This window comes from Pseudomonas sp. GL_090, from assembly GCF_057837765.1.
Map to the genome: position 1 here is coordinate 3386859 of NZ_CM174452.1, position 230686 is coordinate 3617544.

Annotated in this window: 184 protein-coding genes and 3 pseudogenes (2 of these 187 only partly in view); 102 read left to right on the forward strand and 85 right to left on the reverse strand. The window is 61.1% G+C overall.

All coding sequences use genetic code 11. From position 1 onward, the window contains the following. Positions 1-615: the final stretch of an EAL domain-containing protein gene (locus AC3ITA_RS15175; protein ID WP_489277667.1), read on the forward strand. 981 nt of this gene lie to the left of the window's left edge; the window shows 615 of its 1596 coding nt (coding positions 982-1596); its start codon lies beyond the left edge, outside the window; it ends in the stop codon at positions 613-615. A 70-nt stretch (positions 616-685) separates the two neighbouring features. Beyond that, on the forward strand, positions 686-1186 hold the full coding sequence (locus AC3ITA_RS15180) for an outer membrane beta-barrel protein (protein ID WP_046037049.1): 501 nt from the start codon (positions 686-688) through the stop codon (positions 1184-1186). Between the two features lie 72 nt (positions 1187-1258). Here AC3ITA_RS15180 and AC3ITA_RS15185 read toward each other — a convergent pair whose 3' ends face one another. From AC3ITA_RS15185 to AC3ITA_RS15265, 17 genes are all read right to left on the reverse strand, one after another. Continuing rightward, positions 1259-2869 carry a mechanosensitive ion channel family protein gene (locus AC3ITA_RS15185; RefSeq protein ID WP_489277670.1) on the reverse strand — a complete coding sequence of 537 codons (1611 nt, stop codon included), beginning with the start codon at positions 2867-2869 and terminating at the stop codon, positions 1259-1261. A 100-nt stretch (positions 2870-2969) separates the two neighbouring features. After that, positions 2970-3425, reverse strand: coding sequence for a YMGG-like glycine zipper-containing protein (locus AC3ITA_RS15190; protein WP_095943603.1), 456 nt, complete (start codon positions 3423-3425; stop codon positions 2970-2972). Positions 3426-3617: 192 nt separating this feature from the next. Next, positions 3618-3980, reverse strand: coding sequence for a DUF6124 family protein (locus tag AC3ITA_RS15195; protein ID WP_095943537.1), 363 nt, complete (start codon positions 3978-3980; stop codon positions 3618-3620). A 489-nt stretch (positions 3981-4469) separates the two neighbouring features. Next, positions 4470-5180, reverse strand: coding sequence for an NAD(P)H-dependent oxidoreductase (locus tag AC3ITA_RS15200; RefSeq protein WP_095943538.1), 711 nt, complete (start codon positions 5178-5180; stop codon positions 4470-4472). A gap of 77 nt (positions 5181-5257) precedes the next feature. Further along, positions 5258-6673 carry an aldehyde dehydrogenase family protein gene (locus AC3ITA_RS15205; RefSeq protein WP_489277673.1) on the reverse strand — a complete coding sequence of 472 codons (1416 nt, stop codon included), beginning with the start codon at positions 6671-6673 and terminating at the stop codon, positions 5258-5260. Beyond that, positions 6666-7856 carry a pyridoxal phosphate-dependent aminotransferase gene (locus tag AC3ITA_RS15210; RefSeq protein WP_150672866.1) on the reverse strand — a complete coding sequence of 397 codons (1191 nt, stop codon included), beginning with the start codon at positions 7854-7856 and terminating at the stop codon, positions 6666-6668. The genes AC3ITA_RS15205 and AC3ITA_RS15210 overlap by 8 nt, the downstream gene beginning before the upstream one ends. 24 nt (positions 7857-7880) lie before the next feature. Continuing rightward, a complete protein-coding gene (locus tag AC3ITA_RS15215; protein WP_489280797.1) occupies positions 7881-9488 on the reverse strand; it encodes a 5-guanidino-2-oxopentanoate decarboxylase in 1608 nt (535 codons plus the stop codon). 10 nt (positions 9489-9498) lie between these two features. Then, entirely contained in the window at positions 9499-11598 is a 2100-nt protein-coding gene (locus AC3ITA_RS15220) for an acetate--CoA ligase family protein (RefSeq protein ID WP_489277675.1), read from the reverse strand. Between the two features lie 18 nt (positions 11599-11616). Continuing rightward, positions 11617-12777 (reverse strand): acyl-CoA dehydrogenase family protein, encoded by a 1161-nt coding sequence (locus tag AC3ITA_RS15225; protein WP_056725048.1) that lies wholly within the window; start codon positions 12775-12777, stop codon positions 11617-11619. Between the two features lie 40 nt (positions 12778-12817). Further along, the gene (locus tag AC3ITA_RS15230) at positions 12818-13609 is read right to left on the reverse strand and encodes an enoyl-CoA hydratase/isomerase family protein (RefSeq protein ID WP_150672868.1); all 792 of its coding nucleotides are present in this window, start codon (positions 13607-13609) and stop codon (positions 12818-12820) included. A 486-nt stretch (positions 13610-14095) separates the two neighbouring features. After that, positions 14096-15508 (reverse strand): amino acid permease, encoded by a 1413-nt coding sequence (locus AC3ITA_RS15235; protein ID WP_489277678.1) that lies wholly within the window; start codon positions 15506-15508, stop codon positions 14096-14098. Between the two features lie 208 nt (positions 15509-15716). Continuing rightward, positions 15717-17972 (reverse strand): ATP-binding protein, encoded by a 2256-nt coding sequence (locus AC3ITA_RS15240; protein WP_489277679.1) that lies wholly within the window; start codon positions 17970-17972, stop codon positions 15717-15719. Beyond that, positions 17969-18742 carry a substrate-binding periplasmic protein gene (locus tag AC3ITA_RS15245; protein ID WP_489277681.1) on the reverse strand — a complete coding sequence of 258 codons (774 nt, stop codon included), beginning with the start codon at positions 18740-18742 and terminating at the stop codon, positions 17969-17971. The genes AC3ITA_RS15240 and AC3ITA_RS15245 overlap by 4 nt, the downstream gene beginning before the upstream one ends. A 5-nt stretch (positions 18743-18747) precedes the next feature. Beyond that, positions 18748-19464 carry a response regulator gene (locus AC3ITA_RS15250; protein ID WP_095943546.1) on the reverse strand — a complete coding sequence of 239 codons (717 nt, stop codon included), beginning with the start codon at positions 19462-19464 and terminating at the stop codon, positions 18748-18750. Positions 19465-19557: 93 nt separating this feature from the next. Continuing rightward, positions 19558-20205 (reverse strand): TetR family transcriptional regulator C-terminal domain-containing protein, encoded by a 648-nt coding sequence (locus AC3ITA_RS15255; RefSeq protein ID WP_095943547.1) that lies wholly within the window; start codon positions 20203-20205, stop codon positions 19558-19560. A gap of 246 nt (positions 20206-20451) precedes the next feature. After that, a complete protein-coding gene (locus tag AC3ITA_RS15260; RefSeq protein ID WP_489277684.1) occupies positions 20452-21240 on the reverse strand; it encodes a class II aldolase/adducin family protein in 789 nt (262 codons plus the stop codon). Between the two features lie 75 nt (positions 21241-21315). Next, positions 21316-22365: an ABC transporter substrate-binding protein gene (locus tag AC3ITA_RS15265; RefSeq protein WP_489277685.1), complete on the reverse strand. Its 1050-nt coding sequence runs from the start codon at positions 22363-22365 to the stop codon at positions 21316-21318. A gap of 314 nt (positions 22366-22679) precedes the next feature. Between AC3ITA_RS15265 and AC3ITA_RS15270 the strand changes: the two genes are divergently transcribed. Together AC3ITA_RS15270 and AC3ITA_RS15275 are read left to right on the forward strand one after the other, a co-directional pair. Then, positions 22680-24635: an oxidoreductase gene (locus AC3ITA_RS15270; protein WP_095943550.1), complete on the forward strand. Its 1956-nt coding sequence runs from the start codon at positions 22680-22682 to the stop codon at positions 24633-24635. A gap of 176 nt (positions 24636-24811) precedes the next feature. Further along, positions 24812-25408, forward strand: coding sequence for a cupin domain-containing protein (locus AC3ITA_RS15275; RefSeq protein ID WP_150672872.1), 597 nt, complete (start codon positions 24812-24814; stop codon positions 25406-25408). On the opposite strand, the gene AC3ITA_RS15280 is transcribed toward AC3ITA_RS15275, so the two are convergent. Further along, positions 25405-26337, reverse strand: a complete 933-nt coding sequence (locus tag AC3ITA_RS15280; RefSeq protein WP_095943552.1) for a helix-turn-helix domain-containing protein — start codon at positions 26335-26337, stop codon at positions 25405-25407. The two genes, AC3ITA_RS15275 and AC3ITA_RS15280, sit on opposite strands and share 4 nt — an antisense overlap. Positions 26338-26499: 162 nt before the next feature. Between AC3ITA_RS15280 and AC3ITA_RS15285 the strand changes: the two genes are divergently transcribed. The 3 genes from AC3ITA_RS15285 (at position 26500) to AC3ITA_RS15295 (ending at position 30393) form a co-directional block, all read left to right on the forward strand. After that, positions 26500-27858, forward strand: coding sequence for a glutamine synthetase family protein (locus AC3ITA_RS15285; protein WP_150672874.1), 1359 nt, complete (start codon positions 26500-26502; stop codon positions 27856-27858). A gap of 148 nt (positions 27859-28006) precedes the next feature. Further along, positions 28007-29095, forward strand: coding sequence for a polyamine ABC transporter substrate-binding protein (locus AC3ITA_RS15290; RefSeq protein ID WP_150672875.1), 1089 nt, complete (start codon positions 28007-28009; stop codon positions 29093-29095). Then, complete coding sequence (locus AC3ITA_RS15295; protein ID WP_489277689.1) at positions 29092-30393, forward strand: NAD(P)/FAD-dependent oxidoreductase; 1302 nt, start codon at positions 29092-29094, stop codon at positions 30391-30393. Before AC3ITA_RS15290 ends, AC3ITA_RS15295 begins: the two co-directional genes overlap by 4 nt. A gap of 94 nt (positions 30394-30487) precedes the next feature. Here AC3ITA_RS15295 and AC3ITA_RS15300 read toward each other — a convergent pair whose 3' ends face one another. Beyond that, positions 30488-32140: an arylsulfatase gene (locus AC3ITA_RS15300; protein ID WP_150672877.1), complete on the reverse strand. Its 1653-nt coding sequence runs from the start codon at positions 32138-32140 to the stop codon at positions 30488-30490. Between the two features lie 374 nt (positions 32141-32514). Between AC3ITA_RS15300 and AC3ITA_RS15305 the strand changes: the two genes are divergently transcribed. The 8 genes from AC3ITA_RS15305 (at position 32515) to AC3ITA_RS15340 (ending at position 42310) form a co-directional block, all read left to right on the forward strand. Continuing rightward, positions 32515-33111 (forward strand): paraquat-inducible protein A, encoded by a 597-nt coding sequence (locus AC3ITA_RS15305; RefSeq protein WP_095943557.1) that lies wholly within the window; start codon positions 32515-32517, stop codon positions 33109-33111. Continuing rightward, positions 33108-33764, forward strand: coding sequence for a paraquat-inducible protein A (locus AC3ITA_RS15310; RefSeq protein WP_150672878.1), 657 nt, complete (start codon positions 33108-33110; stop codon positions 33762-33764). Before AC3ITA_RS15305 ends, AC3ITA_RS15310 begins: the two co-directional genes overlap by 4 nt. After that, positions 33745-35421, forward strand: coding sequence for a PqiB family protein (locus AC3ITA_RS15315; protein ID WP_150672879.1), 1677 nt, complete (start codon positions 33745-33747; stop codon positions 35419-35421). Before AC3ITA_RS15310 ends, AC3ITA_RS15315 begins: the two co-directional genes overlap by 20 nt. Positions 35422-35438: 17 nt before the next feature. After that, entirely contained in the window at positions 35439-35996 is a 558-nt protein-coding gene (locus AC3ITA_RS15320; RefSeq protein ID WP_095943560.1) for a PqiC family protein, read from the forward strand. A gap of 637 nt (positions 35997-36633) precedes the next feature. Continuing rightward, entirely contained in the window at positions 36634-38355 is a 1722-nt protein-coding gene (gene arnT, locus AC3ITA_RS15325; protein WP_150672880.1) for a lipid IV(A) 4-amino-4-deoxy-L-arabinosyltransferase, read from the forward strand. A 271-nt stretch (positions 38356-38626) separates the two neighbouring features. Beyond that, positions 38627-39640 (forward strand): iron ABC transporter substrate-binding protein, encoded by a 1014-nt coding sequence (locus tag AC3ITA_RS15330; protein ID WP_095943562.1) that lies wholly within the window; start codon positions 38627-38629, stop codon positions 39638-39640. 4 nt (positions 39641-39644) lie between these two features. Then, positions 39645-41243, forward strand: a complete 1599-nt coding sequence (locus AC3ITA_RS15335; RefSeq protein ID WP_150672882.1) for an ABC transporter permease — start codon at positions 39645-39647, stop codon at positions 41241-41243. After that, positions 41240-42310: an ABC transporter ATP-binding protein gene (locus AC3ITA_RS15340; protein WP_150672883.1), complete on the forward strand. Its 1071-nt coding sequence runs from the start codon at positions 41240-41242 to the stop codon at positions 42308-42310. Before AC3ITA_RS15335 ends, AC3ITA_RS15340 begins: the two co-directional genes overlap by 4 nt. 4 nt (positions 42311-42314) lie before the next feature. On the opposite strand, the gene AC3ITA_RS15345 is transcribed toward AC3ITA_RS15340, so the two are convergent. Next, positions 42315-43253 (reverse strand): site-specific integrase, encoded by a 939-nt coding sequence (locus AC3ITA_RS15345; RefSeq protein WP_489277694.1) that lies wholly within the window; start codon positions 43251-43253, stop codon positions 42315-42317. 390 nt (positions 43254-43643) lie between these two features. Between AC3ITA_RS15345 and arnB the strand changes: the two genes are divergently transcribed. From arnB to AC3ITA_RS15410, 13 genes are all read left to right on the forward strand, one after another. Further along, positions 43644-44792, forward strand: a complete 1149-nt coding sequence (gene arnB, locus AC3ITA_RS15350) for a UDP-4-amino-4-deoxy-L-arabinose aminotransferase (protein WP_489277696.1) — start codon at positions 43644-43646, stop codon at positions 44790-44792. Continuing rightward, the gene (gene arnC / locus AC3ITA_RS15355; protein WP_150672886.1) at positions 44789-45808 is read left to right on the forward strand and encodes an undecaprenyl-phosphate 4-deoxy-4-formamido-L-arabinose transferase; all 1020 of its coding nucleotides are present in this window, start codon (positions 44789-44791) and stop codon (positions 45806-45808) included. The genes arnB and arnC overlap by 4 nt, the downstream gene beginning before the upstream one ends. Continuing rightward, a complete protein-coding gene (gene arnA / locus AC3ITA_RS15360; RefSeq protein ID WP_150672887.1) occupies positions 45805-47796 on the forward strand; it encodes a bifunctional UDP-4-amino-4-deoxy-L-arabinose formyltransferase/UDP-glucuronic acid oxidase ArnA in 1992 nt (663 codons plus the stop codon). Before arnC ends, arnA begins: the two co-directional genes overlap by 4 nt. Further along, positions 47796-48680 (forward strand): 4-deoxy-4-formamido-L-arabinose-phosphoundecaprenol deformylase, encoded by an 885-nt coding sequence (gene arnD / locus AC3ITA_RS15365; RefSeq protein ID WP_489277699.1) that lies wholly within the window; start codon positions 47796-47798, stop codon positions 48678-48680. Before arnA ends, arnD begins: the two co-directional genes overlap by 1 nt. After that, on the forward strand, positions 48677-50326 hold the full coding sequence (gene arnT / locus AC3ITA_RS15370) for a lipid IV(A) 4-amino-4-deoxy-L-arabinosyltransferase (protein WP_095943570.1): 1650 nt from the start codon (positions 48677-48679) through the stop codon (positions 50324-50326). The genes arnD and arnT (AC3ITA_RS15370) overlap by 4 nt, the downstream gene beginning before the upstream one ends. Next, positions 50323-50667 carry a 4-amino-4-deoxy-L-arabinose-phosphoundecaprenol flippase subunit ArnE gene (gene arnE / locus AC3ITA_RS15375; protein ID WP_095943571.1) on the forward strand — a complete coding sequence of 115 codons (345 nt, stop codon included), beginning with the start codon at positions 50323-50325 and terminating at the stop codon, positions 50665-50667. Before arnT (AC3ITA_RS15370) ends, arnE begins: the two co-directional genes overlap by 4 nt. Continuing rightward, positions 50664-51065 (forward strand): 4-amino-4-deoxy-L-arabinose-phosphoundecaprenol flippase subunit ArnF, encoded by a 402-nt coding sequence (gene arnF, locus AC3ITA_RS15380; RefSeq protein ID WP_095943572.1) that lies wholly within the window; start codon positions 50664-50666, stop codon positions 51063-51065. The genes arnE and arnF overlap by 4 nt, the downstream gene beginning before the upstream one ends. Next, a complete protein-coding gene (locus AC3ITA_RS15385) occupies positions 51062-52441 on the forward strand; it encodes a UDP-glucose dehydrogenase family protein (protein ID WP_489277701.1) in 1380 nt (459 codons plus the stop codon). The genes arnF and AC3ITA_RS15385 overlap by 4 nt, the downstream gene beginning before the upstream one ends. A gap of 5 nt (positions 52442-52446) precedes the next feature. Beyond that, positions 52447-54030, forward strand: a complete 1584-nt coding sequence (locus AC3ITA_RS15390; protein WP_414928777.1) for an ArnT family glycosyltransferase — start codon at positions 52447-52449, stop codon at positions 54028-54030. A 56-nt stretch (positions 54031-54086) separates the two neighbouring features. After that, entirely contained in the window at positions 54087-55298 is a 1212-nt protein-coding gene (locus AC3ITA_RS15395; RefSeq protein ID WP_489277704.1) for an MFS transporter, read from the forward strand. 159 nt (positions 55299-55457) lie between these two features. Next, a complete protein-coding gene (locus AC3ITA_RS15400) occupies positions 55458-56165 on the forward strand; it encodes an HPP family protein (protein WP_150672891.1) in 708 nt (235 codons plus the stop codon). Positions 56166-56262: 97 nt separating this feature from the next. Beyond that, positions 56263-57735: a nucleobase:cation symporter-2 family protein gene (locus tag AC3ITA_RS15405; RefSeq protein WP_095943576.1), complete on the forward strand. Its 1473-nt coding sequence runs from the start codon at positions 56263-56265 to the stop codon at positions 57733-57735. Between the two features lie 57 nt (positions 57736-57792). Beyond that, the gene (locus tag AC3ITA_RS15410) at positions 57793-58281 is read left to right on the forward strand and encodes an LEA/WHy family protein (protein ID WP_150672892.1); all 489 of its coding nucleotides are present in this window, start codon (positions 57793-57795) and stop codon (positions 58279-58281) included. Positions 58282-58298: 17 nt separating this feature from the next. Here the strand turns inward: AC3ITA_RS15410 and AC3ITA_RS15415 are convergent, their stop codons facing one another. Beyond that, entirely contained in the window at positions 58299-59315 is a 1017-nt protein-coding gene (locus AC3ITA_RS15415) for an AraC family transcriptional regulator (protein ID WP_489280798.1), read from the reverse strand. 119 nt (positions 59316-59434) lie between these two features. Continuing rightward, positions 59435-60778 (reverse strand): CDP-diacylglycerol--serine O-phosphatidyltransferase, encoded by a 1344-nt coding sequence (gene pssA / locus AC3ITA_RS15420; RefSeq protein WP_489277707.1) that lies wholly within the window; start codon positions 60776-60778, stop codon positions 59435-59437. Between the two features lie 215 nt (positions 60779-60993). Between pssA and AC3ITA_RS15425 the strand changes: the two genes are divergently transcribed. The 3 genes from AC3ITA_RS15425 (at position 60994) to AC3ITA_RS15435 (ending at position 63060) form a co-directional block, all read left to right on the forward strand. Further along, the gene (locus AC3ITA_RS15425; RefSeq protein WP_095943580.1) at positions 60994-61557 is read left to right on the forward strand and encodes a TetR/AcrR family transcriptional regulator; all 564 of its coding nucleotides are present in this window, start codon (positions 60994-60996) and stop codon (positions 61555-61557) included. Positions 61558-61613: 56 nt separating this feature from the next. After that, a complete protein-coding gene (locus AC3ITA_RS15430; RefSeq protein WP_489277709.1) occupies positions 61614-62090 on the forward strand; it encodes a nuclear transport factor 2 family protein in 477 nt (158 codons plus the stop codon). 190 nt (positions 62091-62280) lie between these two features. Next, a complete protein-coding gene (locus tag AC3ITA_RS15435; protein WP_150672894.1) occupies positions 62281-63060 on the forward strand; it encodes a TSUP family transporter in 780 nt (259 codons plus the stop codon). Here AC3ITA_RS15435 and nudC read toward each other — a convergent pair. Both nudC and AC3ITA_RS15445 read right to left on the reverse strand, forming a co-directional pair. Further along, positions 63028-63858 (reverse strand): NAD(+) diphosphatase, encoded by an 831-nt coding sequence (gene nudC, locus AC3ITA_RS15440; protein WP_150672895.1) that lies wholly within the window; start codon positions 63856-63858, stop codon positions 63028-63030. The genes AC3ITA_RS15435 and nudC overlap by 33 nt on opposite strands. A gap of 6 nt (positions 63859-63864) precedes the next feature. After that, positions 63865-64677 carry a crotonase/enoyl-CoA hydratase family protein gene (locus AC3ITA_RS15445; protein ID WP_150672896.1) on the reverse strand — a complete coding sequence of 271 codons (813 nt, stop codon included), beginning with the start codon at positions 64675-64677 and terminating at the stop codon, positions 63865-63867. A 559-nt stretch (positions 64678-65236) separates the two neighbouring features. Here AC3ITA_RS15445 and glgA point away from each other — a divergent pair. The 8 genes from glgA to AC3ITA_RS15485 all read left to right on the forward strand — a co-directional run bounded on the left by glgA (position 65237) and on the right by AC3ITA_RS15485 (position 78082). Further along, a complete protein-coding gene (gene glgA / locus AC3ITA_RS15450; RefSeq protein ID WP_489277712.1) occupies positions 65237-66820 on the forward strand; it encodes a glycogen synthase GlgA in 1584 nt (527 codons plus the stop codon). 12 nt (positions 66821-66832) lie between these two features. Further along, positions 66833-68629, forward strand: coding sequence for a malto-oligosyltrehalose trehalohydrolase (treZ, locus tag AC3ITA_RS15455; protein ID WP_489277714.1), 1797 nt, complete (start codon positions 66833-66835; stop codon positions 68627-68629). Further along, positions 68626-70704, forward strand: a complete 2079-nt coding sequence (gene malQ / locus AC3ITA_RS15460; RefSeq protein ID WP_489277715.1) for a 4-alpha-glucanotransferase — start codon at positions 68626-68628, stop codon at positions 70702-70704. The genes treZ and malQ overlap by 4 nt, the downstream gene beginning before the upstream one ends. Next, entirely contained in the window at positions 70701-73496 is a 2796-nt protein-coding gene (locus tag AC3ITA_RS15465; protein ID WP_489277717.1) for a malto-oligosyltrehalose synthase, read from the forward strand. Before malQ ends, AC3ITA_RS15465 begins: the two co-directional genes overlap by 4 nt. 21 nt (positions 73497-73517) lie before the next feature. After that, positions 73518-73853 (forward strand): DUF2934 domain-containing protein, encoded by a 336-nt coding sequence (locus AC3ITA_RS15470; protein ID WP_489277718.1) that lies wholly within the window; start codon positions 73518-73520, stop codon positions 73851-73853. Between the two features lie 200 nt (positions 73854-74053). Then, entirely contained in the window at positions 74054-76213 is a 2160-nt protein-coding gene (gene glgX / locus AC3ITA_RS15475) for a glycogen debranching protein GlgX (protein ID WP_095943590.1), read from the forward strand. 213 nt (positions 76214-76426) lie between these two features. Further along, positions 76427-77185: a PIG-L deacetylase family protein gene (locus AC3ITA_RS15480; protein WP_095943606.1), complete on the forward strand. Its 759-nt coding sequence runs from the start codon at positions 76427-76429 to the stop codon at positions 77183-77185. 96 nt (positions 77186-77281) lie between these two features. Continuing rightward, positions 77282-78082 (forward strand): endonuclease/exonuclease/phosphatase family protein, encoded by an 801-nt coding sequence (locus AC3ITA_RS15485; RefSeq protein ID WP_150672902.1) that lies wholly within the window; start codon positions 77282-77284, stop codon positions 78080-78082. Between the two features lie 147 nt (positions 78083-78229). On the opposite strand, the gene glgB is transcribed toward AC3ITA_RS15485, so the two are convergent. From glgB to AC3ITA_RS15500, 3 genes are all read right to left on the reverse strand, one after another. Beyond that, a complete protein-coding gene (gene glgB, locus AC3ITA_RS15490) occupies positions 78230-80461 on the reverse strand; it encodes a 1,4-alpha-glucan branching protein GlgB (RefSeq protein ID WP_489277721.1) in 2232 nt (743 codons plus the stop codon). Positions 80462-80463: 2 nt separating this feature from the next. Next, entirely contained in the window at positions 80464-83805 is a 3342-nt protein-coding gene (gene treS, locus AC3ITA_RS15495) for a maltose alpha-D-glucosyltransferase (protein ID WP_489277723.1), read from the reverse strand. Between the two features lie 167 nt (positions 83806-83972). Next, the gene (locus AC3ITA_RS15500; protein WP_489277725.1) at positions 83973-85967 is read right to left on the reverse strand and encodes an alpha-1,4-glucan--maltose-1-phosphate maltosyltransferase; all 1995 of its coding nucleotides are present in this window, start codon (positions 85965-85967) and stop codon (positions 83973-83975) included. Between the two features lie 213 nt (positions 85968-86180). On the opposite strand from AC3ITA_RS15500, the gene AC3ITA_RS15505 reads away from it, so the two are divergent. Beyond that, entirely contained in the window at positions 86181-86348 is a 168-nt protein-coding gene (locus AC3ITA_RS15505) for a hypothetical protein (protein WP_172435337.1), read from the forward strand. A gap of 39 nt (positions 86349-86387) precedes the next feature. Here the strand turns inward: AC3ITA_RS15505 and AC3ITA_RS15510 are convergent, their stop codons facing one another. Beyond that, on the reverse strand, positions 86388-86885 hold the full coding sequence (locus AC3ITA_RS15510; protein ID WP_095943595.1) for an MgtC/SapB family protein: 498 nt from the start codon (positions 86883-86885) through the stop codon (positions 86388-86390). A 121-nt stretch (positions 86886-87006) separates the two neighbouring features. Between AC3ITA_RS15510 and AC3ITA_RS15515 the strand changes: the two genes are divergently transcribed. The 3 genes from AC3ITA_RS15515 to mapR all read left to right on the forward strand — a co-directional run bounded on the left by AC3ITA_RS15515 (position 87007) and on the right by mapR (position 90388). Continuing rightward, positions 87007-87240, forward strand: coding sequence for a DUF3203 family protein (locus AC3ITA_RS15515; RefSeq protein WP_414928789.1), 234 nt, complete (start codon positions 87007-87009; stop codon positions 87238-87240). A gap of 195 nt (positions 87241-87435) precedes the next feature. Continuing rightward, entirely contained in the window at positions 87436-88848 is a 1413-nt protein-coding gene (gene ccoG, locus AC3ITA_RS15520) for a cytochrome c oxidase accessory protein CcoG (protein ID WP_489277726.1), read from the forward strand. Between the two features lie 130 nt (positions 88849-88978). Next, positions 88979-90388 (forward strand): GntR family transcriptional regulator MpaR, encoded by a 1410-nt coding sequence (gene mapR, locus AC3ITA_RS15525; protein WP_095943607.1) that lies wholly within the window; start codon positions 88979-88981, stop codon positions 90386-90388. Between the two features lie 152 nt (positions 90389-90540). Here mapR and AC3ITA_RS15530 read toward each other — a convergent pair whose 3' ends face one another. The 7 genes from AC3ITA_RS15530 to tpx form a co-directional block, all read right to left on the reverse strand. Next, positions 90541-91287 carry an SDR family oxidoreductase gene (locus AC3ITA_RS15530; protein ID WP_150672906.1) on the reverse strand — a complete coding sequence of 249 codons (747 nt, stop codon included), beginning with the start codon at positions 91285-91287 and terminating at the stop codon, positions 90541-90543. 86 nt (positions 91288-91373) lie between these two features. Further along, complete coding sequence (locus tag AC3ITA_RS15535; RefSeq protein ID WP_489277728.1) at positions 91374-93491, reverse strand: putative bifunctional diguanylate cyclase/phosphodiesterase; 2118 nt, start codon at positions 93489-93491, stop codon at positions 91374-91376. Between the two features lie 207 nt (positions 93492-93698). After that, on the reverse strand, positions 93699-95180 hold the full coding sequence (locus AC3ITA_RS15540) for an efflux transporter outer membrane subunit (RefSeq protein ID WP_150672908.1): 1482 nt from the start codon (positions 95178-95180) through the stop codon (positions 93699-93701). Further along, positions 95177-98284 (reverse strand): efflux RND transporter permease subunit, encoded by a 3108-nt coding sequence (locus AC3ITA_RS15545; RefSeq protein WP_489277730.1) that lies wholly within the window; start codon positions 98282-98284, stop codon positions 95177-95179. The genes AC3ITA_RS15540 and AC3ITA_RS15545 overlap by 4 nt, the downstream gene beginning before the upstream one ends. Beyond that, complete coding sequence (locus AC3ITA_RS15550) at positions 98281-101385, reverse strand: MdtB/MuxB family multidrug efflux RND transporter permease subunit (RefSeq protein ID WP_489277732.1); 3105 nt, start codon at positions 101383-101385, stop codon at positions 98281-98283. The genes AC3ITA_RS15545 and AC3ITA_RS15550 overlap by 4 nt, the downstream gene beginning before the upstream one ends. Then, on the reverse strand, positions 101382-102698 hold the full coding sequence (locus tag AC3ITA_RS15555) for an MdtA/MuxA family multidrug efflux RND transporter periplasmic adaptor subunit (RefSeq protein WP_095944773.1): 1317 nt from the start codon (positions 102696-102698) through the stop codon (positions 101382-101384). Before AC3ITA_RS15555 ends, AC3ITA_RS15550 begins: the two co-directional genes overlap by 4 nt. A 177-nt stretch (positions 102699-102875) precedes the next feature. Further along, complete coding sequence (tpx, locus tag AC3ITA_RS15560) at positions 102876-103376, reverse strand: thiol peroxidase (protein WP_414928794.1); 501 nt, start codon at positions 103374-103376, stop codon at positions 102876-102878. Positions 103377-103786: 410 nt separating this feature from the next. Here tpx and AC3ITA_RS15565 point away from each other — a divergent pair, with 410 nt between their 5' ends. The 13 genes from AC3ITA_RS15565 (at position 103787) to AC3ITA_RS15625 (ending at position 120300) form a co-directional block, all read left to right on the forward strand. After that, on the forward strand, positions 103787-104212 hold the full coding sequence (locus AC3ITA_RS15565) for a YciI family protein (RefSeq protein WP_095944775.1): 426 nt from the start codon (positions 103787-103789) through the stop codon (positions 104210-104212). A gap of 366 nt (positions 104213-104578) precedes the next feature. After that, entirely contained in the window at positions 104579-104899 is a 321-nt protein-coding gene (locus AC3ITA_RS15570; RefSeq protein ID WP_141250055.1) for a hypothetical protein, read from the forward strand. Positions 104900-104911: 12 nt separating this feature from the next. Then, on the forward strand, positions 104912-105862 hold the full coding sequence (locus AC3ITA_RS15575; RefSeq protein ID WP_489277735.1) for a SphA family protein: 951 nt from the start codon (positions 104912-104914) through the stop codon (positions 105860-105862). An 8-nt stretch (positions 105863-105870) separates the two neighbouring features. Next, the gene (locus tag AC3ITA_RS15580; protein ID WP_489277737.1) at positions 105871-106851 is read left to right on the forward strand and encodes an AAA family ATPase; all 981 of its coding nucleotides are present in this window, start codon (positions 105871-105873) and stop codon (positions 106849-106851) included. Further along, on the forward strand, positions 106851-107795 hold the full coding sequence (locus AC3ITA_RS15585) for a DUF58 domain-containing protein (protein WP_371918282.1): 945 nt from the start codon (positions 106851-106853) through the stop codon (positions 107793-107795). Before AC3ITA_RS15580 ends, AC3ITA_RS15585 begins: the two co-directional genes overlap by 1 nt. Next, complete coding sequence (locus AC3ITA_RS15590) at positions 107792-108376, forward strand: DUF4381 domain-containing protein (protein WP_489277739.1); 585 nt, start codon at positions 107792-107794, stop codon at positions 108374-108376. The genes AC3ITA_RS15585 and AC3ITA_RS15590 overlap by 4 nt, the downstream gene beginning before the upstream one ends. Then, positions 108363-109355, forward strand: a complete 993-nt coding sequence (locus tag AC3ITA_RS15595) for a vWA domain-containing protein (protein ID WP_414928800.1) — start codon at positions 108363-108365, stop codon at positions 109353-109355. Before AC3ITA_RS15590 ends, AC3ITA_RS15595 begins: the two co-directional genes overlap by 14 nt. Position 109356: 1 nt before the next feature. Beyond that, positions 109357-110937, forward strand: coding sequence for a VWA domain-containing protein (locus tag AC3ITA_RS15600; protein WP_489277741.1), 1581 nt, complete (start codon positions 109357-109359; stop codon positions 110935-110937). Next, positions 110934-112361, forward strand: coding sequence for a BatD family protein (locus AC3ITA_RS15605; protein ID WP_489277743.1), 1428 nt, complete (start codon positions 110934-110936; stop codon positions 112359-112361). The genes AC3ITA_RS15600 and AC3ITA_RS15605 overlap by 4 nt, the downstream gene beginning before the upstream one ends. Next, on the forward strand, positions 112358-113386 hold the full coding sequence (locus tag AC3ITA_RS15610) for an HAD family hydrolase (RefSeq protein WP_489277745.1): 1029 nt from the start codon (positions 112358-112360) through the stop codon (positions 113384-113386). Before AC3ITA_RS15605 ends, AC3ITA_RS15610 begins: the two co-directional genes overlap by 4 nt. A 73-nt stretch (positions 113387-113459) precedes the next feature. Beyond that, positions 113460-115034, forward strand: coding sequence for an arylsulfatase (locus AC3ITA_RS15615; RefSeq protein WP_414928803.1), 1575 nt, complete (start codon positions 113460-113462; stop codon positions 115032-115034). A gap of 181 nt (positions 115035-115215) precedes the next feature. Next, the gene (locus AC3ITA_RS15620) at positions 115216-117729 is read left to right on the forward strand and encodes a fused MFS/spermidine synthase (protein ID WP_150672919.1); all 2514 of its coding nucleotides are present in this window, start codon (positions 115216-115218) and stop codon (positions 117727-117729) included. Positions 117730-117939: 210 nt separating this feature from the next. Then, positions 117940-120300: a tetratricopeptide repeat protein gene (locus AC3ITA_RS15625; protein ID WP_150672920.1), complete on the forward strand. Its 2361-nt coding sequence runs from the start codon at positions 117940-117942 to the stop codon at positions 120298-120300. A gap of 221 nt (positions 120301-120521) precedes the next feature. Here the strand turns inward: AC3ITA_RS15625 and AC3ITA_RS15630 are convergent. The 4 genes and pseudogenes from AC3ITA_RS15630 to AC3ITA_RS15645 all read right to left on the reverse strand — a co-directional run bounded on the left by AC3ITA_RS15630 (position 120522) and on the right by AC3ITA_RS15645 (position 123321). After that, positions 120522-121015 (reverse strand): annotated as a pseudogene (locus AC3ITA_RS15630) (hypothetical protein). 116 nt (positions 121016-121131) lie between these two features. After that, complete coding sequence (locus AC3ITA_RS15635) at positions 121132-121653, reverse strand: GNAT family N-acetyltransferase (RefSeq protein WP_489277748.1); 522 nt, start codon at positions 121651-121653, stop codon at positions 121132-121134. A gap of 173 nt (positions 121654-121826) precedes the next feature. Beyond that, positions 121827-122807: a LysR substrate-binding domain-containing protein gene (locus AC3ITA_RS15640; protein ID WP_489277750.1), complete on the reverse strand. Its 981-nt coding sequence runs from the start codon at positions 122805-122807 to the stop codon at positions 121827-121829. Between the two features lie 73 nt (positions 122808-122880). Beyond that, positions 122881-123321 carry a carboxymuconolactone decarboxylase family protein gene (locus AC3ITA_RS15645; RefSeq protein WP_150672925.1) on the reverse strand — a complete coding sequence of 147 codons (441 nt, stop codon included), beginning with the start codon at positions 123319-123321 and terminating at the stop codon, positions 122881-122883. 205 nt (positions 123322-123526) lie between these two features. Here AC3ITA_RS15645 and pdxR point away from each other — a divergent pair, with 205 nt between their 5' ends. The 5 genes from pdxR to AC3ITA_RS15670 all read left to right on the forward strand — a co-directional run bounded on the left by pdxR (position 123527) and on the right by AC3ITA_RS15670 (position 127611). Next, entirely contained in the window at positions 123527-124960 is a 1434-nt protein-coding gene (gene pdxR / locus AC3ITA_RS15650; protein ID WP_489277752.1) for a MocR-like pyridoxine biosynthesis transcription factor PdxR, read from the forward strand. A 123-nt stretch (positions 124961-125083) separates the two neighbouring features. Continuing rightward, the gene (locus AC3ITA_RS15655; RefSeq protein ID WP_046037161.1) at positions 125084-125377 is read left to right on the forward strand and encodes a putative quinol monooxygenase; all 294 of its coding nucleotides are present in this window, start codon (positions 125084-125086) and stop codon (positions 125375-125377) included. A gap of 160 nt (positions 125378-125537) precedes the next feature. Further along, on the forward strand, positions 125538-125948 hold the full coding sequence (locus AC3ITA_RS15660; RefSeq protein WP_095944795.1) for a cupin domain-containing protein: 411 nt from the start codon (positions 125538-125540) through the stop codon (positions 125946-125948). A 229-nt stretch (positions 125949-126177) separates the two neighbouring features. Further along, on the forward strand, positions 126178-126888 hold the full coding sequence (locus AC3ITA_RS15665; RefSeq protein ID WP_489277755.1) for an ATPase: 711 nt from the start codon (positions 126178-126180) through the stop codon (positions 126886-126888). Positions 126889-127035: 147 nt separating this feature from the next. After that, complete coding sequence (locus tag AC3ITA_RS15670) at positions 127036-127611, forward strand: hypothetical protein (RefSeq protein WP_489277757.1); 576 nt, start codon at positions 127036-127038, stop codon at positions 127609-127611. Between the two features lie 89 nt (positions 127612-127700). Here AC3ITA_RS15670 and AC3ITA_RS15675 read toward each other — a convergent pair whose 3' ends face one another. After that, positions 127701-132596 carry an NAD-glutamate dehydrogenase gene (locus AC3ITA_RS15675; RefSeq protein WP_489277759.1) on the reverse strand — a complete coding sequence of 1632 codons (4896 nt, stop codon included), beginning with the start codon at positions 132594-132596 and terminating at the stop codon, positions 127701-127703. A 514-nt stretch (positions 132597-133110) separates the two neighbouring features. On the opposite strand from AC3ITA_RS15675, the gene AC3ITA_RS15680 reads away from it, so the two are divergent. From AC3ITA_RS15680 to AC3ITA_RS15725, 10 genes are all read left to right on the forward strand, one after another. Continuing rightward, on the forward strand, positions 133111-133464 hold the full coding sequence (locus tag AC3ITA_RS15680) for a hypothetical protein (RefSeq protein ID WP_150672931.1): 354 nt from the start codon (positions 133111-133113) through the stop codon (positions 133462-133464). A gap of 269 nt (positions 133465-133733) precedes the next feature. Beyond that, the gene (locus AC3ITA_RS15685) at positions 133734-134693 is read left to right on the forward strand and encodes an AAA family ATPase (protein WP_008049510.1); all 960 of its coding nucleotides are present in this window, start codon (positions 133734-133736) and stop codon (positions 134691-134693) included. Positions 134694-134698: 5 nt separating this feature from the next. Then, complete coding sequence (locus AC3ITA_RS15690) at positions 134699-135643, forward strand: DUF58 domain-containing protein (RefSeq protein ID WP_095944799.1); 945 nt, start codon at positions 134699-134701, stop codon at positions 135641-135643. Continuing rightward, a complete protein-coding gene (locus AC3ITA_RS15695) occupies positions 135640-136134 on the forward strand; it encodes a DUF4381 domain-containing protein (RefSeq protein WP_095944800.1) in 495 nt (164 codons plus the stop codon). The genes AC3ITA_RS15690 and AC3ITA_RS15695 overlap by 4 nt, the downstream gene beginning before the upstream one ends. Beyond that, a complete protein-coding gene (locus tag AC3ITA_RS15700) occupies positions 136127-137209 on the forward strand; it encodes a vWA domain-containing protein (RefSeq protein ID WP_150672932.1) in 1083 nt (360 codons plus the stop codon). The genes AC3ITA_RS15695 and AC3ITA_RS15700 overlap by 8 nt, the downstream gene beginning before the upstream one ends. Then, the gene (locus AC3ITA_RS15705; protein ID WP_489277763.1) at positions 137206-138942 is read left to right on the forward strand and encodes a tetratricopeptide repeat protein; all 1737 of its coding nucleotides are present in this window, start codon (positions 137206-137208) and stop codon (positions 138940-138942) included. Before AC3ITA_RS15700 ends, AC3ITA_RS15705 begins: the two co-directional genes overlap by 4 nt. After that, positions 138939-140588, forward strand: a complete 1650-nt coding sequence (locus tag AC3ITA_RS15710) for a BatD family protein (protein WP_150672934.1) — start codon at positions 138939-138941, stop codon at positions 140586-140588. The genes AC3ITA_RS15705 and AC3ITA_RS15710 overlap by 4 nt, the downstream gene beginning before the upstream one ends. 54 nt (positions 140589-140642) lie before the next feature. Then, complete coding sequence (locus AC3ITA_RS15715) at positions 140643-141887, forward strand: exonuclease SbcCD subunit D C-terminal domain-containing protein (RefSeq protein ID WP_150672935.1); 1245 nt, start codon at positions 140643-140645, stop codon at positions 141885-141887. Then, positions 141884-145525: an AAA family ATPase gene (locus tag AC3ITA_RS15720; RefSeq protein ID WP_489277766.1), complete on the forward strand. Its 3642-nt coding sequence runs from the start codon at positions 141884-141886 to the stop codon at positions 145523-145525. The genes AC3ITA_RS15715 and AC3ITA_RS15720 overlap by 4 nt, the downstream gene beginning before the upstream one ends. Next, entirely contained in the window at positions 145522-146118 is a 597-nt protein-coding gene (locus tag AC3ITA_RS15725) for a glutathione S-transferase (RefSeq protein ID WP_095944806.1), read from the forward strand. The genes AC3ITA_RS15720 and AC3ITA_RS15725 overlap by 4 nt, the downstream gene beginning before the upstream one ends. 9 nt (positions 146119-146127) lie before the next feature. On the opposite strand, the gene AC3ITA_RS15730 is transcribed toward AC3ITA_RS15725, so the two are convergent. The 9 genes from AC3ITA_RS15730 to AC3ITA_RS15770 all read right to left on the reverse strand — a co-directional run bounded on the left by AC3ITA_RS15730 (position 146128) and on the right by AC3ITA_RS15770 (position 153034). Then, positions 146128-146385: a hypothetical protein gene (locus AC3ITA_RS15730; RefSeq protein WP_150724057.1), complete on the reverse strand. Its 258-nt coding sequence runs from the start codon at positions 146383-146385 to the stop codon at positions 146128-146130. After that, complete coding sequence (locus tag AC3ITA_RS15735) at positions 146382-146594, reverse strand: hypothetical protein (protein ID WP_489277769.1); 213 nt, start codon at positions 146592-146594, stop codon at positions 146382-146384. Before AC3ITA_RS15735 ends, AC3ITA_RS15730 begins: the two co-directional genes overlap by 4 nt. A 115-nt stretch (positions 146595-146709) precedes the next feature. Next, positions 146710-146835 carry a hypothetical protein gene (locus tag AC3ITA_RS15740; protein ID WP_256589114.1) on the reverse strand — a complete coding sequence of 42 codons (126 nt, stop codon included), beginning with the start codon at positions 146833-146835 and terminating at the stop codon, positions 146710-146712. A gap of 217 nt (positions 146836-147052) precedes the next feature. Then, entirely contained in the window at positions 147053-147232 is a 180-nt protein-coding gene (locus tag AC3ITA_RS15745; protein WP_007979950.1) for a hypothetical protein, read from the reverse strand. A 156-nt stretch (positions 147233-147388) separates the two neighbouring features. After that, positions 147389-148558 carry a lactonase family protein gene (locus AC3ITA_RS15750; RefSeq protein WP_489280799.1) on the reverse strand — a complete coding sequence of 390 codons (1170 nt, stop codon included), beginning with the start codon at positions 148556-148558 and terminating at the stop codon, positions 147389-147391. Then, a complete protein-coding gene (locus tag AC3ITA_RS15755) occupies positions 148551-148889 on the reverse strand; it encodes a DUF5629 family protein (RefSeq protein ID WP_150672942.1) in 339 nt (112 codons plus the stop codon). Before AC3ITA_RS15755 ends, AC3ITA_RS15750 begins: the two co-directional genes overlap by 8 nt. A gap of 120 nt (positions 148890-149009) precedes the next feature. Next, on the reverse strand, positions 149010-150590 hold the full coding sequence (locus AC3ITA_RS15760) for an aldehyde dehydrogenase (NADP(+)) (RefSeq protein ID WP_489277772.1): 1581 nt from the start codon (positions 150588-150590) through the stop codon (positions 149010-149012). Positions 150591-150600: 10 nt separating this feature from the next. Further along, entirely contained in the window at positions 150601-151593 is a 993-nt protein-coding gene (gene araD1 / locus AC3ITA_RS15765; RefSeq protein ID WP_489277774.1) for an AraD1 family protein, read from the reverse strand. A 133-nt stretch (positions 151594-151726) separates the two neighbouring features. After that, positions 151727-153034, reverse strand: coding sequence for an MFS transporter (locus AC3ITA_RS15770; protein WP_150672945.1), 1308 nt, complete (start codon positions 153032-153034; stop codon positions 151727-151729). Between the two features lie 194 nt (positions 153035-153228). On the opposite strand from AC3ITA_RS15770, the gene AC3ITA_RS15775 reads away from it, so the two are divergent. The 3 genes from AC3ITA_RS15775 (at position 153229) to AC3ITA_RS15785 (ending at position 160911) form a co-directional block, all read left to right on the forward strand. Next, positions 153229-154965 (forward strand): IlvD/Edd family dehydratase, encoded by a 1737-nt coding sequence (locus AC3ITA_RS15775; RefSeq protein ID WP_095944813.1) that lies wholly within the window; start codon positions 153229-153231, stop codon positions 154963-154965. 188 nt (positions 154966-155153) lie between these two features. After that, positions 155154-155873, forward strand: coding sequence for a FadR/GntR family transcriptional regulator (locus tag AC3ITA_RS15780; protein ID WP_172435374.1), 720 nt, complete (start codon positions 155154-155156; stop codon positions 155871-155873). A 145-nt stretch (positions 155874-156018) separates the two neighbouring features. Next, positions 156019-160911 carry a dermonecrotic toxin domain-containing protein gene (locus tag AC3ITA_RS15785; protein WP_489277776.1) on the forward strand — a complete coding sequence of 1631 codons (4893 nt, stop codon included), beginning with the start codon at positions 156019-156021 and terminating at the stop codon, positions 160909-160911. Positions 160912-160977: 66 nt separating this feature from the next. Here AC3ITA_RS15785 and AC3ITA_RS15790 read toward each other — a convergent pair whose 3' ends face one another. The 8 genes from AC3ITA_RS15790 to AC3ITA_RS15825 form a co-directional block, all read right to left on the reverse strand. Further along, positions 160978-163362, reverse strand: a complete 2385-nt coding sequence (locus AC3ITA_RS15790) for an efflux RND transporter permease subunit (protein WP_489277778.1) — start codon at positions 163360-163362, stop codon at positions 160978-160980. A gap of 28 nt (positions 163363-163390) precedes the next feature. Then, positions 163391-164443: a WD40/YVTN/BNR-like repeat-containing protein gene (locus AC3ITA_RS15795; RefSeq protein WP_489277780.1), complete on the reverse strand. Its 1053-nt coding sequence runs from the start codon at positions 164441-164443 to the stop codon at positions 163391-163393. Positions 164444-165667: 1224 nt separating this feature from the next. After that, the gene (pepN, locus tag AC3ITA_RS15800; RefSeq protein ID WP_489277782.1) at positions 165668-168325 is read right to left on the reverse strand and encodes an aminopeptidase N; all 2658 of its coding nucleotides are present in this window, start codon (positions 168323-168325) and stop codon (positions 165668-165670) included. Between the two features lie 10 nt (positions 168326-168335). Further along, the gene (locus AC3ITA_RS15805) at positions 168336-169166 is read right to left on the reverse strand and encodes a DUF2797 domain-containing protein (protein ID WP_414928825.1); all 831 of its coding nucleotides are present in this window, start codon (positions 169164-169166) and stop codon (positions 168336-168338) included. Beyond that, positions 169163-169423 (reverse strand): YeaC family protein, encoded by a 261-nt coding sequence (locus tag AC3ITA_RS15810; protein WP_056727623.1) that lies wholly within the window; start codon positions 169421-169423, stop codon positions 169163-169165. The genes AC3ITA_RS15805 and AC3ITA_RS15810 overlap by 4 nt, the downstream gene beginning before the upstream one ends. A 33-nt stretch (positions 169424-169456) precedes the next feature. Continuing rightward, on the reverse strand, positions 169457-170326 hold the full coding sequence (locus AC3ITA_RS15815; RefSeq protein WP_095946212.1) for a rhomboid family intramembrane serine protease: 870 nt from the start codon (positions 170324-170326) through the stop codon (positions 169457-169459). After that, positions 170323-171294: a metallophosphoesterase gene (locus AC3ITA_RS15820; RefSeq protein ID WP_095946211.1), complete on the reverse strand. Its 972-nt coding sequence runs from the start codon at positions 171292-171294 to the stop codon at positions 170323-170325. The genes AC3ITA_RS15815 and AC3ITA_RS15820 overlap by 4 nt, the downstream gene beginning before the upstream one ends. Further along, positions 171294-172184, reverse strand: a complete 891-nt coding sequence (locus AC3ITA_RS15825) for an NAD(+) kinase (RefSeq protein WP_057398469.1) — start codon at positions 172182-172184, stop codon at positions 171294-171296. Before AC3ITA_RS15825 ends, AC3ITA_RS15820 begins: the two co-directional genes overlap by 1 nt. Before the next feature lie 117 nt (positions 172185-172301). On the opposite strand from AC3ITA_RS15825, the gene AC3ITA_RS15830 reads away from it, so the two are divergent. Continuing rightward, positions 172302-173252 carry a DUF1853 family protein gene (locus AC3ITA_RS15830; protein WP_414928826.1) on the forward strand — a complete coding sequence of 317 codons (951 nt, stop codon included), beginning with the start codon at positions 172302-172304 and terminating at the stop codon, positions 173250-173252. A 184-nt stretch (positions 173253-173436) separates the two neighbouring features. Here the strand turns inward: AC3ITA_RS15830 and AC3ITA_RS15835 are convergent, their stop codons facing one another. Continuing rightward, a complete protein-coding gene (locus AC3ITA_RS15835; protein ID WP_095946209.1) occupies positions 173437-173997 on the reverse strand; it encodes an NADPH-dependent FMN reductase in 561 nt (186 codons plus the stop codon). Between the two features lie 175 nt (positions 173998-174172). Here AC3ITA_RS15835 and AC3ITA_RS15840 point away from each other — a divergent pair, with 175 nt between their 5' ends. Both AC3ITA_RS15840 and AC3ITA_RS15845 read left to right on the forward strand, forming a co-directional pair. Then, positions 174173-174400, forward strand: a complete 228-nt coding sequence (locus AC3ITA_RS15840; RefSeq protein WP_095946208.1) for a hypothetical protein — start codon at positions 174173-174175, stop codon at positions 174398-174400. Positions 174401-174488: 88 nt separating this feature from the next. Further along, on the forward strand, positions 174489-175382 hold the full coding sequence (locus tag AC3ITA_RS15845) for a LysR substrate-binding domain-containing protein (RefSeq protein WP_489277787.1): 894 nt from the start codon (positions 174489-174491) through the stop codon (positions 175380-175382). Here AC3ITA_RS15845 and AC3ITA_RS15850 read toward each other — a convergent pair. The 5 genes from AC3ITA_RS15850 to AC3ITA_RS15870 all read right to left on the reverse strand — a co-directional run bounded on the left by AC3ITA_RS15850 (position 175348) and on the right by AC3ITA_RS15870 (position 180614). Then, positions 175348-175962 (reverse strand): GNAT family N-acetyltransferase, encoded by a 615-nt coding sequence (locus AC3ITA_RS15850; RefSeq protein ID WP_095946206.1) that lies wholly within the window; start codon positions 175960-175962, stop codon positions 175348-175350. The two genes, AC3ITA_RS15845 and AC3ITA_RS15850, sit on opposite strands and share 35 nt — an antisense overlap. 14 nt (positions 175963-175976) lie before the next feature. Next, a complete protein-coding gene (locus AC3ITA_RS15855; RefSeq protein ID WP_095946205.1) occupies positions 175977-178232 on the reverse strand; it encodes an Orn/Lys/Arg family decarboxylase in 2256 nt (751 codons plus the stop codon). A 124-nt stretch (positions 178233-178356) separates the two neighbouring features. Next, on the reverse strand, positions 178357-179115 hold the full coding sequence (dnaQ, locus tag AC3ITA_RS15860; protein WP_095946204.1) for a DNA polymerase III subunit epsilon: 759 nt from the start codon (positions 179113-179115) through the stop codon (positions 178357-178359). 195 nt (positions 179116-179310) lie between these two features. Next, complete coding sequence (rnhA, locus tag AC3ITA_RS15865; protein WP_007979123.1) at positions 179311-179763, reverse strand: ribonuclease HI; 453 nt, start codon at positions 179761-179763, stop codon at positions 179311-179313. Between the two features lie 92 nt (positions 179764-179855). Further along, positions 179856-180614, reverse strand: coding sequence for a class I SAM-dependent methyltransferase (locus AC3ITA_RS15870; protein ID WP_095946203.1), 759 nt, complete (start codon positions 180612-180614; stop codon positions 179856-179858). Positions 180615-180679: 65 nt separating this feature from the next. Here AC3ITA_RS15870 and gloB point away from each other — a divergent pair, with 65 nt between their 5' ends. From gloB to fabI, 8 genes are all read left to right on the forward strand, one after another. Next, positions 180680-181447, forward strand: a complete 768-nt coding sequence (gene gloB / locus AC3ITA_RS15875) for a hydroxyacylglutathione hydrolase (protein WP_095946202.1) — start codon at positions 180680-180682, stop codon at positions 181445-181447. 99 nt (positions 181448-181546) lie between these two features. After that, complete coding sequence (locus AC3ITA_RS15880; protein WP_150672952.1) at positions 181547-182980, forward strand: transglycosylase SLT domain-containing protein; 1434 nt, start codon at positions 181547-181549, stop codon at positions 182978-182980. A gap of 277 nt (positions 182981-183257) precedes the next feature. Further along, on the forward strand, positions 183258-185078 hold the full coding sequence (locus tag AC3ITA_RS15885; RefSeq protein WP_489280801.1) for an extracellular solute-binding protein: 1821 nt from the start codon (positions 183258-183260) through the stop codon (positions 185076-185078). Then, positions 185075-186916, forward strand: a complete 1842-nt coding sequence (locus AC3ITA_RS15890; protein WP_489277791.1) for an extracellular solute-binding protein — start codon at positions 185075-185077, stop codon at positions 186914-186916. Before AC3ITA_RS15885 ends, AC3ITA_RS15890 begins: the two co-directional genes overlap by 4 nt. Positions 186917-186920: 4 nt before the next feature. Then, positions 186921-187994: a microcin C ABC transporter permease YejB gene (locus AC3ITA_RS15895; RefSeq protein WP_223547164.1), complete on the forward strand. Its 1074-nt coding sequence runs from the start codon at positions 186921-186923 to the stop codon at positions 187992-187994. Between the two features lies 1 nt (position 187995). Then, entirely contained in the window at positions 187996-189015 is a 1020-nt protein-coding gene (locus tag AC3ITA_RS15900) for an ABC transporter permease (protein ID WP_095946071.1), read from the forward strand. Between the two features lies 1 nt (position 189016). After that, positions 189017-190627 carry an ABC transporter ATP-binding protein gene (locus AC3ITA_RS15905; protein ID WP_489277794.1) on the forward strand — a complete coding sequence of 537 codons (1611 nt, stop codon included), beginning with the start codon at positions 189017-189019 and terminating at the stop codon, positions 190625-190627. A gap of 19 nt (positions 190628-190646) precedes the next feature. Beyond that, positions 190647-191441 carry an enoyl-ACP reductase FabI gene (gene fabI, locus AC3ITA_RS15910; protein ID WP_095146575.1) on the forward strand — a complete coding sequence of 265 codons (795 nt, stop codon included), beginning with the start codon at positions 190647-190649 and terminating at the stop codon, positions 191439-191441. A gap of 180 nt (positions 191442-191621) precedes the next feature. Here fabI and AC3ITA_RS15915 read toward each other — a convergent pair whose 3' ends face one another. Continuing rightward, entirely contained in the window at positions 191622-192482 is an 861-nt protein-coding gene (locus AC3ITA_RS15915; protein WP_095946069.1) for a LysR family transcriptional regulator, read from the reverse strand. Positions 192483-192595: 113 nt separating this feature from the next. Here AC3ITA_RS15915 and AC3ITA_RS15920 point away from each other — a divergent pair, with 113 nt between their 5' ends. Continuing rightward, positions 192596-193021 carry a VOC family protein gene (locus tag AC3ITA_RS15920; RefSeq protein ID WP_150672957.1) on the forward strand — a complete coding sequence of 142 codons (426 nt, stop codon included), beginning with the start codon at positions 192596-192598 and terminating at the stop codon, positions 193019-193021. Between the two features lie 208 nt (positions 193022-193229). On the opposite strand, the gene AC3ITA_RS15925 is transcribed toward AC3ITA_RS15920, so the two are convergent. The 6 genes from AC3ITA_RS15925 to AC3ITA_RS15950 form a co-directional block, all read right to left on the reverse strand. Next, positions 193230-194471, reverse strand: a complete 1242-nt coding sequence (locus AC3ITA_RS15925) for a hypothetical protein (protein ID WP_150672958.1) — start codon at positions 194469-194471, stop codon at positions 193230-193232. A 225-nt stretch (positions 194472-194696) separates the two neighbouring features. After that, complete coding sequence (locus AC3ITA_RS15930; RefSeq protein ID WP_150672959.1) at positions 194697-195278, reverse strand: GGDEF domain-containing protein; 582 nt, start codon at positions 195276-195278, stop codon at positions 194697-194699. A gap of 73 nt (positions 195279-195351) precedes the next feature. Continuing rightward, positions 195352-195933 (reverse strand): hypothetical protein, encoded by a 582-nt coding sequence (locus tag AC3ITA_RS15935; protein ID WP_095946066.1) that lies wholly within the window; start codon positions 195931-195933, stop codon positions 195352-195354. Between the two features lies 1 nt (position 195934). Further along, complete coding sequence (locus AC3ITA_RS15940) at positions 195935-198103, reverse strand: xanthine dehydrogenase family protein molybdopterin-binding subunit (protein WP_489277797.1); 2169 nt, start codon at positions 198101-198103, stop codon at positions 195935-195937. A 7-nt stretch (positions 198104-198110) separates the two neighbouring features. Then, complete coding sequence (locus AC3ITA_RS15945) at positions 198111-198566, reverse strand: (2Fe-2S)-binding protein (protein ID WP_489277799.1); 456 nt, start codon at positions 198564-198566, stop codon at positions 198111-198113. A 172-nt stretch (positions 198567-198738) separates the two neighbouring features. Then, the gene (locus AC3ITA_RS15950) at positions 198739-199893 is read right to left on the reverse strand and encodes an NnrS family protein (protein ID WP_489277800.1); all 1155 of its coding nucleotides are present in this window, start codon (positions 199891-199893) and stop codon (positions 198739-198741) included. A 356-nt stretch (positions 199894-200249) separates the two neighbouring features. On the opposite strand from AC3ITA_RS15950, the gene AC3ITA_RS15955 reads away from it, so the two are divergent. Together AC3ITA_RS15955 and AC3ITA_RS15960 are read left to right on the forward strand one after the other, a co-directional pair. Beyond that, the gene (locus tag AC3ITA_RS15955) at positions 200250-200753 is read left to right on the forward strand and encodes a VOC family protein (RefSeq protein WP_095946063.1); all 504 of its coding nucleotides are present in this window, start codon (positions 200250-200252) and stop codon (positions 200751-200753) included. Positions 200754-200790: 37 nt separating this feature from the next. After that, complete coding sequence (locus AC3ITA_RS15960; protein WP_095946062.1) at positions 200791-201624, forward strand: AraC family transcriptional regulator; 834 nt, start codon at positions 200791-200793, stop codon at positions 201622-201624. Positions 201625-201641: 17 nt separating this feature from the next. On the opposite strand, the gene AC3ITA_RS15965 is transcribed toward AC3ITA_RS15960, so the two are convergent. Together AC3ITA_RS15965 and AC3ITA_RS15970 are read right to left on the reverse strand one after the other, a co-directional pair. Continuing rightward, the gene (locus AC3ITA_RS15965) at positions 201642-202229 is read right to left on the reverse strand and encodes a LysE family translocator (protein WP_489277803.1); all 588 of its coding nucleotides are present in this window, start codon (positions 202227-202229) and stop codon (positions 201642-201644) included. Positions 202230-202315: 86 nt separating this feature from the next. Further along, complete coding sequence (locus tag AC3ITA_RS15970; protein ID WP_489277805.1) at positions 202316-203647, reverse strand: aminotransferase-like domain-containing protein; 1332 nt, start codon at positions 203645-203647, stop codon at positions 202316-202318. 89 nt (positions 203648-203736) lie between these two features. Between AC3ITA_RS15970 and AC3ITA_RS15975 the strand changes: the two genes are divergently transcribed. The 5 genes from AC3ITA_RS15975 to AC3ITA_RS15995 all read left to right on the forward strand — a co-directional run bounded on the left by AC3ITA_RS15975 (position 203737) and on the right by AC3ITA_RS15995 (position 208080). Further along, a complete protein-coding gene (locus AC3ITA_RS15975; RefSeq protein ID WP_489277807.1) occupies positions 203737-204633 on the forward strand; it encodes a DMT family transporter in 897 nt (298 codons plus the stop codon). Between the two features lie 91 nt (positions 204634-204724). Beyond that, on the forward strand, positions 204725-205345 hold the full coding sequence (locus AC3ITA_RS15980) for a LysE family translocator (protein ID WP_489277809.1): 621 nt from the start codon (positions 204725-204727) through the stop codon (positions 205343-205345). Between the two features lie 182 nt (positions 205346-205527). Then, positions 205528-206610 carry a bifunctional transcriptional activator/DNA repair enzyme AdaA gene (locus tag AC3ITA_RS15985; protein WP_095946057.1) on the forward strand — a complete coding sequence of 361 codons (1083 nt, stop codon included), beginning with the start codon at positions 205528-205530 and terminating at the stop codon, positions 206608-206610. Between the two features lie 35 nt (positions 206611-206645). Continuing rightward, positions 206646-207458 (forward strand): isocitrate lyase/PEP mutase family protein, encoded by an 813-nt coding sequence (locus AC3ITA_RS15990; protein ID WP_095946056.1) that lies wholly within the window; start codon positions 206646-206648, stop codon positions 207456-207458. Positions 207459-207462: 4 nt separating this feature from the next. Next, complete coding sequence (locus AC3ITA_RS15995; protein WP_489277811.1) at positions 207463-208080, forward strand: DNA-3-methyladenine glycosylase family protein; 618 nt, start codon at positions 207463-207465, stop codon at positions 208078-208080. A gap of 131 nt (positions 208081-208211) precedes the next feature. On the opposite strand, the gene AC3ITA_RS16000 is transcribed toward AC3ITA_RS15995, so the two are convergent. Then, complete coding sequence (locus AC3ITA_RS16000; protein ID WP_263597166.1) at positions 208212-208343, reverse strand: hypothetical protein; 132 nt, start codon at positions 208341-208343, stop codon at positions 208212-208214. Between the two features lie 251 nt (positions 208344-208594). Between AC3ITA_RS16000 and AC3ITA_RS16005 the strand changes: the two genes are divergently transcribed. After that, a complete protein-coding gene (locus tag AC3ITA_RS16005; RefSeq protein WP_095944161.1) occupies positions 208595-208999 on the forward strand; it encodes a PaaI family thioesterase in 405 nt (134 codons plus the stop codon). Between the two features lie 45 nt (positions 209000-209044). Further along, the gene (locus AC3ITA_RS16010; RefSeq protein ID WP_414928837.1) at positions 209045-209533 is read left to right on the forward strand and encodes a GFA family protein; all 489 of its coding nucleotides are present in this window, start codon (positions 209045-209047) and stop codon (positions 209531-209533) included. Between the two features lie 66 nt (positions 209534-209599). Here AC3ITA_RS16010 and AC3ITA_RS16015 read toward each other — a convergent pair whose 3' ends face one another. Then, on the reverse strand, positions 209600-210208 hold the full coding sequence (locus tag AC3ITA_RS16015; RefSeq protein WP_007986374.1) for a MiaE family protein: 609 nt from the start codon (positions 210206-210208) through the stop codon (positions 209600-209602). Positions 210209-210369: 161 nt separating this feature from the next. Here AC3ITA_RS16015 and AC3ITA_RS16020 point away from each other — a divergent pair, with 161 nt between their 5' ends. Beyond that, a complete protein-coding gene (locus tag AC3ITA_RS16020) occupies positions 210370-211233 on the forward strand; it encodes a universal stress protein (protein ID WP_150672967.1) in 864 nt (287 codons plus the stop codon). Positions 211234-211336: 103 nt separating this feature from the next. On the opposite strand, the gene AC3ITA_RS16025 is transcribed toward AC3ITA_RS16020, so the two are convergent. Next, positions 211337-211807 (reverse strand): DUF1289 domain-containing protein, encoded by a 471-nt coding sequence (locus AC3ITA_RS16025; protein ID WP_489277814.1) that lies wholly within the window; start codon positions 211805-211807, stop codon positions 211337-211339. A 458-nt stretch (positions 211808-212265) separates the two neighbouring features. Between AC3ITA_RS16025 and acnB the strand changes: the two genes are divergently transcribed. Continuing rightward, a complete protein-coding gene (gene acnB, locus AC3ITA_RS16030) occupies positions 212266-214866 on the forward strand; it encodes a bifunctional aconitate hydratase 2/2-methylisocitrate dehydratase (protein ID WP_489280802.1) in 2601 nt (866 codons plus the stop codon). A gap of 137 nt (positions 214867-215003) precedes the next feature. Here the strand turns inward: acnB and AC3ITA_RS16035 are convergent, their stop codons facing one another. The 5 genes from AC3ITA_RS16035 to AC3ITA_RS16055 form a co-directional block, all read right to left on the reverse strand. Then, positions 215004-215477 carry an Lrp/AsnC family transcriptional regulator gene (locus tag AC3ITA_RS16035; RefSeq protein WP_414928838.1) on the reverse strand — a complete coding sequence of 158 codons (474 nt, stop codon included), beginning with the start codon at positions 215475-215477 and terminating at the stop codon, positions 215004-215006. A gap of 413 nt (positions 215478-215890) precedes the next feature. Beyond that, on the reverse strand, positions 215891-218599 hold the full coding sequence (mdeB, locus tag AC3ITA_RS16040) for an alpha-ketoglutarate dehydrogenase (RefSeq protein ID WP_489277816.1): 2709 nt from the start codon (positions 218597-218599) through the stop codon (positions 215891-215893). Positions 218600-218727: 128 nt separating this feature from the next. After that, positions 218728-219648: a branched-chain amino acid transaminase gene (locus AC3ITA_RS16045; protein WP_414928840.1), complete on the reverse strand. Its 921-nt coding sequence runs from the start codon at positions 219646-219648 to the stop codon at positions 218728-218730. A gap of 68 nt (positions 219649-219716) precedes the next feature. Next, positions 219717-220508, reverse strand: coding sequence for an HpcH/HpaI aldolase family protein (locus tag AC3ITA_RS16050; RefSeq protein WP_489277818.1), 792 nt, complete (start codon positions 220506-220508; stop codon positions 219717-219719). Positions 220509-220864: 356 nt separating this feature from the next. Next, entirely contained in the window at positions 220865-222145 is a 1281-nt protein-coding gene (locus AC3ITA_RS16055; protein ID WP_489277820.1) for a serine/threonine transporter, read from the reverse strand. A 375-nt stretch (positions 222146-222520) separates the two neighbouring features. On the opposite strand from AC3ITA_RS16055, the gene AC3ITA_RS16060 reads away from it, so the two are divergent. The 5 genes from AC3ITA_RS16060 (at position 222521) to AC3ITA_RS16080 (ending at position 226548) form a co-directional block, all read left to right on the forward strand. Then, the gene (locus AC3ITA_RS16060; RefSeq protein WP_095944152.1) at positions 222521-222904 is read left to right on the forward strand and encodes a tautomerase family protein; all 384 of its coding nucleotides are present in this window, start codon (positions 222521-222523) and stop codon (positions 222902-222904) included. A 28-nt stretch (positions 222905-222932) separates the two neighbouring features. Beyond that, positions 222933-223574: a TetR/AcrR family transcriptional regulator gene (locus tag AC3ITA_RS16065; RefSeq protein ID WP_489277822.1), complete on the forward strand. Its 642-nt coding sequence runs from the start codon at positions 222933-222935 to the stop codon at positions 223572-223574. Further along, on the forward strand, positions 223565-224530 hold the full coding sequence (locus AC3ITA_RS16070) for a 2-hydroxyacid dehydrogenase (RefSeq protein WP_095944150.1): 966 nt from the start codon (positions 223565-223567) through the stop codon (positions 224528-224530). Before AC3ITA_RS16065 ends, AC3ITA_RS16070 begins: the two co-directional genes overlap by 10 nt. Positions 224531-224675: 145 nt before the next feature. Further along, entirely contained in the window at positions 224676-225743 is a 1068-nt protein-coding gene (locus AC3ITA_RS16075) for a phosphotransferase family protein (protein ID WP_095944149.1), read from the forward strand. Positions 225744-225780: 37 nt separating this feature from the next. Further along, complete coding sequence (locus AC3ITA_RS16080; RefSeq protein ID WP_007976320.1) at positions 225781-226548, forward strand: SDR family oxidoreductase; 768 nt, start codon at positions 225781-225783, stop codon at positions 226546-226548. A gap of 128 nt (positions 226549-226676) precedes the next feature. On the opposite strand, the gene AC3ITA_RS16085 is transcribed toward AC3ITA_RS16080, so the two are convergent. The 5 genes and pseudogenes from AC3ITA_RS16085 to AC3ITA_RS16105 form a co-directional block, all read right to left on the reverse strand. Continuing rightward, the gene (locus AC3ITA_RS16085) at positions 226677-226898 is read right to left on the reverse strand and encodes a hypothetical protein (protein WP_172435354.1); all 222 of its coding nucleotides are present in this window, start codon (positions 226896-226898) and stop codon (positions 226677-226679) included. A 220-nt stretch (positions 226899-227118) separates the two neighbouring features. Continuing rightward, positions 227119-227337, reverse strand: a pseudogene (locus AC3ITA_RS16090) (response regulator transcription factor); the annotation flags it as partial. Between the two features lie 21 nt (positions 227338-227358). After that, positions 227359-227760, reverse strand: a pseudogene (locus tag AC3ITA_RS16095) (PAS domain-containing protein); the annotation flags it as partial. Positions 227761-227899: 139 nt separating this feature from the next. Next, entirely contained in the window at positions 227900-229183 is a 1284-nt protein-coding gene (locus AC3ITA_RS16100) for a Zn-dependent hydrolase (RefSeq protein ID WP_095944147.1), read from the reverse strand. Positions 229184-229324: 141 nt separating this feature from the next. Continuing rightward, positions 229325-230686: the 3' portion of an NCS1 family nucleobase:cation symporter-1 gene (locus AC3ITA_RS16105; RefSeq protein ID WP_095944146.1), read on the reverse strand. 123 nt of this gene lie beyond the right edge of the window; only the last 1362 of its 1485 coding nucleotides appear in the window; the start codon falls outside the window, past its right edge; it ends in the stop codon at positions 229325-229327.

Consider the following 230686-nt stretch of genomic DNA (forward strand, 5'->3'; position numbering starts at 1 on the left):
CGCAAACTGACGCGTTCGGTGATTCGGCAAGTGGCGGAGGATTACAGCACCTACCTATGGGCCTGCCAGGACTTCTACATTACGGTCAATCTTTGCGCCCAGGATATTCAGGACCCGAGCTTCCCGGACTATGTGGCCAGCGTGCTGGCAACCTACAACATGCCTGCGTCCGCCATGGCCTTTGAAATCACCGAAAGGACCCTGCTCGATCACAAACCTGCCGCCCTGCAATTGCGACGGCTTCGGGCCTGCGGGCATCGCATTGCCGTGGACGATTTCGGCACCGGTTATTCCAACCTCTCGCTCCTCGATTCAGTGCCTTTCGACATTCTGAAAATAGATCGCTCGTTCATCGCAGACGACAAGATCGCAGCCAAGGACGCCTTGTGGCGCCACATTGCCCAGTTGGCCAGGTCGCTAAGGCTCAAGGTCGTGGCCGAAGGTGTGGAGAGTCAGGAACAACTGCCGCATCTGGTTTCGGAAGGGGTTCTACTGGCGCAAGGCTGGTTGTTCTCCAAAGCACTGCCAATCCAGGCGTTGGCCAGACGCTACTTTCAATGCCCGGAAAACGTGCCGCCCTACGACCCAAAAATATCAATCAATGATTTCTATTAACCCCTTATGGCCCTTCAAATGTTCGCCGAACCCTAACACCAGACAAACCTGTACAAGGACTCCACCACACATGCTACTTCGAAACCTTGGCTTCGCTTCACTGCTATCGCTGCTGTCTTTTCAGGCGCTCGCTGATGACAAAGGTTTATATCTTGGAGCTGGCGTAAGCAGCATACAGACCGACGAATCCAGACTGGACGACGACGACACCAGCTACAAGGTTTATGCCGGGTATCGCGTCAATAGCTACCTGGCCTTCGAGGGTGCCTACGTCGACCTGGGTCAATTCAAGGACAAGAATGTCGATTTCGAAGGCAAGTCGGCCCAGGCTGCCGCCCATGTGGGCTTTCCACTGGGCGATCGGATGCGGGTGTTCGGCAGTGTCGGTGCACACGCCTGGGACGCCGACGGCAATGCCACCGACGATGATACCGGGGTTGATCTGACCTACGGTGTCGGCCTGGAGGTCGATGTCTTTCGCAACATCGGCCTGCGCGCCGAATACGAAGTGCTGGAGGTCGGAGAGATCGACCTGAATCAGACGACTGCATCCGCCTATATGCTTTTCTGACAACGCTACAACTGAGCGACCTTGCGGGTCGCTCAACTCTCGATCATGGTGCGAACTCCCTTTCAGGCGAAATCAGGATTCCTTCGGTTCTTCTGCCGGGGCCGGGTACCACTTGTCCCTGGGCACCCATTTCTCTTGTTGCGGATCGCCCAGGTAGTGCGGCGACATGATCTGCACGCCGTACTCGTTGAACACATCCTGGATATTGGCGTGCAACATGCTCAACAGCACGGCGCGCGGCCGCGGCTGGCTGGGAATGGCCTGGGCCACCAGCCGGTATTCCGGGTAGAAGTCCGACAATGCCGTCTGGAACACCTGGGCCGGCGGTACTTCGAGAACCCCCGGCGTGCGTTTCGCGGCCTCCAGCAACATCGCCTCCACCTGCCGCCACGGCGTGTCGTAGCCGATGGTCACGATGGTGTCGACCACGTAGCCGGGGCCTTGTACCACCCGCGAGTAGTTCTTGGTGACGGTACCGGTGATCATCGAGTTGGGCAGGGTCAGCACCTCGCCCAGGCCGGTGCGAATGCTGGTGGTGAACATGCCCAGTTCGGTCACCGTGCCTTCGTAGTCGCCGATGCGCACAAATTCGCCGGGGCGCAGGGTTCGGGTGTAGGTCAGGATCAGCCCCGCCGCCGCCTGGCCCACCACGCTGGTGGCGCCCAGGGAAATCATCAGGCCGATCAATACCGACAAGCCTTTGAAGGCATCGGTGCCGGCACCCGGCAGGTACGGATAGGCCATGGCCAGGGCAAACAGCCAGATCGCCAGGGACGTGAGGCGTTGGGTCGGTTGCAGGGTTTCATGGTTCAGCCAGCTGAGGGTTCCCGGTGCAGCCATGCGCCGTAGTATCCGCCGCATGAACGCGGTTGCGCCGCGGGCGATGAAGAAGATCGCCAGCGCCACGCCCAGCCCGGGTATGGCGCCGACGATCCCTTGCAACAGATAGCCGCCGAGCTCCAGCAGATAGTTGTTGAGGCTTTCGCCCCAGGGACGGGTATAGGGAAAGCGCGACAGGACAAAGCCCAGCCATTCGTAGGTAAGCAGCAACACGACGATCCAGCGCACCAGTTCCAGCAGGCGGCTGGCCAACGGATACAGGTAATTGGCGTCGAGCAGCGGCACCCTTCCGACTTTCAGGGCCTGGGTGTGCCGATGCATCAGCTCGGGCAGTTTCTTCAGCACTCTGCGGCGCAGGTACGACATGCCGAACAGCAGCGCAATGTAAATGCCGGTGGCGAGCAACGCGGCGACCATGGAGCGCAGGATCAACTGCAGGCTTCGAGCTTCCCGGGTTTCGGCGACGACCTGGCGCAGCTTGTCGGCCGCGGCTTCGGCGGCCTGCTGAACCGAGTCGTATTCGGTCTCGTCGAAGTCCTTGGGCGAAACGATAAAGGCGCGCCGGCTACCCAGCAGCACCATGTAGCTCTTCATGATCGGATCGATAGAGACATTGAGGTCGTCGGCGTCATCCAGCGCCTCACCGATCACCGCTTTCGCCCGTTTGACCCGCGAGGCCGGGGCTTCACCGAGGAGGGTCGCGCGAAACACCATGATGCTGCGGTTGGCCACTTTCAATTCAACGGGAGCATCAACCGCTTTCGGTGCGTCTTCAGCCCACAATTGCACCGACCAGAACATCCCGAAAACAGTAAACATTACAGCGAGCAGCCTGCTCCGCATGTGTCGGATCCTTACGTCACGAAATTCAAATCGAGAGTACGTACCGCAGCGTAGTTCACCGATGAACGGTTGTCAGATTTGAGCTAGTTGCGCACCTGGCTCAAGGATTGACCTGATACCCCTTGCCCTGCAGACAACTGCTATAAGCCGACGCGGTATTCGCCTGGGTGGTTTTCTCATCCGCCCGACGTTCCTGGCGCTGGCGCGAGCCGCCAACCACCATCCCGGCCGCTGCCGTCGATTTGGCCCGGTCCTGGCGATAGTCCTGTTTTCTGTCATCGTCGACACGATCATAAGCATCGTCGTGCTGATTGCCGCGCACCTGGGCCGCCGTCGCTCCAGCGACCGCCCCCACAGCGGCACCCTTGACCCTACCGCCGGAAGACGTGGAAGACGTCGAGGCGCTTTGGCTGGCGGCAATGCTGTTGCATTCGTTGATGTCGGCCTGGGTTTGTTGCGAACTTTGCCCTTTCATCGGCACCACCGATTGTGCCCATCCAGGGCTACTCAAAACGGACAATGCGATGCACAGGCTGACCGGTGAAAACCTTTTCATGATGACCTCCGACAGGCTTGCCACAATGGGCAGGCCTTGGGGCGACTGGCGGGCGGCAAGCGACGTCGTGCGTCGCCTGCCGATCGGATGGAGCAACTGAAAAGTGTAGTTCAACGGCACCGCAGAGAAGGACTTCCGAACAAGCGGTGGGAGTTGCTCCCACAACTCTATGTGTGATCTGCGGATGCGCGGTTACTCAGGCGGATCGAGTTGATCCAGCGCCCGATTCACCGCCAGTTCTCCGAGCATGATCACCTGCGCAATGCCCAGCAGCGCATTGCGGCTAGTGCCTTGCAGATGATCCACCAGATCGTTGGCCATGACATGGGCCGAAGCCAGCGACTCGCAGGCGTGCACCAGCAGGGTCTCGGTACAGAGCTCGGGATTGACGATGAACATGCTGCCGGGTTTGCGCGGTGTGGCCATGATGCCGGGGCCGGGGTTGAGGTAATGATCGAGGGCGCGCTCGGCGGCTTCGTGGAGTTTTTGGGAGTCGAGGCTTTCGTACGGGGATGTAGGATCGGTGTCCGGCGGGTTGGGTGTGACTTTGAACATAGTGAAACTCCAGTACTTATTAAGTTGGAGCCATCACTTTCGCTACCAAACGAAGGGTGGTGGCCATACGCAGGTTGGTAGACCGGAGTACTGGAGCCGGCGCCTCCGAAGAGGCCCTGCGCATGACCACCATAAAAAACAGAGACCAAAATGAGCATCTGCTTAATGTGTCGTTACGCGCCAGACTCCGGGCTACCAAACCCGATCGCTGCTGTTTTGCAGCGACCGGCCAACGATAGAACCCGCCCCCAAGACACACAAGCCGGCGGATTCTGGCGTAGCTGTAGGCAATGACGCAAGCCGTTGTAGCTTGCCAGACGTAACGCTGACAGCCGTTAAACAACCTCTTAAACACCCCCAAATAGGACAGCCAACACAAAGAACTGTAGGAGCGAGCCTGCTCGCGATGAGGGCGTGTCAGTCAACATCTTGCTTACTGACCCACCGCTATCGCGAGCAGGCTCGCTCCTACAGGGTATGTGGTGTTAGTCAGGCATTGGTGGTCAGCGGATAGAGCTTGTCATCGAACTGCGCCAACTTCGGAAACACCAACGGCTGATCATCACTCAGATGCTGCAACCGCTGTCCGTAATCAACCAGAAACTGCTGGCGCGCTTCGTCGCTGATGTACGGCACATGCCAGGCCACGAACGGTTCCAGCACGTCAAAACCGACATACGCCAGCGTGCCGCGCAGGATCGGCCGCAGCATGTCCTCCAACGGCCCATGAATCGCGCCCTCTCCAAACATGTGTTCACGCCCGCCCAGGGTCACGGTCACCAGCGCCTTCTTCCCAGCCAGACCACCCTGATCGTAGAAGCGCTTGCCGCCATAGCAGATGCCGGACACCAGCACCCGGTCGATCCAGCCCTTGAGCATGGCCGGGGCGGAGAACCAGAAGATCGGGAAGTTGAGGATCAGCAGGTCGGCCCACAGCAGTTTGTCGAGTTCCGCCTGGATGTCCGGCGCCAGCGACTGGCTCTTCACGCCCAGGCGTTGTTCCAGGGCGTAGACCAGGTACTCGGGGTTTTCCCGATTCGAGAAGTCCGCGTCGCTGGCCACCGGGTTCCAGTTCATTTTGTACAGGTCGCTGACCTGCACTTCGTGGCCCTGGGCTTCGAGGGTGGCGACGGCCTGGTCGCGCAGGGCGGCGGTGAAGGATTGCGGTTCCGGGTGGGCGTGGACGATCAGTACTTTCATGGTGATTCCTTAGACTTTTCCCAGCGTATCGATTGGAGGTGGAGCAGTGGGTGATGGACAGTTCGAGTCGCCAACCGTCACACCTGGATCGCCTTCACTTCGACGAACTCGTTGAGCCCCTCCTCACCCCATTCTCGACCATTGCCCGACTGTTTGTAGCCACCGAACGGCGCCTGATAGTTGAATGCCGCGCCATTGAGGAAGCACTGACCAGCGCGCATCTGCCGCCCCAAATGCAAGGCGCGCTTGGCACTGCCGGCCCAGACGCCGCTGGACAGGCCGAACGGCGAGTCATTCGCGATCTGGATCGCCTGTGCTTCGTCGGTGTAGGGAATCAGGCACAGCACCGGGCCGAAGATTTCTTCCTGGGCGATGCGCATGCGGTTGTCGACATCGGCGAACAGCGTCGGGCTGACATAGAAGCCACGCTCGAACGTTGATGGCGAGTCACCGCCGCACAGCAGCCGTGCGCCTTCCTGCTGACCGACCTTGATGTAGTCGAGCACAGTGCGTTTCTGCCCGACCGAACACATCGGGCCGAGGAAGCTTTGCGGGTCGAGGGGATCGCCCATGCGCAGGCTCAGGGTTTCGGCGAGCGCCAGTTCCACGGCCTCGGCGTAGCGGCTGGCCGGCAGCAGCATGCGGGTCAACGCGGTGCAGGTCTGGCCGGAGTTGATCATCACGTCCTGCACGCCATAGCGCACGGCCGATGCCAGATCCGCATCCTCGGCGATCAGCAACGGCGACTTGCCGCCCAGTTCCAGGCACACGCGCTTGACCGAAGGTGCCGCCGCCTGCGCGACGCGAACGCCAGCGCCGGTGGAGCCGGTAAACGACACCATGTCCACGTCCGGGTGTTTGGCCAACGCTTCGCCGACTTTCGAGCCCGGACCACTGACCAGGTTGAACACTCCGGCCGGCAGGCCGATGTCCTCGATCATCTGTGCCAGCAGGAAGGCATGCAGCGGGGTTTCCTGGCTCGGCTTGACCACCACCGTGCAACCGGCGGCCAGGGCCGGGGCGAGTTTACCGATCAACTGGTGCAGCGGGTAATTCCACGGGTTGATGAACGCGCAGACACCCACGGCCTCGCGGATCACCAGCGAATTGCCGACTTCGCGCACTTCGTCCATGAGATGAGCCAGTTCGATGTACTGCTCAAGGCCAGCGATCGGTCCATCGACCTGCACCGAACGGCACCACTGCACCGGCATGCCCAATTCAGTGGTGATGACAGAAGCCATCTCATCGGCACGATCGCGCAGTTGATCGGCCAGTGCGCGGATGTAGCCGGCGCGCACGCTGGCGGGGGTGCGCGACCATGATTCGAAGGCCTTGCGCGCTGCGGCAACCGCGTTGTTAACGTCGCGCTCATCGCCCAGCGGCACGCTACCGGCGACTTCTTCTGTGGCCGGGTTGATCACCTCGGCGATGCCCTGCCCTGACGGGGTTCGCCAGCGACCATCAATAAACAGTGTCTTGTGATTAAGCATGAACCTGGGCCTCCATCAACTCTTGAGCACAACGGGCAATGCGCTGGCAGGCATCGCGCAACGGTTCGGCGCCGACCACCAACCCCAGACGAATGTGCCCGGCGGCGCTCGGGCCAAAGGCTTCGCCGGCCAGCACCGAAACGCCGTGACCATCAAGCAGGCGATCGGCGAACGCTTGGGCGCTAAGCCCGGTTTCACGGATGTCGACCATCACGAACATCCCGCCATCGGGCTTCAACGCGCGGATGCCGGGGCAATCGGCGAGGGAGTCACACACCAGGTCACGACGTTGACGATAGGCTTCGCGCATCGCTTCCAGTTCCGGCAGGTTGCTTTCCAGCGCCACCACAGCAGCGTCCTGAATGAAATCAGGCGAGCCGTAAAGCATGCACAACGCGAGGTTTTCCAGGTGCGCGGCCAGGGATGGCGGCGCCACCACCCAGCCGACGCGCCAGCCGGTCATGGCGTGGGATTTCGACAGGCTGTTGAGGGTCGCGGTGCGTTCGGACATGCCCGGCAGGCTCGCCGGGCTGACGTGTTCGCCTTCGAACAGCAATTCGCTGTAGACCTCATCGGAAATCAGCCACAGGTCGTGGGCGATGCATAACTCAGCCAAAGCTGCCCAAGTGCTGCGCGGCAGACTCGCGCCGGACGGGTTGTGCGGGCTGTTCAGTGCCAGCGCCCGGGTACGTGGAGTGATGCGCGCGGCGACATCTTCGGGCAGCACGCGGAAACCGTTTTCCGAGCGCACCGGCACCGGTACCACCACCGCGCCGCAGGCACCGAACACCGCTTCGTAGGTGACGTACATCGGTTCGGCGACGATCACTTCGTCACCCGGATTGAGCACGCATTGGGCCACGCTGAACAGCGCGCATTGCGCCCCGGCCAGCACGGTCACCTGATCGGCCGAAACGGTTTGGCCGCTGCGCTGCTGATGACGCTTGGCAATGGCCTCACGCAGGGCACGCTTGCCGCGCACCTCGGCGTAGTGAGTGTTGCCGCTCAACAGGCTGTCGATGGCGCCCTGCACGATAGGCTGTGGCGTGTCGAAATCCGGGTCGCCCACGGACAACAGCAGAATGTCTTCGCCCTGTTCGCGCAGTGCCAGGGCGCGGTAATGAATATCCCACGCGGCGGCGCCGTCACCGGCGATACGTTGAGTCAGATCGGAAAAGCGCATGGCTTCATCCCCTTAAAATGCAAATCACTGCGCACAGGCATGCTTGAGTTCGATCAGGGTCACGCCGTTACGCTTGAAGCCTTGGCGCAAATCGGTCTGCAACTCGGCCAGGCTTTGCGGCTGAGTCACGGTGCAACCGAAGGCACGAGCGAGGGCGGCGAAATCCGGGTTGCGCGGCAGCACGCCGATGGGCTCGATGTCGAGGCCGAGCATGTCGTCGCGGATTTGCCCCAGGGCATCGTTGTTCCACAGCAGCACCACCAGCGGGCTGTCCAGTTCTTCGACGGCAGTCGCCAGTTCCTGGGCGGTGTAGAGAAAACCACCGTCGCCCACCAGCACCAGGCCTGGCCGCTGCGGCGCGCCGAACTTGGCGCCGATGCCGGCAGGCAGGCCGTAGCCCAAGGTGCCGTAGCCGGTGGGGTGCAACCAGCTGCGGATGGCCAGGCTGTCGAAGGCGTAGTTACCCGTATACGCAAGCTGGGTCATGTCGGTGCTGATGAACGCGTTGTCCGGCAGCTCTGCGGCAATGCGGTCAAGAATCGATTGATGAATCGACTGCAACGGGCCATGGCTGGCCTTGACCGCTTCGCGCAGGGTGGCGACCGAGGCGATCGCTGCGCTGGCATCGCGCACGTCGCTCGGCAGTCGCTCAAGCAAAACGCTGAGGGTTTGTTGGGCGTCGCCATGCAAGGCCATTGCACAGGGGTAGAAGTCGTTGAACTTGCGCGGGTCGATGTCGACACGCAGCAGTTCGGCGTTCAGCGGCAGGCGTTCACGCCAGTAGTCGGTATCGGCCATCTCGGTGCCGACCGCCAGCACCACGTCGGCCTCGGCGATCAGGTTCCAGCCCGGTTCCACACACAAGGATGATCCGGCATTGAGCGGCGCACCCGGCGGCAACAGGCCCTTGCCGGCGACGCTGGTGAACAGTGGCGCGGCGAGTCGGGTGCTGATTTCTTGCAGTTCAGCCGTGGCATTCAACGCACCGCCACCGGCGATGATCATCGGGCGTTTGGCAGCCTTGAGTTTGGCCACGGCTTCATCGATGGCGCTCGCAGATGCCGGGCCGCGACCCGGGCGACGCACCACCTCATTGCTCCAGTCACGGGCAATCGGTGCCGACAGCACGTCCAGCGGCACCGAGATGTGCACCGGGCGCGGGCGCTCGCTGTCGAACACCGCATAGGCACGGGCGATCAGTTCCGGCAGGTCTTCGGCGGTCAGCGCCACGGCGGAAAACGCGGTGATCGGCGCGGTCATCGCCCGTTGATCCTGGCACTCGTGCAGGCTGCCCCAGCCCTTGCCGAGGCTGGCGCTGTGGTTGACGCTGGAAATCACCAGCATCGGAATCGAGTCGGCGTAGGCTTGGCCGATGCCGGTGGCGGCGTTGGTCACGCCGGGGCCGGTGATGACGAAGCACACGCCGGGCTTGCCGCTGACCCGGGCATAACCGTCGGCCATGAAGCTGGCGCCCTGCTCATGGCGTGTCAGCACGTGGCGAATGCCGCTGCCGGGCAAGCCGCGATACAGCTCCAGGGTATGTACGCCGGGGATGCCGAACACGGTATCGACGCCGTAGTTGGCTAACAGACGCACCAGGGCCTGGCCACCGGTCAAGGTTTTGCTTTGCATGTTCATGTCCTCACTCGTGGCCGAGGCGAATCAACGCATCGACCGCAATCGTGCCTTGGGCACCGACCAACAATGGGTTCACATCGAGTTCCAGCAGGTGTGCGGCGTTTTCGCAGGCGTAGTCGGCCACGGCGCGGATGGCGGTCACCAGGGCGTCCAGGTCAGCAGACTCGCGACCACGGAAACCTTGCAGCAACGGGGCACTGCGCAGGCTGAGCAAGGCGTTGCGGATCGCGCCGTCGGTGGTCGGCAGCAACAGGCTGCGACTGTCCTTGAGCAACTCCACCAGAATGCCGCCGGCACCCATCACCAACGCCAGGCAAAAATCGTTTTCGCGTTTGATGCCGACGATCAGTTCGGCCAGTGGCGGCTTGGCCATGGGTTCGAGTAACACTTGATCGAACGGCACGCCCGGCGCGAATGCCGCGATGCTGGCGTGCATCTTTTGCAGTGCAGCGCTCAATCCCGTGCCGTCCTTGAGGTTCAGCGCCACCGCACCGGCCTCGGTCTTGTGTGGCAACTGTGCGCTGACAGCCTTCAACACCAGCGGATAGCCCAGCGATTCTGCGTCTTTCAGCGCATTGACCGCCGTACTCAGAACGCCGTTGGGCGTCGGTAGGCCAAAGGTTTTTAATGCCTGTTTGGAATCCCATTCATTGAGCAAACGCCCCTCGCCTTCCAGCGCGTGCGGGCACAGCGGAACCAGTGCCGACTCACCCAGCGCCAGCAACGCCTGACGATTGCGCTGATAACCGGCGATGCGACCCCACGCGGCCAAGCCGTCTTCAACGCCCTGCAAGGCCGCAACGCCTTGCTCGTGCAAACGCTCACGGGCATGGGCCGGCAGCAACTCGGGGAAGGCCGAGGTGACAAAACCGGTCTTGCCGTGTCGTTGCAGCGCCGCGCAGTACAACGCCAGCAGCAGGTCGCATTCCTTGCGCTCGCCGGTGAATTCCGATGGGTAGTCGAGCACCAGCATCGCCGCGTCGGCTTCGGTGCGCAGCGCGCTGTCGAGCATGCGGTTCAAGGCTTCGCCATCGCCCCAGATCGCCGTAGTGAAGTCCAGCGGGTTGACCAGGTTAGCGTAGGTCGGCAGCACTTGCGCCAGTTCGCCGACCTGCCCTTGATCGAGTTTCGGCAGGCCCAGGTCGTTGCGTTCGGCGTAGTCGGCAATCAGCCCGGCGTCGCCGCCGGAGCATGCCAGCGCGATCAGGCTGTTGCCCGCCGGCAGATTGCCACAAGCAGCGGCTTTCAAGGTTTCGACAAAACTCACCGGACCGCTGACGCGAATCACCCCGAGGCGGTCGAACAGTGCGTCGTACAGCGCATCGGAACCCGACAAAGAACTGGTGTGACTCAACGCCAGTTCGGCGCCAATCTGCGACACGCCGGTTTTCAGCGCGATGATCGGGATGCCCTTCTCCAGCGCCTTGTGCGCGGCGCGGGCAAAACCCGGCACGTTCTTCAGGCCTTCCAGGTGCAGGCCGATGGCGGTGACGCGCGGCTCGTCGAGCAACACATCCATCAATTCGGCCACGCCCAGTTGCGCCTGATTGCCCACCGAGGCCATGTAGGCCACCGGCAGCGAGCGGTCGCTCATGGACAGGTTGTAGGCGAAGTTGCCGCTCTGGGTCAGTACCGCCACGCCCTTCTCCACCGCTTTGCCGCCATGGGCCACCGGCCACAACGCGGAACTGTGCAGGTAGTCGAGCAGGCCGTAGCAGTTGGGGCCGAGCAAGGCCATGTCGCCAGCGGCCTTGAGCAATTGCTGTTGCAGGGCCTGGCCTTCGGCGCCGGTTTCGGCGAAGCCGGAGGCGTAGCAGATCGCCCCGCCCGCGTTGATGGCGGCCAGCTCGGCCACGCAGGTCAGGGTCAGTTCGCGGTTGGTGGCAATGAATACCGCGTCCGGGCCGCAGGGCAACTCGGCAACGCTGCGCACGCACGGCACCCCTTCAAGGCTGTCGTGTTGCGGGTTGACCAGCCACATTTGCCCTTGGTAGCCGCCTTCGGCACAGCGCTTGAGGGCGCGGGCCATACTGCGGCCGCCGACGAACGCCACGTGTTGCGGCGCGAGCATGCGTTTGAGGTTGTCACGAATGGTTTGGGACATGGGAATTCTCCGGGCCGATCAGCGCAGCAGCGGCCGCAGCAACTCGCGGGAAATGATGTGGCGCTGGATTTCCGAAGTGCCTTCCCAGATCCGTTCGATCCGCGCGTTGCGCCAGATGCGCTCCACCGGACCTTCGTCCATCAGGCCCATGCCGCCGAAGATCTGCACCGCTTCGTCGGCGGTACGCCCGAGCACTTCACTGGCGAACAGCTTGGCCATCCCGGCCTCGCCATCGGTCATGGTGCCCTGGTCCATTTTCCAGGCGGTGTGCAGGGTCAACAGTTCGGCGGCGCGGATTTGCGTGGCCATGTCCGCGAGCTTGAACGAAACGCCCTGGTAAGTGCCGATGGGCTGGCCGAATTGCTTGCGGTCCGCCGCCCATTGCAACGACACGTCCAGTGCGCGCTGGGCCTGACCGACGCAGTTGGCCGCGACCATCACGCGCCCGGCGGTCAGCCAGGCGTTGGCCACCTCCCAACCCTTGCCGACTTCGCCCAGCACCTTGCTGGCCGGCACGCGGCAGTCGTCGAAGAACATTTCGAAGGTGTGGTAACCCCGGTTGCTCACGCACTTGGGCCCACGGCGAATGGTCATGCCCGGGGTGTTGCGGTCGACCAGGAACGAGGTCACGGCGTTACGCTTTTTGCCGTTGTGTTCGTAGGTGTCGGTCACGGCGAAGACGATGGCGAAATCGGCATGGCCGGCGTGGCTGATGAAATGCTTGCTGCCGTTGAGAATGAAGTCGTCGCCTTCACGCACGGCACGGGTCTTGATTGCATTGGCATCGGAACCGGCACCCGGCTCGGTCAGGGCGAAGCAGTCGATTTTCTCGCCCTGGATGCACGGCAACAGGTAGTCGTTGATCTGGTCGCCGGTGCAGGCCATGAGGATTTTCGACGGCCGCGCGACGAACACGTGCAGCGCCCAGGACACTTTGGACAGCTCACGTTCGATCAGCGCCTGGGACAGGTAGTCCAGGCCACCACCACCCACTTCTTCGGGCATGTTGAAAGCGTAGAAACCGGCGGCAATCGCCTTGCCGCGAATCTGTGCCGCCAGTTCCGGGGACACCTCGTCGGCGCGGTCGACTTGCTCTTCATAGGGCAGCAGTTCCTTCTCGACGAAGCTGCGTACCGAGTCCACCAACATTTCTTGTTCTTGGGTCAGTTGGAAATTCATGCGGCTACCTGTTGTTCATGTTCTGGGAGATGGAGAGGAATCAACGACCGATGAAGCGTGCCGGGCGTTTTTCCATGGCGGCGCGCAGGGCTTCGTTGCCGTCTTCACTGCGGCCGCAAAGCAGGCCGGCGGCGAGCTCGGCTTGCAGCTGTTCCGGCAGGCTGCGTTCGGCGCCTTCACGCATGAGTTTTTTGGTCTGGGCGAAAGCGAAGGTCGGGCCGGCAGCCAGGCGTGCGGCGAGTTCGCTGGTGACCGTCAGCAGTTGATCGTCGGCACAGACATCGCTAACCAGTCCGGCATCGAAAGCACGGTCGGCACCCCACAATTCGTCGAGGAACAGCAGGCGCTTGGCCTGTTCACTGCCGATCAAACGCGGCAGGTGCCAACTGGCGCCGGCGTCCGGCGAGTACGCCATGCTGGTGTAGCCGGCCTTGAAGCGCGCCGATTGCCCGGCGATGCGCAGGTCGCAGCACAGGGTCAGGTCCATCCCGGCGCCGACGGCGGTGCCGTTGATGGCGGCGATGGTGGGTTTTTCCAGGCTGTGCAGGCGGGTCATCAGGGCGTGGGCGGTTTCGGTCCAGCCGTAGGTTTCCAGAGCGCCCCGGGCTTCGGCATCGGCCCATTCATCGAGGTCGGCGCCGGCGCAGAAGCTGCGGCCGCTGCCGGTGAGCACCACCACGCGCACCGCCCGATCGGCGTTGAAAGCGTCGAGCAAGCCATGCAGGTTTTTCAGCGTCGGAATGTCCAGCGCATTGCGCTGGGCAGTGCGATTGAGGGTGATCCAGGCAACGCCTGCTTCGACCTGGCTGAGCAGCGACGATTGAGTGGTCATGGGTATCCTCGAAATTGTGATAGGTCTGAGGTGATGCGACTTGAGGCCATACTAAACGAGTGTTCAGTAAGGCGGCAATCGGGGGAGAAATGGGCTGTAACAAGCGCAATAATTCGATAACACATTGGTTTTATTGAATTATTTCAAGATTGGCGAGTGTAGGCCGTAGGCGCTGTTACAACTTCGAACAACTGGCGACACGCGGTCTTTCCCTCCCCCACAACCCCCCTGTAGGAGCGAGCCTGCTCGCGAGGGACGTAAGACCACCGCGGGAAACCAGACAGCCCGCGTTATCGTTGACGACCATCGCGAGCAGGCTCGCTCCTACAGGGAATCTGCGGTGTGCATAGAAGCTGTGGATGTCACAAAACACTGTGGGAGCGGGCTTGCCCGCGAAGGCGGCATCACATTCAACATCTCTGTTGACTGATACACCGCTATCGCCAGCAGGCTGGCTCCCACAGGGGATGGTGTTATTTCAGGGCATCAAGTAGTCGGCAAGCTCGGCGCCAGCACCCCCTGGCGTTTGCGATGGATCAGGAAGTACGCGCCATAGCACAGGGCAATGAAGCCAAAGCCCCAATACAGCGACGGACGCTGGGTTTCATCCAGGGCCAGGAACACGAACAGCGAGCAGCACAGCGTGATGCACATCAGCGGCAACACCGGGAACCACGGTGCGCGGTATTTCAGGTCGCTGAGTTTGTTGCCGTCACGCAGCCAGGCCTTGCGGAACTTGTACTGCGCCAGCGCGATGACAATCCAGGTCACGGTGCCGGACATGCCGCTCACCGCCATCAGCACCATGAACAAGGTGTCGGCGGCGACGAAGCTGGTCATCAGCGACACCAGCGCGAAGCACAGGGTGATGCTCAAGGCGCGCAGCGGTACGCCACGTTTGCTCAATGTCGACAGGCTTTTCGGCGCCATGCCGGTTTTCGACATCGCCCACAGGATGCGCGTCGAGGCATACAGGCCGGAGTTGCCCACCGACAGGATCGCAGTGAGGATCACGAAGTTCATCAGGTCGGCCGCATAAGGAATGCCGACCATGTCGAACACCTGCACGAACGGGCTTTCCATCAGGCCGGCCTGCTGCCACGGCACGATGGCCGACAGCACGATGATCGCCAGCACGTAGAAGATCAGCACACGGAACACCACGTTGCGCACGGCGCGGGGAATGCTCTTTTCCGGCTGATCGGTTTCACCGGCCGCCACGCCCATGATCTCGCAACCCTGGAACGCGTAGACCACGGTCATCATCACCGCGAACACCGCCGACAGGCCGTTGGGGAACAACGAATCGCCGATCAGGTTGCTCGCCATCGGCGCCGGTGCGCCACTGCTCAGGGGGACCACGCCGAAAATCACCAGCACGCCGACCACGATGAAACCGAGAATCGCCGCGACCTTGATCCCCGAGAACCAGTATTCGGCTTCACCAAAGGCGCGGGTCGCCATGGCATTGATACCGAACAGCACCACCACGAACAGCGCTGACCAATACCAGATCGGCACCGCCGGAAACCAGCGGGTCATCAGCATGCCGGCGGCGGTGAACTCCAGGCCCACGGTGGTGGCCCAGCTCATCCAGTACACCCAGCCGATCATGAACCCGGTGGCCGGGCCGATGTATTTTGTGGCGTGGGTCTGGAACGAACCGGACACCGGCATCTGCACCGACAGTTCGCCCAGGCAGACCATCACCAGGTACATCAGGAAACCCGCGACCAGGTAAGCCAGGATCGCCCCCACCGGGCCGCCCTGATTGATGGTCACGCCAGAGCCCATGAACAACCCGGTGCCGATGACACCGCCCAACGACAGCATGAAGATGTGCCGGCTCTTGAGGGCGCGGGTCAGCTGTATGCCTTTACGATCAGTGTTTTCGTTCATGTCGGCACCTCAGCAGTCGGTGAGGTGTGCAGCGCGCGACAGGACGTCACGGCGCAGGGAGGGATCAGCTTTGCGGCAAGTCATTATTATTATCTCCAATAAGCTTCGAAGACCGCGCTGCGGCGGTTGCGTCGATTATTGGAAAGCCATGTAAGTTCGCGTTGACCGTAAAGATCGAAGTTGTACAAAGTCGTAACAAACTTGTACGTCAGCTCTGCAACAGGCCTTTCAGGGTGGTCAGTGCCTGCTGCATTTGTTCATCCAGCGCGAGGCTCATGTGGCGGATCGCCGATTCATCGCTGCCCAAGGCCAACGTCTCCAGCGCCCTGAGCATCGTGGCCAGTAAGCGAAACCCCAGCGAGTCGCAACTGCCGGCCAGACGGTGCGCCAGTTGCGCGACCTCGGTGCAGTCGTCGGCGGCAATGGCTTCATGCAGCGCATCGCGGTGCTGAAGAATCGAGTCACGCAGTACCGCCAGCAAACTCTGGACTTTTTGCTCGCCGAGCAGACTGCGATGAGTCTGCAACAGCGGCCAGTCCATTGCCTCATCGCTCGGCAGCGACTCGGCCACGGGCGCCTGCCCTTCCAGCACCTGGCGCAGGTTTTCCAGCTTCAAGGGCTTGGCCAGGACACCGTCCATGCCGGCCTCCAGATAACCGCGCACCAGTGCCGGTTGCACGCTGGCGGTCAGGGCGAAAATGCGCGTATGGCGGTTCGGCCCGTCGCTGTGGCGGATCTGCCGGCATAACTCGACGCCGCTGATGCCCGGCAGGTGCACGTCCAGCAGCATCAGATCGAACACCCGCGCCGCGCAGTGTTGCAGTGCCTGATCCGCTTCTTCGGCGAGCCACACCCGGTGGCCGTCCCGTTGCAGCAAGCCCTTGGCCACTTCGCGGTTGAGCGCCACGTCTTCGACCACCAGGATGTTCAGTGCCGGCCCCGCCGCCCGCACAGGCGGGGCCTGAGCCACGCCGCTGGCCGGTTGCAGGGACAGCTCGAACCAGAAACAACTGCCGCGCCCCTCTTCACTGTTCACGCCGATACGGCCGCCCATCTGCTCCACCAGATGTTTGCAGATGGCCAACCCCAGCCCGGTGCCACCAAAACGTTGCGCAACTTCTTCGCTGGCCTGGGTGAAACGCTCGAAAATCTTCGCCTGCATCAAAGGGGCAATGCCGATGCCGTCGTCCGTGACACTGACCCGCAGCCGCTGCCCCGTCTGCTCGCCGGTTTCGCTGAGAAGTGCTACCTCGACGCTGACTTCGCCGCCTTCGGTGAACTTGATCGCGTTGGCCAGCAGGTTGCTCAGTACCTGACGCAGGAACTGCTCGGCGCCGTGGTGATGCTCGGCAATGCGCTGATCGATGCGGCAACTGAGGATCGTGTCGTTGTTCAGCGCTCGCGGTTCCAACAGCGTGAGTACCTCGTCGAGCAACTGGCGCAATGAGAAATCCACCGGTTCGGGATGGCTGACGCCCTCCTCCAGCTTGGCGAAATACAGCACTTCGTTGAGGATCGTCAGCAAGCCTTCGCCAGCCTTGTGCAAGGCATCCAGGCGTTTGCCGTCCTGGGCGTCCAGACGCGCGCCGCGCAGCAGCTCGGCCATGCCGAGAATGCCATTGAGGGGCGTGCGCAGTTCGTGGCTCATGGTCGCCAGGAACCGCGACTTGGCAAGGTTGGCCGCTTCCGCCTCGTCTTTGGCGCGCATCAGGCTGGCGGTGCGGCGCTCGACCATTTTCAGCAATTCGTCACGGTTGTCCTGCAAGGCCAGACGATCGGTTTCCCGGCGCTCGATGTCCCGCAGGATCGCCCGGCGCATATCGTCCAGCGCATGGGCCACGGTATCGATTTCGTCGCTGCCGTGACGCTTGTCCAGGTGCAGGGGCTCGTGCCATTCACCGGCGGCGATGCGCCGGGCAAACTCGGCCATGACTTTCAGGTGCCGGGTCACCAGTCGATAAAACAAGCCCGACAACGCCACGGCCAGGCCGCAGAGAAACACCGCCATCCACAACAAACTGGTCAAACCGGTGGCGTAGAGACGCTGGTACACCGCGCCCAGATCCGTGCTCACTTCCAGCTCGCCAAGATTGCGCAAAGGGCCGGATGGCGGCTGATAGTCCAGGACAAAGCGCTCGATGCGCATCGGCCCCGTGGGGTGTGGATTGCCCTGAATCAGATCGAAATCGGCGCTGGTCAAGTGCACCCGGGCGACGTCGGAGAAGTCCACCAGCCCGCGCAACTGCACGTTCAATTGCTCCTGATTCAAATCCCAGAGGCTGCGTTCCAGGCTGGCCAGGTAGCCGGCGCGGATCAGCTCCATGCGCGAATCGATGTCGCGCATTTCCCGTCGATACTCGATGTACAGTTGCACGCTGCTGGCCAGCACGGTGAAGCACAGGCTGAACAACAGAATGAACAGCAACAGGCGCCGCAGCAGTCCACCGGGACGGGCGCGAATCATTGCGCATCCGCCGGCAGGTTGATCATGTCGCGGTAGGTCACTTCGCTTTCGTTGAGCCAGCGCTCGATGTCACCGGCATCGACCATCCGCTGCAACTGCGCATTGATCTCGGGCATGCGAGCGGCCAAGGGCGAGTGCCGCGACACGGCGACCCGCAGATAGTCCACGTTCAATGCCTTGGGCAAGGCAACGATGTCCTGGCCGCCGGGCAGGTTTTCCACGTACAGCTGGCCGGTGCGTCGCTCCTGGGTGATGAAATCGATACGCCCGCGAATCAGCTTGCCGAAGTTCTGGCGGCTGTCGGACACCCATTCGATATTGTTGTTGCGCGCAACCATGCGATCGAACTCCACACCATAGCTCTCGCCGAACAACAGGCCGCCACGGTAACGGGCCAGGTCGTCCAGCTGTTCGAATTTCACCGGATGCCGGCGGTTGATGAACAGCGCCACTTCTTCGCGCAATACCGGCACCGTCGAGAACAGCATGCTTTGCTCCCGTTGCGCGGTGCTGTAGGCCAGCACCACATCGACCCGGCCTTCGGCGGCGTCCAGCAGACAGCGTTTCCAGTTACCCAGCACGACTATCTCGACCTCGTAACCCAACTGGCCAAACAGGTTCTTCACCACGCTCGGCGCCAGGCCGCGCACCTGCTTGCCATCACTCCATGAGACCGGCGGGTACACCGGGTAATCGCAATAGCGAACCTTGTCCGCCGCGACGGCATGGCCGGCCACCAGCATCGCCAGCAGGCAAAGCCATCGCGCCATCAGCTTCAGGCCGCCACGCTGGCGGTGAACAGGTAACCGGCGCCGTGAATGGTGATGATCAACTGGGGTTCGGCCGGATCGTCGTGCAACTTGCGGCGCAGGCGCCCGACCAGCACGTCGATGGAGCGGTCGTTGGGCACCCACTCGCGGTTGCGGATCTGGTCCATCAACTGATCGCGGCTGAGGGTGTGGCCGCTGTTACGCAGGAACACGCTGAGCAACTGGTACTCGCCGTGGGTCAGCAGGGTTTCGCTGCCCGAAGGATCGATCAGGCGACGGCGGTCGGTGTCCAGCGACCAGTCGGCGAATTGCTTGACCGGTTTGGCCGCAGCGACGACCGGCGCAGGCGTTTGCGCATGACGTACCCGGCGGATCAGGTTTTTCGCCCGGGACACCAGTTCCCTTGGGTTGAGGGGTTTGATCACGTAGTCATCGGCGCCGCATTCGAGGCCGACGATGCGGTCGATTTCGTCGTTGCGCCCGGTGATCAGGATGATCCCGACTTCCGAGCGCACCCGCAGCTCGCGGGTCAGGGTCAGGCCGTCCTTGCCCGGCAGGCGGATGTCGAGCATCACCAGGTCGACGCTCTGGCTGGCGAGGAAGGTTTCCGCCAGTTCCGCCGTGGCGGCGCAGTGGACGTCGTAGCCTTCCTGGGACAGGTAGGCGTGCAGCAGATCGCGAATCAGCGGATCGTCATCGACGATCAATACCCGAGGAGTCATCGCTTGGTGTCCGGCATAGGCCCTGAGGGCCCGTTTCTTATTGGAGTGTTTTCCTGCATCGGCGCCAGAGAGTATCCAGTACTGAACAACTGATCAACAGTCGCTCGTCCGCACGCAAAAACGCTGGCGTCCGCCGGCCTGTAACCCGTCGACCCAGGCCTCGCAAATCTGGATGCCCTGCTGCGGCGTGAAGGTACCCGAGTTCAGCCCGAACTCCAGCCACAAGCCGTCGAGCAAGGCACTGAGGCTGATAGCCGCGAGGTCGGCGTCGAAGTTTTCCCAACCCTCCTCCCGAGCCAGTTCCGCCAGCACCCTGCCGAGGATGCCGCGATACTCGCCATAGGAATGATCGTGGACCTGGTTAATGGCCTCGGCGGTTTTCACCGCACCCCAGAACGCCAGCCAGGCATCGATCAGTTGCGGATCGAGCAGCTCGGCGGAAAACGACCCGCGGAAAAACGCCGACAAGCGCTCTCGGGCATTCGGCGCGGCTTGCTCCATGGCATCGCGCAGCAAGGTCATGACCCGTCCGGTGATCGCCATGTAGGCCTCGGCCACCAGTTCATCCTTACCGGAATAGTGATGGCTGATCAGCCCCACCGAAACCCCGGCCTCGGCGGATATCTTGCGGATCGACGCGCCCTGGAAACCATGACGCTTGAGGCACACCAGCGTCGCCTCGATCAGGTTGGCTTTGCGCAACTCCGGTTCCATGCGGGAAAAACGGGCTTCCTGATTCATGGGCGACACGCTCCTTGGTTCAATCGTTCAGGCCTGTGCGGGTTAGCGGCGGGCTGAACGACTGTACAGCAAGAGCGGGCCAAGTCTCCAGTCGGGTGTAAGCCAGATGGACCGTGGCGCGCCCATCGCGAGCAGGCTCGCTCCCACCTTTGATCCGGGTGACCACATATTTGGTGTACGACGCAAATCCCCTGTGGGAGCGAGCTTGCTCGCGATGGCGTTAGTCCATTCAACACAGGATCTGGATCAGTCGCGGTAACCCGGCGCCACTCGATCCAGCAACCGCAACAACGCCGCCCAGGCCAGTTGCATGGCATCCGGATCCGCGAGTTGGCCTTCTTCCAGTGGCCGACCGGGGTCGTTGAACTGCCGCTCGGTATGCGCGCAAACCTCCGCCGGCGGCAGCACCAACTCACCGGCAGCCATGGCCGCCAACTGAATTTCACAGGCCTTTTCCAGGTAATGCATGCGCAGGAACGCCTGGCTCACCGTCTCGCCCACTGTCAACAAACCATGGTTGCGCAACATCAGTACCGACTTGTCACCCAGATCCGCCACCAGACGTTGCTGCTCGCTCAGGTCCAGCGCCACGCCCTCGTAGTCGTGGTAGGCAACCCGGCCATAGAATTCCATGGAAATCTGGTTCACCGGCAATAGTCCGCACTTCAACGCCGCCACCGCGCAACCGGATTTGGTGTGGGTATGCAGCACGCATTGCGCATCTTCACGGGCGCCATGGATGGCGCTGTGGATCACGAAGCCGGCCGGGTTGACCGGGTACGGCGAAGGCTCCACGGCATGGCCATTGAGGTCAATCCTGACCAGATTGGACGCGGTGATTTCATCGAACATCAGCCCGTAAGGGTTGATCAGAAAGTGATGCTCCGGCCCCGGAATGCGCATCGAGATGTGGGTGAAGATCAGATCGGTCATGCGAAAGTGCGCAATCAAGCGATAACAGGCTGCCAGTTCCTCACGCAGGCGCTGTTCGGTGGCGCTGCGTTCAGCAGTCGGTGCCATCTGAATATTGTTCATTATTGGAGTTCTCCACACTGATCGGCTGGGGCAGACAGTAATGCTGGACGCTTCCCTGCGTCCAGCCGCGGGCGGTTATTTACTGGCCCATGCATTGAAGCGTTCTTCGAGCTCCTCACCATGATCGACCCAGAAACCCACGTTCATCGACAGTGCACCCTTGAGGTTCTGTGGCGCAGTGGGCACCCATTGCGCCAGTTTGTCGTCCAGCCGCGCGGCGGCCTGGGTGTTGGTCGGGCCGTAGGGGATCTGCTGCACGTAGTTGACCTGGGCGTCCGGCTGGTTGGCGAAGGCAATAAAGCGCTTGGCCTGATCCACATGTCTGGACCCTTTGATGATCGCCCAGTAGTCCATGCCGTACAGGCTGCCAGGCCACACCAGAGCGAGGTGGCTGCCTTTCTGTGCGGCGTCGGCGATGCGCCCGCTGTAGGTCGAGGTCATCACCACATCGCCGGCGGTCAGCCATTGCGGCGGTTGTGCGCCCGCCTCCCACCACTGGATGTAAGGCTTGAGTTCAGTGAGTTTGGCGAATGCCCGGTCCACGCCCTGCGGGGTGCCGAGCACCTTGTAGACGTCTTCGGTTTTCACCCCGTCGGCCAGCAAGGCGAATTCCAGGTTGTACACCGCGCGTTTACGCAGCCCACGCTTGCCAGGGGTTTTCTTCACGTCCCAAAAATCTGCCCACGAGGTCGGGACCTGGGCCAGTTTGTCAGTGTCGTAGGCAATGGCCACGCTCCACACCAGCGCAGCGGAACCGCATTCCTGCGCCGCTTCGGGAATCAACTGGTCGGCGTGGCCCAGGCGAGTCCAGTCCAGGCGCTCATACATGCCTTCCTCGCAGCCGCGCATCAGGTCCGGGCCTTCGATCTGCACCACATCCCAGTCGACGTTGCCGGTGTCGACCATCACTTTGATCTTGGCCATCTCGCCGTTGTATTCGCTCTGGATCACCTTGCTTTGATCCACGGCGGCGAAGGGTTGAAAGAACGCCACGTCCTGGGCTTTTTGTCCGGCTCCGCCGTATCCGACCACTACCATGTCCGATGCTGCCTGAGCACTGCCCAGGCCCATGGCCACGGACAACACCAAGGGATAAAAACCGTGCTTGAGCATGTGCGATTTCATCAATGGTTCCTCTTGCAGGTGCCACGGGACCCAAGGCCCGCGCAGCCCTTTTTTATTGTTGTGAGGTTCGGCCCGGGAGCGGGCTCGAGATGAAACTACTCCACGCCACAGTAAAAAAACAAGTTGATTTTTTACTGAAGGTAAACTTCTATAGACCAATAATAACAACCGAAACCTGATGCCTCTGTAGGAGCGAGCCTGCTCGCGAGGGACCTGAGAACGCCGCGGGGTATCAGATACCCAGCGTTATCGTTGACGACCATCGCGAGCAGGCTCGCGCCTACAAAGAGCAGCCTGCCTGGAGTAATCGCACCATGCCGACACCCGCCTTCGCGCACCTGTTCGAACCCCTGGAGATCCGTGGCAAGCGCCTGAAGAACCGCATCATGTCCAGCGGACACGACACCTCGATGCCCACCGACAACCTGGTCAATGAACAATTGATCGCCTATCACCGGGCGCGTGCCGAAGGCGGTGCGGGGCTGATCGTGCTGCAGGTGGCTGGCGTGCATGACAGTGCGCGCTACACCTCCCACGTGCTGATGGCCACCGACGATGCATGCATCGAGGGCTACCGCAAACTGGCGCGAACCTGCCATGCCCACGGCACTGTGGTGTTGTCCCAGGTGTTCCATCCGGGGCGGGAGATCATGGAGTCCAGCGATGGCCTGCTGGCGGTGGCCTACTCTGCATCGTCGGTGCCCAACGAACGGTTCCGGGTGATGCCCCGCGCGCTGGACCAGGCGATGATCGACGAGATCGTCGCCGGTTATGCCGCTGCCGCCCGGCGCCTGCACCAGGCAGGCATCGATGGCGTCGAGGTCGTGGCCAGCCACGGTTACCTGCCGGCGCAATTCATCAATCCGCGGGTCAACCGGCGTACCGATGGCTACAACGGCGAACTGGAGCAGCGTTTGCGTTTTCTGCGCGAGGTCATAGCCGCTGTGCGCGAGGCGACCGACGAGCAGTTCATCGTCGGCCTGCGCATCTCCGCCGACGAGCGCGACCCTGAGGGCCTGACCGAGGACGAATCCCTGGCCGCCGTGCAGTCACTGCAAGCGCAGCTTGATTACGTGCATATCGTCGCCGGCACCTCGGCTTCCCTTGGTGGCGCGGTGCATATCGTGCCGCCCATGGCGATCGAAGCGGCGTACCTGGCCAGGGAAGCCGGAACTTTCAAGGCCAGTCTGGACATTCCGCTGTTCGTCACCGGGCGCATCAACCAGCCCCAGGAAGCCGAGCTGATTCTGGCTCGCGGCCAGGCCGATGTGTGCGGCATGACCCGGGCGCTGATCTGCGATCCGCAAATGCCCAACAAGACCGACACCGGCCGCGTCGAAGACGTGCGGGCTTGCATTGCCTGCAATCAGGCCTGCATCGGCCACTTCCACAAGGGCTTGCCGATTTCCTGCATCCAGCACCCGGAAACCGGGCGCGAACTGGTCTTCGGCGAACGCCGACAAGCGCCACAGCGCAAACGCATCATGATCGCCGGCGGTGGACCGGCCGGGATGAAAGCCGCCACCGTCGCGGCCCAGCGCGGCCATGAGGTGACGCTGTACGAAGCCAATTCGCAACTGGGCGGTCAGGTATTGCTCGCGCAACTGCTGCCACGGCGCAGCGAGTTCGGCGGAGCGAGTACCAACCTGCAGCGAGAAATGGAACTGGCCGGCGTGCGCGTGGTGCGCAATACCCGAGTCGACCGGGCACTGGTGGAGCAGGAAAAACCGCACGTGGTGATCGTCGCTACCGGAGCCGAGCCCTACTGGCCGCCCTTCGAGCGCGGCGGTGAATTGCAGGTGGTGGACGCCTGGCAAGTGCTGCGCGATGAAGTACGGATCGGCCGCTCAGTGGTGGTGGTCGACTGGCGTTGCGACTGGATCGGTCCCGGTATCGCCGAACGGCTGGTGCGCGCCGGGCACCAGGTGCAACTGGCGGTCAACGGCACCCATTGCGGGGAAAACCTGCCGCTGTACGTGCGCGATCAACTGGCCGGCGAGCTGCATAAGCTGGGTGTGCCGATCACCCCTTACGCGAGGCTGTATGGCTGCGATGACAACACGGTGTACCTGCAACACACCGCCAGTGGCGAACCGATGTTGATGGAAAACATCGATACGCTGGTGCTGTGCCAGGGGCATCAACCGGTGGATACCCTGGGCGCTGAGTTGCAAGGGCTGGTGGAGTTTCGCCGAATCGGCGACTGCCTGGCACCGCGTACCGCCGAAGAAGCGATTTATGAAGGCCTGAAAGTCGCGTGGGAGCTTTAAGGCTGTTTATACTCCGGGGCTTTAACGGCTAACAACGCCCCTGCAGGAGCGAGCCTGCTCGCGATGAACCCGAGAACACCGCTGGGTGTCAGGCTTCCAGCGTTATCGTTAACGACCATCGCGAGCAGGCTCGCTCCTACAGGGGGATGTGGCCCCTTCCCGGTTCGGAATTTTCCATGAGCAACAACAGCAAGTCACAGCCCGCAACCGGCAGCGCCGAACCGCATTTTCTCGGCACGCGCATTCGCGGCCTGCGCAAGCGCCGGGGCATGACCCTGGCGGAACTGGCGCAACAGAGCGAACTCACCGCCGGCTACATCAGCCAGCTGGAACGCAACCTCGCCTACCCGTCGATTCCGGCGCTGTTCAACATTGCCCGCAGCCTCGGCGTTACCATCCAGTGGTTCTTCGCCAGTGAAGCAGTCACCGCGCCAGAGGATGACGGCGTCGTGGTGCGCAAGAACAGCCGCCTGAACGTGCACTACGAAGACGGCATCGTCGACCAGTTGCTGACACCGCAGGCCAACCGTCAACTGGAAATGCTCCACTCGCGTTTCCCGCCCGGCACCTACAGCCAGCAAAGCTACAGCCACGACGGAGAAGAAGCCGGCTACTTGCTCTCGGGGCGTTTCGAGTTGTGGGTCGGCGAGCGCCATTTCCAGCTCAATGAAGGCGACAGCTTCAGCTTTTCCAGCCAGGAACCGCACCGCTACGGCAACCCCGGCGATGTCGATGCAGTGGTGATCTGGGTGATTACGCCGCCGACGTTCTAACGTCGGCTGCGACTGTTTGCCTGAGTGGTACTCGCACGCTTGAGGGTGTCGCTCGGCAGCTCGTTGAACAACGCGCGGTAGCTGCTGGAAAACCGCCCCAGATGCCAGAACGACCAATGCATCGCCACTTCGGCCACGGTGGTTTGCATCGGCGTGCGGCTGAGCAATTCGCGACGGGCGCTGTTGAGGCGGCGCAGGCGCAACCATTGGGTCGGCGACATGCCGGTGTAGGTTTTGAACGCATGCTGCAACTGGCGCAGTGAAACCCCCGCGACCTGGGACAACTCCAGCAGGTTGAGGTGTTCTTCCGGGGTGTCCGCCGCCCATTCCCCTACCCGCTTCATGATCGACCGCTCCCCGGCACGGCGCTGCAACGCGCCCTGGTCGAGGCCGACACAGGCGTTGTCGAGGATGAACAGGCAATCTTCCAGCAGTTGCTGGGTCAGCGCTTCGCGACTTGGTGGATCGAAGGTCTGCGACAGCCGCGTCAAGGTCCCGCTGAGCCAACGGCAAAACAGCGCGTTCTGCCGGGAGTTGAGCGGTGCCATGAACAGCCCTTCGAGCCTGGCGATGTCGAGGCTGTGGCGCTTTACAAACTCCGGCCCGAACACCACGGCGATTTCCTGGTAGTTCTCCGGGGTGATCCAGATGTTGCGGCTTTCGCCATTCAACACGTACAGCGCGTTGTCGCCGCGATCAAAACAGAACGACAACGAGCCCTGGGGCGCGCTGAAATTCTGCTCGACCCGGGTGTTCATCGACTCTTCGTAAATTTCCACGCCCTGCAGATCCAGATAACGCACCAGGCCTGCGAAATGCCCAGGCGACATCTGCTGGTATTGCTGCACCCAACCTGGCGTGGCGCGGATTTGCTCGGCGACATCGGCGGTGTTGAACGCTTGGACCTGAAGGGAAGTGGAACCTGTCATGGGGCGACCTTGCGCACTCTTTTGGTGCGCTTTGTGCTGCTTAAAGTGGATAGATGGAACCGCAAGGCTCGCACAAGATAGTCGTCAACGCGCTACAGGGGAAGTGTCCGGCGGATGAAACCGGTCTCTCCTGGCGTTAATAAAACCAATAACGAGGTCTTTATGAATGTCCCTTTCGATCAGCTGTTCACTTGGCTGAAAGATCACAAGATTACCGAAGTCGAGTGCGTCGTCAGCGATCTGACCGGCATTGCACGCGGCAAAATCGCACCCACCAACAAGTTCCTGCATGAGCGAGGCATGCGCCTGCCGGAAAGTGTGTTGTTGCAAACGGTAACCGGGGACTTTGTCGACGACGACATCTACTACGACCTGCTCGACCCGGCCGATATCGACATGGTCTGCAAGCCCGACGCCGACGCCGTCTACGTGGTGCCATGGGCCATCGAGCCGACCGCCATCGTGATCCACGATACCTTCGACAAGTTCGGCAACCCGATCGAACTGTCGCCGCGCAACGTGCTGAAGAAAGTCCTGCAGTTGTATACCGACAAGGGCTGGCGGCCGATTGTCGCGCCGGAAATGGAATTCTACCTGACCCAGCGCTGCGAAGACCCGGACTTGCCGCTCAAGGCGCCGATGGGCCGTTCTGGCCGCGCCGAAAGCGGTCGCCAGTCGTTCTCCATCGACGCGGCGAACGAATTCGACCCGCTGTTCGAAGACGTCTATGACTGGTGCGAACTGCAAGGTCTGGACCTCGACACGCTGATCCACGAGGACGGCCCGGCGCAGATGGAAATCAACTTCCGTCACGGCAACGCGCTGGACCTGGCCGACCAGATCACCGTGTTCAAGCGCACCATGCGTGAAGCGGCGCTCAAGCACAACGTGGCGGCAACCTTCATGGCCAAGCCGGTCGGCGACGAGCCGGGCAGCGCCATGCACCTTCACCAGAGCGTGGTGGACATTGCCACGGGCCAGCCGATCTTTGCCGATGCCGATGGCAACATGAGCGAGCTGTTCCTGCATCACATCGGTGGTTTGCAGAAGTACATCCCGAAAGTGCTGCCGATGTTCGCGCCTAACGTCAACTCGTTCCGCCGCTTCCTGCCGGACACCTCGGCACCGGTGAACGTCGAATGGGGCGAAGAGAACCGCACCGTCGGCCTGCGCGTGCCGACTTCCAGCCCCGATGCAATGCGCGTGGAAAACCGCTTGCCGGGTGCCGACGCCAACCCGTACCTGGCCATCGCCGCCAGCCTGCTGTGTGGTTACCTGGGCATGGTCGAGCGCATCGAGCCGAGCGCCGCGGTAGAGGGCCGCGCCTATGAGCGTCGCAACCTGCGCCTGCCGATCACCATCGAAGACGCCCTGACCCAGATGGAAGAATGCGACACCGTCAGCCGCTACCTGGGCAGCAAGTTCGTGCGCGGCTATGTCGCGGTCAAACGCGCCGAGCACGAGAACTTCAAACGGGTGATCAGCTCCTGGGAGCGTGAGTTCCTGATGCTCAGCGTCTGAGATTTGCGCTGTCCTTAAGACCTTCGCGAGCAGGCTCGCTCCCACAGGGGAACGCATTCCAAATGTGGGAGCGAGCCTGCTCGCGATGACGGCCGACAGAACACCAAAGAATCACCTGAACAATCCAATAATTCCAAGAGGTATCGATATGCGTCTTTTGAAATCCGTGGTCCCGGCCGCGCTGGCGATTCTGTTCAGCGCCGTTGCCCAGGCCCAGCCACAGGTCAGCGTCTACAACTGGACCGACTACATCGGCGAAACCACCCTCGCCGACTTCCAGGCCAAGACCGGGATCAAGGTGATCTACGACGTATTCGATTCCAACGAAACCCTGGAAGGCAAACTGCTCGCCGGTCGTACCGGGTATGACGTGGTGGTGCCGTCCAACCACTTCCTCGCCCGCCAGGTGAAGGCCGGCGCGTTCCTCAAGCTCGATCGCGAGCAACTGCCGAACTTCAAGAACCTCGACCCGAAACTGCTGGCTTTGCTTGAGAAAAACGATCCGGGCAACGCACACTCTGTGCCGTACCTGTGGGGCACCAACGGCATCGGCTATAACGTCGACAAGGTCAAGGCGGTGCTGGGCATCGACAAGATCGATTCCTGGGCCGTGCTGTTCGAACCGGAAAACATCAAGAAGCTCAGTGCCTGCGGCGTGTCGATGATGGACTCGGCGGACGAAGTGTTCCCGGCGATGCTCAACTACATGGGCATGGACCCGCGCAGCGAAAACCCCGAGGACTTCAAAAAGGCCGAAGCCAGGCTGCTGCAGATCCGCCCCTACATCACCTACTTCCACTCCTCCAAGTACGTCTCGGACCTGGCCAACGGCGACATCTGCGTGGCGTTCGGTTACTCGGGCGACGTGTTCCAGGCCGCCAACCGCGCCAAGGAAGCCAAGAACGGCGTGAACATCGCCTACGCCATTCCCAAGGAAGGCGCCAATCTGTGGTTCGACTTGTTGGCCATCCCCGCCGACGCCGGCAATCCAAAAGAAGCTCACGCCTTCATCAACTACCTGTTGGACCCGCAAGTGATTGCCAAGGTCAGTGAGTCGGTCGGCTACGCCAACCCGAACCCGGCCGCCAAGCAGTACATGGACCCTGAGCTGGTCGGCAACCCCGAGGTTTATCCGCCCCAGGAAGTCCTCGACAAACTCTACATCTCCACCACGCCGCCGCAGTCGATCATGCGCCTGATGACCCGCTCGTGGAGCAAAGTGAAGTCCAACAAATGAATCAGTACACCAAGGAACACACCCACTCCTGGTACGCGGCATCCGCCAAGGGCATGAGGCAGCGTCCCGCGCTGGCCTCGGACCTTACGGCCGACGTCTGCGTGATCGGCGCGGGTTTCACCGGCATCAACACCGCCATCGAACTGGCCCAGCGCGGGCTCTCGGTGATCTTGCTGGAAGCCCGGCGAATTGGCTGGGGCGCCAGCGGGCGCAACGGTGGCCAGTTGATTCGAGGCATCGGCCATGACGTCAGTGGTTTCGCCAGGCACATCGGCGCCGATGGCGTGCAATACCTGGAGCATGCCGGGACCGAGTCGGTGCAAGTCGTGGCCAATCGCGTCCGCGAGCACGGTATCGATTGCGATCTGAGCTGGGGCTTTTGCGAGCTGGCCAATACCCCGGCCCAATTCAAGGCGCTCAAGGCCGAGCAGACGGAACTGATTGAATCCGGCTACGCCTTTGAAACCCGATTGGTGGCACCGGAGCAAATTCGTGAACAGGTGGTGAATTCCGCTGTGTATGCCGGTGGCCTGGTGGACATGGGCTCGGGGCATTTGCATCCGCTGAACCTGGTCCTTGGCGAAGCGCAAGTTGCCGAGGCCCTTGGGGTGCAAATTTTCGAGCAGAGCCCGGTGCTGGAGTTGATCCATGGCAGCACGGTGCAGGTCCGTTGCGCCGGTGGCACGGTGCGCGCAGACACCTTGGTGCTGGCCTGCAACGCGCACCTCGAAGAACTGGAACCGAAGCTCAGCGGCAAGGTGCTCCCGGCGGGCAGCTACATCATCGCCACCGAGCCGTTGTCGCAAGATGCCGCGGCAAAACTGATCCCGCACAACGTCGCGCTGTGCGACCAGAAAGTCGGCCTGGATTACTACCGGCTCTCGGCTGACCGGCGTTTGCTGTTCGGCGGTGCCTGCCATTACTCCGGGCGCGATCCTTCGGACATCAGCGCCTACATGCGCCCGCAGATGCTCAAGGTATTCCCGCAACTGGCCGATGTGCGCATCGACTATCAGTGGGGCGGCAAGATCGGCATCTCGGCCAACCGCTTCCCCCAGGTCGGGCGCCTGAGCCAGCACCCGAACGTGTTCTACGCCCAGGGTTACTCCGGCCATGGACTGAACGTGACCCACTGGTGCGCGAAGTTGTTGGGCGAAGCGATCCATATCGGCCATAGCAAAGGCTTCGACGTGTTCAGCGCCGTGCCGCACATGACCTTCCCCGGCGGACGCGCTCTGCGTTCACCCTTGCTGGCCCTTGGCATGTTCTGGTATCGGATGCGGGAAGTGCTGGGTTGACCACCGGGCGCCTGAGGCGAGTTGTCCCTCGCTTCAGGCGTCCCGGCAGGTCAGGCGGGGGCTGCAGCGACCTCAAGTGGCCGCTGCGACACGCCTATTGAGGTATCGGAATGTGAATGCCTTCCTTCTGCAAATCCTCCCGAACCGACTGGAACTTCTGATACTTGGACAACTCGATCGGCCCGTCATAGGTCATGCTTTGCATCTTGCGTGGCGGATACTTGATGTAGGTCTGCATCAGCTTGTTGATCGCCTGACTGATCGGCACCATGGTCCAGGTACGCTCGGTGACGTTACTCATGAAGATGTCATAGCGCTCCTGTGGGTCCTGGTACAAATCGAAGACCTGAGGCACTGTCGCCACGTACTTGGTGGCACCTTTCCAGCCCAGGTTGGTGTCCACGGCCAAGCCACCGGTTTGGGCACCATCGTCGCCGCGCAGGTTGAACACGGCTTTGTAGTTGCCTACACGGGCCGCCCCTGGCGATAACTCGTTTTCGGTAAAGTAGAACCACTCTTTGCGTGGGTTGGGGCCAGTGCCGGTAATCACCGGGGTCATGTCATAGCTGTCGAAAAAGATCGGCTGACCTTCGCGATCCTTCTCCGGCAACTTGATACCGGCCACCGAGGCGAAGGTCGCCATCAGATCGAGCCCGCCGAGAATGTCGTGGTTCTTGGCGTTCGGTTTGATTTTTCCAGGCCAGGTCATGATCGCCGGCACCCGGTTGCCGCCCTCGCGCACGGTGCCCTTGGTGCCACGGAACGGCGTGTAGCCGGCATCCGGGTAAACGTCCTGCCAGGCGCCGTTGTCGGTGGTGTAGACCACCAGCGTGTTCTTATCCAGGCCCAGCGCCTTGAGCTTGTCCATGATATGGCCGATGCGCGTATCCAGTTCGACCACCGAGTCGGCGTATTTGGACTTGGAGATCGACTTATGAACGAACTCCGGTGCCGGCAGGTTCGGCTGGTGCACTTTCATGAAGTTGACGTTGATGAAGAACGGCTTGTCGGATTTGGCGGCGGTGTCGAGGAATTCCAGTGCGGCCTTTTCCACATAGCCGTCAAAGTAGGGAATCCCGACGACACCGGGTTTGCCATCGATGACCGGCGTATCAACATACTGGCCGTTGATCTTGAACTCTTCGACGGGCTTCTCTCCGGCCTTGCCCGAGAGTGCGCCCTTGGTCACCTGGGCAAACATCGCCCGGGTTTCCGGGTCCATGTCGGGGAACCAGGTCGGGTCGGCGTAGGTGTAGGCATTGAGGTGATAGAGGCCGACGTACTTCATCACGTCATAGCCCTGGGCATTGGGCATCGCATAGTCGGCTTCACCCAGGTGCCACTTGCCGGTGAAGTAGGTCTCGTAGCCGCCGGTCTTGAGCACCGAGGCCAGGGTCCATTCAGCGGCGGGCAAACCACCGCCCTGACCCTGAAAGGCCACGGTGGTCATGCCGCTGCGATTGGGGATGCGCCCGGTCTGCATGGCGGCTCGCCCAGGCGTACAACTCGGTTGCGCGTAGAACGAATAAAAGGTTGTACCCTCAGCGGCCAGTTCGTCGATGCTGGGGGTCGGCATGCCTCGACCGACCCCGCCACCGTATGGCCCAAGATCACCGTAGCCGGTATCGTCGGACACGATGAACAGGATATTGGGCTTTTCTGTTTGTGCTGCCTGGGCCATACCGTTGAGCGCTATCAGTAATGAACCTGCAATGTAGAACCTTGAGCGATGCGAGAGTCTTTTCATGGCGACCTTCCTTTATCGGGACGGATCCTTGCGGCCGGCGACTTTATTTCAAGTAATCCGAGACCGGACCCTGGTGAGTTACCCCCAAACCATGCCCTCTGATTAGTTCCAAGCGTTCAACTGCCAAAAAAATGAAAAGCCTGTTGCTACTCAAGGCACCCGAATCAGCCTAGTACGGTTATTATCAAAACGCGCATGGCCGGCAGAAGAATTAAAAATCGTCCGCCGCTTGTTTCCCCCATGAAATACCCTGGGTCGAGTCATCCCCGGGCGGCGGATAATGTTAAGCTCGCGACTTTCCATTTGCTCAATCGCAAGTCACCTCTATATTGAGGGGGTGCTCTGAACTTCCTGCCTCTTATTGAGCTTGACCAATGGCAACTACTGATCAGTTGATCATCTGCGAGCACTGCGACAGCGTTTTCCAGAAAGTCACGCTCGCCAAACACCAAAAAACCCTGTGTACGCGCTGCGGCGGCGTACTTCAGCGCTATAACGGCCTCACGGTGGAACAGCGTCTTGCGTTGACCTTCACGGCGTTGATGCTGTGGATATTCGCCAATTTCTATCCGGTGATGAGCATCAACCTCAAAGGCGTGAAGAACAGTGCGACGCTCTGGGACTCGGTGCTGGCGCTGAGCCAGGGGCCTATCACCTTCATCGCCATGGTGGCGGCAATCGCCATGATCATCGCGCCGATTTTCCAGCTGTTGCTGCTGATCTGGGTGCTCGGCTTCGCCCTCGCCCGTCAACGCTCGCCCGGATTCAGGTTATGCATGCGCTGGCTGGAAACCCTGAGGCCCTGGAGCATGCTCGAAGTCTGTCTGCTGGGTGCCATGGTCGCGGTGATCAAGCTCGCCGGACTGCTCGATGTGCTGCCCGGCATCGGGTTGTTCGCCCTGGCTGCGCTGAGCCTGATGATGATCCGCATCGCCGGGCGCGATATCCGCGAACTATGGGACCTTGTATGAGCACGCCTCCTTACGCCGACGAGCTCAACCTGTGCCTGTGTCACACCTGCGGGCTCGCCTGCGACATGACCTTCGAGCCCCACGAATGCGAGCGATGCGGTGCACCGCTGCACCGGCGCAAAACCAATTCGCTGACCCGCACCTGGGCCTACATGATCGCGGCTCTGGTGTTCTATATCCCGGCCAACCTGCTGCCGGTGATGAACACCCAAATGGTCGGCAATGGCGCCGACAGCACGATCATGAGCGGCGTGCTGGAGTTCTGGGAGGCTGGGGCCTGGGACATCGCCCTGATCATTTTCATTGCCAGTATCGCGGTGCCGGGCATCAAGTTCGTTGCCATCACACTGCTGCTGGTCACCGTGCAACGCGACAGCGAGTGGGCTCGCAAGGAGCGGTCGACGTTGTACCGTTTCGTCGAGGTCATCGGCTATTGGTCGATGCTCGATGTGATTGTGGTCGCCCTGGTGGCTTCGCTGGTCAAGTTCCAGGCCCTGGCCGATATCGAGCCGCGCCCGGGCATTCTGTTTTTTGGTCTGGTTGTGGTGTTTACCATGCTGTCGGCAATGAGTTTCGATCCACGCTTGATTTGGGATAAAGAACGGGAAAACCCACACAATGAGGAGGTCACGGATGAAGTCACAAGCCACTGACGGGCCGCAAGCCCCCGGGCAGGCACCGATCAAGACCCGCCGCTTCAGCGTTTCGCTGGTCTGGATCGTCCCGATCGTCGCGGTGCTGGTGGGTATTTCGCTGGTGGTTCACAGCATTTTGCAACAAGGCCCGACCATCGTTGTCACGTTCAAGACCGGAGACGGCCTGACCGCGAACAAGACCGAGGTCAAATACCGCAATGTCGTGATTGGTCATGTCTCCGATGTGGAACTGGCCAATGACCAGAAGAGCGTCAACGCCACCATCAAGCTGGAAAAGCAGGCCGAAAGCTTTACCCGCGAAGATTCGCAGTTCTGGGTCGTGCGGCCGCGCATTGGCGCGGGCGGTGTGTCCGGTATCGATACGCTGCTGTCGGGCGACTACATCGGTGCCGATATCGGCCAGGCCAACGGCCGGGCAAAAAACTTCAAGGGGTTGGAAAACCCGCCGCCGATCACCTATGGCGAGCCGGGCAAGCGTTTCACCCTGTTCACCCAGGACCTGGGGTCGCTGGATATCGGCTCTCCGGTCTACTACCGCAAGATCCCGGTGGGCCAGGTGGTGGCCTACGCACTGGACGCTGATGGCAAGGGCGTGAACATTGAACTGTTCGTCCATGCACCCAATGACAAATACGTCACCGAAAACACCCGCTTCTGGAACGCCAGCGGCATTGACGTGAACGTCGGCGCCAACGGTTTTGCGGTCAAGACCGAATCGTTGTCTTCCTTGCTGGTGGGCGGCATTGCCTTCCGCGCGCCCGACTACAGCCCTGACGATAAACCTGCGGCTGCCGAGTACGCCTACGAACTGTTCGAAGACCAGCAAACCGCCCTCGCCCCGCCAAACGGCAAGCCGCAGTACCTGGCCATGCGTTTCGACCAGGCAATGCGCGGCCTCAAAGTCGATGCCCCGGTGGAGTTCCTCGGCGTGGACATCGGCAAGGTGGTGGCGGTCAATCTGGATTATGACGAGAAAGCTCGCTCCTTTCCGGTCAACGTCGGCATCGTGATTTACCCGCAACGCCTGGGCCAGGCCCACATCAAAATGCTCAAGGTGCTCAAGCATGATCCCAATGACGAAGCCGCTGGCGTGCGGCTGATCGGCACCTTCATCGAGAACGGCCTGCGTGCCCAGGCCCGCACCGGCAACTTCCTGACCGGCCAGTTGTACATTGCCCTGGACTTCTACCCCAAGGCCGACAAAGTCGCCTTCGATGCAAACGCGCGCCCGGTCATGATTCCGACCATTCCCGGAAGCCTCGAGCAATTGCAGGAAAAACTCGAATCCATGGTCGACAAGATCAACAAACTGCCGATCGAGCGTATCGCCGGCAATCTCGATGGCAACCTCGTCGAACTGCGCAAAGGCATGATGCAATTCAACGGCAAGATCCTGCCTGGCGTGCAAACCACCCTGTCGGATGTCAGCAAGACCCTGGAAACCGCCAATTCAACCCTGCAATCGGCCAGTTCGACCTTGGCAGATGATTCGCCACAACGGGAAAAACTGGGGCAGACCCTGGATGAACTGGGACGCACGTCGAGATCCTTGCGTGATCTCTCGGATTACCTGGGACGGCATCCGGAATCGCTGATTCGCGGCCGTCCGAACAATGCCGCCCCCATGGATCTGCAAGGGCCACCGCGCAATTGAACACAGGAGCAACACCCATGGCTTTACCGCTGAAGTTCACATTGGTCACCGCGATGTTGCTGCTAGCCGCCTGCCGCAGTGACCCGATTCAATTCCACACCCTGACCCCGGCGCAGCAGGGCGATCACTCAAGGACCACTGTCGGGGTGATCCAGATCGAGACGATCAGCGTGCCACCCCAGGTCGATCGAGCGCAGATCGTCATTCGCGAAGGCAACAGTGGCCTGGCGATCCTGGAAACCCAATGGTGGGGCTCGACTCTCGTGGACGAATTGCGCAGTGCGCTGGTCGACCAACTGAGCAACAGTCCTGTACAAGGCCGACATTCGGTGCGGATCGATGTGCAGCGTTTTGACTCGGTCCCCGGCCAGTACGCCTTGATGGACGTGGAATGGCGCCTTCGCAGTGCCAGCACCGGCGACACGGCCCGGGTGATTTGCCGCAGCACCTTGCAAACGCCCTCGGGCGCGACCATCGATGACCTGGTGCTTGCCCAGCAAAACAACGTCAAACGCCTGGCCGCGCTGATCAGCCAGGCGGCAGTCAGACCACAGGTGAGTTGCCCCGCGCCCTGAACGCCTTCACCTCCGGCTTAACGGCGACAAGTTCGCCGTTAAGCCGTCCCTTCTGTGTTCCGCTGTAATTCTGCGCAACAGAAAAAGATAACAACCCCCAGTAACCGACTAATGACTCGCTGGCCCCCTCCCCTGCAGTTTTTTCACATTCCTTTCACTGTGCCGACACTTGCAGAGATGTAACTTTCGCTGCAGTTAATTCGCCGAACTTAGTCTCCGTGGAATTTTTGTACTGTTTCGTGTTTTGTTTAAATAGAACCGTCGCCGTGCCGGTCACCGGTTTTGTCCTGCGACCAGGATCCCCGACCACCCTGGCCCAAGAGAGCCTGCAAACCCGGGTCCGATCACGGACGCGCAGCACGACAGCGCGCTGTTTGTCCGCGTCGATGGCCACGGGCAGTTGTAAGTGCCAGGCCATGTAAATACCGAAGACTGGAACACTCTGCTACAAGAGTAAAACTTGAGCCATAAGGGATCGAAAACTTTGGCAATAAGTCATTTCAAAGCTAACTGAATAACAGCTGAACAAACAACGAAAAGCATGAATTAACTTCTTGCCATTCAATATCATTCCGATTTTCGCTCTGCAAGTTACCCATCACTCTTTAATCAGTCATCCGAGTGCCAAGGTCGAGCCATGACGACAATTCAGCCATTGCCCAAATTTGCCGGCCATTCTTCCCCCCTGCACGCCCCGATGGCGCCTGCCAGCGAGCGCTGGATGCTATTGGCCTTGCTCCTGGCGTTCATCGCGTTCTACTTGCTGCCGCTGATGAGCCACGGTCTGTGGATTCCCGATGAAACCCGTTATGCCCAGATCAGCCAGGAAATGCTGCAGGGCGGAAACTGGATTTCGCCGCACTTCATGGGCCTGCGCTATTTCGAAAAACCCATTGCCGGGTACTGGATGATCGCCATCGGTCAGGCGGTGTTTGGCGACAATCTGCTCGGGGTGCGTATCGCGTCTGCACTGTCTACCGGGGTGAGTGTGTGGCTGACCTGCCTGATTGCCCGCCGGTTGTGGAACGATCCGCGCAAAAGCTTCGCCTGCGCACTGTTGTACATGAGCTTCGGGCTGATTGCCGGTCAGGCCGGGTACGCCAACCTCGACCCGCAGTTCACCCTGTGGGTCAACCTGAGCCTGATCTGCCTGTGGTTCGCCATTGACAGCCGCACCACCCGTGCCCGACTGGGCGCCTGGGCAGTGCTGGGCATTGCCTGCGGCATGGGCTTCATGACCAAGGGTCTTCTGGCCTGGCTGCTGCCGGCGGTGATCGCCCTGCCCTATATGGTCTGGCAGCGCCGCGTTGGCGAGTTGTTGCGATACGGGCCACTGACTGTCGTGGTCGCCGCGGCCGTCTGCCTGCCCTGGGCGCTGGCCATCCATCATCAGGAACCGGATTTCTGGAATTTCTTCTTCTGGAACGAGCACGTACGCCGCTTTGCCGCCGACAATGCGCAACACGCCCGTCCGTGGTGGTTCTACCTGCCGATGCTGGTGGTTTCCGTCCTGCCCTGGGCCGTGTTGTTGCCGACGACATTCATCCAGGCCTGGAACAACAAACGTCAGCCTGCCGGCGGTTTTCTCCTGCTCTGGTTATTGCTGCCATTGGCGATTTTCAGCATGAGCAGCGGCAAGCTGCCGACCTACATCATGCCTTGCCTGTTGCCGCTGGCGCTGCTGATGGGGCACGCGCTGACCGGCCTTTTGGAACGATCCAAATCACGGACCATTCGTTTCAACGGTTGGCTCAACGTGATCATTGCCACGACGGCCATGGCTGCTTTGCTTTACCTGCAATTGAGCAAAGAGATTTTCGAGAATACCGAGATGTTCAGCCTGTCCCTGGCGTTCATCGTGCTGCTGGGCTGGATCATCGCCAACGCCCTGCAGATCCTGCGGCCATTGACGTTATGGGCGATGCCGGCCCTCGGCATATGGCTGCTGGTAGCGCTGCTGCCCGCCGCCATGCCGGGCCGGATCGTCGACAGCAAGATGCCCGACCGGTTTATCTCCGAACACCTGGACAGCCTGAACCAGACCACCACGCTGCTGAGCAACGACCTGGGGGCGGCTTCGGCCCTGTCGTGGCTGACCAGGCGACCTGACGTTGCGCTGTACAACGTGGTCGGTGAAATGAAATACGGCCTCTCTGATCCGGCGGCGGCTTCGCGCAAGGTGACCCTGCAAGACGTCGGGCAATGGATGACCGAGGCGCGCAAGAAGGGCTCGGTCGGGGTGGTGATGAGGGTCAACAGCGTCGCCGAGGTTCAGGAAGTCGAGGCGCTGCCCACCGACGGCAAGCGCTATCGGCGCGGCAACCTGCAGGTCCTGATCTTCCCGCCCATCCAGCCCTGATGGAGAAGACGCCAAAAAGGGCCGGCAGGCACCCGGAACTGCGTCATATCCTGATCAACGATCATCCTTTTATGGACGAGTCGAACCGCAGTGGGCACAGTGCTGCTAATCTGAATGAAAATTACATGTATTAACGGTTTTTTTGACGTTATTTTCTCATTTGGACCTCTACATTTCCCGCACTTCAAAAACATGCAAATGATTCGCATTGGTTTACAGGCGGCTCAATGCGCATGACTTTCAAAAAAATGCACCAGGAGCAGCCCGCAGAATGATTCCAAAAATCCCTTCGTTCTTGAAAAAAGCCCTGTTGGCCACCGCTTTGCTGAGCGCCGGCCAGGTCTATGCCGCTGACTCCGTCGGCATCGTGGTGTACAACGCGCAACACGAAGGCCTGACCAAGGCCTGGGTCGAGGGCTTTACCCAGGAGACCGGTATTCCCGTCACCTTGCGCAACGGCGACGACACCGAGATGGGCAACCAGATCGTGCAGGAAGGCGCGGCTTCTCCGGCGGACGTGTTCCTGACCGAAAACTCCCCGGCCATGGTCCTGGTCGACAACGCCGGGCTGTTTGCGCCTGTCGACAAGGCCACGCTGGAACAGGTTGACTCTGCCTACCGCCCGGCCCATGGCAAATGGGTCGGGATCGCCGCGCGCTCCACGGTGTTCGTCTATAACCCGAGCAAACTGCCGGAAGCCGACCTGCCGAAATCGATCATGGACCTGGCTTCGCCGAGCTGGAAGGGTCGCTGGGGGGCATCGCCAGGCGGTGCTGACTTCCAGGCCATCGTCGCGGCCATCCTCCAACAAAAGGGTGAAGCCGCTACGCTGGATTGGCTCAAGGGGATGAAAACCAACTACGCCAACTACCGCGGCAACAGTTCGGTACTCAAGGCGGTAAATGCCGGGCAGATCGACAGCGGCGTGATCTACCACTATTACAGCCTGGTGGATCAGTCCAAGACGGGCGAAAACAGCAAGAACACTACCCTGCACTATTTCAAGCACAAAGACCCTGGCGCTTTTGTTAGCATCTCCGGCGGCGGCGTCCTCGCTTCCAGCAAACACCAGGAACAAGCCCAGGCGTTCCTCAAATACATTACCGGCAAGGATGGCCAGGCCGTCCTGAAAAACGGCAAATCGTTTGAATACGCCGTGGGCAAAGACGCTGCATCCAACCCTAAACTGGTGCCTCTGAATCAACTCGATGCGCCCACTGTCGATGCTTCGAAACTCGACAGTAAAAAAGCCGTGGAGCTGATGACACAGGCCGGACTGCTCTAAATTGATGCCAGAAACCCTGCCTGCGGGGGTCGCTGAGGCGACGCCCGCACATTTGCGTCGACGATCCCGCGGAGTCTTTGCGGGACGTGGCGGTGTATGGGTGATCGGTTTGTCGGTGCTGGTTTCATTACTGGCACTGCTACCGATCGCTTACGTGATTGGCGTGTCCCTGCAGACAGGCTGGTCAACCGTTGTGGCCCTGGTGTTCCGCCCTCGGGTCGGTGAACTGCTGGTCAACACCGTGTTGCTGGTGCTACTGACGATTCCTTTGTGCGTGGCGCTGGGGGTGACACTGGCCTGGCTCACGGAACGCACGAATCTGCCGGGGCGGCGTTGGTGGTCGTTGCTGGCCACCGCGCCGCTGGCGGTGCCGGCGTTCGTTCACAGCTACGCCTGGGTCAGCCTGGTGCCACCGATTCACGGTTTGTTTGCCGGTGTCCTGGTCTCGGTCATCGCCTACTTCCCATTCCTGTATTTGCCGGTAGCGGCCACCTTGCGCCGGCTCGACCCGGCCATCGAAGACGTCGCCGAATCCATGGGGCTCAAACCCTGGAAAGTGTTTTTCCGCGTGGTGTTGCCGCAATTGCGCCTGGCGATCTGCGGCGGTGCCTTGCTGGTCGGCCTGCACTTGTTGGCCGAATATGGCCTGTACGCCATGATCCGCTTCGACACCTTCACCACCGCGATCTTCGATCAGTTCAAATCGACCTTCAACGGTGCGGCTGCACACATGCTGGCCAGTGTGCTGGCGCTGTGTTGCCTGGCGATGTTGACGGCCGAATCCGCCGCCCGGGGCTCCGCGCGTTACGCTCGCGTCGGCTCCGGAAGCGCCCGGGAGCAACGGGTCGTGCGCCTGAAACCGGCCTCCACCCTGCTCTCGCTGACGCTGCAAGTCGCGACCTGCGCCCTGGCCCTGGGCGTGCCCTTGATCACCCTGGGCAAGTGGCTAATTGCCGGTGGCGTGGAAGTCTGGAACATGGCCGAATTGTTGCCCGCCCTGGAGCAAACCCTGCTGCTTGGCATTTCGGGCGCGGCGCTGACCACCTGCGCGGCAATCCCGATTGCCTGGCTGTCGATCCGTTACCCCGGCCGACTGCAGCGGGTGCTGGAAAGCTGCAACTACATCACCAGCTCCTTGCCGGGCATTATCGTCGCGCTGGCACTGGTGACCGTCACGATCCATTTTGCCCGGTCGATCTACCAGACCACCTTCACCGTGCTGCTGGCGTATCTGTTGATGTTCTTGCCCCGTGCGCTGGTGAGCCTGCGCGCAGGCATTGCCCAGGCCCCGGTGGAACTGGAAAACATCGCCCGCAGCCTTGGCCGCTCACCGGCCCGGGCACTGTGGCTGATCACCTTGCGCCTGGCTGCCCCGGGGGCGGCCGCCGGCGCGGCGCTGGTGTTCCTGGCGATCACCAACGAATTGACCGCCACCCTGCTTCTGGCCCCTAACGGCACGCGAACCCTGGCGACAGGTTTCTGGGCCTTGACCAGCGAAATCGATTACGCAGCCGCCGCGCCCTACGCCGTATTGATGGTTGTGCTGTCGCTTCCGTTGACCGGACTTCTTTATCACCAATCGAAAAAAACGGCTGGCCGATGAACACTCTTGAATTGAATGCCCTCTACAAGTCCTATGGCGCCCATTGCGCCCTGGACAACGTCAGCCTGTCGGTGCCCAGCGGCAGTCGCACGGTCATCGTCGGCCCTTCCGGCTCGGGCAAGACCACGTTGCTGCGGATGATTGCCGGCTTCGAGTTCCCCGACTCCGGGCGTCTTTCGCTCAATGGCCAGACCCTGGTCGACGGCACCCACGAAGTGCCGGCCCATCAACGCCTGATCGGCTACGTGCCACAAGACGGCGCGCTGTTCCCGCACATGACCGTGGCGGCGAACATCGGCTTCGGCCTGGCGATCAAGGGCACTGAAAAACACCAGCGTGTCGCCGAACTGATGGACAGCGTGGCGCTGGACGCGAAGATGGCCGGGCGCTGGCCCCACGAGTTGTCCGGTGGCCAGCAACAGCGCGTGGCCCTGGCCCGAGCCCTGGCGCAACAGCCACGGCTGATGCTGCTGGACGAGCCGTTCTCGGCACTCGATACCGGATTGCGCGCCGCCATGCGCAAGATGGTTGCGCGGCTGCTGGAGGACGCGGGTGTCACCACCATCCTGGTCACCCATGACCAGAGTGAAGCCCTGTCGTTCGCCGATCAGTTGGCGGTGATGCGTCATGGCCGACTGGTACAGTCCGGGCATCCGCTGGATCTTTACCGCTATCCCGAAGACGAACAGACCGCATTGTTCCTGGGGGATGCCGTGGTGATGCCTGCACGCATCGAGGCCGGTTGGGCCCATTGCGACCTGGGGCGGATCCCGGTCAACAACCACCGCAACAACAGCTCGGCGCAGATCATGCTGCGCCCCGAACAACTGCTACTGGCCAGCATCCTCCCCAGCGACCCTGAAGCCAGCGGGTGCCGGGCCGTGGTCACCGATCGGGATTTCAGCGGCAACACCTGCACGCTGACGGTGGAGCTCCAGCCATTGACCCGCAACGAGCAATCGGGCCGATCATTGCTGGTGCGCAGTTCAGGCATGTATGCGCCACCGGCCGGCAGCGCGGTTCAAGTCTCGACCATTGGCCACGCCCATGTACTGAGCGAGATTTAATCGCTTACAGATCGAATCGATCCACCGCCCGACGCCGCTCGTTGTCGTCGCGCACATCGTAGTTGGCCGTGGTCTGGATGTTGCTGTGGTGCGCCAGTTTCTGTGCAATCGACAAGTCATGCTCTTCGATCACCCGGGTGATGAATGAACGCCGGAAGTCGTGGGGCATGATTTTCACCCCGACCTGCGCACCCCGTTGCCGGGCGATGTAGTAGATCGCATGCTTGGTGATGCGCTCACGAGTAATGTGGCTGCCGCGGCGGATGCGGTTGAACAGGAACGGGTCGTCCGGCTCGCCGTCCTTGAGCAGCGAACGGCGCAGCTCAAGCCAGGCTTCAAGCTTGGCGAAGGCCCAGGCCGGGGCGTACTTGATCAACTGTTTGTTGCCCTTGGCCGTCACCCGCAGGCTGCGCTCGGTGAAGTCGACCTGGTTCAGCTCCAGGTTCACCGATTCGGATTTGCGCATTCCCGAACCGTACAAAATCCCGATGATCGCGGCATCCCGCAGGCCTTGCGGCCGCGGATCGGCGGCGCAGACCGCCATCAGCTCCTGGATCAGTGTGCGCCTGAGATTACGCCCCTGGGACAGCCGCGTACCGGCCATACCCTTCACCGAACGCATCTTCAGCAAGTGATCCTGAGAGATCAGGCTCATGCGCCACGCTTCGTTCATCACCCCGCGCACCGCGTTGACGTAGAGCGACGACGTGTTCGGCGCATAGCCGTCCGAACGCAAGGTGGCCACCAACGCAATGACGTCCTCTGGCTGCAGGTTGTGCCAGGGGATTTCCTCTATATCGTGGTCTTCGAAACCCAGGCGGTCGGCGGCGTCCTGCAGCACATAACGCATGGTCAGTTGACTGGACGGCGCCAGTCGCGCCAGATACAGGGTCAGCGGATTGGTGATGGCGGTGCGGGAATCAGTAACAGGTAAGTCAATCAAACGAAACGGCCTTGAATGTAAACAGTTCAATGAAACAACTAAGAAGTGAAATAACGATGAAGTAAAAGACATTGCAGCTGTAGGATTTTTCCTAGGAACTACCATAAATAGCGGAAGTCTGAACAGCAGCTTAATAGCTTTCAGATAAACGATTCCCCAACCGTTTTTTCATGTTCCTTTCACAAAATCGGGCATAACCTTCTATAAAGTCGAAGCAACCCGAATGGACGTCCAACCTGCCGCCCGTGGCGAAAAAAGTCAACCGATGCAGTTTTTTACCGCCAACCGGTAACTGGTTGATTTGACGCAGGTTCTGAATTAGCGTCTAAGCTGATTTTTGGATCCCTTTTAGCCTCAAAGGCTATTTACGTTTCAGCCCCTGAGGTGCCCATGAGTCAGGCGTTTCTCCCTTTCTCCCGTCCCGGTATCGGCGACGAAGAAATCGCAGCCGTAGAGCAAGTATTGCGTTCCGGATGGATCACTACCGGGCCGAAGAACCAGGCACTGGAAGAACACTTCGCCAACTACGTCGGTTGTCGACATGCCGTGGCACTTTCCTCGGCCACCGGCGGGATGCATATCACCCTGCTGGCATTGGGTGTCGGTCCCGGCGATGAAGTCATTACACCGTCGCAGACCTGGGTTTCCACCGCCAACATGATCACCCTGCTGGGCGCCACGCCGGTGTTCGTCGACGTCGACCGCGACACGCTGATGACCGACGTGACCGCTATCGAAGCTGCGATCACGCCGCGCACCAAAGCCATCATCCCGGTGCATTATGCCGGTGCGGCATTCGACCTCGACCCGCTCTACGCCCTGGCCGACAAACACGGCATTGCCGTGATCGAAGACGCCGCCCACGCAGCTGGCACTTACTACATAGGTCGTCACGTCGGCTCCAAAGGCACGGCGATCTTCTCGTTCCACGCAATCAAGAACATGACCTGCGCCGAAGGCGCCATGTTCGTCAGCGACGACGAAGCCCTGGCCTCGCGGGTACGCATGCTCAAGTTTCACGGGCTCGGGGTTGATGCCTACGATCGCCTGACCCATGGCCGCAAGCCCCAGGCCCAAGTGATCGAGCCAGGCTTCAAGTACAACCTGGCCGATATCAACGCGGCCATCGCGCTGGTGCAACTGGAACGCCTGGACGAGATCAACGCCAAGCGAACTCAATTGGCGCAGACCTACCTGCAGCGTCTGGAAGGCTTGCCGGTGCAACCCCTGGCCGTCCCCGCACATTCGCAAAAACACGCCTGGCACCTGTTCATCCTGCGCATCGACGCCGAGCTGTGCGGGCTGGATCGCGAAGCGTTCATGAAAGCCCTCCAGGAACAGAATATCGGCACCGGCATTCACTTCATTGCAACGCACCTGCACACCTACTATCGCCAACGTTTCCCCAACCTGTACCTGCCCAACACCGAATGGAATTCGGCGCGGCTGTGTTCGATCCCGTTGTTCCCCGACATGACCACCGATGATGTCGAGCGCGTCGTCGGCGCCATTGAAAACTGCATGGACAGAAGCCTTTGAGACCTTACCCAATCAACTTCGTTTCGATCGTCATTCCGGTCTACAACGAACAGGAAAGCCTGCCTGAGTTGCTTCGTCGCACCGAAGCAGCGTGTCAGCAACTGACCCATCCCTATGAGATCGTTCTGGTCGACGACGGCAGCCGCGATGATTCCGCGCAGATCCTGGAAGATGCCGCATCCCGCGAAGGCAGCACGGTGGTGGCGGTGATCCTCAACCGCAACTACGGCCAGCATGCGGCGATCATGGCCGGTTTCGAGCAGTGCAAGGGCGATGTCGTCATCACCCTCGATGCCGACCTGCAAAACCCGCCCGAAGAAATCCCACGACTGATCGCGCAGGCCGAACTTGGCTATGACGTCGTCGCGACGGTGCGCAACAACCGCCAGGACTCGGCCCTGCGCCGCTGGCCATCGAAGCTGATCAACCTCGCCGTGCAACGTTCCACCGGCGTGGCCATGAGCGACTACGGCTGCATGCTGCGCGCCTACCGGCGCACCATTGTCGATGCCATGCTTGCCTGCCGTGAACGCAGCACCTTCATTCCGATCCTGGCCAACAGCTTTGCCCGCCACACCACGGAAATCCCCGTGACCCACGCCGAGCGTGAACACGGCGATTCCAAGTACAGCCCCATGCGCCTGATCAACCTGATGTTCGACCTGGTCACCTGCATGACCACCACGCCGCTGCGACTGCTGAGCATCGTCGGCGTCGGCATGGCGGCCCTGGGCATGCTGTTCGCCATCGCCTTGATCGTGCTGCGCCTGGTGTTCGGCGCCGGCTGGGCCGGTGGCGGCACCTTCGTACTGTTCGCCGTGCTGTTCGTCTTCACCGGCGGTCAATTCATCGGCATGGGCCTGCTGGGTGAATACCTGGGTCGCATGTACAGCGACGTGCGCGCGCGTCCGCGCTTCTTCATTGAAAAGGTGCTGCGCAGCCAGCCCGCCGCGCCCGCTTGCGTTGTTACCGTCGACGGCCTTACTTCCACTTCTTCAGACCAGGTTCCTTCATGAGCGCAAAAGCTGTTGTCTTCGCCTATCACGATATTGGCTGCGCCGGCATCGAATCCCTGCTCTCCTCCGGTTTCGAGATCGCGGCGGTGTTCACCCACGCCGACGATCCGAAGGAGAACGCGTTCTACGGCTCCGTCGCGCAACTGTGCGCCCGCCACGGCATCGCCGTGCATGCACCGGAAGATGCCAACCACCCGCTGTGGATCGAGCGCATCGCCAAGCTCGACCCCGACTACATTTTCTCCTTCTACTACCGCAACCTGCTGAGCGAGCAGTTGCTGGCCACGGCGAGCAAAGGCGCGTTCAACCTGCACGGTTCGCTGCTGCCACGCTATCGTGGTCGCGCACCGGCCAACTGGGTGTTGGTCAACGGCGAAACCGAGACCGGCGTGACCCTGCACCGCATGGTCAAGCGCGCCGACGCGGGCGCCATCGTTGCCCAGCAAAAGGTTGCGATCGAGCGCAACGACACGGCGCTGAGCCTGCACGGCAAATTGCGCACGGCGGCCGCTGACCTGCTGCGCGACACCTTGCCAGCGCTGCTGCAAGGCAAGACCAGTGAAACACCGCAAGACGAATCCAGGGCCACGTTATTCGGCCGTCGCACTCCGGCCGACGGCAAACTCGCCTGGGCCAGGCCGGCCGAAGAACTGTTCAACCTGGTCCGTGCCGTTACCCAGCCGTACCCGGGCGCCTTCTGCGCGGTGGGCGAGCACAAGCTGATTGTCTGGAGCGCCGATGTTGCCAAGGGCAACGAAGGCCTGGCGCCGGGCCGCGTCATCAGCGTCGACCCGCTGCGCATCGCCTGCGGTCAAGACTCGCTGATCATCAACGCCGGCCAGCGCAACGACAACGGTCTGTACCTGAGCGGCCCACAACTGGCCAACGAACTGGGCCTGGTGGACGGTTCCGTGCTGCGCGGCGCCGAATCCGGTCGCGCCCCGCGTCGCACCCGCGTGCTGATCCTCGGCGTCAACGGTTTCATCGGCAACCATTTGTCCGAGCGCCTGCTGAGCGACGACCGCTACGAAGTCTACGGCCTTGATATTGGCTCGGACGCCATCGACCGCCTGCGCAGCCACCCGAATTTCCACTTCGTCGAAGGCGACATCAGCATCCACTCCGAGTGGATCGAGTACCACATCAAGAAGTGCGACGTGGTGCTGCCGCTGGTGGCCATCGCCACGCCAATCGAATACACCCGCAACCCGCTGCGGGTATTCGAACTGGACTTCGAAGAGAACCTGAAACTGGTTCGCTACTGCGTCAAGTACAACAAGCGTGTGATCTTCCCGTCGACATCGGAAGTCTATGGCATGTGCCAGGACAACAACTTCGACGAGGACAACTCCAACCTGGTGGTAGGCCCGATCAACAAGCAACGCTGGATCTACTCGGTCTCCAAGCAACTGCTGGACCGCGTGATCTGGGCTTATGGCCAGAAGGGCCTGAACTTCACCCTGTTCCGTCCGTTCAACTGGATGGGCCCACGCCTGGACCGTCTGGATTCCGCCCGTATCGGTAGCTCCCGAGCGATTACCCAACTAATCCTGAACCTGGTGGAAGGCACGCCGATTCGCCTGTTCGACGGTGGCGAGCAAAAACGTTGCTTCACCGACATCGCCGACGGTGTGGAAGCACTGGCGCGGATCATCGACAACGATAACGACGTCTGCAACGGCCAGATCATCAACATCGGCAACCCGGACAACGAGGCCAGCATCCGTCAGTTGGGCGAAGAGCTGCTGCGTCAGTTCGAAGCTCACCCGCTGCGCGCAAACTTCCCTCCGTTCGCCGGTTTCCGCGACATCGAAAGCAAGGCGTTCTACGGCACCGGCTACCAGGACGTGTCGCACCGCAAGCCAAGCATCGCCAACGCCAAGCGCCTGCTGGACTGGACGCCAACCGTTGAGATGAGCGAAACCATCGGCAACACCCTGGACTTCTTCCTGCGCGAGGCCATGCTCGAAATCGCGGACAAGCGTTGATGCAGGCGGGACTGCGGATTGATGTCGACACCTACCGGGGTACCCGTGTCGGGGTGCCACGGTTGCTGGAAATCCTTGATGAAGCTCAGGTCAAGGCGACGTTCTTCTTCAGTGTCGGGCCGGACAACATGGGGCGCCATTTGTGGCGTCTCATCCGTCCACAGTTTCTCTGGAAAATGCTCCGTTCCAACGCAGCCGGCCTGTATGGCTGGGACATTCTGCTGGCCGGTACCGCATGGCCCGGAAAACCGATCGGCCGCGACCTGGGGCACCTGATGCGCCAGGCCCGGGATGCCGGGCATGAGGTGGGTTTGCACGCCTGGGATCACCATGGCTGGCAAGCCAATGCCGGAACCTGGAGCGACGCGCAACTGATCGAACAGATCCGCAAGGGTGTAGACACGCTCAGCGACATTCTCGGCGAGAAAGTCGACTGCTCGGCGGTCGCCGGCTGGCGTGCCGACGAGCGCGTGATCGAAGCCAAGCAGGGCTTCGCTTTTCGCTACAACAGTGACTGCCGCGGCCAGAGTCTGTTCCGGCCGCGACTGGCCAATGGGCAATTGGGTACGCCGCAAATCCCGGTGGATCTGCCGACCTTCGACGAAGTGGTCGGTCCGAGCGTCGCAGCCAAAGATTTCAACCGTTTCATCCTGGACCGGTTCACCCCGGAAAAACTCAACGTCTACACGATCCATGCCGAGGTAGAAGGGATTCTGATGGCCAACGATTTCCGTCAACTGCTGAACGATGCGCGTCAGCGAGACATTCGTTTTCACCCCTTGGGCGACTTGTTGCCCCAGGCCCCTGACAGTTTGCCGATCGGCCGCGTGGTACGCGGTGCGCTCGAAGGTCGCGAAGGCTGGCTGGGAGTGCAAGGCGCATGAGCAAACGCTGGGCTTTGCCGTTATTGCTGGCCATGATGGCGCTGGCGTACTTGCTGCCACTGGGCAGTCATGGCTTGTGGATTCCCGACGAAACCCGCTACGCCCAGATCAGCCAGGGCATGCTCCTGAGTGGCAACTGGGTGTCGCCGCATTTCATGGATGTGCGCTATTTCGAAAAACCCGCAGCCGGCTACTGGATGATCGCCCTCGGGCAGGCGCTGTTCGGCCAGAACCTGTTCGGGGTGCGCTTCGCCTCGGCGCTGAGCACCGGCCTGGGCGTGCTGCTGTGCTATCTGGTCGCCCGCCGGATGTGGAACGAGCCGCGCAAGAGTTTCGCCTGCGCCATGATCTTCATGAGTTTCACCATCATTGCGGCCATGGCGGGGTATGCCAACCTCGATCCGCAATTCAACTTCTGGGTCAACCTGAGCCTGGTGGCGCTATGGTTCGCACTCGACAGCACGAGCCGTGGGCAACGCCTGGTCGCCTGGGCGGTGCTGGGCCTGGCTTGCGGCATGGGCTTCATGACCAAGGGTTTCCTGGCCTGGCTGTTGCCGGTGCTGATCGCCCTGCCCTGGATGATCTGGCAAAAACGCTGGCGTGAACTGCTGGTCTACGGACCCGTGGCGGTGGTGGTCGCCATCGTCGTCAGCCTGCCGTGGGCACTGGCCGTACACGCCCAGGAGCCGGACTACTGGCGATTCTTCTTCTGGCACGAGCATATTCGCCGTTTTGCCGGGGACGATGCCCAGCATGATGCGCCGTGGTGGTTTTACCTGCCGTTGCTGGTGGGTTTCAGCATGCCGTGGGTTGCCTTGCTGCCGCCCGCGTTCAAGCAAGCCTGGCAGAGCCGCCGCCAATCCAATATCGGGTTCCTGCTGCTGTGGCTGTGGATGCCGCTGTTCTTCTTCAGCCTGAGCAAGGGCAAGTTGCCGGCCTACATCCTGCCGTGCCTGCTGCCCCTGGCATTGTTGCTCGGCCATGCGCTGGCTGACCGATTGAAGCTGGAACAAGGTCGCGCCCTGGGCATCAACGGCCTGCTGAACCTGGCAGTGGGTGTGGTCACCCTGCTGGCTTTGGTTTACCTGCAATTGAAAAAGCCGATTTACGATCATGAACTGCACAACCTGATGTTGGTGTTCATCGGCTTGATCGGCTGGATCATGGCCAACCTGCTGCAGGCCTTCCGCCCGTTGCAGTGCTGGGCGGCCCCGGCGTTTGGCAGCCTGTTGCTCGCCGCCGTGCTGCCCGCCGGACTGCCCAACTCCGTCGTCGCCAATAAAACCCCTGACCAATTCATCCTCGATCATGCCCAGGAACTTGGCCAGAGCGCCAAATTGTTAAGCAACGATCTGGGGGCCGCGTCGGCGTTGTCCTGGCGGGTGAAACGGCCTGAAGTGGCTTTTTTCAACACGATAGGCGAATTGAAATATGGCCTTGCCTATCCTGACTCGCTTAAGCAGCGCGTCAACTCCGATCAGGTGCAACAGTGGATGCACGACGCCCGCCAGCAAGGCTCGGTGGGTGTGGTCATGCGGGTCAAGGGCGAAGAAGAGTTGCGCGAACTTGAACAGTTGCCCAAAGAGGGCAAGCGGTATGAACAAGGCAATCTGGTGATTTTGATTATTCCTCAGGCGGCACCATGAGCCTGCTATTGCTGTTAGTGGCCTGCCTGCTGACCTGCCTGGGCCAGATCGCCCAGAAACATGCGGTAGAAAGCTGGCGCGGCCAACCTGCCGGATGGGCGGACAAACTGCGTTCGCCCTGGCTTTGGCTGGCCCTCGCCTCTTTGGGCCTTGGCCTGCTGGTGTGGCTGCTGGTGCTGCAACGCCTGGAAGTCGGGATTGCCTACCCGATGCTGAGCCTGAACTTCGTGCTGATCACCCTGGTCGCGCGTTTCGTGTTCCACGAAACCATCGACCGCCGCCACTGGTTGGGTGTGGCACTGGTGATTGGCGGTGTGGCATTGCTGGGGCAACACGCATGAACCTGAGTCGCGGTATCACCTTCGCACTGGGCAGTGTTTTGCTGGTCAGCGCCGCCCAACTGGGCATGCGCTGGAGCATGAGTCACCTGCCGCAACCCGAACAATGGCTCAGCGCCCCCATCGACCTGACAGCAGTTGCCGTGGTGCTCCTGGCCATCGTCGCTTACGCCCTGTCGATGCTCTGCTGGCTCGCCGCCCTGAGGGACCTGCCCCTGGGCCGCGCCTACTCGTTGCTGAGCATCAGTTACGCATTGGTGTACTTGCTGGCCGCCAGCCTGCCGCTGTTCAACGAAACGTTCAGCCTTACAAAAAGCCTTGGCGTGGCATTGGTCATCCTCGGCGTCATCACCATCAATTCTCGACCTGCTCGTGCGCCCGAATCAAGGAGTGTTCCATGAAAATCAGTGTGTTTGGTAGCGGTTATGTCGGCCTGGTGCAGGCAGCGGTATTGGCGGAAGTCGGCCACGATGTGGTCTGCATGGATGTTGACGAGAATAGAGTCGACCTGCTCCAGCAGGGCCACGTGAGTATTTTCGAACCCGGGCTGGCCAACCTGGTACGCGAAGGCCTGGATGCCAAGCGGTTGCAGTTCACCAGCGACGAAAAACTCGCTGTCCAGCACGGACAGGTGCTGTTCATCGCGGTCGGTACTCCGTCCCGGGACGACGGCTCGGCGGACTTGCGCTACGTGATGTCGGTGGGCGACGCCGTGGCCCGTCATCGCGAGCAACCGGCGATCCTGGTGGAGAAATCCACCGTCCCGGTCGGCACCGGCGATGCCTTGCGTGCACACATCGACAAATGCCTGCTCAACGCCGGGCGCGTGTTGCAGTTCGATATCGTCTCCAACCCGGAATTCCTGAAAGAAGGTTCGGCCGTGGCCGACTGCCGACGCCCGGACCGTATCGTCATCGGTTGTGAGCGCGAAGAAGTGCGTGACGTGATGCGTGACCTGTACTCGCCCTTCAACCGCAATCATGAACGCATCATGTTCATGGACCTGCGCAGCGCCGAGCTGACCAAGTACGCCGCCAACTGCATGCTGGCGACCAAGATCAGCTTCATCAACCAGATCGCCGAGCTGGCCGAACACCTGGGTGCCGATATCGAATCGGTACGCCTGGGCATCGGTGCCGACTCGCGCATTGGCTATCACTTCATCTACCCCGGTTGCGGCTACGGTGGCTCATGTTTCCCCAAGGACATGCGCGCCCTGATCCACAGCGCCGAAGAGGCCCATTGCTCCAGCGACCTGCTGCAAGCGGTGGAAGCCATCAACGAGCGGCAGAAATACAAGCTGTTCGAGCGCATCAACGCGTTCTACAAGGGCGACTTGCGTGGCAGGACCTTTGCCTTGTGGGGCCTGGCGTTCAAGCCAAACACCGACGACATGCGTGATGCGCCGAGTCGGGTGTTGCTCGAATCGTTGTGGGCCGCCGGGGCGAATGTCCGTGCGTTCGATCCGGAAGCCATGCAGGAAACCCAGAAGCTGTATCCCGATGAATCGAAACTGATGCTCATGGGTACGCCCGAGTCGGTCTTGTCCGGCGCCGATGCACTGATCATCTGCACCGAATGGCAACAGTTCAAGGCGCCGGACTTCGAGCTGATTCGCCAGCGGCTCAACGCACCGGTGATCTTCGACGGCCGCAACCTGTACGACACAGACCGTCTGGCACGCATCGGTTTCACCTACTTCCCGATCGGTCGGGGCGAGTCGAGCAAATTGCCGATTCCGCACCAGCAATGGTTTGCCGAGTCAGTGGTCGCCTGAACACCATGCGCCCTCACATCCGCCAACAGTCCCTCGCACTGGGTCTGTTGGCGCTGTTGTTGTTCTGCGCCGGAACTTACCAGCAAGCGGCCATCGGCTTCGATTCGCGCTTCGTGCTGTTCGCCCAGGAGATGCTGCGCAATGGGCCGTCTTTTTTTCCGACGACCTATGGTCAGCCCTACGCCGACTATTCGGGTCTTTCAACGGTATTCATCTGGCTGCTTTCACTGCCGTTCGGCCAGGTCACCAGCCTGACCGCGTGGTTGCCGAGCGCCATCGCCGCAGCGGTTATCGTCACCTTGATGTACCGCCTGCTGGCGCCTTACTCCCCGCGTTGGGCGCTGCTGAGCATCGCCTTGATGCTGCTGACCAACACCTTCATCACGCAAACCCGCGCCGTTTCCCTCGACCTGATGCTGGCGGCCGTCTCGTTCAGCGTGTTCTACCTGGGCTATGCCGCCGACCACTTCTCGGCGCCGCGCCGTCAGGTTTTGATCTTTGCATTGCTGATGCTGGGCTTCTGGATTCGCGGGCCCATCGGCCTGGTCATCCCTACGGGGATGCTCTGCAGCTATTTTCTGCTCAATCGCCAATGGCGACGGCTGATTGTCTTCGGATTGCTGGCGTCCATGCTGTTGGTGGTGTGCATTGGGGTGTTGTTGTGGCTGGCGGACGTCAGCGGCGGCCCGGCCTTCTTGCAAGACGTGATTCGCATGCAGTTCATGGGCCGCATGGACGGTAGCGAAGGAAGCAACGGTCTGTTGTATTACTTCACCAGCTCGCTGGGCAATTACTCGCTGGCCTGGCCGTTGGCCGTGCTGGCGCTTGTGGCCGTTGCGTTAACCGGCCCGAAGGAAGCCGGGCCGGCATTGCGCCTGATGCAGTACTGCGTAGCGGCCGGACTGATCGTGATGCTCGGCCTTTCCGTCCCGCAGGCGAAAAAGGCCCGCTACCTGCTGCCGATGTTGCCCATGGCGGCCATCGTGGCCGCGTATCCGTTTTACGCGACTCAGGGTCGATGGTTTGCCTGGCTGCGGGGGTTGATGCAGGGGCTGTGGCTGCTGATCCCGAGCCTGCTGATCGCGGCATTGCTGGTGGTACGGCAAAAATTCCCCGAGGACGAGGCTCACTTCACTTCCTTGTTCATCCTGCTCAGTGTGCTGCAAGTGATCGCCCTGGCAGCGCTCAAGCACTTGCGCTGGCGAGCTCAGACACTGGCCCTCTGCGCGGTCCTGGCACTTTGGTCGTTCTACATCCTGCAGTTCGAGCCCATTCAACAACAGCTCTACGACACCCGGACCTTCAGTCGCGAAGCTTTTGAACTCGTGCAAAAAGACCCCGCGCCGCTGGTCATCCACGGCATGGGCAAAGACGCGAAGGCCATCAAATTCATGGTCAACATCCCGCAGGACCTGCACCCGGTTTTCACCGACACCCCACCGGAGCTTGAAACCCTCAAGGGCCCGGCGTGGCTGATGATGGACCTGAACGTCTACACGTCACTGCAAGGCACGGCTATAGGGGCGTTGCCACCCGTGCTGAGCGGGCGGTTCGACAAGAATGATTTCGTGCTGCTGCACCTCAATTAAATCCCGTTGCAACGACCGAGTGTCCGACTGCTAGAGTAGCGCTCACGATCGGGCTGATGCCGGCCCGATCGAATAAGGATATTCGCGCCGTGACCCGCTACTCCCCCCTCATTCACCGCCTGCTGATCTGCTCGCTGACCATCGTCGTCAGCCGCGCCATCACCAGCCCGTTGCTCACACTGTTCGTCAGCGACAAGCTTGGCCTCAACCAACAGGACGTTGGCGTGCTGCTCGGCATCGCGGTGTTCATCGCCACCCTGCTCTCCCTATATGGCGGCTACATCATCGATCGCTTCGAAAAACGCCGGTTGCTGATTCTCTCGATGGCGTCCAGCGCTGTCGGCCTGGTGTTGCTGACCTTTGCTGAAAACCTCTACCTGACCACCATCACCCTGATCGTCACCGAAACCGCTTCATCGCTGTTCCTCATCGGTTCGAAAGCGATCCTCAGCGACAACCTCCCGGTGGGCCAGCGCACCAAGGCATTTTCCCTGAGCTATACGCTGACCAACATTGGCTACGCCGTCGGGCCGATGCTCGGTGTGCTGATTGCCGGCGCCTTTGCCAGTGCACCCTTTCTGATCGCTGCGGCCATTGCTTTTTTCAGTATTTTCCTGATGACCGGGATCGAAAAGAACCCGGCACGCTCGCCTGTCGGCGGCCAGGGGCAGAGTTTCCTCAAGACCCTGATCACCCTGAAAAACGACCGCACCCTGATCCTGTTCACCGCCGGCTGCCTGCTCAGCACCGTGGTGCACGGGCGATTTACCTTTTACCTGTCGCAGTACCTGCTGGTGACCAGCAATCCCCAACACACCATGGAAATCATGGCCGCCCTGCTCGCCTGCAACGCCATCAGTGTGATCTTGCTGCAATACCAGATCGGGCGTTTTCTCAAGCGCGAACAGTTGCGTCAATGGATCGTTGTCGGCACCGGCCTGTTCATCCTCGGGCTGATCGGCTTCAGCGTGGCGGACAGCCTGGTGAGCTGGTGCGTGGCGATGTTTATCTTCACCCTCGGCGAAATCATCATTTACCCGGCCGAGTTTCTCTTCGTCGACACCCTGGCCCCGGAAGAATTGCGTGGCAGCTACTACGGCGCGCAAAACCTTGCTGCCCTTGGCGGTGCGCTGAGCCCGGTGATTTGCGGCTTCATGTTGATGCACACCCCAGCGCCGACGATGTTTTATGCCTTGAGTGCACTCGCGGCCCTGGGCGGTTTGCTGTGCTACACAAGCGGCCGACGAGGCAAATTACAGCAAAGATAATGCACTGAAAGCTCATTAATATGAATTTGTCAGCAGCTGGATTGAACGGCACACTGTGCGGGTTCCTCCCCCAACAGTTGGAACAACTTCAAGGGCTTTCTGGGTTCCCCAGTTAAGCCCTTTTTTTGCCTGGACTTTTTCTACCGGAGTCGTCTCGAAATGCTTGCTCGCTGGTTGCCCGCCGCCATCAACACCCGCCCCACCGAATGGAGCCGCGCTGCCATCGGCATGGCCTTGGGGACTCTGATGAGCGTGTGGCTCTGTAGCCAGGTGTTCGGCATCGAGGTGGCCCAGCACCTGATCGGCCCGTTGGGGGCCTCGGCGGTGTTGTTGTTTGCCGTGTCTTCGGGCGCGCTCGCCCAACCCTGGTCGATTCTCGGCGGCTACCTGAGCGCCGGGGTGATTGCCTTGCTGGTGGCCCATGTGTTGGGCCGAACCCTGGGTAGCGCTTGCCTGGCCGCGGGCATGGCGTTGATCCTGATGTGCTGGCTGCGGTGCCTGCATCCACCGGCCGGTGCCTTGGCCCTGACCCTGGTGCTGGCCGATCCGGCGACCATTGCCATGGACTGGAGAGCCATGGGACCTGTGATGCTCAGCGCGGCGACGATGCTGCTCTGCGCCCTGGTCTACAACAACCTGACCCGCGTTCGTTACCCCAAGAGTGCCAGCGAGCCGGTGGCCAGGATTCCTGCCGATCACCCGCCGGTCGACCGTCAGGCCATCACCGCCGAAGACCTGAAACTGGCGTTGGCCGACATGGAAGCGTTCTATGACGTCACGCCCGAAGACCTCGAACAGTTGATCCAGGCCAGCCAACTGCACGCCAAACGCCGCAGCGTGGGCGAAGTGCTCGCCCCACGACTGTAAGTCGCTGTTCTGGAGGTTCTTTTGCCGTGGCCGGGCGGTTCTGGCATCCTGCGCCTCCATTTTCTGACCCGGCCCGCCTTCTGGCACGCAAACCACCATGACCGCCTCCGAAAAAGCCCCCGCTCCACGCCATAGCGACCTGATCTACGGCCTCGATGACCGCCCGCATCTGACCGCCACCGTCTTTGCCGCCCTGCAACACGTGCTGGCGAGCTTCGTCGGCATCATCACCCCGACGCTGATCATGGGCAGCGCCCTGGGCCTGCAAAGCGAAATTCCTTACCTGATCAGCATGGCGCTGTTCGTCTCCGGTCTGGGCACCTTCGTGCAGGCGCGGCGCTTCGGCCCGGTAGGCTCCGGCCTGTTGTGCCTGCAAGGCACCAGTTTCTCTTTCATCAGTGTGATCCTCAGCGCCGGTTTCATGGTCAAGGCCCGCGGCGGCGGCACCGATGAGATTCTCTCGACCATCTTCGGCGTGTGCTTTTTTGCCGCGTTCATCGAGGTGGTGTTGAGCCAGTTCATCGGCAAACTACGCATGCTGATCACTCCGGTGGTGACCGGAACGATCATTACGCTGATGGGCTTGTCGCTGATCAAGGTGGCGATGACCGACATCGCCGGCGGCTTCGGCGCTCCGGATCTGGGGGCGGCCAGTCACCTGGCCCTGGCGGCGCTGGTGCTGGGCACCATCGTGGTGCTGAACCGGGTGGATGTGCCGTTTCTGCGCCTGGGAGCGATTGTCATCGGCCTGACCCTGGGCTACGGGGCGGCATGGTTCATGGGCCAGGTGGATTTCAACAGCCTCCCCGAAGTGCCGTTGATGAGCGTACCGGTACCCTTCAAGTACGGGTTCTCCTTCGATTGGGTGGCGTTCATTCCGGTAGCGGTGATCTTCCTCGTGTCGCCGCTGGAGGCCGCCGGTGACCTTACGGCCAACTCGATGATCTCCCGGCAACCGGTCAAAGGCCCGGTGTACATTCGCCGGATCAAGTCCGGCCTGCTCGCCGATGGCCTCAACTCGGCCATGGCCGCAGTATTCAACAGCATGCCGATGGTGACCTTCGCCCAGAACAACGGGGTGATCCAGCTCACCGGCGTGGCCAGCCGCTACGTGGCGTTTTTCATTGCCGGATTGCTGGTGGTGCTTGGTCTGTTCCCGATGATCGGCGCGGTACTGCAACTGATGCCGAAACCGGTGCTCGGTGGCGCGGAACTGGTGATGTTTGGCACCGTCGCGGTGGCCGGGATCAAGATTCTCGCCGAGGCCGGCCTGCATCGGCGCAACATGCTGATCGTGGCGATCTCCGTCGGCATGGGCCTGGGCGTGGCCGCCGTGCCGGAAGTCCTGCGTGAACTGCCCAAGGCCCTGCACAACATTTTCGAATCACCCATCACCGTCGGCGCGCTGTGCGCTATCGTTCTTAATATCTTCCTGCCCGAGGAATTCATCGAACTGGAAGAGGACGAATTCGAACCGGAGGCCTCCGTGCTTCAGGTGATGCAGAACCCCGATGTGACCGCCAGAGATGAACCCACAAAGGCTGCGGTGGTCGCACAGTCGAACCACTAGACCGGCTCAAGGGCTGAGCCGCTGGCGGTTCAGCCTTTTTCAGATGAGAGCACGTCCATGCGCAGCCTCCACGCCGTCCTGATTTCCCTTCTGCTCTGCCTGAGCGCCTGTTCCTCGCTGCCCAATCGAGACCCGTTGAAAATCAACGTCGTGGGTGTCGAGCCCCTGCAAGGCGAAGGTATGGAAGTGCGCTTTGCCGTGAGAATCCGCGTGCAAAACCCCAATGACACCACACTCACCTACAGCGGCGTCGCCCTGGACCTGGACATCAACGGCCAGCCTTTCGCCTCCGGCGTCACCGATGAGAGTGGTACGATCGGGCGTTTTTCAGACACCGTCGTGAGCGTGCCGGTCAGCGTTTCGGCGTTTTCGGTGATCCGCCAGACCTATGGCATCAGCCAGATGAAAACGCTCAACAACATGCCTTATGTCCTGCGCGGCAAGCTCTCGGGTGGGGTGTTCAACACGATGCGTTTCGTCGACAGTGGCACCCTCAGTCTGCCAGGGCCGACCACTGGCAGCCGTAAAACGCCTGCAAAAAAATGACCGTTGCGCCGCTGAACTTACTCGGTGTCATTGAGTATCAGGCTGCGGTAATGCCCCGGATTTGACCCCGACCATTTGCGAAACGCCTTGTAGAACGAACTGACGTCAGCGAACCCCAGCCGCGCGGCGATTTCACTGAAGCTGATCGCGGGTTCGGCCAGCCAGACAATCGCCAGTTCCTTGCGCACACTGTCCTTGAGGCCTTGATAGGTTTGCCCTTCTTCGGCCAGTCGGCGGCGCAAGGTTGAAGCCGACATGCACAGGCGTTGCGCCAATGCTTCGGTTTCCGGCCAGTGTTCGGCCGGCAGGTGGCGCAAGTCGTGTTTGATGCGGCTGGCCAGGCTCTGCGGATCGCGGTACTTCACCAGAATGTTCGCCGGCGCACGGGCCAGGAATCGCTCGAGCTCTTCAGGGCTGCGCTTGATGGGCAGGTCCAGGCAATCGGCGGAGAAAATCATCCGTGTGCGTGGGCGGTCGAAGCGCAGGTTCTCGGAAAACATCACCTGATAGTCATCGCAGAAATCCGGCTTCGAACAGCGCAGTTCGATGGCCAGGATCGGAATCCTCCGCCCTGCCAGCCAGCAGGCAACACCGTGCACGATCATCCAGTAGGTGAAATAGGTGAAGGCCCGGCGCGGGTCCTTGTCGTCCTCCAGCAGGACGATTTCCGCCAGGCTTTGCTGGCGCACCAACTGTGCCGGCAAGTGTTCGAGGATCAACGACAGAAACCCCAGGCCGCTGGCCACTCCCGCCGCCACGTTGGGCTGGAGCATGGCGCTGCGACACAGGAACGCAAAGCTGCCGGATTTGAGTTTGCGTGGGTCCATGCCAAAGAACTCATCATCGCCGCGCCGTGCCAGCAACCGCCACAGGCGCGCATAAGCCGTGGCCGGAACACGGGCGGCGGTGCTGCCCAACAGTTGCGGGTCGATGCCGACCTTGCTCAACACCTCGTCCGTGGCGACGCCCGGCGCGCAGCTTTGCAACAGTGCTTCACGCACCAGTTGAATGGAGATGGTGTCTTTTTCCGACATGGATCGCGGCAAGCCCTGTTCTTGTTCGAGTGGGGGCATATTAGCCGAAACCACCCGCCTGGCGCTGATCCCTGTGGGAGCGAGCCTGCTCGCGATTGTTTTTCTGAGGCCCACCGGGTTTACAGAATGCGATAAAGCAACCGCTCGATCCGCACACGGCTCACGCGCTTGAGGAACTTGGCCACGCCCGCCGGGTATTCGGCCAGGGTTTCCAGGTTCTGGAATTGCTCGATTCGACGGGTGTGCTGGAAGATCTCTGCCAGCTCTTTGCCACGCGGCTCCAGCAGTTCGCCATGGGGATCATCGATCAACAAGGCGTTTTCCAGATCGAGTCGAAACGCCCGCGGGTTGAGGTTGTTGCCGGTCAGCAAGGTATAGCGCCGGTCAACCCACATGCCCTTGAGGTGATAGGTGTTGTCACCATCACGCCACAGGTGCAGGTTCAACTGCCCGCTGTCGATGTTGCGCTGATGACGCTTGGCAAACCGGCGCAAACTGATTTCGTAAAGGTACGGCAGCGCCGAAATGACCCGGAACGGTTCGCTCGGCGGAATGTAGAAGTCGTTGGCCGTCTTGTCGCCGACCACAATGTCGATCTTCACCCCGCGGGCCAGCGCGCGGTTGATCTCGCGGATGATCGCCAGCGGCAGGTTGAAGTACGGGGTGCAAATGGTCAGTTGCTGCCGGGCGCTGGCGATCAGTTCACAGATCACCCGGTTCAGCGGATTGTTCTTGCCGACACCGAGCAGCGGGCTGACGGACAGACCGCTCCTGTCGGTGGTGCCCTGCGTGGTGTCGTACGCCGCGTGCTTGAGGCGGCTGCGCAGGTCACCGATGTCATGGCGCAGGCTGCGGGTGGTCGGCAGGTTCGGCAGATCGAGGCGATGCACCGCCTTGGACGCCACCAGGCCGTGCTGCACCAGGTGCTGCATCGAATCGGCCAGTTCACGATTGTGCAGCAGGTGATAGCGGTCGTAGCGGTACTTGTCGAACTTGTGCAGATAGACGTTGTTAAGGCTCGCGCCGCTATAGATCACGCAGTCATCGATCACGAAGCCTTTAAGGTGCAACACACCGAACAGTTCGCGGGTTTGAACCGGAACGCCGTAGATCGGCACTTCGCTGGCATGGGTGAGGGTCATTTCCTGATACCAGGCGGAGTTGCCCGGTTGCTTGCCGGCACCGATCAGCCCGCGCTGGGCGCGCAGCCAGTCGACGACCACCACCACGTCCAGTTCCGGACGCGCCAGCTTGGCCGCGTGCAAGGCATCGAGAATTTCCTGGCCGGCTTCATCCTGTTGCAGGTACAGCGCAACGATGTAGATGCGCCGGGTCGCGCTGGCGATTTTCTCCAGCAGGCAACGACGGAATTCGGCAGCGCCGGAGAGGACGCCAACGGCATCGGCCGTCAGCGGAAAACTGCGCAACTTGGGCAGCAGGGAGCGTTTGAAAAGCGACGGCATAGGGCTCGCAATGGGTCGAATCCGAAGAGCCCATGAGCTTACACCATCGATGGGGTCGGGTCTTGTTACCGTCTGTAATGTCCCCTTCGCGAGCAGGCTCGCTCCCACAGGAGAATGCATTTCAATGTGGGAGCGAGCCTGCTCGCGAAGACAATTTGTCAGACACCACAAAAAACCGATTGACCAAGGAGAACGATCGTTCTACTGTTTGCAACATGAACGAAATCACTAGCAATGACACACGCGACATCATTCTGGATGTCACCGAAAAGTTGATCTACAAAAGTGGCATAGCCGCCACTGGCATGGATCTACTGGTGAAAACCGCCGGCGTCTCCAGAAAAAGCATCTACCGCTACTTCGCCAACAAGGACGAGCTGGTGGTAGCCGCCCTGCAACGCCGCGACCAGCGCTGGATGCACTGGTACAGAGGTGCAGTCGACCAGGCACAAACACCGGCCGAGCGACTGCTCAACCTGTTTACCGTGCTCAAGTCGTGGTTCGCCTGCGAAGGTTTCCGTGGCTGCGCTTTCATCAACACCAGCGGCGAAACCGGCGACCCGCAGGACCCGGTGCGCCTGGTCGCCAAAGAGCATAAACAGAAGCTGCTCGACTACCTGTGCGAGCTATGTACCGAACATGGCGCCGAGGATCCGCAGCTGCTGGCCAGACAGCTGCTGATCCTGATCGACGGTGCCATTACCGTGGCGCTTGTAATGGGTGATCACAGTGCCGCCGATAATGCGCAATGCATGGCGCGAAAGTTATTGGACCTGTAGCAACTCAATCAAGCTCGACACTATGTTTCAACTTTAACTTGATACGGAGACTTGAAATGTCTAATGCCGAAGTTCGTCCGCCATTACCCCCTTTCACCCGTGAATCGGCCATTGAAAAAGTTCGCCTGGCCGAAGACGGCTGGAACTCCCGGGACCCGGAGCGCGTGTCCCTGGCCTACACCCTGGACACCCAATGGCGCAACCGCGCCGAGTTCGCCCACAACCGCGAAGAAGCCAAAGGCTTCCTGACCCGCAAATGGGCCAAGGAGCTGAACTACCGGCTGATCAAGGAGCTCTGGGCCTTTACCGGCAACCGCATTGCCGTGCGTTATGCCTATGAATGGCACGATGATTCCGGCAACTGGTTCCGCTCCTACGGCAACGAAAACTGGGAGTTCAACGAGGACGGACTGATGGCCCGCCGCTTCGCCTGCATCAACGACACGCCGATCAAGGAAAGCGAGCGCAAGTTCCACTGGCCGCTGGGGCGTCGGCCTGACGATCATCCAGGGCTGTCGGATCTTGGCCTGTAATTCAGCTTCACGCTAAACCCTGTGGGAGCGAGCCTGCTCGCGAAGAGGTCGTCAGATCCAGCATCAGTGTTGGCTGACAAACCGCTTTCGCGAGCAGGCTCGCTCCCACAATGGTGTTGTGTTGCGCAGGTGGTTAAGATGCTGCCCTTCCCCGCAGCCTCTTTCTGCACCCGCCGAATAAGCCGATCCCATGCCCTTCGAACTCAGCGTTGACCTCTCCACCCTGGCCATCCTGGCCCTTGTCGCTTTTGTTGCCGGTTTCATCGACGCCATCGCCGGTGGCGGTGGGCTGTTGACCACCCCGGCCCTGTTGACCGCCGGCCTGCCGCCGCACCTGGTGCTGGGCACCAACAAGCTCAGCTCGACCTTCGGCTCGGCCATTGCCAGTTTCACCTTCTACCGGCGCAAGCTGTTCCACCCCGCGCAATGGGTGCACGCCATCGTCGGTACACTGGTCGGCGCGCTGACCGGTGCCGTGGTCGCCCATTACCTGCCGGCGGAATGGCTGAACAAGATGCTGCCGGTGATCGTCTTCGCCTGTGGCGTTTACCTGTTGTTTGGCGGCACGCCGAAAGCGCCGTTGGACAGCGAGGCACCGATCAAGAAAAAGTGGCAGTCGACCCAAGGCTTCAGCCTCGGCTTCTATGACGGCGTGGCCGGTCCCGGCACGGGTGCGTTCTGGACCGTGAGCAGCCTGCTGCTCTACCCCATCGACCTGGTCAAGGCCAGCGGCGTGGCGCGCAGCATGAACTTCGTCAGCAACGCGGCAGCGCTGTCGATCTTCATCTTTTCCGGTCAGGTGGACTGGATCATCGGCCTGTGCATGGGCTCGTCGTTGATGGTCGGCGCGTTCTTCGGCGCCCGCACCGCCATCAGCGGCGGCGCGAAATTCATTCGCCCGGTGTTCATCACCGTGGTGCTGGGCCTGACCGTGCGCCTAGCCTGGCAGCACTGGTTCAGCGTGGCCTAAACGCCGGGCCACGTAGACGTCTATCAGGTAGCGGGCAATCGAGCGTGACGCCGGCAACGGCGGCAGCTCGTGCACGTTGAACCACTGGGCGTCCTCGATCTCGTCTTCCTGACAGACGATCTCGCCACCGGCATATTCGGCGTGAAAACCGAGCATCATCGAGTGCGGGAACGGCCAGCACTGGCTGCCCATGTACTGGATGTTCCTGACCTCGATGCTCACCTCTTCGCGAACCTCGCGAATCAGGCAATCCTCAGCCGATTCGCCCGGCTCGGCAAACCCCGCCAATGTGCTGTAGACACCGCTGACGAAACGCGGCGAGCGTGCCAACAGCACTTCATCGCCTCGAGTGACCAGTACGATCATGCTCGGCGAAATCCGTGGGTAGCTGCGCAGATCGCACGGCTGGCAATACATCGCCCGTTCGCGCGGCACCTGGGTCATGGCCTGACCGCAGTTACCGCAAAAGCGATGCTCGCGGGCCCAGGTGCCAATCTGCGCGGCGTAACCGAGCACCTTGTAGAGCGTGTGATCGCCTTCGAGCATGAACGCCCGCAGGCCTTTCCAGTTGCAACCCGGCACTTCGCTGTGACTGCGCAACTCCAGCAGATAGACCGGCTCGCCATCGAGGTGACCGATGCCATGCTCGGCCAGAATCGACAGGTCCTGACGTTTCAGCCATTCGCGCGGGAACAGTGCGCCATTGTCATCGAACAGAAAGCCTTCGGGGCTGCGCGCGACGGCCCAGCCGCCGGGTTGATCGGTGTCCAGTACTGCGGTGGTCCAGCGAGGAATCATGGTTAATCAATCCAGAAATTCGGGTTTCTGTTTGCTCATATGGGCGGCCATGGCCACGCGCAGATCGGTGGATTGCAGCATGGCGGCGTTCCAGGTGGCGATGTATTCGAGGCCGTCATCGATGCGATGGTCGCGCATGTAGCTGATCATCTCCTTGGTGCCGGTGACGGCGATCGGCGACTTGCCGGCGATTTCCCAGGCAATGCCCATGACGCCGTCGAGCAGGCTGGCGTTGTCGCTGTAGACGCGATTGACCAGGCCCATGCCCAGCGCTTCGTCGGCGCCGAAGGTGCGACCAGTGTAAGCCAGTTCGCGCAGCATGCCGTCACCGATGATCCGCGGCAAGCGTTGCAGCGTGCCGACGTCGGCGGCCATGCCGATGTCGATTTCCTTGATCGAGAACTGTGCGTCCTCGGCGGCATAACGCATGTCGCACGCGGCAATCAGGTCGATGGCGCCTCCCAGGCAGTACCCCTGAATGGCCGCAAGCACCGGTTTGCGGCAGTTATCGACGGCATTGAACGAGGCTTGCAGGGTAAGGATCTTGCGTCGCAGCAGGCGCGCATTGCGCCCGACGTCCTTGCCCAGTTCATTAGCCACACCGGCCAGCATCATCAGGTCGATCCCCGAGGAGAAATGCTTGCCTGCCCCGCTGAGCACCACCACGCGCACTTCATCGGTGTCGTCGATCCACTGGAAGATCTCGACGATCTCGCTCCAGAACGCCGCGTTCATCGAGTTGATCTTCTCCGGGCGGTTGATCTGCACATGGGCGATTTTATCGGCCAGTTCGACGTTGAACGCTGTGTACTGCGACATGCCAGTGATCCTTTTGCGGGCAAAAATGAGGCCCGAACTATAACAAGGCATCAAGGTGGGCAGTAAGGCAGCGGTTCGGCCAAATGCGGGACTCAAAAACGCGCACCGCAATGGTGCGTTCCTGATAAATCACGTCGCACATTTATGTGACTGCCCAGTGACTTTTTGCGCCGCAATCGCAAAAAAACATGCACTTCGTCGGGGCGTTTGCACCTCGATCAGGCACGTCCGTACCGCTACAAACCGATTGTCGAACAATTTTGCCATCCGGCCTTCACCGCTCTAAGTTCTGGCCTAGACTCATTTTCTCAAAGCGAAACCGGTCGGTCACAAAGTGGAAAAATAGTCGAAACTTTTTCCAATCCCGATCGGTCCTCTGACAAGAAGGTGCGTTGCGACTGGTGCAATCTTTGCAACGGCTGATTCAACCCTTTTGCTTCGACGCATTGGGCAGCGCTTGCTCACTGATGCGCAGCGCGTTTGCGCCGGCCACGGGAAATCGGCCATGAAACACCGTTTGCCAGACCTAAGAATTAGATCAACAACACGGGAGATTCATATGATCAGTACGGCTTTGGAAATACAGGGAGAGCGTGCTCATCAGGTCGGCGAATCGAGCGCCGTTACTGCCGCAAACACCCAACCCGTCAGCGTTCCAGGCACAAGGACCCTGACCCCGGCAGCCAACCAGAATCCGAACCGAAAAAAAGTCCTGTTCGTCACCTCGGAAATTGCCGATCTGGTGAAAACCGGTGGCTTGGGCGACGTCTCCGCGGCGCTGCCACGGGCCATGGCCCATCTGCACGATGTACGGGTGTTGATCCCCGGTTACCCGCAGGTGCTGCACAGCGAAAATCCGATCCATATCATTGGCGAGCTTGGCGGTCATGCTGCGCTGCCACCGTGCAAGATCGGGCGCATGGACATGCCCGATGGTCTGGTCATTTACGTACTGATCTGCCCCGAACTCTACGAGCGCGAAGGTTCGCCCTACGGCGCCAACAACGGCCGCGACTGGCCGGACAACCATATCCGTTTCGCCCGCCTGGGCCTGGCGGCTGCCGATGTTGCCGCCAACCTCGCGCAGATCCACTGGTGCCCGGACCTGGTGCACGCCCATGACTGGCCCGCCGGCCTGGCCCCGGCCTACATGCACTGGCGTGGGCAGCGCACGCCGACGCTGTTCACCATTCACAACCTGGCCTACCAAGGCGTGACGAGCCTGGGCTCATGCCCTGAACTGGGCATCCCCCATCACGCGCTGCAACAGGAAGGCATGGAGTTCTACGGCAAGATGTCGTTCCTCAAGGCCGGCATGGCCTATTCGAGCCACATCACCACGGTCAGCGCGACCTATGCCCAGGAAATCACTACCCCGGATTTCGGCTGCGGGCTGGACGGTTTCCTCGCCGCCAAGACCCAGCAAGGCCTGCTCAGCGGCATTCCCAACGGCATCGATGAAAGCTGGGATGCGGCGACCGATCCGCACCTGTTCTGCCCGTTCGACATCGGCGACTGGGAGGGCAAGGCCGTGAACGCCGCCCATGTCCGCGAACTGTTCGGCCTGCAAGGCTCCGAAGGGCCGCTGTTCGCCGTGGTGTCGCGACTGGTCTACCAGAAAGGCCTGGACCTGACCGAAGCGGTGTCCGAGTACATCGTCAAAAACGGCGGGCAGATCGCGATCATCGGTCGCGGCGAGCCGGAAGAAGAACAGGCCATGCGTGAACTCGCCCTGCGTTTCCCCGGGCAGATCGGCGTGCGCATCGGCTTCAACGAAACCGACGCCCGGCGCATGTTCGCCGGCAGCGACTTTCTGCTGATGCCTTCGCGTTACGAGCCATGTGGCTTGAGCCAGATGTACGCCCAGCGCTTCGGATCGTTGCCGGTGGCACGCAACACCGGCGGCCTGGCCGACACCATTGAAAACGGCGTGACCGGTTTCCTGTTCGATGAATCCACGGTGCAGAGCTACCAGGAAGCCCTGAGCCGCGCGTTCAAGGTGTTCGCCTTTCCCGACCTGCTGCACGCCATGCGCTGCCGAGCCATGGCGGCGCCGTTCAACTGGTGCAAGGCGGTCGAACCCTACGCCGAGCTCTACGAACAGCTTGTGGCTAAAGCATTGGGGAAATCGAACAAACAGTAAGAGGCTTTCAAGATGCCGTTACGGACCCTTGAGACCTGGCCCCACGGCGCAATCATGCTGGACGCAGAGCACACGCGATTCGCGTTGTGGGCGCCAGATGCGTTCTACGTCAGTGTCGAACTGGAAAATGGACAGTCCTTGCCGTTGCTGCCCCAGGCCGACGGCTGGTTCGTGAGCAACACTCGATGTGCGGCGGGTACGCGTTACCGCTACAGCATCGATGGCGAACTGGAAGTGCCCGACCCGGCCTCCCGCGCTCAGGCCGGCGATATCGACCGACACAGTGTGGTGGTCGATCCGCTGGCCTATGCCTGGCAACACAGTGCCTGGTTGGGACGGCCGTGGAACGAAGCGGTAATCTACGAGCTGCATGTCGGTGCGCTCGGCGGCTTCAGCGCCGTCGAGCAGCATCTGGCGCGGCTGGTCGAACTGGGTGTCACCGCCATCGAACTGATGCCCATCGCGCAGTTTCCCGGTGAGCGCAATTGGGGTTATGACGGCGTCCTGCCCTACGCGCCCCAGGCGTCGTACGGCTCCCCCGAGCAGCTCAAGCACTTGATCGACACCGCCCATGGCCACGGCCTGGCGGTGATTCTCGACGTGGTCTACAACCACTTCGGCCCGGACGGCAATTACCTGCATCGATATGCCAAGGGCTTTTTTCGCAAGGACAAACACACACCGTGGGGTGCGGCCATCGACTTGCGCCGTCGCGAAGTACGGGACTTCTTCATCGAGAACGCCTTGATGTGGCTGCTGGAATACCGTTTCGACGGTTTGCGCCTGGACGCGGTGCACGCCATCGAAGATCCGGATTTCCTTCAGGAGCTGGCGCGACGGGTGCGCCAGCAGACGGGACCGACGCGGCACGTGTGGCTGATGGTGGAGAACGAACACAACCAGGCCAGCCTGCTCGAACAGGGTTACGACGCGCAGTGGAACGATGACGGCCACAACGCCCTGCATGTGTTGCTGACCGGCGAAACCGACGCCTATTACGCCGACTACGCGCAAAACCCCACCGAACAACTGGCGCGCTGCCTGAGCCAGGGCTTCGTGTTCCAGGGCCATCTCAATCGCCATGGTGTGGCGCGGGGCGAACCCAGCGGACATCTGCCGCCCAGTGCCTTCATCCTGTTTTTGCAGAACCATGACCAGATCGGCAACCGGGCCTTCGGCGAGCGCCTGCATCAACTTGCCCATCCGCAAGCGCTGCGGGCCGCTACGGTGTTGTTGCTGTTGTCGCCGATGATTCCGCTGCTGTTCATGGGCGACGAGTTTGCCGTCGAACAACCCTTTCTGTATTTCACCAGCCATCACGGTGAATTGGCCAAACAGGTTCGCGACGGCCGGCGCAATGAGTTCGCGGCGTTCAGCACTTTTGCCGACCCGATCCTGCGCGAACAGATTCCTGACCCCAATGATCCGCGGACGTTTGCAGCGTCCCGCCCGGTCCTGCCATTGACCGGCCAGTGCGAGATGCACGACCTGTATCGCCGACTGTTGCAGATCCGGCACCGCCACATCCTCCCGCGCCTGCCAGGCGCCCAGGCTCTGGGCACCGATGTGCTGGGCGAAGGCGCAGTCAGTGCTTCCTGGCGTTTGGGCGATGGCAGCCAACTGCGCATTGACCTGAACCTCAGCGCCAGGCCCGTAGTCCACACCTCACAGACCGGTGCCACGCGCTTGTTCGAATACCCGCCACTGAACCCCGACCTGCCGGCCCCAGACACCCTTGCCCCGTATTGCGCGCTCGTCAGCCTCGCCGCCGCAGCCCCCTTTGCTACCTCGTTTGGAGAGCGTCCATGAGTGATGCGCAACTGGAAATCCTGGCCAGCCGTGCCGGCCTCGCCGTCGACTGGATCGACGCCAACGGCCGCCCGCAAAAAGTCCCGCCGTCCGTGTTGCGCAACGTGTTGACCGGCCTTGGTCATCCGGCCGGCAGTGCCCAGGAAATCGATGCCAGCCTGCTGGAACTGCAAGAGGCGCAACAGACTCATCACTTGCCGCCATTGATCACCGCCGATGTCGGAGCGGGCCTGGACCTGGCGCGTTTTTTCGAGCCAGAAACCCCTTGCGAAATCCACCTCGAAGACGGTTCGCGGCTCAACCTGAAACTCGACGCCAAGGCGGTGCTGCCGGGGCTGGTACCGGTCGGCTATCAACAGGTCAGCATCGACGGACAAAACTTCACCCTGGCCGTGGCCCCGGCCCGTTGCTACAGCGTGGCCGATGCCGTGGACAACCCCATCCCGCGTGCCTGGGGCCTGAGCGTGCAGTTGTATGGATTGCGCCGCGCCGGCGATGGCGGATTTGGTGATACACAAGCATTGGAGGACCTCGCCCGGGTGGCCGGCGAGCGTGGCGCCGAGGCACTGGCGATCAGCCCGCTGCATGCGATGTTTTCCAGTGACACCCAACGCTACAGCCCGTACTCGCCGTCCAGCCGTTTGTTTCTCAACAGTCTTTACTGCGCCCCCGGCACCATTCTCGGCGAACGCGCGCTGCGCACCGCCATCGATGCGACCGGTCTGGCCGCTGAACTCAAGGCGCTGGAAGAGCGCACGCTGATTGACTGGCCGGCCGCCGCTGCCGCCAAGCATCGGTTGCTGCAGTCGCTGTACGAAGGTTTCGTCCAGGGTGAACACCCGTTGCACGAAGACTTCAGCAGTTTTCGTCACGCCGCCGGCGAAGCGCTGGAAAACCATTGCCGCTTCGAAGCCATCCAGGAAGCGCGCGCCGCCCGGGGTGAACACCTCGACTGGCGGCAGTGGCCCGAACCCTGGCGTAATCCGCGTAGCGCCGAATTGGCGGCATTTGCCGAGGAGAATGCCGGGCGCATCGGCTTTTTCGCTTTCTGTCAGTGGCTGATCACACGCTGCCTGGAGCGTGCGCAGACCGCCGCCCGCACCAGCGGCATGAGTATCGGCCTGATCGCCGACCTGGCCGTTGGCGCCGATGGTGGCGGCAGCCAGGCCTGGAGCCGTCAGGATGAACTGCTCGCCTCCCTCACCGTCGGAGCACCACCGGACATTCTCAACCGTACTGGCCAGGGCTGGGGGATTTCCGCGTTCTCCCCTGAAGGCCTGGTGCGCAATGGTTTCCGGGCCTTCATCGAAATGCTGCGGGCCAACTTTGCCCACTCCGGTGGCTTGCGCATCGATCACGTCATGGGCTTGCAGCGTTTGTGGGTGATCCCCAATGGTTCGCCGCCGGCCGACGGCGCCTACCTGTATTACCCGGTGGACGATCTGCTGCGTCTGCTGACACTGGAATCCCATCGCCATCAAGCCATCGTCCTCGGCGAAGACCTCGGCACCGTGCCGGACGGCCTGCGGGAAAAACTCATCGCCCGCTCGATGCTGGGCATGCGAGTGTTGCTGTTCGAACAGGACAACACCCACTTCAAGCCGATCCTCGACTGGCCGGACAACGCCCTGGCCACCACCAGCACCCATGACCTGCCGACCCTCAACGGCTGGTGGCATGGCCGCGATATCGACTGGAACGCCCGGCTCGGCATGGTCGATGCCAGCGGCGAAATCGAATGGCGCCAGCACCGCGAGCGCGAGCGTGAAGGCCTGCGCCGGGCGTTGAGCCAGGACCCACAGAACTTTCGCGAAGAGTCCCACGAAACCGACCAGGTGCTCGATGCCAGCGTGCGTTTTCTTGGTCATACCCGGGCCCCCTTGGTGCTGCTACCGCTGGAAGATGCCCTTGGCGTCGAACAGCAAGCCAACCTGCCCGGCACCACCGACACCCACCCCAACTGGTCGCGGCGCTTGCCCGGTTACAGCGAAGCCCTGCTCGATGGAGCGGATGCCGCACGACGCCTGGAGTTGCTCGCCTGTGCGCGACTCCAGGCGGCCGAGCGTGATCGATGACCCAGGTGCCGACCCGTCCACTGCGCGCCACCTTGCGCCTGCAATTTCACAAAGGCTTCACGCTCGAAGATGCGGTGCCACTGGTGCCGTATTTCGCCCGCCTCGGCATCAGCCATGTCTACGCCTCCCCGCTGCTTCGTGCCCGCGCCGGGTCGATGCATGGCTACGACGTTGTGGACCCGACCAGGGTCAACCCGGAACTGGGCGGTGAGCCGGCGCTGCGCAGCCTGGTCACTGCCCTGCACGGGCACAACATGGGCTTGATCCTCGACGTTGTCTCCAACCACATGGCGGTCGGCGGCAGTGACAATCCCTGGTGGCTGGATTTGCTGGAGTGGGGACGCCTGAGCCCCTACGGCGAGTTTTTCGATATCCAGTGGCACTCACCCGATCCGTTGATGGAAGGCCAGTTGCTCCTGCCGTTTCTGGGCAGCGACTACGGCGTCGCGCTGCAGGACGGCACCCTGCCCCTGCGATTCGATGCCTGGCACGGCAGCTTCCATGTCGAGCATTACGAACACCGCTTTCCCATTTGCCCCAGCGATTATGGGGAGCTACTCAGGACCGATGCACCGCTCGATACACAACAGGCCGAACAACTGAAATACCTCGCCGATCGCTTCAGCACCCTGCGCTACCAGACCGATGCCCACAGTCTGGCCCTGCCGCTTAAAGCGGAACTTCGCGATCTGGTCAGTGATCCGGCCCTTGCCCAGGCCATCGAGCAACACCTGAGCAACTACGACTCACTGACCGGCGAAGGCTTCCAGCGCCTGCACAACCTGCTGGAGCGCCAGAGCTATCGCCTCGCCAGTTGGCGCACCGCTGCCGATGACATCAACTGGCGGCGCTTCTTCGATATCAATGAACTGGGCGGGCTGCGCGTCGAGCGTCCCGCCGTGTTCGAAGCCACCCACGCGAAAATCTTCCAACTGGTGGCTGAGGGGCTGATCGACGGCTTGCGCATCGACCACATCGACGGCCTCGCCGATCCCCGGGGCTACTGCCGAAAACTGCGCCGCCGGGTCGACAGCCTGTCAGCGGGCCGCCACCTGCCCATCTATGTCGAAAAGATTCTCGGCGAAGGCGAAGCCCTGCATCGCGACTGGTCGGTGGATGGCACCACCGGCTACGAATTCATGAACCAGGTGTCACTGCTGCAACAGGATCCAAGGGGCGCGCAGACATTGACCGAGCTCTGGCACCGCCACAGCGAGCGGCCCGCCAACTTCTGCCAGGAAGCACAACTGGCCCGCCAGCAAATCCTCAACGGTTCCCTGGCCGGAGATTTCGAAAGCGTTGCCCACGCCTTACTCCAAGTGGCCCGGGACAACCTCATGAGCCGCGACCTGACCCTCGGCGCCATTCGCCGGGCCTTGCAGGCGCTGATCGTGCATTTTCCGGTGTACCGCACCTACATCGGCCCCCTTGGCCGGTCGGCCCAGGACGAGGCGTTTTTCCGCCAGGCCATGGACGGTGCCCGTCAAACCCTCGGCGAAGCGGACTGGCCGGTGCTCGACTGTCTGGCCGGCTGGCTCGGCGGTGAACCCTGGCGGCAGCGCCCGGCCGGTCGCGAGCGCAAACGCCTGAAGCACGCCTGCGTACGTTTCCAGCAACTGACCTCGCCGACGGCGGCGAAAGCGGTGGAAGACACCGCACTCTATCGTTCGGCCGTCCTGCTCTCGCGCAATGACGTTGGTTTCAACACCGAACAGTTCAGCGCACCGCTCGCCGACTTTCACCAGGCCTGCATCGAACGCCTCGACACCTTCCCGGACAATCTGCTGGCCAGCGCCACCCACGACCACAAACGCGGCGAAGATTCACGGGCGCGGCTGGCGGTACTCAGCGAGCGCAGCCACTGGTACGCCGACCAGATCGGCCTGTGGCGCGCCCTCGCCCGGCCCTTGCGCAACGACGACCAAATGCCGTCGACGGGGGATGAATTGATTCTGTACCAGGCGATCCTCGGCAGCTGGCCGCTGGCGCTGGGGATCGATCATCCACCGGCCCTCGAGGACTACGCAAAACGCCTGTGGCTTTGGCAACGCAAGGCCCTGCGCGAAGCCAAACTGCAAAGCAGCTGGAGCGCACCCAATGACCCCTACGAGCAAGCGACCGAGGACTTCATCCAGCATCTGTTGCTCAGCCCCGAAGGCGAACTGTTGCGTACGGCCCTTGCCAAGGCTGCCCGCTCGATTGCCGTCCCCGGCGCACTCAACGGTTTGGCGCAAACCTTGCTGCGCATGACCGTGCCCGGCGTACCGGATTTGTATCAGGGCAACGATTTCTGGGACTTCAGCCTGGTCGACCCGGACAACCGTCGCCCCGTGGATTACGCCAGCCGCCAGCAGGCATTGCAGCAAACGGTGGACCTGCCAGACCTGTTGCTGAACTGGCGTGACGGGCGCATCAAGCAAGCCTTGATTGCGCGCACCCTGAGCCTGCGTGCCGAGCATGCCGAGCTGTTTCGGCGTGGCACTTACAAGGCCCTGGAAGTGGTGGGCAGCGAGGCCCATCGAGTGCTGGGTTTTGTCCGTGAACGGGGGGGGAATCGCGCCATCGTGATTGTGCCGATACGTTGTGCCGAACTGCTGGAAAACGGTGCCGACCCACTGGTCCACGCGCTGCAGTGGGGCGATACCCGGGTCAAATTGCCGTTCACCGCCCCTGACGAACATCTGCAGGGACTTTTTTCCGGCATCACAGTCACAAAACACAGGGAGCTGCCGATCAGCACCGCGCTGGGGGATTTCCCGGTCAATCTCATTTTTCAAACTGCCCACACTTGAGTTCAGTTCAGGAGCATTGCGATGAGTACCGACGATAAACGCATCCGCGAATTTGCCTATCAGATCTGGGAATCCGAAGGCAAACCCGAAGGCCAGGAAGCCCGCCACTGGGACATGGCGTGCAAACTGGCGGAAGCCGAAGCACTGGCCCCGAAAAAGTCCACGAAGGCCCCCGCCAGCAAGGCAGCGCCGAAGAAAACCGGCGACGCAAAACTCAGCCCGGACAAGACCCTCAATGGCAAGACCGCCGCGCCGAAAGCCAAGGCCAAACCTGCGGCAGCTTCGAAAGTCATCCCGCCCGGAGAAAAGGCCGCCGAGAAAAAAACCCGGGCTGCGCGAAAACCGCCAGCGGTTTGAGGCGCACGCCGTTTGACCTGATTGAAGGGGTGCCGAGTCCGCTTGCCACGTTGGGTAATGCTCGCCCTGAAAAACTGTGGGAGCGAGCCTGCTCGCGATATCGGTCCACCATCCAACACCCATGTGGACTGACACACCGCTATCGCGAGCAAGCTCGCTCCCACAGGTTGCAGTACAGACAAGTATTTGTGGGAGTACCTATGACCAGTCCGAAGAAAGCCGCGCCAGCCCCCCGCGCCGAAGCCACACGAATCCGCGAAGGCCTGCCCTTTCCGCTGGGTGCCACCTGGGATGGTCTGGGAGTCAACTTCGCCCTGTTTTCCGCCCACGCCACCAAGGTTGAACTGTGCCTGTTCGACGACGCCGGCGAGGTGGAACTCGAACGCATCGAACTGCCCGAATACACCGACGAGATCTACCACGGCTACCTGCCCGACGCCCATCCGGGACTGATCTACGGCTATCGCGTCTACGGCCCCTACGACCCGGCCAACGGCCATCGCTTCAACCCCAACAAACTGCTGATCGACCCCTACGCCAAACAACTGGTCGGCAAACTGAAATGGTCCGAAGCGCTGTTCGGCTACACCATCGGCCACCCCGACGCCGATCTCAGCTTCGATGAACGGGACAGCGCGCCCTTCGTACCCAAATGCAAGGTCATCGACCCGGCTCACACCTGGGGCCACGATCATCGGGTCAGCGTGCCGTGGGACAGGACGATCATTTATGAAACCCATGTGCGCGGCTTCAGCATGCGTCACCCTGCCGTTCCCGAAAACCTGCGCGGCACCTTTGCCGGGTTGATGGTCGATGATGTGGTGGAGCACATCCGCAAGCTCGGCGTGTCGACCGTGGAGTTGCTGCCGATCCACGCGTTCGTCAATGACCAGCACTTGCTGCACAAGGGCATGACCAATTACTGGGGCTACAACAGCATTGCGTTCTTCGCCCCCGACCCACGCTACCTGGCCAGCGGCAAGATCGCCGAATTCAAGGAAATGGTCGCGCACCTGCACGAGGCCAACCTGGAGGTGATCCTCGACGTGGTCTACAACCACACCGCCGAGGGCAACGAGCAAGGCCCGACCCTGTCCATGCGCGGTATCGACAACGCGTCCTACTACCGCCTCAAGCCCGACGACAAGCGCTTCTATATCAACGATTCCGGCACCGGCAACACCCTGGACCTGAGCCACCCGTGCGTGCTGCAAATGGTCACCGACTCCCTGCGCTACTGGGCCTCGGAAATGCACGTGGACGGTTTCCGCTTCGACCTGGCGACCATTCTGGGGCGTTATCACGACGGTTTCGACGAACGCCACAGTTTCCTGGTGGCCTGCCGCCAGGACCCGGTGCTGCGCCAGGTCAAACTGATTGCCGAACCCTGGGACTGCGGCCCCGGCGGTTATCAGGTCGGCAATTTCCCGCCGGGCTGGGTCGAGTGGAACGACAAGTTCCGCGACACCGTGCGCGCCTTCTGGAAAGGCGACGACGGCCAACTGGCGGACTTTGCCAGCCGCCTGACCGCTTCGGGCGAGATGTTCAATCAACGTGGTCGGCGGCCTTACTCATCGGTCAACTTCGTCACCGCCCACGACGGCTTCACCCTCAACGACCTGGTGTCGTACAACGACAAGCACAACGAAGCCAACGACGAAAACAATCAGGACGGCAGCAACAACAACCTGTCCTGGAACCACGGCGTCGAAGGCCCTACCGACGATCCCGAGATCAACGCGCTGCGCCATCGGCAGATGCGCAATTTCTTCGCCACCCTGCTGCTGGCCCAAGGCACGCCGATGCTGGTGGCCGGCGACGAGTTCGCCCGAACCCAGGACGGCAACAACAATGCGTACTGCCAGGACAGCGAAATCGGCTGGGTCAACTGGGACCTCAGCGAAGACGGCAAGGCCCTGCTCAAGTTCGTCAAACGCCTGATCAAGTTGCGCCTGACCTACCCGGTCCTGCGGCGCGGGCGTTTCCTGGTGGGCAATTACAACGAGGACATCGGCGTCAAGGACGTGACCTGGCTGGCGCCGGACGGTACGCAAATGACCACCGAGCATTGGCACGATGCGCACAATCGATGCCTGGGCATGCTGCTCGATGGCCGCGCCCAGGAAACCGGCATTCGCCGCAAAGGCGTCGACGCGACGTTGATGCTGGTGGTCAACGCGCATCACGACATCGTCAATTTCCGGCTGCCGGAAGTGCCTGACGGCGGTTTCTGGACGTGCATGATCGACACCAACCAGCCGGCGATCCGCGGCCAGGAGCGCTTCGAGTTTGGCCACGAGTACTCGGTCACCGGCCGCTCGTTGCTGCTGTTCGAGTTGCAGCATGAGGAAGAAGAGTAAAAAAACCTACAGGCATTTATGGTCGCAACACCGCAGAGCGGAAAAATCATTCTGGACAGGTTCGCGACGCGACGAACAGCGTTACATGAGCAATACTCGATTCGCGGCAATCCGGAGTCTGGCTTGTCGCACGGCTATCAACGAGCCCTCACGGGTCTGCCGGGCTTGTCCCGTGCACGACTGAAGGCGACGCAGAACAAGGACGTATCCACCATGAAATCCGTTTCCCTGAGCGAAGCCAGCCTGCCATCACAGATCTGGAACAGCGCCCCGCAACTGGACAGTATTCCGGTCATCAGTACCCAGTCGCTGGTGCCTACCGGCGCACGCGCGGTGCTCATTGCCCCGCACCCCGGCGATGAGGTCGTGACCTGCGGCGGCCTGCTGCAGTTGCTCAGTAACCTCGGTCACCCGCTGCAATTGATCTCGATCACCGACGGCAGCGCCAGCCATCCGGGCTCTCGGCAGTGGTCGGAAAAACGCCTCAGCGTATTTCGTCCCCAGGAAAGCGTCGAAGCCATCCGCCGACTCGGGTTGCCGATGCACAGCCTGAAGTGGATTCGTGGCGGGTTTACCGACAACGCCCTGGTGGAACACGAAGATCAGATCGCCCAATTCATCATGCGCTACCTTCGCCCCGGTGATGTGGTGTTCAGCACCTGGCGCCAGGACGGCAACGTCGACCACGACACCGTTGGCCGCGCCAGCGCCAGGGCGGCGGCCGCTATCGGGGCCACCTACAACGATGTACCGTTTTGGGCCTGGCACTGGCCGGCACGGGACCGGGAGCTGATTCCCTGGCACCGTGCCCGCAAGGTGCGCCTCGATACCTGGACCGTCGCCCGCAAGAGCCACGCCACCCATGCCTACGCCAGTCAACTGGACGGCGAACCGGCCATCGGCCTCGCGCCGTCGCTGCCCCGACCGCTGCTGGAGCGTATCCGTTTGCCTTATGAAGTCGTGTTGGTATGAACTCATCTATTATCGGTTCGACTCAGCCCATCGGACTGAACTGACTGCCGTCGCATCAGTCGCATACATAAGCAGCCCTGAGTCAGAGGAGTGTAAGTGGCCAGTCATTCAAAACGGCAGGCAGCCGAATCGACACCCTTGAACACGCCCCCGGCGATTCATCGGCTTCGGGTGCTGACGGTCAACACCCATAAGGGGTTTACCGCACTCAACCGGCGTTTCGTCCTCCCCGAGTTGCGTGAAGCGGTGCGCAGTACGTCGGCAGACCTGGTGTTTCTGCAAGAAGTCGTCGGCGAGCACGAGCGCCACTCCTCCCGCTACAACGATTGGCCACAAACCTCGCAGTATGAATTCCTCGCCGACAGCATGTGGAGCGACTTCGCCTATGGGCGCAATGCCGTCTATCCCGACGGTCACCATGGCAATGCCCTGCTGTCGAAATACCCGATCCGCGAGTATCGAAACCTCGATGTTTCCATTACCGGCCCGGAACGCCGTGGCCTGCTGCACTGCGTGCTGGATGTGCCGGGGCATAGCGAAGTGCATGCCATCTGCGTTCACCTCAGCCTGCTGGAAAGCCATCGTCAGTTGCAGTTGCAGTTGCTCTGTCAGCTCCTCGAATCCTTGCCGGATGATGCGCCGGTTATCATTGCCGGCGACTTCAACGACTGGCAGATGCAGGGCAATGCCGCCCTTGCCCGCCGCCACTACTTGCACGAAGCCTTCGAACGCCACCTTGGGCGTCCGGCCAAAACCTACCCCGCACGGTTTCCCTTGCTGCGCCTGGACCGCGTCTACCTGCGCAACGCCAGCAGCCATGAGCCGAAAATACTGGGAAACAAGCCCTGGACGCACCTGTCTGACCATTTGCCGCTGGCGGTGGAAGTGCATCTCTGAATCACGGCCATTCATTGCCAGGTGTCGGCGTCGACTGCACCGGCCCCTTCGCGAGCAGGCTCGCTCCCACACTGGATTGATGTCGTACTCAAAACCCGTATGGGAGCGAGCCTGCTCGCGAATAGCAGCAGCACTGCCGACTTCGGATCAGCCCTGCGGCCTTAACATCAACACCGCCAACGGCGGCAAATTCAGCACCAGCGACAACGCCTGGCCATGGCTCGGCGCTTCCTCGGCAACCGCCCCGCCACTGTTGCCGTAGTTGGAACCGGCATAGATGGACGAATCGCTGTTGAACACCTCGTTCCACTGCCCGGCAAACGGCACCCCGACGCGATAAGCTTCCCGTGGCACCGGCGTAAAGTTGGCCACCACCAGCACCGGTTCGCCATCCTTGCTCCAGCGCATCCACGCATAAACGCTGTTGATCGCGTCATCGCCGATCAGCCATTGGAATCCCTGTGGCACATCGTCCTGCTCATGCAGCGCCGGCGCTTCGCGGTACAAGCGGTTGAGGTCGGCCACCAGTTTCTGCACACCTTTGTGCTCGGGGTATTGCAACAGGTACCAGTCCAGTTGCTGGTCATGGTTCCATTCGCGCCACTGGCCGAACTCGCAGCCCATGAACAACAGCTTCTTGCCCGGATGCGCCCACATGAAACTCAGGTAGGCCCGCAGGTTGGCGAATTTCTGCCAGCGATCACCGGGCATCTTGTCGATCAATGAGTGTTTGCCGTGCACCACTTCATCGTGGGAGATCGGCAGGATGAAGCGCTCTGACCACGCATACACCAGGCCGAAACTCAGCTCGTTGTGGTGATGGGCGCGGTACACCGGGTCTTGCTGGATGTAATGCAGCGAATCGTGCATCCAGCCCATGTTCCATTTGTAGGCAAAGCCCAGGCCGCCCTGTTGCGTGGCCTGGCTGACACCCGGCCATGCGGTGGATTCCTCGGCGATCACCAGCGCCCCGGGCGCCTCGAGGGCCACTACGTCATTGAGGTGGCGCAGGAAGTCGATGGCTTCAAGGTTCTCTCGCCCGCCATGGCGGTTCGGCACCCACTCGCCGGCCTTGCGCGAGTAGTCGCGGTACAGCATCGAGGCCACCGCATCGACCCGCAGGCCGTCGACATGAAAATGCTTGAGCCAGTGCAGCGCCGACGCCAGCATGTAGCCGTGCACTTCGGTGCGGCCCAGGTTGTAGATGAGTGTGTCCCAGTCCTGGTGGAACCCTTCCTGCGGGTTGCCGTACTCGTACAGCGCCGTGCCGTCGAACTGGGCCAGGCCGTGGATATCGGTGGGAAAATGCGCCGGTACCCAATCGAGAATCACCCCGAGTTCGGCCTGGTGGCAGGCGTTGATGAACGCGGCGAACTGGTCCGGCGTGCCATAGCGCGCACTCGGCGCGAATTGCGACAGCAACTGATAACCCCACGAACCGCCGAAGGGGTGTTCCATGATCGGCATCAGTTCGATGTGGGTGAAGCCCAGGTCTTTGACATAGGGAATCAGCCGCTCGGTCAATTCGGGCCAGGTGTACTGGCGCGCCACTTCGCCCAGGTCGTCCAGCTCGCATTGCCACGAGCCGGCGTGCAATTCGTAGATCGACAACGGCGCCGTCACCCGCTGACGGTCGCCCCGGGACATCATCCAGTCCTGGTCCTGCCAGTCGATGTTCAACGGCGAGGCGACTTTAGAGGCGGTGTCCGGTGGCAGACTGGTGGCCAGCGCCACGGGATCGGCCTTCAACGGCAGGATGCCGTGGGCGCCGAGGATTTCGTATTTGTAGGTGTCCCCGGCTTGCAGGCGCGGGATGAACAACTCCCAGACGCCGGTGGGATGACGTAGGCGCATCGGATGCCGGCGCCCGTCCCATACGTTGAAATCGCCGACCACCGAGATCCGCCGGGCATTCGGCGCCCACACGGCGAAACGCACGCCGTCGACGCCGTCCACGGTCTTGAGTTGCGCGCCCAGGCACGCGCTGAGGTCGCGGTGATTGCCTTCGGCAAACAGGTACAAATCCATTTCGCCCAACAACGGGCCGAAGCTGTAAGGATCTTCTGCGGTCTGCTCGCCGCCGGCCCAATGGGTACGCAGCAGATACGCCTGCGCATGCTGGAAATGCCCGACGAACAACCCCGGCGTCTGCGTGGTTTCAAGTTGACCCAGCTCCTCGCCGGAGTCCCTGGCCAACACCTGGACACTCAGGGCGCCCGGCAGGTACGCGCGAATGAATTGCCCGCCGGCACCATCGGCGTGGGGGCCGAGTATGGCGAAAGGATCGATATGCTCGGCACGCACCAATGCATCGATATCCCGTGCGCTGGGCAGCAGCGTTTCTTTGTGATGACCCTGTTCCTTGTTCGAGACACTCATGACTACTCTCCACCAAGATCGGAAAAGGGTTTAAGCCCACTCAATAATCCATATAAACCGTGCAACGGCACGGGCAACCAGGCGGGGCGATTTTCCGCCTCATAAGCCACTTCATACGCCGCCTTCTCCAGCCCGAACAACGCCAGCGCGGCCTCCTCGCCTTCGGGATCTTGCCATGCATGGGCAAGACTGGCTGCCGCCAGCCGATAAGCGTCGACAAATGCTTGCCGCGCCTCGCTCAAGTAGCGATCGGTGACCCGCAAGCGCGCAGCATCGGCCGCTGCGGTGTTGTCGACGCTCTGCACATTGATCGCCATCGCCGCCGCATAGTCGAAGGAACGCAGCACACCGCTGACATCCTTGTACGGGCTGTGTTTGCCCCGTCGTTCATGCAATGGCCGGGCCGGCTCGCCTTCGAAGTCGATCAGGTAGGCATCGCCCTTGATCACCAGCACCTGCCCCAGATGCAGGTCGCCGTGTACACGAATGCGCAAGCCGCCCGCGGTCTTTTTGCCCAACGCTTGAACATGGCCGAGGATGGCTTTCCTGTTGTCCAGTAAACGGCCGACCAGGGTCTGGTCCGCCGAATTCAGTTGATTCTTATGCTGCTTGAGCAAGTTCAGCGCGTGCTCGATTTGCGCCGTAACATCCCTGGCCGAGGCCAGCGCCTCTTTCTGCGTGGTGATCTGGGGCAAGAAGTCCGGGTTGGCACTGGGCGCCGCCAGCACCTGATGCATTTCCCCCAGGCGCTGACCGAGCATAGCGGCGAAATCTTTCAGTTCGCCGAGCGCGTTGTAATGTTGCTCCTGCTCGGACACGGCGTCGGCCAGTTCATCGCGTAGCGCCCGCTCGAGGTTATTCTGCGTCCATTCCCAGGCGTCACCCTGGTTGTTCAGATAGCCTTGGGCGATCATCAGCAAATTGTCTTCGCCCGCCCCGTCCCGGCGCACCACGGCCCCCAGCAACGGCGAAATATTGCTGAACCCGGCTTCGGTCAGGTACGCACTCATTTCAAGCTCAGGGTGCACACCGGAGGCGACCTTGCGGATCAGCTTCAGCACCAGGCTGTTGCCGATCACTACCGAGCTGTTGGACTGTTCGGCGGACAGATAACGTACCGGCGACTCGGCATTGAGGCCGAGTTTTTCCAGCTCCGCGGTGGACTCGAAGCGGATGTCGCCATCGCTGGAGGCCAACACGGTACCGGCCTGAATGCCCTGCAATACGGCGTGCACAAAGGTGTCCAGGCTGAAGGCATCGGTGATCAGGCCGACCTGGCGTCCGCGCCGTACCCGTGACAATGCCAACTGCTGCGGCAACGGAGTACCGACCTGATCTTCCGAGATGAAGCCAAACGGCAACTGGTAACGGTTGCTCTGGCCAGCGCTGGTGACATTGATCTCGCTGAACAGCACCGGATGCTGCGGATCACCGAAGCGCACGCCATAGGCCATATCGACCTGTTCGATGGCGGCGTCCTTGCCAGCGAACCAGCGACGGTTTTGCAGCCAGCTGGGCAGAATGCTTTGTTCCAGCGTGGTGCGCGACGGCGCCTCCAGCAGTTCCTCCATGCGCTTTTTCAGCACCAGCGTGGTGAAGTCCGGCAGGCCTTGTGCGGGCTCCACGTGCCAGCTCGGCATCTGGTTTTCCGCGGCAAGGCCGAACCAGTAGAAGCCGTAAGGCGCCAGTGTCAGGAGGAAATTCAACTGGCCGATGGGTGGGAACGCGTTACCCCCGAGCATTTCCACCGGCACCATGCCGACGTAGGCCGACAGATCCAGCTCGGCGGCCTGGGCACTGCGCGACACGTTGGCCACGCACAGAATGACTTCGTGCTTGCCGTCCACTCCGGTGTATTCACGGGTGTAGGCCAGAATCCGCCGGTTGCTCGGCGACAGCATCTTCAACGTACCGCGTCCGAAGGCCTTGGATTGCTTGCGCACGGCGAGCAGACGCCGGGTCCAGTTGAGCAGTGAATGCGGATCGCCGGCCTGGGTTTCGACGTTGACCGACAGGTAGCCATACTGCGGGTCCATGATCGGCGGCAGCACCAGGCTCGCCGGGTCGGCCCGGGAGAAACCGCCGTTGCGGTCGATGGACCATTGCATCGGCGTACGCACACCGTCGCGGTCGCCGAGGTAGATGTTGTCGCCCATGCCGATTTCGTCGCCGTAATACAGGGTCGGCGTGCCGGGCATGGACAACAGCAGGCTGTTGAGCAGCTCGACCCGGCGGCGGTCGCGCTCCATCAGTGGCGCCAGGCGACGGCGAATCCCCAGGTTGATCCGCGCGCGACGGTCGGCGGCGTAGTAATTCCACAGGTAGTCGCGTTCCTTGTCGGTGACCATCTCCAGGGTCAGCTCATCGTGGTTGCGCAGGAAGATTGCCCACTGGCAGTTGGCGGGAATGTCCGGGGTCTGGCGCAGAATGTCGGTAATCGGGAAGCGATCTTCCTGGGCCAGCGCCATGTACATGCGCGGCATCAACGGGAAGTGAAAGGCCATGTGGCATTCGTCGCCGTTCAGGCCTTTCCTGTCGGTATCGCCGAAGTACAGCTGTGTGTCCTCCGGCCATTGATTGGCCTCGGCCAGCAGCATGCGGTCGGGGTAGTTGGCGTCGATTTCGGCACGGATCTGTTTCAGGACGTCGTGGGTTTCCGGCAGGTTCTCGTTGTTGGTGCCGTCACGCTCGATCAGGTAGGGAATGGCGTCCAGGCGCAATCCGTCGATGCCCATGTCGAGCCAGTAACGCATCACCGACAGCACCGCTTTCATGACTTGCGGGTTATCGAAGTTCAGGTCCGGCTGGTGGGAGTAGAAACGGTGCCAGAAGTACTGGCCAGCCACCGGATCCCAGGTCCAGTTGGACTTCTCGGTGTCGAGGAAAATGATGCGGGTGCCGTCGTATTTATGATCGTCATCGGACCACACATAGAAGTCCCGCGCCGCCGATCCGGGTTTGGCCTTGCGCGCCCGTTGGAACCAGGCGTGCTGGTCGGAGGTGTGGTTGATGACCAGTTCGGTGATCACCCGCAGGCCGCGCTTGTGCGCCTCGGCAATGAAACGTCTGGCATCGGCCAGGGTGCCGTAGTCGGTATGTACGCCGCGGTACTCGGCGATGTCATAACCGTCGTCGCGCCGTGGCGAGGGATAGAACGGCAACAGCCAGATGGTGTTGACGCCCAGGTCGGCGATGTAGTCGAGCTTGGCGATGAGGCCGGGAAAGTCGCCAATCCCGTCGTTATTGGAGTCGAAATACGATTTGACGTGGACTTGATAGATCACCGCGTCCTTGTACCAGAGCGGGTCCTTGATGAACGTGGCTGCCTTGGGTTTCTTCGCCATGTGAAACTCCTGGTGAATTCGATAAAGCCGCTGGACCGTTCGCCTGCCTCGAACGCGATGACTTGCCTGTGGGAGCGAGCTTGCTCACGATGACAATTGAACATTCAACAAAAAAGTTGCCCACAAAATTGCTATCGCGAGCAAGCTCGCTCCCACAGGTTTTGCGTTTAAACAGTTATCCTCCAAATCCCGAACGGCTGATACGCCGGGTCGATCCGCATGAATTGCTGTTTGCCATGCCAGGTCCAGCGATGGCCATTCATCAGGTCCTCGCCGTGGGTGCTGGCGTAGTCCGGCAAGCCCATTTCCCACAGCGGCAACTCGAAGTTCGCCTCCTGCACGTTGTGCGGATCGAGGCTGACCGCCACCAGGATGAAATTGCCTCCATCGGCGCTGCGTTTGCCGAAGTACAGGATGTTGTCGTTCCAGGCGTTGTAGACCTTCAGGCCCAGATGCGTGTGCAGCGCCGGGTTCTGCCGACGGATACGGTTGAGTTGGGCGATCTCGGCAATGATGTTGCCCGGCGCGTTGAAGTCCCTGGGGCGGATCTCGTACTTCTCGGAGTCAAGGTACTCCTCCTTGCCCGGCACCGGTGCCGACTCGCACAACTCGAAACCCGAGTACATGCCCCACAGGCCAGAGCCCATGGTCGCCAGCACGGCGCGGATGAGAAACCCGGGGCGCCCGGATTCGTGGAGGAACGCCGGGTTGATGTCCGGTGTATTGACGAAAAAGTTCGGCCGGTAGCATTCGCGCCAGGGCGACTCGTTGAGTTCAGTGAAGTAGGTCGCCAGTTCGGCCTTGGTGTTGCGCCAGGTGAAATAGGTGTAGCTCTGGGAATAACCGACCTTGCCCAGGCGCGCCATCATTGCCGGGGTGGTGAAGGCTTCGGCAAGGAAGATCACCTCGGGGTACAGCGCCCGTACATCGGCGATCAGCCACTGCCAGAACGGCAACGGCTTGGTGTGCGGGTTATCGACGCGGAAGATCTTCACGCCCTCCTCGACCCAGCCGACCACGATGTCGCGCAGTTCCACCCACAGGCTCGGAATTGCCTCCGGGGCATAGAAGTCGACGTTGACGATGTCCTGGTACTTCTTCGGCGGGTTCTCCGCATACTTGATCGTGCCGTCCGGCCGCCAGTTGAACCAGCCCGGGTGCTGCTTGAGCCACGGATGGTCCTGGGAGCACTGGATGGCAAAATCCAGGGCGATTTCCAGGCCATGGGCCGCGGCGGCCGCCACCAGTCGGCGAAAGTCTTCGCGGGTGCCCAACTGCGAGTGAATCGCCTCGTGACCACCCTCCTCGCTGCCAATCGCATAGGGGCTGCCCGGATCATCGGGGCCCGCCGTCAGCGAATTGTTCGGGCCCTTGCGGTAGCTGCGCCCGATCGGGTGGATCGGCGGAAAATACAGCACGTCGAAGCCCATGTCCTGGATCATCGCCAGCCGCGAATGCACGTCATTGAAGGTGCCATGGCGCGCCGGGCTGTCGGTGATCGAACGCGGGAACAATTCATACCAACTGGCGAACTGCGCCAGTTCGCGCTCCACATCCACCGGGTACTCCGGGCTCAGGCTCAAGTAGGCGCGATGATCGACGCGGGCCATGAGGTCGGCGCTACGCGGGTGCAAAAACAGTGCAATCTGCTCGGTTTCAAGCAGCCCTGACAGTTCATGGTGCAACGCCGCCAGTTGCTCGCTGAGATGCCCTTCGCTGCGTTCGGCGGCTTGTTGCACATGAATCCGCCCTTCCTGCAATTCCAGGCTGACTGGAACGGCAGCCGCATGTTTTTTTTCCAGCTCGTAGCAAAAACTGGCGAACTGATCGATCCAGGCTTCGATACAGAACAGATAACGGCCCTGGCTGGCGACCCGGAACTGCCCTTGCCAACCGTTGTTACCCAGGTCGTGCATGGCTGCGCTTTGCCAGGCGCCCTCGTCTTCGGCCCGCCAGCGCACGCGAACCGCCAGCTTGTCATGCCCGTCGGCGAAGACCTTGGCCGTCACCACTACGTCCTGCCCCACCACGGCCTTGACCGCGAATTGTCCGCCCTCAAGGGTCGGCATGATGTTTTCAATGACGATACGTGGCAGCAACAGCGCCTGCGACAGCGGCATGTGCGGGTTGTAGCTCAACTCAGTCGGTTTTTCAGCCGTCATCGAGCCTCTCTCCTTACGCCCCATGGACGCGCTTGTGTCTGGTCGCCACCCCGCCGGGCGATCCGCCCCGGAATGCACTCACTTAGGTTCCGAGCGACAGCCGCCGGGAAAGTTTCATCGACAATTTCCGGAATCAAGTCCTTCGTGCCGCGGTCAACCGACCAGTCCATCTACTTAAGCACGACTCACGCCATGTGCCACTGAGGCTTGACAATGAACAATCCATTCCCGGCGGACACCCCCGATCCCAACATCGACAACCCGGTGATACCGCCGAGCGAACCGCAGCCGATACCCGAACAGGATCCGCCCGACAAGAACCCGCCGCCAAGGGAAGAACCGCCACCGACGATGCCACCGGTGATTGTGAACCCTGAATGACGACAGTTGATCGTTCCCCCGTGCTGGCAGGAGAACAGCTCATGGGTGATCCCTGTCGATCAGTTTCACAATCCCCGGCATCACACTGAACACCCCCAGCGCCAACAACGTACTGAGCACCGCCGTCGCCTCCCGGCCCAGTCCGGCCGCGACGCCGATGGCGGCGGTCATCCACAGGCCGGCGGCGGTGGTCAGGCCTTTGACGTGGCCCTCATCGCCATCGTGGTTTTTCAGGATGGTGCCGGCCCCCAGGAAGCCGATCCCGGCAATCACGCCCTGCACCACCCGGCTCATGGCATCGGCCTGCGAACCGGACATCTGCGGCACCAACACGAACAGCGCCGCCCCCATCGCCACCAGCATATGGGTACGCACGCCGGCAGCCTTGCCCTGGTGTTCACGCTCGAACCCGAGAATCCCGCCCAGCACCGCGGCCATCAACAGGCGCACGGTCACTCGTGTCAGTTGCGAGGCATCGGCGATGTCGGTGAACTCGGCTTGCAGGGTCAGCCAGACTTCGTGCCACCAGGTATTCATGGGGTTGTCCTTGTGAGAGGCCATGGAGGGTGGACCGCAGCGACCTTTAATCGGTTGCACAGAACGATGACCGGTGGTTGCGGCCTGAAACTTTAGATTCCATTTAAAAAAGGACCCCGCCATGACTGTGCGCATCGAGAACCAGACCTGCTTTTTCACCACTGAAAATGGCGAACTCATTCGTCTGTGTCCCGACGTGACCATCATCACCGACGGTGCCAAGGCCATGTCGGCGGTGGACATCGAAGGTCAGCGCATCTACATCACGGAAGCCGAGGCAGACGCCTTGACCGTCGCAGGCGCGGTGGATGGACGCCGGCACCTGAAAGCCACCGACAGTGGTTCGGTAATTTGACCGGGATTGATCCGCACCTGCCGTCACTGTTTTGGAAAGGCCCTTGGGCCCGACAACGACGGGTGCTTCAAGTTGTCGCAGGTGGTGCGGACACGACCATCTGATCCGCTTTTTAATGCAATACCTGAGTCTGTTATGCAAACAGATCGCCGCTCATAGTGCTCATGCCTGATGGAGGCTGATGAGCGAAAGACCATGAGCGAAAGAATCCCCGTCCGAACCGTAGAAACCTTCGAGCCTTCGCGTCCAAAGATAAAGGCCAAATCCAGCGACAACCTGATCCACACCCGCAGCTTCACCGGGCTGTTCCGCAACCTGCGCATCAGCGGCGCCGGTTTTCTGTTTTTGCTGTTTTTCGGCACTGTGTGGCTGAACTGGGGCGGCCGCCAGGCGGTGCTCTGGGACCTTTCCGAAAGCAAGTTCCATATCTTCGGCGCGACCTTCTGGCCGCAGGATTTCATTCTGCTTTCGGCGTTGTTGATCATCGCCGCGTTCGGCCTGTTTGCCATCACCGTATTCGCGGGACGGGTCTGGTGCGGCTACACCTGCCCGCAAAGTTCGTGGACCTGGATCTTCATGTGGTGCGAGAAGATCACCGAAGGCGAACGCAACCAGCGGATCAAGTTGCACGCCGCGCCCTGGGGCCTGAACAAGCTGATGCGGCGCTCGGCCAAGCACACCTTGTGGCTGGCCATCAGCCTGCTGACCGGCCTGACGTTCGTCGGCTACTTCACGCCGATCCGGCCGTTGGCCGAAGAGCTGCTGACCTTCCAGATGAGTGGCGTCAGCCTGTTCTGGGTGCTGTTTTTTACCGGCGCCACGTACATCAATGCCGGTTGGCTGCGTGAAGCGGTGTGTATGCACATGTGCCCCTATGCGCGGTTCCAGAGCGTGATGTTCGACAAGGACACCCTGACCATTTCCTACGACGTGGCCCGAGGCGAAAACCGTGGCCCGCGCAAGCGCGAGGTCAAACCCGCCGAAGTCGGTTTGGGCGATTGCATCGATTGCCAGCTGTGCGTACAGGTCTGCCCGACCGGCATCGACATTCGCGATGGCTTGCAGATGGAATGCATCGGTTGCGCCGCATGTATCGACGCCTGTGATTCGATCATGGACAAAATGGGCTACGCCCCGGGGTTGATCAGTTACACGTCCGAGCATCAGTTGCAGGGTGGCAAGACTCACCTGCTGCGTCCGCGCCTGATCAGCTACACCGCCGTGCTGCTGGTGATGATTGCCGCCCTGGTGATGGCGCTGGTGGAACGGCCGATGGTGTCCCTCGACGTCAGCAAGGACCGGGGCCTGTTCCGCGAGAACAGCCAGGGGCAGATCGAAAACATCTACAGTCTGAAGGTGATCAACAAGACCCAACAGCGTCAGGACTATCAATTGAGCCTGGTCAATGCCGGTGATTTCCAGTTGCAGGGCAAGACCGAATTCAGCCTGGCGCCGGGCGAGATTGTCGATGTGCCGGTGTCGGTGGCAATGCTCACGGAGCGCCCTGCCAGCAGTTCGCAGAGCATCGGCTTCAAGGTGGTCGACAGCGATGAGCCTGGTGTCTACAGCGTGGCGAAGAGCCGGTTTGTTGCGCCGATGAATCGCTGAGCCTTTACACTGCGGTGCTGCCATTCGCGAGCAGGCTCGCTCCCACACAAAACGGCGCAGTACCTGTGGGAGCGAGCCTGCTCGCGATGAAGTCACCTCGACTTTCTGAATGACCTCAATCGGGCCTCTGATGAAACGCTACGAAAAATTCGCCGACGACATCGCAGAACTGATCCGCTCCGGCGTCCTGGGTCCCGGCCAGCGGGTGCCGTCGGTGCGCTACGCCAGCCAGACCTACGGCGTCAGCCCGTCCACGGTGTTCCAGGCCTATTACCTGCTGGAACGTCGTGGCCTGATCCGCGCCCGTCCGCGCTCCGGCTACTTCGTCAACGCCCATGCACCCCGGCCGTTTTCCGAGCCGGTGATCAGCAATGAGGTCAACGAGTCCACGGAAGTCGACGTCAGCGAACTGGTGTTTTCGGTGCTCGACTCGATCAAGGACCCGAACACCGTGCCCTTCGGCTCGGCGTTCCCCAGCCCGACGCTGTTTCCCCTGCAACGCTTGTCCCGCTCCCTGGCCAGCGCCAGCCGCGAGATGGACCCGCGCATGGTGGTCACCGACATGTCGCCGGGTAACCCGCAACTGCGTCGGCAAATCGCCCTGCGCTACATGGTCGGCGGGCTGATGCTGCCCATGGAAGAACTGCTGATCACCAACGGCGCCCTCGAAGCACTGAACCTGTGCCTGCAAGCGGTGACGGAGCCCGGCGATCTGGTGGCCATCGAAGCACCGGCGTTCTACGCCTGCCTGCAAGTGCTCGAACGACTGAAACTCAAGGCCGTGGAAATTCCCGTGCACCCGCGCGATGGCATCGACCTCGGTGTGCTCGAACAAACCCTGGAGCGCCATCCGATCAAGGCCTGCTGGTGCATGACCAGCTTCCAGAACCCCATGGGCGCGACCGTGCCCGAGGTAAAGAAACAGCAGCTTGTTGAATTGTTGCGGCGCCACCAGGTGCCCCTGATCGAAGACGATGTCTACGCCGAACTGTATTACGGCCAGCAAGCACCGAAACCGGCCAAGGCCTTCGATACCGAAGGCCTGGTGATGCATTGCGGCTCGTTCGCCAAGAGCCTGGCCCCCGGCTACCGCATCGGCTGGGTCGCCGCCGGGCGTTACGCGCAGAAAGTCGAACGACTGAAACTCATGACCTCGCTGTGCGCTTCGATGCCGGCCCAGGCCGCCATCGCCGATTACCTGCAACACGGTGGCTACGACCGGCACCTGCGCAAATTGCGCCACGCCCTGGAAGACCAGCAAAGCGCCATGCTCGCCGCCATCGCTCGCTATTTCCCGGCACAGACGCGGGTGAGCCAACCCGCCGGCGGGTACTTTCTGTGGCTGGAATTGCCGGAGCAGATGGATTCGTTGAAGTTGTTCCAGATGGCATTGGCTCAAGGCATCAGCATCGCACCGGGGCCGATCTTTTCGCCGACCCAGCGTTTCAGGAACTGTATTCGGTTGAATTATGGCAGTCCGTGGACCGAGGAATCGGAGAAGGCGATGGAGACGTTGGGGCGGATTGTGCGGTCGTTCTGATGGTTGGATGTTGCCTGCTCTATCGCCTTCGCGAGCAGGCTCGCTCCCACAAGGGTTTATCGGTGCACACAATATCTGTGAACACTGGAGATCCACTGTGGGAGCGAGCCTGCTCGCGATGAGGCCATATTCAACAACACAAAACTGAAGCGTTAACGCCCACCCCCCAGATCAACAAAAGTCCCCGTCGCATAAGAAGCCTTGTCCGACAGCAACCAGACAATCGCCTCCGCCACTTCATCCGGACGTCCGCCCCGGGCCATAGGAATCGCCGACTCCAGCTTGCTGACCCGATCCGGATCGCCGCTCAAGGCATGGAAATCGGTGTAGATGTAGCCCGGACGCACGGCGTTGACCCGAATCCCCTCGCCCGCCACTTCCTTGGACAGGCCGATGGTGAAGGTGTCCAGCGCGCCTTTGGACGCTGCATAATCCACGTACTCGTTGGGTGCCCCCAATCGCGAGGCGACCGACGATACGTTGACGATGCTGCCACCCTGCCCGCCGTGCCTGGGCGACATGCGCAGGATCGCGTGCTTGGCACAGAGGATCGGCGCCAGGACGTTGGTTTTCATGATCTTGAGAATGCGGAACTCGGACATCTCGTCGACTCGGGACTTTTGTCCGACGGTGCCGGCGTTGTTCACCAGCGCGGTGACCCGGCCCAGTTCACTGTCCACCCGATGGAACAGCGCGATGACTTCGTCTTCGATGCTGACGTCGGCCCGCACTGCAATGGCTTGCGCACCGAGTGCGCGGACTTGCTCCAGCACGCCGAGGGCGGCCCGTTCGTCCGCCTGATAGTTGATGCAGATCCGATAGCCCTGCGCGGCGGCCAACAGAGCGGTGGCCGCACCAATGCCGCGGCTACCGCCGGTGATGACGATGACTTTGTCCATGCGAGCTTTTCCCCCAATCGAAGCTTAAGCGGTCGGGGGCAAGAATAACCGCCATTGGCGTTTTTTGCATGGCTTCACGTCAGCTGTCATGTCACCGACATTTCACGCTCGGTACTGGCTTTGAGCGGTTCGACCAATTGCTCCCCGCGATGGATTTCCATCATGAAACCCGCGGCCGGCAGCGGATGCCCCAGCAGGTAACCCTGCAACGAATCGCAGCCGAGCTGAGTCAGGAAATCCTGTTGCACACCCGTCTCCACACCTTCGGCGACGATGCGCAGCCCCAGCGCCTGGCCGAGGGCGACGATGGCCGAAACGATCGCAGCGTCGTCGCTGTCGTGCTCCAGGTCCCGCACAAACCCCCGATCGATTTTCAGTTCGTTGGCCGGCAAGCGCTTGAGGTACATCAAGCTCGAATAGCCCGTACCAAAATCGTCGATGGACAGGTCGACACCCATTTCCGACAGTTCCTGCAGCACCGTCATACTCGCATCGGCATCGCTCATGGCGGTGGTTTCGGTGATTTCCAGGGTCAGACTGTTGGCCGGCAGATGGTGGGTCGCCAATGCCTTGGCGACGCTCTGGACCAACCCGGCATGGCAAAACTGAATGGCCGACAGGTTCACCGCGATGCGCCAATCGGTGTAGCCCAACACGTACCACTCGCGCATCTGGCGGCACGCTTCGTTGAGCACCCACTCGCCGATTGGAATGATCAGCCCGGTTTTTTCCGCCATGTCGATGAATTTGTCCGGCAACAGCATCCCTTGCGTCGGGTGCTCCCAGCGCAACAAGGCCTCTGCGCCCACTGGCCGGCCATTGGCGGCGTCGAACTTGGGCTGGTAATGCAGGCTGAATTCCTGCTGTTCCACGGCATTGCGCAGGTCCTGCAGCAATTGCAGCTGTTTGCGGGCGTTGCTGTTCATCGAAGCATCGAAAAAGCTGTAGCCGTTTTTACCCGCGCCCTTGGCGTGGTACATCGCCGCGTCGGCGTTCATCAACAATTCGTGGGCGGACTGGCCGTTACCCGGGTAGAGCGCGATACCGACGCTGGCGGAAATGTGCAAATCATGTTCGGCAACCCGGAACGCACGCGCGATCAACCCGACCTGACGGGCCGCCAGGTTCAAGGCGTCATTCTGTTCGCTCAACTGCACCAGCAACACGAACTCGTCGCCGCCGATGCGTGCCAGGGTGTCCTGGCTGCGCAAGTCTTCGCGCAGGCGCACGGCCACTTCGCGCAACAGCAGATCACCCATGTGGTGGCCGAAGGCATCGTTGACCGGTTTGAAGCCGTCCAGGTCGATGAACATCAGGGCAAAGCACCCTCCCTGTTCCCGGACACGCGACATGGCCTGGTCGATTCGATCGGCAAGCAACGTCCGGTTCGGCAACCCGGTGAGGGTGTCGTGCAGGGCCAGTTGGGTCAGTTCACGGTTGGCCTCGGTCAACGACTGGGCCAGACTCGCAGTGCGAGCCTCCAGGCGTGCATCGAGGATCGAGGTCAGCAAGGCAATGCTCAGCACCGCCAACGTGGTGATCAGCACCAGGTTGTCCAGGCCATTGCCGCTCAATCCATTGACCGCTGCGCCACAAAAACTGCCATCGGCAAAGCGTGCGGCGGCCATTCCGGTGTAGTGCATGCCGACGATGGCGATGCCCATGATCACGGCGGCGCCACCACGGATCAGTCGGACATAAGGCGTGTGCTGGCGCAGATGGAAAGCGATCCATAATGCCGCGCCCGATGCACCGACAGCGATCATCAGCGAGGCGCCGAACAGCGTCGGGTCGTAGTCGATGCCCGGTTGCATGCGCATGGCGGCCATGCCGGTGTAGTGCATTGCGCTGATGCCGGCGCCCATGACCAACGCGCCAAAGGCCAGTTGCCAGGCCGGCAATTGCGGCTGGCTGACCAGCCACAGCGCAAAACCGCTGGAAAGCACGCCGATCAGCAGCGACAACAGGGTGATGGCGCCGTCATACCCAAGATCGATCGGCAACTTGAACGCGAGCATGCCGATAAAGTGCATCGACCAGATGCCGATGCCCATGGCAACGGCCCCGCCCGCCGTCCACAAATGCACGGCGCGGCCTTTGGCGGTGGCGATGCGTCCGGTAAGGTCGAGTGCGGTGTATGAAGCGAGAATCGCTACGCAGAGCGAAATGATGACCAGGGTGGGGGAATAGCTGCCGATGAGCATGGAGACTTCTCGCGAATGCCCCCCCTTACTGGTATTGATTCTCGCTGGGGGGAAAATGCGGCGATTGTACTGATTCCAAATGAGAACGCACTCACAAAATGAGCAAAGGGCCATCAGTCCGATGAAACGCTTGTTTTAAGGTTTTACATTAACTCCTTTCTAACGCACAAAACCTGTGGGGGTGAGCTTGCTCCCACAGGGATTGCGCTATCGGCTATCGCTCACCTCAAGCTGCCCGTCCCAGCCACCCCCCAACGCGGCAATCAACTGCACGCTGGCGATCAGGCGGCTTTGCAACAGGTCCAGGTTGCTGCGTTCATTGCTTAGCGCCGCCGCCTGGGTCACCACCACATCGATGTACGCGATCAAACCGGCCTTGTACTGATTCTGGGTCAGGCGCAACGATTCCCGGGCAGCATCCAGTGCTTGTTGGCGCACGACAGCTTCGTCCTCAAGCACCTTGAGCTGCACCAGGAAGTTTTCCACTTCGCGGAATCCGTCCAGCACGGTCTGACGGTACTTGGCCACCGTTTCGTCATAGGCCGCTTCACTGCGGTCGACTTCCGCCGAGCGCTGGCCGCCGTCGAACAGGGTCATGGCCAATTGCGGTCCGACCGACCAGAAACGGTTCGGCAGACTGATCCAGTTGGCGTAGGTGCTACTGCTGTAACCGCCGTTCATGTTCAGGGTCAGGTCGGGGTAATAGGCGGCCTTGGCCACGCCGATATTAGCGTTGGCGGCCATCACTGAACGCTCGGCGGAAGCAATGTCCGGGCGACGCTCCAGCAGCTGTGAAGGCAGTGCCGGCGGCACTTGCGGCAACTGCGGGATGTCCTGGCTTTCCGCCAGGCTGAACTGCGAAGGCGGCAGGCCGATCAGCACGGCGATGGCGTTCTCGAACTGGGCGCGTTGCCAGATCAAGTCGACCATATCGGCTTCGGTGCCTTTGAGCTGCGTCTGGGCCTGGGCCACCGCGTCCTTGCCCGATACGCCGGCGCGGTACTGGTTTTCGGTCATCTTCAACGAGCGCCGATAAGCCTCGACCGTGTCCTGGAGCAGGCGTTTCTGGCCATCGATCACCCGCAATTGCAGGTAATTCTGCACCAGCTCCGACTGTTGGCTCAGGCGCATGGCCGCCAGATCGGCAAAGCTGGCCTGGGCATTCGCGGTGTCGGCTTCGAGGCCCCGGCGCAGCTTGCCCCAAACGTCCGCCTCCCAACTGACGCCCGCCTGGGCCGAGTACGTGTCGCGAATACCGCTGGACGAACTGCTCAGGCTGGAGTTGCTGCTGCCGGTGCCCTGGCTTGAACGGTTTTTGCTGACGTTCAGGTCCACCGTCGGGAAAAACGCCCCCCGTGCGCTGCGCACCAAGGCCTGGGCCTGGCGGTACTGCGCTTCGGACTGGGCGACGGTCTGGTTGGCGCTGTTGAGTTTTTCGATCAGGTCGTTGAGCTGCCGGTCGCCATATAATTCCCACCACGCGCCGCGCGCCAGGGCATCGCTCGGATTGGCCTGACGCCAGCCCTCTGCGGCCTTGTACTGCGCCGGTTCCGCGGTTTGCGGGCGCTGGTAATCCGGGCCGACGGCGCAGGCACTGAGCATCGCCACGCACAGTGACAGGCTCAACAGGCGCGAGCCTCGAGCCGTGAGCAGCGGCGCAGCCAGGTTGAAAAGCGAACGTTCAGTCATAGCGGAGTTTCCAGGGCAGCATCGGTACGCACGCCACGCCATTTATTGAAGCGATGGCGCAGTCTGTCGAGATAGAGGTAAACCACCGGGGTGGTGTAAAGCGTCAGCACCTGGCTGAAGATCAGCCCGCCGATGATGGTCAGGCCCAGCGGCTGGCGCATTTCCGCCCCTTCGGCGCGGCTGAGCAGCAACGGCAAGGCACCGAGGATCGCCGCCAGCGTGGTCATCAGGATTGGTCGCAAACGTTGCAGGCAGGCGCTGCGGATCGACTCCAGCGGGGCCATGCCCTGGTTTCGTTCCAGCTGCAACGCCAGGTCGATCATCAGAATCGCGTTCTTCTTCACCACGCCGATCAGCAGAAACAGCCCCAGCAACGAAATCAGACTGAACTCGCCACCCAGCGCATAGATCGACAGCAATGCGCCGACCCCGGCCGACGGCAGGGTCGAGAGAATCGTCAGCGGGTGAATGTAGCTTTCATACAACACACCCAACACCAGATACACCGCCACCAGCGCCCCCAGAATCATCCACGGCTGACTTTTTTGAGTCGCCGCGAAAGCGTTGGCGGTGCCGGCCATTTTCGCGATCACGTCTTCCGGCAGGCCGACCTTGGCAATCGCCCGCTCGATGGCGGCACCGCCCTGCTCCACGGTCACGCCTTCGGCCATGTCGAAGGCAATGCTTTCCGAGGCGAACTGACCTTCGTGGCTGACCCGGTCGTTTTCCAGGCTGTTCTCGTAATGGGCGATGGTCGACAGCGGGATCCGCGCGCCATCGGCGGTGATCACCTGGACCTGCTTGAGCGTGATCGGGTCCTGGGCGTACTTCGGATTGACCTCCATCACCACCTGATACTGGTTGAGGCTGTCGTAGATGGTCGAAATCTGCCGCTGGCTGTAGGCGTTGTTCAGCACCGCCGTGACCATGTCCATGTCGACACCCAGGCGCTTGGCCTGGTCACGGTCGACGATCAGGGTCACTTGCCGGGCGCCCCGGCCTTCCCGCGCATCGATCGCCGTCAGTTCCGGCAAGGCCTTGAGCGCGGTGACGACTTTCGGGTACCACTCGCGCAATGCCCCCAGATCCCCGCTCTGCAGGATGTACGAGTACTGCGAGGTGGTCTGCTCGCGACCGCCACCGAATTGCAGGTCCTGGTCCGCCATGAGCATCAGTTGTGCCCCGGGAACCTTGGGCATTTCCTTGCGCAGGCGCTCGATGACTTTCTGCGCCGAAATGCTGCGCTCCTTGATCGGCTTGAGGCGAACCAGCATGAAGGCGTTGTTGGTGCCGTTATTGCCGCCAATGAACCCGGCGACGCTTTCTACCGCCTCATCCTTCAACACCGCCCGGCGGAAAATCTCCATCTTCGGCTGCATCACGCTGAACGACAGGCCATCGTCGCCGCGCACGAAACCGATCAGCTGGCCGGTATCCTGCTGCGGTAAAAATGTTTTAGGAACAACGATATACAGCGCGATGTTCACACCAATTGTCACAAACAGACTGAGCAATGTCAGGCGCTTGTGGCGCAGCACCCAGTCGAGACTGGTGGCGTATTTGCCGACCATCCAGTCGTTGGTTCGTCGGCTCCAGCGTTGCAGACGGTTCTCCTGCCCCGGCGTGTGCGGCTTGAGCCAGCGGGCGCAGAGCATCGGGGTCAGGGTCAACGACACCACCAGCGAGACCACGATGGCCGCCGCCAGGGTGATGGAGAACTCGCGGAACAGGCTTTCAATGATCCCGCCCATGAACAGGATCGACAGGAACACCGCCACCAGCGATACGTTCATCGACAACAAGGTAAAACCGACTTCCTGGGCACCCAGGTACGCGGCCTGCATCGGCCGCACGCCTTCGTCGATGTGCCGGGAAATGTTCTCCAGCACCACGATGGCATCGTCCACCACCAGCCCGGTGGCCAGGATCAGCGCCATCAGCGACAGGTTGTTCAGCGAAAAGCCATAGAGATACATCACGGCAAAGGTGCCGACCAGCGACACCGGCACCGCCAGGGTCGGGATCAGCGAGGCGCGGAAGTTGCCGAGGAACAGGAACACCACCAGGATCACCAGCGCCACGGCGATCAGCAGGGTCATTTCCGCTTCGTGCAGCGTGGCCTTGATCACCGGCGAGCGGTCCATGGCCAGGTTCAGCTTGACGCTGGCGGGCAGCACCGCCTGCAACGCCGGCAACTGCGCCTTGATCTCGTTGACCGTCTCGATGATGTTGGCGCCGGCCTGCCGGTTGATCACCAGCAGCACCGCCGCGTCGTCGTTGAAGAAACCGCTGTTGTAGCGGTCCTCGACGCCATCGCTGACCTTGGCCACATCCTTCAGGCGCAGGGCCGCGCCGCCGTTGTAGTGGATGATCAGCGACTCGTAGTCCCGGGCTTTTTCCAGCTGGTCGTTGGCCTGGACCTGCCACAGCCGTTGATCGTCTTCCACCGACCCCTTGGGCCGGCGCACGTTGGCATTGGCGATGGTGTTGCGCACATCGTCCAGGGCCACGCCGTACTGGTTCAACGACTGCGGTTCAAGCTCGATACGTACCGCCGGCAGCGAACTGCCGCCGATCTGCACTTCACCAACGCCCTGCACCTGGGACAGGCTCTGGGACAGGATCGTCGAGGCCAGGTCATAGAGCTGGCCTTTTTCCAGCACATCCGAGGTCAGCGACAACACCATGATCGGCGCCTGGGACGGGTTGACCTTCTTGTAGGTCGGCATGCTGCGCATCCCGCTCGGTAGCAATGTGCGCGAGGCATTGATAGCCGCCTGCACTTCCCGCGCTGCGCCGTTGATGTCGCGGTCCAGGTCGAATTGCAGGATCACCCGGGTCGAACCCTGGCTGGAGCGGCTGCTCATGGTGTTGACCCCGGCAATGCTGCCGAAGGAGCGTTCCAGAGGCGTGGCCACGGTGGACGCCATCACCTCGGGGCTCGCCCCCGGCAGGCTGGCCTGGACCACGATCACCGGAAAGTCCATTTGCGGCAGCGGCGACACGGGGAGCAAACCGAAGCTCACGCCGCCCAGCAGCATGATCGCCAGGCTCAGCAACATGGTCGCGACCGGGCGCTTGATGAAAGGTCCGGAAAGATTCATGGTTGCTCTACCGCTTCCACGGACTCAGGCTTGCGGCCCCAGCGCCGACCGAGACGGTCGAAATACAGATAGATCACCGGCGTGGTGAACAGCGTCAGAACCTGGCTCAGCAACAGCCCGCCGACCATCACCAAGCCCAGCGGCTGGCGCAGTTCCGCGCCGGAACCGGTGGCCAGCATCAATGGCACGGCACCGAACAGCGCGGCCAGGGTGGTCATCAGGATCGGCCGGAAACGCAGCAAGGCCGCCTGATAGATCGCCGTTTGCGGGTCCATGCCCTGGTTGCGCTCGGCGTCGAGGGCGAAGTCGATCATCATGATCGCGTTCTTCTTCACGATGCCGATCAGCAGAATGATGCCGATGATCGCGATCATGCCCAGGTCATTGCCGCTCAGGATCAACGCCAGCAAGGCGCCCACCGCCGCCGACGGCAGGGTCGAAAGAATGGTGATCGGGTGGATGTAGCTCTCGTAGAGCACGCCCAGCACGATGTACATGGTCACCACCGCCGCCAGTATCAGCAGCAAGGTGCTCGACAACGAAGCCTGGAACGCTTGCGCCGCGCCCTGGAACTGGGTCTGCACGCCAATCGGCATGCCAATGTCCTTCTGCACCTGCTCGATGATCTCGACCGCATGCCCCAAGGCCACGCCGGGCGCCAGGTTGAAGGACATCATCACCGCCGGGAACTGGCCGATGTGGGTGATCGCCAGTTGCGCCTGACGCTCTTCGATGTGCGCCAGGCTTGACAGGCGCACCTGCCCGCCATCAGTGGTCTTGACGTGAATCTGCTCCAGCGCCTGCGGGCCGATCTTCTCGCCGGACTGCGATTGCAGCACCACGCGGTACTGACTGGCCTGGGTGTAGATCGTGGATATCTGCCGCTGACCAAAGGCGTCGTACAACGCATCGGTGATGTTCGACACCGACACCCCAACCCGCGACGCCGCATCGCGGTCGATCACCAGGTAGACCTGCAAGCCCTTGTCTTGCAAATCGCTGGCGACGTCGGTCAATTCCGGCCGGTCGGCCAGGGCCTCGACCAGACGCCCGCTCCACAGGCTCAGCAACGCCGAGTCCGGTGACGACATGCTGAACTGGTACTGCGTGCGACTGACCCGGTCTTCGATGGTCAGGTCCTGCACCGGCTGCATGAACAGGCGAATGCCCACCAGCTTGTCCAGCTCCGGTTGCAGCCGGGCAATCACTTGCGTGGCGCTCAGGTCGCGGTCGTGGTGCGACTTGAGGTTGATCAGCAATCGGCCGCTGTTGAGCGTCGAGTTGTCGCCATCCACGCCAATGTAGGAAGACAGGCTCTCGACCGCCGGGTCGGCCAGGATCACCTTGGCCAGTTCCTGCTGGCGCTCGCTCATAGCCGTGAAGGAAATCGATTGCGGCGCCTCGGAAATGCCCTGGATGACGCCGGTGTCCTGCACCGGGAAGAAGCCCTTGGGCACCACCATGTAGAGGATTACCGTCAGCGCCAAAGTGCCAATGGCCACCATCAGGGTCAGCGGTTGGTGCTTGAGCACCCACTGCAACTTGCGTCCGTAGGCGGCGATCATCCAGTCGATGAACGCGCCGCTGGCACGGTAGAAACGGCCCTGCTCTGCTTCCTTGGGTTCACGCTTGAGCAACCGCGCGCACATCATCGGCGTCAGGGTCAGGGACACCACCAGGGAAATCAGGATCGCCACCGCCAGGGTGATGGCGAATTCGCGGAACAAACGCCCGACCACATCCGCCATGAACAGCAACGGGATCAGCACGGCAATCAGCGACAACGTCAGGGAGATCAGGGTGAAACCGATCTGTTTGGCGCCTTTGAGCGCAGCGTTCAGAGGGCTGTCGCCTTCTTCGATGAATCGGGAAATGTTCTCCAGCATGACGATCGCATCGTCCACCACGAAACCGGTGGCGATGGTCAGGGCCATCAGGGTCAGGTTGTTGACCGAGAAGCCTGCCAGGTACATCACGCCGAACGTACCGATCAGCGACAGCGGCACGGCCACCGACGGAATGATCGTGGCGCTGGCGCGACGCAGGAACAGGAAGGTGACCATGACCACCAGGGCGATGGCGATCAGCAATTCGTGCTGCACGTCCTTGACCGAGGCGCGGATGGTCTGGGTGCGGTCGGTCAGCACCACCACGTCGAGGCCGGCCGGCAGGTTGTCGGTGATGCTCGGCAGCAGGGCCTTGATCCGGTCCACCACCTCGATGACGTTGGCGCCGGGCTGACGCTGGATGTTCAGCAGCACGGCCTGGTTCTCGTTGGCCCACGCAGCGAGGCGCTCGTTCTCGGCGCCGTCGACGATTTGTGCCACGTCCTTGAGCCGCAGCGGTGCGCCATTGGCGTAAGCCAGGATCAGGTTGGCGTAGTCCTTGGGCGACGTCAGTTGATCGTTTGCATCGAGCATCGAGACCCGGGTCGGGCCGTCGAAGTTGCCCTTGGGCTGGTTGACGTTGGAGGCGCCGATCAGGGTGCGCACGTCCGACAGGTTCAGACCATTGGCGGCCAAGGCCTCCGGATTGACCTTGATCCGCACGGCCTGGCGCTGGCCGCCGGCAATGCTGACCATGCCGACGCCGCTGATCTGCGCAATCTTCTGCGCCATGCGCGTATCGACCAGGTCATTGAGCTTGGGCAGCAGCATGGTCTTGGAGGTGATGGCCAGGGTCAGCACCGGCGTGTCGGCCGGGTTGACCTTGTTGTACACCGGTGGTGCCGGCAGGTCCTTGGGCAACAGGTTGGTCGCGGCGTTGATCGCTGCCTGCACCTGCTGTTCGGCCACGTCCATGTTGATGTCGAGGCTGAACCGCAGGGTCAGCACCGACGCCCCGCCCGAACTGGTAGAAGCCATTTGCGTCAGGCCGGGCATTTGCCCGAACTGCCGCTCAAGCGGTGCGGTCACCGCGCTGGTCATGACATCCGGGCTGGCGCCGGGGTACAGGGTCATGACGCGAATGGTCGGGTAATCAACCTGGGGCAACGCCGACACCGGCAGCAGACGATAGGCGATGACGCCGGCCAGGATAATGGCCAGCATGCTCAGCGTGGTGGCTACCGGGCGAAGGATGAACAGCCGCGAGAGATTCATGCGCCGCCCTTTTTCGCCTTGTCAGTGGTCGCAGGCTCAGCCGCGTTGACCGCTGACTTGCCTTGCAGGTGTTCGGTTGGCGTGGTCGGCACGTCCTGGCTGTCATTGACCACCTCCACGTCGCTGCCGTCCTTCAGGCGGTCGGTGCCCTCCAACACGACCCGGTCGCCCGCCGACAGGCCTTCGGTGACCACAGTGTTCACGCCGTCACTGGCGCCGACTTTCAACTGACGGATCTTGACCTTCTTGTCACCGTCCAGGGCATAGGCGAACGTACCGTTGGTACCGAACTGGATCGCGGCCGAAGGCACCAGTACTACATCTTTGAGGGTATCGGCCAGCAGGCGCACATTGACGAACTGGTTGGGGAACAGCGACTGATCGCGGTTCTCATAACGGGCCTTGAATTTCAGGGTGCCGGTGGTCACGTCGATCTGGTTGTCCAGACTCTGCAGCACGCCAGTGGCTTGCAATTTGGTATCACCGCGATCCCAGGCTTCAGCCGGCAACTTGGCGCCGCTGCGATAACGGGCCAGAACGGTGTCGAGGCTGTTTTCCGGGAGGGTGAAAGCCACGCTGATCGGTTGGGTCTGGGTGATGATCGCCAAGGCGGTGGTGTCGTTGGCGGCTACCAGGTTACCGACGTCCAGTTGACGCAGGCCGACGCGACCGGTGATCGGTGCGCGGATCCTGGTGAATTCGAGATTGAGTTTGGCGTCGTTGACCGCCGCCTGATTGGTCTTGACCGTGCCCTGGAACTGACCAACCAACGCTTCGGCGGTGTCCAGGGTCTGCTTGGCAATACTGTCTTCGCGGTACAGGCCGCGATAGCGCTCGACGTCGACCTGGGCGTTTTTCAGCTGCGCCTGATTCTGCAGCAAAGTGCCTTCGGCCTGAAGCAAGGCGTTCTGGTAAGGGCGCGGGTCGATTTCGGCCAGCAGGTCGCCGGCCTTGACCATCTGCCCTTCTTCGAAATGGATCTTGACCAGCTCACCGCCGACGCGGCTGCGGACATTGATGGTATTCAGCGCCGTGACCGTGCCCAGCGCCTTGAAATAAAGCGGGAAATCCCCCTTGACCGCCGGCGCCACTCGCACCGGTACCGGTCCGGACGCGCCACCGAATCCAGGTCGCATTCCGCCTGACCTGCCGGTTTGCCCGGCGACGGCTTTCTGCCCCGCAGCCTCTTTGGGTGCAGCGCTGCCGGGCCAGAACTTCCAGCACAAGCCAGCGATGACCAACAGGACAAGCAGGCCGAACAGCCAGCGACGGGGACTACGGGAAGCGGAGGATTGCATTGAGTGATCAACCATTGGGCGCGTGGGCTTTTTTACATGAGGCTGAACGATAAGCACTGGCGGGTTTTAAGCAAAGCGCCTTTACCGGCAATTTACCTTTGGCTTACGTAGCAGGAGATTTATCCAAGACACTGAAACACAAATGAAAACGGCCTGGACAGAGCCAGGCCGTTAACAATTGTAAAGCTTTACTTACTTCAATACGGCAAGGGCTGCTTCGTAATTCGGTTCGTCAGCGATTTCGCCAACCAGCTCGCTGTGCAGCACGTTGTCGTTCTCGTCCAGAACCACCACGGCACGGGCGGTCAGGCCTTTGAGCGGGCCGTCGGCGATGGCAACGCCGTAGTCCTGGATGAACTCGGCACCGCGCAGGGTCGACAGGTTCTGTACGTTTTCCAGGCCTTCGGCGCCGCAGAAACGGGCCTGGGCGAATGGAAGGTCAGCGGAGATGCACAGTACGACAGTGTTGGCCACGTCGCTGGCCTGGGCGTTGAACTTGCGCACCGAGGTGGCGCAGGTCGGGGTATCAACGCTTGGGAAGATGTTCAGCACTTTGCGCTTGCCGGCAAAGTCTTTCAGGGTGACGTCGGACAGATTGCCGGCAACCAGGGAAAAGGCTGGCGCCTTGGAACCGGCTTGTGGCAGTTGGCCGTTGACTTGAACCGGGTTGCCTTTAAGGGTGACTTGAGCCATGAACGGAGTCCTTCTGAACGTTGTGGTGGAGAATTTTGACGAGGCCGAAGTTAACCATGAAATTGTCCTGCGACCTATGGCCAAACATGAATTGTCATGTAACAAGATACAAAACTGGATACAACCCACAGACCCGTGGCAGCGAGCCTGCTCGCGAAAGCGCAATGTCATTCAACATCGCGGGCGACTGATCTGACGCCATCGCGAGCAAGCTCGCTCCCACAGGGTTTGTCTGTTAGCCGAACAAGTCGGCAAAAGTACAGAGTACGCCCTCACCCGCCGCCACCCGATGTTCATGACGAAAGGCACGTGACACGTCATCGGCGAAAACTTTTGTTAACACTCTGTCGAATTGCTCCACCGTCGTTCGACTATAAATCGAGCCACTCAACTGCAACGGAGACGACACCATGCGATTCATGATCATCATCAAGGCCAGCCAGGATTCCGAAGCCGGCGTCATGCCCAGCCAGGAACTGCTGACGGCCATGGGCAACTACAACGAGGAACTGGTCAAGGCCGGCATCATGCTCGCGGGCGAAGGCCTGCACCCGAGCAGCAAGGGCGCACGGGTAAAATTTTCCGGTGACAAACATACGGTAATCGACGGCCCCTTCATCGAAACCAAGGAACTGATCGCCGGTTTCTGGTTGTGGAAAGTGAAGTCCAAAGAAGAAGCCATCGAATGGGTCAAGCGCTGCCCCAACCCGATGCCGGGCACCGAGGCCGAGATCGAGATTCGTCAGGTGTTTGAAGCCGAAGATTTTGGTGCCGAGTTCACGCCGGAACTGCGCGAGCAGGAAGAGCGTGTGTGGGAGCAGGCGAAGAAAAACTGAATCCCCGGCTGGGGCGAGCCTGCTCGGGATAGTGCCGATCAGTCGCCCCTGTTTACTGGTTGCAAACCTCAGTCGCAAGCACGCTCTGTCCCTGCGGGATATTGCCTACACCCCCTAGCCACCATCCTCCCCCGACAGATCACCTTCAGACGGCAACCCCTTGTTTCGTATTAACTTCTTAGTACACAAAAAAACAACGAGAACCTGCACACAAAACGAAAGAATTAACTCATTCGACTGGCTAACTCATATTTAGATGCTTAACTCTATCTGACGCGTCCTACGGCTCGTTCAGAAAGGGATTACGGAGTAACGGCCAAAAATAAGGCCGAGTATCCAATGAGCCACTAGGGAATCGGGGGAATCATGTCGAAAAATATGGAGATGCGCGCCTTTTTTTTGGTGAGTCTGCATACGCCTTGCCTTTATACCCGGGCACACCCCAACACCCCGTCCAACCTGTCGCACGCCGCAAGGCTCTCGACTGATACGCCCTCCTTTTCTGTGCTCCATTCCATCCGGTTTGCGTACGCACCACGCGCTCGATGTGTTCGCCGAGCAATCGCCGCACTAACCCGCCCAGGCCATAAAACAGCTATCCATGAACGCTGGTATTTGCCAAAACCGCAAGTCAGCAACGGCGAATGGAAAATGCCGCTGTTGAACCCCGTCAATCAAAAACAATAAGTGGAGTCAGTCATGATCAGGCCTCTCGTAGTGCGCCCCCTGTTGTTGGCGCTGTGCATGGTCAGCGGCAGCCCGTTGGTACTGGCGGCTGAAGGTGGTGTCGGACGGCCGATCACCGGCCAGCAAGTGTTCTCCAATGCCGGGATCGTGCCGCCGGAACCCGGCTGGGTCATGTCCCTGACCAGCATCTGGTACGACGGCGACCTCAAGGGCAACGCCCAGGTGCCTTTGGTGGGGGCCACCAGTACCGGGCTGGACATGAAGGTTTCCTACACCATGGCCAACTTCACCCATGTCTGGGACACCGGCAAGGGTCGCTGGAACTATGCATCGGCCGTTGGCGTTCCGGTGCAGTACACCGACATCACGGCCAACATCACCGGTCCCCGAGGCAGAACACTAGGCTCTTCCGACACTGGCACGCAGTTCGCCGACATGCTGGTGACGCCGATTGCCGCCGGCTATCACTTCGACGAACTCAATCACATATCGTTCTCGCTGCCGATCTACGTGCCCACCGGCGCCTACAACGACGATCGCCTGGCCAACCCCGGGCAGAACAATTACACCTTCATGCCGACCGTGGCGTTCACTCATCTGGACGGCAAGGGCGGCGAATTCACGCTGTCGAGCGGCCTGGAGTTCTACACCGAGAACGATGCCACCGATTATCGCAACGGCAACATCTACACCCTCGATGCGTTATGGACCCACGGCTTTGGCAACGGCTGGAACGCCGGTATCGCCGCCGGTTACATCCAGCAAGTTACTGATGACTCGGGGGCCGGTGCCGACAGCGGTTTCCGCGGTCGTTCCGTGGGCGCCGGCCCGACAGTTGGCTGGACCGGCAAATTCGCCGACGCCCAGGCCAACTTCAACGCGCGCTGGGTGCCGGAGTTCGACACCAAGAACCGCCCTGAAGGCAATGGAATCAGCGTCAACATGACCCTGGCGTTTTTCTAGGAGAACCCATGAGCGCACTCAACGACCTCAACGCCCTGCAAGCGAGCATCGCCGAAGCGGTGCTCGGCCAGGACCAGGTAATCCGGCAGATGCTCGTCGGCTTGCTGGCCAACGGGCATTTGCTCCTAGAAAGCCTGCCCGACCTGGCCAAGACCCGCACGGTCAAGTCACTGGCCAGACACCTGGACGCGAAGATGAGCCGCATCCAGTTCACCCCGGACTTGCTGCCGTCGGACATCACCGGTGCCGAGGTGCTGCATCAGGTCGAGGGCAAGAACGAAATCCGCTTCCAGCCAGGCCCGCTGTTCGGCAACCTGATCCTCGCCGACGAAATCAACCGTGCGCCGGCCAAGGTCCAGGCAGCGTTGCTCGAAGCCATGGAAGAACGCCAGATCACCGTGGCCGGCAACAGCCATGCGCTGCCGGACCTGTTCATCGTGGTCGCCACCCAGAACCCGATCGAACAGGAAGGCACGTATCCGCTGCCGGAAGCGCAGATGGACCGCTTCCTGATGAAGGTGCTACTCGATTATCCGAGCGCGGAAAACGAAAGCCAGGTGCTGCGCCTGCTGCGCGAAGAAGAACAGGCCCTCGGCGCCAAAACTGCCGCCGTGCAGGGCTTCTCCTTGTCTCAGGACGTGGTGTTCGCCGCGCGCCGTGAAGTCAGCGCCGTGCACGTCTCCCCGGCCATCGACCGCTACCTGATCGACCTGATCAACGCCACTCGCCACCCGACCGATTACGACGCCGACCTCGGGCGCTGGATCAGCATCGGCGCCAGTCCGCGCGGCGGCATCGGCCTGGACCGTTGTGCCCGGGCCGACGCCTGGTTGCAGGGCCAGGATTTCGTATCGCCTGACAACGTGCGCGCCATGGTGCACCCGGTGCTGCGCCATCGTCTGCAACTGAGCTACGACGCGGTGGCCGATGGTGTGAGCGCCGATCAGGTGCTCGACCGCCTGCTCGATAAAGTGGCGATTCCGGCCTGATGTCCATGAACAGCGCGGACGGGCTGGTGTATGTCTCTCTGGCGCAATTGATGGCCCTGGAGTTCAAGGCCCGTGACCTGAGTTTTCTGGCGCGTCAGCCCCAGGGCAGCATCCTGGCCGGCAACCACGCCTCGCGTTTGCGTGGCCGGGGCCTGAACTTCGATGAACTGCGCCGCTATCAGCCGGGAGACGATTTGCGTCATCTCGACTGGCGCGCGTCCCTGCGCACCGGCAAACCGGTGGTACGGACATTCACCGAAGAGCGCGACCGCCCGGCGCTGATCCTCGTAGACCAGCGCATGTCGATGTTCTTTGGCTCGCAACGCAGCTTCAAATCCGCCGTCGCCGCAGAACTCGGCGCCCTGGCGGCGTGGATGGTGTTCAACGCCGGCGACCGCGTCGGTGGACTGGTCTTCAACGATCAACGCATCGACAGCATCGCCCCGCTGCGCAGCCGCAAACGGATCGAAGCGCTGTGCAGCCGCATCGCCCGGCAGAACCAGGCACTCAATGCGGCCAACCCGGACGCCGAAGGCGAAGACCAGCTCGACAAGGTCCTGCAGCATTGCCTGGCGGTGGCCGGTCACGATCACCTGATCTGCATCGTCAGCGACTTCGCCGGGGCCGGCGAACGCACCTTGCAACTGATGCGACAACTGGCGGCCCACAACGATGTGATTGCCATGCAGGTGTACGACCCGCTGGCGCTGAACCTGCCGAAAAACGGTCGTTTGCTGATCACCCAAGGGCAATTGCAGGTGGAACTGGCGGTGGATCGGCAGCAAGTGCATCAGCCGCTCGGGGATTTCCTCAGCGGACGCCTCAAGGACGTCGCTACCCTGCTGCGCCGCAGCCAGGTGCCGTTGATGATGTTCAGCACGGCGACAGAAGCCCACGAACAACTGCGCGCCGAACTCGGCAAGTTTGCCGGAGGGCGCCGATGAACCCCGCTATCCCGAGCATCGACCAACTCAAGGAAATGGCACTGCCGGCGCCGGTCAGTTATGCACCGCAAACCTGGGGTTGGTGGGCGTTGCTGGCGCTATTGATCGTTACGCTGGCAGTAATAGGCGCGCGGCGCTACTGCCAATGGCGGCGCGATCGCTATCGGCGCGAGGCGTTGGTGCGCCTGGAGGAACTGCAACAGCGCAGCAATGACCTGAGCGCATTGCGCGAGCTTCCCGAACTGCTCAAGCGGGTCGCGATCTCTATGCCTAACGCGAAACCTGTGGGAGCGAGCCTGCTCGCGAAGAGGGCCCTACATTCAACGTCGATGGCGTCTGATACGACGCATTCGCGAGCAGGCTCGCTCCCACAGGGACTTCCTGCGGCGTTGGGGAACGAGGACTGGCAGGTGTTTTTGCAGCGCCACATTGAACAACCCCTGCCATCCGACTTCTGCCAACAACTCTCGCTGCTGGCCTACGCCCCCGACGCCACATTGCGGGCCATGCCCAACGAGCAGCGCCAGCAGCTGTTCAGCACCTGCAAAACCTGGGTGGAGCGTCATCATGTGGCAGCTTGATTACCCCTGGTTGCTGATCCTGCTGCCGCTGCCGTGGTTCGGCTATCGCTACTTGCCCGATTACCGCGAGGCGCGCAGCGCTGTGCGTGTACCGTTTTTCGGGGCGATGAGCCGTGCCGTCGGCCAGGCACCGAGCCAGGCTGGCACCCGCGGCAACCGCTGGCAATTGCTCCTGAACCTGCTGGTCTGGACGCTGTTGCTGGTGGCGGCGAGCAGGCCGGTGCTCGTGGAAAAACCCATCGAACGCCAGCAGCCGGTGCGGGACCTGATGTTGGCCATCGACATTTCCCAGTCGATGGAAACCACCGATTTCACCGACGCCAACGGTCAAAAGATCGATCGCCTGGCCGCGGTCAAGGAAGTGGTGCACGGGTTCATCGACAAACGTAAAGACGATCGAATCGGACTGATCGTGTTCGGCACAGGTGCCTATCCGCAGGCGCCGTTGACCCTCGACCACGCCAGCCTGTCTCTGCTGCTGGACGACACCGGCATCGGCATGGCCGGCCCCAACACGGCCATCGGCGACGCCATCGGCCTGAGCCTGAAACTGCTGGACCAGGCCCACGAGCAGGAAAAAGTGCTGATCCTGCTCACCGACGGTAACGACACCAGCAGCGCCATCACCCCGGATCATGCGGCCGCCATGGCCGCGGCCAAAGGCGTGGTGATTCACACCATCGGCATCGGCGAGCCGAATGCCGAGGGCGAAGCCAAGGTCAACCTGCAAGGCTTGCAGGACATTGCCCAAGCCACGGGCGGACGCTTCTTCCGCGCCGAAGACCGCAATGCCCTGGATCAGGTCTACAGCACCCTCGACAAACTGACTCCGCATCAGGTGAAAACCCTCAGCCACCAGCCCAAACGCGATCTGTTCTGGTGGCCGCTGGGCGCGTCCATCGCCCTGCTCGCGCTTTATCACCTGGGCGCCCTGCTGCTTCCACGGCTGATGCTCACCCGTCAACGGCAGGAGGCCTGACATGGACATCAACCTCAGCGACTTCCATTTCCTGCGCCCCCTGTGGCTGCTGCTCGCAGTGTTCGGCGCATTGCTGCCATTGCTGTGGCGGCGCAACCAGGACCTGCAACGGCGCTTGCGCAGCAACATCGCCGCGCACCTGCTGCCGCATCTGCTGATCACCCCGCAAGACCGGCAACGCCTGCGTCCGGTGCATCTGGTGTGTGCGCTGCTGGTGCTGGGCGCCATCGCCGCCGCCGGGCCGACCTGGGAGCAGGACCGGCCGGACTTTCTGGAAAACCGTGCGCCGCTGATCATCGCCATCGACCTGTCACCCTCCATGGACGCCGGCGATGTTCCACCCAGTCGCCTGGAAGCGGTCAAGCACAAGCTCCACGACCTGATCCAGCGCCGCGCTGGTTCACGCAATGCCCTGATTGCCTACGCCGGCAGCGCGCATCTGGTATTGCCCGCCACCGACGACCCGGCGCTGCTCGATACGTTCATTCAGGCCCTGAGCACCGACCTGATCAACAAACCGGGGAAAAATGTCAGCGCGGTCATCGATCAGGCCAAGCGCCTGCTCGCCGCCGAGAAAACACCCGGCACCCTGCTGCTGATCACCGATGGCGCCGACACCTCGGCGTTGAACGGTCTGGACAAGCAACTGGCAAACAGTGCGCTGCAGGTGTTGATACTGGCGGCTGGCAGCAGCGACGGCGGGATCATCCGCGATGCCGACGGCCAGCCACGCATCGACAGCAACGGTCGCCCGCAAATGGGCAGCTTCGATCAGGACGCCCTCAAGCAGCTGGCCTCGGCGATGGATGCGCCGCTGGGCAGCCTGACCCTCAACGATGACGACCTGGACTGGATCGAATTGCACGCCGAGCAGCATTTCCAGTCAGCCAGTGACGAACAGCGCGAACTGCACTGGAAGGACGCCGGTTACTGGCTGTGCTGGCCGCTGTTGCTGATCGCCTTTTTCAGCGTACGCAGGGGCTGGAGCCTGAACTGGATGGCCGCACTGCTGCTGGCGGTGGGCCTGGGCCTGCAACCGGCGCCGGCCCAGGCCAACGCGCTGACCGATGCCTTTTTCACCCGCGACCAGCAAGGTCGCTGGGCTTTCGAACATGAGCACTACCCTCAGGCGGCGGCGCTGTTCGTCGATCCGTACTGGAAAGGCGTGGCCGCCTATAACGCGGCCGATTTCGACCTGGCACTGGCCAGCTTCGCGCGGCTCGATACACCGCAGGCGTATTTCTACCTGGGCAACATCTACGTGCGTCGGTTCAAGTTCGATCAGGCCATCGCGTCCTATACCCAGGCGTTGAAATTGCAACCGCAGTTCCCGCAAGCTTCGGCCAACCTGGCGTTGGCCATAGCCTTGGACAAGGACACTGAAAGCGCCGAGAAAAACACGCCAGAGGTCAAACCCGACGAAATCAAGATGGACAAGGCGCCGGGTAAAGGCCAAAGCAAAAAGGTGGAGACCCAGCAAGCGGCCTCGGATGAGCAATGGTTGCAGAACCTCACCACATCGCCGGCGAAATTCCTCAAGCAGAAATTCAGTCTGCAGGATCAGGCGGGGGCTAAACCATGATCAGCCTTCAAGACCGAGTCGCTGCCATCGCGAGCAGGCTCGCTCCTACAGAGGATTTGCGGTGCGCCAGGATCAAATGTAGGAGCGAGCCTGCTCGCGAAGGCGCCAGATCAATCACCACAACACTCGGCGCCCTGCTCATTGGCCTGGTCAGCCTCAACACATTCGCTGCCGACCCGCAGTTGAAGGTACAGGCCACCCTGCAACCCGCCACCCCCGTCATGGTCGGCAGCCTGGTCAGGTTGCAACTCGATGTCTTCACCGACGCCTGGTTCACCAGCGCCCCCACCCTGCCCGACCTGAAACTGCCCGGCGCCTTGGTGATGCCACCGGACGGCCATGCCGAGCACATCAATCAGACCATCGAAGGCCAATCCTTCAGCGGCATGCGCTACAGCTACCTGATCACCCCGAACCAGGCCCAGGGCTTCGACATTCCGGCACTGACGGTACACGCCACACCGGGCCAGGCCAGCCACGCACTCAGCGCCCAAAGCCAGCCTTTGCATTTCAACGCCGCGCAACCACCGGGGTTCCAGCCCGGCGAGGCAGTGCTGGTGGCCCAAGGGCTGCGTTTTACCCAGAAGACCACCCACTCGGCCACGCCGCTCAAGGTCGGCGACAGCATCACCCGGGAACTGACCTTGCAGGCCGACGGTGCCCTGGCCATGTCACTGCCGACACCGGCACTGGACGATATCAAGGGCCTGAGCCGCTACCCGAAAACTCCGCAAATCCACAATCTGGATGACGGTCGGGGCAATTTCAATGGCGGGCAGCGCATCGACAGCGTGACTTATCGAATCGACACCGAAGGCCACTACCGCCTGCCATCCGTTGAACTGAAATGGTGGGATGCCAGCAGCCAGCAAACCCGCACGGCCACAGTGCCTGCCGTAACCTTCGACGCGGCCGCCAGCAGCGCTTACAAACCGGTGTTTTCGATTACCGAAGACCTGAAAAAACTCGGCCAGCAGAATCGCCTGCACCTTACCGGACGCTGGTTCGGGGTATTGGCACTGGTTTTGGCGGTGGTGGCACTCGGTTGGTTCAGTCGCCCGCTCGTGCACCGCGCGCACCTCAAGTGGCAAGCCCGACGCCACGCCCGGCACAACGCTTGGCTCGAGTCCGCCGACTACGCGTGGCGGCAGATCCCGGCGCAGATCGAAGGCAATCCGGCGCAACTCAGCGCCCTGTACCTGTGGACCCGACGCAGCTACCACGGCCTGAAACTGACCGGCCTCGGCCCGCGCCTGCAAACCTTCCTGCGGGCCTGTTATGGCCGCGAACCGGACAAAGAACAGGCACTTCGCCAAATCGGGGAATCCTTGTCTACGCTGCATAGTCAGGCCGGACGCAACAGAGAATCAGTCTCTTGCGCACTGCATCCACTCAATCCTGTTCACGACAAGGACTTGCCATGACGAATTCGATATCTCAACGCCATCATCGCGCATTCAGTTTCCTGCTGACCCTGGCCTTGAGCCTGCCGCTGCTGGTGCAGGCGGCCGAGCCGCTGCCCTCCTGGAACGACGGGCCGTCGAAAAAGCAGATCATCGAGTTCGTGCAGACGGTCACCGATCAAAACAGCAAGGACTTCGTCAAGCCCGAGGACCGCATTGCCGTGTTCGACAACGACGGCACCCTGTGGAGCGAGCAACCGATGTACTTCGAGTTGCTGTTCGCCCTCGAGGAAGTCAAGCGCACCGCATCGCAGCACCCGGAATGGAAAACCACCCAGCCCTTCCAGGCCGTGCTGGAAAACGATCACAAGGCCCTGGCTGCCAGTGGCCTTGAAGGCATGATGAAAATTTTCGGTGCCACCCACACCGGGATGACCACCGAAGCCTTCGATGACTACGCCAAGACCTGGCTGAGCCAGGCCCGCCATCCGAAAACCGGCAAGCCCTATACCGAGATGATCTTCCAGCCGATGCTGGAGATGCTCGACTACCTGCGCGGCAAGGACTTCAAGACCTACATCGTCTCCGGCGGCGACACCGGGTTCATGCGCGCCTTCGCCGAGAAGGTCTATGGCGTTCCGCCCGAACAGGTGATCGGCACGACCTTCGTGACCACCTTTGATTACAAGGATGGCAAGGCGTCGATCCTGCGCACACCGAAACTGGCCCACAACGACGATGGCCCGGGCAAACCGGTCAGCATCGATGCGGTGATCGGTCGTCGGCCAATCCTCGCCTTCGGCAACTCCGACGGCGACCTGCAAATGCTCCAGTGGACCGCCGCCGGTCCCGGCAAACGCTTCATGGACCTGGTGCATCACACCGACGCCAAACGTGAATGGGCTTACGACCGGCAGTCGCAGATCGGTCGTCTGGACAAGGCCCTGGACGAAGCAAACAAACGCGGCTGGACGGTCGTCGACATGGCCTCCGAATGGCGTCGGATCTACCCGTTCGATGCCGCCACTCCCGAGCAAGCGCAATAAAAAGACGTCATGCAGGACCGCAATAAACGTTTGTCGCTGTACGCGACGCAAGTGAGCATAAGGAGCCAGTCAGATGACTCGCATACGTAAGTGGATACCGAAACTCGCCCTGATGGCGACAACGGTCATGGCAATGGCGGCGAATGCCGCTGACAAACCCAACATCCTGGTGATCTTCGGCGACGATATCGGCCAGACCAACGTCAGCGCCTATTCCATGGGCGTGGTCGGCTACAAGACCCCGAACATCGACCGCATCGCCAAAGAAGGCATGATGTTCACCGACTACTATGCGGAGAACAGCTGCACCGCAGGACGGTCTTCCTTCATCACCGGGCAGACGCCACTGCGTACCGGGCTATCGAAAGTTGGCGTGCCTGGCGCACCGGTCGGTTTGCAAAAGCGTGACATCACCATCGCCCAGGCACTCAAGTCCCAGGGCTACGCGACCGGCCAGTTCGGCAAGAACCACCTGGGCGACAAGGATGAATACCTGCCGACCAACCACGGTTTCGACGAATTCTTCGGCAACCTGTACCACCTCAACGCCGAAGAAGAGCCTGAGCGTCCGTACTGGCCCAAGGACGACCCCGCGTTCGTCAAGGCCTACTCGCCGCGCGGTGTGATCCACAGCTTTGCCGATGGGAAAATCGAGGACACCGGCCCGCTGAACACCAAGCGCATGGAAACCATCGACGACGAAACCACCGCCGCCGCGCAAGCGTTCATCGAGAAACAGGCCAAGGCGGACAAGCCGTTCTTCGTCTGGATGAACACCACCCGCATGCACTTGTTCACCCACGTGCGTGAATCGATGAAGGGCCAGAGCGGCATGCCCGGCAACGATTACGCCGATGGCATGCTCGAGCACGACGGCGACGTCGGCAAACTGCTGAAAACCCTCGATGACCTGAAAATCACCGACAACACCATCGTCGTCTACACCACCGACAACGGCCCGAACCAGTTCTCCTGGCCGGACGCGGCGACCACGCCGTTCCGTAACGAGAAGAACTCCAACTGGGAAGGTGCCTACCGAGTGCCGGCTATGGTCCGCTGGCCGGGCAAGATCAAGGCCGGTGAAGTGTCCAACGAGATGTTCTCGGGCATGGACTGGTTCCCCACGCTGCTCGCCGCAGCGGGCGAAACCGATGTGAAAAACAAGCTGCTCAAGGGCTGGGCGCCGACTTCCGGTGGCACCAACTTCAAGGTGCACCTGGACGGCTACAACCAACTGCCTTACCTGACTGGCCAGGCGCCAAAGGGTGAGCGCAAGGAGTTTTACTACTTCAACGATGACGGCGTGCTGGTTTCGATGCGCTTCGGCAACTGGAAAGCCGTGTTCTGCGAACAGCGCGCACCGGGCGGTTTCAAGGTCTGGAGCGAACCATTCGTATGCTTGCGCGTACCGAAGACCTTCAATCTGCGGATGGACCCGTATGAGCGAGCCGACATTGTTTCTGACCAGTACTACGATTGGCAAACCAAGAACGTCTACCTGACTGCGCAAGCAGTTGGCAAGTCGGCGGCGTTCCTGCAAACCTTCATCGAATACCCGCCTAGCCAGAAACCGGCGAGCTTCAGCATCGACCAGATCCGTGCTGCGGTAGACGCCAAAATCGCTGAAAAAATGAAAGCTGCACAGTAAGACCGCTGGACCGCCGCTCGCCCTCATTGGCGAGCGGACTTATTTTCGATCCGGGACCGCATCGACTTCATTCGCGAGCAGGCTCGCTCCCACAGGGGCAGCATTGCAAATGTGTGCGAGCCTACTCGCGAAGGGCCGGTGCGGTCACAGGCTATTTCGAATTGGAACAAGGCAATCCGCAATGACCTCACGTGTCGCCAGCAAGTCGTCGGCCATACCTGCCCCTCAAGTCGCCTCCCCGGCGCTGTTGATCCCCGCCCTGCTTCTGTTTGTCTCCGGCGCCGCCGCGCTGGTGTACCAGGTGCTGTGGATCAAGCAGCTGTCGCTGGTGGTGGGCGTCGAGGTCTATGCCATCACCACCGGGATCAGCGCGTTCTTTGCCGGGCTGGCCCTGGGCGGCTTGCTGTTCGGCCGCTGGGCGGACCGGATGCAGCAACCGGTTGTGCTCTACGCCGGGCTGGAAGTGCTGGTGGCGGTACTCGGCGTCGCCGCGACCTTTGCCATGAGTCTGGCGGCCAGCCCCTTTGCCTGGCTGGAAGCACACGTAGGTTTGCTGGCCTGGGTGCTGCCGTTCGCGCTGGTGGGCATTCCCGCGCTGTTGATGGGTGGCACCTTGCCGGTGCTGGTTCGCTCCCTGGCCACTGACCCGCAACACCTGGGCAAGGCCGGCGGGCAACTGTATGCGGCGAACACCGCCGGGGCCATTGCCGGCACCCTGCTCGCCGCGTTCGTGCTGATCGCCACCCTCGGCGTGCGCGGCAGCGCACTGGCCGCCGCCATGCTGAACCTTCTGGCCGCCGCGGGAGCCTTGTGGTTTCAGCGCCGGCGCGTGGCAACCGTCGATGCCCCGGTGAAACATCACACTGAAAAAAACCCCGACCGCCTGGCCCTGTGGCTGTACTCCATTGCCGGTGGCGTGGCCCTGGGCTACGAAGTGGTGTGGTCACAATCGATCGTGCAATTCATGAGCACCCGCACCTACGCCTTTGCGGTGGTGCTGGCGACTTACCTCACCGGGTTGTTCCTGGGCAGCATGCTGCTGGCCCGTCGAGTCGATCGTCTGCGCGATCCCTGGGGGGTGTTCGGTTTGCTGATTGCCGCAGCCGGAGCGATTGCCTTGCTGGAAGTGGCGTTGCTCGGACGCTGGCTGGTGCTCGCCCAGACCCTGGTCGAATCCTGGGTATTGTCATTGGGCGGCAGTGAGCTGGCGGGCATGAGCACGCGGTTTGCGGTGGCCGCCTTGAGCATCGTGTTTGTACCGACCCTGTTGCTCGGTGCGGCGTTCCCCTTGGCCCTGCGCTTGAGTGTCGGCGGCGAACGGGTGGGGCGCAACGTCGGCGAAGTCGTCGCATTCAATACCCTTGGCGGGATCATCGGGGTGATGCTCTGCGGCTTTGTCCTGATCCCGATGCTCGGTCTGGTGCGAACCCTTGGACTGCTGGCGATGATCGCCGCCGGTATCGCCTACCTCGCCGTACGCAAGGGCCATGGCGTGAAAAAAGGCCGACGCCAGGCAGTGGTTGCCATCGGCCTGGTGTCGCTGGCACTTGCCGTGTTCACGCCGGTCAACAAGCTGGCCAGCCTGCTGCCGGGGGCGCGCAATGGTACGCTGACGTTCTACGAAGAAGGCCGTGGCGGAACCGTCGCCGTGGTCACCCAGGGCAAGGGCGAAAGAGCGTTCCAGCGCTTGTACATTCAGGGCGTGTCCAATACCGGCGACGCCATGCCGTCCCTGCGCTACATGCGGATCCAGGCGCTGTTGCCCCTGTTGATTCACAACGGTGAGCCGCGTTCGGCACTGGTGATCGGGTTCGGTACCGGTATCACCGCGGGTGCCCTGACCCGCTACCCCGGTCTGGAACATCGCGTGGTCGCCGAACTGCTGCCTTCGGTGGTCAAGGCGGCCCCCTTGTTCAAGGGCAATTTCAATGCCGCGACCGATCCGGGGGTCGATGTGCGCTTGCGTGACGGGCGTCAGGAACTGCTGCGCAATCCGCAGCGCTACGACCTGATCACCCTCGAGCCACCACCGCCTTCTGCTGCCGGCGTGGTCAACCTGTATTCCCGGGACTTCTACCAACTGGCCGCCAGCCGGTTGCACAAACAAGGCCTGGTCGCCCAATGGCTGCCGCTACCGACGCAGAACATCGACGACTCGCGCTCACTGGTGCGCAGCTTCCTCGACGTGTACCCGTACGCGACCCTGTGGACCAGCGAATTCCACGAGATGCTGCTGGTGGGTTCGATGGAGCCGATTGAACTGGATGTGGCAAAGATCAACGCACGCTTCCAGCAAGACAGTGTTCGCGGCACCTTGCAGGATGTCGGCGTCGGTTCGGCCGCGGCGTTGCTCGCCACCTGGGTGACTGACCGTGGAGGGCTCGAACGCTTCGCTGGCGATGCGCAACCGGTGACGGACGATCAGCCCAGGATCGAATACGCGCCCTGGGTTCGGTCGAAAGAGATCAGCCGCGTGTTGCCCGCCCTGCTCGACCTGCACCAGCCGCCAGCCGTGTTGAACGCCGACGCCGGGTTCATCGAGCGCATGAACACCCAGCAACAACGCCTGATGCAGTTCTATCGGGCGAGCCTGCATGCCTACGACGGCGACCGTGACGCCTGGGCCAGGGATATGCGCGAGGTGATGCGTTGGGATTCCGGGAATCCGTATTACCGGTGGTTTGTCGGGGAGTGATTGGGCGCCTTGGCGGCCGCCATCCCGAGCAGGCTCGCTCCCACAGGGGACTTGTGGCGCTCACAGATCCAGTGTGGGAGCGAGCTTGCTCGCGATGGGGACATCAGCTTCACAGCATCTGCCATTTGACAGACGCCGACCATCCGGCAAAGCTGAATCGAGCTTCATCGCGCGCCGCAAGGCAATCGCACCTGGACCATGGAAGTCGTAATGCCGAACCATAAAAATAAAGCTGCAATCCCAAACCCTGATTCGCAACCGACCCTGATCAACCGTTACCTGTTCCCTGTCACCATCGGCATCCTGCTGCTGGCAGTGGCGGGTATTGGCTGGTTTTTGCTGGGCGGTACACCGACGCCGCTCAAGTCAGTTCCCGTCAGCGCCCCTGCCGTGCAACCGGCCAAACCGCAACCGGTCGCTGCCGCGCCTGCGAAAATGGTCGATGAGCAACAATGCCAGGGCTGCCACGGCGAGCAGGTCAAGGACTGGCAAGGCTCCCATCACCAACTGGCGATGCAGCAAGCCAACGCGGACACCCTGCTCGGCGACTTCAACAACGTCACCTTCAAGGCCGAGAAAGAGACCACGGTGTTCTCGCGCAAAGGCGACGAATTCTGGGTCAACACGCCGGGAATCGATGGCAAGAATGCCGATTTCAAAGTGGCCTACACCTTTGGCATCGCCCCCTTGCAGCAATACCTGATCGAGGTCGGCGAAGGCCGCTTGCAGGCTCTTGCGGTGGCTTGGGATACCGAGAAGCACCGCTGGTTTCACCTCTATCCGGGCCAGGGCGTCACCTTCAAGAACCCGCTGCACTGGAGCAAGCCGAGCCAGAACGCCAACTTCATGTGCGTCGAGTGCCACACCACCGGCTACAAGCGCAATTTCGATACGGCGAAAAACACCTTCGACAGCCACTGGAACAGCCTCGGTGTCGGCTGTCAGGCCTGCCATGGCCCGGCGTCCAGTCACCTGGAATGGGCCGCGAAGAAAACCGACCTGATCCATGCCGGCTTTGCCGTCGATCTCAAGGACAAGAACGCCACCGTCGAAATCGAAACCTGCGCCCGCTGCCACTCGCGTCGTGCGCCGCTGGACGATGGCTACACGGTCGGCAAGCGGCTGATGGACGACTACCTGCCGAGCGTCCTGACCCGCGAGTTGTACGCGCTGGACGGCAAGATCAAGGATGAAGTGTTCGAACACGGCTCCTTTGCCCAGAGCAAAATGTTCGACAAGGGCGTGCGTTGCAGCGACTGCCACAACCCCCACAGCACTCAGCTGAAAGCGCCTGGCAACGGAGTGTGCCTGCAATGCCACAACACCGCCGGCAAAACCACTGTGGAAGGTGTCGACGGCAAGGGCCTGCAAGCGAAAAACTACGACTCCATCGAACACACTCGCCACACCCTGGGCCAACCGGGTTCGCAGTGCGTGGATTGCCACATGCCCGGCAAGTTCTACATGGGCAACGACTTGCGGCATGACCACAGTTTCAGTATTCCCAACCCCGAGCGGGCGAAAAAACTGGGGACGCCTGACGCCTGCCTGACCTGCCACCAAGGCAAGGCCGGCGACAAGGTCACCGAGCAGTTCAAGCTGTGGAACACCGCCAACGCCAGCGTGGTACAGGCCCCGCGCTACGACGAAAGCCTGTGGTTGATTCGCAATGGTCAGGCCGGCGCTGGCGAGGCATTGTTCGAGCAACTGCAACGCAGCAACCTGCCGGCGATTCAGCGGGCGACACTGCTGGCCGAGCTGCCGGCATACCCGAGCGAACAGGCGTTGAAACTGGCCACCAAGGACTTGGGTAACCCGGCGCCGCAAGTCCGCGAGAGCGCGGTGCGAGCGGTCAGCGCCTTCCTGCCGCCAGCGGAGCGCGCGCCATTGCTGACGCCGTTGCTGAGAGACCCGGTGCGGGCTGTACGCATCGCCGTCGCCCGGGACCTGCTCAGCGTGGCACGCAATGGCCTGGGCACCGCCCAGGACAGCTGGAATGCCGCCATCGCCGAGTACGAGGCGGTGCAAAAAAGTCTGGCCGAGCGCGCCGAGGCCAACCTGAACCTGGCCATGCTCTATCAGGCTGATGGCCGCAGCGCGGAAGTCGAAGCGTTGCTGCGTACCGCCCTGCAGCGCGATCCGGACTTCTACCCGGCGCTGGTCACCCTGGTGCAATGGCTGGAGGCCAACGGTCGCCGTCAGGAAGCTCATGCCCTGCTGGCGCAAAGCCTCAAGGACCACCCCGACTCAGGTCTGCTGCAACACACCCAGGGCCTGGCGCTGATTCGTGCGGGCCAGGCCGCTCAAGCCTTGCCGTACCTGCGCAAGGCCGCGCAACTGGAACCACAGAGCGGACAGTTCGGCTATGTGCTGGCGGTGGCCCTGCATGACAGCGGCAAGATTGACCAGGCGTGCGCAGAACTGGAACGGCTGTTGAAAGAACAACCGGCGAACCGCAATGCCCGCTTGTCGTTGATCCAGTACTACCTGGACAACGGGCAGGAGCCCAAGGCGCAGGTGCTGTTGCAGGGCTGGAAGAAAATGAACAGGGGGGATCCGGCGTTGAAATGAAACCGGGGCTCAAAGGTCTGTCTGACCTGAGTTTTGTTTCGGCATTACTGACGTCTTCGCGAGCAGGCTCGCTCCCACACTGGATCCGGATACACCCGAGATCCCCTGTGGGAGCGAGCTTGCTCGCGATAAGGCCGGTACATTCAACATCAATGCCGCCTGACTCTCCGCCATCGCAAGCAAACCTGGTCCCACAGAGTCATGTGTCGTTGATCAGAGGCTCAACTGCGATCCCGGGGAATCAAACCCTGCAACTGCTGCGCCAGAAAGTTCGCATCGAATGGGAACACATCCGGGTCTTTCAAACCGTTGGTCTTGCGCCATTGCCAGCTATTGGACGGTGGCTGGCAAACCAGCGAAACACTGCCGAAACGCGCAGCGGTCAAGCCCATCACCGCCAATGAAATCTGCCCGCCCGCCCCCATCACCTCCGGGACGAATTCCACCGGTTTGCCAGCAATCACAATGGATAGCTTCTCGGTCTTGAATGTCGATGTCTCGACAGGGACGCTGGGACCGAGGCAACATAAGCTTCCCGGCTCACCTCCAGCAGGTGCGGCGCCTGCACCGGCTCCAGCCATTGCCCGATCTGATCGAACAGCTCGCCAATACGCGCTGCCCAATCCGCCGACTGGGACTCGAACAGTTGCTTCTTGTGCGCTTCGCTTTCTGCGTAGTGGCGCAGCATTTCACCCAGTTGCTGTACATCGTCCATTGCAGTGTTCCTTTGATTGCAGCGGTGCTACGGACATTGAGCATGGCAGATGCGTGAAGCCGGTGTGCGACTAACAGCCAGGAGGTATGCCAGGGGGGGCGCTCTGGGCGACTGACTCAACCGGCCCTGGGCGTACGACGCAGGCGCGCCATGCTCAAGGTGTCCACCAGTACGCCGTCGCGCACGGCGTAATCACGGAACAGGCCCTCGGTTTCGAAGCCGAACTTGCGGTACAGGGCAATGGCCGCTTCGTTGTCGGCATATACCGACAGCTCGATGCGCTGCAGATTCATCCAGTTATCGGCAATATCCAATGCCGTTGCGAGCAACTTCGACCCTACGCCTTTGCCCTGCCACGCCACCGCAACGCCCATGCCGAAACTGCCGGCATGGCTGCGACGAATGCGTGAGAACTGCTCCAGGCCAATGTTGCCGACGACCGTCCCTTGATGCAGGGCCACCACTTTCACCAGGCGTTCGTTATCCACTGCCAGGCGACTGCGCCAGAGTTCAGTGGGTTGAAACGGCATTTGCAGGGTTTGGCGGGCGATTGCCGGATCATTGTACAACGCGGCAATGCCTTCGATATGGGACTCGTTGAAGCGTTCGAGAGTGATAATGGGTTCGGTGGCTGGCATGGGTGAATCATCCTTGAAGCAGACATGGCCGTTCACTCTATAACGCTACCTTCGGCCGTGGCGAGAACCAATGTGGGAGCGAGCCTGCTCGCGAAGGCGTCATCACATTCAACATTGAAGGTGTCTGGACAACCGCATTCGCGAGCAGGCTCGCTCCCACAGTCAGATTGCACTCAGCTTTCGAACCACTCCCGGCGCTCGCTGAAGGTGTTTTCGATCAATTCGACGATCATCCGTACCTGCGCGTCGTCCCCGGAATCGGCGTTGACCGCCATCCACACCTGACGCCGCATGGGTTGGTCAAACAAGCCCGGCAAGGCAATCAGCCCGCGGTCGAAGTGGCTCATGTAGTGCGGCAGCAGGCCGATGCAGGCGCTGCATCGGATCATCTCCAGCATCAGCCCGTAGGATTGCAGTTGCACCGCCCCCGCCAGGCGCTGGTCCACCAGTGCATTCCATGGCCGGAAACTTTCGACATGGCCGTCCGGCCGCCATTGCACCAGGAGAAAATCGGCCAGGTCATCCAGGTATTCCGGCCTGGAGGCAACCCGCGAGTAGCGCTTGGCAATGTGCGGAAGGTAATCGAGTGGCGCCAGGCGCCGGGGTTCGGTGGTGGCAAAGCTTGGTCCCGGTAACGGCGATCCGGTCTCGCCCAGCCACACCACGACGTCGGCGCTGATCGCCTGCAATGACATTTCGCTGTCGAGCGTGATGATGTCCAGCCGAACGCTGGCGTTGCGCCGCAGCAGTGCAACCAGGTCGCGTCCGAGAATGTCATGCAGGATCGAATCCGCCACGGCCAGGCGAATCAACGGTTGCTCGATCACCGGCAAATTGCGTTCATGGGCCAGGGCGATCAGTTGTGCGTGCAAGCGCAAGCCATCGCGGCTGAGGCTGAATCCATTGTCAGAATGGTTGAACAGCGAACACTGCAACTGCGTTTCCAGCAGCACCAGTTGCCTGCGCAGACGGGTGGCCTTGATGTTGAGACTACGGGCGGCCTGCATGAAGCAACCGCAACGGGCGCTGACGGTGAAACACAGCGCCAGTTCGGGGTCGATACCCGCTGCCAACTGGCGCCAGGACGCGTTTTTATCGATGGCTACACGATACTCGGCAGCACCCTGTTGGGTGCAGATTTCCATGACTGACATCGAGGACTCCCTGTCGATCGGACACTGACAGGTCCATCCTGCGGATCCTTCATGAAGCTGCTGTGACAAAGACTCAGGCGCTGGGTGCCTGCCGGAAGCTTACGGCCAGGCGATTCCAGCTGTTGATGGTGGTGACGGCGATGGTCAGGTCGACCAGTTCGCTTTCACTGAACTGGTCCCGGGTCTGGACGTAGACATCGTCGGGCACATGGCTTTCGGAGAGCAAGGTGACCGCCTCGGTCCAGGCCAGCGCGGCTCTTTCCCGGGGGTTGAAAAAGTTACTGTCGCGCCAGACCACAATGGAATACAGGCGCCGGTCGCTTTCGCCCAGGCGTCGTGCATCCACCGAGTGCATGTCGGTGCAAAAGGCACAGCCATTGAGCTGCGAAGCACGAATCTTGATCAGGTGCAGCAGGCCCTGCTCGATGCTCAGGCTGCTGGTCAGGGCCTCCATGGCGATCATGGCTTTCATCGCCTTGGGGGACGCGCTGTAGTAATCCAGACGGGGGTTCATGGAGCGATCTCGTGCAGCCGTGAGGTGATTTTCACGGTAGTCGCTGGCGCGCAGGCATGACAGATCCAATCAGGCGATTTCCCCGGTGACCAGCGCCACCAGACCAATTGACGGTTTTTCCACTGCACAACTTCTGTACTGCAAGCGGATAAGGGTAATCTTGCGCGACGCACACGCGCCTCAACAGCCCCGGAGCCTCGCCGGTATGGAACTACATGTTGTCATCAACGGCCGCAAGGATCTGGCCGGCCAGCTGTACAACCAACTGCGCAGCGCCATCGAGTCCGGTCGTCTGACCGCCGGGACGCAACTGCCGCCCAGCCGTTTGCTGGCCGAACAACTGGGTATTTCGCGCAAGACCATTTCCGATACCTACGCCCAGCTGACCTACGAAAACTTCCTCACCGGGGTGGTCGGCAAAGGCACTTACGTCAACGCGCGCGCGTCGAAGGTGCAGCGCAAACAGAGCCACACCGAGCTTGGCGGCTTCGAGGTGATCGAGTCCTGGCGCAACCTGCCGGTGTTTCTGCGTCATCCGACCCTGGAAGGCTCGCTGCGCTACGACTTCATTGGTGGCGCCACCAGCAAGGGCCAGTTCCCCCAGGATGACTGGCGGCGCTGCACCTCTCATGCGCTGCGCCAGATGGCCGGTTCCAAGGGCCTCTACAGCCTGCCCGAGGGCTTGCCCGCCTTGCGCAACGCCATTGCGCAGCACATCGCGTTCTCCCGCGGGGTCAATTGTCAGGATGAGGATGTGGTGGTGTGCAACGGCGCGCAGCAGGCGCTGGACCTGATCGCCCGGGTGCTGATCAGTCCGGGCAGCCTGGTCGCCATGGAGGACCCCGGCTACCCGCCAGCGCGTCTGCTGTTCGGCACCCATGGCGCCACGGTGATAGGCGTGCCGGTGGACGCCGAAGGCATTGTGGTGGACCGGATTCCTCGCGGCACGCGCCTGATCTACGTCACCCCGTCGCACCAGTTCCCGCTGGGCATGCCGATGAGCCAGGCGCGCCGGGAAGCACTGCTGGCCAAGGCCTATGAGTTGGGCGCGATCATCATCGAGGACGACTACGACAGCGAATTCCGCTATGAAGGCCGCCCCACCGATTCCCTGCAGAGCATGGATGAACGGGGGATCGTCGCGTACGTCGGGACGTTCTCCAAAACCCTGTTGCCGGAACTGCGGCTCGGCTATGCGATCCTGCCGCCGGCGATCCTCGAGGCCGTGGTGCGCGCCAAACAGCTCACCGACCTGCACACCTCGACCCTGCCGCAATGGGCACTGGCCAAATTCATCGCCGAAGGCTGCCTGCTCAAGCACATCCGGCGCTGCCATACGATCTATGCCGGGCGCCGCGAGCGGATCCTGACGCGCATGGCCGGCGACCTCTCGTCCTGGCTTGAGGCGGTGCCGTCTACCGCCGGCTTCCACATGGTGGTGATGTGCAAAGTGCCGATAGATATTCCATTGGTGATCGAACTGGCGAAAAAAGTCGAAGTCGGGCTCTATGCCATCGACAGTTTTTTCTATCAGGAAACGCCCAGGGCCGGGCTTTTCTTGGGTTTTGGCGCCATCGAAACCCTCGACATCGACATCGCCCTGGACCGTTTGCGCGACATCCTGCAGCAGGTGGCCTGACGGATTGGCCTGCGGCTTTATCCGGCGATTGGCTATTGGCGGTCCCAGGGGGCGGGCCTATCCTGCATAGGCGTTATCCCTCAATGAGCAGGATTCGTCCGGCCTGATTCAGGAGTGTGAGCAATGTCCCATGAAGTGATCAATACCGTACAGGTACAGGCCGCCGCCGGCCGCTCGGATGAACTGGGTAAGCAACTGCAAAAGATTGTCGAAACCCTGCGTGAACTACCGGGCTGCGAATCCTATATGGTCGACCGCTGCCCCGAGGACACCAATCGCTGGACCGTCAGCGCCCACTGGCAATCGGAAGCGGCCATGCGATCGCATTTCAACTGTCCTGAAGTCCAGGGCTTCATCAGCCTGATAGATAGCCAGTTGGCCAATGCCGTGGACTTCAACAGTTTTCCGATCGTTTAACCATTTCCCGTGGTGAGGGAACTTGCTCCCTCGCCATCATTTTTTCTCCGTTTGCCTTCCTGCAATTGGCCCCCTCGCCTTCCAGAATATTGGCTGTTTAACCTCTACAGCTTGCGCACTACTGTGGATTGCAACAACCAACCACCGCAGGTAAAGAACCATGAACGTGTTGCGCTTTTGTGCTGCCCCTCTCGTCGCCCTGGCCCTTATTGCATCCGCATCGGCCTTTGCCCATGCCCCTTCGGAAAAAGTTACCGTCCTGCAGGACGAAATGCTGAAGAACGTCCCTGGTAAAAAAGCGCTGATGATCGAAGTCGATTACCAGCCCGGTCAATCGTCCATCGCCCACAAACACGATGGCACCACCATGGCCTATGTCATTTCCGGACAAATCACCTCCCAGGTGAAGGGCCAGCCGGCGAAAACCTACAAGGCCGGTGAGTTCTGGTATGAGCCGGCGGGGTCGGAACACCTTGTGTCGAAAAACGCCAGCGCGACCAAGCCTGCCAAGTTGCTGGTATTCATGGTTTTGGCCCCGGACGAGAAAGTGTTGATCCCATTGGAACACTGATGGCTGAACGTACAGCTATAAATAAAAAGGCTCGAATCGTGAATTCGGGCCTTTTTATTTCCCGACGCAATTAGCCGGAGACTTTTAAACCAAACAAAACTATTGACCGCCGGATAAGTGCGGACATTGGTTATTTAAATAAATCATCCAGGGTTTAGTCTTGAGTCACCGCCGGCACAGCACCGGCAACTTTAACTTTCGACTAAAGTTGTTTCACTGGAGAAACACCATGAAACTTTCGCTTGCTAGTACGTTGACCATGGCTATTGTATTAACCGGTTGCTCAGTCCCTACTGCACCGACGGCAGTCTCTTCGCTGAACGGCATCTTCACCGAACCGGTGGGCCGTAGCGGTGCCGCCCGTGTTACCAACGGCAGTCATGTCTCGCTGGGCATTGTCTACAGCCAGAACACTCAAACCAACCGCGCCTATCTTCATGACTACCAGGCCAACGCCGGCACCGGTTTCGGCCAGAGCCTGCTGGTGCAGCCTATTCATGACGCCTACGTAGCCACCTCCAGGCCAGACATGGCCGTTGACTGGGTCAAGGCTTCCATGCAGCGGCAGTTCGGCTCGGTTATCGTATACCCGGACATGCAGAGCCTCAGGGCAGCGAAACCGGATGTGATGGCAGTGGTCGACACCCGCAGTCAACTGATGACTTCGCGCAGTTCGGACATCCAGGCGGATGTCAGTGCAGACTTTTATGACAAGAACTTCAACTACATCGGTACTGCACAAGGGCATGATGCCAAGGCACTTAGTCCTGTGTGGGCCGACTTCAAGCGCAGTGAAGAGATAGTTTCCGATATCAATGAACAACAGAATGTGCAAGTCAGGGCGCTGCAAAAATTTGACCAGTCGCTCAGTAATTTATTGACCACGCCGACAAGTAACGTCTCGATGATCGACAAGGCGACAGAGCAAAAATCGTATTGAAAGTGCGGCAATCATTGCGAGCAAACCCGGACCGGGAGGCAGAAGGGTTTGCTCACAATTAATCAAAGTCATATTTTTTGAATAGCGATATCTTCCGTTTGGCGCAACAGCGCCAACAATAACCATATGTAGACAAAGGACGTCTTCATGACCAAAGACCAGGAAAGATCCTTCATCGCCCGCCTCACTTACGATGGAATCAACATGACATTTTTTGACCAGATATTAAGCTCTGGTCACTTTGTATATAACGGAAGAACATCTCCCATACCACCAAACATAGTGACCACATTCGAAGCCTATGACCCTGTAACCCAAGAGATGCGCCCCGTATTCCGAAGAAAAACAACGACCATGGTCATACACTTCCAGTGCTATGACGACTACTACAACATGCAGATTCTGAGCGAAGCCTACTATCAAAAATATTTCAGCAAGGACGGACAAGGCGTCCTGGGCGCCTTCCCGGCCGCCGGCGGTGATACTACCTCCTTCAATTTACTGGATAGCAATCATCAGATCATCACGCTGGATGATTTGAATGCCGCTACAGCGACCATTCATTTGAAAGCACGTAACGCCGGAATTATCAGAAAAGAAATCTGGCGCGATCCGGCGTACAGCCGTTGCTTTACCGATAAGTCCGGAGACATCGCCACCTTCAAGCTGGATATTCTGGAAAGGCATGCCTCAACACCACAACGTTCAACGCCCTACACTTGAGTGGTCGAGCCATGGCCCAACTTATCGTCCGCCCTTAAATAAAAAAGCCCCGCATCTCTCAATGCGGGGCTTTTTCATTCAACGCCTGATCAGGCAGCCGGTTCCAGCTCGGCGGCGACTGCGGCAGGCACTACCGCCTGACCGCTCAACGCCAGGTCCAGCAGTTCGCGGTTGGCCACCGCGTACATGGCGTAGTCGGTGCCGCTGGCGGCACGGATTTCCACCAGCATGACGCGCCAGCGTTCGATCATGCTTTCGTGCTGCGCCATCCACAGGGAGAGCCGTGTTTCCACGTCCTGGGTGCCGTCGCCCTGTTGCAGGACCGAGATGGTGATCGCGCGTTGCTGCCAGTCGACGTCATCGCGGAACGCTTCACGGGCCAGGGCCTGCCAGTTGTTTTCAACCGGCAGAGCGCTGATCTGTTGGATGTACCAGGTGATGTCCAGCGCGCTGCCCACGGCGAAGTAAGCCTTGGCCACCTCAGCCGGGTCCTGGCCAGTCACGTCGGAAGCCTCGATGATCGGCAGCAGGGTATACAGGTGCGAGGTACCAGCCACCATACGCGCCAGAAGCTCCGGAACACCGGCTTCGACGTAAGCCTGATAACGGCTCTGCCAGGTTTCACGGATCTCGCCACTGAGCAACTCGTCAAGCTTCAGACCCAACTCCTTCAGGTGCGGACCGAAGTGGGCGACATCGCGGGCAGCATTCTGCTCATTGCGACGGGCACGCAGGAACCAGCGCGTCGCGCGACGCCCCAGACGCATCAGCTCGTCCATCAGCTCCAGTTGCACGTCGGCGGAGACCTGGTAGTCCAGGTTCTCGATCTGACGGAACCAGTGCGGGAGATGGAAAATGTCACGCACGATCACATAAGCGCCGGCCACGTTCGCCGGGCTCATGCCGGTCGACTCTTTGAGTCGTTGAACGAAGGTGATGCCCATGTGGTTGACCAGATCGTTGGCGATCTGGGTGCTGACGATTTCGCGCTTCAGGCGGTGACGACGCATCGCCGCGGAGAACTTGCTCACCAGGGTTGGCGGGAAAGCGGTTTCCATGTCGCGGGTCAGGTAGTCGTCGTCCGGCACCAGGGAGCCCAGCAACTGCTCCTTGAGGTCGATCTTGCTGTAGGAGATCAGCACCGACAGCTCGGCACGGGTCAGGCCATGGCCTTCGGCAATGCGCTCGTTGATGGCTTCTTCAGCCGGGAGGAACTCGATGGCGCGATCCAGCTTGCCGCGGCCTTCCAGATCGTTCATCAGGCGCTTGTATTCGGCAATCCGCGGCAATGCACGGCGGGCTGCCAGAGACAGGGCCTGAGTCTGCTTGTAGTTGTTGCCCAGCACCAGACCACCGACTTCGTCGGTCATGCTCGCCAGCAACTCATTACGTTGCTTGTCGGTCATGTCGCCGGCCTGAACCACTTCGTTCAGCAGGATCTTGATGTTCACTTCGTGGTCGGAGCAATCCACGCCACCGGCGTTGTCGATGAAGTCGGTGTTGGAACCGCCGCCATTGAGGCCGAACTCGACGCGACCCAGTTGGGTCATGCCCAGGTTACCGCCCTCGCCCACGACTTTGCAGCGCAGTTCGTTGCCGTTCACGCGCAGCGCATCGTTGGCCTTGTCGCCGACATCGGCGTGGCTTTCAGTGCTGGCCTTGACGTAAGTACCGATACCGCCGTTCCACAGCAGATCCACTGGAGCCTTGAGCAAGGCATTGAGCAGTTCGGTCGGTGTCAGCTTGTCGGCCTTGATGTCGAAGCGTTCCTGCATTTGCGGGGAAATCGCAATGCTCTTCGCGCTACGGGAGAAAATGCCGCCACCTTCGGACATCAGGCTGGTGTCGTAGTCCGACCAGGCCGAACGTGGCAGGTCGAACAGGCGCTGACGCTCGGCGAAGCTGCTGGCTGGTTCAGGGTTCGGGTCGATGAAGATGTGCAGGTGGTTGAACGCTGCGACCAGTTGCAGCTTGTCGGACATCAGCAAGCCGTTACCGAACACGTCGCCGGCCATGTCGCCGACGCCCACCACGGTGATGCTGTCTTCCTGGACATTGATGCCGCGCTCGCGGAAGTGGCGCTGTACGCCAACCCACGCGCCCTTGGCGGTGATGCCCATTTTCTTGTGGTCGTAACCGGCCGAACCACCGGACGCAAACGCGTCACCCAGCCAGAAGCCGTAGTCGATGGCGATGCCGTTGGCGATGTCGGAGAAGGTCGCAGTGCCCTTGTCCGCCGCCACCACCAGGTACGGGTCATCGTGGTCATGACGCACGACGTTGGCCGGCGGCACCAGGACGCCGTCTTTCAGGTTGTCGGTGATGTCCAACAAGCCCGAAATGAAGATGCGGTAGCAGGCGATGCCCTCGGCCGCGATCTCGTCACGGCTGCCGCCCAGTGGCAGGCGACGCGGCAGGAAGCCACCCTTCGCACCCACCGGCACGATCACCGAGTTCTTCACTTGCTGGGCTTTTACCAGGCCCAGGACTTCGGTACGGAAGTCTTCTTCACGGTCGGACCAGCGCAGGCCGCCACGGGCCACGTTGCCGAAGCGCAGGTGCACGCCTTCGACGCGCGGCGAGTAAACGAAGATTTCGAACTTCGGAACCGGCTTCGGCAGTTCAGGAATCAAGTGCGGGTTGAACTTGAAGCTGAAGTACGACTTGTTATGGCCGTTGGCGTCGGTCTGGTAGAAGTTGGTGCGCAGGGTGGCCTTGATCAGGTCCAGGTAGCGACGCAGGATGCGGTCTTCGTTCAGTACCTGGACGTCGTCCAGGGCGCTGAGGATCGCGTGTTCCAGGCGTTGCTGCTTGTCGTCCAGATCGTCGCCGGTCAGCTTGCGCGCCAGGTAGAAACGGGTCTTGAACAACCGGGTCAGCTCGCGAGCGATGTCGGTGTGGTTGTTCAGGGTGCTGGCGATGTAGCCCAGGTCGAAGCCCAGACGAATCTGCTTCATGTAGCGGGCGTAGGCACGCAGCAGCGCAACGTCGCGCCATGGCAGGCCGGCGGTCAGCACCAGACGGTTGAACGCGTCGTTCTCGGCTTCGCCACGCACGATGTGGACAAAGGCGTCCTGCAGCGTGTCGTTGAGTTGCTGGATGTCGAGTTCCAGGCCTTCGGCGGCAGTGAACGCGAAGTCGTGAATCCAGAACTCGCGGCCACTGTTGTGGCGCAGGCGATACGGGAACTCACCCAGCACGCGCAGGCCGAGGTTTTCCAGGATCGGCAGCACGTCGGACAGCGCCAGCGGGGTATCGGCGTGGTACAGCTTGCAGTGCAGCATGCGCTGGCCGGACACCTGGCCCAGCGGCTGGTAGAAGCTCATCACCAGCGGATTTTTTTCGTTCAGGCTCAGCAGATGCTGCATATCGACCACAGCCGAATGCGCTGCGAAACGCTCGCGGTAACCGGCCGGGAAGCCTTTCGGGAAGTCGGCCAGCACGTTGGTGCCATGGGCTTCACCGAAGCTTTCAACAGTCAGGGCGGCGTAGTCGTCCTGCCAGCTGCGGCAGGCCTGCACCACTTCTTTTTCCAGCAGCAGCGGGTCGATGTCGAGGCGGTTTTTCGGGTCGACGCGCAGGATCAGTTGCACGCGGGCCAGCACGGACTCCGAGAAGAAGGTCCAGAACTCGCAATCGGTCGCTTTCAGGCGATCCATCAGCACTTGCTGGATCTTCTGGCGCACTTCGGTGGAATAGATGTCGCGCGGCACGTAGGCCAGGCAGTAGCAGAAACGACCGTACGGATCTTTGCGCAGGAACACGCGAATCTTGTTGCGTTCCTGGATCTGCACGATCGACATCACGGTGCTGAACAGCTCGTCCACCGGGGTCTGGAACAGATCGTCGCGCGGCAGTACTTCGAGCACCTGTGCCAGTTCCTTGCCCAGGTGAGCCTTGGCCTGGAAGCCGGAGCGGCGTTCGATTTCCTCGACCTTGCGGCGGATGTACGGGATGACCCGCACGCTCTCGCCATACACCGACGAGGTGTACAGGCCCATGAAACGGCATTCCTTGATGACCTTGCCGTCGGCGTCGATTTCGCGGATCGACACGAAATCCGGGTAAGCCGGACGGTGGACACGGCTTGGGTGCGAAGCCTTGGCGAACGACAGCAGGGTCGGTTCGCGCAGGTAGTTCACGGCGTAGTCTTCGATACGCAGGTCATCGTAGGTCAGACCGGTACGCAGCAGCTTGGTCAGGCCAAGGAAGGAGTCCTTGTCATAGACGATGTGGCCGCCATCGGCTTCATCGCTGACCACAAACTCTTCGTAGCCGAGGAAGGTGAAGTGGTTACCCACCAGCCATTCCAGGAAGCTCTTTATTTCGCTCTTCTCATCGCCATCGACGGCGAACCGGCTGTTGTCCAGCATGGTCAGGATGTCCTGGACCTTGGCCTTCATCGGCTCGAAATCACCGACGGCCACGCGGACTTCACCGAGCACCTGCTCCAGCTCTTTGCTCAGCACATTGAGCTCGGCGGTGTTGGCGCAGCGGTCAATTTCCAGGTACATCAGCGACTCTTGCTGAATGTCGTCGCCCTGGGTGCCTTTAGGCAGGATTTCCAGCAACTCGCCCTTGCTGCCACGACGCACGCTCAGCACGGTGGTTTGCAGGGTATGGATGCTGTAGCCGCGGCGGTTCAGCTCGGTACGCACCGAGTCCACCAGGAAAGGCAGGTCGTGGTGCAGCACTTCGACCGCGGTGTGGGTCGACTGCCAGCCGTGGCGTTCGTAATCGGGGTTGTAGACGCGCACTTGCGGCTGCGCGTGATCGAAGCGCTCAAGCAGGCGCCATGCAGAAAGGGTGCAGCCAGCAAGGTCGGACAACCGACGCTGAGTCAGCTCGTCAAGGGAAATGATGCCGAAGAATTGTTCAGCGAACAGCGCCACTTGTGGCAGTGCCTGTTCACTGATGTGCTGCGCCAGTGCCGCTTGCAGTTGGTGCTGGAAGTCGGCTTTGCTGGCTGCGGTGAAGAACGCCATCTGTGGTACTCCGCTTGGGCTTGTTATTGATGGAAGCGTCGCGCGAAACCCCTTTCGGGGCTACGTTTCAAAGCTAGCCGTCACCCGGTTCCTGATTCTCGGGCAGAGGAAACAGGGTGACAGGTGGGTGAAGCTGGACGAGACACTCAGGTCACATTCACCTTCCGTGAATGGGCATCTGCAAAAACGACTGGACTGCGTGCAGCGCAATGTCTTTACGGGTGCTCATCCGTTGCGCAGCTTAACCAGTGCGGCAAGGCCCGTGCTTGCGGTGCTGCGACATATTCGGTCATCGGTACGCAGCTCAAGGCATGCGCATCGAACAACACTAGCATTTGCACAGGAAAATGACGGTTTTCCGTCCGGTTTTACGGGACATTCGTACCAGAAATGACCAGTAACACTCTGTCCGCCCACGACCCGGTCATCGACACTCAACCAAGCAGAAATGTGCGCGGGCTGGCAGAATCGCCCTTTGCTGCGTTTACCACGCCCGTCGAGCCAGGAATTTCCCATGAAAATGAAAACCGCCCTCTTGATCGTCAACCCTTGCGACGACGAAGAAGACAACATGGCCATGCTGTGCTGCCACAGCGAACAGGGCGAAATGTTCCTGATGAGCCGCTACCCCGATGAAGACGAGCTGGAAATCACCCTCGACGGCGAGCCTTCGACCCTTGATGGCGTGAAAGTCACCCTCAGCCCTTCCCTGCTGAAGATCGAAATTGCGGCTGCCGATGCCGATGTGCTGAATGGGGATGATGTGCTGGAAATCACCTTCGACCCGGACATGGTGGATTTGGCTGAAGTTGAGCTGACCTTGAAGACTATTCTTGATGGCACTGGCACCTTTATCCGCCAGATTTGAGGTGTTTGATCTGCCCTCGTCGCGAGCAGGCTCACTCCTACAGTTGATCGTCGTACACCGTGAATGCAGGAGTGAGCCTGCTCGCGATGGGGCCGGTACAGCCACCCAGCCGCTCCACTGCTACAAAAATCCAGCAATTGCCCCAACCATTTCCCGCACTTTGCGCAAAATGCCGTTAGTCGCCGCCCCCCGCGATGGATTAAAGTAACGCCCCCAGCCCTGGCGTATTTCCAACGTCCTCGGCCACCCTTTTGCAGGAACAGTCATCGATGGAACATCGTGAAGCGCTGCTGGCGCTGCGAACCTTTCTTTCAACGCAGATTCTCGGCCAGGAAAAGCTCATCGAGCGCTTGCTCATCGCCCTGCTCGCCGACGGCCATATGCTGGTCGAGGGGGCTCCCGGCCTGGCCAAGACCAAGGCCATCAAAGAACTTGCCGAAGGCATCGAAGCTCAGTTCCACCGCATCCAGTTCACCCCCGACCTGTTGCCGGCCGACATTACCGGCACGGAAATCTACCGCCCGGAAACCGGCAGCTTCGTGTTCCAGCAAGGCCCGATCTTCCACAACCTCGTGTTGGCGGATGAAATCAACCGTGCCCCGGCCAAGGTCCAGTCAGCCTTGCTCGAAGCCATGGGCGAGCGGCAAGTCAGTGTCGGGCGCAGCACCTATGAGCTGTCGCCGCTGTTCCTGGTGATGGCCACGCAGAACCCGATCGAGCAGGAAGGCACCTACCCGCTGCCGGAAGCCCAGCTCGACCGCTTCCTGATGCATGTGAAGATCGGTTTCCCGGACGCGACGGTTGAACGCAAGATCCTGCAACAGGCCCGTGGCGAAGCGCTCAACGGCGAAGCGAAGCCTGAGCGTCGGGTGACTCAACAGACGATTTTTGTCGCGCGCAAGGAAATCCTCGGTCTGTATATGGCCGACGCCGTGGAGGAATACCTGGTGCAGCTGGTCATGGCCACTCGCACCCCGGCCAAGTTCGATCCGGAGATGGCCGAGTGGATCGCCTACGGCGCCAGCCCCCGCGGTTCGATTGCCCTGGACCGCTGCGCCCGCGCCCACGCCTGGCTCGCCGGACGCGACTTCGTCAGCCCCGAGGATATCCAGGCCGTGCTGTTCGACGTGCTGCGCCATCGCATCATTCTTTCCTTTGAAGCCGAAGCCGCTGGCATCGATCAGGACCGTGTGGTCCAGCGGATTCTCGACGTCGTAGCCGTCGCTTGACCCCGATGAACGCCAGCCTGCCGCCCGAGCCGGGCATCCGCGTCAGCCTCGCCGACCTGATCGAGATGCGCCATCGCGTGCGCGAAGTGCAGCTGTTTTCCACGCCGAGCCAACGCAGCCCGCTGATCGGCCTTCACCATTCCAAATTGCGCGGGCGTGGTGTCGACTTCGATCAGGTGCGGGTCTATCAGGCCGGCGACGATGTGCGCACCATTGACTGGCGCGTGACTGCGCGCACCCAGGAGCCACACACCAAGCTGTTCCACGAAGAACGTGAGCGGCCGATTTTCATCATGGTCGAACAAAGCCGCCGGCTGTTTTTCGGTTCGGGCCTGATGTTCAAGTCGGTGCTCGCCGCCCAGGCCGCGAGCCTGATCGGTTGGGCGGCCCTGGGGCACAACGACCGGGTCGGCGGCCTGGTGTATGGCGACAATGTGCATTACGAAATCAAGCCTCGGCGCAGCAAGCAAAGCCTGCTGCAGTTGCTCAACCGGCTGGTGCGGGTCAACCAGTCGCTGACCACCGAAGGCGAACCGGACCGCGACGCCTTCGGTATCGCCCTGCGCCGCGCCCGGGAAGTGTCACGCCCGGGCAGTCTGGTGATCGTGATTTGCGATGAACGCGCCCTGTCGGACAGTGCCGAGCAACAGCTGAGCCTGTTATCGCGCCATTGCGACCTGTTGCTGCTGCCGCTGTCCGATCCGCTGGATCATGCCCTGCCCGCCGCCGGCCTTTTACGTTTCGCCGAGCGCGGTGCGCAACTGGAGCTCGACACGCTGAATTTCGACCTGCGCCAGACCTACCGGGCCCAGGCCGAAGCACGCATCGCTCGCTGGGAGCTGCTCGCGCAAAAACTGCGGGTGCTGATGATGCCCCTGAGCACCCAGAGCGAGATGGTCGAGCAATTGCGCGAATACCTGAACCCACAGAATGCGGGGAAAGGTCGATGAGCAGCCTTGACCAACTGCAACCACTGATATCCCCGCCACCGGTGGAGTTCTGGCCTCCGGCACCGGGTTGGTGGCTGCTGCTTCTGTTGGTGCCACTGATCGGTTTTGGCCTGTGGAAGCTGCGGCACTTCATTCCACGCAAACGCCCGGTGGTACGCGCCGAACAGCCGCTGGACCCGGTGCGCCTGGCCGCCCTGGCCGAGCTGGCCTTGATGCCCAAACCCTACGACGGTGCGCCGGCCGGTGCCTGGCTGCAGCAACTCAACGGTTTACTCAAGCGCCTGTGCCGCAACCACTACCCCTACAGCCAGAGCCACACCCTCAACGGCCGCAAGTGGCTGGCATTCCTCGACAATCGGTGTCCGGCAGCCGGGCTGACCCGCTGGATGGTGCTGGTCGAAGGCGCCTACAAACCCGAATGCAAACTCGACGACAAGGCCATCGCCGGCCTGACCCAGGCCGTCGACACATGGATTCGCAAGCATGTTTGAGTTCGCCTGGCCGTGGATCTTCGCCCTGTTGCCGCTGCCGTGGCTGATGCGCATCGTATTGCCGGTGGCCGACAGTGGCGAACCGGCGCTCAAGGTCAGCTTCCTCAGCGATCTGGAAGGCCTCGCCGGGCGTCGCGCCCGGGCCAACCTGCCGGCATGGCGCCAGCAGGCACCCTTCATACTGCTGTGGCTGTTGCTGTTGCTCGCGGCGGCGCGCCCACAGTGGCTCGGCGAACCCTTGCCGATTGCCGCCAGCGGCCGTGACTTGCTGGTGGCGGTGGACGTTTCCGGTTCCATGGACTTCCCTGACATGCAGTGGCAGGACGAAGAAGTGAGTCGACTGGCGCTGGTCCAGCACTTGCTCGGCGATTTCCTCGAAAGCCGCGAAGGTGACCGGGTCGGCCTGATCCTGTTCGGTAGCCAGGCCTACCTGCAAGCCCCGTTGACTTTCGACCGCCATACCGTACGCGTCTGGCTCGACGAAGCGCGCATTGGTATTGCCGGCAAAAACACCGCCATCGGCGATGCCATCGGTCTGGCCCTCAAGCGCCTGCGCTCGCGCCCAGCAACCAGCCGCGTGCTGATTCTGGTCACCGACGGCGCCAACAATGGCGGTGAAATCGACCCGCTTACCGCTGCGCGGCTGGCGGCCAGGGAAGGCGTGAAAATCTACCCGATCGGCATCGGTGCCGATCCGGAGCAAAGCGGCTCCGTGGGCTTGCTCGGTGTCAATCCGAGCCTGGACCTTGACGAGCCGTCCCTCAAAGCCATCGCCGAAGCCACCGGCGGCCAGTATTTCCGCGCCCACGACGGCAACGAACTGCAATCGATCAAGGACACCCTTGACCAACTCGAGCCCGTGGCCCAGCAACCGACCCAGGCCCGCCCGGCCCAAGCCTTGTATCACTGGCCACTGGCCCTGGCGCTGTGGTTGAGCATGCTGCTGCTGGTCCCCGTACTCTGGCCGGACAACCCGTTGCAACGCTTGCTTACCAAGGATCTGTTTTTGCAGACGCAATTGCTGCCCGACTGGCGCCAGCGGCTCAAACGCCTGCGCCTGCGGAGGCGCCGATGAGTGCGCTGTGGCCTTACTGGTTCCGCCCCTGGTGGCTGTTGTTGCTGCCGGTGCTTGGCTGGCTGCTCTGGCAACTCTGGCATCGCAAGAAGCGCGCCGGGCGCTGGCAGATAATCCTGCCACCGGCCTTTCACGCAGCACTGCTCAGCGGTGGCAGTGGTCGCGACAGTAAATTGCCCTGGATCGCCCTCGGTCTGGCGTGGCTGTTGACCGTGCTCGCCTTGTTGGGTCCGAGCTGGCAGCGTGTCGAGCAGACCAGTCAAAAGCCCGCCGACCCGCTGGTGGTGATTCTCGAGCTGACCCCGGAAATGCTCGCCACCGACGTCACGCCCAACCGACTCGAACAGGCACGACGCAAGCTGCTTGATCTGCTGCAGATTCGCAGCGACGCGCAAACCGCCATCGTCGTCTACGCCGGCAGTGCCCACACACTTGTACCGCTGTCAGATGATCTTTCCACCAGCCGCAATCTGCTGGATGCACTGAAACCGTCGTTGATGCCGGAGGCCGGTCATCGCGCCGATCTGGCGGTGCTCAAGGCCCTCTCGCTGCTCGATCAGGCTGCTTTGGGCGACGGCCGGATCCTGCTGATCGGTTCGTCCCTGACCGACCAGGAGCGGCTGGGCATCCGCCGCGCGCTGATCGGCAAATCGACTCAATTGCTGATGCTCGGCATCGGCACCGCCGAAGGCTCGCCGATCACCCAAGAGGACGGCAGCTTCCTCAAGGACGAACAAGGCGCAATCCTCGTGCCGCGCCTCGACGAGCCCGGCTTGAAAAATTTTGCCAGTGACCTGGATGGGCGCTATCGCCAGGCGCGCCTGGACGATAGCGACCTGCAAGCCCTTGGCCTGCTCGACGGTCCACGCCACTTGCGCAACGACGGTCAGACCTTGCGTCTGGACACCTGGGCCGATCAGGGTTACTGGCTGCTGCTGCCACTGTTGCTGCTCGCGGCCTGCGCGGGACGTCGCGGGTGGCTGCTGTGCCTGCCACTGCTATTGGCGCTGCCTCAACCGAGCTACGCCTTCGACCTCGCGGACCTTTGGCTTCGCCCTGATCAACAAGGCCTGCATTTACTCAAGCAAAAGCGCCCCGCCCAGGCCTCGCGACGTTTCGAAAACCATCAGTGGCAAGGCGTGGCGCTCTATGAGGCCGGCGACTACACGGGCGCCGCCGAGCGGTTTGCCGAAGGCGACGATGCCCACGCCCACTACAATCGAGGCAATGCCCTGGCCAAAAGCGGTGAACTGGAGGCTGCCCTGGACGCTTACGAGCAGGCACTGGAGCGTCAACCGGATCTGCGTCCGGCACTGACCAACAAGGCGCTGGTCGAACGTCTGCTCAAGGAGAAAAACACGCCACCCCCTCCTGAGCCAGACGCCAGCAAACCCCGGACCGAAGCCGAATCCCGGGAGCCGCCGCCCGGTGCCGCCGCCCAGCCCTCGAGCAGCGGCGAACCGAAAACCGAGGGGCAACCGCCCCGCCCGGGTGAGGAGCAACCCGCCACCAGACCGCCGAAACCGGGGACCAACGAGGTACCGGGCAGCGAACTGGGTGACGAACAACACACCACACCGCCCTTGCGCCCGGCCACCGACAGCATCGAAGGTGAACAGCGCCAGGCACTGGAGCAGTGGCTGCGACAGATCCCGGATGACCCCGGTGAACTGCTCAGGCGCAAATTCTGGTACGAACAGCAACAACATCAGGATCAGGAAGAAACTCGATGACCCGCTTCACCGTTTTATTGCTCGCGCTGCTGCATGGCCTGTTGTTCTGCACGGTTCAGGCACAGGCAGCAGAACTGGTCGCCAGTGTTGATCGCAGTCGCCTGAGCTCGGGCGAGACGGTCGAGCTGACCCTGGAATCCAGCGATGTCACCCAGTTCGGCAAACCTGACCTGGCAGCGCTTGAGCCTTTGTTCGAAGTACGCGGCACACGCCAGGTCAACCAGCTGAACACCCTGAGCGGTGAAAACCAGGCCACTACTCGCTGGATCGTCACCCTTTTGCCCCGGCAAAACGGCAGCGTGGTGATTCCGTCACTGCAACTGGGTGAACTGCAGAGCCAGCCGATCACCCTGCAAGTGGTCGAGAGCGAAACACCGGACATCCCGGACAAGCGTGCCGCGGTGTTCATTGATGCCAGCCTCGATCAAACCAGCGTCTACGTGCAGGCCCAGGCGGTTCTGACCCTGCGCATCTACCATTCGGTATCGCTGTACGACGACAGCAGCCTGCCACCCTTGCAGATACCTGACGCGCGCATCGAACAATTGGGCGAATCGCGCACCTACGAAAAAGACATCGACGGCCAGCGCCACGGCGTGATCGAAATGCGCTACGCGATCTACCCGCAACACAGTGGCGAACTGATCATTCCGGCACAGGTCTTCAACGCCGCGCTGGTCGACCCGCAACCGGTACAGGACGCCGCCCAGGGACCGAAAGCCGGCAAGCTGATGCGCGTCACTTCGGCCGAACTGTTGTTGACGGTCAAGGCCAAGCCCATCACCTATCCGGCCGATGCCCCCTGGCTGCCAGCGCGCAGCCTGACCCTGAGCGAAAGCTGGAACCCGGAGCCGGATCACACTCAGGTCGGTGATTCACTGACCCGCAGCCTGACGGTAAAAGCCGAAGGCTTGTCCAGCACCCAACTGCCACCGCTGCCCGGCACCGATGTCGGTGGTCTGCGTCGTTACCCGGATCAACCGGTGCTCGGCAACCAGAACAGCGAACGCGGCCTGGTCGGCAGCCGCGAAGACCGCGAGGCCCTGGTGCCGACACGGACCGGCGCCATCGAATTGCCCACCGTCGACGTGGTCTGGTGGAACACCTTTGAAGACCATCTGGAACACAGCAGCCTGCCGGCTCGCACACTGCACGTGACGGCCAACCCGAGCCTGATGGTCGACACCCCAGCCGGTGCCTCACCGGTCGATGCCGGCACCGACAGCGAAGCACTCTGGCGCTGGAAGCTCAGCACCCTGATCCTGGCCTGCACCACCCTGCTCGGCTTCGGTCTCTGGTGGCGTGGCCGCTGGCAACCGGCGGTGGCGCGCGTCGCTCAAACCGGCCCGAGCCCGCGCACCGTACTCGACGACCTCAAGCGCGCGTGCCAGGCCAACGATTCCCACGCCACCCGCCAGGCCCTCGACGCCTGGGCCCGCCAACAACCGGAAACCCTGGCCGACATGGCCGCCCGCTTCGTGCCACTGTCCAACGCCCTCGACGGCCTGAACGGCGCGCTGTACAGCGAAACCGGCCAATACTGGCAAGGTGACGAGTTGTGGCGGGCGATCAAGGCGATCCCGATGGCCGAACGGGTGCAGGACCCGGTCGGTGACAGTGGGTTGCCGCCGCTTTATCCCAAATAATCTAAAAGCAGCGTCAGTAACTGACTCTGGCGCTGCTTCTGTATGGAATTGCTCATGCGTCTGTTTCACACCTCCGACTGGCACCTCGGGCAGAACCTGCACGGCCAGGATCGCGATTTCGAGCACGGCTGCTTTCTCGACTGGCTGTTGCGCCAGCTGAAACTGGATCAACCGGACGTACTGTTGATCGCCGGCGATATCTTCGACACGGTCAATCCGCCAGTCAAAGCCCAGGAACGCCTCTACGACTTCATCGTCAGCGCCCACGAACAGCAGCCGTTGCTGACCATCGTGATGATCGCCGGCAACCACGACTCCGGCTCGCGGATCGAACTGCCCGCACCCTTGATGCGGCGCTTACGCACTCATGCGCTCGGTCGTGTGCTGTGGCTGGACGACGGGCAACTGGATGCCGAGCGCTTGCTACTGCCCTTACCCGACGCCAATGGTGAAGTCGCCGGCTGGTGCCTGGCGCTGCCGTTCCTGCGCCCGGCGGAAGTCACCGGCGCGCATTTGGGCGACAACTACCTGCGCGGGATCGGTCAGGTTCACGAATGGCTGATCGAAGCGGCCAATGCCAAACGCCAGCCGGGCCAGGCACTGATCGCCATCAGCCACGCACACATGGCCGGCGGCTCGGTGTCGGAAGACTCCGAGCGCAGCCTGATCATCGGCAATGCCGAAGCCCTGCCCGCCAGCCTGTTCGGGCCGAGCATCAGCTACGTCGCCCTCGGTCACTTGCACAAGCCGCAGAAGGTCAATGGCGAAGAACGCATCCGCTACAGCGGCTCGCCGATCCCGTTGTCATTCTCCGAGATCAGCTATCAGCACCAGATTCTCGACATCAAGCTCGACGGCGAAACCCTGGTTAGCGTCGAACCGAAACTGATCCCCCGCGCGGTCAACCTGCAGCGCATCGGCCCGGCGCCATTGAGCGAGATCCTGCTGCAACTGGCGGACCTGCCGAACATCGACCTGTTGGCCGAGATCCAGCGCCAGCCTTGGCTGGAGGTGCGGGTGCGCCTCGACGAACCGCAGCCCGACCTGCGCAATCAAGTGGAAACCGCCCTGCAAGGCAAGGCCGTGCGTCTGGTGCGCATCGCCGCCGAGTACGCCGGCAACGGCGGCCGTGACGGTGCCGACGAAGGCAGCACGCTGATCGAACTGGACCAGCTCACGCCTCAAGAACTGTTCAGCCGCGCCTGGCAGGACAACTACGGCAGCGAGGTGGACGAGCAGACCCTCAAGGACTTTGCCGAGCTGCTGCAGGACGTGCAGATGGAGAGCGAACAACCATGAAAATCCTCGCGATCCGCCTGAAAAACCTAGCCTCGCTGGCCGGGCCATTTGAAATCGACTTCACCGCCGAACCCCTGGCCAGTGCCGGACTGTTCGCCATCACCGGCCCCACCGGCGCCGGCAAAAGCACCCTGCTCGATGCCCTGTGCCTGGCACTGTTTGGCGCCGTACCGCGCCTGAACAACACCGGCCGCGACGCCAAGGTGCCGGACGCCGACGGCGAAATCGCTACCGGCGACCCGCGCACCCTGCTGCGTCGCGGCACGGGTGAAGGCTATGCGGAAGTGGATTTCGTCGGTGTCGACGGCCGTCGTTATCGCGCCCGCTGGGAGGCCAATCGTGCCCGGGAAAAGGCCGCCGGCAAGCTACAGGCCAGCCGCCAGAGTTTGCGCGACATCGATCAGGATCAATTGCTCGCCAGCCAGAAAGGCGAATACAAGACTCAGCTCGAAGCCGCGCTAGGCCTGAATTTCGAACAGTTCACCCGCGCGGTGATGTTGGCGCAAAGCGAGTTCAGCGCGTTCCTCAAGGCTGACGACAACGACCGCAGCGAACTGCTGGAAAAACTCACCGACACGGCGCTCTACACGCGCCTGGGTCGTCGCGCCTTCGACAAGACCAAGGAAGCCCGCGAGGCGCACAAGCTGCTGCAGGATCAGGCCAGTGGTGTGACGCCGCTGTCACCCGAAGCCCGTGCGGAACTGGATGCACGCTTCAACGAAGCACAGCAGCAGCTCAAGGCCCGGCAGGCGCAACTCAAACAGCTTGAACTGCAGGACACCTGGCTCAAGGACCTGCGTCGCTTGCAGGACGAACATCTGGCTGCGACTGAACAGCTGCAATCGGCACAGACCCACTGGGAAGCCCTTTTCAGTGAGCGCTTGAGGCTCACTCGCCTCGAACAACTGGCCCCGCAACGGCACCAGTTCGCCCGTAAAGCCGAGGTCGATGCGCTGCTGACACCCTTGGCAACGCAAATTGCCCTGCACACGCAGCAGCACGGCGAACTCGGCGAGCGCCAGACGCAGCTTGAGCAGCAACTAAGCAGCGCCCGGATCGCCTTGAGCGAAACCCAACAGCGACAAGCCGACAGCACGCCGTTGCTGCGTCAGGCCTTCGAAGCGCAAAGCACCCTCGCCCGCCTCGTCAAGGACACCGCCCTCAGCGCCGAAGCCAGGCAACAGGCGCAACAGGCCTGCACCCAGGGCCAGGGCACGATTCAGACCTTGCTCGATCAGCAAGCCCGTGGCGCCGCGGACTTGCAGCGCATCGCCACCGACCTGGAGCAAAGCACTCATCTGGCACCGTTGAGCGATGCCTGGAATGCCTACCGTGATCGCCTGCAACAGTTGATGTTGATCGGCAACCGGTTGAATCAGGGCCAGACCGAACTGGCCAGCCTCGAACACAACGCCGCGAGCACCGAACAAGCGCTGACCGCGCAGAAGCAACAACTGGAGGTGCTGTTCAAGGAGGCCGGCGCCGAACCGGATGCCGTCGCCGAGCAGATCGGCATCCTGGGCAGCCTGTTGCAGGATAACCGCAAGCAACTGCGCGCCGTCGAAGACCTGGCGCGCCTGTGGGCCAGCCAGCAGGACCTGGACAAGCGCGGCGCCGAACTGCAACAACGCCAGCTCACCGCGCAGCAGGAACGTGAACGCCTGACCCAGGACGGGGTCAAGGCCAAGGCTGAGCTGAGCGTTGCCGAACAGACCCTCAACGTCACGCGCGAACTGCTGGAGCGTCAGCGTCTGGCGCGCAGTGCCAGTGTCGAAGAGCTGCGCGCGCAGTTGCAGGACAATCAGCCTTGCCCGGTCTGCGGCAGCAACGAGCATCCCTATCATCAGCCCGAAGCCCTGCTGCAGAGCCTCGGTCGTTTTGATGAAAGCGAACAGGCCAACGCGCAAAAGGCCGTCGACCTGCTCAAGGAAAAGCTCACCGACCTGCGCGCCGAAGTCGGCGGGCTGATCGCCCAGCAAAAGGAACTGCTGCAACAGCAGGAGCAACTGGCGACCCAGCAGCAGGCCCTCGCCCCGAGCCTGGAAGCTCACCCACTGGCGACCCAACTGCTGAACCAGGATGCCGCCAAACGCGACGCCTGGCTTATCCAGCAAAACAGCCAGCTCAACCAGAGCATCAGCCAGGACGAGCAACGGCAGAGCGCGCTGCTCACCCTGCAACAGGATGCCGCACGCCTGACCCAGCAACTGCGCCATGCCGAAACCGCACACCAGCAAGCGGCCCAGCACCTGAGCAATCAACAGCGCGAACTGGACAACGACCGCCAGCGCCTGGATGAAGAACTCAAGGCATTCGCCAGCCTGCTCCCAGCCGAAACCCTGCAAGCGCTGCGCGTCGAACCGGCCGCGACCTTCATGCAACTCGACCGGCAGATCGCCGAGCGCCTGGCGCAACTCGAGCAACAAAAGGAAGAACTGACCGAGCAGCAACAGCGCCAGCAAAACCTGGAGAAGGAACAGGACCGCCAGCAAATCCGCGTGCAGCAATTGCAGACCGCCGAACAGCAGTTCACCGAGCTGGCCGAGCAGCAACAGGCGAGCCAGCACACACTCGGGCAATTGCTCGGCGAGCACAGCAGCGCCGAGCACTGGCAGCAGCAACTGGAACAGGCCGTGGAACAGGCGCGCAGCGCCGAAGCCACGACCGGCCAGGCCCTGCAAAACGTCCACACGCAATCAGTGCAAATCGCCGCCGAGCTCAAGGCCCAGCAGGAGCGCTTGCACGCACTGCAAGGCGAAGAACGTGAGCTCGCCGGCAAGATCGGCGACTGGCGGGCTCGCCATCCCGAACTGGATGACGGCGGCCTCGAAGACTTGCTGCGCGTCGACGATGCCCAGGTCAGCGAACTGCGCCAGCGCTTGCAGCACAGCGAAAAAGCCATCGAACAGGCCAATGTGCTGGTGCAGGAGCGCGACAAGCGTTTGCTCGATCACCAGGCGCAACACAACGGCAACCTCGATGCCGAACAACTGGCCAGTGCGCTGGTCGACCTGCAAAACCTCGCCGCCACCAGCGAGCAACACTGCGCCGAACTGCGCGCCGAGCAGGCCGAGGATCAGCGCCGGCAAAACGCCAATCAGGCCCTGGCGCAGCAGATTGCCGATGCCTACAACGAGTACCAACGCTGGGCACGCCTGAACGCGTTGATCGGCTCCGCCACCGGCGACACCTTCCGCAAGATCGCCCAGGCCTACAACCTCGACCTGCTGGTGCATCACGCCAACGTGCAATTGCGCCAACTGGTGCGCCGCTATCGCCTCAAGCGCGGCGGCAGCATGCTCGGCTTGCTGGTGATGGACACCGAAATGGGCGACGAACTGCGTTCGGTGCATTCGCTGTCCGGTGGCGAGACCTTCCTGGTCTCGCTGGCGCTGGCCCTGGGCTTGGCGTCGATGGCGTCGAGCACGTTGAAAATCGAGTCGCTGTTCATCGACGAAGGCTTCGGCAGCCTCGATCCGGAATCCCTGCAACTGGCCATGGACGCCCTCGACGGTTTGCAGGCCCAAGGGCGCAAGGTCGCGGTGATTTCCCACGTACAGGAAATGCATGAACGGATTCCGGTGCAGATTCAGGTCCAACGTCAGGGCAACGGCCTGAGTACCCTGGAGGTGAAATGAACACCCTGTATTCCTTCCGCCGCTGCCCATACGCCATGCGCGCACGCATGGCCCTGCGTTATTCGGGCGTGGCCGTGAACATCGTCGAAGTCAGCCTGAAAGCCAAGCCCGCCGAAATGCTCGCGCTGTCGGGCAAAGGCACGGTGCCGGTGCTGAGCGCCGATGACAGGGTGATCGACGAAAGCCTCGACATCATGCGCTGGGCCCTGGCACAGAACGATCCGCAGGACTGGTTGCTCAAGGCTGATCCTGCTGCTGCGGCACAAATCGCCCCCCTGATCGAACACAACGATCAGGTGTTCAAAGTGCACTTGAATCGCTACAAGTACGCCGAGCGTTATCCCGAGCAGCCGATGGAGGTTTATCGCGGCGAGGGTGAGGTGTTTTTGCAAAGGCTGGATGATTTGCTGGAGGGACGCGACTACTTGCTGGCCGATCATCCAAGCCTGGCCGATGTAGCGTTGATGCCCTTCGTGCGCCAGTTCGCCCACGTCGACCGCGAATGGTTCGCGCAGACACCGTATCGACGGTTGCAGGATTGGTTGCAGCGGTTTCTGGAGTCGGAACTCTTTACTTCAATCATGAAGAAATAGGCCTGGCACTTACGCCAACACCCCACACATCCCGATCGCCGAGCAATCCACCTGGAACGGCCCGAAAACCACCCCTTCAGTCCTGACCGGCGGATTGCCGGCCAACATCCCCTGGGCACTGGCGTTTTCGATGTTGCGGGCGATGTTGTGGTTGGCTTCGATGGCGCGTGCCACCGAGCCCGCCGAACCTTGGCCGATCCCCAACAGGGAGGATCCGTTGGTCATGAACGCCAGGAAGGCGATGACCCAGAGTCTGTGCCCTTTCATGCGCCGACGACTCCCGCGAGTTCAGCCTGATCAACGCCGGCGTTTTGCGCACGGTATTCAAACTGAATGCCGGGATGAGCGACCTGGATCGGTGCTTCGAAGGTGACTTGCGACTGGGCTGAAAGACTGACCAGCAGCACCATGGCAAGGTAAAGACCGATCGCCACATAGGCGCCGTGTTTGGCAGAAGTGAGAATTGCGCTGGCCATGATGTTCTCCGCAGGCATGTTTCAATACCCACAGAATCGATCAAAAAAGCCTGGGTAACCACTCAGGGTTATCCATAGTGACCATCAGCTTCATTGATCATTAAGCCAATCTATTTCAGTCTTCAATAAAACTCATCAAGCGTTCGCGGGCAGCGTCCGGTTCACTCGGAACAGGGTCGACCGCCGACAGAATGGGGGTTGAGTAGAGAAAAAGAACTACCAATGCCAGACGCGTCACCATGCTGCCGATCCTTGCCGTGAGGAGGAGTCAAAAAATCAGCGTCAATTTAAACGCATGGCAATGTGATATCAAGTGCGACATTGATGGCAAAGTGATGCTGTCGCAAATGCGTTATGCAGGAGCGACATCACTCTGATCGTTTTCAACACCCGTGTTTCAACATCAGGGTCTTCGATCATCAGTGACTTCGCTCCTGCATAAAGGCAGGGATGGGCATTCAGGCCTGGGTTTTGTGATCCAGCGCGGCGTAGAAGTTGGCGCTCTGTTGCAGGTACTTCTGGGTGTAGCTCTGGGTGTGGGCTTTTTTGTCGCTGATTTCAACGTTGGCACTGGCTGGCAGCGCAACGGTGGCGGAAATGGCGGAAGCGGCGATGACAGAGAAGATGTTGAAGTTCATGGCGGTATTCCTCGGATTCAGTTGGCTTGCTTGCCCGGTGGGGCCGTGAAGCAAACTTAACCCTCGAGGGTTCGTGCCTTGAAATGCTTTGTAGCAGTACCAGATATCAGCGTCATTGATAAAAGCGGACAGGCCCCATCAACCGGGGCCTGCGGCTTATTGACGCAGAAGAAACCTGAGGTCGCTCGGGGCGTCCATTGGCAGCTTTTGCACGGTCTTGCCCAGCAGACCGGTCTTGGCGTCGCGTTCGACGACGACAATCTGGTTGCTCTTCTGATTGGCGATCAACAGGAATTTGCCACTCGGATCGAGGCTGAATTCCCGTGGATGATCACCCTCCACCGCCCGACGTTGCAGCTCACGGAGGTGGCCGGTGGCCGGGTCGATGGCAAACACCAACAGTTGATTGGCCGTGCCACGGTTGCTGACGTAGAGGAACCTGCCGTCAGCCGAGGCATGCAACGCCGCCGCAGCCTTGTCCGAGACCGGTTGCCCGGCAGCCAGATCGACGATCTGCGTCTGTTTGAGTTGGCCGTCGTGGTAATCGAACACCGCCACTTGCGCGCTCATTTCCAGGGTCAGCCAAGCGTGTTTACCACCGGCGCTGAACAGCAAGTGACGCGGCCCGCTGCCCGGCGGCAGCTGCACGAATGCCGGGGTGGCCGGGGTCAACGGCAGCTCCGGGTTGGCCTTGGGGTCGAAGCGGTAGGCAAACACCTTGTCGGCACCAAGATCGATTGCGAACACGTATTGGCCATCCGGTGACGGGATGGCCGAATGCACGTGAGCCGAGGCCTGCCGCTCGGGATTGACCCGGCTCGCCGGGTGGCTGCTCAACTGCACCACCGGTTTGAGCGTGCCATCGGCCGCCACCGGCATCACCGCGAGGGTGCCGCCCGGGTCTTCGGCCACCGAGTAATTGCTGACGAACAGATGGCTGCCATCAATGCTCAAGCTCGAATGGGTCGGCTCATTGCCCAGGCTTTGCACCTGGCTGATCAGGCTCAGCGCATGGGTCTCGGGATCGATCGCGAAACGGCTGACGCGCCCGACCGGATCGGTCTGGCCCGGACCGTTTTCGTTGACCACGAACAGCTGTCGCTGGTCCTTCGACAGGGTCAGCCACGACGGGTTTTCGCTCTTGATCACTTGCAGGGGCCGGGCATCGATCTGCCCGGTGCTGCTGTCGAACGCCAGGCGGTAGATGCCCTGGCTTTGACCGGCGGTGTAGGAGCCCACCAGCAGTTGATAGTCGTCGGCGGATGCAGCCTGAATCCCCATCGCACCGATACTGCCAGCCATCAACAGTGGCCAGAGGTTACGCATCGCCTTGGTCGTCATCTTCGTTGTCACCGCTGACGACATCGCCCAGGCACACCAAACGGTGTTCACCCGAGTCACCGGTGATCAACCAGCTTTGCAGCGGGGCATCGAAGGTCGCGGCTTGGACCTGCGCGGGGGTGAACTCCCAGTGTTTGGCCGCACGGCCATCCATGCATTCAATGTGCAGATTATCGAACTCGTCGAGGGCGAATTCGAAGGCATGCAGGCCGTCGATCTCAACCATTCCGCAGTGTTCGAGGGCATTGAGCAAGGTGTCGGTTGGGGCAGTCATGGCAATCAGTCTTTGAATGAGAAAAACGCAATGATAGCTCATGCACCACCTCCCCTGTAGGAGCGAGCCTGCTCGCGATGGCGGCAGTCCAGTCGATTTAAATGTTGACTGATGTTCCGCTATCGCGAGCAGGCTCGCTCCTACAGGGATTGTGGTCAGCCGCTACAACGCCTCGCGGGTCGATTGCCCATCCACCAGTCGCTGGATGCGCAGCGGATTGCCGTTCTTCAGCGCATCCGGCAGCAAGCTGTCCGGGTAGTTCTGGAAACACACCGGGCGCAGGAAACGATCGATGGCCAGTGTGCCCACCGACGTACCGCGGGCATCGGACGTTGCCGGGTAAGGCCCGCCGTGGACCATCGAGTCGCAGACTTCCACGCCCGTCGGATAGCCATTGAGCAGGATGCGTCCGACCTTCTGTTCCAGCAACGCCGTCAGCCCGGCGAACTGTTCGAAGTCTTCCGGCTCGCCAATGACGGTGGCGGTCAACTGGCCGTGCAGGCCGTTCAAGGCGGCCATCAGTTGCCCATGGTCTGCCACTTCAACCACTACCGTGGTCGGACCGAACACTTCCTCCTGCAACACTTCATCGCCATCGAGCAGCAGGCTGACGTCGGCCTTGAACAACTGCGGCTGTGCCTGATTGCCCTGTTGCGGTTTGCCGGCCAGGTGCTCGATCCCCGGATGCGCGAGCAGTTTTTGCAAGCCTTGGCCGTAGCTGCTCAGGGTTCCGGCATTGAGCATGGTTTGCGCCGGCTGGTCACCCATCAACCCGGCCACTTGCTGCACAAACGCAGCGAATGACGCCGAGCGAATGCCGATCACCAGACCGGGATTGGTGCAGAACTGGCCACAACCCTGAACCACCGACGCCGTGAGGTCCCGGGCGACGGTATCAGCCCGCGCCTGCAACGCCTGTGGCAACACGATCACCGGGTTGATGCTCGACATCTCGGCGAACACCGGAATCGGTTGCGCACGGGCCGCCGCCATGTCGCACAAGGCTCGACCGCCCTTGAGCGAACCGGTGAAGCCTACGGCCTGAATCGCCGGATGCTTGACCAACGCCTCACCGACGCCACCGCCGTAGATCATGTTGAACACGCCGGCCGGCATGCCGGTTTTCTCGGCGGCGCGAATGATCGCGTCAGCCACCCATTCAGCCGTGGCCATGTGACCGCTGTGGGCCTTGAACACCACCGGGCACCCGGCGGCCAGCGCCGACGCGGTATCGCCGCCAGCGGTAGAGAACGCCAGCGGAAAGTTGCTGGCACCGAACACGGCCACAGGTCCCAGGCCGATACGGTATTGACGCAGGTCCGGACGCGGTAACGGTTGGCGCTCCGGCAATGCCCGGTCGATTCGTGCGCCGTAGAAATCACCGCGACGCAAGACTTTGGCGAACAAGCGCATCTGGCCGCTGGTACGTCCACGCTCGCCTTGAATCCGTCCCGCCGGCAACGCCGTCTCGCGGCAGACCACCGCGACAAAATCATCACCGAGGGCATCCAGTTCATCGGCAATGGCCTCGAGAAACTGCGCCCGCCGCTCCGCGCTCAGGCTGCGATAGGCCGGGTACGCGGTCGCCGCCGCGCTGGCCGCTGCATCGACTTCCTGCGGGGTCGCCTGATAAAAGTCGTCGGGCAATGCCTCACCGGTGGTGGCATCGACACTCTGCAATTTGACGTTGCCAGCAGCGCTGCGTTGGCCGCCGATGTAGTTGTGACCAAGGGTCCGGGTCATGGGTAATTCCTCAAAGTGTGCCGACGGTGCCGGGCGCGAAAGCCGCTGCGACCGGTGCGATGCCGTTGATCAATGGCGCGCCGAATTCGGCCTGAGTGATCTCGAACACGTCACCCGGTTGCGTGCGAATGCCGTCGGCAAAAGACAAGGTCGCCGTACCGAAGAAGTGAATGTGCACATCCCCCGGGCGCAGGAACTGGCTGTATTTGAAATGGTGGAATTCGAGGTTGGCGAGGCTGTGGCACATGTTCGCCTCGCCGCTGAGAAACTCGTTCTGCCACAGCACCTCGCCGTCGCGCAGGATGCGGCTGGTGCCCGCCAGATGTTGCGGCAACTCGCCCACCCGCAGTTCCGGGCCATAGCTGCAACTGCGCAGTTTCGAGTGGGCCAGGTACAGGTAGTTCTTGCGCTCCATGACGTGGTCGGAGAACTCGTTGCCCACGGCAAAACCCAGGCGATACGGCTTGCCGTCGTGACCGATCACGTACAGGCCGGCGATCTCCGGCTCTTCACCGGCATCTTCGGCAAACGGCGGCAGGGGAAACGGCTGGCCCGGCCTGACGACGATGCTGCCATCGCCTTTGTAGAACCATTCCGGTTGCACACCGGCTTGATCTGCTGCCGGTTTGCCACCCTCCACGCCCCATTTGAAGATGCGCATGGTGTCGGTCATCGCCGTTTCGTCGCCACTTTGCTGGTGCATCTTGTCCCGGGCCGACGCACTGCCCAGATGGGTCAGGCCCGTGCCGCTGACCAGCATGTGCGCCGGGTCCGCATGGTCCAGCGGCGGCAGGATGCGCCGTTGCGTCAGCAGTTCGGCATAGTCATGGCTGATGCCCAGCCCCAGGCCTTGCACCTGTTGTTCAAGGCTTGCGCCCGCCTCGATCGCCGCCAGTGCCAGATCGCGAACGGTGCGCGCGTCCTGCACTTCACGGACCAGACCGTTGTCGATCACGCCGACACGGCGTTCGCCGTTACTCAATTCGAACTGAACCAAACGCATGAAATTTCTCCTATTCCTTCAAAAACACCGCAGATCTCTGTAGGAGTGAGCCTGCTCGCGATAGCGATGTATCAGTCGCCGACAACATTGGCTGTGCCGACGCTATCGCGAGCAGGCTCACTCCTACATTGGATTAGCGTGCACTTGCTGCAAATTGATCGGCTGGCAGGACGTGTTTGCGTTCCAGCAGGCGATAGACAACGCCAGTCAGAATCAGGCCGAACACCATCACCCCGCAGAGGAAATACAAGCCGGACGCAAGATTGCCGGTGTATTCCTTGAGTGCGCCGATCACGAATGGACCGAGATAGCCGCCAAGGTTACCCACCGAGTTGATCAAGGCGATCCCCGCTGCCGCACTGGCGCCGGCGAAGAAGCGGCCCGGCAAGGTCCAGAACACCGCCGTGCAGGAGAACAATGCGAACGCCACCAGGCACAGCGCCGCCAGTTGCAGCACCGGCACCGACAACCAGGCGCTGAGGAACAAGCCAATCGCACCCAGCACGTAAAGCACGGCGAGGTGGCCGTAGCGGTCGTTCAAGCGGTCGGAACTGCGCGGAATGATCAGCAGGCCGACGATCCCGAAGATATACGGCACCGCGGAAACAAAACCGGTCACCAGGTCGCTGCCGCCGAACTGCTTGATCAAGGTCGGCAGCCACAGACCCAGGCCATAGATGCTCAGGGTCACCGGCAGGTAGAACAGCGCCAGCAGCAGGACGCGCTTGTCCTTGAGGGCGTGCAACGGGTTGCCGTGACGGGTCTGGCCGTAGGCATCCAGATCCTTTTTCAACTCACCGCTCAGCCAGTCCTTTTCCGCCTGGTCCATCCACTTCACTTGCTGCGGGCCGTCCGGCAAGTAGCGCAGCACCGGCCAGGTCAGCAGGATCGCCGGGCAGCCGATGACGATGAACAGCCACTGCCAGCCGTGCAGTCCCAACACGCCGTCCATGCCCAGCAAGCCACCGGACAGCGGGCCGGTGATCATCATCGCGATGGGCTGCGACAGGATGAACAACCCGAGGATCTTGCCGCGATGGCGCACCGGGAACCATTGGGTGATGTAGTACAGAACGCCCGGAAAGAACCCGGCCTCGGCGGCGCCGAGCAGAAAGCGCATCACATAGAAGCTGTTCGGCCCCTGGACGAAGGCCATGCCGATGGTGATGGCGCCCCAGGTGACCATGATCCGCGCGAACCAGCGCCGTGCGCCGAAGCGGTCGAGCATCAGGTTGCTGGGAATTTCCAGCAGGAAGTAGCCGATGAAGAACAGCCCGGCGCCAAGACCGTAGGCGGCATCGCCCAGTCCGATGTCGGCGCCCATGTGCAATTTGGCGAAGCCCACCGCGGAACGGTCCACATAGGCGATCAGGTACAGCAGGATCAGGAAGGGAATCAGTTTCAGCGTGATGCGACGGATAAGCCGCAGTTCCTGGCTCATGAGATCGGTCTCCGATTGTTGTTGTTATAGAACCTCGGGGGACGCCTCTCACGAAAAATTCGTCAGGGCCATCCCTCCGTTTGAGCGGACTATATAGTAATACTATTTACTCAACAACACTTCCAAAGCGCAGAATTTGCGCTTATGTTACGCCTCAGCTCGAACAATATAGTCATACAATAAGAGAACCGATCATGTCTGATAAGAAACCCACCCTGCGCTCCGCCCAATGGTTTGGCACCGCCGACAAGAACGGCTTCATGTACCGCAGCTGGATGAAGAATCAGGGCATCGCCGACCACCAGTTCCATGGCAAGCCGATCATCGGCATCTGCAACACCTGGTCGGAACTGACCCCGTGCAACGCGCATTTCCGCCAGATTGCCGAGCACGTCAAACGCGGGGTGATCGAGGCCGGGGGCTTCCCGGTGGAGTTTCCGGTGTTTTCCAACGGCGAATCGAACCTGCGCCCGACCGCCATGCTCACCCGCAACCTGGCGAGCATGGATGTCGAAGAAGCCATTCGCGGTAACCCGATCGATGGCGTGGTGCTGCTGACCGGTTGCGACAAAACCACCCCGGCCTTGCTGATGGGCGCCGCCAGTTGCGACGTACCGGCCATCGTCGTCACCGGCGGGCCGATGCTCAACGGCAAGCACAAGGGCAAGGACATTGGCTCCGGCACCGTGGTCTGGCAGCTCAGCGAACAGGTCAAGGCCGGCACCATCAGCATCGACGATTTCCTCGCGGCCGAGGGCGGTATGTCCCGCTCGGCGGGCACCTGCAACACCATGGGCACGGCCTCGACCATGGCCTGCATGGCTGAAGCACTGGGCACTTCCCTGCCCCACAACGCGGCGATCCCGGCGGTGGATGCGCGCCGTTACGTGTTGGCGCACATGTCCGGCATGCGTGCCGTGGAGATGGTGCGTGAAGACTTGAAGCTGTCGAAGATCCTGACCAGGGAAGCCTTCGAAAACGCCATTCGCGTCAATGCCGCCATCGGCGGTTCGACCAACGCGGTGATCCACCTGAAAGCCATCGCCGGGCGCATTGGCGTGGAGCTGGACCTGGATGACTGGACCCGTATCGGTCGCGGTATGCCGACCATCGTCGACTTGCAACCGTCCGGGCGCTTCCTGATGGAAGAGTTCTATTACGCCGGTGGCTTGCCAGCCGTGCTGCGTCGCCTTGGCGAAGCCAACCTGATCCCGAACCCGAATGCCTTGACCGTCAATGGCAAGTCCATCGGCGAGAACACCAGGGACGCGCCGATCTATGGCGAGGACGAAGTGATCCGCACCCTCGACAACCCGATCCGCGCCGACGGCGGCATCTGTGTCTTGCGCGGCAACCTGGCACCGCTGGGCGCCGTGCTCAAACCGTCCGCCGCCACGCCCGAACTGATGCAGCATCGCGGCCGCGCGGTGGTGTTCGAGAACTTCGACATGTACAAGGCGCGGATCAACGATCCGGAACTGGACGTGGATGCCAACTCGATCCTGGTGATGAAAAACTGCGGGCCGAAGGGTTATCCGGGCATGGCCGAAGTGGGCAACATGGGCCTGCCGGCCAAGTTGCTGGCCCAGGGTGTGACCGACATGGTGCGTATTTCCGATGCGCGCATGAGCGGCACCGCGTATGGCACGGTTGTCCTGCACGTCGCCCCTGAAGCCGCGGCCGGCGGCCCGCTGGCCGCAGTGAAAGAAGGCGACTGGATCGAACTCGATTGCGCCAGCGGCCGTTTGCACCTGGATATTCCGGACACCGAACTGGCCGCGCGCATGGCCGATCTGCAACCGCCACAGAACCTGATCGTCGGTGGCTATCGTCAGCTGTACATCGACCACGTGCTGCAAGCGGACCAGGGTTGCGACTTCGACTTCCTGGTCGGTTGCCGCGGGGCTGAAGTGCCGCGTCACTCCCACTGACACCACCCTTCCCCTGTGGGAGCTAGCCTGCTAGCGATTTCGGTCTATCAGTTGATATTAATGTTGACTGACACTCCGCTATCGCCAGCAGGGCTAGCTCCCACATTTGGTTTGTGTACCCACCTCAAGTTTGTACCGCGCCTGCTATCATGCGCGACACCTATTCGCACAGGACCGCGCCGCTCCCCATGGATTACCGCAAACCCTCCGACCGCAAAAGCATGCACTCGCGCATCGTCCAGGAACTGGGCATGCAGATCGTCTCGGGACGTTTCCTGCCGGACGACAAACTGCCCGCCGAGGCGCTGTTGTGCGAAGAATATGCGGTCAGCCGGCCGGTGCTGCGTGAAGCCACCCGGGTGTTGGTTGCCAAGGGCCTGGTGTATTCCCGCCCGCGTGTCGGCACCGTGGTCAAGCCGCGCAAGGACTGGCACATGCTCGATCCGGACGTGCTGCACTGGTTGATGCAGAGCAGTCCGCAGAATCAGTTTTTCGATCTGTTGACCAGCGTGCGCAGCATCATCGAACCGGCCGCCGCCGCCCTCGCCGCGCAATTCGCCACGCAAGCAGACATCGCGTCCATCGGTGAGGCCTACCAGCGTATGGAAGCCGCACCGACGCCGGAGGCGCTGCTGCAGCCGGACCTGGACTTCCACAGCCGAATCGCCGATGCCACGCACAACGACTTGCTGGCCAACCTGTGCAACATGCTCTCGGTGGCCATCGCCGAAGCCTTGAAGCATTCCAACCAGCGGCCGAACCTGCATGAACTGGCGCTGCCCCGGCACAAGGCAATCCTCACCGCCATCGAGAATCGTGATGCCCTCGGCGCGCGGCATGCGACGCTGGTGCAGCTCGATGATGCGCGCAGTGCGTTGAACGTGGTGCTCGGCTCCGAGCTTTCCTGAGCTGCACATCGCCCGCTCGCCGAGCGTGCGACCGGGCACATTTTTCGAGTGGTCAGGTGGTAGCGGGATACCGCACAGCCCACCGACGAACTCGCCATTCTGGCAGCGAAAACCCTATCTTTTTCGCTACAGACTGGAATCCGACATGCAAAATCAATCCGCCATTACTCCGCCAGGCGCGGTCTCGCCCCCTCCCTCAAGTCTCGATACCGGCAACGCCCCTGCTCAAGCGGTCGCCCTTGGATTCGCCAGCCGACCGACTCTGCGCCAGGTCGCCCGGCAAGTCCTTCAAGCCAGCATTCTGGAACACTACCCGCCTCTTGCCGTGGATCTGGATATCACCCGGCTGGCCATACCGAATCAGACCGGGGGATGGGATCTCAAACTGTTGATCGATGTGGCCCTGGATTATCTGGGCAACGACACCCGCCTGAATCTCACGGAAGAAATTGACGGTCGCACACACTTCCTCACCAACCGGGTTCCCTCGCGCCTGACCTATGAAGCGCAAGGGCCTAAACGCCCCGACATGGGGGTTATCCAGGAAAAAATCCAGGCTCTGGCGTTGACCCTGGGCACCCACTTTCAGGAAGCACTGACGGCCTACTGGAACCAGGCTGACGAAACAGGTGCAACCCGCTGGAAATGGCTGGGTGACCTGTTGGCGACCGGTCTGAACAGCGCGGCCAGCCTTCTTCCGGCGGCGCAAAAACAGTGCAGGGCTGCACTCTACGAGCTGGCTCGTCATCCTGACCGCCGGGAGCGTCAGGCCATCCCCCACCCTGACGGTTTTGTACATGCCTATTGCCTGGAAACCTGCTTGATCCGCAACGGCGAAAGCAGGTCTTTCATGACGCCGGACCTGCTCGTGGTGCAAGGAAACCAGATCTTTTTGTACCGGGCTTCAGGCCGTCTGGAGTCACACCCGACCATGGAAGCGTTCAATCAGGCCTGGGGCCGCGAGGTGGAGCGCCAGTTCATCGCCGACAAAGTCGTCATCAAGCGTTCTGAACCCGATGGCAACATCTTCGATATCCAGGCCGCGTTGCTGCTTGAGTGTCAGTTGGAGAACCTGGACGCCATTCGGCTTCCGGCCGACCAGGGTGTTCGCCCATTGGAAGACCTTTTCGCCGCCAGCACCGACCCGACCCCTTACTTCAGCCTTGCCCCGGTGCCGGGCCAACAAGCTGCGGAAAAAATTCGCTCGACCCTGCCCCAGTGGCTCAAGGACGCCAGCGCCAACGATCGCGCCGAATATCGCCAATGGCTGGTCGAGCAAGCGCGATTGCAACGACAAACCGCGGGTAAGTCGTTCCTCGACGGCATCGAAAACCTGCATGATTTCACCGCCAACGCCTTGCGTGATCAGTTACGCAAGGATCATCCCGACGCCGATTGTGAACCGGACGATCTGTTGCTGAATTTCCAGGTGGCGGCAGGCGATCTGGGCAGCGGTTTCATAACCCGCGTCCCCATGACGTTGATCGAACTGGCCATCCAGAATCTCAGCGCTGCCCCCTCCGGCAGCATGACCATCACGGACAAGACCGGCAAAGCCGTCCCGCAGTGGCTGACCCCCGACTACATTCTGGGTGAAAAAGGTCTGTTGAGCAGCACCGAGGGACTGATCAGCCGGGTGAACATCGGGGAACGCTATCCACAAACCCTCAAAAAGCTGCTGCTCGATGACAACAGCGAATCACAACGCCGCGAGATGCGGTTTGGCCAGGCCTTGAAGGTACACCTGCCGCTCCAGGCCCTGGAGCACAAAATCCGGGGCGAGCACGGCGTGAGCGCCCTGGGCTACCGTTACGTCAAGGCTGTCATGCACACCCACGCGCCCGAACGCGTCGTCGACGGCAACGACATCGTCGTTCGCGCACTGTCCTTCATCCGCAAGCCGGGCGCCGCCGCCGATGTGGTCGACAACATGTTCATCATTGAACCGCGGGACATCGCCATCGGGCCGCATATCCTGTATCGACCGGTGTACCAGGACTCATTGCGGCAGTTCGCGAGCCGTGAAGCGCTGTTCAATGCCATTGCACAACCCGGTGCGCTGCAAGACAGCGTGCTGAACTGGTTGCCGGACAAGGCCCGGCCGATCTACAGCCATGACGGATTCAACAGCCCTCATATCCTGCGTTTTGGCCTGGGGGACGACACCGTCCGTTGGGAAAAACCGGAGCCGGCACAGTTGGGGCAAGACTCTGACACCGACGCAGTACCGGGTTCGCTGGCACAGGCACTGACCAACGGAAACCTGACGCAGTATCTCTACGGCAGAAACGCCCGAGCCCTCATCGACTTGTCTGACAGAGAGTCCGTTTCCAACGCCGAAAGCCGTTGGGCCATCCTGCGCGAGGGCGGCTGGTTACTGTTCAACGCCGTGCTTTTGCCTCTGCTACGTGGACCTGCGATGGTAGCCGGCTGGATGCTGCAAATGGCCGCCAGCCTGGAAAACGATGTGACTGCGCTGCACAGTAATGACCCGACAGCCAGGGAACTGGCCTGGGTCGATCTGCTGCTCAACATTGGTTTGATCCTGTTGCACGCTCCGTCCCGGGCCCACCCTTCCGATCCGTCGGCGCCCAGACTCCACCCCGTAGAGCCGCCGCTCAAACTCGCCGACCTGCGCCGACCGCTCCTCGATGCCACCCCACTCACGACTGTCATCGAGCAAGGCATGATCGGCTTGCCGGCCGAACCCCCGGCCGCCGACAAAACACAGGTCGATTTCATCCACTCCACCGCCAGGGACTCCTCCGGCCGACGTCTGTTGAATGCATTGCTCGAGCTGAATGTCGCTTGGCCGGTTCCGGTTCCCGCCCCCGCCGAAACCGGAACGCTCAAAGGCTTGTACCGTATCGACAACCAATGGCATGCCTCCGTGGGAGGGCTGCTGTTCAAGGTCAGTGTCGTGGCGGGAGTCGGCGACGTTTACATCATTCATCCCCAAAAGCCGCTCCATCCCGGGTTCAAGCTCAAGACTGACGGACAAGGAAGATGGTCGCTGGACCCAGGCTTGAAGCTACAGGGCGGTGGACCTAAAAACCGACTCAAAGCCAAACTCGCGGAAATAGACAAGAAACGTGATCAAGCCAACATTGAGGTCAGCCGAATCGGTGGGATCATATCGACGCTGGCAACACAGGCAAAGGATATGGACCAGCAACTGGATGCGGCAAAAAAGCAGTACGAAAGCGCCCACAACGAACTGGGAGCCGCTCGTGTGCGTCTTCGCGCATCGCCCGAGGACCAGGCTCTGCTCGATGCTCACCGGCTCAAGGTCATTGCGCGTTCACACAACCGGCTGAACTTCCAGATATTGCAGGAAAGAGATCAAGTCATCGTCGACCAGTTGATCCAGGCCCGTCGCGACTTGATCCAGGCCTATCGCCAACTCAAGGACGTTGACAGCGGCTTCGACTACGAGCAGAAAGCCACCGACGAGTACGGCGCGATCCTGATGCATCATGAACTGAGGATCTACCGACTGGCGTCCCTTTACCTGGCCAGCTTCATTTCCGAACAGGGCGAGTCGCTGATTGAGTTGCAATACAACATCAATGACATCGAAGGCGCCCAGCGCATGTACGACCTTCTGGAAACCAACTTCGCCGCCTCCGAGCGACATGCACAGGCAATCATCGCACTGGATGAAGCGCTTACCGAGCTGGCGCAAAACTTCAAGACCGGGCCGGCGCAACGCCTGAAATACCTCAAAGGCCACCCTGACCGCAGGTTCTCCAACCGAGTGACCGCCCTCCTCGAATCGCTCGACGTACTGAACACCTTGAGCATTGACACCACCGTCGAGGCGAAAACGCCGCAGGAACAGTACTTTCTCAAAGTTCATGAAGACCGTCTGGGCGCCATGTCAGCGCTCGAAGACTCCCACCTGGACCTGCTGAGCACGGATGGCTTTACCGCTCAGGAGCGCAAGGACGTCCTGATCAACCTGATCAGGCACTACAAAAGGCGCCTGCAAATCAACACCTCACTGCTGGAGCTTGAGTCCCCGTTGATCCGCCCCCGCTACATGTCGCTGCTGATGGAGCGTCTTGAAATCGTACGGGACAATGCCGAGACCGAACTGGCCGACCTGTTGCGCGAGGACGAATTTTTGCCGGTATTGCCCGTCGCCTTCAAACCCGTCAAAGCACCGTCGCAGACCAAACGGGTGTTCAAGTCGCGGGATAACGGCGACCTGGTCGGAGAGCTGGAACCGGCGACCACCGGCATGCCGTTTGCGACAATCGTCACCCGAAACCCGCTCACCCTTCAAGTCAGTGGTCGGTTCATGGAGCACCCCAATGAGGGATGGGTCGAGATTGTCGACGCCGCGCCTGTGCGGCCGACTCCGACACCGCAACCGCGTTCGTTTGCCGCGCTGCGCACGGAGGGGCAGCGGCTGATCGACGAAATCCCGGCCATTGAGCGCTCGATCGAATTTCAGAAAAGAAAGCTCAGTGATCCGCAACGGCGCGATGAACTCAACCCCCGTGACTGGAGCGATATGCTGGAACACCAGGCCGAACGGATCGAAACGTTGGCCAGCGAATTGGAACAGGCCCACCCTGCCAACCCCGGCATCAGTGCGGTACTTGAATCACTGCGTAACACGTCTGCCGCCACCCGGCTCAAAGGCCAGCAACATTGCATCGAGGGATACAAGGCGCAGCGCCCCCGGCAGGAAAGCATCGAGTACCTTCGCGACCGCCAGGCGGTAGACATCGGCCTTGTGCAGGCGCTCAAACGCACGGCAGCCAAGGACTACCTGACGGAGTTCGCCATTCGGGAGAAGAATTCGGTGAAGGTGCTGTGGTACGCCCATTTCCACTACGCCCAGTCGAACAGCGCGCCTTCGACTTACACGATTGCCCACCTCAAGCGTCCCGAACATCGCTTCGTGACCCTCAAGGATCTGATCGCCCAGGCCGGGCCTGACAACCAATTGATCATCCGTGGCCTCTACAGCCCCATTACCCCGCCACGGGATCAACGGCTGTTTCTGGATCTGGTGCCTGATCAATAACGTCTGAAACGCCGAAAGCCGCGCCTTTTCGAGGCAGCGGCTTTCGGTGTCGGCACAACCACGCAATCAGTGGGCGAACAACGAATTGCCCTTCTGCCCCGCCAGTTTCTCCGGTTTGATCAGGAACCGTGCCAGTGCCGGCAACAGCCACAGCGCACCGAACATGTTCCACAGCAGCATGAAGGTCAGCATCAGGCCCATGTCGGCCTGGAACTTGATGGCCGAGAAGATCCAGGTGCACACGCCGATCGCCAGGCACAGACCGGTGAACAGCACCGCCTTGCCGGTGGACTTGAGCGTCTGGTAGTACGCCTCTTGCAGCGGCAGGCCGGCACGCAGGAAGCTTTCCAGGCGGCTGTAGATGTAAATGCCGTAGTCCACGCCAATCCCCACCCCGAGCGCCACGACCGGCAGGGTCGCGACTTTCACGCCGATGCCCATGAAGGCCATCAGGGCGTTGCCCAGTACCGAGGTCAGCACTAGCGGCAGCACGATGCACAAGGTCGCCGCCCAGGAACGGAAGGTGATCATGCACATGACCGCCACACAGATGTACACCAGGATCAGGATGATCAGCTCGGACTTCTTGATCACCTCGTTGGTGGCCGCCTCGATCCCGGCATTACCGGCAGCGAGGATGAACTCCAGACCTTCCTTGTTGTTTTCCCTGGCGAACTCTTGCACCGCATGCACCGCGCGATCCAGGGTCTCGGCCTTGTGATCGTTGAGGAACACCAGCACCGGCGCCAGGGAACAGCTGTTGTTGTACAGGCCGTCAGCACGGGCGATGGAGTTGTTCAGCACATCCGGGTTACGCGACAGGGTTTCCCATTTCAGGTTGCCCTCGTTCATGCCCTTGATCATTTGCTTGGACACGGTCACCAGGGAAATCGCCGACTGCACGCCCTCGGTGTTCTGCATCTTCCACATCAGTTCGTCGATCGGCGCCATGGCTTCGTAGCGCGAGCACCCTTCGGACTTGGTCTTGACCATCACCACCAACACGTCGGAACTGGTGGAGTAGTTGTTGATGATGAAGTTGTTGTCCTTGTTGTAGCGCGAGTCCGGACGCAGCTCCGGGGCTCCCTGGTCGAGGTCGCCGATTTTCAGGTTCTGGCTGTACCACAGGCCGCCACCAAAGGCGATCAGCGCCAGCAAAATGGAAACCGGGGCCACTTTCGCGCTGGCAAAGTTCGACAGCAGGCGCCAGAACGGGTGTTCGCGCACCGCGTCTTTCTTGCTGCGCTCGACGGCACGCTTGCTGATGCCGACATAGGAAATCGCCACCGGCAGCAGGATCAGGTTGGTGAACACGATCACCGCCACGCCGATGGATGCGCCGATGGCCAGTTCACGGATCACGCCGATATCGATGATCAGCAGCGTGATGAAACCCACAGCATCGGCGAGGATCGCGATCATCCCCGGCAGGAACAATTGACGGAAGGTGCGGCGTGCCGCCGTCAGGGCGTTGTCCGCTTCACTCGATTGCAGGGCGATCCCGTTGATCTTCTGCACGCCGTGGGAAATACCGATGGCGAAGATCAGGAACGGTACCAGCATCGAATAGGGGTCGAGCCCGAAGCCGAAGAAGTGCATCAAACCCAGTTGCCAGACCACCGCCACCAGCGTCGTGCTCAACACGGCGACGGTACTGCGCAGGCAGTTGGTGAACCACAGCAGGAGGATCAGGGTGATGACGAAGGCGATGCCGAAGAACATCACCACCATCACCAGGCCATCGATCAGGTCACCGACTTTCTTGGCGAAACCGACGATGTGGATCTTCACGTTCGGGTTTTGTGTTTCGAACTTGGTGCGGATCTTGTCTTCAAGCTCGTGGGAGAACTGGCGATAGTCCAGCGCCAGCAGCTTGCCCTGGTCCTGCGGGTCCGGGTAGGACTCCAGCAACGGAATGTCGACGATGCTCGACTTGAAATCGTTGGACACCAATCGCCCGACCTGACCGGACTTGAGCACGTTGTTGCGCAGCAAGTCGAGGCTGGCCTGGGAGCCGTTGTAACTCTGCGGAATCACTTCACCGCCGGCGAAGCCCTCTTCGGTCACTTCGGTCCAGCGAACGCTTGGGCTCCACAGCGACTTGAGGCCGGAACGGTCGACGCCGGAGATGTAGAACACCTCGTCGTTGATCTGACGCAGGGTCTCCATGTACTCCTTGGAGAAGATGTCGCCATCGGTGGCTTCCACCGAGATCCGCACGGTGTTGCCCAGGTTCGCCAGGTCGTTGCGGTGCTCCATCATCTTCTGGATGAAGGGATGCTCCAGCGGGATCATTTTTTCGAAACTGGTGGACGGACGGATCAGCGTCGCCTGCCAGAACAGGAAAATACTGACCAGCAGGCAGATCGTGATCACTGCCGGGCGGTTGTTGAAGATCAGGCGCTCGAGGAACGTCGCCTTGTCCTGGTGATGAGTACTCAAGGAAGTCATAGCTCCGCCTTCTTATTATTAACCCGGCTCATTTACCCGACTCGGTACCGTTTGGCGAAGTGACGCGAACGCCGCCCTGCCCGGCCAGAACCAGATTGCCATTGCCTGCCGCAGTCACTGCCGAGACCGAAATACGGTCCGAACGGTTGACCACCTTGAAGGTCTCGCCATTGTCACTGCTGCGAATCACCGAACCGCCATTGCCGACGATCACGATGGAACCGTCGTCGAGCAGCGTGCCACCGGATAGCCCGAACTCCAGGTCGCCACGTTCAGCCTTGAGCTCGACCTGCTCCCAGTTGCTGCCGAAGTCCGTGGAACGGTAAAGGTTGCCGCGCAGTCCGTAGGCCAGCAGCGTATTGGGCTGCGCCGTGCCGATCACGCCGAACAGCGAGCCTTCGTACGGACCTTCGATTTTCTCCCAGGTCTGGCCCCAGTCCGCGGAGCGGAACATGCTGCCCTGCTCGCCGACAATGAACAGCCCGGCGTCCTTGACCGCGGCGATCGCGTTCAGGTGGTACTGGTCTTCATTGTCGAGGCGGTCGCTGGCGTTTTCCCAATGTTTGCCACCGTCGGTGGTTTCCATCAGCGAGCCGTAGGCGCCCACGGCAAAGCCACTGTCGACGTCCTTGAACCAGACATCGAGCAGCGGCGATTCGCGCGTCAGGTCTTCGAACTGCTTGGTCCAGGTCGCGCCACCATCATCGCTGGCGAGGATCTGCGCATCATGGCCGACGGCCCAGCCGTGCTTGTCATCGACGAAAAACACCGACGTCAGCAGGGCCCGGGTCGGGACCTTGGCCTGGGTCCAGGTGGCGCCCTGGTCATCGGAATACAGGATGTGCCCACGGTCCCCGACCGCCACCAGGCGCTTGCCGGCGTGGACGACATCGAGCATCAGGCTTTTGGCAGCCTTGGCCGATTCAATGGAATAAACAACATCGGATGCAGGCGCCGCCGCGGCCAGCGCAGGCGCCGACAGCATGGCAGAGCCCAACAGCGAGAGCGCTGTGGCCAGCAACGCGATTTTGCGTAGTGCCGGCGGGCGGCAGATACCCACACCCATGACAGGCTCACTCATAGACCTTCTCCCATTATTATTGTTAGGTCGTTCAACCTTTCTGGGCGCCGCAAGGGTGCGTGTCTGGACCGGCTGTTTCAGAGCATAGTCCTGAAACCCGCAATCCAGAGCCCCTTCGGAAGCTGGCTTATCCTATCGGTGTTTTTTAATGCCTGACAATCGACGCCATGTTATGTTTTGTTAACCGGGGGGGGATGGGGGTTGTTCTGAATGGTTGGGTATCAGGTGGGGTGATTGCGGTTTTGGTGTTTGGTGTTCGGTGTTCGGTGTTCGGTGTTCGGTGTTCGGAGTACATATCCGTTGCTGTCGTAACGGCTACTTATCGAATCGGTGTACATATCCGTTGCTGCGGTAACGGCTGCTGACGGTTTCGCTCTTACAGCGACTCACTTTTCCAAACGCCGAAAAGTAAGCAAAAGGCTTTGCCCCGACGTACGGCACCTCGCCAAGGCTCGGTGTTCCCTCGCTACGGTGTCCATCAGGGGGCATCGCCTCCGGTCTGCTTCGCGACGACCTCCTCTCGATGTGTTCGACTTCGTCGAACGGCGCTGCGCGCCTAACCCCCTGATGAACACCTACGCTCGGCCTGCCGAAGGGGCAAAAGATCAAAAGCCAGATCAAGATCAAAAGCCATAGCCAAAGCCAAAGCCAAAGCCAAAGCCAAAGCCAAAGCCAAAGCCAAAGCCAAAGCCAAAGCCAAAGCCAAAGCCAAAGCAGCTATGGATCTCTGAAAAACCGGGTGCAAGCAGATGGGACTCGGTCGACTGTCATACCGCCATCGCGAGCAGGCTCACTCCCACAGAAAAGCAAAGGCAGAGCGGCGTACACCGCGCCGCTTCTCACCACTCATCAGGCCGAGCGTTAGCTCGCCTGCAGCTCTTGATCTTGATCCACCCGCCCCATCGGCAGGCTGAGTGGAGGTGTTCATCCGGGGATTGGCGCGCAGCGCCGTTCGACGCAGTCGAACTCATCGCATGTAGGTGCCAGCGAAGCCAACCGGAGGGCGATGCCCCCGGATGAATGCCGGAGCGAAGGAACGCCGAGCCTAAGCGAGGGGCCGTACGTAAGGGGCGAGCGTTTTTTGCTTACTTTTTTAGGCGCTTGTAAAAAAGTGAGTCGCCGTAAGGGCGAAACCATAAGCCGCCGTTACCGCAGCAACGGATATGTACTCAATCAACCCACGAACCTGGTCGGCCCGAAGGCCGCCAAGTTCAAAAGCCAAGATCAAGCCAAACTCTTGCTGACCACTTCAAACACATCGCTGGACAACTGCCCCGAAGCCCGAATCCGCTCCAGCTCCCCCTTCATCAAAGCCTGACGAGCACTGTCGTACTTGCGCCAGCGAGTCAAAGGCGCCAACTGCCGAGAAGCAATCTGCGGATTGAAGCCATTCAACTCGATCACCAGATCCGCCAGGAAGCGATACCCGGAACCGTCGGCGGCATGGAAGTTGATCAGGTTCTGCCCGGCAAACGCACCGACCAGCGCCCGCACCTTGTTCGGGTTCTTGATGTTGAACGCCGGGTGCTGCATCAACGCTTTGGTCCGTGCCAAGCCACCGGGCAGCACGCTGCCGACCTGGACGCTGAACCACTGGTCCATGACCAGCGGGTTGTCCTTGAAGTGCTCGGCGAAGCTGGCCAGCGCCTTGGCCTTCTCGGCTTCGAAGGGCGAATTGACCAACACGGCGAGTGCAGTCAGGCGCTCGGTCATGTTGTCGCACGCGTCGAACTGCTCCAGGGTCGCCGCCAATACTTCTGGCTTGCCGCTGAGCATCAGGTAGGACAGCGCGATGTTCTGCAAGGCACGACGGGCAAAGTGCTCGGCTTCGGCCACGTACGGCGTCTGCTTCGACAAATCGCGGTTGGCCTGATAACGCAGCCACAGGCCTTCGAACAATGCGTCAGCCAGTTGCTTGCGGGCAAACTCCCGCGCCGTGTGAATCGCTTCGACATCTGCCACTTCGCTGATCTCGGTCAGGTACGCCTCGCTCGGCAGCGACAGCATTTCGGCGACCATGGCCTGATCCAGCGACTCATCCGAGAGCACCGTGCGCAGCGCCGACACCAGACGCTGATCGAGTACCAGCGCTTCGCCCTTCTGCTGCTGGGAAATCAGCTCTTGCAGCACCTGCACCGACAGTTGCTGGCCGGCATCCCAGCGGTTGAAGCCGTCGCTGTCGTGCTGCATCAGGAACATCAGCTGATCACGGTTGTACGGGAAGCTCAGCTTCACCGGCGCCGAGAAGCCACGCAGCAACGATGGCAGCGGTTGTTCGGCAATGTCGACGAAGGTGAAGGTCTGCTCGGCCTCGGTTACCGAGATCACGCGGGTCGTGCCTTGGGCGGCGGCTTCACCGGCAAGACGCAAGGCAATCTCGCCGCCCTTGCGGTCCAGCAGGCCTAGCTCGACCGGGATCACGAACGGCAGTTTTTCAACCTTGTCCGGGGTTTGCGGGCAGCTCTGGCGGAAGGTCAGGCTGTAGGTTTTCGCGGCTGCATCGTAGGACTCGCTTACCGCCAGACGCGGTGTACCGGCCTGGCTGTACCAGCGCTTGAACTGGGTCAGGTCGACACCGTTGGCATCTTCCATGGCCTTGATGAAGTCATCGCAGGTCACGGCCTGGCCGTCGTGGCGTTCGAAGTACAGGTCGCTGCCTTTGCGGAAGCCGTCGGCGCCGAGCAAAGTGTGGATCATGCCGACCACTTCCGAGCCCTTTTCATACACGGTCAGGGTGTAGAAGTTGGAAATCTCGATGAAGCTGTCCGGGCGCACGGCGTGGGCCATGGGGCCGGCGTCCTCGGCGAACTGGTGGGTGCGCAGGTAGGCCACGTCCTGGATGCGCTTGACCGTGGCCGAGTTCATGTCCGAGGAGAAACCGGCATCGCGGAACACGGTGAAGCCTTCCTTGAGCGACAGCTGGAACCAGTCGCGGCAGGTCACGCGGTTGCCCGACCAGTTGTGGAAGTATTCGTGGGCGACGATCGCCTCGACACGCTGGTGCGCGGCGTCGGTGGCGGTTTCCGCCTTGGCGAGCACGGCGCTGGAGTTGAAGATGTTAAGGCCCTTGTTCTCCATGGCACCCATGTTGAAGTCATTCACGGCGACGATCATGAAGATGTCCAGATCGTACTCGCGACCGTAGACCTCTTCGTCCCAGCGCATGGACTTCTTCAGGCTGTTCATGGCGTGCTGGCACTTGTCGATGTTTTCCGGCTCGACGTAAATGCGCAGCGCCACGTTGCGCTCGCTCATGGTGGTGAAGCTGTCTTCGACGCACCACAGGTCCCCGGCCACCAGCGCGAACAGGTACGCCGGTTTCTTGAACGGGTCTTCCCAGGTCGCCCAGTGCCGGCCCTCTTCACCGGGACCGGAGGCGATCGGGTTGCCATTGGACAGCAGCACCGGATAGCTGTGTTGTTCGGCGACGACCGTGGTGGTGAAGGTGCTCATCACGTCCGGGCGGTCGAGGTAATAGGTGATCTTGCGAAAGCCTTCGGCCTCGCACTGGGTGCAGAACATCGTGCCGGACTTGTACAGGCCTTCCAGCGCGGTGTTGGTTTCCGGGTGGATCCGGACACTGGTATCGACCGTGAAGGTGGTGCTGGCCGGATGCAGGGTCAGGTGACTCTCGCTCAACTGATAGTCGGCGGCGCTCAGCTCACGGTCGGCCAAAGTGACCGACAGCAGTTCCAGCTGTTGGCCGTCCAGCACCAGCGGCGGCAGGCCCGGGCCACGCTCGGGGTTGCGGCGCATCACCAGTTGCGCATGGACCCGGCTGTGGTCCTCGTACAACTCGAAGGTCAGGTGTGTTTCGTCGATCAGGTACTCGGGTGCCTGATAGTCCTTGAGGTAGATCATCTTCGGTTGTTCGGTGCGCATGCTGGAGTCCTTACTGATGCACGGCGAGCTGGTAAGCCGTGTATTTACGAATGTTGATCACGCCGGTATCGAAGATCAGGTATTGGCCCTTGACCCCCATCAGCGTGCCTTCGGCAATCGGGTTCTTGTCCAGGTTGAAGCTGACGATCTTCGCCGGGTACTGCTCGACCGGGTAGCGGATTTCCAGCGGTTCGACGTCGGTCACCGGCTGGATCGCCTGCAAGCCAAATCGCTGCTGCAACCCGAGCAAGCCTTCGGCGCAGCTGTCGAACAGTCGATCGCGGACTTCGGCCAGGTTCACCGCCGCTGCATCGCCCTTGAGTAAAGCACGCCAGTTGGTCTTGTCGGCCACCTGACTGCGGAACAGGTCTTCAACGAAACCGGACTGCTGGCGGGTCGAGACGCGCATGATCGGCAACGCCTGGCTCGCACCCTGGTCGAGCCAGCGGGTCGGTAACTGGGTGGCGCGGGTAATCCCGACTTTCACCCCCGACGAGTTGGCCAGGTACACCACGTGATCGGTCATGCAGAACTTCTCGCCCCACTCGGGTTCCCGGCAGGTTCCGGCCTCGAAGTGGCAGCGCTCCGGGCTCATGATGCACACGTCGCACTGGGCCAGTCTGGTCATGCACGGGTAGCAGTAACCCTGGCTGAAACTGGTCTTGGTCTTGCGCCCGCAATGGGTGCAGTGGATCGCCCCCAGGTATTCCAGGCGCACCGTGGTACCGATCAACGGATTGACCGGGACCTCGGTTTCGCCCAGACGAAATGCGTATTGCACATTCGGCCCGTCCAGACGCGCCGACATTTTGCTGATTGCACCGCGACCAATCTCGATCAATGGATGGCATCCGACTTGAACAGGATATTCGGTACTTGAATCGACTTGGAGCTGCATTCCTGCGGGCCCATGTAGCCGGTGCGCTGGTCCTCGGGCAGGTTCTGGATTTCCCAGGCGATCATCGCCTGCAGCGACAACTCGCGTTGTTCGGCGGTGAGCTTGCCACCGTCGGACCATTTGCCAATTTCCACGGCCAGCTTCAGGCTCTCGTAGATATCGGGGGTGATGTTGTTGATCATTTCGTTAAAAGAGGACATTGGGTCTCCGTCTCTTTATTGCATGTTCTTAAATTAGGCGGCCAGTTTACGGCGGTTATACAAACCGCCCAACAAACCGGTGAAGCATCCGATGAGTAACCCGCTGACGTGGGCCGCGTTGGCGATCTCGCCGAAGCCGATCATCGAGACCAGCCCGGACAGGCACAGCAGCAACCACACCAGCATCATCACCAGCACGCCGCGCGGCAGGCGATAAGCCGGGTTCGGCGCCAGCAGCTGGAAGATCCAGCAATGCCCGAGCAGGCCGTACAGCACGCCGGACAAACCGCCGAACAGGGTCGGCCCGCTGAACAGATACTGGGCGAAGTTGGACACCAGGCTGAACAGCAAGGTCAGGCCGATCAGGTTGATACTGCCCTGGCGCGACTCGATGCGCCGCCCCAGTTCCCAGTACCACATGCCGTTCATCGCCAGGTGCAGGATGCCGAAGTGGATCAGCATCGGCGTGACCAGGCGCCACCACTGCCCCGCCGCCAGGCTGTCGGCCAGTGGCGTGAAGTGGATGTATTCGCCGACCACGCGGAATTCGAGGAAGGTCAGCCAGCGCATCGTTTCAAGGTTGTCGCCCAGCAAGGTGACCGCGCCGACGATCATGCTCAGCAGCAATACCAGCGCGGTAGCCCTGGCGTATTTCAACTGCTCGACGAACCCCGGACGCTTGATGGTTTGCGCCAGCGGAATGTCCAGTTGCCGGTCGGGGTCACCCGCCGGAAAACGTTCGTACAGCGCACGCACGTCTTCGCTGATGTTGTCCGGCACCCACAGCACCTGCTCGCCAGCTTCTTCGCTGACCCGATGGGGCACTTGCATGCGCTTGAGCAAAGTGACGAACCCGCTCAAGTCCACCGCCAGGGGCAGACGCAATACCGCTACAGCACTCATTGCAGCACCTCCGGCCGCTCGACATCGACCCAGACGAATTTTTGCGGATCCAGGCGGGTTTCCTGATCCAGTCGGTAGGCAACCAGTTTGCCGTACAGCACCGCGCTGTAATCCAGACAGGCCAGGTTCGGCCGGATCGGCGCCGGCTTGCCGCTGCGCCAGTAATGGCCGACGAACAACAGCGGCTCATCGATGCCGTAGCGCAGCAAACTGTTCTTTTCGGTGGACGTCAGCGGCGTCCGGGCCACGGGTTCGGGCAGCGCATCCGGCTGGAACACGATATCGCCGTAGGTTTTCGGATCGTCTTCCCAGAACTTGGTCCGGAAGAACGAACGCACCAGGCCATCGCCGCTGGTCATGGTCAGGCCATGGGGCAAGCGCATGTCCGTGCCACGCAGCAGCCGGTCGAATACGGTGCAGGCAAAGGAGCCCGCCTGCGCCGACGCCTGGACAAAATGCTCGTCGACGCAGCCGTTGGGGAACAAGGCCCGCAGCGGCTCGATCAGGCCGGCGTCCCAGCAGGCGTGGACCACGCGAAAACGCCCGGCATCGACGAACAACGGCAGCTCGTAGAACCATTGCTGGAAGTCGTGCCAGTCACCCGGATGGTGTTCGAACTGGGTCAGGGTTTCGTGCAGCAGGCGGGCATGGCGCGGCGTGTGCTCGCGCACGAACTGCTTGCCGCTGCCGGGCAGCGCCGGCGTGCTCCAGCCCAGTGCGTTGAATTCATGGTTGCCCATGATGCACAGCGCCTGACCGGCCTCGACCATGTCGTGGACGATATGCAGTGCCTCGCGAATCCGCGGGCCGCGGTCGATGATATCGCCGACGAACACCGCCATGCGCGAGGCATGCCGCCAGACACCTCCCTGCTTGTGATAACCGAGTCGGTCGAGCAAGTGCTCCAGGGTCAGGGCGCAACCGTGCACGTCACCGATCAGGTCGTAGCTACGCGCGGGATCGAGCATCAGTCGCCTCCACCCCCCAACTTGCTGCCCCAGCCGAGCTTGGTCCGGCAGACTTCATAGTAGTTGTGGTCAAGCGGATGGATCAGCCGCAGTTTCTGGGCTTTCTTACTGACGGTAATGGTGTCCCCCGGCGCGCAGGTAAAGTGGTTCTGCCCGTCGCACGAGACTTGCGGGTAAATCTGCATATCCTTGGACACGACGATTTTCAGCTCACTGTTGCCATCGACCACGATGGGTCTACCCGACAAGGTATGGGGGTACATCGGCACAATCACAATAGCGTCGAGCTTTGGATGCATGATCGGTCCGCCAGCGGACAGCGCGTAGGCGGTGGAACCGGTCGGCGTCGCGACGATCAGGCCGTCGGCCTTTTGGCTGCAGACGAACTGGCCGTCGATGTACAGCTCGAACTCGATCATTCGCGTGGATTTGCCGGGGTGCAGCACCACATCGTTCAGTGCGTCGCCCTGGCCGATGGCCTCGCCGTGGCGACGGACTTCGGCCTGCAACAGGAAGCGGTTTTCCACCAGATAGTGGCCGTCCAGCACTTCGGCGACCTTGGTTTCCAGCTCATCGGGACGGATGTCGGTGAGGAAACCCAGGCTGCCGCGGTTGATGCCGAGCACCGGAATATTGTGCCTGGCCAATGCCCGGGCGGCACCGAGCAGGCTGCCGTCACCACCGACCACGATGACCATGTCGCACACTTCGCCAAGCATCTTGCGCGACGAGGTTTGCAAGCCGTGCCCTGGCAGCACTTCGGCGATGGTGTCTTCGAGGATCACGTGCAGGTGACGATCGAGCAGAAACCGTTTCAGTCGGCGGACGGTATCCAGCACCTGGGAACTGCCCAGGCGACCGATGATGCCGATATTGCGAAATTGCTCCATGGGGCTCCTGCGGGGATCTGCGTGGCGGCGAAAACCACGATTATGGGCGAAAGCCGCCCGTAGACAAAATCCTTTCAGCTTCAAGGGTGTGCCCGGGTTTCGGGCTATGCTCGCAAGATGATGCTATTTCCCGATTTGCTCCACCTGCCCCATCAGTTACGCCATCCCGAAGTGCGTGACCTGGCGTGGGTCATCCTCGCGCCGCCCATGCTGGACGATACCCCGTGGCCGCAGCGCCACCCGCTGGCCGGCAGCGACTGGGTGCAGGCACCGGATCGCCTGGAGCACTGGTTGCGGCAACTGGATCGGGACAGTTATGGTCTGCTGCACTGGCTGGCCCAGGCCCGGACCCGACGCCTGGGTTTGTACTACGAACGCCTCTGGCAATTCGCCGTGCAGCATGCGCCGGGCATTGAGCTGATTGCCGCCAACATGCCGATTCGCCGCGAGGGGCACACCCTGGGTGAACTGGACATGCTGCTGCGCGACCGCGACGGCGTGCATCACCTGGAACTGGCGATCAAGCTCTACCTCGGCCCGCAATCCGGCGACGGACACGACACCTCCCAGTGGCTGGGCCCCGGCTGCCACGACCGACTCGACCGCAAACTGGCGCATCTGAGCCAGCATCAGTTGCCGATTTCCGCTCGCGCCGAGAGCCGTGAAGTGCTGGCGGCGCTGGATATCCAGGCGTTCAGCGCCCATTTGTGGCTGGGGGGATACTTGCTGTACCCATGGCCCGGACAAGCCGCCCCGCCATCGGGTGCCCATCCGCAACATTTGCGCGGTCGCTGGTTGCATCAAAAGGATTGGCCGGCGTTGTTGGCCCAGAGCCCGCCCGGCCGCTGGCAACCCCTGCCCCGCCACGCCTGGCTGGCGCCGGCGCATTATTCGGCCGAGCACACCTGGAACCCCGGACAGATGCAGGCATGGCTGGATGACCTGGACCCATTGGCGCCGGCACAACTGCTGGTGCGCCTGACGGAAAATGCCAATGGCGACTGGGAAGAGGCCGAGCGATTGTTTCTGGTGTCGGACCTTTGGCCCAATGTGCCGGGTAATGCCTGAGTTCTGCTGTGTCTGAGCCGGCCTCATCGCGAGCAGGCTCGCTCCCACAATGGGTCCCAGCCGAACACAAATCTTGTATCCACTGAAGATTCCTGTGGGAGCGAGCCTGCTCGCGAAGGGGCCAGCCCGGCCTAAAGAGATAACCGCCCAGCGCCTGGCAGGACAATACGCTGATCAATGACCATCAAACCTTCTTGTGCTGCTCAACCCATTGCCCATAGGCATTGATGAAATTTTGCAGGAACGGCTTGACCGACTCAGAAAGCTTGCCCGCCTCGTCGAATGCCGAACCGGCGTTCCCCAGATAGGCCTCCGGCTGCTGCATCATCGGCACATTCAGAAACACCATGGATTGACGCAGGTTGTGATTGGCACCGAACCCGCCGACGGCCCCCGGCGAAACACTGATAACGGCGCCAGGCTTGCCATTCCACGAACTCTTGCCATAAGGGCGAGAACCGACGTCAATCGCATTTTTCAACGGTGCCGGCACCGATCGGTTGTATTCCGGGGTCACGAACAACACCGCGTCGGATGAGCTCACCTGTTGTCGGAAAGTGCTGTAGGCTGCCGGCGGTGAAGCGCCATCGATGTCTTCGTTATAGAGCGGCAGATCGCCAATTTCGACGATGTCGAGCTTGAGATTGGCCGGCGCCAGTTCTATCAGGGCCCGTGCGACCTTGCGGTTGATCGATTCCTTTCTCAAGCTGCCGACCACGACGGCGATCGTATAGACGTTGCTCATAAGAGTTTCTCGACTGTCCGATAGGAAGAGCTTGTAGTTATAGATGACGATTCAAGCAGCGGGCGACCGAAAACACCGTCCCTGACTATTTTTTTCCCGTAGGAAAACTTACCTCGCCCATGCACGGTCTACAGTGCCGCAAATTGAGTGATTTATCTCCAGAGGTTCTAAACAGATGGCAGCAGTACTCGTCGGTCAGTTCCATGCAAGAGATGCGCAAGGCCGTATTTATTCGGTGCACGAGTTCCAGGACTCCACCCCGGCGGTAGACGGCTCAGGCCCTGTCACCACCTACAAGCTGGCCATTGGCGACCGTGTCAACAAGGTCGACGACAATGAATTCATGCTGGTGCAAACCGGCGTGACCATTACCCGCGAACCGCAAACCGCCAGCGTTTCATAACCCGTCGTTATGAGCAGAAGTCATATGCGCGGACTTGGGGTAGGATTCAGCCACTGACTCCTCCACCTGCTGAACATGGACTTCACGCATGCGCTTACGCCATATCGAAGTGATCCAGGCGCTCTTGCAGACCGGTCACCTGGGCACCGCCGCCGAATGGCTGCAGTTGCCGGTGGCCGAAGTCGAGCACTTGCTGCGCGACGCCGAGGATCAGTTGGGTTTTATGCTGTTCGCCAGCGTGCGCGGACGATTGCAGGCTACCCGCGAAGCGCGGGAGTTGCAGGTGGAAATTGCCCGGGTCTACGATGCGCTCGAACCGGTGCAGCGTCTGGCCAACAGCCTCAGGCAATACCTGGCGCCGCCGCTGCGCATCATCTGCACCCCGCCTCTGGCCAACCAATTGTTGCCACACAGCATCGTGGCCCTGCGCCGGCGCCTGCCCGATGCGCCTTGCACACTGCTGAGCCAGCCCACCCGCGACATCGTCAGAAGCCTGCTGCTGCGTGAAAGCGATCTGGGCCTGAGCCTGCATGACCCCGATCACGCCGACCTCGACTGCCAGGTGATTGCCCAGGGCAAACTCCAGTTGCTCGCGCCCCATGGCTGGCTGCAACCGAAACAGAAATACATTTCACTGCAGGATCTGGCCGGCCAATCGATGATCGGCCTGGAGGGGCACGATCCGTTGAGCCCGGCGCTGGAAAACAAATTGCACGGCTTGCGCCCTGCCCCGGTGATTCAAACCCGGGTCCAGACGCATCAGATGATGCGCAGCATGGTCGAGGCCGGCGAAGGGCTGGCCATCGTCGACCCCTTCACCGCCCTCGGCGCCAAAGCCTCGGGCCTGGACGCCTGCCCACTGGCACCAGCGGTCCCGATCAGCCTTTACGCCCTGACCCTGAAAAACGCCGAACCCTCTGCGGCGGTTCAGGCACTGTTGGCCATCGTCACGGAACAAGCCGCGGCGATGCTGACGAACTGAACGGGTTTTCCAGCGGGTTTTCAAACAGTCGATACCAGAACAGCGCCACTTCGGCGGTGTTCGGATCGATGCCGCGATAGCGCAGGTGGTCGATCCCGCCAAGCACGTAACCGCAGCGTTCATAGAGCCGGCAGGCCCCCAGGTTGTTGTTCTGGGTTTCGAGCATGATGCCCGGAAGCTTTTTCTTGCGGCTCCAGAAATGTGCCACATCCAGCAGGGACTTGGCCACGCCATGTCGCCGGCCAGGTGCGTGCACCGCCAGCTCGTCGATATGGGCAAAGCCGTTCCAGTTGGTACTGACTACCAGGTGTCCCACAGGCTGGTCATCCAGATACGCCATGAAAATCGCACTGTCGGCGGCATCGCGAAAGCTGCTGAACTCTTCGGGATCGATGCCGTAGCACTTGCGATAGGGCGTGATCGGAGTGACCGGCCATTGTGCCACTGGCTTGCCTATTTCCGCCGCTCCGTAGGCCGCGACCTCGAAACTGAAATCACTGCCCCAGATGTAGGCGGCAAAACCCTCGTCGGCAACCCGTACCGACAACCCTGGGAAATTCGGATTTATAACCGGCTGCATACTGGGAAAGGTCCTCATTCCTTGATGCAATCGACGGTGTAGCACCGCCCACTGCCCTGATCTTCATGTTGCAATCCGTGCACATCAGCAACGAACCCCGGAAAACTGCTATCGAACGTGCGGGCAAAGGCCAGGTAATCAATGATCGAGCGAGTCGACTCGGTAAAACGCTCGCCCGGCATGATCAGCGGAATGCCGGGTGGATACGGCACCAGCATCACCGCGGCGATCCGCCCGTCCAGCGCATCGATCGACACGGCCTCGACTTCACCTCGCACCAATTGATCATAGGCGTCCGCCGGCTTCATCGCGACTTCCGGCAGTACGGTGTACATGCGTTTGAGGTGCCTGGCGGTGGCATTGCTGCGATAACAGGCATGCAACTGATCGCACAGATCACGCAGACCCATGCCCTGATAGCGCGCGACATTCTCTTGGGCCACGCAGGGCAGGCAACTGGCCAGACCGACGTTGGCGTCGTAACTGCGCTTGAACTCCAGCAACTCGGTGAGCAGCGTGCTCCACTTGCCCTTGGTGATGCCCATGGAGAACAACACCAGGAACGAATACAGCCCGGTCTTCTCGACCACCAGGCCGCGCTCCCAAAGGAACTTGCTGACCACCGCCGCCGGGATCCCGCGCTCGCTGAGGGCGCCACCGGCCGTCAATCCCGGCATCACCAGCGTGACCTTGATCGGGTCGAGCAGCACATAATCGTCGGTCACGCCGCCAAAGCCGTGCCAGTCGGCATCGGGTTGCAGCAACCAGTCCTCGGTGACGACCCGCTCGATGCCTTCTGCCGACGGTGGCTGCCAGATCGAAAACCACCAGTCATCGGCGGCAATGTGTTGGCGCAAATTGGCCAGCGCCCGGCGAAAACTCAGGGCCTCGTCGAACATTTCCTGCAACAGCGAACGCCCGGCTGGCCCTTCCATCATCGCCGACGCCACATCCAGCGAGGCGATGATGCCGTACTGCGGCGAGGTCGAGATGTGCATCATGAACGCTTCGTTGAAGCGATCCCGGTCCAGTTGCCGCGCACCGCCATCGCGCACGTGAATCATCGATGCCTGGCTGAAGGCCGCCAGCAACTTGTGGGTCGAATGGGTGGTGAACACCAACGGGCTGTCTTCATCACGGGACGTACCCATGCCGTAGCGCCCGGCAAAGAACTCATGAAACGCCGCATAGGCGTACCAGGCCTCGTCGAAGTGCAATACCTCAACGCTATTGCCCAGTTGCTGCCTGATCAGCTCGGCGTTGTAGCAGAGGCCGTCATAGGTCGAATTGGTCACCACCGCGAGCTTGACCTTCGGTGAACGGCCCTTGGTCAGCGGACTGGCGTCGATCTTGGCCTGGATCGATTCGCGGCTGAACTCACTCAGGGGAATCGGGCCGATGATCCCCAGCTCATTACGCTCCGGACACAGGTACAACGGGATCGCGCCGGTCATGATGATCGAGTGCAGCACCGACTTGTGGCAATTGCGATCCACCAGCACCAGGTCATCGCGGGCAACCACCGAGTGCCAGACAATCTTGTTGGCCGTGGAGGTGCCATTGATCACGAAAAAGGTGTGATCGGCGCCGAAATTGCGTGCCGCGCGGGCCTCCGCTTCAGCCAGGGGGCCGGTGTGATCGAGCAAGGAGCCGAGCTCGGGCACCGACACCGAAAGATCCGAGCGCAGGGTGTTTTCCCCGAAAAACTGGTGAAACGCCTGCCCGACCGGACTTTTGTGATACGCCACGCCACCACCGTGACCGGGAGTGTGCCAGGAGTAGTTGGAGTCCGCCGTGTGCTGCACCAGCGCCTTGAAAAACGGCGGCAGCAGGCCATCGAGGTATTTGCGCGCGGCACGGGCCACCTGCCGGGCGAGAAAAGGCACGGTGTCCTCGAACAGGTAAAGAATGCCGCGCAACTGATTGAGCTCGGCCATGGCGTCGGCCGGCGCGTTTTCCAGTGTCACTTTTTCGCCCAGGGCGAAGATCGGCAGATCCGGCGCACGCACCCGCGCCAGACCGATCAGCTCGGCCATGTTTTGTAAAAGATGGGAATGGGAGCTGGCGTCTTCAGAGGCAATCAACATGCAGGACAAGCCATGGTAAGTCGACGCCACCAGACGTCCTTCGGTGTAGTCCACCGCCGAGACCACGCTGAACCCTTCCTGCTCCAGCTCCCGGGCAATTCCCCGCACACGGTCGCCGGCGACGCTGTCGGCCTTGATGTCGCGATGGACAATCAGGACCGGGAATTTCAAGTCTTTGTACATGAGGCTCAGTGTCCCGAGGCGGCAGACCAGAGCCTGCCAATCACCTCAGGGTAGAGTGTTGCAGCGGATGTGGCGAGCGGGATGCCCTGAAATGGGTCACAAGGTGTCCCTTTTTTTGAAAGGGTCAAGCCTGCGCTTCAGCCTCGGCCAACTGCACCCACAACGCCGGAGCACCCGCGGATTTGCCGATGATTTCCAGGCGCGCCGCGTGGCGGGCCAGGTCGTCTTCGCTGGCGCGGATGATGCGCGTCGGCTGGCGGCCCGCCGGCAAACGGCGAATCTCGGTGGCCGAGTTGTCCGCCCCTTCACCGGAGCCATTACCATCGGAGGCGTTGCCGGCCAGGGACAGGCTGGTCTGGCCGCCGGTCATGGTCAGGTAAACGTCGGCGAGAATCTCGGAGTCGAGCAAGGCGCCGTGCAGCTCACGGCCGGAGTTGTCGACGCCATAGCGTTTGCACAGGGCATCGAGGCTGTTGCGCTGCCCCGGGTGACGTTCCCGGGCCATCATCAGGGTGTCGAGGATCGAGCAGTGCTGCGTGATGTCCGCGCGGTCCTGCTGGCCCATCAGGGCGAATTCGTTGTTGATGAAGCCAACGTCGAACGCCGCGTTATGGATGATCAGCTGCGCGCCCTTGATGAACTCGAAGAACTCTTCGGCCACCTCGGCAAAACGCGGCTTGCCCACGAGGAATTCGTTGGTGATGCCGTGGACGCCGATGGCGCCCTCGTCACTTTCGCGATCGGGTTGCAGGTATACGTGAAAGTGCCGACCCGTCAGGCGTCGGCCGATCAACTCGACACAACCGATTTCGATAATCCGGTGGCCGTCGGTCACCGGCATGCCGGTGGTTTCGGTGTCGAGTACAACGGATCTGGTGGCCATCAGTGCTCAGCTCTCAATCGGTCAATCGTGCAAAAGCGGCGATGTTAACACGCTCGCCGGGGTCTTTCAGTCAGACCGTGTGACGTCCATCGCGAGCAGGCTCGCTCCAACAATTGATCTCCATATGCCGAAGATCCCTTGCGGGAGCGAGCCTGCTCGCGATGGGCCGCGACTCGGTGTATCGGTTGAACGGAATCAGCCCTGCTTGTACCCGCGCACTTCATCGACGCCACGGTTGGCCAACTGGTCGGCCCGTTCGTTGCCGTGATGGCCAATGTGTCCGCGCACCCATTTCCAGGTGACCTTGTGGCGGTTGACCTGCTCGTCGAGCAGCTTCCACAGGTCAGCGTTTTTCACCGGCTCCTTCGCCGCGGTTTTCCAGCCGCGCTTCTTCCAGTTGTCCATCCACTCGTTGATGCCTTTCATCACGTACTGGGAGTCGGTCACCAGCAGCACCTCGCAGGGACGCTTGAGCTCTTCCAGGCCACGGATCGCGCCCATCAGTTCCATGCGGTTGTTGGTGGTATTGGCCTCGCCGCCCCACAGTTCCTTTTCGACGCCCTTGCACACCAGCAGTGCGCCCCAGCCGCCAGGGCCAGGGTTGCCTTTGCAGGCGCCGTCGGTGAACAGTTCTACGCTATCGCTCATGCCAATCTATCCAGAAAATGCGTTGGCCCGCCGATCGCTGACCGACGACGCCCGAAGCCGGGACAGGCCCGGCCGCAAATGAAAAGTGTGTATTACGGTTCGATGTTGCGCCGGTTGACCTTGGCCATCGGCAACGGGATCAGCTTGCCCATCGGTTCGCGCCGCTCCTGGCGAAGCGGACGCAAGCCCACCACGATCTTGCGCGCCACCAATAAATAGAAGCCGCCGCCCGACAATTGCCAGTCTCCGGCCTTGCGCTCCCAACCGGCCAGGCGGGTCTGCCACGCCGGTGACGCAAGCGGCGGACGATAGCACCCGAAGCGGCGTTTCTCCAGCGCGAAGCCCAGCAGGTTAAGCCAGTCCGCGACCCGTGACGGCGAAATACAGCGCGCCTTGCGCAGTGCATCCTGGGCAAACACATGCCGCAGGCCCCAACTGCTCCAGGGGTTGATGCCGATGATCAGCAAATGCCCGCCAGGACGTACGCTGCTGGCCGCCTCGCGAAGCAGACCGTGGGGTGACAGACAGAAATCCAGGCCATGCTGCAGCACCACCACATCGGCGGCATGTTCGCTCAGCGGCCAGGCCTGTTCCTCGCAAACGATCTCGACCCCCGGCAACGGCGCGCCAAGGCGCACATTGCGCTGCACCTGGGGAGCCGACGGCGGGGTCTGGGCCGAGGGGCCGTAATGCACCAGATAGCCACCAAAGAACCGTCCGAGCTCGTCTTCGAGCATGCGGCGCTCTTCGTCCAGCAAAAATTGCCCGATGGGACCGGCCAGCCACTCGCGGGCGGCGCTGATCAACGCCAGCCAGTCAGGATCGGCTTGTGCGAACGCTTTATCAGTCATTGCATTCTCCAACGCGCCAGGAAGTTCTAAGATGCGCCAATGTTTTCCGCTTGGCGAATCCGACGATGATACAGATCACTGCCCTGCCCGCCTTCACCGACAACTACATCTGGTTATTACAAGATCACGGCAGCAAGCGCTGCGCGGTCGTCGACCCGGGTGATGCCGCCCCCGTGCAAGCCTGGCTCGGTGCCAATCCGGGCTGGGTACTGAGTGATATTTTGATCACTCATCACCATCATGACCACGTCGGCGGCGTCGAACAGCTGAAAAAAGCGACGGACGCGAAAGTCTATGGTCCGGCCAGCGAAACGATCCCGGGGCGGGACGTTGCGCTCAAGGACAACGACAAGGTCAGCGTGCTCGGCTGGGATTTCGACGTCATCGCGGTCCCGGGTCACACATTGGGGCACATCGCCTACTACCATCACGGCTTGCTGTTCTGCGGTGACACACTGTTTGCCGCCGGCTGCGGACGCTTGTTCGAAGGCACCCCACAGCAAATGTACAGCTCGCTGACACGCCTGGCCGGCTTGCCGGATGACACGCTGGTGTACTGCACCCACGAGTACACCCTCAGCAACCTGAAGTTCGCCGCGGCCGTCGAACCGAACAACCCGGACACCGCCGAACGCTTGGCCAAAGTCACCCGCCAACGGGATTCCGGGATCATGACGCTGCCCTCGACACTGGCGCTGGAAAAGCTCACAAACCCGTTTTTGCGCTCCGGTGAAACATCCGTTAAAGAAAAAGCGGACGAACGGACCGGCACCGATAACTCGGCGCCCGATATGGTTTTTGCTGCGCTTCGAGCGTGGAAAGACAGGTTCTAAAGGGGTCTCTCAAGATTGCAACAATTCTGAAAGGTTGACCGCGCAGGGTGCGCTTTCTAGAATCGCCCGACATTTTTGCCCGGAACTTACTTCCAGCCAATGTCGTCACCTATTCGCAAAGCCATCAGTTCAGACGCATTGACCCGCTTGGCTCAAGCCATAGCGGTGGCTGTGTCCGCCACCCTGGCGGGCTGTTCCAGCCATGCGCCGCAGACCGATGCGGCGCACGCGCAGAACATCGCCGCGCGCGCCAAGCAGAAGCCGATCTGGCTCAGCGAAAAACCCAGCCCGCAAATCCCCCAGGACGTCTGGGAGCGCATGCGCCAGGGCTTCCAGCTGCAGGACGGGCTGGGCGTCAACCCGCGCATCGAGCAACAGCGCCTGTGGTTCGCCAGCAATCCATCTTTCCTCGAAAACGCCGGCGAACGTGGCAGCCTCTACATTCACTACATCGTCGAGCGCCTTGAAGAACGCAACATGCCGCTGGAACTGGCCCTGCTGCCAGTGATTGAAAGTGCCTACAACCCGATGGCCTATTCCCGGGCCAACGCGGTGGGTCTTTGGCAGTTCATCCCGTCCACCGGGCGTTACTTCAACCTGCGTCAAACCCGTTTCTATGATGGCCGCCGCGACATCACCGCGTCGACCACCGCCGCGCTGGATTACCTGACCCGCCTGCACGACATGTTCAACGGCGACTGGATGCTGGCCCTGGCAGCCTACAACGCCGGCGAAGGCACCGTCAGCCGGGCCATCGAGCGCAACGAACGCCTCGGCCTGCCGACCGATTACTGGAACCTGCCACTGCCCTCCGAAACCCAGGCCTACGTGCCAAAGTTGCTGGCACTGTCGCAGGTGGTAATGGCGCCGGAAGCCTACGGCGTGAACCTCAACCCGATCGCCAACGAACCGTATTTCCAGGTCGTCGAAATCAATCAGCGCATGGACCTGTCCAAGGTTGCTGAAGTCGCCAACATCGACGAAGACGAACTGTTCCAGCTCAACCCGGCTTTCAAGCAGCGCACCACCACCCTTGATGGCCCGCAGCACCTGCTGGTTCCGACCTCCAAGGCTCAACTGCTGACCAGCAGCCTGCAGACCATGCGTCCTGAAGAACTGATCAGCAAGAAATCGCTCAAGCCGGTCTTCGAAGGTGCCGACGACACCCAGGTCGCCAGCGTCAAGCGCGCCTACCGGGTCAAGCGGGGCGACAACCTCGGTTCCATCGCCAAAGCCAACAACGTCGACGTGAAGGACCTGCAACGCTGGAACAAACTGAGCGGAAAGAATCTCAAGGCCGGTCAGACCCTGGTCATGCAGGACACCGGCAAACGCAACTCCGGGCGCGTCAACACCGTAATCGCAGCCAATGCGAAGAAGCAGCAGACCAAGTACAAGGTCCAGCAAGGCGACTCGCTGTACATCGTGGCCAAGCGCTTCAACGTTGAGATGCAGCACCTCAAGCGCTGGAACCCGCGTGTCGGCCAGGCGCTCAAGCCTGGCCAGATGTTGACGGTGGCCAATCCGCATTAAAAAACAGCCCCTGAATCCAGGGGCTTTTTTATGCCTTCACAGTTTTGTGGGCAGCACAAAAACCTGTGGGAGCGAGCCTGCTCGCGATGAGGGCTTATCAGTTTGCATTGATGGCGACTGACACGCCGTCATCGCGAGCAGGCTCGCTCCCACAGGGATTGTTGCTTGGCCGATACCGCGCATTAATCTCCCGTCTTTTTCCTGTCCATACAAGCTGTTACTGTACGGTGCACAATGCCCAAGCCGCCCGGACCGGATCCCTTATTTGAAGCGTCCCCTGCCCCTGTTCCTGATCAGCCTGGCCTTGAGTTCCACCGCAAGCGCGACGATCAGCGAAAGCCATGGTTATGCGCAATTCGGCACGCTCAAGTACCCGGCCCGATTTACCCACTTCGACTGGGTCAACCCGCAAGCGCCCAAGGGCGGTACGTTGCGGGTCATGGCGTTTGGCACCTTCGATACACTCAACCCCTATACCTTCAAGGGCACCAGCCCGGTCACCACACCGAGCTTCCTGCAATACGGCATCAACGAACTCAACGAACCGCTGATGGTCGGCACGGGGCAATACGCACCCTCGGGTGACGAGCCCGCATCCAGTTATGGCCTGATCGCCCAGTCGGTGGAGTACAACGAGAACCGCAGCTGGGTGGTGTTCAACCTGCGTCCCGAAGCACGCTTCCATGACGGCACGCCGATCACCGCCTACGACGTCGCGTTCTCCTATCGCGTGTTGCTCAAGGAAGGCCATCCGCTGTACCGCACCAGCCTTCAGGAAGTGTCGCGGGTCGATATCCTCAACCCCCGGCGGATTCGTTTCGTGTTCAAGCGTACGGGCAATCCGTTGTTGATCCTGCGCCTGGGTGAAATGCCGGTGCTGGCGCAACACTACTGGAAAGGCCGCGACTTCAAGGCCACCACTTTCGAGCCGCCGCTGGGCAGCGGGCCGTATCGCATCACCTCGGCCACACCGGGGCGGCAGATCGTCTTCGAACGGGTCAAGGATTACTGGGGCAAGGACCTGCCGGTCAATCGTGGCAAGTACAACTTCGACCGCATGGAGGTCGAGTTCTACCGCGACAGCGACGTGGCGTTCGAGGCGTTCAAGGCCGGTGAATTCGACATCTACATCGAACATCAGGCGAAGAACTGGGACACCGGCTACAACTTCCCCGCCATACGCCGCGGCGAGGTGATCAAGGCACAGATTCCCCATCAGATCCCGACCCAGACCCAAGGCCTGTTCATGAACAGCCGCCGTCCGGCGTTCTCGGACACCAGGGTCCGTGAAGCCCTGGGGCTGATGTTCAACTTTGAATGGACCAACCGCACGCTGTTCGGTGGCGCCTACCAACGCGCCATGAGCTATTACCCCAACAGCGAATTCTCGGCCAGCGGTTTGCCGGTCGGGCATGAATGGCTGTTGCTCAAGCCCTATCGCGAGCAACTGCCGGCCAGGCTCTTTACCGAGCCGTTCAGCCTGCCGCAGACCGATGGCCGCGGCATCCCCCGGGAAACCTTGCGCAAAGCCCTCGGCCTGCTCGGCGAGGCCGGCTGGAAGCTCAATGGCCAGCGCCTGCAGAACGCCGCCGGACAGCCCTTGCGACTGGAGCTGCTGCTGGTCAACCCGAACCTGGAACGCATCCTCCAGCCTTACGTCGAGACACTGGCCGGCATCGGCATCGATGCGCGGCTGCGCACGGTCGATCGCGCGCAATACAAGCAGCGCCTCGACCAGTTCGATTTCGACATGATTCTGATGACCCTCAACCAGACGCTCAGCCCGGGCCTGGAACAATGGCAGTACTTTCACTCCAGCCAGGCCGGGGTCAAGGGCAGCAAGAACTACGCCGGCATTGCCAACCCGGTGGTCGACCATTTGCTCGAGCAGTTGCTGGCCGCCCAGACCCGCGATGAACAGGTCGCCGCCGGCAAGGCCCTCGACCGCGTGCTGTTGTGGCAGCACTACATCGTGCCCAACTGGTACCTCAATAATCACCGTCTGGCGTACCGCAATCGGCTCGCCTTCGTCACCACGCCGCCCTACACCCTGGGCCTGAATGCGTGGTGGCTGAAATCTTCGGAGAAAGATCAATGAGACCCATCCGTACCCTGCTCCTGCAGGCCAGCGGTCTGTTGTTCGCCGGGCTGGCCTGCGCCGCCCCGCAACATGCCGTGACCCTGTACAACGAACCGCCGAAATACCCGGCCGATTTCAAACACTTCGACTACGTCAACCCGGATGCGCCCAAGGGCGGGATTTTCCGTCAGGCCGGTTTCGGCGGCTTCGACAGCCTCAACCCCTTCATCAGCAAAGGCGTGCCGGCGGACGATATCGGCAACATCTACGACACCCTGGCCAAGCAAGGCCTGGACGAGCCGTTCACCGAGTACGGCTTGATCGCCCGACTGATCGAAAAAGCCCCGGACAACGCCTGGGTGCGCTTCTACCTGCGCCCCGAAGCACGCTTCCATGACGGCCATCCCGTACGCGCCGAGGACGTGGTGTTCAGCTTCCAGATGCTGACCAGGGACGGCGCGCCGATGTACCGCGGTTACTACAACGACGTGGCCGAAGTGATCGCCGAAGACCCGCTCACCGTGCTGTTCAAGTTCAAGCACACCAACAACCGCGAACTGCCGCTGATCCTCGGCCAGTTGCCGGTGCTGCCCAAGCACTGGTGGGCCGACCGCGACTTCAACAAGGGCAACCTGGAAATCCCGCTGGGCAGCGGCCCGTACAAGGTCAGTGAAGTGAAGGCCGGACGCTCGGTGCGTTACGAGCGGGTCAAGGACTACTGGGGCAAGGACTTGCCGGTCAATCGCGGCTTCTACAACTTCGACGTGATGACCACCGATTACTACCGCGACAACACCGTGGCTCTGGAAGCGCTCAAGGCCGGGCAGTTCGACTACTGGCTGGAAATGACCGCGAAGAACTGGGCCAACGCCTATAACACGCCGGCGGTCACCGAAGGTCGATTGGTCAAGGAACAGATCCCCAATGGCAACCCGACCGGCATGCAAGGCTTCGTGTTCAATCTGCGCCGCCCGGTGTTCCAGGATGTGCGCGTGCGCCAGGCCTTGTCGCTGTTGCTGGATTTCGAATGGACCAACAAGCAACTGTTCAACGGCGCCTACGCGCGTACCCGCAGTTACTTCGAGAACTCGGAAATGGCCGCCACCGGCCTGCCTGACGCCGATCAGGTGGCGATCCTCGAACCGTTCCGCGCCAAGCTGCCGCCGCAGGTATTCAGCGAAGCCTTCCAGAACCCGACCACCGACGGCAGCGGCATGATCCGCGCCCAGCAACGGCAAGCCTATCAACTGTTGCAGGAGGCCGGCTGGCGCATCGTCGATGACAAGATGGTCGACGCCGCCGGCAAGCCGGTGGTCATCGAGTTCCTGTTGGCCCAGACCGAATTCGAACGGGTGCTGCTGCCCTTCAAGCGCAACCTGAGCGACCTGGGCATCGACCTGGTGATTCGCCGGGTCGACGTCTCGCAGTACATCAACCGTGTGCGTTCCCGGGACTTCGACATGATCGTCGGCAGCTTCCCGCAGTCCAACTCGCCGGGTAACGAACAGCGGGAATTCTGGATGTCGGATGCCGCCGACAAGCCCGGCAGCCGCAACTCCATGGGCCTGAAAGATCCGGTGGTCGATCAACTGGTCGAGCAACTGATCAACGCCGATTCGCGCAACAACCTGGTGGCCCACGCCCGGGCGCTGGACCGGGTGCTGCAATGGGGCTATTACGTAATACCCAACTGGCACATCAAGACCTGGCGCGTGGCGTACTGGAACCACATCGGCCATCCCAAGGTCTCGCCCAAGTACGACATCGGCACGGCCACCTGGTGGGTCAAGCCCGATATCAAGCCGGCAATAGAAGTCGAAACCACACTGCAGGCCGATCCTGCGGGCACGGAGTAATCAGATGCTGGCGTACATTTTTCGGCGACTGTTGCTGATCATTCCGACCCTGTTCGGCATCCTGCTGATCAACTTCGTGATCATCCAGGCTGCCCCGGGCGGGCCGGTGGAACAGATGATCGCCAAGCTCGAAGGCTTCGAAGGCGCCACCAGCCGCATCGCCGGCGGCGGTGCCGAAGTGTCGGTGGCAGGCTCGGCCTATCGCGGCGCCCAGGGCCTGGACCCGGCGCTGATCAAGGAAATCGAGCACATGTACGGCTTCGACAAATCGGCGCCGGAACGCCTGTGGATCATGGTCAAGAACTATGCGTCCCTGGATTTCGGCGACAGCTTCTTCCGCGACGCCAAGGTCATCGACCTGATCAAGGAAAAGATGCCGGTGTCGATCTCCCTCGGGCTGTGGAGCACGCTGATCATGTACCTGGTGTCGATCCCGCTGGGGATCGCCAAGGCCAAGCGGCACGGCAGCCACTTCGACGTCTGGACCAGTTCGGCGATCATCGTCGGTTATGCGATCCCGGCGTTCCTGTTCGCCATCCTGTTGATCGTGGTGTTCGCCGGCGGCAGTTACCTGGACTGGTTCCCCTTGCGCGGGCTGACCTCGAACAACTTCGATGAACTGAGCATGGGCGGCAAGATCCTCGACTACTTCTGGCACCTGGCGCTGCCGGTGACAGCGCTGGTGATCGGCAACTTCGCGACCATGACCCTGCTGACCAAGAACAGCTTCCTCGACGAGATCAACAAACAGTACGTGATCACCGCCAGGGCCAAGGGCCTGACCAACCACCGCGTGCTTTACGGCCATGTGTTCCGCAACGCCATGTTGCTGGTGATCGCCGGCTTCCCCTCGGCCCTCATCGGCATCTTCTTCACCGGCTCGTTGCTGGTGGAGGTGATCTTCTCCCTCGACGGCCTCGGGCTGATGAGTTTCGAGGCGGCGATCAACCGCGATTACCCGGTGGTGTTCGGCACGCTGTTCATCTTCACCCTGCTGGGACTGGTGGTGAAACTGATCGGCGACCTCACCTACACCCTTGTCGATCCGCGCATCGACTTCGAAAGCCGGGAGCATTGAGATGAACCTGTCCCCTCTCAATCGCCGACGCTTCGAACTGTTCAAGACCAACAAGCGTGGCTGGTGGTCGCTGTGGCTGTTCCTGATCCTGTTCGGCGCAAGCCTGGGCGCCGAGCTGATCGCCAACGACAAGCCGCTGGCGGTGCACTACGACAACAACTGGTACTTCCCGGCACTCAAACGCTACCCGGAAACCACCTTCGGCGGCGAGTTTCCGCTGGAGGCCAACTACAAGAGCCCGTACATCCGCGAACTGCTCAAGGCCAAGGACGCCTGGGTGCTGTGGGCGCCGATTCCCTACAGCTACCAGAGCATCAACTACGACCTGAAAGTCCCCGCTCCAGCCCCGCCCTCGACGGACAACCTGCTGGGCACCGACGATCAGGGCCGCGACGTGTTGGCCCGGGTGATCTACGGCTTCCGCATTTCGGTGCTGTTCGCCCTGACCCTGACCGTGCTGAGCTCGATCATCGGCGTGATCGCCGGCGCCTTGCAGGGTTTCTACGGCGGCTGGGTGGATCTGGCCGGGCAGCGGTTCCTGGAGATCTGGTCCGGACTGCCGGTGCTGTACCTGCTGATCATCCTGGCCAGTTTCGTGCAACCCAACTTCTGGTGGTTGCTGGGGATCATGCTGCTGTTCTCATGGATGAGCCTGGTGGACGTGGTGCGCGCCGAATTCCTGCGCGGGCGCAATCTGGAATACGTACGCGCCGCCCGCGCCCTGGGCATGCAGAACGGTGCGATCATGTTCCGCCATATCCTGCCCAACGCGATGGTCTCGACCATGACCTTCATGCCGTTCATCCTCACCGGCGCCATCGGTACGCTGACCGCCCTGGACTTCCTCGGCTTCGGCCTGCCGGCGGGCAGTCCGTCCCTGGGTGAACTGGTGGCCCAGGGCAAATCGAACCTGCAGGCGCCGTGGCTGGGCATCAGCGCCTTCGCCGTGCTGGCCTTGATGTTGAGTCTGCTGGTGTTCATCGGCGAGTCCGCTCGCGATGCCTTCGACCCGAGGAAGTGAAATGAATCAGCACAATCTGATCGAAGTGCGCGACCTGTCCGTCGACTTTGTCATCGGCAACCGCTGCCAGCGGGCGGTCGAAGGCGTCAGCTTCGACATCAAGCGCGGTGAAACCCTGGCGTTGGTCGGCGAGAGCGGTTCCGGTAAATCGGTCACCGCACATTCGATCCTGCGCCTGCTGCCCTACCCGCTCGCGCGGCATCCGTCCGGCACCATCTTGTATTCCGGGCAGAACCTGCTGGATCTGAAAGAAAAAACCATCCGCCACATTCGCGGCAACCGGATTGCGATGATCTTCCAGGAGCCGATGACCTCGCTCAATCCCTTGCACTCGATCGAGAAGCAGATCAATGAGGTGCTGGGCATCCACAAGGGCCTGACCGGCAAGGTCGCGACCAAGCGCACCCTGGAGTTGCTGGAGATGGTCGGCATCCCCGAGCCGCACAAGCGCCTCAAGGCCCTGCCCCACGAGTTGTCCGGCGGCCAGCGCCAGCGGGTGATGATCGCCATGGCCCTGGCCAACGAGCCGGAGCTGCTGATCGCCGACGAGCCGACCACCGCGCTGGACGTGACCGTTCAGCTGAAAATCCTCGAACTGCTCAAGGAACTTCAGGCTCGTTTAGGCATGGCGTTGTTGCTGATCAGCCACGATTTGAACCTTGTGCGAAGAATTGCGCATCGCGTATGTGTCATGCAGCAAGGTTGCATCGTCGAACAGGCATCGTGCGAAGAACTGTTCCGCGCGCCGCAGCATCCGTACACTCGGGAACTGCTGGCAGCGGAGCCTGGTGGCAAGCCTGCAAGCAACGTGATCGGCCCGCCCTTGCTGGCGGTCGAGGACCTGAAAGTCTGGTTTCCGATCAAGAAAGGCCTGCTCAAGCGCACGGTGGATTACATCAAGGCGGTCGACGGCATCAATTTCAGCCTGCCCCAGGGCCAGACCCTGGGGATCGTGGGAGAAAGCGGTTCCGGCAAATCGACCCTCGGCCTGGCGATTTTGCGGTTGATCGCCAGCAAAGGCGCCATTCGCTTTGAAGGCCAGCCGCTGGACTGTCTGACGCAACAACAGGTCAGGCCGCTGCGGCGGGAGATGCAAGTGGTGTTTCAGGACCCGTTCGGCAGCCTGAGCCCGCGGATGTGCGTGAACGACATCGTGGGCGAAGGCCTGCGAATCCACAAGATGGGCACCGCGGCGGAACAGGAACAAGCGATCATTGCGGCACTCAGGGAGGTAGGTCTGGATCCGGAAACCCGGCACCGCTACCCCCACGAATTTTCCGGCGGGCAACGGCAGAGAATCGCCATTGCCCGGGCATTGGTGTTAAAACCGGCGTTGATTTTGCTGGACGAGCCGACTTCGGCCCTCGACCGCACGGTACAACGCCAGGTAGTGGAGCTTTTGCGTTCACTGCAAAGCAAGTACAACCTGACGTATCTGTTTATCAGCCATGACCTGGCTGTGGTGAAAGCGCTGAGCCACCAGCTGATGGTGGTCAAGCATGGCCAAGTGGTCGAACAGGGAGACGCGCAAAGCATTTTTGCCGCCCCCCAACATCCGTATACACAGCAGTTGCTGGAAGCCGCTTTTTTGGCTCCGGCCACTGCGCAATAACCTGAAAGAGGAGCAACACATGGGTTTTCTCGCCGGTAAGCGCGTACTGATCGTCGGTGTCGCCAGCAAGCTGTCCATCGCATCCGGCATCGCTGCCGCCATGCATCGCGAGGGCGCTGAGCTTGCCTTCACTTATCAGAACGACAAACTCAAGGGTCGTGTCGAAGAGTTCGCACAAGGCTGGGGTTCGAGCCCTGAGCTGTGCTTCCCGTGCGACGTGGCCAGCGATGAAGAAATCGCCAAGGTCTTCGAAGCGCTGAGCAAGAAGTGGGACGGCCTGGACTGCATCGTGCACTCCGTAGGCTTCGCCCCGGGCGACCAACTGGACGGCGACTTCACCGAAGCCACCACCCGTGAAGGTTTCCGCATCGCTCACGACATCAGCGCCTACAGCTTCGTGGCCCTGGCCAAGGCCGGCCGCGAAATGATGAAAGGCCGCAACGGCAGCCTGCTGACCCTGTCGTACCTGGGCGCCGAGCGCACCATGCCGAACTACAACGTGATGGGCATGGCCAAGGCTTCCCTGGAAGCCGGCGTACGTTACCTGGCCGGCTCCCTGGGCCCGGACGGTACTCGCGTCAACTGCGTATCGGCAGGCCCGATCCGCACCCTCGCCGCTTCCGGCATCAAGAACTTCCGCAAGATGCTGGCTGCCAACGAAGCGCAAACCCCGCTGCGCCGCAACGTCACCATCGACGAAGTCGGCAATGCCGGCGCCTTCCTGTGCTCGGACCTGGCGTCCGGCATCAGCGGTGAAATCATGTACGTGGACGGTGGCTTCAACACCACGGCCATGGGCAGCATCGAAGAGTAATCTTCGGTCAGCCAAAAAAAACCCGCCTGTTTTGGCGGGTTTTTTATGCCTGCGATTTCCGGCCGATGCCGTCCTCCTGTAGGAGCGAGCTTGCTCGCGAAAAACCCGGGCACGCCGCGCTCATCCAGACTGCGCGCGTTATCGTTGACGACCTTCGCGAGCAAGCTCGCTCCTACAGGGTTAGTGTTGTGTCAGGCATTGCGCAAACAACTGCTGAATCGGCTGCATTCGCTGGCTGTACCGCTGCAACAACACAATCTCCCGATAGAACGTCAACTCGCCCAAGGGGATGACTCGCACCCTGGCCCCATGCTCAAGCCACAACCCCGCCTCGGGCAGCAGAGAAATCCCCAAGCCACACTCGACCATTTTCACAATCGCCTCCAGCTCATCCAGCTCCAGCGCCACCTGCACCTCGATCTTCTGTTCGCGCAGAAACCGCGTCACCAGCCGCCCGCCGAACGAATTGCGGTCGTAGCGCACATGCGGGTGCTCCGCAATCAGCTGTAGCGGATCATCACCGTCCAGATCCGTCGGTACGATCAGCACGAACGGCTCTCGGCGAATCACCTGCGCGGACAATTCCTTGGGCAACTCAAACGGCGGCTTGATCAGGACCGCCAGGTCCACTTCCCCCGTGTCCACCTGACTCAGCAGGTTTAATGACACACCGGGCACCAGCTTGGGCTCCAGCAAGGGCGCCTGTTGGCGCAATTTCAACAATGCCTGGGGCAGCAGCCCGGTCTGGGCGGTCGCCACCGCGCCGATTTTCAGTTCGCCACGGTACTCGGTGACATCGTCACTGACGGCCATGCGGCTGAAGGTTTCGAGCATTTCCCTGGCCATCGGCAACGCTCGCTGCCCCGCCGCATTGAGCAGTGCCTGACGACCGGTGCGGTCGAACAGACGGATGCCCAGGGCCTGTTCCAGGTTGCGAATCTGCGCGCTGACCGCCGATTGCGTCAGGCCGATGTGCATGCCGGCCGCGGCGAAGGTGCCGTAACGCGCCACGGCGATAAAGGTTTTCAGTTCTCGCAGCATGGCGACCTCGATTGATCGAAATAATTTGAGCTCGCTGCAAAAATTATCGTCTTTCAATCAAAAAGCACAGAGATAAACTCAACACACGCCCACCCACCACCGAGGTACGCCCGATGCAACTGTCCCCTTTTCACCTGGCCATTCCGGTCTACGACTTGTCTGCCACTCGGCACTTTTACGGTGAGGTATTTGGCCTGGAGGAAGGCCGCTCCAGCGACCACTGGGTGGATTTCAATTTTTTCGGCCATCAACTGGTGATTCACCTGGCACCGAAAAGTCCTTCACAAGAAGCCGCACACACCAATGCCGTCGATGGTCACGATGTGCCGGTGCCGCATTTTGGCGTGGTGCTCGGGATGGCGGAATGGGAGGCTCTGGCCGAGCGGCTGAAGTCACTGGAAACACGCTTCGTGATCGAGCCGGGGATTCGCTTTCAGGGGCTGGTAGGGGAACAGGCGACGATGTTTCTGTTTGATCCTTGCGGTAATGCGCTGGAGTTCAAGGCGTTCAAGGATATCGGGCAGTTGTTTGCCAAGTGAAAGTTGTTATGCCTGTTCGGGTCTCTTCCCGGGCAAGCCCCCACAGGGTTTTGTAGTGACCAGACATATTCGACCTGGGTAACACTGAACCGAATGTCATAACCATGATGCGCCGTAGCCCGCAACGTCACCATCGAAGAGTAATCTTCGGTCAGCTAGAAAACCCGCCTATCAAGGCGGCTTTTTTACCAAAACCATGTGATCAACATCAACTTTGAACCCCTATGACTTTAGGGTGCTTCTCTCCAAGGTACGGCCCCAGATCAGCGGCAAAGATGATTCGGCCACTTTCACGCTGAACAATGCCGTCACTCAAATAGCCTTCGGCATATCTGGACACTCCTTGATCTGCGAAGCCCTTATCGACTACACCCGCTTCGCTAATACGCAGCCAGAACAACACTTGCTGACCATCAAAAGTAATACCGGCAACCACGATTTTCCTGTCTGACTGCACAGCAATGGACATGGGAAAAACGGAAGGTACCTTTAGATCGATCAATACCGCTACTCCACCGTTAAACGACAGATCTACGGAGCCATCCGCCAGCAGGCGGTTCACTACAAGGTTATCCACATCATCGATCGTTCTGCTCGATGAAAAAATCACTTTGTCTTCATACACCTGCATCTGGCCTTGACGACTGGAGTCGCCTGCTTCCCAATACCCATCCGTCGCAAACGTCCGATCCAGCTCGCCTTTGGGTGTATAGCAAGCTAACGCAGGCCTTGGGTTGGACTGGCCTTGATCCGGACGATCAAGACTTCCGAATACCACAATGCGATTGTCAGACAAGATATCGACACTCTGGATCGTCGAATTTTCGCCGTTGAATCGCACTTTGCGTGTTCCAAAATCCAGGTCGGGCTCGCCCGACGCATCAAATCGATGCAGCAATCCCACCTCCTCTCGAAATGAGCCAGTCAAGGAACTCAACAAATAACCGGAAGCCAGCAGAAGTTGACCATCAGCACTGATGCATCCCACCGGAGCTGGAGTGGTCAGGGCATGCTCCGGGGGTACGGGATCAACCGGAAACGGGAGAATCTTTGTGCCGAAGATCAAATCCGGGGTGCCGTTTTCATTGAATCGCGTTACAGCGACACGCCTCATGAATGGGTCGCTGCCCGTTGAGCCGATCAACAGGAGCTTGCCATCGGCTTGAGCCAATAGTTGTGTGGGTCTGGCTTCTGTGTTTACTTCAAATTGCCATTTTGTAACGCCTTCCTGTTGGCCGAACCCAGGATCGTCTGAGCCATCAGCCATCGCTCGACGCAACCAACAAGCACGACCCTGGTAGACGACGTAAACCAGTTTCCCTTGCCGCGTTTCAACAACACATCGAGTCGAGCCATGGCTCTCGCTTGGAATATTGATCAAACCCTTTTCGGCAAAGCTCTCATCCAGCTCACCCGCCTTTTTTGGTGTTTTTTTAGCTTGTGCAGTCATGTTCCCATCCTCTGAAATGTCAGATTTTTATCTGGTGACAAATCACTTTGAGGTAATGGGGAAACGATAACTACTGACATAAATGACAGTTCAACCGTCTTCACGAGCCAAAAAACTGTCCTGCTGGCACATAGCGTGTCAGCACACCGATGCAAGCAGCACGCAACCCAAGGGCGTTGTCCGGACTGACGCCTTCGCGAGCAGGCCCGCCAATACAACGCAGCCCTAACGGCTCATCAGCCGCTCGGCCTCCCCCAGTAGCTCCTCGACTGAGTCATGAACAACGGGGTCATATTCGACCTGGGTAACACTGAAGCGAATGTCATAACTGCGATGCGCCGTGGCATTGCGCTCATCGAGCATCTCATTGAGCCGTACCTTGATCGCCGCAATCTCCACGGCGCTGGAACCGGTCAGCAGCGCCACGAACCGGTCGCCTTCGAGACGTCCGATCACATCGTTTTCACGAAAGCCGATCCGCAGGACATCGGCGAACGTCCTGAGCGCATCGTCACCTTTGGCCCGACCGTACAGATAGCAGATGAGTTTGAATTCATCGAGGGTGAAGTACAGCAGCGTCGCCGACGTCCCCAGTTCCCGACAGGCGTCCAGCCCGAGCCGGGCCAGCTCGGTGAAACCATGGCGATTGGACAGTAGCGTCAGCTCGTCCATGCTCGCCATCTGCACGCCGGCCAGTTCTCGCTCGGCCTGGAGAGCCAGTTCGCGCAGCCGTTCGCGTTCTTGCTGTGGCGTGAGCAACGGGTTGGCTGATCGGCCCGATTTGCCCGTTTTGCCTGAGATCAACATCGTTCACTCCTTGGCAGGTATGTACGTTAGAGTCGCCCACACCCGCATTGACTCCCTTCAAGCGCGCCGCTGGTCAGCTACCCGCCACCGGGCACGGCCCTCCTGCATCGGCCCAGGTTTTGAACCGGGCGACGAAGATATCGTGGGGCACCGGCACCGGCGCGCGATTGCCGCCGGGGCTCCAGCCCCACAGCACCAGCTTGTCGTCGCTGACGTGCTTGATCAGCGCGGCGAAATCCCGATCGCCGTTGCTGGAGCGATCCTTGATCATCGCGCACAGCCGATCGGCGGGCAGGCCGATCCAGGCCATCCGTTGCGCTGCCGGTGGCAGGCTCCAGTGTGGCGCCCCGGGTGGCGCGTGGGGACCGTAACTGGCCGGCGGATTGCTTTGCGCATGGCACGTCGCACAGGGCAACCCGGCCGAGCCCTTGCCGTCCATGCCCCGCACGACATTCATGGCGTGGGGTACGCCGGCATCGAACTGCAGCGGCGAATCCCCGGGAATGTGGCAGTTCTGGCAACGGGGACTCTGGAAGACCTTCTGTACAGTGTCGAACGCCTGCAAGGCCTCGCGGTCATCGGCGAACACACGGGATGCGTAGGCGACGAGAACGATCAGGATCAACGCCCCAAGCAACCAGTGATGTCGTTTCATCTCACACCCCCGACAGCTGCAACGGCAGCTCCCGCAGGCGCTGTCCGGTCAAGGCAAACACCGCGTTGGCCACCGCCGGCGCCGTGGGTGGTACACCGGTTTCGCCGATACCGCCGGGTTTGTCGCTGCTGGGCATGATATGCACTTCGACCACCGGCATTTCGTTGAGCCGCAGCACCTGATAGTCATGATAGTTGGACTGCACCACCTGCCCGTCCTTGAGCGTCAGTTTGCTGTGCAAGGCGAAACTCAGGCCAAAAGCGATGCCCGACTCCATCTGCGCGGCGATGCTCTGTGGGTTCACCGCAATGCCACAGTCCACCGCACACACCACCCGGTGCACGCGGATGGCGAGGTTGTCCTGGGACACCTCGGCCACCTGCGCCACGTAGCTGCCGAACGATTCATGCACCGCCACACCCAGGGCGTGGCCGTCCGGCAGCGGCGCAGTCCAGTTGGCCTTTTCCACCGCGAGGTTCAGCACACCGAGGTGACGCGGATGGTCCTTGAGCAAGGTACGCCGGTATTCCACCGGATCCTTGCCGGCCGCCGTGGCCAGTTCATCGATCAACGACTCCATGACAAACGCGGTGTGGGTGTGCCCCACCGAACGCAGCCACAACACGCTGATACCGGTTTTCGGGGAGTGCAGTTCGATCTGGTGATTGGCCAAGCCTTCGAAGTAAGGGCTGTCGGCCACGCCTTCGACGGAGGTTTTGTCGATCCCGTCCTTGACCATGGTCGCTTCAAGCGAGGTCCCGGCCATGATCGACTGCCCGACCATCACATGCTTCCAGGCCAGCGGCAGCCCGTCAGCACCCAGCCCGATACGCGCATGGTGCAGGAACGCCGAGCGGTAATAGCCGCCGCGGATATCATCCTCCCGCGCCCACACGGTTTTCACCGGTGCACCGGCGGCCTTGGCGACGTACACCGCTTCGCTGACGAAATCCGACGTCGGATTGGCCCGGCGCCCGAAGCCGCCGCCGAGAAACTCGGTATGGATCTCGACCTGTTCGGGTTTGAGCCCGGTGATTTTCCCGGCGACCATCTGGTCCAGGGTCTGGAACTGGGTGCCGGTCCAGATTTCGCATTTGTCCTGGGTGATGCTCACTGTGCAGTTCAGCGGTTCCATCGGCGCGTGGGCCAGATAAGGCACACTGTATTCAACGTCGATCTTCCTGGTCGCTTTCGCCAGCGCCGCCTGGGTATCCCCCGCCTGACCGGCATTGATGCCGGGGGTGGTGGCGAGTTTGCGGAAGTTTTCCAACAGCGCCTGGCTGTCGAGCCCGGCGTTCGGCCCCGGATTCCACTCGATTTTCAGCGCATCGCGCCCCAGCTTCGCCGCCCAGAAATGATCGGCAATCACCGCGATGCCGGTCGGCACTTGCACCACTTTGTGCACGCCCGGAATCGCCAGCGCCTCGGCACCTTCAAAGGATTTGACGCTGCCGCCGAAGGTGGGCGAACGGGCGACCATCGCAGTCATCAGCCCGTCAAACTGCACGTCCATGCCGAATTTCGCCCGGCCGGTGATTTTTTCCGGCGTGTCCAGACGCTTGGTGGGTTTGCCGATCAGCCGCCAGTCTTTCGCGTCCTTGAGTGTGATCGAGGCCGGGTCCGGCCGAGGCAATTGCCCGGCGTCATCGGCCAATTCGCCATAGGTGGCACGGTGCTCACCGGCAATGACCATCCCCGATTCGGTACGGATCTCGGATGGCGCAACGTTGAAACGCTTGGCCGCTGCGTCGATCAACATCAAGCGCGCCGCCGCGCCGGCCTGGCGATAGCGGTCGAACTCCATCCAGGTCGAGGTCGAGCCGCCGGTGATCTGCATTCCGCCAAAGCCAGGCAGGCCGTAATCGGCGGCCGAAGCCGGGGCATGCTCGACACGGATCTTCGTCCAGTCGGCGTCCAGTTCTTCGGCGATCAGCATGGTCAGGCCGGTCCAGATGCCCTGGCCCATTTCCGAGTGGCCGAGCAACACGGTGACGCTGTTGTCGTTGCCAATGCGCAGGAAGGCATTAGGCGCAAACACGTTGCCCTGGTTCTCCGCGCCCATGGCGAAACGGTGGGCACCGGGCATGGCAAACGCCACTACCAGCCCGCCGCCCAGCATGGCACTGCCCTTGAGAAAACCACGACGCGATAACGTATTGATGCTGTTCATGGCCACCTCAACCCAGCTCGGCGGCGCGTTTGACCGCCGCGCGAATTCGCGGGTAAGTGCCGCAACGGCAGATGTTGCCGGACAGCGCCTGATCGATGTCGCTGTCGGTCGGTTTTGGAATCTTCGCCAGCAACGCCGCCGCCGACATGATCTGCCCGGACTGGCAGTAGCCACACTGAACCACATCAAGTTCCGCCCAGGCCTGTTGCACCGGGTGCGAACCGTCTGCGGAAAGGCCTTCGATGGTGAGAATCTTTTGCCCATGGGCCACGACCGTGGCCGGTGTGATGCACGAGCGCAGCGGTGCGCCATCGACGTGTACGGTGCAGGCGCCGCATTGGGCTATGCCACAGCCGAATTTGGTGCCGGTGAGGTGGGCGACATCACGCAAGACCCAGAGCAGCGGCATGTCGGCGGGGACATCCAGCTCCTGATCCTGGCCATTGATGTTCAGGGTCAGCATGGCGCAGTTCCTCAGACTCAGGGTGATCTGAAGGGGCGTCGCTACGGCCTTGTAGAACCTGCGCGCGCCTCGGGTTACCCCTTCAGCTAAGCGCAAATTTGCCGGCAGGCCTTGGCGCATCGACCACCGGTCATGAAAAAGCCGCCTCGAAGGGCGGCCCTGAAGGTCTTCGCTAGAGCCTCGGCCCCAATAAAATGCCGGTGTAGCGCCAGACAAAAACACCAAAAGCGCTACACCACAGCAACGCCGACAGCGCCAGACCCTGACCGGAAAAAGGCACCAGCCACACTCGACACGCACCCGCCAGCAACAACAGGGCAAACCCAGCAACGACCGCCTTGGACGGCTGCAACAAACGCCCGGTATGCCCCAGGCTGACCCGCGCGATCATCGCCAGAACCAACCCGCCGATACCGCCGACGGCCAGAGAATGGGTGGCCAGGCTTTGTTGCGACATCCAGCCCAGGTGCCACAGCGCCATGGCCAGCGTTGCCACCGCGAGCCAGGCATAAGCCAGATACAGCGACCACAGCAGCGGTACGCGCCACAGACCGTGATCATGCCAGCGCCACAACCGCAGCAGATGCAAACCGCTGATCAGCGCAAACAACAGCGCCAGCCACACCCGTGGGACGTCATTCAAACCGACGGCAAAAGACAGCGCCGCCAGCATGGCGCCGATCAGCAACACCTTGCCCGGCAACGGATGGGCAGCAGGCGTTGCGGGACGGTTCAAGCCGCGCTGGATAAAGAACGGAATCACCCGCCCGCCGATCACGCTCATCAGCGCGCCCGCCAGCCACAAGGCGGCCAGCACGCCATGGCGTTGCAGATTGGCGTCATCAACGGCGAACCCCAACAACGTCAACGCCTGACACCCGGCCAGCAGCATCACCATCACCAGAATCGGATAATTCTCGCGTTTGCCCGCAGCCAGCAGATCGCGCCCCAACACCCACGCCAACAGCGGCAGAAACGGAACCTGCAAGGCCAGCAGCAAGGGTGCCGGTATCGGCAGGCACCAGGCCAGTCGCCCCAGCAGCCACATAAGCACCAGGCCGATCAGCGGCCAGCCCTTGAGCCCAGGCCGACCAGTCCAGTTGGGCACCGCCGTGAGCAGGAACCCGGCAATGACGGCCGTGGTAAATCCGAAAGGCATTTCATGGCGATGCCAGGCGAGCATGCCGCCCACCGGTTGCGCTCCGGGCAAGCAGCCGTACAGCCACAAGGCCCAGATCGCGATGGCGAGGGCCGCGAACCCGGCCCCGGCCAGAAAGAAGGGTCGAAAGCCCAGGCTGAAGACCGGTGCAACGGCTAGCCGGCGCATCAAGCCACCACTCGGGCCGGGAAACGGCTCAGGCGATACGCGCCGAGCATACGGCTCGACCATTGAAGAACGTTCCGAGGGTTGCTGAAGAAGTTGAACATTGTGCGTACTCCTGAAGGTGCTTTACCTCATCAAGTCCCGTGCCAGCTTTTTGCCCCTTTAGATCCAGGCACTTGCGCATATACGAGTCATAAAGACCCACATCAAAAATAGTCTGTTTGACTCCACTCAAAGTCATTTTGACTACCACCATGCTACCCTGCGGCAATTTTCTCGATCTACGGTACGGCCAGACGACCAGAGGCTGACTACGCTAAAAGCCCGGAACATGCGTTACCTGCAGAGGAGCTGGCACCATGCTACGCGTACAAAAACTCACGCCCTGCCTGTGGTTCGACGATCAGGCCGAAGAGGCGGCGAAGTTCTATTGCTCGATCTTCGACCACTCGAAAATCACTGCCATCACCCATTACGGCCACGCCGGATTCGAGTTCCACGGCCGGCCCGAGGGTTCGGTCATGACCGTCAGCTTCGAGCTCGACGGGCAGAGTTTCACCGGCCTCAACGGCGGGCCTTTATTCAAGTTCAGCGAAGCGGTTTCGTTTCAGGTCAATTGCCTGACACAGGATGAAGTCGATCATTACTGGGGCAATCTGTCGGCCGGTGGCGCGCCCGAAGCCCAGCAATGCGGCTGGCTCAAGGACAAGTTCGGGCTGTCGTGGCAGATCGTCCCCGTGGCGATGATGGACATGATCAAAGACCCCGACACGAAAAAATCGCAACGGGCCATGCAGGCGATGATGCAGATGAAAAAACTCGATATCGCCACGCTGCAACGAGCCTTTGACGGCGAGAGCTAATACACTCTGGCATCGACCTGCCGAGGAGTGAGCGAGCATGAAGCACGCCGTTGCCAAAAACGCCGACCAGGCCCCGCGCTTCTGGCGCGATGATGCCCTGCCCTTCATCGAAGCCCGCTCCATCGCCGACGGGCGCGAAGTCTGCTACACCCGGCACGCCCACGAGCACTTTTCCATCGGGGCGATCACCGCCGGGCGCAGCACTTATCTGCATGAGCAGTCGGCATTCGAGGTCAGCGTCGGCACGGTGGTGCTGATGAACCCCGGCGACGTCCACGCCTGCAACCCGATCGAAGACCAACCCTGGTCGTACCTTATGCTGTACGTCGATACACCGTGGCTGACCGATTTGCAGCATCAGCTCGGGTTCAGCGATGACGCGGCGTTTCGCCGCTTTTCCCTGACCCATACCCGCGACGCCCATCTGTTTACCGGCCTCGCGGGTTTGTATGAGGTGCTGGTCGATCCACAGCAAGATGTGCTGCGCAAACACAGCGTGGCCGTGGAGTTCTTTACCGAGGTTCAGCTGCGACTCAACCCGGCCAACCCGCCGCTGCGCGAACCCAACTTCAAGCTGGAGCGCGCGGCCGACTACATCCGTGACCACTGCACGCAAACCCTCAGGCTCGAAGACATATGCGAGGCGGCACAATTGTCGCCGTCCTACCTGATCCGCGCCTTCAAACAGCATTACGGCATGACGCCCCACGCGTTCCTGGTGAACCGGCGCATCCAGTTCGCCCAGGATCAATTGCGCAGCGGCAAGCTGATCGCGGACGTGGCACTGGAGGCGGGTTTCGCCGATCAGGCGCATTTTCAACGGGCGTTCAAACAGCATTTGGCGGCGACGCCGGGGCAGTATCGGGGCTGAATCCGCCGTGATTGCCGTTACGGCAACAACAGGTACACCGCACTCACCACCAGCAACAACGCCATGGCGCGATTGAACAGGCGCATCCCCGCCGGGTTGTTCAAAAACCCACGCAAAAACGTCCCGGCATAGGCCCAGCAACCGACCGACACATAACAGATCACCAGATAAATCGCAGAGAACTGCCAGACCAGGCGCGCCTCGCCATCGGCGACAAACGCGCCCATGCCGGCCACGCAGGCCAGCCAGGCCTTCGGGTTGAGCCATTGCATGATGGCGCCATACAGCATCGACGGGGCTTGCGCCGACTCACTGGCCTGCACCTGCCCATTGTCAGCCGCCAGCTTGAACGCCATGTACAACAGGAAGGCGACGCCCGCCCATTGCACCACCTGCGTCAGTGCCGGCCACTGTTGCAACAGCTCATGCAGGCCCAATCCCATCAGCACCAACAGCAAGACAAACCCCAGCGTGGCTCCGGCCACGTGACGCTGGCTGGCCCTGAAGCCAAAGCGCGCGCCGGAGCTCAACGCCACGATATTCACCGGCCCCGGCGTGATGGACGCGACCAACGCAAACGCCGCCATGGATATCATCAGACTCATTGCACACCTTCTTCCATCGAGTTGAACAAGGTCCCCAAGGTAATGAGCCCGCCGGCTCGCGTATTGAACAAAACGCCCCTGTCTAGCTATGAGTAGTAACCCACGACACTTTTCACTTTGGCCAAGGCCAGGCGCAGCGAATCCATGTCCACCGACCCCAACGCCAGGCGTATCGCGTGCGGCACATGAGCCGAAATCGCAAAGGGCTCGGCGGGCGACACCGACACCTGCTCGCGCATCAGCGCCATGGCGATCTGGTCGGCCCGGGCGTCTTCCGCCAACGGCAGCCAGATGAAGTAGGAATTCGGGTGACTGATGGTTCTGAGCCCCGCCAGCACCTCGCGGGCCAAGGCCTGCCGGGCTCGGGCGTCCGCGCGTTTTTGCGCCTCCAGTTGGCTGACGGTGCCATCGTCGAGCCAGGCCGTGACGATGGCGGTCATCACGCCGGGGGTGTTCCAGGTGGTCGCCATGATCGTGCGCTCGAAGGCGGCGACCCATTGCGCGGGCGCAGCGATGAAACCGACACGCAACCCGGTGGCAACATTCTTCGACAGGCCGGACACGTACACCGTCCTCTCAGGCGCCAGCTCGGCCAGCGGTGGCGGGACGTTTTCGGCCAGGAACGCGTAGGCGGCGTCCTCGATGATCGTCAAGTCATGCCGGCGCGCAATCGCCACCAACTGCTCGCGCTGATCGAGGTCCATCACCCAGCCCAAAGGGTTGTGCAAGGTCGGCATCGAGTAGACGGCCCGTACCGATCGGCTGCGGCAGAGTTTTTCAAGGGCAGGCAGATCAGGCCCGGTATCCGTGACCGGAATCGGCAAGACTTCCAGATGCAGGGTTTCGGCCAGGGTCTTGAAACCGGGATAGGTCAGCGCATCGGCGGCGATCACATCACCGGGCTTGAGCATCGTCATCATCGCCACCGCCAGGCCATGTTGGGCGCCGCTGACGATCAACACCTGTTCGGCCGGCACGCTCAGCCCGCGATCAAGCAGATGACGCGCGACCGAAGCTCGCTCGTGCAGGCGTCCCGCGTGGGGCTGATAACGCAGGAGGGACTCCAGGTCCCCGGACAAGGCCAGTTGACGCAACGCCGTGCGCAACAGGTCGGCCTGACCGGGCAATGACGGGTAGTTGAAATTCAGGTCGATCATCCCCGCCGCCACCACGTGCTGCGAGATGCCCTGCCCCGGCGGCAGCGAGGTTTCCCTGACAAAAGTCCCGCGTCCGGTTTCGCCGCTGACCAGGCCCATGCCCTCCAGCTCGGCATACACCCGGCTGGCGGTGACCAGCGCCAGACCGTGCTCCGTGGCCAGTTGCCGGTGAGTCGGCAGGCGCGTGCCGGGCGGCAGACGCCCGGAGCGGATGTCGGCGGCAAAGGCATCCACCAGGGTCTTGTAGCGGGATCTGGGCATGTCGAGATGTATCCATGACAATTTTTTGATTGTATCGATAGTCGCTCATAGGATGAGTTTCGTGCAATCAGACAATGAGCGTGAGCCAAATGGAACGGACCTCGGACCTGCAACACCGGACGCTGGAAAACAGCACCAGCGGCTGGATCAACGGCCTGATCGGCGTGGTGATCTTCAGCGGCTCGCTACCGGCGACACGGGTGGCGGTGCTGGAGTTCGATCCGGTATTCCTGACGGTCGCGCGCGCGACCATCGCGGCGGTCCTGGCGCTGTGCCTGCTGTGGTTATTCAAGGAAAAACGCCCGGCGCGCCAGCAACTGATACCGCTGATCATCGTCGCCCTGGGCGTGGTCATCGGTTTTCCCCTGTTGACCGCGCTGGCGCTGCAATACGTGACGTCCGCGCACTCCATCGTCTTCGTGGGCCTGTTACCGCTGGCGACAGCGGTGTTCGGCGTCCTGCGCGGCGGCGAGCGGCCACGGGCGGCATTCTGGATTTTCTCGGTGCTGGGCAGCCTGCTGGTGGTCGGGTTTGCTCTGTCCCAGGGGCTGACCGCCTCCCCCCAGGGCGATATCCTGATGCTGCTGGCCATCCTCGCCTGCGGTCTGGGTTATGCCGAAGGCGCAAAGCTGTCGCGCACACTGGGTGGCTGGCAGGTGATCAGCTGGGCGCTGGTGCTGTCGCTGCCGGTCGTGGCGGTGCTCAGCTGGATGCGCATGCCGGCTTCGTTCACCGGTATCAGCACGCCGGCCTGGTTCAGCCTGGCTTACGTTTCGCTGTTCAGCATGCTGATCGGTTTCGTGTTCTGGTATCGCGGGCTCGCCCAAGGGGGCATCGCCGCCGTCGGGCAACTGCAGCTGCTTCAGCCGTTTTTCGGGCTGAGCCTGGCCGCCACCTTGCTGCATGAACAGGTCAGCGTAGGCATGCTGGGTGTCACCGTCGCCGTGATCCTGTGCGTCGCCGGGGCGAAAAAGTTCGCCAGATAGCCCTGTGTACGGTGGTTTGCGCCCATGACTGTATGGGTCTGGCCAAGGGTGAGCCGTGATAAAAATAGCGCTCTTGCTACAGGAGCCCACCATGGACCTCGCCACCCTCACCCTGTTCCTGCCGGCCTGCTTTGCACTCAACATGGCACCCGGCCCCAACAACCTGCTGTCGGTCAGCAATTCGACCCGCTATGGCTACCGCACCGCGTGCGTGGCCGGCATCGGCCGGTTGCTGGCGTTCGCCGGGATGATTGCCCTGGCCTCGGCGGGGCTGGCGGTGGTGCTGCAAACCTCCGAGCTGCTGTTCTATGCCATCAAGATCCTCGGCGCGGCCTACCTGTTCTACCTCGCCTGGCAATTGTGGCGCGCCGATCCGGGTGTAGAGAACGTGGTGACCTCAGCGCCTGTGGGCACGCTGGCACTGGCCCGGCAGGAATTCCTGGTGGCGGCCGACAACCCCAAGGCCATCCTGATTTTCACTGCGTTCCTGCCGCAATTCGTCGACTCGGCCCACGCCATCGGACCGCAGTTCGTGGTGTTGGGCGCGCTGTTTCTGGTGCTGGAATGGATCGCCATCGGCGCTTACGCCTACATGGGCCTGCACATGCGCCGCTGGTTCTCCAGGCCGTCGGGCAAGCGGATGTTCAACCGTTGCTGCGCCGGGTTGTTGTCGGCTGCGGCGTCGGTATTGCTGATGGCCAGACGCGCCTGAAATGTTGGTAATCCGTGTGGGAGCGAGCCTGCTCGCGAAAGCGTAGTGTCATCCAATATCGAGGTGACTGACACGCCGCCTTCGCGAGCAGGCTCGCTCCCACAGGGTACTGCCTGCAATCAACGAAATTCACTGTCGATTCTCCGGTGGAGGTCGCCCATGCCGCGATCTATGCTGCGCCCATGAACCTACAAAAAACGCTGCTTCCGCCCCGTGCCGAGATGGTGCGCGCCATGCTCGAGCGAGACACTTCCTACGAGGGAGTGTTCTTCACGGCGGTCAAGACTACAGGCATTTTCTGCCGCCCCGGTTGCACCGCCCGCAGCCCGAAGCCTGAGAATGTCGAGTTCTTTGCCAGCGCCGAACAATGCCAGGCGGCGGGCTATCGCGCCTGCCTGCGCTGCAAACCACTGGACACCGCCGCCAGTGCGCCGGACTGGGTGCGAGCACTGTTCAAATCGGTGGACGCCGACCCGGAACAGCGCTGGACCGACGCCCAGCTAGTGGCCGAAGGCATCGAACCGCTGAAACTGCGCCGCTGGTTCAAGCAGCACTTCGGCATGACCTTCCACGCCTGGCTGCGCGCCCGGCGCCTGGGCATGGCGTTGGGCGGAATCAAACAAGGCGGCTCCATCGATGACGTCGCCTTCGATTCGGGCTACGAGTCCCTGAGCGGATTTCGCGATGCCTTTCAGAAATCGTTTCACATCACCCCGGGCCGCGCGGCCAACAGCGAGCCGCTGCTGTTCACGCGCCTGACCACGCCGCTGGGGCCGATGATCGCCATGGCCGAACGGCGTGGACTGGTGCTGCTGGAGTTTCTCGATCAGGCATCGCTGAGCCCTGCGGTCGAAGCGCTGCAAAGCCGTTTCGGTTATGCCGTGGCGCCGGGGCACAACGCGCATTTGCAGCAGATCGAAGAGCAGTTGTCCGCGTACTTCGCCGGCACGCTCACTGAGTTCAGCGTGGCCTTGCACATGCCCGGCAGCGAGTTCTCCCGCCAGGTCTGGGCCGAACTGGCGAAGATCCCCTACGGCCGGACCACCACCTACGGCGCCATAGCGGCGAGGCTAGGCAAGCCCGGCGCCAGCCGCGCGGTGGGCCTGGCCAATGGGCATAACCGCTTATCGATTGTCGTGCCGTGCCACCGGGTGATCGGCGCCGACGGCTCGTTGACCGGCTACGCTGGAGGCCAGCCACGCAAGGCGTTTCTGCTCAGGCTGGAAAACGCCGCGGTGCAGCTCACAGAGCAACTGGCGTTCTGATCCCCCCACAGGTTTTTCATAAGGAAGGAAACTCGATGGACAGGCTCGACAATCAACTGCACCACCTTCATCAAGAGGGTTTGCTGATTCTCACCAACGTCGCCGATGCCGCCGGTGCGCGGCTGGTGGAGCAACTGGGCAACAAGGCCGTGGCCACCAGCAGCGCGGCGGTGGCCTGGGTGCATGGTTATCCGGACGGCAACACCCTGCCCCTTGAGCGTCTGGTTTCGACGGTCGAGTCGATTGCCCGGGTCATTTCCGTGCCGCTGACCGTGGACATCGAGGCCGGTTATTCCGATGACCTGGAGCGGGTGGCCCAGGTGGTTGGCGCGGTGATCGCCGCCGGTGCGGTCGGGATCAACATCGAAGACGGTTCCTCACCGCCGGAATTGCTGGTACGCAAGATTGAAGTCGCCCGTCAGGTGGCCGACCGACGCAACGTGAACCTGTTTATCAATGCGCGCACCGATGTTTATCTGCGAGGTCTGGTGCCCGCCGAAGATCGCGTCGCCGAAACCCTCAAGCGCGCCGCACTGTATCAGGCAGCCGGTGCCAATGGCCTGTTTGCCGCTGGCGTTACCGCCGAGTACGAGATCAAGGCGCTGTGCCAGGGCACCTCGCTGCCATTGAATGTGCTGGGGTTCCCGGGCTTGCCGTCGCCCGAAGCGCTTGAAGCACTCGGCGTACGCCGCCTGACCGCGGGTTCAGGCATCGCCGAATTCCTCTACGGCGCCATGGCCGGCATCTCCAAAAGCTTTCTACAAACCGGCCGGTTCGATACCCACGACCTGAAGGCCTTGACCTATGGCGAAGTGAACGCCCTGTTGAAACCGTCCGGGAATGCCTGAGCCCATGGCTGACGCCTATCAGGTGGCCAGTGCCTTCCTGGCCGCCATCGATGACGACTGGCGCCGCCACATCGACGCCATCGGCACGTGCCTGCACCAGCCCCATGCGGCCCGTGACCCGTATGAGTCGCTGGTGCGGGCGATTGCCTATCAGCAACTGCACGCCAAGGCCGGCGACGCGATTGTCGGCCGGCTGCTGGCGCTGTTCGGTTCGGCTTCGTTTCCCCGGCCTGAACAGATCGTCGCCACGGATTTCGACCGACTGCGCAGTTGCGGATTTTCCGCGAACAAAATCGCGACCATTCAAGGCATCGCCCAGGCGTCGCTGGACGGCGTGGTGCCGGATTACGCCACGGCGCTGGCCATGGACGATGAAGCGCTGATCGAACGGTTGATCGCGTTGCGCGGCGTGGGTCGCTGGACCGTGGAGATGCTGCTGATCTACAGCCTGGAGCGGCCGGACATTTTGCCAGCCGATGACTTTGGCGTGCGTGACGGTTATCGACGGCTCAAGGGCCTGGAGGTGCAGCCGACGCGCAAGCAGATGATCGAGATCGGGTTGGCGTGGAGCCCTTACCGGACGGTGGCCTCCTGGTATTTGTGGCGGGTGCCCGGGCGGTAGACCGCGTTATCGTTCATCGCGAGCAGGCTCGCTCCCACATTCGACCGCATTCCCATCTCAGAACTCGGTTAAAGGTGGGAGCGAGCCTGCTCGCGAAGGCGTCCTTACCAACAACACACACCCAAAGCCAATCACAACCCCGACTTCAACCGACTGAACGCCCGGATCAACGCCCGGTTGAACGCCGCCGCCCGGCCGAAATGGGCGTGGCGGGCGGCGCATTCGAAGGTTCGCAGGGCTGCCAGGGAAGGTAAACGTCGCATCAGGTCATGTCCCGGTTTTGAGGGGGACATGCTGACTTGGCCTTTGGTGGGCGTCCAGTGGGACCGCGTGATCGTTCATCGCAGGCAAGCCAGCTCCCACATTTTGGAACGCGATCCCCTGTGGGAGCGAGCCTGCTCGCGATGAGGCCAGCCCATTCACCACCAACCCACCAGCCCATCACCTTCCCTTATGGACCATGACATCCACCCAAACCCGGCGCATGTTGAACCCTCAAGCGGAGGGATTCGCCATGCTCAACACACTCAAGCACATCAACTCGACATCAGCCTTCAACCGCTGGGCCGGCTTCGAAGTCACCCGCGCCGAAAGCGGCGAAGCCGAGCTCACCATGGCTTTTCGCGAGACCGACATGGCGCAATACGCCGGTTTCCTGCATGCCGGCCTGATTGGCGCGATGCTCGACACCGTCTGCGGTTTTGCCGCCGGCACCGTGGCGGGCAACGTGCTGGCCTCGCACTTTTCAGTCAACTGCCTGGCGCCTGCCATCGGTGAAGTGTTCATCGCCCGGGGCCGGGTGGTGAAAGCCGGCAAGAAACAGGTGTTCGCTCGCGCCGAGTTGTTCGCGCAAAACGGTGATCAACTGAAACTGGTGGCTACCGGCGACGCGATCCTGGTGCCTGTCGAGTCGACCTGACGGTCTAGGCTGTCCTGAGTACGCTCAATCCAGCCGGAGGTTCCCATGCAACTCGAAGGTTCCTGCCATTGCGGCGCGGTGTCGTTCAGCCTGACCAGCGCCCACCCCTACCCTTATCAGCGTTGCTACTGTTCGATCTGCCGCAAGACCCAGGGCGGTGGCGGTTTTGCGATCAACCTCGGTGGCGATGCCGCCAGCCTCAAGGTTCGCGGGCGCAAGCACATCGCGATTTACCATGCGCGACTCAAGGAAGAAGGCGACAAACGCGCCCACAGCAGTACCGCCGAGCGGCATTTCTGCTCGGTTTGTGGCTCGGGATTATGGCTGTTTAGCCCGGAGTGGCCGGAGTTGATCCACCCGTTCGCCTCGGCCATCGACACCCCGCTGCCGGTGCCGCCGGAGCACACGCACCTGATGCTGGGTTCAAAGGCATCATGGGCGGAAGTGGAGGCGCAGCCTGCAGATCTACAGTTCGATCTGTACCCCAAAGAGTCCATCGCGCAATGGCATGAACGGCTGGGTCTGTGTTGCTGATGGCCCCTTCGCGAGCAGGCTCGCTCCCACAGGGAAATACATTCCAATGTGGGAGCGGCGGTGCGTTCAGGCCGCAGCCGGCACACCACTATGAAAACGGAATTCCACATCCGGTGACTCGATCAGTTCCTGCTCGGCGGCACGGACCTTGTCGATCACCTGGGCGATGTCCTTGGCATCGCCGTACTGGTAAGCCAGTTTCAGGTAACCCTGGAAATGCCGGGCCTCGCTCTTGAGCAGGCCGAAATAGAACTTGCCCAGTTCTTCGTCCAGATGCGGCACCAGGGCTTCGAAACGCTCGCAACTGCGGGCCTCGATGAAGGCCCCCACCACCAGGGTGTCCACCAGTTTCACCGGCTCGTGACTGCGCACCACCTTGCGCAGCCCCGACGCATAGCGCCCGGCGGACAGCTGGCGCAACTCGATCTTGCGCCGTTTCATCAGGCGCATGACCTGTTCGTGGTGCACCAGCTCTTCCCGGGCCAGGCGCGACATCATGTTGATCAGATCGACGTGGGAGTGATACTTGGCGATCAGGCTCAACGCAGTGCTCGCGGCCTTGAATTCGCAGTTCTTGTGGTCGATCAGCAGGGTTTCCTGATCGGCCAGCGCGGCCTGGATCCAGCCGTCGGGGGTGCGGCAGCCAAGGAACTCGTGAATTTCGGGAAGGATCATGGGGCTCACGGAAAAATAGGTTCAAAACGAAGGGCGCCGATTATACCGGCCTGCCCGCAGACCACCAGTCGCCAACCGTTGATATGCATCAAGTCCCCGAATCGCAGACAGCAACTATAGTTGTGCAACGCCGTGCTTTTTATTTTCAGGAGATCCCGCACATGCAAGCCGTTCGCAGCATTCTGGTGGTCATCGACCCCGAACATTCCGAAAGCCTGGCGCTCAAACGGGCGAAGTTGATTGCCGGTGTGACCCAGGCACAGTTGCATCTGCTGGTGTGCGACCGCAAGCATGATCACAGTGGCATGCTGGGTGTGCTCAAGGCCGCATTAACGGAGGACGGCTACGTCGTCACCACCGAGCAGGCCTGGAACGAGAGCCTGCACGAAACCATCATTGAAGTGCAGCAAGCCGAAGGCTGCGGACTGGTGGTGAAGCAGCACTTTCCCGACAGCGCGCTGAAAAAGGCCCTGCTGACCCCCGAGGACTGGAAATTGCTACGCCAATGCCCTTCCCCGGTACTGCTGGTGAAAACCGCCGGTTCATGGAAAGACAAAGTGATTCTGGCCGCCGTGGATGTCGGCAACGCCGACGGCGAACATCGCCATCTGCACAACACCATCATCGATCATGGCTATGACATCGCCGGCCTGGCCAAGGCCCATCTGCATGTGATCAGCGCCCACCCGTCGCCGATGCTGTCGGCGGCCGACCCGACGTTTCAACTCAGCGAAACCATCCAGGCGCGTTATCGCGAACAGTGCAGGGCGTTCCAGGCGGAGTTCGACATTGACGATGATCACCTGCACATCGAGGAAGGCCCGGCGGACGTGTTGATTCCGTTCATGGCGCACAAGCTGCAGGCAGCGGTGACGGTGATCGGCACCGTGGCGCGTAGCGGGTTGTCAGGGGCATTGATCGGCAACACGGCGGAAGTGGTGCTGGATAAGCTGGAGAGCGATGTGCTGGTGCTCAAGCCGCAAGAGATCGAGGATCATCTGGATGAAATTGCCGACAAGCATTGAGATTTTTGCTGTCGGGTCGAACGCCATCGCGAGCAAGCTCGCTCCCACAGGGGATTTGTGAACGACACAGGTCCAGTGTGGGGCGAGCCTGCTCGCGATGCTCTTAGCCGCCAAAGGCGTCTTTCAGGAACCCAGGCGCAATGTAGCGCTGGTAATGGGCTTCGGAGAGCAGGAAAAATTCCCGATCAATGGCATCGCGCAGTTCCGGCAGGTTCCACTCGCGAAACTCCGGCAGCAACACCATCCCGTAGGCTTCCAGGTTGTTGATCACCCGCGCGCCTCGGGCGATCAACTGGTAGGCCCAGCAATATTCCGACTGATGGGGCACGAAGCGGATCTTGCGCTGTTCCAGCTGCATTCTCAGCAGCACCGGATCGAAAATTTCCACCTTGGCGGCCATCACTTGCGACAGCAACTGCTCAAGACGCAGCCATACCGCGCGTTTTTCTTCCTCGTTGTAACCGTTCCAGTGGATCACTTCGTGGTGGAAACGCTTGCAGCCACGGCACACCAGGTCACCGTAAACAGTGGAGCAGAGGCCGACGCAGGGTGTCTTGATGGTCTGATTGGGCATAGATAGGCATAAACGCGAAAAAGCAGAACAGGCCGGCATGTTAGCCCTTTGTCGGCCATTGATCACCCCTCAAAGTTCAGGGCCCATGGAGAATGGGGCTCCAGTGAGCGCCACCACCAAAGTCCAATAAACACTGACTTACCTTTAATTTTTTTTTGCCGTAGAATCAGCCTGCCTTTTTAGGCGCCAATGTCCGTTAGAAGCTGTTTTCAAAGCGTCACGAGCACAGTCGTTCCTTCAGAGCGGTGTTGGCGAGGGGTTTTTCCAGCGGGGAAAAACCCAACGCCAACCCTCATCAGCTCCCGTTCTGCAGGCGTAAAACTTTGAAAGCAGCTTCTGTAAGGAATTGTCGGTAATTCTGGCTAAGTGGCTCACAACGCCATGCTGCGCATGAGTACGGCAATTTCGGGATGAGCGTCCCGGACACCCATTTGGGACCACTGATGAGGGTAATAACTGTGCTTGAAGCCTACCGCAAACATATCGAAGAGCGCGCAGCACTGGGTATCGTTCCCCAGCCGCTAAACGCCGAACAAACTGCAGGCCTGGTCGAGCTGCTGAAAAATCCCCCGGCTGGCGAAGAAGCATTCCTCGTTGACCTGATCACCAATCGCGTTCCGCCAGGAGTGGACGAAGCAGCCTATGTCAAGGCCGGCTTCCTGTCCGCCATCGCCAAAGGCGAAGCCAAATCCCCTCTGATCGACAAGAAGCGCGCTGTTGAACTGCTCGGCACCATGCAGGGCGGCTACAACATCGTGACTCTGGTTAACCTGCTGGACGACGCCGAACTGGCTCCAGTAGCGGCCGAAGAACTCAAGCACACCCTGCTGATGTTCGACGCCTTCCACGACGTCGCTGAAAAAGCCAAGAACGGTAACGTTCACGCCCAAGGCGTGCTGCAATCCTGGGCTGACGGCGAGTGGTTCGTGAAGCGCCCGACCCTGGCCGACAAGATCAGCCTGCGCGTGTTCAAGGTCACCGGCGAAACCAACACCGACGACCTGTCCCCTGCGCCTGATGCCTGGTCCCGTCCAGACATCCCGCTGCACGCCCTGGCCATGCTGAAAATGGCTCGCGACGGCATCGTGCCTGACGCACAAGGCGTCACCGGTCCGATGAAACAGATCGAAGAAATGCGCAACGCCGGCTTCCCTATCGCCTACGTCGGTGATGTGGTCGGTACCGGTTCTTCGCGTAAATCGGCCACCAACTCGGTTCTGTGGTTCTTCGGCGACGACGTTCCTTACGTGCCGAACAAGCGTGCCGGCGGTTTCTGCTTCGGCAGCAAGATCGCTCCGATCTTCTACAACACCATGGAAGATGCCGGCGCACTGCCAATCGAATTCGACGTTTCCAACATGCACATGGGCGACGTGATCGACCTGTACCCGCATGCTGGCAAAGTCTGCAAGCACGGCACCGACGAAGTCCTGACCACCTTCGAAATGAAGACCCCGGTCCTGTTGGACGAAGTTCGCGCTGGCGGCCGTATTCCGCTGATCATCGGCCGTGGCCTGACCGAGAAGGCTCGCACCGAGCTGGGTCTGCCACCTTCGACCCTGTTCAAGAAGCCTGAAGCTCCGGCTGAAAGCACCAAGGGTTTCACCCTGGCGCAGAAAATGGTCGGCAAGGCTTGCGGCGTGACCGGCGTTCGTCCGGGCACCTACTGCGAACCGAAGATGACCACCGTCGGTTCCCAGGACACCACCGGTCCGATGACCCGTGACGAACTGAAAGACCTGGCGTGCCTGGGCTTCTCGACCGATCTGGTGATGCAGTCCTTCTGCCACACCGCGGCTTATCCAAAGCCGATCGACGTGACCACCCACCACACCCTGCCTGACTTCATCATGACCCGCGGCGGCGTTTCCCTGCGTCCGGGCGACGGCATCATCCACTCGTGGCTGAACCGCATGCTGCTGCCGGACACCGTCGGTACCGGTGGTGACTCCCACACCCGTTTCCCGATCGGCATCTCGTTCCCGGCCGGTTCCGGTCTGGTCGCGTTCGCCGCTGCCACTGGCGTCATGCCGCTGGACATGCCTGAGTCGATCCTGGTTCGCTTCAAAGGCGAACTGCAGCCAGGCGTCACCCTGCGTGACCTGGTTCACGCCATTCCTTACTACGCGATCCAGGCTGGCCTGCTGACCGTAGAGAAGAAAGGCAAGAAAAACGCCTTCTCCGGTCGTATCCTGGAGATCGAAGGTCTGCCTAAACTGACCGTCGAGCAAGCGTTCGAACTGTCTGACGCCTCGGCTGAACGTTCGGCTGCCGGTTGCACCATCCAGCTGTCCAAAGAGTCGATTGCCGAATACCTGCAGTCCAACATCACCCTGCTGCGCTGGATGATCGGCGAAGGCTACGGCGATGCACGTACTCTGGAACGTCGCGCTCAAGCGATGGAAGCCTGGCTGGCCAACCCTGAGCTGCTGCAAGCGGACAAAGACGCCGAATACGCCGAAATCATCGAGATCGACCTGGCCGACATCAAGGAACCTGTGCTCTGCGCGCCGAACGACCCGGACGACGCTCGCCTGCTCTCCAGCGTTGCTGGCGAGAAGATCGACGAAGTGTTCATCGGTTCGTGCATGACCAACATCGGTCACTTCCGCGCTGCCGGTAAACTGCTGGAACAGGTCAAGGGTCAGCTGCCAACCCGTCTGTGGCTGTCGCCGCCGACCAAGATGGACGCTCACCAGCTGACCGAAGAAGGCTACTACGGCATCTACGGCAAGGCCGGCGCGCGCATGGAAATGCCGGGCTGCTCGCTGTGCATGGGTAACCAGGCACGTGTAGAGCCGAACTCGACCGTTGTGTCGACTTCGACCCGTAACTTCCCGAACCGCCTGGGTGACGGCGCGAACGTCTACCTGGCTTCGGCCGAGCTGGCGTCCGTGGCTTCCATCCTGGGTCGCCTGCCGACCGTCGAGGAGTACATGGAATACGCTGGCAAGATCGACAGCATGGCGGCCGATGTCTACCGCTACCTGTCCTTCGACCAGATCGCCGAGTTCCGTGAAGCTGCTGCGAACGCCAACATCCCGGTCGTTCAAGCCTAACGTTGCAACGCAATGAAAAACGCCGCCCATCGTGAGATGAGCGGCGTTTTTTTATGCCTTCAATTTGAACACTATCCCCGTGGGAGCGAGCTTGCTCCGAGCGGCGTTCCGACGATAGCGATCTGTTTGCTACATCCTTATCGACTGACCATCAAGTTTACTGGCGCCTTGACTTCTTTTACGACAAAGGACGTGCACACGTCTTTGACACCTGGGAAACCGTTTATATTTTTTCTGGCGAACTCACTGAACTCAGCCAGATCGGTCGCCAGGATCGTTAACTGGTAATCGTAGACCCCAGAAATACAGTGACAGCCGATCACCTGTTCGAAGGCAGTAATCGACTCCTCGAATGCTTTCATATGGTCAGTATCTTTTTGATCCAGCGCCACCTGGACAAAGGCAGTGATAGCGTAGCCAAGCATTTCGGTATTGATACTGGCGTGGTAACCACGCACCAGACCGAGCTCTTCGAGCCTTTTGACCCGTCGCCAACAAGGAGATGCGCTCAGTGACACCAACTCAGCAAGTTCTGCACTCGAAAGCCTGGCATCCCGCTGTAGCGCCGCCAATATTCGGCGATCCGTAGCATCGATCTTTACCTTTGGCATAACCATCCCCCCAAAACACAGAACATACACTCCATATCTTATCTATAGTCAAGGGGATTTTAGTATAATTAAGTTGCAAGAAAGTCGTAGTATCTTCTGCTTGCCTATTCGATACTTGAAGCACACTGATAATAGGCTGCTTGTGGTGAAAATCGACACTGGTGTCAACGCTCACAGGATCGCACAATAAAAATCAACATAAGCAATAATAGCGGCGAATTAACCAGTACTTTATCTAAGTTAGCCTTGGACAAATCCAAACGAAACACCTTCAGTTTGGTCAGTAGCATTGTAACGCAGTGATGACGAGACTCTTTCATGCCCACCCCAAAAGCTCTCACACTTTCGATTAATGCATCCCTGACACTACCGGCGACATACCGTAGCACCAGCCCTCACTTAACAAACTCGAATCAACATTCCCAAGGGGCTGTTTCGTTAAACTTGATGTCGTACTTTTCAATGGCACGAGAGCAGACATCGGCACTGAGTTTTCCTTCATGCACCAAACCCCATAGCGCACTCAGCACGATCTGATGACGGTCTATTTCAAAAAACTTGCGCAGAACTGTGCGCGTATCGCTACGACCAAAGCCGTCCGTACCCAGGACAACATAGTGATCTTCAACATAGGAGCCAATCAGTTGCGGTAGCGCGCGCACATAATCGGTCGCGGCAATGATTGGACTCCCCTTCGGCAAGCACTCACTAACGTGGCTCGTTTTCTGTTCGTCTTCAGGATGATGTCGGTTCCAACGCTCTACACCTCTGGCGTCCCTCGCAACTTCTGTGAAACTGGTGACACTCCACACCTGAGAGCCGACCTCCCAATCTGCGCTCAGGAGTTCTGCCGCAGCCAACACTTCGCGCAAGACAGTGCCTGATCCGAGCAGCCGCACTCTGTTCAATCCCGCTCCGCACGCGTGTTCGCAGAAGAGGTACATGCCTTTGATGATGCCTTGCTCGACATCAGCAGGAAGATTGGGCTGGGCGTAGTTTTCGTTCATCAGGGTGACGTAGTAAAACTCGTCAACCTGTTTCTCCAGCATCTGGCGCATGCCATGATCAAGAATTACCGCAAACTCACCCGCGAATGCCGGGTCGTACGCTCTGCAGTTTGGTACCAGAGCAGCCATCAAATGGCTGCTGCCATCTTGATGCTGCAGACCTTCCCCTCCCAGGGTTGTACGGCCTGCTGTGGCGCCAAGCAGAAAGCCTCTGGCCCTTTGGTCAGCCGCCGCCCAAATAAGATCACCTACTCGCTGAAATCCGAACATTGAGTAATAGATGTAGAACGGCAGCATGGGCAGGCCATGGGTGGCGTAGCTGGTCGCCGCCGCCACCCAGGAGCTGATGGCACTGGCCTCGCTGATGCCCTCTTCAAGTATTTGTCCATCCAGCGCCTCTCGGTAGCTCAGGATGGAGCCGATGTCCTCTGGCTCATAATGCTGGCCGACACTGGAATAGATACCAATTTGCCTGAACAGATTCGCCATCCCGAACGTCCGGGCCTCGTCAGCCACGATGGGAACTACCCGTCGCCCCAGGAGAGGATCTTTCAGCAAGTTGCCGAGCATCCTCACAAACGCCATCGTGGTAGACATTTCCTTGCCTTGCGCGTGAGTGGCAAAGCTTCCATACACCTCCAGCCCCGGCACGGCGACCACAGGGACATCCGTTTGCCGACCGGGCGTGAACCCCCCAAGGCTTTGGCGACGCTCAAGCAGATAGCGCATTTCACGACTATCAGCGCCAGGTTTGTAGAAAGAGAGCGTCTCAACCTGCTCATCGGTCAGGGGCAGATTGAATCGATTTCTAAAGCCGATAAGCGCTTCACGATCCAGCTTCTTCTGCTGATGAGTCGTCATTCTTCCCTGGCCGGCTTCACCCATCCCGTAACCTTTTTTGGTCTGGGCAAGAATGACCGTAGGCTGCCCCTTATGAACAGCCGCCGCTTGGTAGGCGGCGTAGATCTTCACCATATCGTGGCCGCCTCGTTTCAGCCGATCGATCTGTTCGTCTGTGAGACCTTGGGCAAGCTTTGCCAATGCTTCGTTTTGACCAAAGAAATGGTCCCTGTTGTAGCGCCCGTCTTTCGCGGCAAACGTCTGGAACTGCCCATCAACGGTTTGCGAAAGGGCGCGCACCAGACTTCCATCCGTATCGCGGGCGAAAAGCCCGTCCCAATCAGACCCCCAAACCAGTTTTATGACATTCCAGCCTGCCCCGACAAACAGTGCTTCCAACTCGTCGATGATTCGCCCGTTGCCTCGCACCGGCCCGTCTAATCGCTGTAGATTGCAATTGACGACCCAGATCAGATTATCCAGCCCCTCCCTTGCGGCCAAAGTAAGGGCAGACATGCTTTCCGGTTCATCCATCTCACCGTCACCGAAAACGCCCCACACTTTTCGCTCAGAGGTGTTTAGCAGGTCACGGTTGTGAAGGTAGCGCATGAAACGGGCCTGGAAGATCGAACTGATTGGGCCGATACCCATCGACCCTGTCGGAAATTGCCAGAAGTCCGGCATTAACCAAGGGTGTGGATAGCTGGACAAACCCTGCACCCCTTGCCCGGTCGCGGTGATTTCCTGCCGGTAGTGCACGAGGTTCGTTTCTTCCAATCGCCCCTCAAGGAAGGCGCGCGCATAAACACCTGGAGCCGAGTGAGGTTGATAGAAGACCAGGTCGCCTCCAAAAGACTCGCTCCTTGCTCTGAAAAAATGGTTAAAACCGACCTCGAACAAATCCGCCGCACTCGCGTAACTGGCGATGTGCCCCCCCAAATCACCATAGGCCTGGTTGGCACGCACGACCATCGCGAGCGCATTCCACCGAATGATCGATGAGAGACGTTCCTCGATTGCCAGATCGCCCGGGAATGCGGGCTGCTTTGCTACGGAGATAGTGTTGATGTAGGGCGTAACCAACGAAGGTTTCCAACCGATGTTGGGATCGCGAACAAGACTGACCAGTTCATCGATGATGTGGCGAGCCCTCTCAGGGCCGCTATTGGCAATCAATGAAAGGAGTGCATCACGCCATTCTGCGGACTCTTGCGCGTCGTTTTCATCGGCGCAAAACTCGGGATTTTCAGGAGTACCGTGCAGGGACCTGTCCATGCTTGCTTCACCTCACACCAAGAATTCCAGCCACTGCCAGGAACGTTTAAAAATTCCTTTGAGCGTTGATGTTCATTATTGGTTATCCACCTGGATACACCATTTTTATACAATCGGTGAGTCGACTATCAAACCCAGGTCAACCAATGGGCGTACCTTTCATTCGTGCCATGCACCGCAGAAAAGTAGACCTCTTGAAGTTGCTGAGTGATCGGGCCTCGCGAGCCGGTACCGAGGGTCCGACCATCGAGTTCACGAATGGGTGTAACTTCAGCCGCAGTGCCTGTAAAGAAGGCCTCGTCACAGCAGTACAATTCATCGCGTGTAATACGCTTCTCTCTAATTTCGAAGCCCAGGTCTCGAGCAATAACCATCACCGAATCACGGGTGATGCCATCCAGGCAAGAGGCCAGGTCGGGCGTATAAATAACGCCATCTCGAACCATGAAAACATTCTCGCCCGCGCCTTCACTGACATAACCTTCAGTGTCCAGCAGTAGCGCTTCATCAAAGCCGAGCGAAGTCACCTCTCGATTAGCCAGGATGGAGTTGATGTAATAGCCACACGCTTTGGCACGCACCATGGATACGTTAACGTGATGGCGGGTAAACGATGACGTTTTTACCCGAATCCCCTTTTCCATGCCCTCTTCCCCCAGGTAAGAGCCCATGGGCCATGCTGCTGTCGCGACATGAATGGTGTTGTTTTTTGCCGCGATACTCAGAAAGTCTGAACCGATCCAAACCAAAGGCCGCAGATAACATGACCGGTAGTTATTTGCCCGGATGACGTCCATGCACGAGTGACGAATAGTTTCTTCATCAAACGGAATATCCAACTGAAAGATCTTCGCCGAATTGAACAGTCGACGAATATGCTCTTTCAGGCGAAAGACTGCAGGTCCGCGTGTGGTTTCATAGGCACGCATGCCCTCGAACACCCCCATGCCGTAATGAAGTGTGTGAGTCAAAATATGGGTATTGGCTTCACGCCACTCAACTAACTCTCCGTCTTTCCAGATTTTCCCGTCACGGTCTGACATCGACATTTACAACCTCCAGTCTAAATAATAAAAATCGCGCTATTCATCGAAACTTTTCGATGATCAGGCGGGTATTATTTTTTTGGATCAAGTGCGTCCAAGGCGTCCATCGCGCCCTTGGTCAGCCATCCAACATCAGAGTGCAGCGCGATGAAGGTCACACCTTTCTCCCGGTATTGGCGTGCCTCTTCCACCGACGTTGCAAAGATGCCTACGGCCTTGGAGTGCATGCGCGCCCCCATCAACACCTTCTCGACTGCGGCCTTGACCTTGTCATGCCTGGTTTGCCCCAGTAGCCCCATGCTTGCCGACAAATCCGCCGTGCCGATGAACAGACAGTCGACACCCTCGACTTGAGCGATAGCGTCGACGTTCGCCACCCCTTCCACTGACTCAATCAGGACAATGGCGCACGCCTGGTTGTTTGCGGATTTGACATAGTGGCTGTCCAATCCATACGCCCCCGCCCTGACCATTCCAGCGACGCCTCTGACACCCCCTTCATCGTGTAGCGGGAATAACATCGATGCCACGGCGGCTCGCGCGTCAGCCGCACTGTTGACGTTCGGGAAGACGATGGTCTGCGCCCCACAATCCATAGCGCGCTTGACCAGGGATGGATCGTTGGCGGTGACTCGCACGGCACCGGCCGCTCTTGCCCCTTTAAAGGCGGCCGCGTCAATGGCTCTCAGTTGAGCCGCAAGATCCTGGGTATCGCTGGGGCCGTGCTCAGCGTCAATGACCACCCAATCAAAACCGCAATGGGCAATCAGTTCGGCGACGGCTGGGCTTGCGAGCGTCAGCCAGCAACCTACGGTCGGTGTAGCGCTTTTTAAACGCTGCTTGATTGGATTTACGAGGTGCACGGCAGGCCTCCTGACATCGTGATGCGGCGCTAACGGATGGTTCATGTTAGGCAGATGTCAGGGGTATTTTTTGCGCATTTTCGTTATCAGGAACGACGTGTAGCAGAACATTCATTCTGTTTTTTTCGTTGCCTCAAAATCTTTATGCTGATATCAGAAAATGTTGGTGAGATGTACGCCGACTGGATCGTCCGCTGATACGCGCCAAGAGACTTTCAATTCCCCGACACGCCCAATGAGTTCAATTGAACGTTGTATTGGCCATAAAAAAACGCCGCTCCTGGTCGCAAGAGCGGCGTTTTTTTTATGGGAGGAACCCGGCTCGCGAAAGCCTGTTCACTCCTTCACAGGGAAACTCAGGCCAGTAACGAGTAGATCAACGCCGTGATCGCCACCAGGCCCACCGCCGTCACGAAGACGTTGGACGCCTGACCGCGATAGCGTGCCATCGCTGGCACCTTGCGGATGGCGTACATCGGCATCAGGAACAGGATCGCCGCGATCACCGGGCCGCCGAGGGTTTCGATCATGCCGAGGATGCTCGGGTTCAGCGTGGCGACGATCCAGCACACCACCAGCATGAAGGCGGCGGTCATGCGGTCCAGGGCCTTGGCGGACGGACGCTTGCCGCTCTTGACGATCAGCCCCTTGAGGCCTTCGCTGGCGCCGATGTAGTGCCCCAGGAACGACTTGGAAATGGCCACGAAAGCAATCAACGGTGCCGCGAAGGCGATGGTCGGATTGCTGAAGTGGTTGGCCAGGTACGACAGGATCGACAGATTCTGCGCCTTGGCTTCGGCCAGTTGCGCTGGTGACAGGGTCAGCACGCAACTGAAGACGAAGAACAGCACCATCACCACCATCAGCAGGTGGGCGCGGGACAGGATCTGTGAGCTGCGCTCCTCGGCATGCTCACCGTAGCGACGCTTCTGGTCCACGGCGAACGCCGAGATGATCGGCGAGTGGTTGAACGAGAAAACCATCACCGGAATCGCCAGCCACAGGGTATGCAACAGCGCCGATGGCGCCGGCACGCTGCTCGCGGTGGCGAGGATGCCGCCGTTCCAGTGGGGAACCAGGTACACCGCCAGAAACAGCAGCGCGACGATGAACGGGTAGACCATCAGGCTCATGGCCTTGACGATCAGTTGCTCACCGCAACGCACCACCGCGAGCAGGCCGAGGATCAGCACCAGCGACAGCACGACGCGCGGCGGCGGCGTGATGTGCAGTTGATGCTCCATGAAGCTGCCGACCGTGTTGGTCAGGGCCACGCTGTAGATCAGCAGGATCGGGAAAATCGCGAAGAAATACAGCAAGGTAATCAGTGCGCCGGCCTTGATGCCGAAATGCTCTTCCACCACTTCAGTGATGTCGGCGCCTTCGCGACCGGACAGCACGAAACGGGTCAGCCCGCGGTGTGCGTAGAACGTCATCGGGAACGCCAGCAATGCCAGGATCAGCAGCGGCCAGAAACCGCCCAGGCCTGCGTTGATCGGCAAAAACAGGGTTCCGGCACCAATCGCCGTGCCAAACAGGCCCAGCATCCAGGTGGTGTCCTGGCGATTCCAGCTCGACAGCGTCGCGGGTGTCGCTTCTACATAGCGTTCGTTAACGCTATTGGCCTGATCATTCATCCGGTGGGATCTCCACATTCCGGTCACTTGCCACCCGGCCAGGACGCGTCGGAATACCCGACAGGCGGCGTCCGGCCGAAACAGGGGCGCGATTCTGGAGGATTAGTGAGCAGAAGCAAAGACTTAGGTGAGGAACGGCGGTACCAGATAGACGAAAGTCCCCTGTGGGAGCGAGCCTGCTCGCGATGGGTGCGGTACATCCACCATTTGTTTGACTGACACACCGCTTTCGCGAGCAGGCTCGCTCCCACAGGGAACTGCGGTGATTTCGTTATTTACGGCACCTGTACTTCATCGCCAAAGCGCAATGCGCGCTTGATAAAGGTCTACCATCATGTATTTTTAATCAATCCGCATTCCTTCTGGAGTCTGCCCATGCCACTGGTTCGCGTCGACATCAAAAAACACCGGGACCCCACCCACGCCAAACGCATCGGGCAACTGATCTATGCCGCCATGCGCGGCACCATCGGCGTGCCGCAGAACGATAATTTCCAGATCCTCGCCGAACACGATGAGCAGCATTTCATCTTTGATCCCGGTTACCTGGGCATCAACCGCACGGACCAGTTGGTAGTGATCCAGATCACCATGAGCGAAGGCAGGACCGTCGAGCAGAAAAAACTCCTCTACAAAACCATCGCCGAAAGCCTTAACGCAGAGCTGGCCGTGCGCCTGGAGGACGTTTTCATCAATCTGGTGGAAGTGAAAAAAGAGAACTGGTCGTTCGGCAACGGGATTGCCCAATACGCCCTCTGATATTCAACCTGCAAACCGAGAATGACCCATGCCCCGAGTTTCCCGTAAACAAGCCGACCTCAACCGCGAAACTATCGTCGATGCCGCCACCCGGCTGTTTCGCGAGCGCGGCTTGCACGGGATCAGCGTGGTCGATGTGATGGCTGCCGCGGGCCTGACTCACGGCGGTTTCTACGGGCACTTCGAATCCAGGGAAGCCCTGGCGCAAGAGGCCAGTGGCCGGGCTTTCGAGCAGGCCGCGCAACGCTGGCTGGGGCGGGTGGCCGAGCAAGACAGCAAGGACGCCGCCCGCCGTGCCGTGGTCGAAACCTACCTGTCCAGCGAAAGCCGGGACAATCCGGGCGACAGCTGCCCGGTGGTCGCCTTTGCCGGGGACATGTGCCATGAGGCCGCCGAGAGCGGCTTGCGCCAAACCTATCTGCTGGGCCTGAACAACCTGCTCGATTCCCTCGGCTCGCTGCTGGACGCAGAGGACGAAGCCGGCAAACGGCAGCAGGCGCTGGTGCAATACTCACTGATGTTCGGAGCGCTGATGCTGTCCCGGGCCACCCGCGGCGATCCGCTGTCGGATGAAATCCTCGAAGCTGCCCGGGCCGTCCTCACGCCGTCGAAACAAAGCGACGTTCGAGCCGAATTTTCGATGCCCACAGGGAGCCCAGCATGCCTGTAACCGTTCTGGTACTGGTTGAAACCATTAATGATTACCTGCCTATCCTCGAGCATCAGGGTTTTCACCTGATCCTGGCCCCGACGCCCGCCGAACGCGCCGAAGCCATCGCCCGCCACACCGGGCAGATCGACGCCGTCCTCACCCGTGGTCCGTTGGGGCTGTATGCCGATGAAATCGCCGCGCTGCCCAACCTCAAGATCATCTGCGTGATCGGCGCCGGCTATGAACACGTCGACCTGCAGGCCGCCGCCAACCGGGGCATCACCGTCACCAATGGTGCCGGAGTCAACGCCTCGTCCGTCGCCGACCATGCCATGGCACTGCTGCTGTCGCTGGTGCGCGACATACCTCGCTGTGATGCCGCCGTACGACGCGGCGAGTGGCCGAAGATCATGCGCCCTTCCCTGGCCGGCAAACGCCTGGGCATCCTCGGCCTCGGCGCGGTCGGCATGGCCATCGCCAAACGCGCCGGCGCCGGTTTCGACATGGACATTTGCTACCACAATCGCCAGCGTCGCAGCGATGTGTCCTACACCTTCTGCTCGACGCCGACGGAACTGGCGCGGGCCTCGGACTTCCTGATCGTCGCCACGCCCGGCGGCCCGGCCACCCGGCAACTGATCAATCGCCAGGTGCTCGACGCGTTGGGCCCCAAGGGGTTTATCGTCAATATCGCCCGGGCCAGCGTGATCGCCACTGCAGACCTGATCAGCGCCCTGGAGCAACGCCGGATCGCCGGTGCAGCACTGGATGTGTTCGACGCCGAACCGAAGGTGCCGGATGCACTCAAGACCCTGAGCAACGTGATCCTCACCCCCCATGTCGCCGGGCTGTCCCCGGAAGCGACCCAGGGCACCGTCGAACTGGTAGGCAAGAACCTGGTGGCGTTTTTCTCCGGCCAACCGGTGTTGACGCCCATCGAACTGCCGTCGGCCGAGAGCCAGCTCGCCCATTGAGCGGCGATTCAAACAGCTGTATCAAAAACAATGATTGGCCGGCAACACGCTCACCTATAAGAGCCGTTTGCGGTTGTGGGGGCGCCGTGTGCGCATTAGATTAGCCAATAGTTCAAGGCCTCCAGAATAAGCAGAAGGGATAAGCATGGCGCTTAACGACCAGTCCACCCGTATCCGCACCGGCGAAGAGCTCGATGCCAGCCTGATCGATCCGTACCTCAAGGCGCACATTCCGGGGCTCAGCGGCTTGCCACGGATCAGCCAGTTTCCGGGCGGTGCTTCAAACCTCACCTACTTGCTGGAATACCCCGAACAGGAATTCGTCCTGCGTCGTCCGCCCTTCGGCCACAGGGCCAAGTCGGCCCACGACATGGGCCGTGAATTCCGCATCCTCAATCAACTGCGCGACGGCTTTCCTTACTGCCCGAAAGCCTACGTGCACTGCACCGACGAATCGGTGATCGGTGCCGAGTTCTATGTCATGGAACGGGTCAACGGCATCATCCTGCGCTCGGACCTGCCGCCGGAACTGGGCCTGGATTCGGCGAAAACCGAAGCCCTGTGCAAGAGCTTCATCGACAAGTTCGTGGAACTGCACCGCGTCGACTACAACGCCTACGGCCTGGGTGACCTCGGCAAACCCGAAGGCTACGTGGCGCGGCAAATCAAAGGCTGGAGCGATCGCTACGAAAAGGCCCTGACCCCCGATGCGCCGCAATGGGACGTGGTCAAGGCCTGGCTCAACGACAAGATGCCGGCCGACCATCCGACCTCCAGCATCGTGCACAACGACTACCGCTTCGACAACGTGATCCTCGACCCGAACAACCCGATGCAGATCATCGGCGTGCTCGACTGGGAACTGACCACCCTCGGCGACCCGTTGATGGACCTGGGCAACACCCTCGCCTACTGGATCGAAGCCGATGATCCGGCGCCGGTGCAGATGATGCGCCGCCAGCCGAGCCATGCGCCGGGCATGCTGACCCGCCGCGAGTTCGTCGATTACTACGCCGAACGCTCGGGCATCCGCATCGATAATTTCGACTTCTACTACACCTACGGCCTGTTCCGCCTGGCCGGTATCGTGCAGCAGATCTACTACCGCTTCTACCATGGCCAGACCCAGGACAAACGCTTCGCGCAGTTCATTCACATGAACAAGCTGTTGGAGCAGATGAGCTTGCAGGTCATTTCGAAATCCAGCCTCTGATCAGCGTCATCACAAGGCTTCATAACAAGGGAATCCCATGTCCAAGACTCAGTTGTTCGACCTCGACGGCAAGATCGCTTTCGTCTCCGGCGCCAGCCGTGGCATCGGTGAAGCCATCGCCAAACTGCTGGCCCAGCAAGGCGCCCACGTGATCGTGTCGAGCCGCAAGCTCGAAGGCTGCCAGCACGTCGCCGACGCCATCATCGCCGCCGGCGGCAAGGCCACCGCCATCGCCTGCCACATCGGTGAAATGGAACAGATCAGCCAGGTCTTCGCCGGCATCAAGGAACAGTTCGGCCGTCTCGACATCCTGGTCAACAACGCCGCGACCAACCCGCAGTTCTGCAACGTACTGGACACCGACCTCAGCGCCTTCCAGAAAACCGTCGACGTGAACATCCGCGGCTACTTCTTCATGTCGGTCGAGGCCGGCAAGCTGATGCGCGAAAACGGCGGCGGCAGCATCATCAACGTGGCCTCGATCAACGGTGTTTCGCCGGGCATCTTCCAGGGCATCTACTCGGTGACCAAGGCGGCGGTGATCAACATGACCAAAGTCTTCGCCAAGGAATGCGCGCAGTTCGGGATTCGCTGCAATGCCTTGCTGCCGGGCCTGACCGACACCAAGTTCGCTTCGGCACTGGTGAAAAACGAAGCCATCCTGAACACCGCGTTGCAACAGATCCCGCTCAAGCGCGTGGCTGACCCGAGCGAAATGGCCGGCGCAGTGTTGTACCTGGCCAGCGATGCTTCGAGCTACACCACCGGCGTTTCGCTGAATGTGGATGGCGGGTTCCTGTCCTGATCGTCTGAACAGCACAAGTCCCTGTGGGAGCGAGCCTACTCGCGAAAGCGGTGTATCAGTCGACATTGATGTTGAATGTGACGCCGTCATCGCGAGCAGGCTCGCTCCCACAGAGTGATGCCCCGGATTTACTGCGTGACGCAACGCGTCGTGGTGGTGACGCGGGTCACCTGCCCTTCTTCGCCCCGCACATCGCCCAGGACATCGGTTTTATCCATGGCCTGGCAGGTGCGTTCAGGAGGCGGGGGAGTGATCGCTGGAGGTGGCGGCGGACTGGCACAGCCGCCGAGGATCGCCACGCACAATGCCAGCGACAAGGGTGAGATAACGCGTTTCCCAAGAGTTTTCATAGGTTGACCCGCGATAGTGATAGACACATTTTTTGTGACAACAAAACCGGCGTGCAAAGTCCATGCACCTGTCAAAAAAATAAATATCTGCGAATCACTTATAGCCCAATCCGTGGCAGCACCCGTAAAAGCTGACAGTTCTTACATCGCCGGATCAGGCCGTTGCCGGGAATTGCCGTCCAGTTCGTAACGCTGATCTTCGATCCAGTGCACCTGCACCTTAACGCTGCCCCTTGGGCCGCCATTCACTGGAAAACAGTCCCCGCTCCCGCGCCCACACAATCGCCCCGCTGCGACTGTGCACATCGAGCTTGGAATACACCGTCGCCACATGGTTGCGCACCGTGTTCGGCGCCAGTTTCAGGCGCGCGGCGATGTCCTTGTCGGCCAGACCTTCGCAGATCAGGCCCAGCACATCGAGCTCACGGGCGGTCAGTTGCCCGCTGCTGGCCCGGTCGGTGACATCGTCCATGATCAACACCAGCGATTCCGGCTTGCCACGACTGTCAACCAATACCAGGCTGCGCACGCGATGGACCCAGCTACGCTCTTTGTCCCGCGCCGATGTCACCTCCACCAGCACATCGCTGAACGTCTCGCCACGGGCCACTCGATTGATCGGGTAGCTGTCGGCCGGCACTAGGTGATTGTTGCGATAACGCAGGGCGAAGCGTTTGATATAGGCCTTGGCGTTGCTGCCAAGATCGCTGATGTGCGCTGCACCGTGCATGACTAGCGCTGCGTCATTGGCCCACAGGATGCGCTGATCGGGGGCCAGCAAAATCACTCCGTCGGACAGGCCGGCGATGATCGGCTGCAACGGGCGGCGATTGGCTTGCGTGGTCGGGACGTCCTGGCTCATAGCGTCTCCACACGTAGGGTGACCCTGTGAAGAGTACGACCGCCGGAGTTTTGGTTAGTGCAACGAGCCTTGTGGAATCTCCATCGTTTTCAGGGTGCGTTGTGACGTGCGCTGAAAATTCTAGCGCACGTCCCTCGGCTCAGGCCGCCAGTTCGCCCTTCGCCACCGCCGCCGAAGCCGCCAGCATCGCCCGCAACAGCACCGCACACCCGGCCGCCAGGTCATCCGGCGCGGCGTTTTCGATTTCGTTGTGGCTGATGCCGCCTTCACACGGTACGAAGATCATCCCGGCCGGGCCGAGCTCGGCGAGGAAGATCGCGTCGTGGCCTGCGCCGCTGACAATGTCCATGTGCGACAGGCCCAGGCCTTGGGCGGCCCCGCGCACGGCTTCGACGCAGCCTTTGTCGAAGTACAGCGGCGGGAAGTCGGCCGTTGGCGTGAGTTCAAAGGTCAGGCCGTGTTCTTCGCAGGTGGTTTCGATGACCTCGCGCACTTCGGCGATCATCGAATCCAGGCGCGCCGGTTCCAGGTGCCGGAAGTCCAGGGTCATGCGCACTTCGCCAGGGATGACGTTGCGCGAGCCGGGATAGGCTTGCAGGCAGCCGACGGTGCCGCAGGCATGGGGTTGATGGCTGAGGGCGGCGCGGTTGAGCGCACCGACGATCACCGCGGCGCCGACCAGGGCGTCCTTGCGCAGGTGCATCGGGGTCGGGCCGGCGTGGGCTTCGACGCCGCGCAGCTTGAGGTCGAACCATTTCTGCCCGAGGGCGCCCATGACCACGCCGATGGTCTTGCGTTCGTCTTCCAGGATCGGGCCTTGCTCGATGTGGGCTTCAAAGTAGGCACCGACTTTGTGGCCGGTAACCTGACGCGGACCGGCGTAACCGATGGCGTTCAACGCTTGCCCTACGGTCACGCCCTCGGCATCGACCTTGGCCAGGGTTTCCTCCAGGGTGAATTTTTCCGCGAACACGCCCGAACCCATCATGCACGGGGCGAAGCGCGAGCCTTCTTCGTTGGTCCACACCACCACTTCCAGCGGCGCTTCGGTCTCGATGTCGAGGTCATTGAGGGTGCGCAGCACTTCGACGCCCGCCAGCACACCGAAGCAGCCATCGAACTTTCCGCCGGTGGGCTGGGTGTCGATGTGGCTGCCGGTCATCACCGGTGGCAGGTCAGGATTGCGCCCGGGACGCCGGGCGAAAATATTGCCGACGGCGTCGATGCTGACGGTGCAGCCGGCATCGATACACCATTTGACGAAGATGTCCCGGGCCTGGCGATCAAGGTCGGTCAGGGCCAGGCGACACACGCCGCCCTTGACCGTGGCCCCGAGCCTGGCCAGTTCCATGAGCGATTGCCACAGGCGGTCGCGGTTAATGTGCTGATGGCTGGACTGCAGAACGTCTACGGCCGCGTTCATGATGATCTCCTCAGGCTGTTCTTGTGTGTTTCTTCAGGCGGATTTTTGGTGATTTTGAAGCCCTCATCGCGAGCAGGCTCGCTCCTGCATTTGGAATGCATTCCCCTGTAGGAGCGAGCCTGCTCGCGATGGGGCCAGTCATCACACCGCAGATTTCGCAACAGACGGGCTGGGCCGCATCACACTCAACCCATAATAAATAACCCCACCCAGCGCCGAGCCGGTGAACCAGCCATAACTGTAGAACCAGCTGAATGCATCGCTGCCCAGGGACAGCAACGTCAGCACCACCGGCACGCCAAACGCGATGAACCCGCTCCAGTTCCACGCCGGATACACGTCATCGCGGTACAGGCCGGCAAGGTCCAGTTGCTGTTTCTTGATCAGGAAATAGTCCACCACCATGATCCCGGCAATCGGCCCCAGCAGGCTGGAATAACCGAGCAACCAGTTGGAATAGACAGTTTCGAGACTGACGTCCGAGACGATCAGGCCAAGTTTTTTCAGCAGTTCATGGGCCATCAACCCCAACCCCACCAGCCCGGTCAGGATCACCGCTTTGGTGCGGTTGATCGCCTTGGGCGCGATGTTCTGGAAGTCATTGGTTGGCGACACGATGTTGGCCGCGGTATTGGTCGACAGCGTGGCGATGATGATCAGCGCCATGGCCAGTGCGACCCACACCGGGCTCTGGATATGACCGATCAGGGTCACCGGATCGGACACCGTCACCCCCACCAGTTTCACCGAGGCCGCGGTCATCACCACGCCGAGGGAGGCAAACAGGAACATGGTCAACGGCAGGCCAATGATCTGCCCGACAATCTGGTCTTTCTGGCTTTTTGCGTAGCGACTGAAGTCCGGAATGTTCAGTGACAGCGTGGCCCAGAAGCCGACCATCGCCGTCAGCCCGGCGGCGAAGTAGCTGGCCACGCCGGCGCCTTCGGGACGCTTGGCCGGAATTGCCAGCAATTCGTTCATCGACACGTTGGGCATGGCCCAGACCAGCAGGCCTGCGCCCACCAGCACCAACAGCGGAGCAGACAAGGTTTCCAGCCATTTGATCGACTCGGCGCCGCGAATCACCACCCACAGGTTCAGCGCCCAGAACACCATGAAGCCGATGACCTCGCCGGTGCCGCCCAGGGATTTCCAGCCCTCGAACACCGAGCCGAGGAACAGGTGAATCGCCAGCCCGCCGAACATGGTCTGGATGCCGAACCAGCCACACGCCACCAGGGCACGGATCAGGCACGGAATGTTGGAGCCGAGCACGCCGAAGGACGAGCGCAGCAACACCGGAAAGGGAATGCCGTACTTGGTGCCGGGAAAAGCGTTCAGGGTCAGGGGAATCAGCACGATGATGTTGGCGAACAGAATCGCCAGCAGCGCTTCACCGACGGTCAGGCCGAAGTACGCGGTCAGTACCCCGCCGAGGGTGTAGGTCGGCACGCAGATCGCCATGCCCACCCACAGCGCGGTGATGTGCCATTTGTTCCAGGT

Bases quoted from the DNA above. Each gene is read 5' to 3' on its own strand.
- AC3ITA_RS15755 (WP_150672942.1), bottom strand. From the start codon at position 148,889: ATGAGCTATCATTGCGTTTTTCTCATTCAAAGACTGATTGCCATGACT.
- AC3ITA_RS15780 (WP_172435374.1), top strand. From the start codon at position 155,154: ATGGATTACCGCAAACCCTCCGACCGCAAAAGCATGCACTCGCGCATC.
- AC3ITA_RS15700 (WP_150672932.1), top strand. From the start codon at position 136,127: ATGTTTGAGTTCGCCTGGCCGTGGATCTTCGCCCTGTTGCCGCTGCCG.
- AC3ITA_RS15465 (WP_489277717.1), top strand. From the start codon at position 70,701: ATGACCCAGGTGCCGACCCGTCCACTGCGCGCCACCTTGCGCCTGCAA.
- malQ (WP_489277715.1), top strand. From the start codon at position 68,626: ATGAGTGATGCGCAACTGGAAATCCTGGCCAGCCGTGCCGGCCTCGCC.
- AC3ITA_RS15610 (WP_489277745.1), top strand. From the start codon at position 112,358: ATGACGAATTCGATATCTCAACGCCATCATCGCGCATTCAGTTTCCTG.
- AC3ITA_RS15985 (WP_095946057.1), top strand. From the start codon at position 205,528: ATGAACCTACAAAAAACGCTGCTTCCGCCCCGTGCCGAGATGGTGCGC.
- AC3ITA_RS15295 (WP_489277689.1), top strand. From the start codon at position 29,092: ATGAATCAGTACACCAAGGAACACACCCACTCCTGGTACGCGGCATCC.
- AC3ITA_RS15510 (WP_095943595.1), bottom strand. From the start codon at position 86,885: ATGAATACCTGGTGGCACGAAGTCTGGCTGACCCTGCAAGCCGAGTTC.
- rnhA (WP_007979123.1), bottom strand. From the start codon at position 179,763: ATGAGCGATAGCGTAGAACTGTTCACCGACGGCGCCTGCAAAGGCAAC.
- AC3ITA_RS15855 (WP_095946205.1), bottom strand. From the start codon at position 178,232: ATGTACAAAGACTTGAAATTCCCGGTCCTGATTGTCCATCGCGACATC.
- arnF (WP_095943572.1), top strand. From the start codon at position 50,664: ATGAACCTGAGTCGCGGTATCACCTTCGCACTGGGCAGTGTTTTGCTG.
- AC3ITA_RS15660 (WP_095944795.1), top strand. From the start codon at position 125,538: ATGAACGTGTTGCGCTTTTGTGCTGCCCCTCTCGTCGCCCTGGCCCTT.
- AC3ITA_RS15255 (WP_095943547.1), bottom strand. From the start codon at position 20,205: ATGAATCAGGAAGCCCGTTTTTCCCGCATGGAACCGGAGTTGCGCAAA.
- AC3ITA_RS15620 (WP_150672919.1), top strand. From the start codon at position 115,216: ATGACCTCACGTGTCGCCAGCAAGTCGTCGGCCATACCTGCCCCTCAA.
- AC3ITA_RS15410 (WP_150672892.1), top strand. From the start codon at position 57,793: ATGCGCAGCCTCCACGCCGTCCTGATTTCCCTTCTGCTCTGCCTGAGC.
- AC3ITA_RS16065 (WP_489277822.1), top strand. From the start codon at position 222,933: ATGCCCCGAGTTTCCCGTAAACAAGCCGACCTCAACCGCGAAACTATC.
- AC3ITA_RS15955 (WP_095946063.1), top strand. From the start codon at position 200,250: ATGCTACGCGTACAAAAACTCACGCCCTGCCTGTGGTTCGACGATCAG.
- AC3ITA_RS15265 (WP_489277685.1), bottom strand. From the start codon at position 22,365: ATGAAATCGCACATGCTCAAGCACGGTTTTTATCCCTTGGTGTTGTCC.
- AC3ITA_RS15905 (WP_489277794.1), top strand. From the start codon at position 189,017: ATGAATCAGCACAATCTGATCGAAGTGCGCGACCTGTCCGTCGACTTT.
- AC3ITA_RS15850 (WP_095946206.1), bottom strand. From the start codon at position 175,962: ATGCAGCCGGTTATAAATCCGAATTTCCCAGGGTTGTCGGTACGGGTT.
- AC3ITA_RS15925 (WP_150672958.1), bottom strand. From the start codon at position 194,471: ATGACTGCACAAGCTAAAAAAACACCAAAAAAGGCGGGTGAGCTGGAT.
- AC3ITA_RS15980 (WP_489277809.1), top strand. From the start codon at position 204,725: ATGGACCTCGCCACCCTCACCCTGTTCCTGCCGGCCTGCTTTGCACTC.
- AC3ITA_RS15725 (WP_095944806.1), top strand. From the start codon at position 145,522: ATGAACACCCTGTATTCCTTCCGCCGCTGCCCATACGCCATGCGCGCA.
- AC3ITA_RS15575 (WP_489277735.1), top strand. From the start codon at position 104,912: ATGATCAGGCCTCTCGTAGTGCGCCCCCTGTTGTTGGCGCTGTGCATG.
- pepN (WP_489277782.1), bottom strand. From the start codon at position 168,325: ATGCGCACCGAACAACCGAAGATGATCTACCTCAAGGACTATCAGGCA.
- AC3ITA_RS15600 (WP_489277741.1), top strand. From the start codon at position 109,357: ATGGACATCAACCTCAGCGACTTCCATTTCCTGCGCCCCCTGTGGCTG.
- AC3ITA_RS16080 (WP_007976320.1), top strand. From the start codon at position 225,781: ATGTCCAAGACTCAGTTGTTCGACCTCGACGGCAAGATCGCTTTCGTC.
- arnA (WP_150672887.1), top strand. From the start codon at position 45,805: ATGAGCGCAAAAGCTGTTGTCTTCGCCTATCACGATATTGGCTGCGCC.
- AC3ITA_RS15250 (WP_095943546.1), bottom strand. From the start codon at position 19,464: ATGACTCCTCGGGTATTGATCGTCGATGACGATCCGCTGATTCGCGAT.
- AC3ITA_RS15870 (WP_095946203.1), bottom strand. From the start codon at position 180,614: ATGACTGATAAAGCGTTCGCACAAGCCGATCCTGACTGGCTGGCGTTG.
- AC3ITA_RS15785 (WP_489277776.1), top strand. From the start codon at position 156,019: ATGCAAAATCAATCCGCCATTACTCCGCCAGGCGCGGTCTCGCCCCCT.
- fabI (WP_095146575.1), top strand. From the start codon at position 190,647: ATGGGTTTTCTCGCCGGTAAGCGCGTACTGATCGTCGGTGTCGCCAGC.
- AC3ITA_RS15915 (WP_095946069.1), bottom strand. From the start codon at position 192,482: ATGCTGCGAGAACTGAAAACCTTTATCGCCGTGGCGCGTTACGGCACC.
- AC3ITA_RS15530 (WP_150672906.1), bottom strand. From the start codon at position 91,287: ATGGACAAAGTCATCGTCATCACCGGCGGTAGCCGCGGCATTGGTGCG.
- AC3ITA_RS15405 (WP_095943576.1), top strand. From the start codon at position 56,263: ATGACCGCCTCCGAAAAAGCCCCCGCTCCACGCCATAGCGACCTGATC.
- AC3ITA_RS15215 (WP_489280797.1), bottom strand. From the start codon at position 9,488: ATGCAAAGCAAAACCTTGACCGGTGGCCAGGCCCTGGTGCGTCTGTTA.
- AC3ITA_RS15900 (WP_095946071.1), top strand. From the start codon at position 187,996: ATGAACCTGTCCCCTCTCAATCGCCGACGCTTCGAACTGTTCAAGACC.
- AC3ITA_RS15685 (WP_008049510.1), top strand. From the start codon at position 133,734: ATGGAACATCGTGAAGCGCTGCTGGCGCTGCGAACCTTTCTTTCAACG.
- AC3ITA_RS15995 (WP_489277811.1), top strand. From the start codon at position 207,463: ATGGCTGACGCCTATCAGGTGGCCAGTGCCTTCCTGGCCGCCATCGAT.
- AC3ITA_RS15240 (WP_489277679.1), bottom strand. From the start codon at position 17,972: ATGATTCGCGCCCGTCCCGGTGGACTGCTGCGGCGCCTGTTGCTGTTC.
- AC3ITA_RS15430 (WP_489277709.1), top strand. From the start codon at position 61,614: ATGTCTAATGCCGAAGTTCGTCCGCCATTACCCCCTTTCACCCGTGAA.
- AC3ITA_RS15775 (WP_095944813.1), top strand. From the start codon at position 153,229: ATGTCTGATAAGAAACCCACCCTGCGCTCCGCCCAATGGTTTGGCACC.
- AC3ITA_RS15590 (WP_489277739.1), top strand. From the start codon at position 107,792: ATGAACCCCGCTATCCCGAGCATCGACCAACTCAAGGAAATGGCACTG.
- AC3ITA_RS15735 (WP_489277769.1), bottom strand. From the start codon at position 146,594: ATGGCCAGCGCAATTCTCACTTCTGCCAAACACGGCGCCTATGTGGCG.
- AC3ITA_RS16085 (WP_172435354.1), bottom strand. From the start codon at position 226,898: ATGAAAACTCTTGGGAAACGCGTTATCTCACCCTTGTCGCTGGCATTG.
- AC3ITA_RS15390 (WP_414928777.1), top strand. From the start codon at position 52,447: ATGCGCCCTCACATCCGCCAACAGTCCCTCGCACTGGGTCTGTTGGCG.
- AC3ITA_RS15840 (WP_095946208.1), top strand. From the start codon at position 174,173: ATGGCAGCAGTACTCGTCGGTCAGTTCCATGCAAGAGATGCGCAAGGC.
- AC3ITA_RS15675 (WP_489277759.1), bottom strand. From the start codon at position 132,596: ATGGCGTTCTTCACCGCAGCCAGCAAAGCCGACTTCCAGCACCAACTG.
- AC3ITA_RS15680 (WP_150672931.1), top strand. From the start codon at position 133,111: ATGAAAATGAAAACCGCCCTCTTGATCGTCAACCCTTGCGACGACGAA.
- AC3ITA_RS15315 (WP_150672879.1), top strand. From the start codon at position 33,745: ATGAAGTCACAAGCCACTGACGGGCCGCAAGCCCCCGGGCAGGCACCG.
- AC3ITA_RS15705 (WP_489277763.1), top strand. From the start codon at position 137,206: ATGAGTGCGCTGTGGCCTTACTGGTTCCGCCCCTGGTGGCTGTTGTTG.
- mdeB (WP_489277816.1), bottom strand. From the start codon at position 218,599: ATGGACAGGTCCCTGCACGGTACTCCTGAAAATCCCGAGTTTTGCGCC.
- AC3ITA_RS15200 (WP_095943538.1), bottom strand. From the start codon at position 5,180: ATGAAAGTACTGATCGTCCACGCCCACCCGGAACCGCAATCCTTCACC.
- AC3ITA_RS16060 (WP_095944152.1), top strand. From the start codon at position 222,521: ATGCCACTGGTTCGCGTCGACATCAAAAAACACCGGGACCCCACCCAC.
- AC3ITA_RS15965 (WP_489277803.1), bottom strand. From the start codon at position 202,229: ATGAGTCTGATGATATCCATGGCGGCGTTTGCGTTGGTCGCGTCCATC.
- AC3ITA_RS15795 (WP_489277780.1), bottom strand. From the start codon at position 164,443: ATGAGTGAGCCTGTCATGGGTGTGGGTATCTGCCGCCCGCCGGCACTA.
- AC3ITA_RS15425 (WP_095943580.1), top strand. From the start codon at position 60,994: ATGAACGAAATCACTAGCAATGACACACGCGACATCATTCTGGATGTC.
- AC3ITA_RS15480 (WP_095943606.1), top strand. From the start codon at position 76,427: ATGAAATCCGTTTCCCTGAGCGAAGCCAGCCTGCCATCACAGATCTGG.
- AC3ITA_RS15505 (WP_172435337.1), top strand. From the start codon at position 86,181: ATGAACAATCCATTCCCGGCGGACACCCCCGATCCCAACATCGACAAC.
- AC3ITA_RS15920 (WP_150672957.1), top strand. From the start codon at position 192,596: ATGCAACTGTCCCCTTTTCACCTGGCCATTCCGGTCTACGACTTGTCT.
- AC3ITA_RS15880 (WP_150672952.1), top strand. From the start codon at position 181,547: ATGTCGTCACCTATTCGCAAAGCCATCAGTTCAGACGCATTGACCCGC.
- AC3ITA_RS15635 (WP_489277748.1), bottom strand. From the start codon at position 121,653: ATGCCAGCCACCGAACCCATTATCACTCTCGAACGCTTCAACGAGTCC.
- AC3ITA_RS15280 (WP_095943552.1), bottom strand. From the start codon at position 26,337: ATGACAGGTTCCACTTCCCTTCAGGTCCAAGCGTTCAACACCGCCGAT.
- AC3ITA_RS15210 (WP_150672866.1), bottom strand. From the start codon at position 7,856: ATGCGCTTTTCCGATCTGACTCAACGTATCGCCGGTGACGGCGCCGCC.
- AC3ITA_RS15835 (WP_095946209.1), bottom strand. From the start codon at position 173,997: ATGAGCAACGTCTATACGATCGCCGTCGTGGTCGGCAGCTTGAGAAAG.
- AC3ITA_RS15540 (WP_150672908.1), bottom strand. From the start codon at position 95,180: ATGACTGAACGTTCGCTTTTCAACCTGGCTGCGCCGCTGCTCACGGCT.
- AC3ITA_RS15740 (WP_256589114.1), bottom strand. From the start codon at position 146,835: ATGGTGACGCGTCTGGCATTGGTAGTTCTTTTTCTCTACTCAACCCCC.
- AC3ITA_RS15895 (WP_223547164.1), top strand. From the start codon at position 186,921: ATGCTGGCGTACATTTTTCGGCGACTGTTGCTGATCATTCCGACCCTG.
- AC3ITA_RS15500 (WP_489277725.1), bottom strand. From the start codon at position 85,967: ATGACGGCTGAAAAACCGACTGAGTTGAGCTACAACCCGCACATGCCG.
- AC3ITA_RS15615 (WP_414928803.1), top strand. From the start codon at position 113,460: ATGACTCGCATACGTAAGTGGATACCGAAACTCGCCCTGATGGCGACA.
- AC3ITA_RS15185 (WP_489277670.1), bottom strand. From the start codon at position 2,869: ATGCGGAGCAGGCTGCTCGCTGTAATGTTTACTGTTTTCGGGATGTTC.
- AC3ITA_RS15960 (WP_095946062.1), top strand. From the start codon at position 200,791: ATGAAGCACGCCGTTGCCAAAAACGCCGACCAGGCCCCGCGCTTCTGG.
- AC3ITA_RS15820 (WP_095946211.1), bottom strand. From the start codon at position 171,294: ATGCTCGATCCCGCGCGTAGCTACGACCTGATCGGTGACGTGCACGGT.
- arnT (WP_150672880.1), top strand. From the start codon at position 36,634: ATGACGACAATTCAGCCATTGCCCAAATTTGCCGGCCATTCTTCCCCC.
- AC3ITA_RS16070 (WP_095944150.1), top strand. From the start codon at position 223,565: ATGCCTGTAACCGTTCTGGTACTGGTTGAAACCATTAATGATTACCTG.
- AC3ITA_RS15825 (WP_057398469.1), bottom strand. From the start codon at position 172,184: ATGGAGCAATTTCGCAATATCGGCATCATCGGTCGCCTGGGCAGTTCC.
- AC3ITA_RS15300 (WP_150672877.1), bottom strand. From the start codon at position 32,140: ATGAAAAGACTCTCGCATCGCTCAAGGTTCTACATTGCAGGTTCATTA.
- ccoG (WP_489277726.1), top strand. From the start codon at position 87,436: ATGAGCGAAAGAATCCCCGTCCGAACCGTAGAAACCTTCGAGCCTTCG.
- AC3ITA_RS15415 (WP_489280798.1), bottom strand. From the start codon at position 59,315: ATGTCGGAAAAAGACACCATCTCCATTCAACTGGTGCGTGAAGCACTG.
- arnB (WP_489277696.1), top strand. From the start codon at position 43,644: ATGAGTCAGGCGTTTCTCCCTTTCTCCCGTCCCGGTATCGGCGACGAA.
- AC3ITA_RS15310 (WP_150672878.1), top strand. From the start codon at position 33,108: ATGAGCACGCCTCCTTACGCCGACGAGCTCAACCTGTGCCTGTGTCAC.
- AC3ITA_RS15285 (WP_150672874.1), top strand. From the start codon at position 26,500: ATGAATGTCCCTTTCGATCAGCTGTTCACTTGGCTGAAAGATCACAAG.
- AC3ITA_RS15890 (WP_489277791.1), top strand. From the start codon at position 185,075: ATGAGACCCATCCGTACCCTGCTCCTGCAGGCCAGCGGTCTGTTGTTC.
- AC3ITA_RS15605 (WP_489277743.1), top strand. From the start codon at position 110,934: ATGATCAGCCTTCAAGACCGAGTCGCTGCCATCGCGAGCAGGCTCGCT.
- AC3ITA_RS16015 (WP_007986374.1), bottom strand. From the start codon at position 210,208: ATGATCCTTCCCGAAATTCACGAGTTCCTTGGCTGCCGCACCCCCGAC.
- AC3ITA_RS15220 (WP_489277675.1), bottom strand. From the start codon at position 11,598: ATGTCCCAAACCATTCGTGACAACCTCAAACGCATGCTCGCGCCGCAA.
- AC3ITA_RS16025 (WP_489277814.1), bottom strand. From the start codon at position 211,807: ATGCCCAATCAGACCATCAAGACACCCTGCGTCGGCCTCTGCTCCACT.
- AC3ITA_RS16045 (WP_414928840.1), bottom strand. From the start codon at position 219,648: ATGTCGATGTCAGACCGTGACGGGAAAATCTGGAAAGACGGAGAGTTA.
- AC3ITA_RS15770 (WP_150672945.1), bottom strand. From the start codon at position 153,034: ATGAGCCAGGAACTGCGGCTTATCCGTCGCATCACGCTGAAACTGATT.
- AC3ITA_RS15445 (WP_150672896.1), bottom strand. From the start codon at position 64,677: ATGTCGCAGTACACAGCGTTCAACGTCGAACTGGCCGATAAAATCGCC.
- AC3ITA_RS15195 (WP_095943537.1), bottom strand. From the start codon at position 3,980: ATGTTCAAAGTCACACCCAACCCGCCGGACACCGATCCTACATCCCCG.
- AC3ITA_RS15645 (WP_150672925.1), bottom strand. From the start codon at position 123,321: ATGAACCCCCGTCTGGATTACTACAGCGCGTCCCCCAAGGCGATGAAA.
- AC3ITA_RS15990 (WP_095946056.1), top strand. From the start codon at position 206,646: ATGGACAGGCTCGACAATCAACTGCACCACCTTCATCAAGAGGGTTTG.
- AC3ITA_RS15690 (WP_095944799.1), top strand. From the start codon at position 134,699: ATGAACGCCAGCCTGCCGCCCGAGCCGGGCATCCGCGTCAGCCTCGCC.
- gloB (WP_095946202.1), top strand. From the start codon at position 180,680: ATGATACAGATCACTGCCCTGCCCGCCTTCACCGACAACTACATCTGG.
- tpx (WP_414928794.1), bottom strand. From the start codon at position 103,376: ATGGCTCAAGTCACCCTTAAAGGCAACCCGGTTCAAGTCAACGGCCAA.
- AC3ITA_RS15655 (WP_046037161.1), top strand. From the start codon at position 125,084: ATGTCCCATGAAGTGATCAATACCGTACAGGTACAGGCCGCCGCCGGC.
- arnT (WP_095943570.1), top strand. From the start codon at position 48,677: ATGAGCAAACGCTGGGCTTTGCCGTTATTGCTGGCCATGATGGCGCTG.
- AC3ITA_RS15235 (WP_489277678.1), bottom strand. From the start codon at position 15,508: ATGAACGAAAACACTGATCGTAAAGGCATACAGCTGACCCGCGCCCTC.
- glgB (WP_489277721.1), bottom strand. From the start codon at position 80,461: ATGAGTGTCTCGAACAAGGAACAGGGTCATCACAAAGAAACGCTGCTG.
- AC3ITA_RS15580 (WP_489277737.1), top strand. From the start codon at position 105,871: ATGAGCGCACTCAACGACCTCAACGCCCTGCAAGCGAGCATCGCCGAA.
- AC3ITA_RS15330 (WP_095943562.1), top strand. From the start codon at position 38,627: ATGATTCCAAAAATCCCTTCGTTCTTGAAAAAAGCCCTGTTGGCCACC.
- pdxR (WP_489277752.1), top strand. From the start codon at position 123,527: ATGGAACTACATGTTGTCATCAACGGCCGCAAGGATCTGGCCGGCCAG.
- AC3ITA_RS15205 (WP_489277673.1), bottom strand. From the start codon at position 6,673: ATGCTTAATCACAAGACACTGTTTATTGATGGTCGCTGGCGAACCCCG.
- AC3ITA_RS15790 (WP_489277778.1), bottom strand. From the start codon at position 163,362: ATGACTTCCTTGAGTACTCATCACCAGGACAAGGCGACGTTCCTCGAG.
- mapR (WP_095943607.1), top strand. From the start codon at position 88,979: ATGAAACGCTACGAAAAATTCGCCGACGACATCGCAGAACTGATCCGC.
- treZ (WP_489277714.1), top strand. From the start codon at position 66,833: ATGCCGTTACGGACCCTTGAGACCTGGCCCCACGGCGCAATCATGCTG.
- AC3ITA_RS15930 (WP_150672959.1), bottom strand. From the start codon at position 195,278: ATGTTGATCTCAGGCAAAACGGGCAAATCGGGCCGATCAGCCAACCCG.
- AC3ITA_RS15305 (WP_095943557.1), top strand. From the start codon at position 32,515: ATGGCAACTACTGATCAGTTGATCATCTGCGAGCACTGCGACAGCGTT.
- AC3ITA_RS15695 (WP_095944800.1), top strand. From the start codon at position 135,640: ATGAGCAGCCTTGACCAACTGCAACCACTGATATCCCCGCCACCGGTG.
- AC3ITA_RS15555 (WP_095944773.1), bottom strand. From the start codon at position 102,698: ATGGTTGATCACTCAATGCAATCCTCCGCTTCCCGTAGTCCCCGTCGC.
- AC3ITA_RS16055 (WP_489277820.1), bottom strand. From the start codon at position 222,145: ATGAATGATCAGGCCAATAGCGTTAACGAACGCTATGTAGAAGCGACA.
- AC3ITA_RS15950 (WP_489277800.1), bottom strand. From the start codon at position 199,893: ATGCGCCGGCTAGCCGTTGCACCGGTCTTCAGCCTGGGCTTTCGACCC.
- AC3ITA_RS16020 (WP_150672967.1), top strand. From the start codon at position 210,370: ATGCAAGCCGTTCGCAGCATTCTGGTGGTCATCGACCCCGAACATTCC.
- AC3ITA_RS15565 (WP_095944775.1), top strand. From the start codon at position 103,787: ATGCGATTCATGATCATCATCAAGGCCAGCCAGGATTCCGAAGCCGGC.
- AC3ITA_RS15270 (WP_095943550.1), top strand. From the start codon at position 22,680: ATGCCGACACCCGCCTTCGCGCACCTGTTCGAACCCCTGGAGATCCGT.
- AC3ITA_RS15830 (WP_414928826.1), top strand. From the start codon at position 172,302: ATGATGCTATTTCCCGATTTGCTCCACCTGCCCCATCAGTTACGCCAT.
- AC3ITA_RS15710 (WP_150672934.1), top strand. From the start codon at position 138,939: ATGACCCGCTTCACCGTTTTATTGCTCGCGCTGCTGCATGGCCTGTTG.
- AC3ITA_RS15545 (WP_489277730.1), bottom strand. From the start codon at position 98,284: ATGAATCTTTCCGGACCTTTCATCAAGCGCCCGGTCGCGACCATGTTG.
- nudC (WP_150672895.1), bottom strand. From the start codon at position 63,858: ATGATTCCTCGCTGGACCACCGCAGTACTGGACACCGATCAACCCGGC.
- AC3ITA_RS15550 (WP_489277732.1), bottom strand. From the start codon at position 101,385: ATGAATCTCTCGCGGCTGTTCATCCTTCGCCCGGTAGCCACCACGCTG.
- AC3ITA_RS15715 (WP_150672935.1), top strand. From the start codon at position 140,643: ATGCGTCTGTTTCACACCTCCGACTGGCACCTCGGGCAGAACCTGCAC.
- AC3ITA_RS15670 (WP_489277757.1), top strand. From the start codon at position 127,036: ATGACCAAAGACCAGGAAAGATCCTTCATCGCCCGCCTCACTTACGAT.
- AC3ITA_RS15845 (WP_489277787.1), top strand. From the start codon at position 174,489: ATGCGCTTACGCCATATCGAAGTGATCCAGGCGCTCTTGCAGACCGGT.
- AC3ITA_RS15470 (WP_489277718.1), top strand. From the start codon at position 73,518: ATGAGTACCGACGATAAACGCATCCGCGAATTTGCCTATCAGATCTGG.
- AC3ITA_RS15515 (WP_414928789.1), top strand. From the start codon at position 87,007: ATGACTGTGCGCATCGAGAACCAGACCTGCTTTTTCACCACTGAAAAT.
- AC3ITA_RS15640 (WP_489277750.1), bottom strand. From the start codon at position 122,807: ATGTCAGTCATGGAAATCTGCACCCAACAGGGTGCTGCCGAGTATCGT.
- AC3ITA_RS15745 (WP_007979950.1), bottom strand. From the start codon at position 147,232: ATGAACTTCAACATCTTCTCTGTCATCGCCGCTTCCGCCATTTCCGCC.
- AC3ITA_RS15180 (WP_046037049.1), top strand. From the start codon at position 686: ATGCTACTTCGAAACCTTGGCTTCGCTTCACTGCTATCGCTGCTGTCT.
- AC3ITA_RS15595 (WP_414928800.1), top strand. From the start codon at position 108,363: ATGTGGCAGCTTGATTACCCCTGGTTGCTGATCCTGCTGCCGCTGCCG.
- AC3ITA_RS15585 (WP_371918282.1), top strand. From the start codon at position 106,851: ATGTCCATGAACAGCGCGGACGGGCTGGTGTATGTCTCTCTGGCGCAA.
- AC3ITA_RS15245 (WP_489277681.1), bottom strand. From the start codon at position 18,742: ATGGCGCGATGGCTTTGCCTGCTGGCGATGCTGGTGGCCGGCCATGCC.
- AC3ITA_RS15535 (WP_489277728.1), bottom strand. From the start codon at position 93,491: ATGCTCATCGGCAGCTATTCCCCCACCCTGGTCATCATTTCGCTCTGC.
- AC3ITA_RS15335 (WP_150672882.1), top strand. From the start codon at position 39,645: ATGCCAGAAACCCTGCCTGCGGGGGTCGCTGAGGCGACGCCCGCACAT.
- AC3ITA_RS15760 (WP_489277772.1), bottom strand. From the start codon at position 150,590: ATGACCCGGACCCTTGGTCACAACTACATCGGCGGCCAACGCAGCGCT.
- AC3ITA_RS16010 (WP_414928837.1), top strand. From the start codon at position 209,045: ATGCAACTCGAAGGTTCCTGCCATTGCGGCGCGGTGTCGTTCAGCCTG.
- arnE (WP_095943571.1), top strand. From the start codon at position 50,323: ATGAGCCTGCTATTGCTGTTAGTGGCCTGCCTGCTGACCTGCCTGGGC.
- AC3ITA_RS15400 (WP_150672891.1), top strand. From the start codon at position 55,458: ATGCTTGCTCGCTGGTTGCCCGCCGCCATCAACACCCGCCCCACCGAA.
- AC3ITA_RS15385 (WP_489277701.1), top strand. From the start codon at position 51,062: ATGAAAATCAGTGTGTTTGGTAGCGGTTATGTCGGCCTGGTGCAGGCA.
- AC3ITA_RS16035 (WP_414928838.1), bottom strand. From the start codon at position 215,477: ATGCCAAAGGTAAAGATCGATGCTACGGATCGCCGAATATTGGCGGCG.
- AC3ITA_RS15720 (WP_489277766.1), top strand. From the start codon at position 141,884: ATGAAAATCCTCGCGATCCGCCTGAAAAACCTAGCCTCGCTGGCCGGG.
- dnaQ (WP_095946204.1), bottom strand. From the start codon at position 179,115: ATGGCCACCAGATCCGTTGTACTCGACACCGAAACCACCGGCATGCCG.
- AC3ITA_RS16100 (WP_095944147.1), bottom strand. From the start codon at position 229,183: ATGAACGCGGCCGTAGACGTTCTGCAGTCCAGCCATCAGCACATTAAC.
- AC3ITA_RS15975 (WP_489277807.1), top strand. From the start codon at position 203,737: ATGGAACGGACCTCGGACCTGCAACACCGGACGCTGGAAAACAGCACC.
- pssA (WP_489277707.1), bottom strand. From the start codon at position 60,778: ATGCCGTCGCTTTTCAAACGCTCCCTGCTGCCCAAGTTGCGCAGTTTT.
- AC3ITA_RS15340 (WP_150672883.1), top strand. From the start codon at position 41,240: ATGAACACTCTTGAATTGAATGCCCTCTACAAGTCCTATGGCGCCCAT.
- AC3ITA_RS15320 (WP_095943560.1), top strand. From the start codon at position 35,439: ATGGCTTTACCGCTGAAGTTCACATTGGTCACCGCGATGTTGCTGCTA.
- AC3ITA_RS15395 (WP_489277704.1), top strand. From the start codon at position 54,087: ATGCCGGCCCGATCGAATAAGGATATTCGCGCCGTGACCCGCTACTCC.
- AC3ITA_RS15945 (WP_489277799.1), bottom strand. From the start codon at position 198,566: ATGCTGACCCTGAACATCAATGGCCAGGATCAGGAGCTGGATGTCCCC.
- AC3ITA_RS15260 (WP_489277684.1), bottom strand. From the start codon at position 21,240: ATGAACAATATTCAGATGGCACCGACTGCTGAACGCAGCGCCACCGAA.
- glgA (WP_489277712.1), top strand. From the start codon at position 65,237: ATGATCAGTACGGCTTTGGAAATACAGGGAGAGCGTGCTCATCAGGTC.
- AC3ITA_RS15275 (WP_150672872.1), top strand. From the start codon at position 24,812: ATGAGCAACAACAGCAAGTCACAGCCCGCAACCGGCAGCGCCGAACCG.
- AC3ITA_RS15730 (WP_150724057.1), bottom strand. From the start codon at position 146,385: ATGAAAGGGCACAGACTCTGGGTCATCGCCTTCCTGGCGTTCATGACC.
- AC3ITA_RS15750 (WP_489280799.1), bottom strand. From the start codon at position 148,558: ATGCGTAACCTCTGGCCACTGTTGATGGCTGGCAGTATCGGTGCGATG.
- AC3ITA_RS15230 (WP_150672868.1), bottom strand. From the start codon at position 13,609: ATGACCACTCAATCGTCGCTGCTCAGCCAGGTCGAAGCAGGCGTTGCC.
- treS (WP_489277723.1), bottom strand. From the start codon at position 83,805: ATGGCGAAGAAACCCAAGGCAGCCACGTTCATCAAGGACCCGCTCTGG.
- arnD (WP_489277699.1), top strand. From the start codon at position 47,796: ATGCAGGCGGGACTGCGGATTGATGTCGACACCTACCGGGGTACCCGT.
- AC3ITA_RS15290 (WP_150672875.1), top strand. From the start codon at position 28,007: ATGCGTCTTTTGAAATCCGTGGTCCCGGCCGCGCTGGCGATTCTGTTC.
- AC3ITA_RS15225 (WP_056725048.1), bottom strand. From the start codon at position 12,777: ATGAATTTCCAACTGACCCAAGAACAAGAAATGTTGGTGGACTCGGTA.
- AC3ITA_RS16075 (WP_095944149.1), top strand. From the start codon at position 224,676: ATGGCGCTTAACGACCAGTCCACCCGTATCCGCACCGGCGAAGAGCTC.
- AC3ITA_RS15815 (WP_095946212.1), bottom strand. From the start codon at position 170,326: ATGAGTGCTGTAGCGGTATTGCGTCTGCCCCTGGCGGTGGACTTGAGC.
- AC3ITA_RS15810 (WP_056727623.1), bottom strand. From the start codon at position 169,423: ATGTCCTCTTTTAACGAAATGATCAACAACATCACCCCCGATATCTAC.
- AC3ITA_RS15570 (WP_141250055.1), top strand. From the start codon at position 104,579: ATGTCGAAAAATATGGAGATGCGCGCCTTTTTTTTGGTGAGTCTGCAT.
- glgX (WP_095943590.1), top strand. From the start codon at position 74,054: ATGACCAGTCCGAAGAAAGCCGCGCCAGCCCCCCGCGCCGAAGCCACA.
- araD1 (WP_489277774.1), bottom strand. From the start codon at position 151,593: ATGCGTTTGGTTCAGTTCGAATTGAGTAACGGCGAACGCCGTGTCGGC.
- AC3ITA_RS15970 (WP_489277805.1), bottom strand. From the start codon at position 203,647: ATGCCCAGATCCCGCTACAAGACCCTGGTGGATGCCTTTGCCGCCGAC.
- AC3ITA_RS16000 (WP_263597166.1), bottom strand. From the start codon at position 208,343: ATGCGACGTTTACCTTCCCTGGCAGCCCTGCGAACCTTCGAATGCGCC.
- AC3ITA_RS15665 (WP_489277755.1), top strand. From the start codon at position 126,178: ATGAAACTTTCGCTTGCTAGTACGTTGACCATGGCTATTGTATTAACC.
- AC3ITA_RS16005 (WP_095944161.1), top strand. From the start codon at position 208,595: ATGCTCAACACACTCAAGCACATCAACTCGACATCAGCCTTCAACCGC.
- AC3ITA_RS15625 (WP_150672920.1), top strand. From the start codon at position 117,940: ATGCCGAACCATAAAAATAAAGCTGCAATCCCAAACCCTGATTCGCAA.
- AC3ITA_RS15940 (WP_489277797.1), bottom strand. From the start codon at position 198,103: ATGAACAGCATCAATACGTTATCGCGTCGTGGTTTTCTCAAGGGCAGT.
- AC3ITA_RS15935 (WP_095946066.1), bottom strand. From the start codon at position 195,933: ATGAAACGACATCACTGGTTGCTTGGGGCGTTGATCCTGATCGTTCTC.
- AC3ITA_RS15190 (WP_095943603.1), bottom strand. From the start codon at position 3,425: ATGAAAAGGTTTTCACCGGTCAGCCTGTGCATCGCATTGTCCGTTTTG.
- AC3ITA_RS15435 (WP_150672894.1), top strand. From the start codon at position 62,281: ATGCCCTTCGAACTCAGCGTTGACCTCTCCACCCTGGCCATCCTGGCC.